This is a genomic window from Pseudomonas sp. BF-R-26 (genome assembly GCF_019947395.1).
Taxonomy (GTDB): domain Bacteria; phylum Pseudomonadota; class Gammaproteobacteria; order Pseudomonadales; family Pseudomonadaceae; genus Aquipseudomonas; species Aquipseudomonas farris.
In genome coordinates, this window is sequence record NZ_JAGYGK010000003.1 from 113,987 (window position 1) to 343,139 (window position 229,153).

Below are 229,153 nucleotides of genomic sequence, written 5' to 3' on the forward strand. Positions count from 1 at the left end.
GCAAGGACCGGGCTTCAACGATGAGTTCGGTGACGTGTTCGGTTCGGTGTACGCCTTTACCTCCGACGGCCTGTCGATGCGCCAGTTGCGCGATTACGTGGAACAGGTGCGTGCTGAAATCCGCGAAGTCCCGGGGCTGGGCAAGGTCGAGATGGTCGGCGAGCAGGATGAAGTCCTTTACCTGAACTTCTCCCCCCGCAAACTGGCCGCCCTCGGCATTGATCGGCGCGAGGTGGTGCAGACCCTGCAATCGCAGAATGCCGTGACCCCGGCCGGGGTGATCGAGGCCGGTCCGGAGCGGATTTCGGTGCGGACCTCGGGGCAATTTGCCTCTGAGAAAGACCTGGCCAACGTCAACCTGAAGCTCAACGACCGCTTCTACCGACTGGCCGACATTGCCGACATCAGCCGAGGCTACGTCGATCCGGCGACCCCGGAGTTTCGCTTCAACGGTCAGCCAGCCATCGGCCTGGCGATCGCCATGAAGAAGGGCGGCAACATTCAGGACTTCGGCAAGGCGCTGCACCTGCGCATGGATGAGCTGACGGCGGACCTGCCGGTGGGCGTTGGCGTACACACCGTTTCCGACCAGGCTGTCGTGGTGGAAGAAGCCGTCGGCGGCTTCACCAGTGCGTTGTTCGAAGCGGTGGTAATCGTGCTGATCGTCAGCTTCATCAGTCTCGGTGTACGCGCCGGGCTGGTGGTGGCGTGTTCGATTCCGTTGGTGCTGGCGATGGTCTTCCTCTTCATGGAATACAGCGGCATCACCATGCAGCGGATTTCCCTCGGTGCGCTGATCATCGCCCTCGGTCTGCTGGTGGACGACGCGATGATCACGGTGGAGATGATGGTCACGCGCCTGGAAATGGGAGAAACCAAAGAGCAAGCGGCGACCTTCGCCTACACCTCGACCGCCTTCCCGATGCTCACCGGCACATTAGTCACCGTGGCCGGTTTCGTGCCGATCGGCTTGAACGCCAGCTCCGCCGGTGAGTACACCTTCACGCTGTTTGCTGTGATTGCGGTGGCCATGCTGGTGTCGTGGGTCGTCGCCGTGTTGTTCGCCCCGGTGCTCGGTGTGCACATTTTGAGCGCCAAGGTGAAGCCTCATGACGCAGAGCCGGGGCGCATCGGTCGGGCGTTCAATGGCGGCCTGCTCTGGGCGATGCGCAATCGCTGGTGGGCGATTGGCATCACTGTGGCGCTGTTTGTGCTCTCGGTGTTTTCCATGCAGTTCGTGCAGAGCCAGTTCTTCCCCTCCTCGGACCGCCCGGAAATTCTCGTCGACCTGAACCTGCCGCAAAACGCCTCGATTGCAGAAACCCGCAAGGTGGTGGATAAGCTCGAAGCGACGTTCAAGGACGATCCGGACATCGTGCGTTGGAGCACTTACATCGGCGAGGGGGCGATCCGTTTCTACCTGCCCCTCGACCAGCAATTGCAGAACCCGTACTACGCGCAACTGGTGATCGTCAGCAAAGGCCTGGAGTCACGCACGGCCCTGACGGCCCGTCTGCAAAAGCGCCTGCGCGAAGAGTTCGTCGGTGTCGGCAGTTACGTCCAGGCCCTGGAAATGGGCCCGCCGGTGGGCCGGCCGATTCAGTACCGGGTCAGTGGCAAAGACATCGATCAGGTGCGCAAACACGCTATCGCCCTGGCCACCGAACTGGATAAGAACTCGCACATCGGCGAAATCATTTACGACTGGAACGAGCCGGGCAAAGTACTGCGCATCGACATCGCCCAGGACAAGGCCCGGCAACTTGGGCTGTCATCTGAAGACATAGCGAACCTGATGAACAGCATCGTCGTCGGTTCGCCGGTGACGCAGGTCGATGATGATATCTACCTGATCGACGTGGTCGGCCGTGCTGAAGATGCCGAGCGCGGAAGTCCGGAAACGCTGCAGAACTTGCAGATCGTCACCCCCAGCGGCACTTCGATTCCGCTGCTGGCGTTTGCCACGGTGCGGTATGAGCTTGAGCAGCCGCTGGTGTGGCGTCGCGATCGCAAACCGACCATCACCATCAAGGCCGCGGTGCGCGACGAGATTCAGCCGACCGATCTGGTGAAACAACTGCAACCGGACATCGACAAATTCGCCGCCAGTTTGCCGGTGGGCTACAAAGTCGCCACCGGCGGTACGGTGGAAGAGAGCGGCAAGGCTCAGGGGCCGATTGCCAAGGTCGTGCCGTTGATGCTGTTTTTGATGGCGACCTTCCTGATGATCCAGTTGCACAGCGTGCAGAAGCTGTTCCTGGTGGCCAGCGTCGCGCCGCTCGGGTTGATCGGCGTGGTGCTGGCGCTGATCCCGACCGGCACGCCGATGGGCTTCGTGGCGATCCTCGGGATTCTGGCGTTGATCGGCATCATCATCCGCAACTCGGTGATTCTGGTGACCCAGATCGACTCTTTCGAGAAGAGCGGCTACACGCCATGGGACGCGGTGGTGCAGGCCACGGAACATCGTCGCCGACCGATTTTGTTGACGGCGGCGGCAGCGAGCCTGGGGATGATCCCGATTGCCCGGGAAGTGTTCTGGGGGCCGATGGCCTACGCGATGATTGGCGGGATCATCATCGCGACTTTGCTGACGCTGCTGTTTTTACCGGCGCTGTACGTGGCCTGGTACAAGATTCGCGAACCGAAGAAAGAGGTGCAGTAAGGCGAGCGCTGCGCGCTCATCGCGGGCAAGCCCGCTCCCACAGTGATCGAGTCGTTCAGGCAAACCCGGTCCCTGTGGGAGCGGGCTTGCCCGCGATGGCGTCCTGTCAGACTACACCGGTTTACGCCAAACACTCGCCAACCAAGGCTGTTGCTCCCGCGGCAGCCCCGCCGGCCGGTAGTAATGCTCCAGCTCCACAAACCCCGCCTCAGTCAGCAACTCCTGCCACGCGTGAAGATCGTAATACGCCCCATACCGCGGCCCGTTCCAGCCTTCCTGATTCTCCCCACGCGGATTGGAACTGAACAACACCCCACCCGGCTTCAACGCCTCGCGCAGTTGCTTCAACACCCGAGGCAATTCCTGACTGGGGATGTGGAACAGCACCGCATTGGCAAAAATCCCGTCAAACCGCTCGGCCGGCAGATCGAGTTTCAGAAAGTCTTGCTGCCAGACTTCGCAACCACTGTCCTCCCGCGCCATCTGCGCAAACTTTTCCGAACCGTCGAGGCCGACGGCGGTGTGGCCCAGGCGCGTGAAGGTTTTCAGGTCACGGCCAGGGCCGCAGCCAAAGTCGAGAAGGGTGAACGGCGCCTCACCCTGAATATGCCGCAGCAGGGCATCGATGTTCTGGCTGACATCGTGATCGCGAGTGCCTTCACGGAAGTCTTCGGCCACCGAGTTGTAATGGCCCAGGGTGGTGGAGGTGATCTGCTCCAGGTCGTCGGGAGTCTGTTTCATGGTCGGCTGCGCAGGCAATTGGGATTCGCCGAATATACGCCATGACGCCGGGGGCTGCTTCGCAGCCATTCGCGGGCAAGCCTCGCTCCTACAGGATTTATGTCGTCCCTCCTGCAGGAGCGAGGCTTGCCCGCGAAGGCGATATCACTGACGACCAATGATTAAGGCCTGCTAATACCCCGATTTTCTGTGCGAAATGCTTCCCTGTGGCGAGGGAGCTTGCTTCCGCTGGGCTGCGTAGCAGACCCAAAACCATTCAATGAGGTGTGTCAGATAAACCTCATCAAATGGTTTTGCGATTGCTGCGCAATCGAGCGGGAGCAAGCTCCCTCGCCACAAAAGCTTCCGACATCCACCATGCTCAGCGCTTGTTGAGGCCCCGCGCCAACCGATCCCCACCCAACTGAATCACCGCCACCAACACCACCAGCAACACAATCACCGTCAACATGATCTGGCTATCAAACCGCTGATACCCATACCGATAAGCGATGTCCCCCAACCCACCGGCACCAATCGCTCCGGCCATGGCTGACGAGTTGATCATCGTCACCAACGTAATGGTGAAACCACCAACAATCCCCGGTAACGCTTCAGGCAGCAGCACATGCCAGACGATATGCCAACGCCGGCACCCCATCGCTTGCGCTGCTTCGATCAACCCATGGTCGACCTCGCGCAAACTGACCTCGGCAATGCGTGCAAAGAACGGCGTGGCCGCAATGGTCAACGGCACCACGGCAGCCCACACGCCATACGTGGTGCCGACGATCAGCCGGGTAAACGGAATCAACGCCACCATCAAAATCAGAAACGGAATCGAGCGAAACAGGTTCACGAACGCGCCCAACGCGCGGTTCAGTGCCGGTGCTTCGTAGATCCCGCCCTTGGAACTGGTGACCAGAATCACCGCCAGCGGAATGCCCGCCAGCAGCGCAATCAACGACGACACACCCACCATCAAAAAGGTGTCGATAAAACCCTGAAGCAACCGGTCAAACCACATAACCCAGCACCTCCACCTGTTGCGCCCAGTTGCCGGCGCGCTGACGCAATTCCTCGGCGCCGAGGGACGAACCGGTCACCGCCAGCAGCAATTGCCCGAGCGCATGCCCCTGAATCCGTTCCACACCCCCTTGCAGCAAGCGCACGCGGCCACCGAGGGCGCTGAATAGCGCCGCCAGGTCTGGCTCGTCGCTGGCGCTGCCGGTGAATTGCAAGCGCAGCACCACAGCAGCGTCCGAAGACTGCGGTTGTAGGCGCAAGCGGCTTTGCAGCTCTTCCGGCAGACCATGTTGCAATGGCGCGAGCAAGGTCTTGCTGACCTCATGCTGCGGGTTGCCAAAGACTTCCCAGACCGGCCCTTGTTCGACGATTCGCCCGTGTCCCAGCACCACCACCCGATCACAGATATCGCGGATCACCGCCATCTCGTGGGTAATCAGCACGATGGTCAGGCCCAGGCGCTGATTGATCTCGCGCAACAGGCCGAGGATCGATTGTGTGGTCTCCGGATCGAGGGCCGAAGTCGCCTCATCGCACAATAGAATCTCCGGGTCATGCACCAGCGCTCGGGCGATGCCGACGCGTTGTTTCTGCCCGCCGGAAAGTTGCGCCGGGTAGGCTTTGTGCTTCTCTTGAAGGCCGACCAATTCCAGCAGTTCGCGGACTTTGCACTCGCGCTGCTCCTTGGGCACACCGGCGACTTTCAGCGGCAATTCGACGTTCTGCCAAACCGTTTTGGCCGACATCAAATTGAAGTGCTGGAAGATCATGCCGATCCGCCGCCGCAGCGCCACCAAGTGGTCTTCATCGAACTCGCCGATGTCCACCTGATCGATCAGCACCCGCCCGCTGCTCGGTTGTTCGAGGCGGTTGATGGTGCGGATCAGCGACGACTTGCCGGCACCGCTGCGACCGATGATGCCGAACACTTCGCCGCGCTGGATCGCCAGGTCGATGCCGTGCAAGGCCGCCACCGGACCTTGCTGGCCGTTGTAGGTTTTACCTAGGCCGATGAAGCGCACGTGAGCGCGATTCAGGTCTGGGTGCAGTTCGGTTTGTGTGGCGTTATGTGGCTCTGGAAGTTCCAGTCGCCGTTGGATCGCGGCCGTCATACTCAGCTTTCCCAGCCAGCTTGATAGAGCTTGCCGTGGGCTTTATCCAGCGCTGCACGAACGGCTGGCGAATGCTGGTAGATGTCGACGAATTTGATCAGGCGTGGGTCGGTTTTGCTTTTCGGCTGGATCACGAACTGGATCACGTATTCCTTGTGATCGAGGCCGTCGAACAGCAGGGCGGAACTGGCATCGAAGGTCTTCGACAGACGGATATAGGCCGGGTAACCCTGGACCAGATCAGCATCGTCGTAGGCGCGCACCAGTTGCACGGCTTCGACTTGAAGGATTTTGATTTTTTTCGGATTGGCGATGATGTCTTCTTCGGTGGCTTTGTAGCCGACGCCCGGTTTGAGGGTGATCAGCCCGGCCTTGGCCAGCAGTTGCAGGCCGCGACCGCTGTTGATCGGGTCGTTGGCGATGGCCACGCTGGCGCCTTCGGGTAACTCGGCGAAGCTTTTGTATTTCTTCGAGTAGAGGCCGACGTTGTTGATGATGCCCGGGGCGAACGGCACCAGGTCAAAACCGGCGGCGGCCTTGGCGTTTTCCAGGAACGGGATGTGCTGGAAATAGTTCACGTCGATGTCGCCCGAGGCGAGGCTGACGTTGGGGGCGATCCAGTCGCTGAACTCCACCAGTTCGACTTTCAGGCCTTGTTTGGACGCTTCTTCTACTGCGGCTTCCAGGGGAATGGCGAAGGCGGCGGTGGTGCCGACTTTCAGCGGTGCGTCGGCGGCGAAGGTGATGGAGCTGAAGAGGCCGAGGGCCAGGGCCAGTGCTTTGACTGGGTGGTTGAACAGTTTTTTGGTCATGATGAGTTTTCCAGTCAGTGCATTGAAATTTGGTGTCTGTTCGGACCTCATCGCGGGCAAGCCCGCTCCCACAGTGTTCTCGGGTGTTCACACAATCCCTGTGGGAGCGGGCTTGCCCGCGATGCTTTTAGCGGCGAAAAGCCGATCCGGTGTGTTGCTCGGGCAAATGCGCTTCGCCGTGAAACAGCTTTTCCCGCAGGCTGCCGTTGTCGTAAGCGGTCTTGTACGACCCTCTGCGTTGCAACTCCGGAATCACCAGCTCAATGAAATCCACATAGCTTTCCGGCGTGACAATCCGCGTCAGATTGAAGCCATCCAGACCGGTTTCGGCGATCCACGATTCCAGTTCGTCAGCCACCTGCTGCGGCGAGCCGACCACGGTGATGTAACGGCCACCGAGGGCGTGTTGTTCCAGCAGTTTGCGGCGGGTCCAGTCGTTGTTTTGCAGGTTCTTGGTGGCGGACTGGATGGCGTTGCTCTTCACGTACTGGATCGGTTCGTCGAGTTCGTACTCGGAAAAATCGATCCCGGTCGACGCCGAGAAATGCGCCACACCGGCCTCGGCGCTGGCGTAGCTCAGGTACTCGGCGTGCTTGGCCCAGGCCAGCTCTTCTGTCGCACCGACAATCACGTTCAAACCCATGAACACCTTGATGTCCCAGGGATTGCGCCCGGCTTCGACGGCGCTGGCGCGAACCTTGTCCACCTGAACCCGGGTCGCCGGTTTGTTCTGACCGCTGATGAACACGCACTCGGCATGCCGACCGGCGAACAGCAAACCGCGATCGGAACTGCCGGCCTGGAACAGCACCGGCGTGCGTTGTGGCGACGGTTCGCAGAGGTGATAGCCCTCGACCTGATAGAACTCGCCCTTGTGCTCGACCTTGTGCACCTTCTCGGGTTGGGCGTAGATCCGTTGCTCACGGTCGTTGAGCACCGCGCCGTTCTCCCAGCTGCCTTCCCAGAGTTTATAGAGCACTTGCAGGTATTCATCGGCCTGGTCGTAACGCCGGTCGTGTTCCACCTGTTCACTCAGACCCATGGCCTTGGCGGCGCTGTCGAGGTAGCCGGTGACGATGTTCCAGCCGACCCGTCCACGACTCAGGTGATCGAGGGTCGACATGCGCCGGGCGAACAGATACGGCGGTTCGTAGGTCAGGTTGGCGGTCAGGCCGAAGCCGAGGTTTTTGGTGACCGCAGCCATGGCCGAGACCAGTAGCAGCGGGTCGTTGACCGGCAACTGGATCGACTCTTTGAGCGGCACGTCCACCGAGTTTTGATAGACGTCGTACACACCGACGATGTCGGCGATGAACAGACCGTCGAACAGTCCGCGTTCCAGCAACTGAGCCAGTTCAGTCCAGTATTCGATGGTTTTGTATTGGGTCGACGTGTCTCGTGGATGCGTCCACAGGCCATGGTTGATGTGCCCGATGCAATTCATGTTGAACGCGTTGAGCAGAATTTTCTTTTTGGCATCGGCCATCAGATGGTCCCTCGCAATGGAGGGTTTTCATCGTTGAGGTAGTAATTGCCCACCGCGTGATACTTCCAGCGCACCGGATCGTGCAGGGTGTGCACCCGGGCGTTGCGCCAGTGGCGATCCAGGCCGTGCTCGATCAGGGTCGCCTGGCTGCCGGCCAGTTCGAACAATGTACTGCCGGCGGCGAGAGAAATTTCGGTGCTGATGGCCCGGGCTTCGGCGACGGCAATCGACGCGGCGGCGACGGTCTCGGCAGTGGTGTCGGCCTGGGCCTGGTCGAGGATTTCTCCAGAGCGTTCCAGCAGGGCTTCGGTGGCGTGCAGGCGAATGCTCAAGTGGCCGAAACTCTTGATCGTCAGCGGGTCTTCGGTGGCTTTGTCGTTGCCGGAATCAATCCACGGCCGAGTCTTGGTGCGCACAAAATGCAGGGCATCTTCATACGCGGCGCGGGCAATGCCGGTGTCGATAGCGGCGTGGAGAATCTGCGCCAATGGGCCGACGGTGGTCGGGCGTTCGAAAGCGCTTTGAAACGGAATCACGTCTTCGGCGGCGACGTAGACGTCCTCGAACACCACCGAACCGCTGCCAGTGGTGCGCTGGCCGAAGCCGCTCCAGTCGTCGATCACCGTCAGGCCTTTGCTGTTGCGCGGGACGAAAGCCAATTGCTGCACACCATTTTCGTCCACCACTGACGTGGGGATACGCTGGGCGTAAATGGCGCCGGTGGCGTAGAACTTGCGGCCGTTGATGCGGTAGCCGTTGCCATCGCGAGTCAGGCTGGTGACGCGATCATGGGCGGTTTTTGTGCCCAGTTCCGCGAGTGCGTTGCCGAAGCGCTGGCCGGCCAACACCTCGGCGTAGAGACGTTTTTTCTGCTCATCAGTGCCGTTCACGCGTAGCACTTCAAGGGCATAGAAATGGTTCTGGGGAATTTGTCCGAGAGAGCCATCGGCCTGGGCGATCAACGCGATGACCTTGGCCAGGGTGACGTTGGAAACCCCAGCGCCGCCGTATTCTTTTGGCACGCTGATGCCCCAAAGACCCGAACGGGAAAACACTTCCAGTTCCGGGAGCGGCAAACGACGCTCGCGGTCGCGCAGCGCGCTGTCGCGTTTGAAATCGTCGGCCAGGTCACTGGCGACAATCAGGGCTTGCTCATCGCTGGTGATGACCGCGACGTGGTGAGAAAGAGTCATGTGTTTCTCCAGAGATCTGGTCAAAAAGGTTCTGGTCGTCAGATCCAGGAATGCCGCGCAGGCAAGGTTCCATTGAGGTGGTAAGCGCCGACGGCGTGATACTTCCAGCGCACCGGGTCGTGCAGCGTGTGCACTCGGGCGTTGCGCCAGTGGCGGTCGAGGTTGAATTCGGCGAGGGTCGCGCGGCTGCCGGCCAGTTCGAAGAGTTTTTCGCTGGCCAGCAGCGAGATCTCGGTGGTCAGCACTTTGGCTTCCGCCACGGCAATCGAGGCGCGCGCAGCGGACTCGGCGGTGAGCGGCGCGGCGTTGACCTGATCGAGCACTTGCCCGGCCTTGCGCAGCAGCGCTTCGGCGGCGTGCAGTTCGATTTTCAGCTTGCCGATGTCGGCGATCACATAGAGGTCGTCGCTGGCCCGTTCGACCTTGGCGTCGATCCATGGCCGTGCTCGTTTTTGCACGAACTCGATGGCGTCATCGATGGCGCCCCGGGCAATGCCGGCGTCGATGGCTGCTTGAATCAACTGCGACACCGCGCCTTGGGTATTCGGGCTGTCGTTGATCTTCCAGTTATCCACCACCAACTCGGCGTCGACCCGCACGTTGTTGAGCAAAATGGTGCCGCTGGCGGTGGTGCGCTGGCCGAAGCCCGACCAGTCATCGACGATGCGCAGCCCCGGTGTGCCGCGACGAACAAAGGCCAGCACTTGCTTGCCATCGTCGTTCAGTGCCTTGACGGCCACCCAGTGGGCGAACAGGGCGCCGGTGGAATAGAACTTCTGCCCGTTGATGACGAAGCCATCGCCGTCGGTGGTGATCCGTGCCTTGAGTTCCAGGGTGTTTTTGGTCCCGCGCTCTGGTCCCGCGTTACCAATTCGCCAGCCTTCGAGCACGCTTTTGAACAGCTGTTTTTTCTGCGACTCGGTGGCACTGCCGAGTATCAGGTTGAGAATCCCGAACTGGTTCTGCGGGATCTGCCCCAAAGCCGGGTCGGCCGCGGAAATGATCGCGAACACCGAGGCTAGGGTGACGAATGAAACTTGCGGACCACCGTACTCACGCGGGATAGCAATGCTGCCCAGGCCGCTGCGGGTGAACTGTTCGATTTCCGACCACGGCAGCTTGCGCTGCTGGTCACGTTTGGCTGCTTGCAGGCGGGCGACTTGCGCCAGCTCATGGGCAGCCTTGATGGCTTGTGCGTCGTTGCGCAAGACCTGCGCGGGCAACAACAATGGGGCGATGTCCAGGTCACTCTGGACGATTGCATCTGCCAGACTGGACATCAGTGCCGCTCCTTGGCTGCACGCAATGCCCTGGCGATTTGCACTGGGGTGATTGTGTTCCGGACCATACCTACCTCACATCATGAAAGCGCCGCAAGCATTGCGGCGAACGAAAAACACGAATGTCCGGTGGTCCGGTATATATACCCTAAACGTGTATAAATAATTAATGAACTAACTTTTAGGAATATGCATAGAAGGTCATCGTCCTTTAAATCGCCAAGATCGCAGCCTTCGGCAGCTCCTACAGGGTGTACGCCAATCCAGGTAGGAGCTGCCGAAGGCTGCGATCTTTAGAGGTTTTACAGACGCCTCACCGTTTGCGGGGCTCAGCGGCTTTGAGCGCTTCTTTCGGCGGCACCTTCAGGTAGGGATTGGCGCAGCCGATTTTCAGTGTGCGAGCCGGTGCCCAGCGCGAGTTGTTACCCACGCGGTCGAGGATGCAGTAAGTCACTTCCAGTCGAAGGTCTTCGCCGGCTTCGAGAATGATCGCGGGGGGTACCCAGACCTGAATCGGCTGACCCACATCGCAAGCCTTGAGCTTGGGCAAGTCCATGCGCACATCGCCCCAGCGCAGGGTGATTTCGTCGTCGGCGGCCATGTTCAGGTACGGTTCGATGGTCAACGGGACACCGCGTTTGACCTGGTTCGGATTGACCCCCTGACGGCGAATGGTCTCAGGGATGAATACGGGCGCCAGGCTCTGGTTTTCCTCATCGCAAAGAAGCAGGCCGCCCGGGCAATCAAGTTTGATCTGGACGCGCGCCGCCGGTGATACCGCAGCCCCTTGCCCGACCTGCATGACCTTGTAATGGACGCGGGCAGAACCATTGGCAATGAAGCTTTCCGGCACCCGCAGGCTCACGGATTTGCCGCCATGATCGGGGCCCAAGACACTGGAGGCCACGTAGCAGTTGTTCCAGAACAACTCGATCAGATCGCCTTCATCCATACCGGAGTAGGGCGCCACGTCGATCATAAGATGAGCGGCCGAGGTGATGTTGATACCGGCCTTGTGGCTTTGCGCCAGGGTCGGGGCTGCAAGTTCAGGTTTGTTTGAAGTGCTTGTCATGGGTTTCTCTCCTTGAAGCTTTGCCGCGAAGTCCATTTCTGAAAGATCGAAAGGCGTGAATTACCAAGCAACAAAACGATTCACTATTTGTGCGCTTAAACAATAATTGAGTGGGGTGGCTGTTGCCTGTTGGGGACTAGATAAGAGTGCGCTTGAATAGGTGTCAATAGCGTTGGTTGGTTAAAGGTTAGTTCTTGCGTGATTCAGAAAGCTCCTACGCGGTGTGGTTAATAAACCGCATCGCTCTGTCGAATATAGTCCGGTATTTGGTGGGTTTTATGCCTCCGAGGCAGCAACCCTTTGAGTGTGGACAGCGAGGTGTTTTATAGATTTTAGTCGATATGAATCTGTTGCAGGACATATATATGTACCGCATAGGACGGCGGGAAGTTATTTATGATGAGGGCGAATCAAGTGAAAAGCTGCTATAGGCTTTATAAGGAGGAGTTAAGGTCACTTCCATCCATGGAAGTTGACAGTTTTCGAGTGGGGCAGCACTAAGCGTTATTAAGAAACTTGCTGAGAAACTGCTTCGTCCGTTCCTCTTTCGGATTGGCAAACAGTGCCTTGGCTTCGCCTTGTTCGACGATCACACCCTTGTCGAAAAACACCACGCGGTTGGCTACGTCCCGGGCAAAGCCCATTTCGTGGGTAACGATCACCATGGTGCGTTTCTCCTCGGCCAGGCCGCGGATGGTCGCCAACACTTCACCCACCAGTTCCGGGTCCAGCGCCGAGGTTGGTTCATCGAACAGGATCACTTCCGGTTCCATCGCCAACGCTCGGGCAATCGCCACACGCTGTTGCTGACCGCCGGAGAGGCGTCGCGGGTAAGCGTCTTCCTTGCCCGCCAGGCCGACCTTGGCCAATAGCTTTTTACCCAGGGCAACGGCTTCGGCACGCGGGATCTTTTTCACCACCAACGGGCCTTCGATCACGTTTTCCAGGGCCGTGCGATGGGGAAACAGGTTGAAGTTCTGGAACACAAAACCCACGTGCTGGCGCAAGCGCCGTACCAGGCTCTGCTGCTGGTTCAGGGGACGGCTGCCATCGATCTCGATGTCGCCGACCTTGATCCGGCCGCTGCTAGGTTCCTCGAGAAAATTCAGGCAACGCAGGAAGGTGGTCTTGCCCGAGCCGCTGGGGCCGATGATCGCCACCACCTCGCCTTCCTTCACCTGCAGATCGATGCCGTTGAGCACCACCTGACCCTTGAACTGCTTTGTCAGTTTTTCCACGACAATCATTGGGTCAGGACTCCTGGTCGTGCCGATTGACCCGCGCTTCCAACTGGTTCTGCAGGTGCGACAGTACAGTCGCCAGAACCCAGTAGATCAGCGCAGCGGCAAGATACATGGTGAAAATTTCGAAGGTGCGAGCGGTAATCAGCTGTGCCTGACGGAACAGCTCCGGCACCTGAATGGTGGCCGCCAGCGCGGTGTCCTTGACCAGCGAGATAAAGCTGTTGCCCAAAGGTGGCAGAGCCGTGCGCGCCGCTTGTGGCAGGATGGCCCGGCGCAGGGTTTGCGCGCGGGTCATGCCGATACTGGCGGCGGCTTCCCATTGGCCGCGCTCGATGGAGCTGATGGCGGCACGCAGGATTTCGCAGGCGTAGGCTGCCATGTTCAGCGAGAAGCCGATCAGGGCCGCCGGCAGCGGATCAAGTTCGATACCCAATTGCGGCAAGCCGTAATAGATCACGAACAGTTGCACCAGCAACGGCGTGCCGCGAAAGAACGACACGTAGATGCGGGCGATCCAGCTCACCAGTTTGAAGCGCGACAGCCGCATCAACGCCAGGCCGAAGCCCATCAGCAGGCCGAAGAACATTCCGCCCAGGCTCAGGATGACCGTGTAGTACGCGCCCTTGAGCAGAAAGGGCGCGGAGTCCAGCGCAAGTTGGAAAGCTTCTCCCATTATTGAGTGACGTCAGCGCTGAAGTATTTTTCCGACAGCTTTTTCAGCGTACCGTCGGCACGCAGCTTGTCGATGGCTTTGTTCACTGCGGCCAGCAGCTCAGGCTCGCCTTTGCGCAGGGCAATACCGGCTTCCTGGCGGGAGAACGCTTCGCCGGCGGCGGCAGTGTCCTTGGCCTTCCTGGCATATTCCAGCGCGGCCAGGCGGTCGATCAGGATGGCATCGATGCGGCCGACGCGCAGATCCTGGAACTTGGTCGGATCATCTTCGTAGGTGCGGATGTCAGCCTTAGGCACATTCTCTTTCACCCACTGCTCGTAGTTGGTGCCCAGACCTACGCCGACTTTTTTGCCGGCCAGATCGGCGGCGGTCTTGATGGTGTCTTTGTTTTTGGTCAGGGTCAGCGCCTGAATCCCGGAAACGGTGTAAGGCGTGGAGAAGTCGTACTTCTTCTTGCGCTCTTCGGTGATGGTCACCTGGTTGATCACCGCGTCCAGACGCTTGGATTCCAGGGCTGCGAGGATGCCTTCCCATTTGGTCGGCTGCAGTTTGACCTTCACGCCCAGCTCTTTGGCCAAGGCTTCGGAGAACTCGACTTCGAAGCCGCTCAGTTTGCCGGCCTCGTCGACGAAGCTGAACGGTGGATAAGTGCCTTCCAGACCGACGTTGATTACGCCTGCGTCCTTGATTTTTTGCAGCTGCTCACCGGCCACTGCCTGCCCGAGCAGGCCGGCGCTCAGCGCCAGGCCCAGCGAACCCACCAGCAGATTTCGACGTAATGCGGAAAAATTCATGACAAGCCCCTGTGTTTTCTTATGGAAGACGCTTAAGGAAAGTTGGCAAATTCGGGATTTGAACGACTGCGATATCCTGCCCTAAAGCAGCTTATGCGTCTTGCTGCAAATTCGCCTGCGGCGCGACTATATGATGTTGTATTTAGATAGGAAAATACTAAATATTCAGTTTGTTATTCATTAAATGAATATTGGTGTGATGCTTCCTGTGGCGAGGGGGCTTGCCCCCGTTCGGCTGCGAAGCAGTCGCAAAGCCAGCCAACGCGATCAATCTGAAAGAACCTGATCACAGGTTTTGGGGCCACTTCGTGGCCCAACGGGGCGATGCGGCGTTCCGACAAGCCCCCTCGCCACAGAGGAACTTAAAACACCGAGGTATAGGCAAACAACGCCGGCGCCCCACCGGTGTGCAGGAAGATGATCGGGCCGTCATTGAAGCGCTGGCGCCCGATGCCGTCGAGCAAACCGGCCATGGCCTTGCCGGTGTACACCGGATCCAGCAACAACCCTTCCTGACTCGCCAGCAGCTTCAGCGCCGACAATGTCCCGGCATTCGGTTCGCCATAACGCGGGCCGAAATATTCGTCCCACAGTTCGATTTTGAAATTCGCCGGCAGGCTCACGCCCAGCAGTTCGGCCGTGCGCTCGGCGAGGCCCTGGACTTTCGGTCGTTGTGCTTCATCGCTACGGGAAACAGTCACGCCGATCACTGGCAAATCCGGTAGTACTTCGCTCAATGCCAGCGCCAGACCGCTGTGGGTGCCGGCACTGCCGGATGCCAAGACCACCGCGGCGAAATTCAGCCCGGTGTCCTTGATCTGTTCAGCCAGTTCCAGGCCTGCACGGACATAACCCAAAGCGCCCAATGCATTCGAGCCACCAATCGGCACCAGATACGGCTTTTTACCGTTGCTGCGCAGACGCCCGGCCAGCGCTTCCAATTGCTCGTCGGCGTTGTCGAGGTTTTCCACCAGCTCGACCTTGGCATCGAACAGGTCCAGCAACAGCCGATTGCCGTTGCCGACATAGTTGCTGTCGTCGGTGCCGAGCGGATTTTCCAGCAGCGCTACGCAGCCCAGGCCAAGCTTGGCCGCAATGGCAGCGGTCTGGCGCACGTGGTTGGACTGGATCGCGCCGGCAGTGATCAACGTATCAGCGCCTTGGGCCAAGGCATCGGCGGCCAGGTATTCGAGTTTGCGCAGCTTGTTGCCGCCCAGTGCCAATGGCGTCAGGTCATCGCGTTTGACGTACACATCGCGGCCCAGCCAGGTCGACAGGCGTTCGAGTTTTTCCAGGGGAGTAGGATGACCGAGCAGGTCGAGGCGGTTAAAGCGGGCAAGCTGTTGTTTGATCATGGGTCCGTACTGGCGGAGGAAGATGTCAGGACTATAGGCACGGGTATTTAGTGGGGCAACTGCCAATCGCTTATAGCCAAAAGTATTGAGCACAGCACTATTGGTTCTTAATTCGGCTGCAAGCCGTTGCCGTAAAGTAATCGCGGTTAACGCGGCCAGACAGTCCGGCCGCCCGTGAGGAGTTTTTACCGTGAGCGAGCGTTCCAGCCATTGGCAATTGCAGACCATCGTCAGCCAACTGCGTACGGCGCGCGACCAGTGGCGCGCACAAAACGGCCGTGCCAGCGGCGAGCAGGGTGGTCGCGAGTTGCCGTCACGAGCGGCCATGGCGGACATTCTTGAAGCCTTGTGCGGTGCGCTGTTCCCGATGCGTCTGGGCCCGGTGGATTTGCGCGAGGAGAGTGAAGATTTCTACGTCGGCCACACACTCGACGTCGCATTGAACGCGTTGCTGGCTCAGGCGCGGCTCGAACTGCGTTACGCCGCGCGCCACAGTGCCCAGGCCGACATGGAAGTCGAGGCCAAAACCATTCAGATCATTCAGGACTTCGCTCTCGCTTTGCCGGGGCTGCGCACTCTGCTGGACACCGACGTACTGGCGGCCTATCACGGCGACCCGGCGGCTCGCAGTGTCGATGAAGTGTTGCTCTGCTATCCGGGGATTCTGGCGGTGATTCACCATCGTCTGGCCCATCATTTGTATCGCGCCGGCTTACCGCTGCTGGCGCGGATCAGCGCGGAAATCGCCCACTCGGCCACCGGCATCGACATCCATCCGGGGGCGCAGATCGGTCGCAGTTTCTTCATCGATCACGGGACGGGTGTGGTGATCGGCGAGACTGCGATCATTGGCGAGCGCGTGCGGATTTATCAGGCGGTGACCCTGGGTGCCAAACGCTTCCCGGCGGACGAAGACGGCCAGTTGCAGAAGGGCCATCCGCGGCATCCGATCGTCGAGGACGATGTGGTGATCTATGCCGGCGCGACGATTCTGGGGCGGATCACCATTGGCAAGGGCTCGACCATCGGCGGCAACGTCTGGCTGACCCGCAGCGTGCCGGCGGGGTGCAACCTGACCCAGGCGAATCTGCAGCATGATGATGGGACGCAGAAGTAAGCCAGTTTGTAACACCTGTGGCGAGGGGGCTTGCCCCCGTTCGGCTGCGAAGCAGTCGTAAAACCTGTGTCTCTCAAACTGGCTGGAGGAATGTGTTGCCTGGGTTATTTTGGGGGGCGCGCTTCGCGCCCCAACGGGGGCAAGCCCCCTCGCCACAAAGCTACCGCCGAGCCCTGCGATTAGTCCTTAGCCCCCTATCCATGTTTAACTTGAACGCTCATTCAAGTTAAACCGCCGGTTTGCTGCCCGCTCACAACAGGAGGCTTGCCTTTGCCGAGTCCGTTATTGATTGCCCTGTTTCACCCCCTTGAGGTGCACCTTTCATGAGTGCATCGTCCACCCCTGCAAGCGGCCAGGTCCGCATGAATCCGCCGGTTTTTTATTTCGCGGCGACCTTTATTCTGTTGTTCGCCGTTGTGGTCATGGCAATACCTGAACAGGCCGGTGCCTGGCTGTTGCAAGCGCAAAACTGGGCGGCCAATACGGTCGGCTGGTACTACATGCTCGCGATGACGCTGTATCTGGTCTTCGTGGTGGTCACCGCCTTGTCTGGCTACGGCAAGATCAAGCTCGGTGCCGACCACGACGAGCCCGAATTCAGCTACCTGTCCTGGGCCGGCATGCTGTTCGCCGCCGGGATCAGCATCACGCTGTTTTTCTTTTGCGTGTCCGAACCGCTGACTCACCTGGCGCAACCGCCGCAAGGCGAGGCCGGCACGGCGGATGCGGCGCGTCAGGCGATGCAGATTCTGTTTCTGCACTGGGGCCTGCACGGTTGGGGCGTGTTCGCTTTCGTCGGCATGGCGCTGGCTTATTTCGCCTATCGACATAACCTGCCGCTGGCCCTGCGTTCGGCGCTGTACCCGCTGATCGGCAAGCGCATTAATGGCCCGATCGGCTACGCGGTGGACGGCTTCGGCATCATTGCCACGGTATTCGGCCTCGGCGCGGATATGGGCTTTGGCGTATTGCACCTCAATTCGGGCCTGGACTACCTGTTCGGCATCGCCCACACCCAGTGGATTCAAGTCGGCCTGATCACGCTGATGATGGGCGCGGCGATCATCGTCGCGGTGTCCGGCGTCGATAAAGGCGTGCGAGTGATGTCCGACATCAACATGCTGCTGGCCTGTGCGCTGCTGCTGTTCGTGTTGTTCGCCGGCCCCACCCAGCACTTGCTCAATACGCTGATCCAGAACGTCGGCGACTACCTCGGCGCCTTGCCAATGAAGAGTTTCGACCTCTACGCCTATGACAAACCCAGCGACTGGCTGGGCGGCTGGACGGTGTTCTACTGGGCCTGGTGGATTGCATGGTCGCCGTTCGTGGGGCTGTTCATCGCGCGGATTTCCCGGGGTCGGACCATCCGTGAATTCGTCTTCGGCGTGCTGCTGATCCCGCTCGGTTTCACCCTGGCGTGGATGTCGATCTTCGGCAACAGCGCCATCGACCAAGTCCTCAACCACGGCATGAGCGCGCTCGGCATGTCGGCCATCGACAACCCGTCGATGACCCTGTACCTGCTGCTGGAAACCTATCCGTGGAGCAAAACCGTGATTGCGGTCACGGTGTTCATCAGTTTCGTATTCTTCGTGACATCCGCCGACTCCGGCACCGTAGTGTTGTCGACGTTGTCCGCCAAGGGCGGTAACCCGGATGAAGACGGGCCGAAATGGCTGCGAGTGTTCTGGGGCGCGATGACGGCGTTGGTGACCAGCGCGCTGCTGTTCTCCGGCAGCATCGATGCGTTGAAGTCAGCAGTGGTGCTGACCTCGTTACCGTTCTCGATGATTTTGCTGCTGATGATGTGGGGGCTGCACAAGGCGTTTTATCTGGAATCGCAGAAGCAGATCGCGCAACTGCATTCCCTTGCGCCGGTGTCCGGATCACGGCGCGGTGGATGGCGTCAGCGTTTGAGTCAGGCGGTGCATTTCCCGTCTCGGGATGAGGTCTATCGCTTCCTCGATACCACGGTGCGTCCGGCGATTGAGGACGTGACCGCAGTGTTCGTCGAGAAGGGTCTGCATGTGGTCGCTCAGCCTGATCCGGCCAATGACAACGTCAGCCTGGAGATCGGTCACGGCGAACTGCATCCGTTCATCTATCAGGTGCAGATGCGCGGTTACTTCACGCCGTCCTTCGCCCGTGGCGGCATGGGTTCCAAGCAACTCAACAACCGCCGTTACCATCGGGCCGAAGTGCATTTGAGAGAGGGCAGTCAGGATTACGATCTGGTGGGCTACACCAAGGAGCAGGTCATCAACGACATCCTCGACCAGTACGAGCGGCACATGCAGTTCTTGCACCTGGTGCGTTGATCTACGCGGGTGGCGCTGACGTCTTGTCAGGCGTCAGTGCTCATCGCCATGAACAACACCAACGCCGCCACCGGTACGCCGAACACCGCGCTACCCACCACCAGTTCGGTGCTCAACGGTTGGCCGGCGTTGACCATGCCGACCGCGCCGTTGATCAAGGTCAACGCCAGCCACAGCACGACAAAGCTAAAGGCCAGGGTCTGGCGGGGGAAACCGATTTTCTCGCCGATGAACAGCATCAGCGCCAGCAGAACCAGGCCGAAGAAGATGATGATTGCTGTGTGCATGGTGAGTCCACCCTTCAGGTATGCATTGCTTTTGAGGCAGCCATCGCGAGCAGGCTCGCTCCCACATTCAATCGCGTTGCTGGATGAGAGCTCGGTCATCTGTGGGAGCGAGCCTGCTCGCGATGGGGTCACCTCGGTGTCCTTGATACTTATTGAGCATAGGCACCGCTGCGCTTAAACCAACCCACCATTCACCCGCAGAATTTGCCCATTCACCCAAGCCGAATCCGGTCCCGCCAGAAACGACACAACGCGAGCAATATCCTCCGGCTGACCCAAATGCTCCAGTGGAGGCGCCGTTTGAAGGCAAGCGAAGATCAAAAGATCGCAGCCTTCCGCAGCTCCTATGGTGATATGCGGTCGAGCGTAGGAGCTGCCGAAGGCTGCGATCTTGGCGATACGCCTGACACTGAAGATGAAAACTGTGAAACGTTTCAGCAATTAGTCGAGTCCGAGGTTTATCGGCGTTTGTCCAAGCGTATGCTGGGCAACTTGCAAAGCAGTCGATACCACATCAAGACAGACAAGAGAGGATTCGATGACCTACACCGCTGCCGAAAACCGCTACGATTCCATCCCTTACCGCCGCGTGGGTCGCAGCGGGTTGGTGTTGCCGGCACTGTCCCTGGGCTTGTGGCACAACTTCGGCGACAGCACGCCAATCGATACCCAGCGCTCGTTGCTGCGCACGGCGTTCGATCTGGGCATCAACCATTTCGACCTGGCCAACAACTACGGTCCGCCGTACGGCAGCGCCGAGATCAACTTCGGTCGTTTGCTGCGTGAAGACTTCAAGCAGTACCGCGACGAGTTGATCATCTCCAGCAAGGCCGGTTGGGATATGTGGGCCGGCCCTTACGGTCAGGGCGGTGGTTCACGTAAATACATATTGGCCAGCCTCGACCAGAGCCTGCAACGCCTGGGCCTCGACTACGTAGACATCTTCTATTCCCACCGTTTCGATCCGGACACACCGCTTGAAGAAACCGCCAGCGCACTGGCCACCGCGGTGCAGCAGGGCAAGGCGCTGTACATCGGAATCTCGTCCTACTCCGGGGTGAAAACCCGTGAAATCGCCGGGTTGCTGAAAGAGTGGAAAGTGCCGTTGCTGATTCATCAACCGGCTTACAACCTGCTGAATCGCTGGGTGGAAAAGGACCTGCTGGACACCACCGACGAACTCGGCACCGGCGTGATCGCCTTCACGCCATTGGCTCAGGGGCTGTTAACCGACAAGTACCTCAATGGCGTGCCAGCGGATGCGCGGGTCAATCGTCCGGGTGGTGGTTCGTTGCAGGCGTCTCACCTGTCCGAAGCCAACATCGCCCATGTGCGGGCGCTAAATGAAATCGCCAAACGCCGCGGTCAGAGCCTGGCGCAGTTGGCGCTGGCCTGGACCCTGCGCGATCCGCGGGTGACCTCGGCGCTGATTGGCGCGAGCCGGCCGGAGCAGATCATCGAGAACGTCGGGGCGTTGAAGAACCTGAGTTTTAGCGTGGAAGAGTTGGCGGAGATTGACCGGTTTGCCCAGGAGGGTGGGGTCAATCTTTGGGAGAAGCCTTCGACGGCTGAATAACTCTGTACTGATCGTTCCCACGCTCCGCGTGGGAATGCAGCCCGGGACGCTCCGCGTCCCATGCAGAGCCGAACGCAGAGCGTCCGTTGAGGCATTCCCACGCGGAGCGTGGGAACGATCGGCTCACCGGAAGAAAGGCACATCCCCCAACACCGTAGCCCGCTGCATCACCCGCCGCGCCGGGCGGTAATCATCCACCGCGTGATGCTGGGTCACGCGATTGTCCCAGAACGCGATGTCGTCTTTCTGCCAGCGCCAACGGATGGTGAATTCTGGCCGTGTGGTGTGGGCGAACAAGAATTTCAGAATCACCTCGCTTTCCGTTTCCGACAGCTCATTGATCTTCGACGTGAACCCTTCATTGACGAACAACGACCTGCGCCCGCTCACCGGGTGTGTGCGAATCACCGGGTGCGATAACGGAGGGTTCTTGCGCCGGGCCTCTTCCCACTGAGCCAAAGCTTGCGGTGTATTGCCATAGCGCTCCAGCGGGAACGAACGGGTGAAATCGTGAGTGGCGGTCAACCCTTCGAGCAGAGTTTTCATCGGTGCGGACAGTGCTTCATACGCCGCAATACCACTGGCCCACAGCGTGTCACCGCCAAATTCCGGCAGCAGTTTGGCGCTGAGTACCGCGCCCATCGCCGGGGTCGGCAGGAAGGTCACGTCGGTGTGCCAGATCGCGTTGTCCCGCACATCGGTGACGGCGGTGTCGAGGATCAGCACTTCCGGTTGCTCCGGCACGTTCGGGTAGATCGGATGAATATGCAGGTCACCGAAATAGGCGGCGAATCGCGCTTGCTGCTGCGGCTCGATCGGCTGGTCGCGGAAGAACAGCACTTGATGCTTGAGCAGCGCCTGCTCGATGGCATCGCGTTGTTCCAGGTTCAGCGGCTGGCTGATGTCGATGCCGCTGATTTGCGCGCCGAGGGCGGAGCTTAAAGGGACGATTGTCAGGTTACTCATGGTGGTTCTCTTCAATCCGGGGTGCCTACTGTGGGAGCGACCCTGTGGCGAGGGGGCTTGCCCCCGTTCGGCTGCGAAGCAGTCGTAAAACCTGCGTCTGAAAAAACTGGCTGGAGGAGCGTGTCGCCTGGGTTATTTTGGGGGCCGCTTCGCGGCCCAGCGGGGGCAAGCCCCCTCGCCACAGGCCCGCTCCCACAATGAATATTCAGTGAGCCTGGCCGTGCCATGGCACCAGTTTGCGTTGTAGCGCACGCAGGCCCATTTCCATCACGAAGGCGATCAGCGCGATCACCAGAATCCCCAGCACCACCACATCGGTGACCAGGAATTGCGCGGCCGACTGCACCATGAAGCCCAAACCGCTGGTGGCGGCGATCAATTCAGCGGCCACCAACGTCGACCAACCCACGCCCAGACCAATCCGCACGCCGGTCAAAATGTCCGGCAAGGCACTGGGCAGAATCACATGCCGAATCAACTGCGCCCGGGTCGCGCCCAGCGACTGCGCGGCGCGCAATTTCGCCGGGTCGACGGTGCGTACGCCAGTGGCGGTGGCAATCGCGATCGGCGCGAAGATCGCCAGGTAGATCAGCAGCACTTTTGATAACTCACCGATACCGCACCAGATCACGATCAGCGGCAGATAAGCCAGCGGCGGAATCGGGCGATAGAACTCGATCAGCGGATCGAGAATGCCGCGAGCGATGCGGTTGTGGCCGATGGCGATGCCGACCGGCACGGCGGTCAGCACGGCGAAACCAAGGCCCAGGCCAATACGGCTGAGGCTCGCGCCCAAGTGCTGCCACAAGGTCGAATCCATGTAGCCGGTGGTCACCAGCAGCCAGCCTTTTTGCAGCACGGCGGAGGGTGGCGGCAGGAACAGCGGTTCGATCAAACCAGTGGCCGTGACGGCCCACCAAATGGCAAGGAGGACCACCAGGGTCAGCACGCTGATCCAGCGCGTGTTCAAACTGCGACGCAGCGGAATTGCCGTCGAACCCGACTTCACCGTCGCGGCGGGAATTTCATAGGTGCTCATGCGCGCTCCTGCCGCTGAACGGCACTGCGTTGGGAGAACACTTTGGCGAGCACGTGTTCGCGGGTTTCGATAAAGCGCGGGTCGGATTTGATCGCCCGCGCCGATTCACCGGCAGCGTAACGCTGACCGAAGTCCAGGCTCAGACGCTCGACGATTTGCCCGGGGTTGGGCGCTAGCAGAATCAGATCCGTGGCGAGGAACACCGCTTCTTCAATGTCGTGGGTAATCAGGAACACCGGTTTGGCGGTGCGTTGCCAGACCTGCAGCAACAGCTCCTGCATCTGTTCGCGGGTGAAGGCGTCAAGGGCACCGAAGGGTTCATCCATCAGCAAAACCCGAGGGTCTGCTGCGAGGGCGCGGGCGAGGCCAACACGTTGCTTCTGCCCGCCCGAGAGCTGCCAGATTCGGCGATTTTCGAAACCGGAAAGGTCCACCAGCGCGAGCATTTCCCGGGCGCGCTGTTCACGTTTTTCCCGCGGAGTGCCGGCCAGTTCCAGACCGAAGCCGACGTTGGCCAGTACGTCCTGCCAAGGCAGCAGGGCGTCGTCCTGGAACACCACGCCGCGCTCGGCGCTCGGGCCTTTGACCGGCACGCCGTCAAGGGTGATGCGCCCGGCAGTGGGCTCGACGAAACCGGCAATCAGGTTTAACAGCGAGGTCTTGCCACTGCCGGACGGGCCGAGGGCGACCAGCAACTGCTGGGGCCCCAGACTCAGGGAAATATCCGCCAGCACAGGTTCCGTGTTGCCTGGGTACTGTGCGCAGATGCGCTCCAGCTGAAGCAAAGCCATCGCGGTTTACTCCCGATCAATTGGTGATGTATTTGGCGCTGACGTACGGCGCGTAGTCCGGCAGCACGGCCTCGACCTTGCCTTGTTCCTTGAGGAACATCGCGGTGTCGGTAATGGCCTTGGTGGTCGGCGCGCCGAGGGTGATCACCTGATCAGCCGCGAGGGGGAAGACGTTGCCTTGCAGCAGCAATGGAATGTCGCTGGCCTTGGCACCGGAGAGTTTCACCAGTTTGTCGACGTTGCTTTGATTGGCGAGCCAGGCTTTCGGGTCTTTGCGGTAGTCGGCGTAGGCATCGAGGGTCACTTTGGCGAACGCGGTGACGATTTCCGGGTGCTTCTCGGCGAAATCCTTACGCACGATCCAGGCATCGAAAGTCGGTGCACCGAACTTGGCCAGTTCGCCCGAGGTGATCAGTACTTTGCCGTTTTCCTTGGCTACGCCGAGAGCCGGGTCCCAGACGTAGGTCGCGTCGATATCACCGCGTTTCCACGCAGCAATGATCGCCGGCGGCGCGAGGTTGAGCACGGTGACTTTCGAGGGGTCGATGTTCCAGTGTTTCAGCGCGGCCAGCAGGCTGTAGTGGCCGGTGGAAACGAACGGTACGGCGATTTTCTTGCCGATCAGGTCTTGCGGAGTCTTGATCCCGGAACCGTCGCGAGCGACCAGCGCTTCGGCGGCGCCGATTTGGGTGGCGATAAGGAAGGTTTCTACCGGAACTTTGCGGGTGATTGCTGCCGTCAGGGGGCTGGAGCCGAGATAGCCGATTTGCACATCGCCGGAAGCGATGGCGGCGATGATGTCGGCGCCGCTGTCGAATTTGCGCCAGTCGATGTTGGCTTTGGTGGCTTTTTCGTAGGTGCCGTCGGCTTGGGCGACTTTGGCCGGGTCAACGGTGGTCTGGTAGGCGACGGTCACATCTGCCGCCTGAGCCAGGAAACTCGCCGAAGCCAGAAACGCGGCGGCCAGAAGGCGAAGAGGGGAAGTCAGTTTCATCGGGAAGCTCCTTGTCAGGCGACCGAGAGTCGGCGTGAAAAGGAGACTAAATGATATAAGAATCCGAAAATAAATAACTTTTTCGAATTACCTTATGAGCGGAAAATTCTAAGAGAGACCATTGTGGCGAGGGGGCTTGTCGGACCGCCGCATCGCCCCGTTCGGCTGCGAAGCAGTCGTAATGCAGACGACTCGGTTTATCCGAAATATTGCGTGTGTCGGTTTAGAGACTGCTGTGCAGTCCAACGGGGGCAAGCCCCCTCGCCACAGAGGGGACCTACTCTGGCAGTTTAGTTGCTGATCGCCAGAATACTCGCCTGATACGACCCGACAAACACATCGAAATCGCCGACTTCGTTCTGTTCCAGCTCCACTTGCTGAGCCAGCGACGAGCGCGCCAGCTCTTCAAATTTAGCTTGTTCTTCGCTTGAAAGCGGCTCGCTGCGGAAAAACTCTGCGTGCACCTGACTCTGACGCAAGGAGAACTGAGCAAAGCTTTCCTTGTGCTCGGCCATCGCCGCCAACACCTGCGCCGATGGCGTCAGGGACGAGTCCTTGACCTTGGCCAGTTGTGCGTCCAGCGCCTTGCTGTGAGCATCGCCGCCATGGCTCTGATCCAGCAACGCCGCCAATGGCGCAATCTTTTCCAGCAATTCGCCGGCCCATTCCTTCAGGTCTACCGGGTGCCCGTCACGTTGCAATTGCAGGCCCGGACGACGACCTTCCTTGACCACACTGAGGAAGTTCGACGTCGCGTTACCGCAGCTGGTACTGGTCAGCAGCGGGCTGTCGTTCAGCGCGCAATACAACAGGAACGCATCAAGGAACCGCGACTCGGTGAGGTCGATGCCCATCGGCAGGAACGGGTTGATGTCCAGGCAGCGCACTTCGACGTACTGAATGCCACGGGCCACCAGCGCCTGGATCGGCCGTTCGCCGGTGTAGGTCACGCGTTTCGGGCGGATGTTGGAGTAGTACTCGTTTTCGATCTGCAGGATGTTGGTGTTGAGCTGAACCCACTCACCGTCCTGGTGCGTACCGATCTCGACGTACGGGGGGTAAGGCGTAGCCACCGCTTTGCGCAGGCTGTCGGTGTAGCTGGTCAGATCGTTGTAGCACGGCGTCAGACCGGCCTGGGCGTTGCTCTGGTAACCCAGGTCACTCATGCGCAGGCTGGTGGCGTACGGCAGGTACAACGTGTCCGGGTCCAGCTGTTCCAACTGATGCGAACGACCGCGCAGGAAACCGGCGTCCAGCGCAGGCGAGGCGCCGAACAGGTACATCAGCAGCCAGCTGTAGCGACGGAAGTTGCGGATCAGCGCGATGTAGGCCGACGACTGATAATCGCGATCGGTGCCGACAAAGCCTTCGGCCTCTTTAAGCCGCGGCCAGAGCTTTTCCGGCAGGGAAAAGTTGTAGTGGATCCCGGCGATGCACTGCATGGTCTTGCCGTAACGCAGGGCCAGGCCCTTGCGATAGACGTACTTGAGCTGACCGATGTTGGAGGTGCCGTAATAAGCGATCGGGATGTCTTCCTCGGCCGGCAACGGGCACGGCATCGATGGACTCCACAGGTACTCGTTGCCGAGTTTGCTGTAGGCAAACCGATGGATCTTATCGAGGCTCGCCAAGGTATCCGCCGGGTCTGGCAGAGCTGGCGTGATGAATTCCAGCAGCGACTCGGAATAGTCGGTGGTGATTTGTTCGTTGGTCAGCGCGGAACCCAATTCTTCGGGGTGCGGCGTTTGCGCCAGGCGCCCTTCGCCTGTCACGCGCAGGCATTCACGTTCGATGCCGTGAAGGCACTGTTCGAGCAGAGAGAGGTTAGCGCGCTCGCCAAGCAGAGCCAGGCGGCGGTTGAGAAGTTCGCTCAAGTTGGATTCCTTCACGCGTCAGTCGCCCCAATATGGGGGTGGGCAAGACGGTCTACAAGGGTGAAGTTAAAACTGGCGTTTTCGCCTGGTTTTCGGGCCGCACTGGCCTGCTGTCAGCCAGCCAGGGATTGATCGCCGCAATCCCCTGTGGGAGCGGCCTGTGGCGAGGGGGCTTGCCCCCGTTGGGCTGCAAAGCAGCCCCAAAATCTCTGATGTTCCAAGATATTGTGAGTGCTACGCACTCAAACGGGGGCAAGCCCCCTCGCCACAGGCGCTCCCACAGAAAACTCCGACGCTGCAGTCACAGCGCCGAAATTAACTCAAATTGATGATTGGGGGCTACAGGACAGCGAACGTGCCTTGTGCTTTTGCGACGAGTTTGTCGCCTTGCATCACGTCGGCTTCAACCACCAGCGTGCGGCGACCCGGATGGATCACCCGCGCCGTGCACATCACTTCACCGTCGGCGACGGCGCGGATGTAGTTGATCTTGCACTCGATGGTTGCGCTCTGCTGGTCAAAGCCGTGGGTGCTGGAACAGGCCAGCCCCATGGCAATGTCGACCAGACTGAACAGTGCGCCGCCGTGCAGTTTGCCGCCGCGATTGCGCAGTTCTGGCTCAAGCGCCAGGGCGACTTGCGCCACCCCGGTTTCCAGACTGTGCAAGCGACACCCCAGCAGCTTGAAAAACGCGCTTTCGGTCAAGCCGGCCGGGATCTCCATCAGCGTTTTTTCAACTGTTTGGCGTTAGCGAACAGCGAAGCCATGGCGTTGTTGGCTGGGGCTGCTGCCGTGGTTTCCTTGCGCGGTGCGGTGTTCTGGGATTGGCGTGGTGCCGACCCCGGACGCGCGCCACGGGCACCGTCGATCTTCTCGCCCGGGGTGTCGCTCATGCGCATCGACAGGCCAACGCGTTTGCGCGGGATGTCGACTTCCATGACCTTCACCTTGACTACATCACCGGCCTTCACCGCTTCGCGCGGATCCTTGATGAACTTCTCCGACAGCGCGGAAATGTGTACCAAACCGTCCTGATGCACGCCGATGTCGACGAAGGCGCCGAAGTTGGTCACGTTGGTGACCACGCCTTCGAGGATCATCCCCAGTTGCAGGTCCTTGAGGTCTTCGACGCCTTCCTGGAACTCGGCGGTCTTGAACTCGGGACGCGGGTCGCGACCGGGTTTTTCCAGCTCTTGCAGGATGTCGGTGACCGTCGGCAGACCGAACGTTTCGTCGGTGTACTTCTTCGGATCGAGGCGCTTGAGGAAGCTTGCGTCGCCGATCAGCGAGCGAATGTCACGGTCGGTTTCAGCGGCAATGCGCTGCACCAGCGGATAGGCTTCCGGGTGAACCGCGGACGAATCCAATGGGTTGTCGCCATTCATCACGCGTAGGAAGCCTGCGGCTTGTTCAAAGGTTTTTTCACCCAGACGCGCGACTTTTTTCAGCGCCGCACGGGTTTTGAACGCACCGTGCTCGTCGCGGTGGCTGACGATGTTCTGCGCCAGGGTCGCGTTGAGGCCGGAGATACGCGCCAGCAGCGCCACGGAGGCGGTGTTGACGTCGACGCCCACGGCGTTCACGCAATCCTCGACCACAGCGTCCAGGCCGCGTGCCAGTTTCAGCTGCGACACGTCGTGCTGGTACTGGCCGACGCCGATGGATTTCGGATCGATCTTCACCAGCTCAGCCAGCGGATCCTGCAAGCGACGGGCAATCGACACCGCGCCACGGATCGACACGTCGAGGTCCGGGAATTCCTTGGAGGCCAGTTCCGACGCCGAGTACACCGATGCGCCGGCCTCGGAGACCATGACTTTGGTCATCTTCATGGCTGGGTATTTTTTGATCAGCTCAGCAGCGAGCTTGTCGGTTTCACGGCTGGCGGTGCCGTTGCCGATGGCGATCAGGTCCACCGAATGCTTGGCGCACAGGGCGGCGAGCACGGCGAGGGTCTGGTCCCACTTGTTGTGCGGTACGTGCGGGTAAACCGTGGCGTGATCCAGCAGCTTGCCGGTGGCATCGACCACGGCGACCTTGCAACCGGTGCGCAGGCCCGGGTCGAGGCCCAGGGTGGCGCGCGGGCCGGCCGGGGCCGACAGCAGCAAGTCGTGCAGGTTGTGCGCGAACACGTTGATCGCTTCGGTTTCCGCGCCGTCGCGCAGCTCGCCCAGCAGGTCGGTTTCCAGGTGCGTGTAGAGCTTGACCTTCCAGGTCCAGCGCACCACTTCGCCCAGCCATTTGTCGGCGGCGCGGTTCTGGTTCTGGATGCCGAATTGCTGGCCGATCATGCCTTCGCACGGGTGCATGGTGCCCGGCAGTTCATCGCCGACTTTCAGCGCGGAGCTGAGAATGCCTTCGTTGCGGCCACGGAAAATCGCCAGTGCGCGGTGCGATGGCATGCTTTTCAGCGGTTCGTCGTGTTCGAAATAGTCGCGGAACTTGGCGCCTTCCTCTTCCTTGCCAGCAATCACGCGGGCACTGAGGGTGGCTTCCTGCTTGAGGTAGTTGCGCAACTTGTCCAGCAGGCCAGCGTCTTCGGCGAAGCGCTCCATGAGGATGTACTTGGCGCCTTCAAGGGCGGCTTTCACATCGGCCACGCCTTTTTCGGCATCGATGAAGCGCGCGGCTTCGGCTTCAGGGTTCAGGGTCGGGTCGTTGAACAGGCCGTCGGCCAGCTCGCCGAGGCCGGCTTCCAGGGCGATCTGGCCCTTGGTGCGGCGCTTCTGCTTGTACGGCAGGTACAAGTCTTCGAGACGGGTCTTGGTGTCGGCGAGTTTGATGTCGCGTTCGAGTTGCGGGGTCAGTTTGCCCTGCTCTTGAATGCTGGCGAGGATGCTGATCCGCCGTTCGTCGAGTTCTCGCAGGTAGCGCAGACGCTCTTCCAGATGACGCAACTGGATGTCATCGAGGCTGCCGGTCACTTCTTTCCGGTAGCGGGCGATGAAGGGAACGGTAGAGCCTTCATCGAGTAGCGCGACGGCCGCTTCGACCTGTTGTGGGCGGACGCCGAGTTCCTCGGCGATGCGGCTGTTGATGCTGTCCATAAAACCACCTGACAAATTGTGAAAGCAGGCTCGCAGGCGCAGAGATAAGGGCTCGGCGAGTCTGGTTGAGCGGCCTGGCGTGCGCCGCTACCTGAGCCAACAGGCTTCCCGTTGACCCGTGAAATCGAACAATTACTGCCAGCGCCATGAAAAAAAAAGCGGCTGCTAACAGTAACGATCAGACGTTGCCTGACACAAAAGGCCGCGCATTATAACCAGCGTTCTGTCCATTCGGGGGCATCGCTGGTTGTAGGCACAATGCCCGGTTTTCTGGCGGTGAAGGAAAAATCTGCTAACAATGCACACGGTGCGTATAACGGCAGCTACGCCATAATGCGCGCCGAGATCAAAGGAGCATCCAATGAGCAGCACTGCAAACATTGCTGAAGGCGAAAAAATTCTTATTGTTGACGACGATCCTGGGCTGAGCAGCCTGCTGGAACGCTTTTTCGTCAGCAAGGGCTACCGTGCCCGCGCCGTACCGAACACTGAACAAATGGACCGCCTGCTGGCGCGTGAAGTGTTCAACCTGGTCGTCCTCGACCTGATGCTGCCCGGCGAAGACGGCCTGACCGCTTGCCGCCGCCTGCGCACGGCGAACAATCAGATTCCGATCATCATGCTGACCGCCAAGGGTGATGAGCTTAGCCGCATCAAGGGCCTGGAACTGGGCGCCGACGATTACCTGGCCAAGCCGTTCAACCCGGACGAGTTGATGGCTCGGGTCAAAGCAGTTCTGCGTCGTCAGGCGGCACCGGTGCCGGGCGCACCGGGCAGCGAAGACGAAAGCGTGACCTTCGGTGACTACGAACTGTCCCTGGCCACTCGCGAACTCAAGCGCGGCGACGAAGTGCATATGCTCACCACCGGTGAGTTTGCGGTGCTCAAGGCGTTGGTCATGAACGCGCGTCAGCCACTGACCCGCGACAAACTGATGAACCTGGCCCGTGGCCGCGAGTGGGATGCCCTGGAGCGTTCCATCGACGTGCAGATTTCCCGTCTGCGCCGGATGATCGAACCCGATCCGTCCAAACCACGCTACATCCAGACTGTCTGGGGCGTGGGTTACGTGTTCGTTCCGGATGGCGCCGCCACGAAGTGATTAGTGATTTGTAGGAGCGGGTCTTGCGGGTAACGGTCAGATGACCTTTCCCGCAGACTCGCGATCCGCAATATGCGAGCATCGCTCGCTCCTGCAAGTGTGTAGCGGTTACCCATGAAAACCCCTGTTTGGTTCCCCCAGAGCTTCTTCTCCCGCACCCTGTGGCTGGTGCTGATCGTCGTCCTGTTCTCCAAGGCGCTGACCCTGGTTTATCTGTTGATGAACGAAGATGTGCTGGTGGATCGCCAATACAGCCACGGCGTCGCCCTGACGCTGCGCGCCTATTGGGCCGCCGACGAAGAGAACCGCACGAAAATCGCCGATGCCGCGACCCTGATCCGGGTGGTGGGTGCCGGTGTGCCGGAAGGCGAACAGCACTGGCCCTACAGCGAGATCTACCAGCGACAGATGCAGGCCGAATTGGGTGCCGACACCGAAGTGCGATTACGCATGCACTCACCGCCGGCGCTGTGGGTCCGGGCGCCCAGCCTGGGCGATGGCTGGCTGAAAGTGCCGCTATACCCGCATCCATTGCGCGGCCAGAAAATCTGGAACGTGCTCGGCTGGTTCCTCGCCATTGGTTTGTTGTCCACCGCCTCGGCGTGGATCTTCGTAAGCCAGCTCAATCAACCGTTGAAACGACTGGTCTATGCCGCAAGGCAACTGGGTCAGGGTCGCAGCGTGCGTCTGCCGATCAGCGATACACCGAGCGAGATGACCGAGGTTTATCGCGCCTTCAACCAAATGGCTGAAGACGTCGAACAGGCGGGACGCGAACGGGAGCTGATGCTGGCCGGGGTCTCTCACGATCTACGCACGCCACTGACCCGTTTGCGACTGTCCCTGGAGCTGATGGGCGATCACAGTGACCTGACCGACGATATGGTGCGCGACATCGAGGACATGGATGCGATTCTCGATCAGTTCCTGGCGTTCATTCGTGACGGACGTGACGAGTCGGTGGAAGAAGTGGACCTGAGTGATCTGGTTCGCGAAGTCGCTGCGCCGTACAACCAGAATGAAGAGAAAGTGCACTTGCGCCTGGAACCGATTCAGCCGTTCCCGTTGCGTCGGGTGTCGATGAAGCGGTTGCTGAACAACCTGATCGGCAATGCTCTGCATCACGCCGGCAGCGGCGTCGAAGTGGCGGCTTATGTGTCTGGAGATACCAGTGCACCGTATGTGGTGCTGAGCGTCATGGACCGTGGCGCGGGGATCGATCCGTCGGAACTGGAGGCGATCTTCAACCCGTTCACCCGTGGCGATCGGGCCCGGGGCGGGAAGGGGACCGGGTTGGGGTTGGCAATCGTGAAGCGGATCGCTTCGATGCATGGCGGGAATGTCGAGCTGCGCAACCGGTCCGGTGGTGGGCTGGAAGCGCGGGTGCGGTTGCCGCTTGGGTTGATGTTGCCGCGGGATGCGGTTTAAGCGCCGTACACAACCTCTGTGGCGAGGGAGCTTGCTCCCGCTCGGTTGCGCAGCAGCCGCAAAACCCGGCAACCGTATTTCAATAAAAGAATACGGTTGCCGGAATCGGGAGTCCTTCGGCCTCCAGCGGGAGCAAGCTCCCTCGCCACAGGGACCGAGTAAGCTTCAACCCTTCCCTTTGGTCCGAGTCATATTCGGCCCGCCATTCTTCTCCAGATGCTCAATGATGATCCCCGCCACATTCTTCCCTGTGGTGGTTTCAATCCCTTCAAGCCCTGGTGACGAGTTCACTTCCATCACCAGTGGCCCATGATTGGAGCGCAGGATATCCACCCCCGCCACCGCCAACCCCATGACCTTCGCCGCACGCAACGCGGTCATGCGTTCTTCTGGCGTGATCTTGATCAGGCTCGCACTGCCGCCGCGATGCAGGTTGGAGCGAAACTCCCCCGGCTTGGCCTGGCGCTTCATCGCCGCGATGACCTTGTCGCCGACCACGAAACAACGAATGTCCGCGCCGCCGGCTTCCTTGATGTATTCCTGAACCATGATGTTCTGCTTCAGGCCCATGAAGGCTTCGATCACCGATTCCGCCGCCGTGGCCGTTTCACACAGCACCACGCCGATGCCCTGAGTACCTTCCAGCACCTTGATCACCAGCGGCGCGCCATTGACCATCTCGATCAAGTCGGGAATGTCATCCGGGGAGTGGGCAAAGCCGGTGACCGGCAAACCGATCCCCCGGCGCGACAGCAATTGCAGCGAACGCAGTTTGTCTCGCGAACGGGCGATGGCTACCGATTCGTTGAGCGGAAACACGCCCATCATTTCGAACTGGCGCAGCACCGCGCAGCCATAAAACGTAACCGATGCGCCGATCCGCGGGATCACTGCATCGAAACCCTCCAGCGGCTTGCCGCGGTAGTGGATCTGCGGCTTGTGACTGGCAATGTTCATGTAGGCGCGCAGGGTGTCGATCACCACCATTTCATGGCCACGCTCCATACCGGCTTCGACCAGACGACGGGTGGAATACAGACGCGGGTTCCGCGACAGCACAGCGATCTTCATGCAACACCTGTGGAGAAGGTAGATACCGGGAACACCGGCTTGTCTTGTACATATTTAATGCCTGGATTGACCACCAACTGGCCGTCGATCAGGGCTTTGGAACCGAGTAACAGGCGATAACGCATGGACTTGCGGCAGGCGAGGGTGAACTCGACCCGCCAGACCCGATCACCGAGGGCCAGGGTGGTGCTGACCACATAGCGCATCTGCGCATGGCCATTGGAGCTTTTAATGGTTTTCCTCGTTACCAGCGGGGCTTCGCAGCGCCGGTGCCGCAGTTGCACCACCGTGCCCAGGTGCGCGGTAAAGCGTACCCACTGTTCCCCATCGCGCTCGAACGGCTCGATGTCGGTGGCGTGCAAACTGGAGGTGCTGGCGCCGGTGTCGATTTTTGCCCGAAGGCCCGCGACTCCCAAATCCGGGAGCGCCACCCACTCGCGCAGACCGATAACGGTCAAATGGTCAAATGTCTTCAAAAGTGCTCAACCGGCAAAAACCGCTCAGACCGCGTGCGGCCGAATTCGCGGTATTCACGCAGAATAATGGGTAAAAGGCGACAGATATCTACTGCCCGAATTTCCATCCCTCAATTGCGGGGAATGCCTGCATTCTAATCCACAGTGTGAGGATTCATGGCACGACAGAAACGGTAGTACAGTTCATCGATATTTCAGAATGAGGTCATCCAATGGCACAAAAAAGCGAAGAGGACGACAAGGTCCGTCTCGATAAATGGTTGTGGGCCGCGCGTTTTTATAAAACACGTGCCTTGGCCAAGGCCGCGATTGAGAGTGGCAAGGTGCATTGCCGGGGCGAGCGCTGCAAGCCAGGCAAGGAGCCGAGGGTTGGCGATGAGTTTCAGATTCGCACCGGCTTCGAGGAGCGTACGGTGGTGGTCCAGGCGCTGTCGATCGTGCGCCGTGGTGCGCCGGAGGCTCAGGCCCTGTATGCCGAAACCGAAGCCAGCGTCGCCAAACGTGAAGCGGCTGCGGCCATGCGCAAGGCCGGGGCGTTGGGCGTGAGCACCGATGGCAAGCCGAGCAAGAAGCAGCGTCGGGATCTGTTCAAGTTTCGCGGTAACAGCAACGACGAGTAGTGACGGCCGTCGGGCACGGACTTGCAATCACGCACCTGTGCAGCCATATGGGTGTTCTCGACAGCGGAAAAGTGAAAACGCCGTTCGTCGAAAACCGAGGTTTGACCTTGCTTGGAACAACCCCGGATTGTTCATAAAATGCCTTTACGGCTGAACTTTGCCCGCCCAAAAATGCGGAAATGACGCGATTTTCATTTTTTGTCACCCTTTCAGATACCCAGACCTATGACCAATCTATCGGATAACGACTACACCCAACGCTTCATCTTCGATGACAGCGACACCCGCGGCGAGCTGGTTGGGTTGGAGCGTAGCTATGCCGAAGTCCTCGCCAAACACGCCTATCCGGAGCCGGTCGCGCAACTGCTGGGCGAGCTGATGGCGGCGGCAGCGTTGCTGGTTGGCACCTTGAAGTTCGATGGCTTGCTGATTCTGCAGGCCCGTTCCGAAGGCCCGGTGCCGTTGCTGATGATCGAGTGCTCCAGTGAGCGTGAAATCCGCGGCCTGGCTCGTTACGAAGCCGACAAGATCGCCCCCGACGCGACCCTCGCCGACTTGATGCCCAATGGTGTTCTGGCGCTGACCGTCGACCCGACTCAGGGCCAGCGTTACCAAGGCATCGTCGACCTCGACGGCGAAACTCTCTCGGAGTGCTTCACTAACTACTTCGTCATGTCTCAGCAGGTCGGCACGCGTTTCTGGCTCTACGCCGATGGCCGTCGTGCCCGTGGCCTGTTGCTGCAGCAATTGCCTGCCGACCGTCTGAAAGACGAAGAAGAACGCGCCGCCAGCTGGCAGCACATCACCGCCCTGGCCAGCACCCTGACAGCCGATGAATTGCTGAGCCTGGACAACGAAACCGTACTCCATCGCCTCTATCATGAAGAACAGGTGCGCCTGTTTGACGTGCAGAACCTACGTTTCCATTGCAGCTGCTCTCGGGAACGCTCGGGCAATGCGTTGGTCAGTTTGGGTCTGGATGATGCCCAGGCACTCGTTATCGAACACGGTGGCGCCGTGGAGATCGATTGCCAGTTTTGCAACGAACGTTACCTGTTCGACGCGGCCGATATCACCCAATTGTTTGCTGGTGCAGGGGTCGATACGCCGTCAGATACCCGTCACTAAAACGTTTCAGTGCAGGTAAATTCACTGCTTAACGCCGGAATAACGCCGTTCTGACCGGAGGGCCCTACACTTTTTGGGCTTTTCTGGCATAATCCGGCCCACTTTTTTCGCGGTAGTAGTGCACGACTTTCTACTACAAAACGTTTGGAGCACTCGGCCACTGGCCGACGGGGAACCTCATGACGCAAGCCAATAACGCCGTGTACACCGATCTGAGTGTTGATGATCTGGTTAAAGAAGCCCTGAATCGCGGTGAAGGCGAGCTTGCCGATACCGGCGCGCTGGTTGTTCGCACCGGTCACCGTACCGGCCGTTCGCCAGTCGATCGTTTCATCGTTGAAGAGCCGACCACCCAGGACGCCATCGCCTGGGGCCCGATCAACCGCAAGTTCCCGGCCGACAAGTTCGATGCCCTGTGGGCTCGCGTCGAGGCCTTCAACAACGCGCAAGAGCATTTCGTTTCCCACGTGCACGTAGGTGCTGCCGAAGAGCACTACCTGGCCGTGAAGATGACCACCCAGACTGCCTGGCAGAACCTGTTCGGTCGTTGCCTGTTCATCAACCCAGCTCAGTACAACCCGGCTGGCCGTGAAGAGTGGCAAGTCCTCAACGTTGCCAACTTCGAGTGCGTGCCAGAGCGTGACGGCACCAACTCCGACGGTTGTGTGATCATCAACTTCGCACAGAAGAAAGTGCTGATCGCCGGCATGCGCTACGCCGGTGAAATGAAGAAAGCCATGTTCTCGGTGCAGAACTTCCTGTTGCCGGCCGCCGACGTGCTGCCAATGCACTGCGCTGCCAACATCGGAGAAGCGGGCGACGTGACCCTGTTCTTCGGTTTGTCTGGCACTGGCAAGACCACCCTGTCCGCCGATGAAAGCCGTTACCTGATCGGTGACGACGAGCACGGCTGGGGCGAGGGTGTGGTGTTCAACATCGAAGGCGGTTGCTATGCCAAGTGCATCGACCTGTCCGAGAAGAACGAGCCGGTCATCTGGAAAGCCATCAAGCACGGCGCAGTCCTGGAAAACGTTGTGCTGGACGACGCCAAGAAAGCTGACTACGCCGACGGCAGCCTGACCCAGAACAGCCGCGCAGCCTACCCGCTGGAGCACGTCGAGAAGCGTTCCGAGAAGAACCTCGGTGGCGAGCCAAACGCTGTGATCTTCCTGACCTGCGACCTGACCGGCGTCCTGCCGCCAGTCTCGATCCTCAGCGAAGAACAAGCGGCCTACCACTTCCTGTCCGGCTACACCGCACTGGTGGGCTCGACCGAAATGGGTTCCGGCAGCGGCATCAAGTCGACCTTCTCCACCTGCTTCGGCGCACCATTCTTCCCGCGTCCGGCCGGCGAATACGCAGAACTGCTGATCAAACGCATCCGCGGCTTCGGCTCCAAGGTCTACCTGGTCAACACCGGCTGGACCGGCGGTGGCTACGGCGTCGGCAAACGCTTCAACATCCCGACCACTCGCGGCGTGATTGCAGCGATCCAGAGCGGTGCGTTGATCGGTGCTGAGACTGAGCACCTGGACACCATCAACCTGGACGTTCCGTTGGTTGTGCCGGGCGTTGAGACTGGCCTGTTGAACCCACGTAATACCTGGGCTGACAAGGCTGCTTACGATGAAGCCGCTAAAGCACTGGCTGGGTTGTTTGTTGAGAACTTCAAGAAGTTCGACGTGAGCGACGCGATTAAGGCTGCTGGGCCGAAGTTGTAAGAATCGGTAGTGGTTTGAGGTAAGAGAAAGCCGCCCTTTGGGGCGGCTTTTTTTTGGGCGTCGATCCCTCAGTCGTTGCCCAAAAACACTAATGTTCTACGAAAATCTTCAGGGTTTGTGTTTTTCCCAAATTGGGATATTGACATTCTGTATCTTGGCGAGGATTATCGTCCCAAATTGGGAAGAAGATTCTATGCGACTCATTGGACGTGAAAAGCTTACCCCACTTCAGGGTAAGGGTGATCGAGCCGAAAAATGGCTGCGAGGGTGGGTCGCTGAGATCATTTCCGCCCACTGGAAGCAACCGGCTGATGTGAATGAACAATTCCCGAATTCGAGCCTCAAGGGGGACGGTGTGTTTCATTTTCCTGTGGAGAGTTGTGGTGTAGCGATTCAGCTAATGATCGCCTTTCCTCAAGGCGTCGCTCTCATTACAGATTTAATAAGTGAAGATAAGCATGAGCACTAAGGTTATCCGGACCGAAGAGCAGTACCGAGCATACCTTGAAGAAGTGCAGGTACTTATGGCGAAAAATCCATCTCTTTATACCGAGGAGAGCGACAGATTAGAGGTCCTTACCGTTTTGCTCGAGGCATACGAGAATAGTAAGTATCCAGTTGAGCCACCGGATCCAATTGATGCAATTCTTTTCAGAATGCAAGAGCGAGGATTGAAGCAGGCTGATTTGGTTTCATATTTTGGTACAAGTAGTCGTGTCTCAGAGGTTCTAAGAAGAAAACGGCCGTTGACGGTTCAGATGATTCGGGCATTATCAATAGGTCTAGGACTGTCAGCCGAAACATTGATAGGTGTATCCAGCCCGGATGTTGAGCAAAAAAAAGGCGAAATTGATTGGACGAAATTTCCTATTAAAGAAATGACTCGTAGAGGTTGGTTGCAAGAAATATCTATTCAAGCGAAAGAATCAATACAGCAAGTTGTGCAAAATTATATTTCGGAGGCCGGCTTACAGTTTGGTGCGGCCTCATTCAGACGAACGCTTTCTGGTGAAGCGTCGTCCCCTACGACTCAATACGCCCTTTATGCTTGGTTGGCTCGCGTTATTCAACGTGCCAGAGACAAGAAAGAAAATCTTGGATTCTTTGATGAAAGTAAGCTTTCAGCCACTTTTTTACGAGAACTCGCTCAGTTAAGCTGGTCCGTACATGGACCTTTGCTGGCAATAGAGTTTTTAGAGCGGCAAGGGGTTGCAGTAGTAATTGAGCCGCATTTGAAAGGGACTCAGTTGGATGGAGCGGCTCTTAAAGATGCTGATGGCACGCCAATAATTGCCCTAACTCTTCGTTATGATCGGCTTGATAACTTTTGGTTTACTCTGCTGCATGAAGTTGCTCATCTTTGGAAGCATATAGGGCATGATGAGGCTTTTCTAGATGATTTGAATACAGAGTCGGAAGATCGTCGCGAGGCTGAAGCAAACCGACTGGCGCGAGAGGCATTTATACCACGGATGATATGGAAACGGAGTGAGGCTCATTTATCACCTAGTATGGAGTCCATAGAAAACCTAGCCAGAGAGCTTAAGATTCACCCTTCAATAATAGTTGGAAGAATCAGGAAGGAATCTGATAACTACGCTCTTTTTTCTGGCTTAGTAGGTCAGGATGAAGTCAGAGCTATGCTGCAATCTTATACCAATTGCGAGGCCTGATATGATACCAACCTATGTTCCCTTATTAAAAGCATTGAAGAGTGAGTTTAAGGCGGTCGAGAAATTGACTAGTCTTGGTTCCGATAAAATATGCCCTTTGTTTGACGTTGCCCGAATCGGAAAAAACATTACTGAGGCAAAGCGTTTTGCGGGTTGTCCTGAGCTCACGACGGCTTATCTGAATGAGGTTGTTTCTGGAATAGCCTCTGTTTGGAGTGGTCGAACAGCAATGGTTGACCTGTACCATTGGATGCCAAACGCGAAAATTGAAAGCGGAGAACACGTAGTTCCTTATGTGTACTCAGTTTTAGATACGCTTGGAGTTTCAGTCATTCCAGTAGTTGGGTATGACCGTTGGGATAATGACGAATATAGAATGGCAATCCAGGCCATCGATTTCCCCGCCGATCGTGATTACTGCATACGTCTAGACTCCACGGCGATTGAAGATGCAGCAGAACCTGATTTTTTTCTAGAAAATATAGTGGCCATTGTTGAAGGTCTTGAAATTGAGCCTTCCCGGTGTTGTGTTCTAATCGATTTTTCTGATGCAACAAGTACGTCCGTAGAGTTTATGTTGTCTAGGAGTGCTGAGATTCTTGAGATACTTAGTGATCTCGGATTTAATTACTATGTCACCGCAGGCTGCTCCCTCCCCAAAAGCATTAATGAGGCTGTAAGCAAACCGGACTCTACGGGAACTGTCATTCGTCGCGAAATGGTTTTATGGCAGGCTTTGCGCGAGTTGATGCCTAAAGTTAAAATTGTATACGGTGATTATGGTGTCCGAGGGCCGAATACAAACGAAGGTGTAATTAGTACTCATACGAATGGAAAGATTCGTTACACAATAAACAAACAGTTTTTCATTGTGCGTGGACATTCTATGCAGTTGCCAGGGAAGGGCGCGCAAATGTACACCTTGGCTAGGATACTTATGGCATCCTCTCATTACATGGGGGAGCCTTTTAGTTGGGGGGATTTTCAAGTCGGTGAGTGTAGCCGGCAAAAAATAAAGGGTGGCGCACCCCAATGGATCACAATCGATACTAACCATCATCTGGTATATGCGGTCGCTGAAGTGGAAGAGTTTGAGCGTGTTCTCGCTCGTCGTATAGCGTTTTCAACTGATAGTTGATGAGTACCCGCCTTCGGTTACTTCCGAAGGCGGATTCTAATGCGATGTTTTTTGAAAACTATGTTTTTCTGCTTATCAAATCAGTTTTTTTCGCTACTGAGGCTGTAGCTCCCAACCATTGCAGTGGGTGCGAACCGTCTCAGAGGTGATTTTTGTCTTATTGGCTTTCCAGTTCCTGCGTTTCCCTGCGTTGCACCTTGATAGCTTTGTAGAGCATACCGATAGCCAGTGGAATTTTGTCGCCACGCCCCTTGCCCTTGCCCTGGCGCTTAACGAACAAATTAAATTCAACGGGCTGAAAATATCTATAGGAGTCGTAATCGAAGAGGTCGATGGCGAACTGTTCTTCCAGCGCTTTCATCAGGTGCCGTGCATCAGCGCCGCCGTAACTCAGGTCAAAATTGATCGAGGTGTTTGCCTGATGGTTTTGCGTTCGGACAGGCCGAGTTCTTCGTGCAGCAACCGTATGAGCTGTGTGGCGTGATCGTCGGGGAAGTTGGGGGCGAGGTTATTGCGGGTACATCCAATTTGTCCGTGTAGACGACTTTTGAGGTTAGAACTCTCAGTTCTGTGATAGCGACGTGTCCAGCGGATCGCCAATACAACGCTCGAAAATTGTTTCCAAGCCACGGTAGTCGCACGTTACGGCGTCGATATTTGCAGGGATCCAAGCCGCATCTTTGACAAGCCACCAATCGACGGCAAAGCCTGCATTGATGATGATCTGTTCAAACAAAATACGTTGAGTTCGACCATTCCCTTCGCGGAAGGGATGGATAACGTTTAGATCGCCGTACGTCTCAGCTATGTGAATGACTAGCTCGGCTTTGCTGGTGCCTATGAACCAAGCAGCTTTTTTCATGGTACGGAAGATTTTTTCGGCTTCTGGGATGATTCGTTCTGCGGTACAAAAAAGCGTATCGCCTTTTTGGATATTCACAGTTCTCGGCACTCCGGCCCATTCGTAGATGTCGCAGAACAAGGACTTGTGGATATGCTGCAACAGGCTGAGGTCGTACGGGGGAGGGAGGAGGCGAAATTTGTCGGCAGCGATTTCTGATAGCTCTCGCTCTGCTTTCTGTAGCTGCTCTTCATCATGGATGTTGAGCAGATTACGTAGAACGTCGCTATCGGGGTAGCAATAGGGGTCTTGGCCGACCCCGTATTTATCCACCATTAACGTGGATTCTGACGATATTTTTTGAGTACCGATTCCCGCGTTGGGAGCGGTTTTTCAGCATCGGCACGCGTGGTGTCGAAGCCTTCAAGACGCAAGCTCGCTAAGTAGTTCGACCGGCGGACCTTGTCGTAATAATCCTGCTTTTGCTGAAACGTCAGTTCGCTCATGACATCTGCCTCTCGGTGCAATGTTCAAGTGTAGCTCAAATGACCTGGAAAATAGGTCGGTATTTTTGATGCTTTGGAGCTTCTAGACTGCAGGTTTCTCCAGCCTTTGAGCCATGCACGCCAGAATATGCCTCACTCGTTATGTGTTGGGGGCTGGCTTGTTTTTTCTTGTCAGTAAAGCGGACAGCGAGTGGGTATTCAACGGGAAGTCGCGAAGATCACTCTCGCTGAGAGACCACTTACGAATAACGCTACCTGTCTGAGACCCGGATGGTTTGCTTGCTTTGGTGGCAGTTGTGCTTGGTTCGCGCCTTGGTTTTTTAGCCTTTGGGCCTGGGACTCGACTTAACTGAGCATCTTGTAGTCGACGTCCCGTTTCATCGGATTCGCCAATCTTGTTCAAGTCTTGCTCCAGACCCAATACGTGCATCACCGACAGATAAGCACCCATTGTCACCCCCGCGCCACCAGACTCCAGAGAACGCAACGTCATGACCGACATACCGGCTCGCTCTGCCACTTGTTTCGCTGTCAACCTTCGACGTAAACGAGCCAGTTTTAGGCGTTCGCCGAGGTCGGTAAGCAGTCGGGCAATGCGCGGGAGAAGTGCCGCTGTTTTTCTAGCCATACAGCTAATATTCCTTCACTTGCGAGGTGATAACGCCAGAATAATTGCAGTTATACGGACCGTTTCAGCCACGGGACCTGCTCTACTGGCTCTCCAATTCCTGCGTATCCCATCGTTGCACCTTGATCGCTTGGTAGAGCATGCCAATGGTCAGCGGCACCTTATCGCCACGACCCTTCGCCCGCCGCTTGAGAAACACATCAAACCCTTCCGGCTGAAAGTAGCGATAAGCGTCGTAGTCAACGAAGTCGATGGCGAACTGTTCCTCCAACGCTTCCATCAGATGCCGCGCATCAGCACCGTCACAGCCCAGGTCAAAATTGACCGAAGTGGTGAAGCTGATGGTTTTGCGTTCCGGTAGGCCGAGTTCTTCGTGCAGAAACTGCATGAGCAGGTGCATGGCGTGGTCGTCGGGGAAATTGGGGGCGAGGTTCATGGTGCGTGTCCGTAGGGTGCATGCGATGGGGGATGATTGCATGGACTTGAGCGTGACGGCATTCGAATGGCTCAGCTGTTTCAGCCCCCATTACAAATTTGGGAAGTCTCCTACGCTACGTCCTACATCTTCGTTTTCTTGCATTTGTTAGCGTGAGACCTTTGCGCTAGATAGTGCGCGTGGGTGATGCATGGGGGGGCGTGCTGTTACAAAAATGCCTTGACTATAAAAGTTTACGCATGCGACAAGTGTCCACGTTTTATGGAATGTGGACACTTGGAGTGAGTGGGTTCATGAAGAGTCAAGATATTTTTCTTCTGTTCAAAATGGTGAGTCTCCACGCCCAGGAAGAAGGCTTCCAAATGGGGGGGCCAATTTCGACGCCCGCTATCGGCAGTGCGCCGATCCCTAATGTAGGTTTCGCCCTCAATGTGTCTGGAGCAGGGCATGGTGCTTTCGCTGATTCAAAATCCGAGACTGCTTCTTCCGGCTCTACAGAGCAGGAGCGGTACCCGGATTGGGGGTTATTCGGTTCGAACACGGCCGAATGGGGTATGCAGTCCCTGGCAGGTTGGGAAGGGTGGGATGATCCTGCGCCGCAAACTCCGATTACCAGTTGGGCCGAGTGCTATTCACTCAGAGCCCTTTCATCCTCACTAGGACTTAGCAAGAGTGAGGTATCAAATTCGATTGCTCGTTGCCGCGAAGCGGGACTTCTGACTAATGATTTTGAAACCTCTCTGCCGAAGGTCAATCGTCGAGCGCTGCTGGGTATTGCAGAGTATGCGCTCAAATATTTTTTCCCTGTGAAGCTGGGTGCGATTGTCCGTGGCATCCCGACGGGCTTTGCCGCGCCGGCGCTGTCCAGGCACCTTAAAAGCGCAGGTGATCTGATTCCCGTCTGGCCCGATCCGATCGGCAGTGAGAGAGGTCAAGCCATTGAGCCTCTGTACAAGACTGTGCCTGATGCCGTGAAGAAGGACCGGACGCTTTATCACTATCTGGCGCTTGTTGATGCGGTAAGGGTTGGAGGACCAAGGGAGAGCAAAGTAGCCATTAATTTGCTGAAGGCAGGTATGGGTTTATGAGTGCAAATGCTGACCACAACTACCAGATGATTGAGTTCGTCGCGCAGGGATTGGGGGATGAGTTTTTATCGGAAGTGGCCTTTGTTGGCGGGTGCACAACCGCAATGCTGGTCACAGATGAAGCTGTGCTCGACGATATACGCTTCACCGATGACGTTGACTTGGTGATTGAACTTGCGGGTATTCCAGCCTGGGAGAAGTTAACGCAGCGCTTGGCCGCTAAGGGCTTCAAGATCACAGGAGAGGATGAGGTCAATTGCCGATTCCGGTTCAACGACATCATTGTCGACGTGATGCCGTCAGATGCGGCGGTGCTTGGCTATGCCAACCGCTGGTTCGTAGAGGGGCTCGTTCACGCGGTGACGTTCGTGTTACCAGGCGGGACAGCCATTAAGATTTTCAAACCACCCTATTTCCTGGCCACCAAGCTTGAAGCCTTCAGCGGTCGTGGCGAAGGAGATCCGTATCACAAGGATGTGGAGGATATCGTCATTTTAATCGACGGTCGGCCGGAGCTATTGGAAGAGGTTTTGAGCGCTGATGCTGAGCTAGTGCAGTTCATTGCCAGTGGTGTCGGGGACCTGACCAAACTCAATGGCATCGACTATGCGATTCAAAGCTCAAGCTCCGTGAGAGCCAACCCGGAACGCGGCAAGCTCATTTTTCAACGTATGAAAGAGTTGAGCCGACTAGGATGATCTACGCGACCAGATCCGTAAAAGGGCAGGCCAGGGAAGAAAATCGCGATTACGCTGATGCACTGTTCGATGGGGTCAGAGGCCTATTCGTTATTGTGGACGGCACATCGAAGGCCGGTAGCGGTCAACTTGCCCAAGGGTTGGTTCAGAGACTGATGGACACCTATCAGTCGAGAGTCGAGCAGGGAAGCGGCGACGATACTCATGAGTTGGCTACACAGTTGATTCGGTCAGTGCTCACTGATCTGCATGCCCCACTATTTTCTGAGCTCTGCGGATCAACCAGCTACTTGGTGGCAGTTGTCACAAACGGCTTGCTGACGATTGCTTACGAGGGTGACTGCGGCTGCGGGATAGTTGATGCGGGGATGGGCATTGAGTGGATAACGACGCCTCATTGCCTGGCCAATTGGAAGCGCGACCGGTCACACCGAGAGCTGGCGTGCGATCCAGCGCGTAACCGGATTACTCGAAGCTACAAAATAGGCAAAGCGCCTGATCCGGAGATCGTGATTCGAAATGCTCTGGCAGGTGAGCGGCTAGTTTTTGCTACGGACGGTTTCTGGGCTGATATGAGCGAGGCTTTCCAGGCTGAGGTTTTGAGGACTCCTGAAATTGCTATCACTGACATGGACGATGACGTTACCTGGATTGACGTTCGTTTATAGATGTCTGGCGATTTGTGTTCAGAATTGAAATTACGCGTGTATTCATCGCAGGCAAGCCAGCTCCCACAAGGGCGTGGCTTGCCTGTTAGGGCTTAACGTCAGGCCGGCGCTTTCCAGTTCATCATGCGTTGCTGGGCGACTTGTAGTAGGTCGCAGCCGTCCTGGGTTAGCAGGAAGAGCGCGTGGGTGATGTGGGGGATGTCTTCGAGGTCGCCGTGTTTGAAGCAAACGCAGTGCAGGGTTTTGAGGAGATCACTGGAGGCCCGGATACGTTGGAGGGCGGCTTCGAGGATGTCTTGCGGGTTGGCCTCTGTGTCGATGATCAGGGGCGGGGTGTCGGTAAGGTTGGATTGGAGTGGGCGGTAACGATCGGTGAGCGGTTTCCATGAATTCATTGTTTGTAGCCTCAAATGCATCAGGAGTAACCGCCGCCATCGTGACCAAGCGAGGGAGGCGGACTGTGTTCGGGTTGGTCAACCAGTGAGGCTCACATTCCTGGCACGCCCGAGGACGTCCCAAACACAGCCACCATATTAGCGTGCAGGCACTTGAAGTGCCGGCAGCATACAACGGACGCGTATATATGAGCCATTCGGGTGACCAAACCCGAGCCGCTGATTTGGCAGCGACAGTCACAACTATAGATTTGAGCTACAGGGCGGCGATAGTCGACAAGGAGCCGTCTCTTGTAGGAACGGGACGAAGATTTGATAGGCCGTTCCTACCGATTCGCCATCGTTTTCAACAAATATGCTGATACGCCGCAACATCCAGCACGCTAGTCGTCAGCCCGGTCGCCGGCGTATAGATCGTGCCTTTCACCGCCGAGAAGTTGACCCCTTGGCTGCCCAGCGAAACATAGCGTTCGCCTTGATCCAGCTCGGTGAAGTAGGTGTAAGAGTATTTGTGCATCAGCTGGTACATCGCTTCGTTGTCGACCATGGCTTTGCCGAGGTTCTCCAGATCGGCATGGGTCAGGTTCAACGACTTGTCCAGTTGCACGCCCCAACGCTGGAGGCAGACTTCGGCGAAGTGGCGGACGAACCGGCCTGGCTCGGCCAGGGTTTTCGGGCCGTTGACACCGTCGGGGGAGGCATTGCCGGCCACGGTGGCGTGACGGCCGGGTATGGGGTAAATGTGGGTTTTGGTGCCGGTGGCGGTTTGTGGAATAACGCAGCTGAAACCTTTCGAGCGTTCGTCCCGGGCATAGAAACCTACATACTCTTTGACGTTGGCGCCGAGTTTGACCTTGTCGTCCTGAAAGTTACCAATGCCCGGCACGGGGTCAATCGCAAAGATATTAACCGGGATGTCTTTAAGTTCGCTGTCCTTGAACATGGCGTTGGCCAGCATGTGGCAACTAATGCCGCCGCGGCTCCAGCCCACCAGGTTTACTTGGGTGGGAATAACACCGTCCTTGCGGAAAGTTTTGATGATCTGTTCTTGCAACGCCTGCTGGGTCACGCTGCGATCGCCATAGTTGTATTTGCGCCAGAACCACGAACCTTCAACTTTTACGTCTTCGATTGGAATACCGGCCGCTTTGAGGCGGTTGTATTCCTCTTCGGTCAGTTGCTCGCGCTGCCAGTCACACTGGCCTTTGATGATGTTGATCGCGTGCTGGACGTTTTGCTCCCAGCCTTTGCCGAACAGTGTGCCGCTGAGGCCGTACTCCTCGGACTTGGTAAAGAGATCGTCGGCTTGCAGGTTACCGCTGCCGGGGCCGTCGACCACGATCCATTCGGCGAACTCCCTGCCGAGATGGTGGGATGCGAGTGTTGACACCAGTTCGCCGTCCCAGTAATTTTCATTGGTATCGTCGAATTTAGTTGAGCCAGTGCCGCAGAAGAAAATAGTTAGTGTAGTCATTTGTGTTGCTCTTGTTTGATGTAAGAGCTGGCACGTTAGTTTGTGTTGTTTGAATAGTGAAGTGATTAGTTGTTGCTGTTTTTGTAAGGGTTGTTAGTTGTTGGTTTTTTTTATTTCATTCGCTGTTTGGCGACTTCAAGTAGTTCGCAGCCATCTTGGGTCAGCAAGTAAAGTGCGTTGACGATATTGGGTATGTCTTTCACGTCGGCCTGTTTGAAGCACAGGCAATAGAGCGTTTCGAGCAGATCGCTGGCGGCGCGGATGCGTTGCAGGGAGGCGTCGAGAATCTCGTGAGGATTGGCTTCGGTGTCGATGACCAACACGGGGGTATCGCTGTAACTGGTTTTGAGCGGGCGATAGCGGTCTGTTAACGAGTGGAACGTGGTCATCGAGGTCAGTCCTGTGGAAAGTCGGGCAGTCTCGCCGGCAGGCCGACACAATGTTTTCAGCCGCGTCGAAAAACTATAGAGGGCCACGGCGAGGCATCGCAAGGTGGCGCAAATGGACAGGTTTTGTAGGTTGTTTACCGGCGCTATCGGCCTTTGCCTACGCATACCTCAACTATTTTTTAAGCTTTTCCCTTAGAGGTCGATATTCCTACGGGCCTGTCAGGCTTAGCGCATCAAAGTTCTGCATGGTGCGCGCCAGAATTTGTAGGACGTTTCGAAGCGTCTGAGTCGACTCTTAAAGGGAATTAGGTATGCAATGGCTGCGTATGGCCTCGATTTTGTTGTTGTGGGCCGGTGTTTACCGTTTGACCGGCGCTGCTGACGGGGATCATTCGCTGATCCTTGCCAACATGGACCGCACCAGTTGGCCACAGGCGCTGACCACTCAGGCAGACGTCGACACTGCGTCCCGCGCCGAGGTGTTGATGGTGGGCAAGGCGCTGTTGACCAGCGAAGCGCTGGATGAACAGGGTCTGAAACAGCGACTGGGTGTGCAGGCTGTGAAGCTCAAGTCGGTCAGGCAAGTGCGTGAGGGGCTGTGGGATCGGTTGCTGATTACCTACCGCAACGCCAGCCAGAACTGTGACGGTGAACCCTTTTGCCCCCGTGTGCGAAGTGTCGCGGATTTGCGTCAGTTGGCGGCGGCGTTCACTGGCGAAATCAGCCCGGCTTTTGCGGTTTGGGCGAGCAAGAGCCGGGTGTTTCATGAGCAGGCGCTGGATGAGCAGTTGCGGGTGGCGGTGTTGGTGCCGTAGCTCCCCGAACTATCCGCTGTATCATCCCGTATCGTTTTTGCCCCCGACCTTTTCTCGACTCGCTGCGTTCGCCGGCTAGGCTTTGGGCTTCGCAGCGGTCAACGGAGTGACAGCTTATGCACAACACCCTGGAACAGGTTTTCGGTTATCCACAGTTTCGGCCCGGCCAGGAGGCAGCGGTCAGTGCTGTGTTGGCCGGGCGCTCGGCGGCGGCGATTTTCCCGACCGGTTCGGGCAAGTCTCTTTGCTATCAATTGCCGGCCTTGTTGCTGCCGCACCTGACATTGGTGGTCTCGCCTTTGCTGGCGTTGATGCAGGATCAATTGGCGTTCTTGCAGCGCCACGGCATTGCGGCGGGCAGTATCGATTCGGCCCAGAGCCGCGATGACGCCAGCGAGGTGATGGCCCGGGCAAAGTCCGGTGAATTGAAGATTCTGATGATTTCCGTGGAGCGCCTGAAGAACGAGCGCTTCCGCCATTTTTTGCAGCAGGTGCCGATCTCGCTGCTGGTGGTGGACGAGGCCCACTGCATCTCTGAATGGGGTCACAACTTCCGCCCCGACTACCTCAAGCTGCCGGACTACCAGCGCCAGTTCAACATCCCTCAGGCCTTGCTGCTGACCGCCACCGCGACACCCAAGGTGATCGCCGACATGGAGGCCAAATTCGCCATCGCCCCTGAGGATGTGGTGACCACCGGTTTTTACCGACCCAACCTCAACCTGTTGGTGGAACCGGTACGCGGCCAGGACAAGCGCCGACGCCTTGTCGAGTGGATGAGCCAGCGTCCCGGCCAGCCGAGTATCGTCTACGTCACCCTGCAGAAAACCGCCGAGCACATCGCCGAACATCTGGGCCGGAACGGCATCCAGGCCGAGGCCTATCACGCCGGCTTGCCCCATGAGCAGCGGGAAGGAATACAGAAACGGTTTATGGGCGGGCAGTCCAATTGCATTGTCGCCACCATTGCCTTCGGCATGGGCATCGACAAAAGCGATATCCGCAACGTGGTGCATTTCGACCTGCCTAAATCCATCGAAAACTACAGCCAGGAAATCGGCCGCGCTGGTCGAGACGGTCAGCCGTCCGATTGCCTGGTGCTGGCCAATCGCGACAGCCTCAACGTGCTGGAGAACTTCGTCTACGGCGACACGCCGGAACGGGACGGCATTCGTTGCGTGCTCGAGGAGTTGCAAGCCGCTGTGCCCGAGGGGCAGTGGGAGTTTCTGCTGGGACCTTTGGCCGATCAGAGCAACATTCGCCAGTTACCGCTCAAGACCTTGCTGGTACAGCTGGAGCTGCGCGGAATAATCGCGCCGCGTTATGCCTATTACGCCGAATACCGCTTCAAGTATTTGCAGGAACCCGAAGCATTGCTTGCCCGATTTGAAGGTGAGCGAAAGGACTTCGTCTCGGCGATCATCCTGACCTCCAGCCGCGCACGGACCTGGGCCACGGTGAATTTCGATGCGCTGTATGAGCAGTATTCCGCCGAGCGCAGTCGGGTGGTCAAGGCGCTGGATTATTTTCAGGAAAAGGGCTGGGTGGAGGTCGAAAGCAAGCAGATGACTGAGGTCTACAGCCTGCAGCAAGCGGACTTTGATTCCCCAACCCTGAGCGCTGAATTGCACGCCTACTTCACCCAGCACGAGCGCACCGAGATCGCACGGATTCACGCCATGCTCGATCTGTTCGCCACTGACCACTGCCTGGGTTACCGCCTGGCCGAGTACTTCGGCGACGATAACGCGCCCCGGCAGTGTGGGCATTGCTCGGTGTGTCACGGTCAGGTGGCGCGATTGCCGGCACCGCCGGAATTGCCAGCGCTTGTGGATAAAAATTTCGAGGCGTTGTGTGGTGATTTTATCCACAGGCACGAGCAGCACACGGGGAGTGCTCCATCGGCGGAGCGCGTGACGCGGTTTCTGTGCGGGATCAGCGTGCCGTTGTTTACCAAACTCAAGGCTCGGGCGATTCCGGGGTTTGCGGCGTTGGAGGATTATCCGTATGGCGACGTGCGGGAGTGGGCTCAAGCGCACCTGCCAAGCTGAAACACCGTCAATGTGGGAGCAACTGTCTTGATGACCTTTATTTTGAACGCACATCCATCCCCTGAATGTCGCTCATCACAGGAATAAATTTCAAAAAAGCCCGGCGCCTGACTATGGTGAGGACTGTCTTTGGATCGCTAACAAGAGAACAATCATGAGCCAGACACCGTTCGATATTCAGCGCGCCGCCGTGATCGGCGCGGGCACCATGGGCCGTGGCATTGTCATGTGCCTGGCCAACGCCGGGGTGCCGGTGCAATGGGTCGATAACAATCCGCAGATGCTTGAGCAGGCTCTGACCAGCGTGGCGGAGACTTACGCCCATAACGTGCGTCAGGGGCGGATCGATCAGGCAGAGGCGGATGCGCGCATTGCACGGGTGACGGCGGCTGCTGATTACGCAGCAATCCGCGATGTCGATCTGGTCATCGAAGCGGTCTACGAAAACCTCGAGTTGAAACAGAAAATCTTCCGCGAACTCGACGGCCTGATGAAACCTGAAGCGATTCTGGCCAGCAACACCTCGGCGCTGGACATCGACGCGATTGCTGCTGCCACTCGCCGTCCGCAACAGGTGCTGGGCCTGCATTTCTTCAGCCCGGCGCACATCATGAAATTGTTGGAGATCGTGCGCGGTGCCCAGACGGCGCCGGCGGTGCTTGATGCGGCGCTGGAGCTGGGCAAGCGGATGGGCAAGGTCAGCGTGGTGTCGGGCAACTGCCATGGTTTTATCGGCAACCGCATGCTGCATCCGTACGTGCTCGAAGCGCGCAAGATGCTGCTGGAGGGCGCTTTGCCTTATCAGGTGGATGCGGCGCTGCAAGGTTTTGGTTTCGCCATGGGGCCGTTCCGCATGTACGACGTGGTCGGCATCGATCTGGAGTGGCGCGCTCGGGAGCTGGCTGGCAAGGGTCAGGATGCGCCGGAGGTTCAGGTGGACAACCGCCTGTGCGAGCTCGGGCGTTTCGGTCAGAAGAGTGGCGATGGGTATTACCACTACGAACCGGGCAGTCGCCAGGCTGAGCACGATCTGGAGGTCGATGCGCTGGTGCTGGAAGTCAGCGAAGGGTTGGGGTTCCAACGTCGCGAGATCGGCCCTGAAGAGGTTCTGGAGCGTTGTTTGCTGGCGCTGGTCAACGAAGGGGCGAAGATTCTTCAGGAAGGGATTGCGACGTCGGCGCATGACATCGATCTGGTGTACCTCAATGGTTATGGCTTCCCGGCGGAGAAGGGCGGGCCGATGGCTTGGGCGGATCAGCAAGGGTTGGAAGATATTCATCTGCGGTTGTTGCAGCTTGAGACCAAACAGGGTGATCACTGGGCGCCGGCGCGGTTGATTGGAGAGCTGGCGGCAGAGGGTAGAGGCTTTGCTGATATGTGATTTTATACTGATCGTTCCCACGCTCTGCGTGGGAACGCCTGCATGGACGCTCTGCGTCCGCTCCTGAATGTGACGCAGAGCGTCACGGGCTGCATTCCCACGCAGAGCGTGGGAACGATCATGAAAGGACCTGCTTCGATGCCCCAACGCTCCGACTACCGCTACTTCCAGCCCATTACCACCCGCTGGCATGACAATGACGTCTACGGTCACGTCAACAACGTCACTTACTACAGTTTTTTCGACACGGCGGTGAACACCTACCTGATCGAAGTCGGCGGCCTGGATATCCATGACGGCGAGGTGGTGGGTTTTGTGGTGAGTTCGGCCTGCGACTACTTTGCCTCCATCGCTTTCCCGGACCGGATCGAAATCGGCCTGCGGGTCGGCAAGTTGGGCAACAGTTCGGTGCAATACGAACTGGCGGTATTCAAGGCGGATGAAGAGGAAGCCTGCGCGGCGGGGCGCTTCGTGCATGTGTTCGTGGATCGGGCATCGAATCAACCGGTGGCGATTCCTGCCGGATTGCGCGGTGCATTGGAGCGGCTAGCGCTTTGAGCGGCAAAAAAAATCGCAGCCCGAAGGCTGCGATTTTTTGATCTACCGATAAACGAGGCGATTCAAGCCTCAGTCGCGATAGCGATGTTTATGCTTGCGATGGCCATAGGCATGGCCGCGACCTGGATGGCCGTCACGGTAGTAGCGACGATCGTCACGGTCACGATAGGAACGACGATCATCGTCGCGATCACTCTCTCTGCCCATGTAGTTACCCAGCGCGCCACCAGCGCCGCCGCCTGCTGCGGAGCCGATCAGGCTGCCGGTGGTGCCGCCCATGCTGCGGCCGACCACGTTACCGCCTGCTGCGCCCAACGCACCGCCAATGGCGGCTTCGCCACGGCTGCGTTTGTCTGCGCCGACTGCGCTACCACCCGCGCCGCCCAGGGCCGCGCCAATGGTTGAACCTGTATTGCCGCCTAGCGATTGACCGACGACCGAGCCAAGAACCCCGCCCAATGCGCCGCCCACACCTGCTTCGGTGGTGCCGCCAGCAGAAGCGAAGCCACTGACCAGGCCAAGGGACAACAAGAGAATCGAGGAGAACTTCATAGAGGAACCTCAAGGGGATGACGGCGCGATCCTGAGGCTGTGTCGTGGTTGTGACAATACAAATCCGACGAATAACACGACTTGAGCACAATTCTATAAGTTACTGTTTTTTGGGCGGAACTTAAGTGTTTTTCGTCGGTCTTTAACTACTTCGCAAAGGCCGTTTCTATACAGAAACGGCCTTTTTTGTGGGCGATTGGAAAGTGTTGGTTCCGAAAGATTCGTTGAATGATCCACCGCTTTCGCGAGCAAGCCCGCTCCCACATTGGAACTCAGTCGTACGCAAAATCTGTGTCCGCTGAAGATCGAGTGTGGGAGCGAGGCTTGCCCGCGAAGAGGCCATCCCAACTGCCGCGTTAAGCCGATTTGGCCATGATCAACCCGGTCTCACTCGCCGCCTCCAACCGAATCGCCACAAACTTCGACGTCGGCGTATGGCTGCGATCCCCGATGCTTTCCAGCGGTACCAGCGGGTTCACTTCCGGATAGTAAGCGGCCGCTTGCCCGGCAGGAATATCAAACGCCAGCAGCGTGAAACCTTTCACCCGGCGCTCACGGCCATCATCCCAGATCGAAACGATGTCAGCCTTCTGCCCTGGCTTGAACCCCAGGCGAATGATGTCGGCCTCATTGACGAACAACACATCCCTCTGACCTTTCACCCCGCGATAACGGTCATCAAGACCATAAATCGTGGTGTTGTACTGATCGTGGGAGCGCATCGACTGCATGATCAGGTCCGGCAGCACGCCGGTGGCGCGGGTGCGTTCGTGCACCAGGTCTTTGGGTAGCATGTTCGCACGGAAGTTGGCCCGACCCGATGGGGTATTCCAGCGACGTGCGCGGGCGCTGTTACCCAGGTGAAAACCACCCGGGTTCTGAATCTTCTCGTTGAAGTCCCGGAAGCCCGGGATGGTGTCGGCGATCAGGTCGCGGATGCGGCTGTAATCGGCCACCAGCCAGTTCCAGTCCACCGGTTTGCTGCCCAGCGTCGCGGCGGCGATGCCGGCGATGATTGCAGGCTCTGAGCGCATCTGGTTCGACAGCGGCTGCAGCTGACCGTTGGAGGCGTGGACCATGCTGAACGAGTCTTCCACGGTCACCGCTTGGGCGCCTTCGGTCTGGATATCGATGTCGGTACGGCCCAGGCACGGCAGGATCAGCGCGTCTTTACCGTGCGCCAGATGGCTGCGATTGAGCTTGGTGCTGATCTGCACGGTCAGGTCGCAGTTGCTCAAGGCCTGGAAGGTTCGAGGGCTGTCCGGGGTGGCTTGGGCGAAGTTGCCACCCAGGCCGATGAAGACTTTTGAGCGGCCGTCGGCCATGGCGTGAATCGCCTCGACCACGTTGTGGCCGTTTTCACGCGGCACCTTGAACTGGAAGCGGCGCTCCAGAGAATCGAGGAACGCCACTGGCGGACGTTCGTTGATGCCCATCGTTCGGTCACCCTGCACATTGCTGTGTCCACGTACCGGGCACAGACCGGCACCCGGCCGACCGATGTTGCCGCGCAGCAGCATCAGGTTGGCGATTTCCTGGATGGTCGGTACCGAATGACGATGCTGGGTAATGCCCATCGCCCAGCACATGATCACGTTCTTGCCTTTGGCGTACATGCGCGCCGCTTGCTCGATCTCCACCAGCGTCAGGCCGGACTGCTCGACGATCTGCTCCCATGGGGTGTCGTCGATGACGCCCATGTATTCCAGCACGTTGACCGCATGTTCATTGAGGAAGTCGTGATCGAACACCGCCGGGGCACCAGCCTTCTGCGCATCGCGTTCCCATTGCAGCAGGAATTTCGCCATGCCGCGCAGCACCGCCATGTCACCGCCCAGTGCCGGGCGGAAGTACGCGGTGTTGGTCGGCTTGTCGCCGTTGGTGAGCATTTCCAGCGGGTGCTGCGGGTGCTGAAAGCGTTCCAGGCCGCGTTCTTTCAGCGGGTTGACGCACACCACCTGAGCACCGCGTTTCACCGCTTCGCGCAGGGGTTCGAGCATTCGCGGGTGGTTGGTGCCGGGGTTCTGGCCCCAGACAAAAATCGCATCGGCGTGTTCGAAATCATCGAAGGTCACCGTGCCTTTGCCGACGCCGACACTTTGCGCCATGGCCACACCGCTGGCCTCGTGGCACATGTTCGAGCAGTCGGGAAAGTTATTGGTGCCGTAGGCGCGCACGAACAATTGATACAGGTACGCCGCTTCGTTGCTGGCGCGGCCCGAGGTGTAGAACTCGGCCTGATCCGGGTTCGACAGGCCGCGCAGATGCTTGGCGATCAGGCTGAAGGCGTCATCCCAGCTGATGGGTTGGTAGCGATCGGTTTCGGCGTTGTAGCTCATCGGCTCGGTCAGGCGGCCCTGATATTCAAGCCAGTAGTCGCTCTGTTCCAGCAGCGAGGTGACGCTATGTTTGGCAAAGAATGCAGCGTCGACACGCCGTTTGGTCGCTTCCCAGTTCACCGCTTTGGCGCCGTTCTCGCAGAACATCACCATGCCCTTTTCCGGAGAATCGCCCCAGGCGCAACCCGGGCAGTCGAAGCCGCCGTTCTGGTTGGTCTTGAGCATTATGCGGAGGTTTTTCAGCGCGTTATCGCTGGTCAACCAGGCTTGGGCGACGCTGATCAGCGCGCCCCAGCCACCGGCTGGGCCTTTGTAGGGCTTGTAGCGGGGGACGGGTTTCTGGTCGGCTTGACGGTGTTGACTCACGCTTGATTCTCCAACGCTGGGCTGTAGACCCGCGGTGCACTTTTCTGCGGCAGGTGGATGAGGTTGAGGTTGTGACGACGGGCCCATTGCACGGCAAGGCTCGTGGGCGACGACAGGCTGACCAGGGTCTGGATGCCGGCGCGTAAAACTTTCTGGATCAATTCAAGGCTGCAACGGCTGGTGACAATCGCCAGGCCGCCAGTGGTCGGGATCTTCTGGCGGATCAACCCGCCGATCAGCTTGTCGAGGGCGTTGTGCCGGCCGATGTCTTCACGGCCCAGCAGCAATTCGCCGTTGCCGTTCATGAACACCGCCGCATGCACCGCGCCGCAATGCTGGCCCAGCGGCTGGAATTCGCCGATGCGCTGGCGCAGGCCGTCCAGCCATTCGGCCGGGGGGAGTGGGGCGCCGGGCAATACTTTGAGGTCTGGCAGCGCTTGCTCCACCGCTTCCACGCCACAGAGCCCGCAACCGCTGGTGCCGGCCAGTTGCCGACGCTGCTGCTTGAGGTTCCAGAAGGCACGATTGGCGATAGTTACTTGCGCGTATTGCGCCGAACCTGTGCCACTGAGTTGCAGGTCGTAGATGTCTGCAGCGTCTTCGATGATGCCGCTGCCGAGGCTGAAGCCGACGATGAAGTCTTCAAGATCCGTGGGCGTCACCAGCATGACCGCCTGGCTGATACCGTTATAGGCGATCGCCAACGCGACTTCTTCGGCCAGCGCGGTGCTGGCCGATTCGGTGTATTCAAGGTTGCAGTAACTGTATGTCTGGCTTGCGGCGGTCGCGGGCGTTTCAACAGCAGGCGCCGCGCGGGCAGGGCGCTTGGCGTTCATGGGCTCACCAACGGTTTGGTCAGCTTTAAGACTAGGCGTGTCAACTTGTCGCGTCTAATCGCTATTACTGATCTGCCGATAGATGGGGTCGATCAAGAGTCTGTCAGTGATTTCTGATAGATCGCGAAACAGGCTTCTGCGAGTGCCGAACGTGGAGCGCTGCGCCGCATGATCAGCCCCAGCCGGGCGAGGGTCCGGGCGCTTTCTATGGGCTGCAGGCGCAAGTGATCGGTGAGGTTTTCAAGGCCACTGTCCAGGGGCATCACTGCGCAACACAGGCCACCGTGCACGGCTTGTAACAATTGGTGGACCGCATCGGTTTGCAGCAACGGCTGTGGGGTCAGGCCACGGCTGTGGAAGTTATGGTCGATGGACTGGCGAAAATGCATGCCGCTGGTAAGCATGCCTAGCGGCAATTCAATCAACGATTCCCAGCTTAACGGCGCCTCGCCGAAACTGAAGAAACGCTGATCGTAGAGCAGGCCCATGCGGGTTTCGCTGAAAGCCAGGGAATCGAAACGCTCACCGTCCAGACGCTCCAGATACGACACGCCGAGGTCTAGACGGTTGTTTGCCAGCTGTTCGAGGATCTGCTCGGAACTCAGTGCCGAGAGTTCGAAGCGCAGATTCGGGTGCTCGGCGTGCAGGCGATGCATCAGCGGTACCGGATCGAAACTCGACAGTGGCACCACGCCCAGACGCAACGTACCCACGAGGTTGCCGCGACAGGCTGCCGCTTCGGCCTGCAAACCGTCGTAGGCCGCGAGCACCGTACGCGCCCACGCCAACACGCGCTCGCCCGGTGCGGTGAAACCTTCGAAGCGCTGGCCGCGGTTGACCAGCGGCAGTTCAAGCTCTTCTTCGAGGCTGCGCAGGCGCATGGACAGGGTCGGCTGGGTGATGTGGCAACGCGCGGCGGCCTGGCCGAAGTGCCGGGTTTCGTCGAGAGCGATGAGGAATTTGAGCTGCTTGATGTCCATCTTCGCTCCAGGGCGCGGGCAAGGTTTGCGATTCTACCGCCTGCGCGGGGTTGGGTCATTGGTCGGCTGGGAACCGTGTTTTGCAAGGCTGGTCTAGTCTTTGGCGTCTGGAACCTAAACCCCAAGGAGAGTGCACCATGAGTATTTTTAGCTTTGTGAAAGAAGCAGGCGAAAAACTTATCGATCTGCTGACACCTGGCAATGCGAATGCAAGCGAGCAGCTGAAGGAACACATCAGCAAGGTCGGCCTGGGTAATCCGAATGTTCAGGCGACAATCGAGGGTGACAAAGTCATCGTCACCGGTGAAGTGGCGAGTCAGGAAGAGAAGGAAAAGATTCTGTTGGCCGTGGGCAATATTGCCGGTGTCGGCAGTGTTGATGACCAGATTACTGTGACTGGACCGGTGGCGAAGGCCGCTCGTTTCGTTACCGTGAAAAAGGGCGACACCCTCAGCGCGATTTCCAAGGCCGAATACGGCGACGCGAACAAGTACAACAAAATCTTCGAGGCCAACAAACCAATGCTTTCGCACCCGGACAAGATCTATCCGGGGCAGGTGTTGCGGATTCCTGAATAAGGCTTGAGATCGCTATCGCGGGCAAGCCCGCTCCCACAGGTTTTGTGTCGTTCACGAAGGATGCGAACGACACAGATCCTGTGGGAGCGAGGCTTGCCCGCGATGCAGGCGACTCGGTCTAAAGCCCGGCAATCAATTCCCGATAATCCCCCACCGCCGCAAACTCGGCCGTGTCCTTAGGCCCTTTGCGGCTGTCCGGCTCGCTCACGGCCAACAGATGCGCCACACCAAAATTGCGCGCACTGCGCAGAATCGGCAACGTATCGTCGATAAACAGACTGCGCGTCGGGTCGAAGCCGATGTCGGCCTGCAAGGCATCCCAGAACTGCGGGTTTTCCTTGGGGAAACCGTAATCGTGGGAGCTGATCAACCGCTCGAAATACGGTGCCAGTTCAATTCGTTCCAGCTTCAATGACAGCGAGTCGCGGTGGGCGTTGGTGATCAGTACCACGCGTTTGCCGGCCCGTTTGATCGCCGCCAGAAAAGTATCTGCATCTGGACGCAGGGCGATCAGGTGCGCGGTTTCCAGTTTCAGTTCGCGCACCGACAGCTTCAGCTCAGCGCTCCAGAAGTCCAGGCAGTACCACTGCAACTGACCGGCATTGCGTTCGAACAGCGGCTGCAATTCCAGCTCCGCCATGGCCCGACTCACCCCATGCAGCTCGGCATAACGCTGGGGCAGGTGCTCCATCCAGAAATGGTTGTCGTAGTGCAGGTCCAGCAGCGTGCCGTCCATATCCAGTAGAACGGTATCGATGTCGCGCCAGGGCAGCAGGGACATAAAAAACTTCTCCAGCGGTAAAAAAGATATCCGAGGTAAACAATCAGGATAGGCCGGGTATAGTAACGCGTTCACGCCAAGGAGCCTCTCATGCGCCAGAAACCCACCGTACTCGCCCGCGAGATCGTCGCCACCAGCCGTTTGTTCTGTGTCGAAGAGCTGAAGTTGCGCTTTTCCAATGGCGTGGAGCGCACTTACGAGCGACTGGTCAGCAAAGGCACCGGCCATGGCGCAGTAATGATTGTGGCGATGCTGGACGCGGAACACGCGGTATTGGTGGAGGAGTACTGCGGCGGCACCGATGCATACGAATTGTCCCTGCCCAAAGGCTTGATCGAGCCGGGCGAAGACGTGTTGGCAGCGGCCGAGCGGGAGCTCATGGAAGAGGCCGGGTATGGCGCGCGGCAGCTGGAACATCTGACCGAGTTGTCTTTGTCACCCGGCTACATGAGCCAGAGGATCCAGGTGGTGCTGGCCACCGACCTGTACGAAGAACGCCTGGAAGGCGACGAGCCCGAGCCGATGGGAGTGGAAAAAATCAACCTGCGTGAGTTGTCGTCTTTGGCGCAAAACCCTCGGTTCACCGAAGGCCGTGCCTTGGCGGCGCTATATCTGGCCCGGGACTTACTGACTCAACGTGGGGTGTTTTTGCCGTGAACTTGAATTTTCCCCATCCGTTGATGGCGCCAGTCGTTGAACTGGCTTTGAAGGCTGGCGAGGCGATCCTGCCGTTCTGGCGCGTCAACGTTGCAGTGACTGCAAAGTCCGATGATTCTCCGGTCACCGCCGCTGACATGGCCGCTCATCATCTGATTCTGGCCGGGCTGACGACGCTGGATCCGAGCATTCCGGTGCTGTCCGAAGAGGACGCCAATATCCCCCAGAGCGTGCGCGCCGGCTGGCAGCGCTGGTGGCTGGTCGATCCGTTGGACGGGACCAAGGAGTTTATCTCTGGCAGCGAAGAGTTCACCGTCAACATTGCGCTGATCGAGCAGGGACGTGTGGTGTTTGGCGTGGTGTCGATGCCGACCAACGGGCGCTTTTATGTCGGCGGTGCCGGATTGGGTGCCTGGCGTGGCGATAAAGGTGCCGAGCCGTTGCCGATTCAGGTTCGCGAGATTCCGGCTACGGGTGAAGCCTTTACGGTGGTCGCCAGTCGTCGGCATTCGAGCCCTGAGCAGGAGCGGTTACTCGCGGGGTTGAGCGACAGCCTGGGTGAGCTGCAACTGGCGAATATCGGCAGCTCGCTGAAATTTTGCCTGCTGGCGGAAGGGGCGGCGGATTGTTATCCGCGGTTGGCGCCGACGTCTCAATGGGACACCGCCGCGGCTCAAGGCGTGCTGGAAGGTGCGGGGGGGGAGGTGCTGGATTTGAGCGGTGAGCCGTTCTGCTATCCGGCGCGGGAGTCGTTGTTGAATGAGTTTTTCCTGGCGCTGCCGGCTAAGGCGGCATGGCGGGAAAAGCTGCTGAAACTCGCACGCTCCTGAGTACGCCGTACCTCTGTGGCGAGGGGGCTTGCCCCCGTTGGGCTGCGCAGCGGCCCCAAATCCAGCCACCGCGAAATATCAGTTAACCCCCGTTGTCTGAATGGCGACTGCTGCGCAGTCGGACGGGGGCAAGCCCCCTCGCCACAGGTTCTGTATTTGGTTCTGGTTCCTAGCGGTGCAGCACGTACTGTCCCACGAACTTCACCGCATCCTCTTCACTCCCGGTATTCACAATCCGCGAATGCAGCGTCAACCGCGCCCGCCCATACCGTTCATACATCGTCAGAAACTTCTTCCACACCGCCGCACTCGGTGCCTGGCAAATCGCCGTCGCGTCCATGGTGACCGGCAGCGGGTAGCTGATCTGCCCTTCCTGAATCACGATGTGCCCGTCTTCAATGCCTGCTTCGTGCAAACGCAAATGCAACCAGCCCCAGCCGGCCAACACCGCGCCGCAATACAGGCTGCCACCGAACATGGTGCTCTTGTGATTGACGTTGGCCTCCAACGGCAGATGCAGGCGCAGTTGTTGGTCGTGCCAGTCGAGCACTTTGAGGCCCATCTTCCGCGTGAGGGGAATGTCGTGATGGAGGATCGATTCCAGGTGACGACTGTCGCGGTTCATTCACGGGCCTTTTGTTTGAAGGGGATGATTTTACGGTAGCTCAATCAAGGTCGTCGGTGGGGTTGCTGGCGCCGGCGTCGGCGAAGTTCAGACCATGCTTGCGCAGTTTGTCATGCAAGGTTTTGCGCGGAATCCCGAGTGCTTCGGCGAGGCTGCGCACGGAGCTGTGAGAGCGCGTCAGTTCGGCGGCAATCAGGCTTTTCTCGAAGTTCTCCACTTGCTCGCTCAGACCGCCGCTGACCACTTCAACCGTGGTGCCGACGCCGCCATCCGTCGCGCTGTTGTCCAGCGCCAGTTCCAGGCCCAGGGCAAAGCGTTCGGCGGCGTTCTGCAGTTCACGCACATTGCCTGGCCAGGTGTGACGCAGCAGCAGCGCCCGGTGCCCCGGTTGCAATTCGTGGGGTGGTAAACCATGGCGGGCGCTGGCTTCATCAGCGAAATGCTGGAACAGCATCAGCGCATCTTCGCCCCGTTCGCGCAGCGGCGGAATGCGCAGCGGCGCGACGTTCAGGCGGTAATACAAGTCGGCACGGAAACGGCCCTGATCGGCGGATTGACGCAGGTCTTCCTTGGTCGCGGCGATGATGCGGATGTCCAGCGGGATCAGCTGGTTGCCACCCAAGCGCTCGACGACCCGCTCTTGCAGCAAGCGCAGCAGTTTCACCTGCACGTCCAGGCTCATGCTTTCGATTTCATCGAGGAACAACGTGCCGCCGTTGGCGAATTCGAACTTGCCGATGCGGCGCTTCTGCGCGCCGGTAAACGCACCGGGCTCGTGACCGAACAGCTCGCTTTCCACCACCGACTCAGCGAGGGCCCCGGCGTTGATCGCCACGAACGGGCCGTTACGCCGACTCGACAGATCGTGCAGTGCGCGGGCCACGACCTCCTTACCCGCACCGGTTTCGCCGAGGATCAGCACATCGGCCTTGGTCGCCGCCAGTGCACCGATCTGCTCACGCAGGCGCAGCATCGGCGCCGATTGCCCGACCAGTCGAGCGCTCAGTTCGTTGCGATCGCTCAGGGCCAGGCGCAGGCTGCGGTTGTCCAGCACCAGCCGGCGCAGGTCCAGGGCACGACGTACGCTGTCGAGAAGGGAGTCGCTGGCGAAAGGTTTTTCCAGAAAGTCATAGGCCCCGGCGCGCATGGCTTGTACCGCCAACGGCACATCGCCGTGGCCGGTGATCAGCAACACCGGAAGCTCCGGGTCCTGGGCGTGGAGTTCGGTCAGCAGTTCGAGACCGTCCATGCCCGGCATGCGGATGTCGCTGACCACCACCCCCGGCCAGTCGCGTTCCAGTTGCCCGGCCAGGCCTTTGGCTTCAGCCAGCGGCAGGATTTTCAGGCCTGCCAGGTCCAGGGTCTGGCTCAGGGCCTGGCGCAGGTGGGGATCGTCGTCGATCAACACGACCTGAATGCGGTTGTCGATGGTCATGCACTTCGGTCCTCGGACGGTTGCAGGCTCACACCCGGTGCGCCTGCGCGCAACTTCAGGGTAATCAGGGCGCCGCCTTCTTTGTGGTTGGAGAACGACAGTTCACCACCGAAGGCGCGCATCAGGGTGTCGCAGATCGCCAGCCCCAACCCAAGCCCCTGAGTGCGGGTCTTGGTGGTGTAAAAGGGCTCGCCGGCACGACCCAGCGCTTCCAGGCAGAACCCGGGGCCGTTGTCGCGAATGTACAGATTGACGCCGTCGGCGGTGGACTCGGCACTCAACCAGAGTTTACGCGGCGGGCCTTTTTCCGTCAGGGCATCGAGGGCATTGGCCAGCAGATTACCGAGTACTTGGCGCAGGCGGGTTTCCCCAGCCTCGACCCACAGGGTGGCGGCTGGCAGGTCACGGATCAGCTCGACTTCCATGCTGCGCCGACGCTTGGCCAATAACGCCAGCGCGTCGTCCAGTGCCGGTTGCAGGGCCACGCTTTCCGGGGCGTGGCGATCACGCCGGGCGAAGGCGCGCAGGTGGGCGATGATCGAGGCCATGCGCCCGGTCAATTCGCTGATCAGCTTGAGGTTGCCGCGAGCATCTTCGGTGCGCTGATGATCGAGCAGTACTTCGGCGTTTTCCGCGTAGCTGCGGATCGCTGCCAGCGGTTGGTTGAGTTCATGGCTGATGCTTGCCGACATCGTCCCCAGCGCTGAGAGCTTGCCGGCCTGCACCAGGTCATCCTGCGCGCGCACCAGCTCCTGCTGAGCGTGTTCGCGCTCCAGCACTTCCTGCTTCAGTCGACGGTTGAGGCCTTCGAGATCGCTGGTCCGTTCGGCGACCCGGCCTTCCAGTTCCTGGCGGGCCTTGCCTTCGAAGGCGATCCGCTCCAGGTAATGGCGTCGGCGCTGCATCATCAGGCCGAGCAGCAACATCAAAACCAACAGTGTTGCGCCGCCGATGGCCACGACCGTGCGTACCGGGCGATCGATCAGGGTACGCGGTGCAAGGATACTGACGCTCCAGCCGGTTTCTTCGATCTGTTGCGTTTGGGGCAGCCAGGCGTTGGCGTCGAGATTCAACGGCTTGGGATCGCGGGTCGGGTAGGGTTGAATCGCGGTAATGGCCTCGCGTTCCGCATCGCTCAATGGACGGGTCGAGCGGAAACGCCACTCGGGCCGTGACGTGAGGATGACCACGCCATTGTGGTCGGTCACCAACAGTTGTTCCGGGGTTTTGCCCCAGAGGCTTTCGGTGTGGTCGAGGTCGACCTTGACCACCAGCACGCCGATGATTTTTTCGCGATCACGTATCGCCGCCGCAAAGAAGTAACCGCGTTTGGCCGAAGTGGTGCCCAAGCCGAAGAAACGCCCCAGACGCCCGGCCATGGCTTCACTGAAATAAGGACGGAAAGCGAAATTACGGCCGACGAAGCTGTCATGTTTGTCCCAATTGGAGGCCGCCAGCGTCTTGCCGGTGGTGTCCATCAGGTACATCACTTCGGCACCGGTCTGGGCGCTGATGTTTTTCAGCAGGCGATTGGCATTGCCTTGAACCACGCCCTCGTCGGGTGCGGACAATGTCGCACGCAGCGCGGGCAACTCGCCGAGGATCTGTGGCAACACTTCATATCGGTGCAGGGTACCCAGCAGGTTGGCGACGTAGAGATCGAGGGTCTGACGGTTCTGCCCGGCCAGTTCGCTGCGGTAGTAACGCTCGGCCAGATGCTCCAGCGGCCAAAGCAAGGGCGCCAGGCACAGCGCGAGCAACGCCAGGCTGCGCCAGCGGGGTCTGCGGGGGAGAGTTGGTGTCATGAGCATCAGGCGCCTGTGGGTACAGATGCATTATGCCTAGGCTTGCGGGCGCAGTCTGCGCACCTGGGATCAAGTGCGCGCTGGCGGTGAAAATTCACACAGGAATTCAGGAAAAGACTTCGGCGTCCTTGAAGAACGCGGCGGACTGATCCTTGGCCGACAGTTTCGGTGCTTCGTTCAGCTGCCAGTCAATGCCCAGGTCCGGATCGTCCCAGCGAATGCTGCGCTCGGCCGACGGGGTGTAGTAGTCGGTGGTTTTGTAGAGGAACTCGGCGAAATCGCTCAGCACCACGAAACCATGGGCAAAACCTTCCGGCACCCAGAGTTGGCGATGGTTGTCGGCGGACAGGCGCACCGCCACCCATTTGCCGAAATGCGGCGAGCTGCGGCGAATATCCACCGCCACATCTAGCACCTCACCGGAAGTGACGCGCACCAGTTTGCCCTGAGTGTTTTCCAGTTGGTAATGCAGACCGCGCAGTACACCTTTTTGCGAGCGGGAATGGTTGTCCTGAACGAACTGGGTGTTCAGGCCGGTTGCTTCTTCGAAAGCCTTGGCGTTGAAGCTCTCATAGAAGAAACCGCGCTCGTCACCAAATACCTTGGGTTCGATGATCAGAACACCGGGCAGGTCGGTGGTGACTACATTCATGGTGTTTCTCCAGCAATAGGCGTGATGGCCGACATTCTTACGCAAAGTGGTGGTTGGTGCGAGTGGTGTGGTGAAGAGAGTTGCGCGGGCATTTGATTCGCGCCAACCAGGAAGGGGGGTTGCGTATCGCCCGAAGCAGTGGCGATATAAGCGCCTAATAAAATTTCAGGGGATCGTTGTATGCCGCTCGCCACGTTGATTCACCGCGCCAGTCTGCCCAGCCCGCAGGTGTCTGCGGCGCAAGCGCTTGAGCTGTTGAAAGAGCATTACGGGTTGAGCGGACGATTACAGACGCTTGGGAGCCAGCAGGATCTCAATTTCCGGGTCGACAGCGAGCAGGGGCGTTTCGTCCTGAAAATCTGCCGTGGCGATTATTCGACGCTGGAGCTGCAAGCCCAGCATGCAGGGCTCAAGCATCTGGCTGAACATCCCGGTGTGCAGGTGCCGCGAGTTATCCCGGCCAGGAACGGCGCAGACCTTCTCTCTCTGGAGGTTGGGGGGCAGGCGGTGCACGTGCGCCTGCTTGATTACATCGACGGCCAATCCCTGACGCACCTCGATCATCTAAGCCATTCAGTGGTTGCCGGTTTCGGTCGGCTCTGCGGCGAAATGGACCTGGCGCTGGCCGGTTTCGATCATCCTGGCCTTGAGCGCACCCTTCAATGGGACGCCCGCCACGCCAATGCGTTGATCGCGCATCTGCTGCCGGTGATCAAGGATGAGCGGCAACGAGCGTTGATTGCTGAAGCGGCCGAACAGGCCGAGCGCCATTTGCAGCCCTTGGTGGAAAAGCTGCCGGTGCAGGCGATTCACATGGACATCACCGACGATAACGTGGTCTGGCAGCGGGATTCGCAGCGCCAATGGCAGTTGCAGGGTGTCATCGATTTCGGCGATCTGGTCCGAACCTGGCGGATCACCGATCTGTCGGTGACCTGCGCCGCGCTGCTGCACCATGCCGATGGCGATCCGTTCTGCATTTTGCCGGCTGTTCGGGCTTATCACGCGGTCAATCCGTTGCAGCAAGAAGAGTTGCGGGCGTTATGGCCGCTGATCGTCGCCCGCTCGGCAGTGCTGGTGTTGAGTGGCGAGCAGCAGGTCAGCATCGATCCGGGCAATGAGTACAGTCGCGACAACCTGACCCATGAGTGGGAAATTTTCCGTGTTGCCACATCGGTGTCGTTGGAATTGATGGAGGCGGCGATTCTTACCGCAGTCGGTCAAAGCCTGCCGAGCATCGGCAGTGAAAGCTTCGCGCCATTGTTGCCGAGTCTGGTTGGGCGTGAATTTGCGTTGATCGATCTGGGCGTGCTCAGTCCGCATTTCGAGGCGGGTAATTGGGAGCAAGAGGGGATCGACCAGCGTCTGCTGACTGAGGCCGCCGCAGCTCACGGTCTAGCGGCCAGTCGTTACGGGCAATACCGGCTGTCTCGCACCCGGCCAGACTGTGCCAGCGAACCGGACACATGCCCATTGCACGTAGAGTTGCGAGTGCCCCATGGCACGGCGGTTGAGTCACCGTTTGCCGGGGTGGTTCATCAGCCGACAGAGGGTGTGCTGCAACTGGATGGCCCGCAACTGAGCGTTCGTCTGTGGGGCGTGACTCCATCGCTGCACACCGGCGCGGCGCTGGTCAAAGGTCAGGTGCTGGGTTCGGTCAGCGGGCCGTTGATCGTGCAGTTGTGTCGAAGCGCTCAGCTAGACGCGCCATTGTTTTGTACGCCTTCGCGCGCGGCAGCCTGGCAGGCACTGTGTCCGTCACCTGCCGTGTTGTTGGGCCTGGCCTGCGATGCGGAAGAAGAGCTCGACCCGCAGACATTGCTGGCCCGTCGTGACGCGAGTTTCGCTCGCTCCCAGAAGCACTATTACGTCGACCCGCCGCGCATCGAGCGTGGCTGGCGCAATCACCTGATCGACATGCAGGGTCGTTCTTACCTCGACATGCTCAACAACGTCGCGGTCTTGGGTCACGGCCATCCGCGCATGGCTGCCGTCGCCAGCCGGCAGTGGTCGTTGCTCAACACCAACTCGCGTTTTCACTACGCGGCGATTGCCGAGTTTTCCGAGCGTTTGCTGAAGCTGGCACCGGACAACATGGATCGCGTATTTCTGGTCAACAGCGGCACTGAGGCCAATGACCTGGCGATCCGTCTGGCCTGGGCTTATAGCGGCGGTCGCGACATGCTCAGTGTGTTGGAGGCTTATCACGGCTGGTCAGTGGCGGCGGATGCGGTTTCGACTTCGATTGCCGACAACCCCAAGGCCTTGAGCAGCCGTCCGGACTGGGTGCATCCGGTGACCGCGCCGAACACCTATCGCGGTGAGTTTCGTGGCGTCGACAGCGCGCCGGACTACGTGCGCAGCGTCGAGCACAACCTGGCGAAAATCGCCGAGCAGAAACGCCAGTTAGCCGGTTTCATCTGCGAGCCGGTGTACGGCAATGCCGGCGGTATCTCGCTGCCGCCGGGCTATCTGAAGCAGGTCTATGCGCTGGTTCGCGCTCAGGGCGGAGTGTGCATCGCCGACGAAGTGCAGGTCGGTTACGGCCGCATGGGCAAATTCTTCTGGGGTTTCGAAGAACAGGGCGTGGTCCCGGACATCATCACCATGGCCAAAGGCATGGGTAACGGCCAGCCGTTGGGCGCAGTCATTACCCGCCGGGAAATTGCTGAAGCGCTGGAGGCCGAGGGTTACTTCTTCTCGTCGGCCGGTGGCAGCCCGGTCAGTTGCCGGATCGGCATGGCAGTGCTGGATGTGATGGAAGAAGAAAAACTCTGGGAAAACGCCCAGGTTGTGGGCGGGTATTTCAAGGAACGTCTTGAAGCGTTGATTGATCGGCATCCGTTGGTGGGCGCAGTGCATGGTTCCGGCTTCTATCTGGGCGTGGAGTTGATCCGCAATCGCGAAACCCTGGAGCCTGCGACTGAAGAAACCACGGCGTTGTGCGATCGCCTTCGTGAGTTGGGAATCTTCATGCAGCCGACTGGAGATTACCTGAACATTCTCAAGATCAAGCCGCCGATGGTTACGTCGCGTCAGAGCGTGGATTTCTTTGTCGACATGCTGTCGAAGGTTCTCGAAGAAGGGTTGTAAATACATACCCCTGTGGGAGCGAGCCTGCTCGCGAAAGCGGTCGAACATGCAATATTGATGTCGACTGACCCTCCGCTATCGCGAGCAGGCTCGCTCCCACAAGGGATCGCGTTAAATTCGATTATTATCTGGATTAAGTGAGAAATTTCAGACGGAAAGAATATTTACCGCTTTAAAAGCCGATTTTTATCGGCTATAAAGTCGCCATTGCCCACGGTGTGGATGAACCACGCCCGGTGCTGCCTCTTTCTGTCATCGGTCGATGCCACCCTCGACCCTCAAGCACTTGCCCAGGAGATGATTCATGAGCCGTATCGTTACCGTCGCCGCTACCCAGATGGCCTGTTCCTGGGACCTTGAAGCCAACATCGAGACCGCTGAGAAGCTGGTCCGTGAGGCTGCGGCGAAAGGCGCGCAAATCATCCTGATCCAGGAGCTGTTCGAGGCGCCGTACTTCTGCCAGAAACCGAACCCGGATTACCTGCAGCTGGCCACGACCGTTGAAGACAACGTCGCCATCAAGCACTTTCAGAAAGTCGCCAAAGAACTGCAGGTTGTTCTGCCAATCAGCTTCTACGAGCTGGCCGGCCGCGCGCGATTCAACAGCATCGCAATCATCGATGCCGACGGCAGCAACCTCGGGATTTATCGTAAAAGCCACATCCCGGACGGCCCTGGCTACCACGAAAAGTACTACTTCAACCCGGGCGATACCGGCTTCAAAGTCTGGAACACCCGTTACGCGAAAATCGGCGTGGGCATCTGCTGGGATCAGTGGTTCCCTGAGTGCGCCCGCAGCATGGCGCTGCAAGGTGCGGAAATCCTGTTCTACCCGACCGCCATTGGCAGCGAGCCACACGACAAGACCATTTCGTCCCGCGACCACTGGCAGCGCGTACAACAAGGCCATGCCGGCGCCAACCTGATGCCGCTGATTGCCAGCAACCGCATCGGCAACGAAGAGCAGGACGGCTACGACATTACCTTCTACGGCTCGTCGTTCATTGCCAACCAGTTTGGCGAGAAAGTCCAAGAGCTGAATGAAACAGAAGAAGGCATTCTGGTTCACAGTTTCGACCTCGATGAGCTGGAGCACATCCGCAGCGCATGGGGCTCGTTCCGTGACCGTCGCCCGAACCTGTACGGCGCGATCAAAACCCTCGACGGTTCCCTGGAGTCCTGAACCATGACCACTTTGAACAGCACCCCTCGCACCGACGGCTTTTACATGCCCGCCGAATGGGCACCACAGACCCAGACCTGGATGGTCTGGCCCGAGCGCCCGGACAACTGGCGCCTGGGCGGCAAACCGGCACAAGCCGCGCATGTGGCGGTGGCCAAGGCCATCGCGCGTTTCGAACCGGTGACCGTGGCGGTTTCCGCCGGCCAGTACGAAAATGCTCGTGCCCGTCTCGACGTGCCGAATATTCGTTTGGTGGAGATGTCCAGCGATGATGCTTGGGTTCGGGATACTGGCCCGACGTTCGTCATCAACAACCGTGGCGAAGTCCGTGGTGTGGATTGGGACTTCAATGCCTGGGGCGGTTTCGACGGTGGTCTGTATTCGCCGTGGAACCGTGACTCGCAGGTGGCGAGCAAGATCCTCGAAATCGAACGCAGCCCGCGCTACCGCACCGAAGGTTTTGTGCTCGAAGGCGGCTCGATCCATGTCGATGGCGAAGGCACCCTGATCACCACCGAAGAGTGCCTGCTCAACCGCAATCGCAATCCGCACATGGACCGTGCACAAATCGAAGCGGTGCTCAGTGCAAATCTGGCTGTGGATAAGATCATCTGGTTGCCGGACGGTTTGTTCAACGACGAAACCGACGGCCATGTGGATAACTTCTGCTGCTACGTGCGTCCGGGCGAAGTGCTGCTGGCCTGGACCGACGACCCGCAGGACCCGAACTACCCGCGCTGCCAGGCGGCGATGAACGTGCTGCAAAACAGCACCGATGCCAAGGGGCGCCCATTCACGGTGCACAAGATGCCGATTCCCGGGCCGCTGTACGCGACCGAAGACGAGTGCGCTGGCGTGGATCCGGTTGACGGCACTCAGGAGCGAAATCCGACCGTTCGTCTGGCTGGCTCTTACGTGAACTTCCTGATCGTCAACGGCGGCATCATCGCGCCGAGCTTCGACGACCCGTTGGACGGTCCGGCCAAAGAGATTTTGCAGGCTTTGTTCCCGCAGCACGAAGTGGTCATGGTGCCGGGTCGCGAACTGTTACTGGGGGGCGGTAACATCCACTGCCTTACCCAACAACAGCCCGCGCCGCACAAGGAGTGAGTGAGGTTGTAACAGCCGGAGTTGATTGAAGAATCGATTGAGCAACGATTTAACCTCGTTATTTCACAGAAAGCCCGCAGCCCATCAGGACTGCGGGCTTTTTTGTATCCACTTGTCGACACTTCGAAAACATTGGCACAGCTCTTGTATCTTCGATGGCGCAACATGGGGAGGGAGAGAACTTCGATGTTCTGTCATAAACCTTGGATAAGTTAGCCGCTCACAAACCAGGAGAGAGCGCTGAGATGAACGCCGAAATGAACGTCGTGAGCGAGCGGGCAATGCATCCCCTGGCAGTTAACAGCGAATCGCTCCAGGTCTTGGCGCAGTGGTTGAAGTCCAATGGAACGCGTCAGATCAGGGAACCTGATCCGCGCCGGATGATGATCGAGCGCTACCCCGCTGGTTTATTCAGCGAGGCGGAACTGGAAGCACTGTGGGATGTGATGGAAGGATAAGAAGAAAAACAAAGGATTGATAAAAGCGCTGCCGGGAAGGCGGCGCTTTTTTTATGCCTGTTGAAAAATTGGCGCTTGTCAGGACGTCAAGATCGCAGCCTTCGGCAGCTCCTACATAGATCGGCGTAGGAGCTGCCGCAGGCTGCGATCTTTTGATCTTGCCAAGGCCATCACCTGGCGGAAGAAAAAAGCATTCGACCGATTCATGAAACAGACTGAAAGCCATTCCAGCGTTTTTCCGAAACTGTCTGGGGATTAACCTGCAGGCATTGAGTTTTCCTACTTTGTTGCCGGAGTCCTCCCATGATCCTTCACTACATTTACGACCCATTGTGTGGCTGGTGTTACGGCGCCAAGCCACTGGTGCAGGCCGCCCAAAGCGTGTTGCCGGTGATCGCCCACGGTGGTGGCATGATGACCGGCGCCAACCGCCAGACCGTTTCGCCACAACTGCGCAATTACGTCATGCCCCACGACCGACGCATCGCCGAGTACACCGGCCAGCCGTTTGGCGAGGCGTATTTTGAGGGTTTGCTGCGCGATGAAACCGCGGTGTTCGATTCCGCGCCGCCGATTGCCGCCGTGCTGGCAGCCGAGCAGATCGCTGGACGTGGTCTAGCGTTGTTGGGGCGTTTGCAGACGGCTCATTACGTGGAAGGTCGACGCATCGCTGACGAAGCTGTTCTGCTGGAACTCGCCACAAAGACCGGCCTTGAACCTGAGGCGTTCCAACAGGCATTTAATGAAGCCGACACCGAGCGCCATATCAAGGACAGTCGCGCACTCTTGGCCAATGTTGGCGGTCAGGGTTTCCCGACCTTCGCGCTGGAACAGGATGGCCAGTTCACCCTGGTCGACATCGGCCCGTGGCTCGGCAAGCCGCAAGCTTTCGCCCAATGGCTGGGTCAGTCGTTTGCGGCGAAGGAGTCTTCATCCGCGTTTCAAACCTGTGGCCTCGACGGCTGCGCCCATTGAATTCAGCTGGAGTCACCATGGATAACCTGAGCCTGATCAAAAGCACGTACGAAGGCGCCAACTCCCAGGAGAATGCGCGCAATACCGCCGCGGCGCTGGCCGATGACGCCCGCTGGACCGAAGCGGCGGGTTTTCCCTACGCCGGGACCTATGTCGGTTTCGACGCTATCGTCGAAAATGTCTTCAAGCGCCTGGCCACCGAGTGGGAAGATTTTCAGTTCAAGGTCGAGAACTACGTCGCACAGGGCGACAAGGTGTTTGCCTATGGCAACTACAGCGGAATCTACAAAGCCACTGGCCGCCCGATGAATGCTCGGGTCGCTCACTTGTGGACCCTGGCTGACGGCAAAGTCACGCATTTCGAACAATTCGTCGACAGCCACACCGTGCAATTGGCTATCGCTGACAAGTGATTTCTTAGACGATTTTCGCCTATTCACAGACGATTCATGAAATTGACACCTTATTAAGGGCACGGATAGGATGCGCCGCACGCCTGTGGCTAACCGCCATGACTCACAAAACAATAAAAGGCCCGCCGCGAATTTTCGTGGGCGGGCCTTTTTGTTTTTGAGTGAAAAAAGAGCGCGATAGCGCCATTTCAGTTGTTCGACACAGCGCGTATCAACCCGTAATAAGGAAAATAACATGTTGAACAAGCGAATCAGCCTGATCGCACTGGGGATGTTGAGCGCCACACAGGCCATGGCTAACGACCAGGCCGAGTCCAAGGGTTTTGTTGAAGACAGCAGCCTCAAAGTGCTGCTGCGCAACGCCTATATCAATCGTGACTATAAAGACGGCAACCCGGACAAAGCCGAATGGGGCCAAGCGGCCATCGGTACTTTCTCGTCCGGTTTCACCCAAGGCACCGTCGGTGTGGGTGTGGACGCCTTCGGTCTGTACGCACTGCGTCTGGACGGCGGCAAGGGCCGCAGCGGCGCCGGTGGTATCGACTTCTTCAAGCAGGGCGATAGCGGCAACGCAGCTGACGACCTGTCGAAGGGGGGCGCGGCAGTCAAGTTCCGCCTCTCCAGCACCACGCTGACCTATGGCGACCAGATGCCGGCCCTGCCGGTGCTGAACTACGACAACTCGCGCCTGCTGCCGGAAAGCTACACCGGCACCCTGATCACATCCAAGGAGATCAAAGGCCTGGAGCTGAACGCAGGTCGCTTCACCGCCGAATCGCGTAAAAGTGCTGAAGGCCGTGACAGCGGTGGCTTGAAGTCGATCAACGTGTTGGGCGGTAGCTACCAGTTCACCGAACAGTTCAAGGCTGCGCTGTACGCGTCCGACGTCGAAGATGTGCTGAAGAAGCAATACGTGAACGCCAACTACGTGTTCCCGATCGACAAGGATCAGTCCCTGACCCTGGACTTCAACGGCTACCGCACCAAGCTGGACGATTCCTACGTCCGCGAAAGCGGTGCTACCGGCGACGACAACAAGATCTGGAGCCTGGCAGCGACCTTCGCCACGGGCCCGCACTCGTTCACTCTCGCTCACCAACGCAGCACCGGCGACAGCAACCTGGGCTACGCCTACGGCGGCTACCAGAAGGATCAAGGTCGCGTCGGCGACGGCGGTAACACCATCTACCTGGCGAACTCCTACTGGTCCGACTTCAACGCCGAAGACGAACGCAGCTGGCAGTTGGGCTACGGTCTGGACTTCCGCGCTTTCGGCATTCCTGGCCTGAGCTACAACTTCGCCTATGTTCGCGGTGACAACATCACCACCTCCACCAGCGAAGGCGGCACCGAGCGCGAGATCTTCAACCAGTTCAAGTACGTCGTGCAAAGTGGCCCGGCCAAAGACCTGAGCGTGAAGGTACGCAGCTCGATCCTGCGCGTGTCGCAGAAATCCAGCGAGTACAACGTCAGCGGCAACGAACTGCGCGTGTTCGTGGATTACCCGATCAACATCTTCTGATGATCGTCTGAGTTGTTCAGACTCGATAAAAACCCCGACTGGTTCGGGGTTTTTTTCCGCCTTGTGACCGTAAGAACATACGAAAAATGGCTGTTTTCGATCGCAAAAAGTCGAATTAAAGCAACTTCATACTGCGTTTCAATCAACGCTTGATATGCCTGAAATTCTTTCTCATGGGCCGCAAATCCTGCACCTACTAGATTAAGCCGCTAAATGCAGTGGAGACCTAGTAATGATCGTTTTGAACAGAGAAGTTGGCGAATCGCTACGGCGCGACAAGTATGTCAACGTCCAGGGAGCCGACTTCAATCTCTTCGGTCATTTTTCCGACTTCGTCAGATTGACCAAAAGTTGGGAAAGCATGGAGCCGGACAGTTATTACGGCCAGGCCGATGCGGGCATGCGTTTCCGTCGTTACAGCGATTTCGAATACAACCCGGTCACCCGTGACTTGACGCAGCTGGAACACCGCGCCTACGTGCAATCGAAGGCCAACAACAGCTATGTCGGCGGGCTGGAGCGGCACTTCCAGGACTTCTCCAATGAAGTCATCAATTCGCCGGTGATGCGCAGCCTCATCGATGCGGATTTCGAGGTGTACAAAAACGTATTGCCGCCGGAGTTGCACGACGAAATCTGGCAATGCCAGATCCATCAGATCCGCATCGAGATCAAGCCAGGCAAGCAACTGGAAATTACCCCTGAAGGTATTCACTGCGACGGTTATCCGTTCAGCGGTGTGCATTTCTGGGGCCGCAACAACGTGGATGGGGCCGAGAGCCGTTTGTATTCGGCCCAAGAGGAACCATTGGCGGCGACGACCTATCTGGAAATCCTCGACACCACCTACTTCCTCGATCGCGACATGCGTCACTACGTGACACCGGCACGCAACACCCACGCTCACGAAATGGCCTATCGGCAGATTCTGGCAATTTCCTTCTCGCGGCCCGGGACCGCTTTCGACATTGTTCGCTGAACAGCTAGATCCCATGATGCACATCGCCGAGTGCGCTGCACCGGTGATGTTGCAGCGCGCGATGGCCAAGGATGCCCAACGTCTGGAACGCTTCTTTCGGCAATTCGAAGAAGTGTCATTCTGTGAATGGCAGGACGCCAAATGCCTGCGCGGTGTGTTGGAGCAGAAAACCACCACCGCGTTCCTCGCGCTCGATGTCTGCGGCGAAGTGGTCGGCGCGGTGTTGGGTGGCATGCTCGGCAGCCGCGGCACCATCAATCACCTGGCGGTGAGCCCGGTGTATCGCAGCCAGGGCGTTGGTCAGCGCCTGGTGGAAGCGGCTTCGGCAGACATGAAACGAGTCGGTGTGCTGCGGATGTTCCTGTTCGTCGACGATGCTAACCTTGCCGGCAAACGTTTTTGGAGTGCTCAGGGCTTTTGCGAGCCGAGCGGCGAAACTACCTTTGAGAGGGACCTATGAATGAGACGTCCAGCAGCCAGCCGCTGATGGTCGAGCCCCAGCCCTCGCGCACGTTCGCTGAAGCCAGCCCGGTTATTGCGGGCTACTTCACGGTGTCGTTTGTGTTCGGTTTGATGGCCGTCAATGCCGGATTGCCAGTGTGGCTGCCGGTCGCGATGTGCCTGTTCGTCTACGCCGGTGCCTCGCAGTTCGCCGCCCTGGCGCTGATCTCCAGCGGCGCGTCACTGACCACCATCATCCTCACCACGTTTCTGATCAACGCGCGGCACATGCTGATGTCGGTCTACATGGCCAAGGCCTTGCAGGCGATGGGGCTCAGTCGTCTCGAGCGCTGGTGTTATGCCGGCGGGCTGACCGATGAATCGTTCGCCTTCCACAGCGTCAAACTGGGCAAGGGCACGCCGGTCAATGTGCGTTACCTGATCGGCTTCAATCTGTATTGCCACACGTCGTGGGTGCTGGGCGGTTTGCTGGGAGCAATTTGCGCGCAGTACGCGGCGCACCTGATCAAATATCAGCTCGACTATGCGCTGACCGCGATGATGCTCTACGTGCTGGTATCGCTGTGCAACACCCGCAATAAACTGATCGCCGCACTGGCCGCGGTTGCCTGCATGGGGGCCCTGAGCCTTATCGGCAGCTCACCCTTCAACGTGTTCATCGCCACATTTGTGGGCTGCGGGGTGGGTGTATGCCTGACCAAACGTTCCTGATCCTGGTCGTCGTGCTGATGATGGCCGTGACGTTCCTGCCGCGCGCGTTGCCGCTGCAGGTGAGCACCGATCATTGGCCTCCCCTGGTCGCCCGGGCGCTGGAATACCTGCCGGTGGCGATCGTCGCTGCAATCAGCCTCACGCCGCTGTTGATCAAGGATCAGCAGGTGCAGCTCGATCGCCCGGAATTTTATGCAGCCATTCCGACGTTGTTATGTGCGTATTTCAGCAAAAACCTCTTTCTCAGCGTAGCGGTGGGAACGGCTGCGTACATCGCGCTCGGGTCGTTCATGTAGCGACAGAGCGACTACGTCGTTCAGGGCCTGGCCCGACAACTCGGAGTTATTGACCGCCAGCCGCACTTCGAGGGAGTCCTCGAAACCCGGGAAAATGGTCAAGCCATTACGCAGGGCCGCCTCACGGGAAACCATGCCGAGGCCGTCCATTTGCGTGATCAACGACAGGGTCAGGGTCTCGCTGCAGGAATAGATCATCCGCTTGCCTGACTCGTAATTACCAAGGCCAGCGTCGAGAAAGCGCAAGAAACTGTGGGAATACGGACAATCGTCGGCAGGACGAACCTGAAACTTATTGCCGAGCAGCATCAGCGGATCGTTTTCCTCACCGCAATGAGCACCAACCACCTGCACCTGGACATGGGGCAGGGCAATGCTGGGTAACCCCGGCTGCTGCGGCCCGATCAGCACGGCCAGGTCGAAGTCCTCATTCTTCAACTTGCTGAGGTTTTCCATCGACTCGGCGTAGCTGAATTCCAGTTGATAATCAGGAAAAACCTCAATGAGGCGTCCGATCATGCGCCGGTTGAAGTCGGCCGAGAGCGTGGTGTTAAGTGCAACCTTGAGCGTGCGCTGCCCCGGCACCTTGAGCGCGGCGGCTTTTTCTTCCAGTTGCCGCGTAGCGACCAACACTTTGTCCATGTAGGGCGTGAGCTCCGTGCCCTGCGTTGTCAGAGTCAGCCCCTTGTTGGAGCGACGAAACAACCGAAAACCGAACTGCTCTTCGACCTTGTTCAACTGCGCGGCCAATGCCTGCACGGTCAAACAGGAATGCTCTGCCGCCGCCGACAATGAGCCGGTCTGCACAATGCGCATGAGGTTACGTAAGGTTCTGCTATCCATTTGGGTAATGCCCTCTAAAGTGGGCTGGCTATTGTTGTGTACTGATCGCCCCGGTGGGCGTCGGTCGCGTGCTGGCTATGATCCTGCACCTGAGCATGCTTGTCCCGAGTTTAGTAGCGAAATGATTCTGCGTCCGATGGCTGGAGGCTTACACAGGATTGGGGTTTTTGGTGGGGCGTAGGTGATCGGGGTCAGAAAATGGCCCGGAAGGGGGATGTGTGGGTGTTTTCTGGATATCAGCGAAACCTTTTTCCAAGGCAAAAAAAAGCAGCCTGATCAGGCTGCTTTCATGAATAGGTGCTTGATATTGTGCTCCCTCAAGCAGGGGAGGAGAGGTTTACCCGAGCGCTGATTTTCAGGTCATCAACGGGGCTCCTACATCGACTATCGCCACCTGAAGGCAGTCGGTTTCGCGCTCTCGATTAAATTGTCTGCCCCTGTATGGCGGGTGTCAACGGGTGTCTTTGACCGTGTGTCGGAGTTTTTTAGTCTGGGAAAAGCTGCGCGAAGTTCTTTTCGGAAAAGGGGAATAGGTCGATACGTTTACGAATTAAAATTTCATATTTGTTCGTATCTGTACTAGTCTGAAATCAAGATATCGCACATTCAAGGAGGCTATCCCCATGCCTGCCTCAACCATCGTCCTCAGCCCACAGCAACAACTCGAGACTCCCGAAGCCGGTCGAGTCGCGCTCAAATTTTTCTTCAATCTAATGGAACGCTGGGGCTGCACCGCCGAGCAACAACGCACCCTTTTGGGCAAAGTCGGCAACACCACTTTCTACAAGTACAAACACCTGCCGCCCAACGTGCGTCTGCCCCACGACACCCTGGAGCGCATCTCGTATTTGATGGGCATCCACAAAGCGTTGAGCATCATCTTCAGCAACAGCCACGAGCGCGCCTACACCTGGGTCAGCAGCCCCAACACCGCCGCGCCGTTCAATGGCCAGTCGGCGCTGTCCTACATGCTGGCCGGCCGCGTAGTCGACATCGCTGACGTGCGCCGCTACCTCGACGGAGTGCGCGGTTGATGGCGCCAGAGGTGGCCGACCCGCAATGGCCGCGGGCTTATCGGATCGTTAACAGCTGCTTCCCGCCGATCTCGTTGTTCGAAGACGTGCTCGACCCCGAAGACCTGCCCACTGCCTACGCGCTGGAAGCCCTGACCAACGATCGGCTGATGGAAGAAGCCGGCGTACTCGCCCGCGTGCGCCCCGAAGACCGCGTCTCCGGCCCTGGCTCCACACCGGTCATGGCCGCGTTCACCCACATCGGCAAAACCAGCCGCTTCACCGATGGCACCTTCGGCGTCTACTACGCCGCCAGCAGCCAGGCCGCCGCCATCGCCGAGACGAGCTATCACCAGGAACGCTTCCTCGCCGCGACCAACGAACCGGACCTCGAGTTGACCATGCGCACCTACGTCAACCGGGTCGTCAAACCGCTGCATGACATCCGTGGCGACTACCCACACCTGCACGACCCAGATCCCAACGCCTACGGCCCGGCCCAGGCCTTCGCCCGCCAACTGCGTGAAACCTTGTCCTGGGGATTGCTTTACAACAGCGTTCGTTTGCCGGGTCATGAATGTGTTGCCGCGTTTCGACCGCCCGCTGTGTCCATTCCGAAGCAAGGGAAGCACATTCGTTATGTGTGGAGTGCGAGCAGTCGGAAGATCTCGTTTGTGTTTGAAGTTAGTGAGATGTGAGCTCAACGAAGCGCAAAAAGCCCCGATGGGTTCGGGGGCTTCCGCGTCGCTGGACGAACACGCGTCGCATAAATGGAAAAACTGCGCACGTATCTAAATGGACTACATCAAAAGGGGCTAAGTCCTACTGCGGAAATAGCCTGCGATGACTACTAAACAGCATCCCTTAAATCGTCTACTGAGATGTTCGGAGGGCATCCACTGTTCCAGGTAGGAATCCATCATTTGAAGAGATTTGCATTTGTAAGTGAGGCGGCAACACGTGAGTACAAGGATTTGCCTGAGTGGGTACAGGATGAGTTCGGGAAAGACCTGATGCGTGTGCAGTACAGCGGCGATCCAGAGCTGGCAATAAAGCAACTGAGTTCAGTAGGTGCGGGGGCTATTGAGTTGATTATCAATGGCAGCCCGGCATACCGATGCATCTACATTGCGAAGTATGCGGACACCATTTTCGTCCTTCATTCATTCGTGAAGACGACGAATGGAACCGATCGTCATGCAATGGCTGTTGCGCAAGACCGGTTGAAGGAACTGAAAAGGGAGCTTCGAAAGATGGGTTACAACGTCTAGCAGGCGTGAGCTTGTGAAATGACGATCTGAGGCAAGGCCCCGGCATCGTTGGACGGCAACGTAAAAGTAGTGCGAAATCCGAGTCTATCCAGCATGTCCATCATTGCATCGATCGTAAATTTCTCGATCTTGCCAGTGGTTAGCTCGGAAACGCGTGATTGGGTCACATTTAACCTGACTGCAGCCTCACTCTGTTTGAGGCCCAGTTTTTTGATGCAATCAGTGATGAATATCGATAGCTCCATTTTCAACGCCATTTTGCTGGCGACTTCCTCGTCATGCGTGACATGGAACGGACTATCAAAGAATTGAAGTGCCATGAGCATTTATCCCGTTTTAGGCGGTATCTAAAATTTACGATAAATGGAGATTAGCCGATTGATCATTTTTGATGCAAACGTTTTTTGTGCTTGTCGATCACCGGCAAAATTAACGGCCACTTGCCGCGGTGCCTTCTTCGAAAATACGATGAGGTTTGTCAGCACGGATTGAAGCCCGTTTTGACCGCTGGCGGGCCTTACAGTTAGGCCATATTTTCCGGTGGCGTCTCCAATCGATATCGACGTAGTCATTACACCAAGTAACTAATGATGTTCCCGCCCCCACCTTTATCCCTCTGACCCAACCTCATACATTCATCTCCAACGCCTCCTCATCATTCCGATGAGAAGACCACTGGAGATTTCCCCATGCCTTTCGTAAGCGTACGCATCACCCGCGATGGCGTTACCTCGGAGCAGAAAGCTCAGGTGATCGCTGAAATCACTGAAACCCTGGAACGCGTCCTCAACAAGCGCCCGGACCTGACCCACATCGTGATCGAAGAAGTCGACACCGATAACTGGGGCTATGCCGGGATCACCACCACCCAGTACCGAAAACAACTCGCTGAGGAGCAGGGGCAGTCATGACCGCGTCCGTCACCATCGATTTCGTCTCCGACGTGGTGTGCCCATGGTGCGCCTTGGGTGCGACGGCGCTGGAGCAAGCGATCGAGAACCTGGCCAGTGAAGTCTCCGTCGAGCTGACCTTCAAGCCCTTTGAGTTAAACCCGGACATGCCAGCGGAAGGCGAGAACGCGGTCGAGCACTTGATGCGCAAGTCCGGACGCAGCGCCGAGGAAGTCGCCGCTGGCAAAGCGATGCAGATCGCTTGTGGTGAGGCCATCGGGTTCAAGTTCGATCTGGAGAAGCGCAGCCATTTCTACAACACGTTTGATGCTCACCGTTTGTTGTTCTGGGCGTTGCAGGAAGGGCGGCAGGTCGCGCTCAAGCGAGCATTGCTGCGCGCTTACTTCGCCGCCGGCCAGAACCCGAGCGATCACCAGACGCTGGTGCGTTTGGCTGCTGAAGCGGGGCTGGATGCGGAGCGTGCAAGCGAGGTGCTGGCCTCCGGAACGTTCGCCAACGAGGTGCGTGAGCTTGAAGCGTTTTACCGCGAGCGCGGCATCAATTCGGTACCGGCCATGGTGCTTAACGGTCGTCACCTGGTGTCCGGTTCGCAATCGGTCGAGTACTACGAACAGATGCTGAGGCAAATGGCGCAAGCCCCCGCGGAAGCCTGATTGATCACTTTTCAAACCATCATTTACTTAGTAGAGGTTCATCATGAGCAATTCTAAAAAAGTCATCGTTATTACTGGCGCCTCCCAAGGTCTCGGCGCAGGCATGGTCAAGGCCTTCCGTGATCTGGATTACAAAGTTGTCGCCACTTCGCGTTCGATCAAACCGTCCACCGACCCGGACATCCTCACCGTGGCGGGCGACATCGGCAACCCGGAAGTCGCCCAGCAAGTCATCCGTGAAGCCATCGAACGTTTCGGCCGTATCGATACGCTGGTCAACAACGCCGGGATCTTCGTCGCCAAGCCGTTCACCGCCTACACCCAAGAAGACTACGCCGCTGTGCTGTCGGTGAACCTGAACGGCTTCTTCTACATCACCCAACTCGCGATCACCGAGATGGAAAAACAAGGCAGCGGCCACGTCGTCAACATCACCACCAGCCTGGTGGACCATGCCATTGACGGTGTGCCCTCGGTATTGGCTTCGTTGACAAAGGGTGGCTTGAACGCGGCGACCAAATCCCTGGCCATCGAGTACGCCAAACGTGGGATTCGGGTGAACGCGGTTTCCCCGGGCATCATCAAGACGCCGATGCATGGTGAGGAAACTCACGAAGCCCTGGGGAGTTTGCACCCGGTTGGGCATATGGGTGAGATCAGCGACATTGCACAGGCTGTTGTTTATCTGGACAGTGCCAACTTTGTCACCGGCGAGATCTTGCATGTCGATGGTGGGCAGAGTGCGGGGCACTAAGACCAGGTTTTTCAAACCCCGGAAACAACAAAGCCCTCGCATTTCTGCGAGGGCTTCGTTTTGTATGGTGCGGGCACCAGGAGTCGATGGCTCCCGATGGAATCGGGAACGCAACATTCGGGATCAGATAGGCGCTTTGAATGTGCGGTTCATCAAGCAGTTACAATGTATATGAAAGCCATAAATCACTACATGGATGTTTACCAATGCTCAAGTTCAATGCTCATCTCGGTTTCCAATTCAATGAGTTGCCTTTTCTACAGCGCATCGAAGCTGCCGCAGCAGCTGGTTTTCGGGCGGTGGAGTTCCCGTCGCCATACGAATTCGACGCAAGTCTCCTGGCCGACCACCTGGCTCAATACAGTCTGCCGCTGATTCAGTTCGCTGCACCGGCTGGCGTTACCAAAGGCATCGCTGCCTTGCAGGGCAAGGAAGAAGAGTTTCGCAACGGGCTGCTCCAGGCCGCCAGCTATGCAAAGGCGCTGGCGTGTTCGGATGTCCACATCATGTCTGGCGTTACGACGCAGGATGATGCTGGGCGCATCTTCGGGGGCAACCTGGAATATGCAGTCAAGTATTTCGAAGATCAGGGTTTGCGGCCGCTTATCGAAGTGATCAGTTCGCAGGCGATGCCGGGCTACTACATGTCTGACTTCAGCAAGGCACAACAGGTGCTGGAGACCTTTCCAAGTGTTGGGCTGATTCTCGATCTTTACCATGCCCAGATTCTGACCGCAGATGCAGCAGATGTTCTGGACCGGTTTTATGACAGAACCGTCCATGTGCAGATTGCCGACTGCCCGGGTCGTCACGAACCGGGAACGGGGAGCATCGACTTTGCTGCCTTGTTCGCGGCGCTGGAGCAGCGTGGCTATCCAGGATGGATCGGTTGTGAATACCGTCCTTCCGGTTCTACCGTTGCGAGCCTTGACTGGATAAAGCAGCTAAATGCTTAGTGCTTGCGACGCGTGAACGGGTTTCGGATTTCACGTACGCCAGAAACAACAAAGCCCTCGCATTTCTGCGAGGGCTTCGTTTTGTATGGTGGCACCAGACGAACGGTAGCTTGCTGCGAGGCCAGGTTTTCTGCGGATCTGGAATTCGCTGGAAAATTCGGCGTACCCCAACTAGTAACTATAAATAAATCAGCTAGTTATGGCGTTCGGTGGAATCGAACTCGGGATTTTTTAGAGGTCAGCACGTTGTCAGTCTGCAAGTAATTCAGAGCCACATACGGAATGGTAAGCCTCCTGAACTCGAACGTTGTCGATTATCCCCTCCGTAGAGAATAGGCAGGAATCCGCCAAAAACTGCCGTGGTGACAGACAGCAGACGGCCAATTGCTGCCTGTCAACAACGATCCCTGTGACGAACCACCTTACAGGTTCAGGAATGGGCGTTGCGTCATCAGGGCGGTTAGTACCGATAAGTGGCCTGAACCGAAACCCCATTCGCACTGTTGTCGTAGTTGGCACTGTATTCCGGTTGAAGACCTGAGTTGTTCGATTGCTTTACCGAGACTTTGGAATCCCAGAGATAACCGTAAGCAAAGTCGATCGTCAGATCGGGATTCGGCGAATAAGCACCGCCCAAGGTCACGGCTTGGCGATTCCCGACCGGAACGCGCACGCTGCGATCGGCGTTCCTGATGGGCGACGGGTCATAGGCGTAGCCTGCGCGCAGTAGCCATTGCTGGTTCAATTGATAAGAGGCACCCAGAGCACCAGACCAGGTGTCACGCCAGTTCATTTCTTCGGTCACACTTCCCAGGCCAGCTGCCTGGCCCAGGGGGGAAAGACCGCTGTTGAGGGCCTCAACCTTCTGGATCCGACTCCAGCGTTTCCAGGTAGCTCCCAGGTAACCCGTCCAGCGACTGTTGAAATGATGGGTGATGGACGTATCCACGGATTCGGGCATCGTGAGATCTATCTTGTTGTCATACTTTCCATCCAGCGAAATAAAGCTCGGGGAGCCGGAAACCTCAGTATGCCCTTCAAGTTCATAGTCCACCTTCGAGTGATAGTTGATCCCCCAGCTGGTGGCCTCGGTAAAGTCAATCAAGATGCCGACGTTGTAGCCAAGTGCGGTGTCATCGCCTTTGATGGTGACCAGCGTGTCTTCGCCGTTGTTCAGGGCGCCGGTGGCCAGGTAGTTCTGAAGCTTTGCATTGAAGCGGTTTATGGTCGGTCCGCCACCAATGGACACGTAATCATTGATCCGCCAGGCAATGGTGGGCTGCAGGGTGATCTCCTTGGTCGTGCTATAGGAACCATGGTAACGGCCTTGAAAACTGCTCTCGTAATCATTGATCAGACCACTCGGAGCATACAGGCCCAGACCCATCGAAAAACGATCGTCAAGCGGCGTCGACATGTAGGCAAAGGGCACAACCCCCAAAGGGACCGAGTCCCCTTTGTTCGTTCCCGGGGCACTGCTCTGCGCGTCACTGATGTCATCGCTCACCGAGACGACCGCGGCTCCGCCGGAAATCTCGGTACGTTTCAATTTGGTCAAACCTGCAGGATTTCCAAAGATAGTGCTGGCGTCCAGCGCAGAAGACGATCTCCCCGCATAAGCAGTACCCGCACTGCTTGCACTTTGTTCATTTAAGGCAATGCCATTGGCTAGGACGCTTGTGGAAGCGCTGAGTATTGCCACGACACCTGCGAATTTAGTCCAGGCAGACACTTCTCCCACGACTGAGAGATACATGATTGCACGGTTGCTCAGTTTCATTTCCCACCTCGTATTGTTTTTATTGATTGGTGCGCAGGCAAAGCTTCACCTTCCGGTGCACTTGGCAGTGCCGGTTGGCGTTCATCGATGTTGTGAAAAGGTCCCTGTAGAAGGCACCTTGTAGCCCGATTCGCCGGCGTGCTCTGCTGCAGATGCTGCCTTGCGAGGTAATGACAAATAGCGCGGTGAGCGCGCGGAGCTACGCCGGCAACTAGCTCCGATCACGGGCGATCAGAACGCGCCTGAAGTTCCGTTATGCGCCAAAGCCGTGAGAAATCCCTCTAGCCACTCATGGCGCTGCCGGTAGGCTTCATCCGTGACATGGCCATAAGGGCAGTCGAAGAGTGTTCGGCCGGAAAGTCCCGACTCGAATCCGACATCAAAAGGCTTTTTCTCTGCCTTAGTGCTGAGCTCCTCAAGTTCATGAAGGGTGATGATCATGATCATTCCTCGTGTAGCCCAGAAGGGCGTAATTGGTCGGGCAGAAGATAAGAAGGGGCTTGAATCCGCTCCAAGGTTTCTATTACCGATCGGCAACACTTTACTTATTGCAGGCAAGGGCGCCTCACCGGAGAACTGTTCGTTGATCCAGTTCTCCTACTACTATTATTGCCAGAGTTAGATTGTTCGGTGGCTAGAAGCTATATATGATGACCCCTTCTCCGTAACGGATACCAAGTTGATGGAGACTAGAAGGTATTTAACTAATAGCCCGACAGATTCTTAATAATGGCTCTGCGCGTGCGCTGTGGCAGAAATTTAGTCACGGCACGCATCAGTCGAGGACGCCAGGTATCAACTTCCCAATGAACGCCCCTTCGGTTCTGCACGGCTTTCCATACTGTTGCAGTAACATCGCTGGCTTTTAGATGAATACCTACCGAGTCGACGATATTTCCATGTGCCGCATCCATCATTGGCGTAGCCACAAAATTTGGCATCACGTCACATACATAAATCCCGTATCGATCCCACTCGATGTTTAAGGCCTCAGTAAATCCTTTTACCCAAAACTTGCTGGCTGAATATGATGCCTCGCTTGGTACGCCATATTCAGAACTGAGGGAACACATGTTAATCATCGCCGGCTCCGCGCTTTCCTTAAGGTACGGGAGCGCATGGAAGGCACCAATCTGTATCCCCTTAGCATTGACATCGGTGACCGAGAGGTGTTTCTCAAGAGTCACTTTCTCAAAATCATCGATGAAGGCTATGCCTGCGTTGTTGAACAGCACATCAATGGCACCGCCGCTCTCGGACGCAAACTCACTTAACACGGCGGCAAACTCATCAGATTGAGTAACATCTAGACGACGATAGAAATGACTTCCACCAAGTTTCTTTTTCAGCATGACAAGGTCTGTCTCACTGATGTCTGTCGCTGCGACTCGGTATCCCTGCTTAGCAAAAAACAAGGCCGTTTCGGCACCAATTCCTTTGCCCGCGCCTGTGATGAATATAGTAGGTTTATTGTTCATCTTAATGTCCATGTGTAAGCCGCTTAAGCGGAGCAAACTTGCTGACTGCCCTCTGAGCTTGGCACTGAGAGTAATAAATCAGTTTATCTGCACAGGGCAGTTATTTTTCCATCTTGCGAATCAGCGCATGAATTCTTTTATCACGGTCCAAAGTCAAATCCGTGAGCAGATTAAAGATCCCTCGAAGAATAGAAATGGGGATCCACCGGCGCGGACAGTTAATTCGGGCAGAACGAGTCTGAACCCCCTTGACGACTGCCTCCGCGATTCTCGCTGGCTGAATAGGCGCTCTCAACACACTTGGGTACGCCAGCTTCACAAGCTCAGTGGCTTCTGCATTCCCCCCAAAAGCGCTCTTGGCGATCGCTGTCGATACCCAACCTGGGTAAAGAACACCTGCAGTAGCACCTGTCCCTGCAAGTTCAGCCCGAAGAGAGCGGCCGAACATCTCTACACCAGCTTTGGACATGGCGTAGGGCGCATTCACCACCCCATTGACGAACGCATATACGGATGACGTGACTAGGACATGACCATTGCGGGCGCAAATCTGGGGCAGACACGCACGCACCGTCCGCCAAACACCCAATAGGTCGACCTCAACGACTCGTTCGAATGTCGCCTCGTCCATATTTCTGATGGTCGTGGGCGGATCACAGGCGATACCCGCATTAGCGAACACGACGTCGATTCCACCAAAGGTCTCTACAGCCCTCGCAACCGCTCGATCCAAATCTTCGCGGGAGGTGACGCTCGCGAATATCGCTAGAGTTCGTGGGCCAAGCTCCGTTGCAAGCTCTTGGATAGCGTTTTCTGTTACGTCCAGCAGTACAACCTTCGCGCCGACGGCATGCATTGCTCGAGCGGTTGCGGCACCAATGCCTCCGCCCGCGCCAGTAATTAATACGACCTTATCCTGCAAATGAAACATGTTCATATCTCGATATTGTTATTGTTGGGCAGACAGCGATGGCGCTAAGTCATGCAGCGTGGAAGCGTGCGGCTCCGCGTGAGACGCGACGCTTTAGAAAGGAAATTTGCTTCTGGATGACATGCTCGAAGGCCTCCCCGACATAGATGTCGAAATGTCCTTCCTTGCACATATGAATTTCAGCGTCAGGAGCCCTTTTGGCATGGCGCAATGTGGGGCCTGTAGGTGCGACGCTATCTGTTTCGCAGATGCAAAATAAAATTGGGCAAAGAAGCTTCGGGGTCTTTTTCCCCGGCCTATAGAGCCCGATAGCCAGCGCAAATCGAGCCGCTACGTAATTCTTGAAAGGGTATTTAGCGGGTACCAATCCAAGATACCCAGACTCCGCATCCGGTGCGGTCATAAGCGCCGCAGACCACTTTGGCCCAGCTAATTTGGCGGTTACAGGCCCGGCACCAATTAGAGAGCAAGCCACGTCGGCGACACCCCATGCGGTCAATTTGAGCGAAGTGAACAGGTCGACCTTTAGTAATGACGCCAACCCATCAGTAAAAGGGCACTGGGCCATCACAGCTGCGATCTTTGCATCAGCCGCTGCGGTGTAGATCACGTGCCCGCCGCTAAACGAAGTGCCCCATAGGACTACCTTTGCGGCATCCAAATCGTCATGGGTTCGAGCATAGGCAACGGCTGATCGCCAATCCTCCTGCTGACGCTTGATGTCCAGCAGTTGCCTAGGTTCGCCTTGGCTTGCACCAAAGTTGCGGTAGTCGAACACCAGGCATGCGTATCCGGCCTCACAGAAGCGCTCGGCAAACGCTTCTAGGCGCATTTCTCGTACGCCACCCAGGCCGTGAGCCATCACGATGACGGGATGTGGCTTAGGTTGTTCTGGCAGGTACAGCCAAGCGGCGCACCTTGCGTCGCCGGATGGAAAAGAGACATCGAGACGTTGGAACATGGCGGGTACCTTTGTTATTTTTTTGATGCTATTCCACTTTTGGATGAACATACAACAACCAATCGTCGTGTATACTCGCGCCATGACAAATTCCACGCCCTCTACTCCCGCTCCCGCTCCCACTCGCACCCAGCGCAAGGCTGAAGCCACGCGGCTAGCGATAATCCAGAATGCCGAAGCCTTGCTTTTGGAGGGCGGAGCGGCCGCTTTTACTCTCGAGGCCGTAGCTGAACGGGCAGATATTGCGGTGCAGACCATCTACAACAGGATTGGCGGGCGATCAGCTTTGCTTATGGCTGTTGCTGAACGGGCCTTTGAGGAAAACAAGGTTTACATGGACGCAGCTTATGCGGCTGCCGGGACGCCCATGGAGCGACTTTGGATCGTTGCACAGGGTTATTTTCGCTTCGCTTGTGAGCGGCCAAATGAGTTCCGCCTGCTCGCAGATCCCCCCAATGAGCCTGAAGCGGTCGCGCGAATGAGCGATTTGATAAGGCACCAGAACAGCAAGATGGAAGCAGCCTTACGCGATGGCATAGCTGACGGCACCATTGACCCCACGATAGACCCATGCCTGGCTGCCACCTCGTTATGGGCAGCTGCAAATGGCATCCTGAGCTTGTCTTGGCGGGCGGATGCAACTCCTATAAGTCAAAACGGAATGGAGCAGTTGTGGGCGCAATGGGTGAGTATTGTCGTCAAGGGCATCTCCATACGCCGTACATGATTCTTTGCAGTCCGTCATGAAAGAAGTGACTACCCCCGCTCCGGTAGACATCCCCGGCCATGCTGGATCGCCTCTGCTTTTGTAGTCACTCGATGACCGCTTTTGGCCGATTCTGTTGAAAAGTCGGTTCGCCCAAACAGTCTGGTCATTCACTGGTTAAATCGCCTTTTTTGCACGCTGCTACGTAAAGTCTGCGTCCGGAAGCCTCTGCCGAAAGCAAAGATTTAAATCTCGGACGCATACTTTTCTGCTGCGCAAACCATGGCCGACTTTTTCAACAGAATCGACCGGAAGCAGTCGTTCCTGGACGTCCGCTTCTGGCCCAGGCTGTGTAAATAAGCAGGCACCGTTTTAAAGTCTGCGTCGCTACGTAAAATCTGGCAGTCCTTGGTTAATCAGCAGACCTGAAATTTGCGTAGGAACGCGATTTCCGTTCTGGTTCTGAACCTCAATCCTGCGCTAAAACGTTTTTACACAGCCTCGGCCGTCTTCTGACATTCGTTTAGCGGTTGAACTGAAAGGGTTTTCCTAAGCGATGAGTGAGTAATTGCATGGTCAGCAAATAGTAATACCGCGTCGATTCAGCGTGCTGGTTTAGGTGGTGATTCAAAAACCACGCCAGGTGTTTTCTTTGCCAAGTCCATGGATTGTCGCGTTGCCAGCGCTCAGCGATTGCTGTTTGGATAGCCTTCGCCTGACGTAGGTGGCGTTGGCGGGTGGTATGCGACCCGGTCAGGACGCCTGACAGGAACAGCTCCATATCGAATGGCTTGCTCATGCTCGACCACCAATGTAAGCCGACACCACGTCGATACGGCCATGCCCCAGCTCATAGCTGATTTGTACTCGGGCATCCTGATCTAGGCGTCGGTCGAGTTGATAGCAATGGCCTCCGTTGATGGGGGCGGGATGGCGGGTGATTTGCTCATAGCGTTCGCACGCATAAGCCGCGCGCAGTTCGTGGAAGCCTTTGAAGTTGTGCGTATGGAGGATATCTCGGGCGGGGCGGACGATCCCCTGCAAGAAATCGAGGTAGCTTTCGTTCGGTGCCAGCAGGTTGCGGCCACCATCGGGCGAAACCTGTTCGGCAAACCTCAGAGCTTCTCGAATATGGTCATCTACCGTAATCCAGCGAGGTGCTGACGCACCGGATCGGCCGCCTTTGGTGCCGTCCTGGATGTTGATCTTGTCGTAGTGTTCGGCTTCACGCTTGAGTCGCGGTAGGTCGGCCAGAATCGCTTCGCGCAGACGCATGCCAGTGGCTCGCGTTAACTTAGCGATGGCCGCGGTGCGCGGCTGCTGATGTTTGCAAAGTACCTCTACGATCCGCTTCACGTGTTCGCGGTCTTGGCCTTGTGGCACCGAGCAACGAACGCTGGTGCGCCGCATTCCCAGCGCCTTGCTCGGACTCGGCACTTTCACATACTGATCACCGCGAAGCGCGGCCATGGTCCGGTTGACGCTGGACAACCGGTTTAGCGCGGTGGCGATGGCGAGCTCACCTTGGTCAACTTGCTGACGCAGATGTCCGGCGTAGTCCAGCAAGGTCTGCCAATTAATTTGCCGCGCATCGTTAAACCCCGGCCCTTCCTCCGACCGACACCAGCGTACAAACGCTTGCCACCGATCACTGTGCGCCTTGACCGTGCCGTAATGCCCGCCGCCAAACAGGTCTTTCAGTGCCTGCGGTCCTGCAAAGCTCAGTTGCCGGCCATAGCCAAAATTGCGCCCATCTCGTCTAGCTACTAATCCCATGACCATATTCCTCTCGAAGCCAAACCTTCGAAACCTTCCCCACGTCATCCCGCCAAGAATGCTGAGTGTTATCAGGGATCAAGGCCCCTGCGACCTGTGAGGGTTGTCCACTAACGCGGGACTGGCGGCTCTTTACGACCGGGAGCTTAGGCATCTCATAATCTGGCCTCCTGAGCACTTCCGCAGAAGTGGGCGGGTGGAGGCTGCACTGGCTGACGAGACCAGCGCCGCGAGATCCTGAGTCGGGTGAAGGCAGTGAGGCGACGACCGGGGCATACCTGACTGTCAGTCAGGTGCAGTCCATTCCGTGGGCTGCGGCACCATCATCGGCATCGCTGTTGCTGGTAACTTCGGTGTTTGTCACGCCGATTGTCACGAGGGGGAATGCCGCAAAGCCTTGTACGAGTTGGGCTGCAGCAGTGGTAGTAGCGCCCGTCTCTTTCCGGAAGAAAGAGACGGGCGCAGGTTGGCGCAATGAAATGGCCAAGCGGATAGGTTGCTGCAGGGCAGCGAAGTAAAGGGGCATCTGGCGCACGAGGGCCATGAGTAGAAGTGGCATCCATCACATGGGTAGTGACCGTGCGTGCTGCCGGACGCTAAACGCACTTGGGGAGAACCACCACGGTGTGGCGTAGCCTTAAAGGTCCTGGCTACCTGGGTCGCTGTCAACGACAGCGCTTTGCCAGATCTTTTCTACGCCTGTGGATAATTCGGGTCAAGGCTCGAATTTCCGGGAGTTCTGCGGCTGTGGATGAAATTATCCACCAGTGGAAATCAGTGGTTTTCCACAGACAGTTTGCGTGGGCTTTAGATTTTTTAAATGAGGTCCATCCAAGCAGGGCGGCTTTGCAGCCCCGCTTGGATGGACCCGCGTGGAAGGGCGGACTGCGGTGATCTCTTTGGCTTACCCACGTTTGGATGCGCCACGGCTATTTTGTAGGGCTGTAATGTTGTCGCCGACCGGGTGAGCGAATTCGTGGGGCGTCACATGCCCATGGCGGTTGGCGTCGATGTAGTTGCTCCACCACGCCATGATCAGCCGACGCTGTTCGAGGAATTCGGCCTTGTGGATATAAGCGGCGCGCACGCGGTTGCGTTCCTTGTGACTCATTTGCCGTTCGATGGCTGCGTCGGTCCATAACCCGGACTCCAGCAGGGCGCTACAGGCCATGGTCCTGAAGCCGTGGCCGCACACGTCCTTGCTGGTGTCATAGCCGACGTTGCGGAGCATGGTGTTCACCGTGTTCTCGGACATGGGCTTCCAGTACTTGTGGTCTCCCGGTAGCACTAACTCTGAAAAACGACTGAGGCTGCGCAGGCGCTCCAGTATTTCGATGACCTGCGGCGAGAGCGGAACCATTTGAATGTCGCCGTTCATTTTGGTCCCGCGTGTGGAGTTGCGTACCCCTTCAATCGGTGCGCGGGTATCGGGGATTTCCCACATGGCGCGTTGGAAGTCGAACTCACTCCATCGCGCGAAGCGCAGTTCGCTGGAGCGGACAAATACATGCAGCGTCAACAGGACGGCGAGGCGCGTCAGCTCGCGGCCGTTGTAGTTGTCGATACGGTGTAGAAGCTCGGGTAGACGGTTGAGGGAGAGGGCCGGGCGATGGATTGTGCGCGGCGCGTGAATCGAGCCTGCCAGATCCAGTGCAGGATTCATGGTGATCTGCCGAGCCCTTTTGGCCCCGCGCATGATGGTGGATAAGTAGTTCTGTACCCTTAACGCCACATCCATGGTGCCGCGTTCCTTGATGCGCTGGGTGATCTCTAGCAGGTCGTGGGTATCGAGTTCGGCGATGGGGCGTTGGCCGATCAGCGGGAAGACGTGGGTGCGCAGTCGGCTCATTACGGTTTTTGCGTGGCCTTCGGTCCAGCGACGGGACATGTCGGCGTGCCACTCCAGAGCAACGGTTTCGAAAAGCAGTGCCGCCCGCTGGGCTACGATCTTGGCCTTCTTCTTTTCTTCCATTGGGTCGAGGTTGTCGAGCAACAACGCCTTGGCTTCATCGCGCTTACGTCGTGCGACGGAAAGGGTAACGATGGGGTAATTGCCGATGATGAGCGTACCTTCCTTGCCACTGGGCTTGGTGTATTTCAAGCGCCAGGTCTTCACGCCATTGGGTTTGACGAAAAGGTACATGCCGCCGCCGTCGAACAGTTTGTAGGCGTGTTCGCGGGTTTTGGCCGTGCGGCATTGCAGGTCGCTGAGGGGGATCGCTAGACGTGGCATAGGGGTACGCGCTCCTGACCGGGAAATCGCAGTACCCCTAACATACCCTCGGGGAAGGGGGATTTTGTTGGATCCCGACGGAGGGTCCTGGAACGAAAAAACCCGCCAAAGGGCGGGTTTTCGGGGCTTCCAGAGTATTCGGTGGAATGCAATGGAGCCTAATGTGGTGCCGGCACCAGGAGTCGAACCCGGGACCTACTGATTACAAGTCAGTTGCTCTACCAACTGAGCTATACCGGCGTGTTAGGGCGACGATTATAGCGATTGGGTTGGTTCTGTAAACCCCTGAATTCAGACTATTTTTATGCAGGCGTTTGATCTGGCGTGAACCAGCACGTTCTTGAGTTTCTGAAGGGTGCGCCAGGCTCGGCTGTTTTGCATCGTCCATAGCTGCGCTTCAGCGTGTTCGGCGCGTTACAGGGCGGCGGCGAGGTGGTTTTCGGTGTCGGGGATGGAGGTCTGAAGTTGTGGGCTTTGCGGAAATGGAAGTCGTCCAGGTTGCGCGGCGGGATGTCGAAGGCGGGTTTGAGTGCGCCACAGGCGGATGTCTTCGAAATTCTGTGCATAAGAAATGAACGTCACGGTCGCATCCTGTCGGTCAGTTTTTTCTTGTTCATGACCGTATTGTCGGCGTTCTTGTGAACGTGTATTGCAGGCGCAATTTTCCGCTATGGATGTCCGGTATTCGGCGGTTATGTCGTTTTGATGAAATGCTTATGCACAATGGACTAGGGGCGACTACCTGTTCATTACGATTTTGTAGACTCGTTCTCATTTGTCCGCAAATGCCTGTTTTGCGGGTTTTTTATTTGTGTGAACAAAAAATGACCAGCAGTGTTTATGGCATAAAACAGCGTGGATATTGGATCCACGATAATTCCATCAACAGAGTTATCCACAGGCTGTGGCTGTTTAAGGACGTTCTGCAAGGAGTAGAAAATTGCGCGGCGTGAGTGGAGTTTCACAGAAGGTGCCGAGACGAACGGTGTAACCCTGCTGAATGAGGAAAAGTGCCCGATCAAGTACCAGCCACAGTTCCAGCGGCCGTCGGAAAAGACCTCGCAGCAGCTCCAGATTGCGGACTTCAGCCAATCGCTGCCAACCGGCGGCTTCCAGTGTAGTCCAATCTGGCGCGCCGACTGTGGATAAGTCTTTGAGCGCGGCCAGGTCGCGGCAGTAATCGGCGAAAGGTTTGTCCAGCCAGGCGCTGGGCAGGGAAGGGGTTGGCAGGTATTCGTCGACGTCGCGCAGTTGTCGTTGCAGAAGGTCGAACGCCAGGCGCCGGGCCATGGAGGTGTCACGCTGACGTCGGACGCGAGCACCGGCGGTGACGGTTTCGCTCATCGGTAGCGCAAGATCATCGAGGGAAAGGTGTAGGTCGGAGCGCTCAGCCGCACAGGAAAGCGGCTGATAGGTGTTCAGACTGATCCGGTTGTAGCAGCAGGGTGCGATGGCCAGTTGTTTGCAACCGGCGGCGCTGGCGAGCTGGATCAGCCGTACATGCAGATCACCGCAGGCGTGCAAAGCGACCGGCGTGTGATCGGCGTTCAATAAAGAGGCTGCGCCAGGCGCGAGTACATCCTGCTCGACATGCAGCGCATGCAATTGATGACGCTGGCTGAGTGTCTGGCCGCTGGCAACCAGCGCCGGGTCGAACTCCAGGCACGTCAGTTGTTGCCCGGTTTGCAGCAGGCGTCGCCCCAAATGGCCCTTGCCCGAACACCAATCCAGCCAATGCTTCGGTGCCGAAGCGAACTCCAACCGACTGGCGAAGGCTTCGATCTGCTGCCACTTGCGCCCTGGCACATCCACATTCAAGCGATGGCCTGCCGCTTCAAGTGCACGAGCCGGCAATTCACCCACCGCGCTCAGTTCAGCAGACATCGCCGCCAATGAAGCAAACGGCTTCGGCGCATCGAGCAAGCAAGGTTGGTTATGACTGCTTTCCGCATCCTCCAGCGACCGCCCGCGTAGCCCAAACGCCAACTCCGGGTAGGACGCTTCCCAAGGAAGTTGCAGATGTGTAAACGGTCGAGGCTTCCACACCGACTGATGCTCGATCAAAAAAGCATCCAGCGCGGTGAAACGGGCGAGCAAGGCCTCGCCCGTCAGCACGCAGGAATCAACGCCCTTGGCAGGCATCGACGCGCAACCAGCGCTCCAGCAGCTTGAAGCCACGAACCAGCACGTAGGCCATCAGCAGATAGAACATGCCTGCTGCGAAGAAGATCTCCACCGGCAGGTAGGTGCGGGCAATGATGGTGCGGGCCATGCCGGTCAGTTCCAGCAAGGTCACAGTACTGGCCAGGGCGCTGGCCTTGAGCATCAGGATCACTTCGTTGCTGTAGGCCGGCAGGCCGATGCGCGCAGCACGCGGCAGCATGATGTAGAACAGCGCTTTGGCCCGGGACATGCCCAGCGCCCGCGCCGCTTCAATCTCGCCCGGTGGAATCGCCTGGATCGCGCCGCGCAGGATCTCGGCGATGTAGGCCGCGGTGTGCAGGGTCATGGTCACGGTGGCGCACCAGAACGGACTGCGCAGATACGGCCACATCGAGCTGTTACGCACCGCGTCGAACTGCGCCAGGCCGTAGTAGACCAGAAACAGCTGAACCAGCAACGGCGTGCCACGGAAAAAGAAGATGTAGCCGTAGGGGAATGCCCGCACGTACCAGAGTCGTGACGAACGAGCGATGCCCAGCGGAATCGCCAGCAGTAACCCGGCGATCACGGCGATAGCCACCAGTTCGAGGGTCAGTGTCGCGCCCTGAGCCAGTTTCGGCAGCCACTTGATGATGACTTCCCAGTTCATTGGGTGCTCCTCGCGAAGCCGCGAGCGGCGCGTCGTTCCATAAAGTGCATGCCGGTCATGGCCAGAACGGTCAGACCCAGATACATGAAGGCGGCCACCATATAGAAGGTGAACGGTTGCTTGGACACGGTCACACCGATTTGTGCGTGGCGCATGATTTCTTCCAGGCCGATGACGGAGACCAGCGCGGTGTCTTTCATCAGGATCATGAACAGGTTGCCCAGGCCGGGAAGGGCGATGCGCCACATCTGCGGCATGATCAGCCGGGTAAAGATGCGAAATTTCGACAGGCCCAGGGCCACACCGGCTTCACGGTGACCCTTTGGGATCGCCAGAATCGCACCGCGAAACACTTCCGTGGCGTAGGCGCCGAAGCACAGCCCCAGCGCAATCACGCCGGCGGCGAAGGCGTTGAGTTCGAGGTCGGGGTTGCCGAAGAACTCGCCCAGGGCACGCATCAGGTTGACCGTGCCGAAGTAGATCAACAGCACCCAAAGCAATTCCGGGATACCGCGAACCAGCGTCGAATAAGTGCCGCCAAGCCATTGCAGCGGCTTGTACGGGGAAGTCTTGGCCAAGGCGCCGAGCAGACCGAGCACCAGCCCCAGGCACAAGGCCGAGAGTGCCAGTTTCACAGTCATCAGCGCACCAGCGGCGAGCGCCGGGCCGAATCCGTAGAGGTCGATAATCATGGATTTCTTTTCAAATCGCGGCAGGCAATGCCAGGGACTGGCGCCGTCAGCGAACGGCGCCGGTCAGGCAGGTCAGAATCAATAGATGCTGAACGGGAAGTACTTGTCATTGATGCTTTTGTAAGTGCCGTCAGCGACGATTTCCTTCAGCGCGGCGTTCAGCTTCTCGCGAATCGGGTCGTTCTTGCGAACAGCGATACCGATCTTGTCGCTTTCTTCCACCGGGTCGCCCTTGAATTCGTAAGCCCGGCCGGCGTCGCTTTTCAGCCACTCATAGTTGACGTACTTGTCGGCCAGGATGCCGTCCAGACGACCCGAAGTCAGGTCCAGGTAGGCGTTTTCCTGGGTGTCGTAGAGTTTGACTTCAACGCCTTCCATGTTGTCTTCCAGCCAGGTGCCGGCCAGGGTCGCGCGTTGGGCGCCGATCACCTTGCCTTGCAACGACTCCTTGTCGGTTTTGAAGTCGACGTTTTTCGGCGCGATGAACTGCAGCTTGTTGGAGTAGTACGGGGCGGTGAAGTCCACCGCTTGCTTGCGCTCGTCGGTGATCGACATCGAGGAGATCAGAAAGTCGAACTTCTTGGCGTTCAGTGCCGGGATGATGCCGTCCCAGTCGGATGTAACCACCGTGCACTCGACTTTCATCTTGGCGCACAGGGCATCACCGATATCTTTGTCGAAGCCGACGACATTGCCACTGGCATCTTTGTTGTTGAACGGCGGGTAGGCCGCTTCGATGCCCATCTTCAAGGTCTCGGCGGCGGCACCGGCGCTGAAGGCCAGGGTGACAGCAGCGGCCAGGAAGATTTTTTTGTAGTTCTGCATGCGGGTAGCTCCGTTAGCGGTTGCTGGACATGAATTGTTTGCAGCGTGCCGAAAGCGGGTTTTCGAACACCTGCTGCGGCGATCCTTGTTCTTCTACCAAGCCTTGGTGGAGGAACACCACTTCGCTGGAAACCTGACGGGCGAAGCCCATTTCATGGGTCACGAGCAGCATGGTGCGGCCTTCTTCGGCCAATGCGCGGATGACATTAAGTACTTCCTGGACCATTTCCGGGTCAAGGGCGGAGGTGGGTTCGTCGAACAGGATCACCTTGGGCTGCATCGCCAGGGTGCGGGCGATGGCCGCGCGTTGCTGCTGGCCGCCGGAAAGTTGCGCCGGGTAGGCGTGACGCTTGTCAGCGATGCCGACCTTGGCCAGCAAGGCTTCGGCGACTTCGATGGCTTCGGCCTTGCTTTGGCCGAGCACGCGACGCGGGGCTTCGATGATGTTGTCGAGCACGCTCATGTGCGGCCAGAGATTAAAGTTTTGAAATACAAAACCGATCTCGCTGCGCAGGCGATTGATCTGCTTGCCGTCGGCAGCGACCAGTTCGCCGTTCTTGGCGGCTTTGAGCTTGAGTTCTTCGCCGGCTACCAGGATCTGACCCTGGTGCGGGTTTTCCAGCAGGTTGATGCAACGCAGAAAGGTGGACTTGCCGGAACCGGAGGAGCCCAGGATCGAGATCACGTCGCCGTCGCGGGCGGTCAGCGAGATGCCTTTGAGCACCTCAAGCTGTCCGTAGCGTTTGTGCAAGTTGCGGATTTCAAGCGCGGGCGTGGCCTCAGCCATGTGCGTTCCTCATAGTGTTTTCGCTCCTGCTGTTGGTGGCCTTCCTGGCGAGGCGGCCAAGCTAGCATAGCGTTCGAATGGCAGCCAACAGCGCTACGGACGGTAAACGGGTGGCATGTGGCAGGTTGTCGCATCGGCACAGCAGACTGTCGCGCTGCTATCAACCGAACAGTCGTTTGAACCCTGCCTTTGAATAAAGAGACGGGGTGGCTGTTCCAAAAAAAGGCGCGATGTTGCCAGCTTTGATGGGGTGTTGGAAGCGCTAACCGGACAAACGTTCCTGATCTGCACTTTTATTGTGCGAGCACGAATTTTTTGGTGTGTTTCCGGTGCGCTGATTCGTTCTTGAAGTGGGTGGCAGGGTAACGCTCTGGCGAAATGCCATTGATCTCAATGACTTGCGATGACTGCTCGATTCACGCGCAGGCCCCGTATAGCGGGCGTATGAAACATTTTGGCGCAATTATTGCGTGCAGAATAAGAAACGCCCTGTTGGATTCTTTTTACGAGAAGGAATGTCAGACCGGGCCGACGTCATCGCTTTACTTGCAAAGGTAGTCTTAATGAGTAGTAGCCAAAGCTCCTCCAACGGCCTCGAGCAGGGGCTAAAACCGCGTCATGTGACCATGCTGTCGATCGCCGGGGTTATCGGCGCCGGGCTGTTTGTCGGCTCCGGCCACGCCATCGCTGCTGCAGGCCCGGCCGTGCTGTTGGCCTACGCGGCCGCCGGTGCTCTGGTGGTTCTGGTAATGCGAATGCTCGGCGAGATGGCCGTTGCATCGCCAGACACAGGCTCCTTCTCGACGTACGCCGATCGCGCGATCGGTCACTGGGCCGGTTTCACCATCGGCTGGCTCTACTGGTGGTTCTGGGTTTTGGTCATTCCGCTGGAGGCTAACGCTGCCGCAACCATCCTGCATGCCTGGTTCCCGAATGTGGCGATCTGGGCCTTCACGCTGGTTATCACGTTGCTGCTTACGGTGACCAACCTGTTCAGTGTGAAGAACTACGGAGAGTTCGAGTTCTGGTTCGCCCTGGTCAAAGTCGTAGCGATCATCGGCTTTATCGGTCTTGGCATTCTGGCGATCTTCGGCTTCCTGCCTACCAGCCAGGTCAGCGGCGTGTCGCATTTGTTTGACACTCAAGGGTTTCTGCCAAACGGCATGGGCGCGGTGCTGGGTGCCATCCTGACCACCATGTTTTCCTTCATGGGCACCGAGATCGTGACCATCGCGGCCGCGGAATCGAAGAACCCTGGCCAGCAGATTTCCAAGGCTACCAACTCGGTCATCTGGCGGATTGGCTTGTTCTACCTCGTGTCCATCTTCATCGTTGTGGCCTTGGTGCCATGGAACGACCCGATTCTCGCCAGCGTCGGTTCCTACCAGACCGTGCTGGAACGCATGGGTATCCCGAATGCCAAGCTGATCGTCGATATCGTGGTTCTGGTTGCGGTAACCAGCTGCCTGAACTCGGCGCTGTACACCGCCTCGCGCATGATGTTCTCTCTGGGCAAACGCGGTGATGCGCCTGCCGTTTCCCAGCGCACCAACAAGAGCGGCACGCCGTACTGGGCCGTCATGTTGTCCACCGGTGCTGCGTTTATCGCGGTTTTCGCCAACTATGTGGCCCCGGCCGCTGTATTCGAATTCCTGCTGGCCAGCTCTGGCGCCATCGCGTTGTTGGTGTACCTGGTGATCGCGATTTCGCAACTGCGTATGCGCAAACAGCGTATGGCTCGCGGGGAAAAAATCGCATTCAGCATGTGGCTGTTCCCGGGCCTGACCTACGCGGTGATCATATTCATCGTTGCGGCCCTGACCATCATGCTGTTCCAGGAAGCCCATCGCGTGGAGATCCTCGCGACCGGCCTGTTGAGCTTGTTGGTAGTGGCTGCCGGGTTGTTTGTGGCTCGCCGTCGCAAGCAGCAGAAAGTGGGCGCGGTGGTGCTGAACTGATTCACGCTGGGTAATGCAAAACGGCCGCTGTCAGTGATGACAAGCGGCCGTTTTTACTTCCGGGTTGGCCTCACTCGGCCTTTTCCACCGGCAGGTCCAGCGACTGACGATAACTGTCCAGCGCATCGCCAAAGTCGGTGATGAATTGCGGGTCTGTCAGCCAGGCCTGGGCGGTGTCGCGGTCCATGCCATCGGCCCACATGCGGTAGTCGATCAGCATGTCGGCGGCCAGGTGCGTGGCGGCCATGGCTTCGTTGTCGGCGTTTTCCATGTCCAGCAATTCTGGATGGTCGCTGATGATTTCGGCGAGGTCCGACAGCAGGGTCAGCAGCATGTCGTTGCGGCTGGTGGCCTCGGCGTCACGCATTTTGCTGAACATCGCCAGGGTGTATTCCGGAATCGGCTCGCCGAGTTCGCCCAGATCATCGTCCAGCTCGGCGGGTTTCCTGCCGACCATGCGGATTTGCTTGGCTTTGGCCTTTGCGCGTTTGGCGCGTTTCTGTTGCTTGTTCAGGGATGCCATGGGAACTCAGTTTGGTTTCTGTTGGGTTTGGGCCGCGATGGCGTCGGACGCCGCCACGTAGTCAGCCTGGAAGGCCGTAGACTCGATCCACGCCAGGGCGCCGGCTTCGTCGGTCTCGGTGGACCATTGGCGGTATTCGATCAGTGCCGCGAGGATGAAGTCCATTGCGCCTTCTTCACCTTCCTGCTCGTACACCAGTTCCAGCAGCGGGTCTTCGAGGAAGGCTGCGCACATCGCTTGCTGACTGATTTTTTCAGCGTCGATCATTTTCTTGAACAGTTCGGTCAGGTCCACCGATTCGAAGTCGATGCGATCGTCGTTCGGGTCCAGCTCGACCGGCGCGGCAGCCCGCTGGGTGCGGTTCTGCTTGGCTTTGGCTTTGGCGCGGGAGGCGCGTTTGTTCTGCTTGTTGGCGGAGGCCATGGGCGTCGTTCCGTAATTCATTGAGGGGGCGCATCCATCAACTGCGTGGCACTCGCCGCCCGGGTGTATCGGGGGCCAGCTCGCCGGTCTGCAGCCAGGACAGTGCAATGGGCCATAGTGTGGCTTGGTATGCGCTGCGAAAAAAGGCGAAATGTCCGACTTCTTCTTCGCCGATGTCTTCGGGGGCGATTCGCAGGTGGGTGTTTGTACTGCCAGTGAAGTAGCCGAGCAGGCGTTCGATGGCCGGAATCGTGCCATAGGGATCGTCGCTGAGGCTGATCGCCAGGGTCTGGGCGGTGACGTTAGCGAAGGGAAGCTGGCCGTTTTTGACGTGGATCACACGACCGCTGGGGCGTTTCTCGTATCGGGCGGTGGGCTTGCTCCAGTCGCGAACTACGCCAGCCGGGGTGTCTTCGAGCCAGCCGAGGCGTTTGCCGGGAAAGTAGCCGTACAGCATGGTCATCAATGGCATCACCACATGCCACTTGCCAAACATTCGCCAGCGATGAGCAGGGGCGTAGTCGCGCCAGTAAGCGAACTGCGCACCCACTGTCACCAGGCGTCGGATCACATGCCCGGAGGTTCCCAGTCCGGCCGCGCAACCGCCGAAGCTGTGGCCGACGACATTGATGGGTTGTTCCGCAAACTCGCGTTGCGCCCTTTGCAGCATCGCCTCGAAATCCAGCGCGCCCCAGTCGGACCATGAGGCCTCAAGCCCCTTCAGCGACGCAGGGCGCGACTCGCCGATGCCGCGGTAGTCATAGGTGATCACGTCGAAGCCGTTGGCGAACAGGTAATCGGCGAAGCGCGAGTAGTGTCGGCAACGAACTGAAGTAGCGGCGTTGATGATCACCACAGGACGGGTTGGGTCTTGATTCGCATGCCGCCAGGTGAAGCCGCCAAGGATGAAGCCATCGGCGGCGGGCTCGTTGAAAGATTCACCAGGTGTGCCGGTGGGTAACGGCAATTCAAGTTGCGTCGGGGCCAGTGAGGGCATGTCCTGCAAATTCATCGGCGTTGAACCTTTGCGGTTAGCCAACCACCATAGTCTTCGCGCTGTTTATGAACAATCCACCGGTGCTTATCGGAGCCTTTGCTTGAGTAACCGCTCCTCAAGCACCGCCCATTCCCGATCCAGTTCTGTGCGAAGTTCCTCCTCGCTCGGCAGCACCAGTCTGTAGGTACTGGCGAACAGTTGTTCGTTGCCTTGCAGCACTGAATAGCGCACCACCGATTCATCTTTTTGTGCGCAGAGAATAAGGCCGACGGTGGGGCTATCCTCCGGGCCGCGCTTGAGGTCGTCGTACATGCGCACGTACATGTCCATCTGGCCGACATCCTGGTGGGTCAGTACGCCGCGCTTGAGGTCGAAGATGACGAAGCACTTGAGCAGGTAGTTGTAGAACACCAGGTCGATGTAGAAGTCTTTGCTCTCGGTACTGATGCGTTGCTGGCGAGCGATGAAGGCGAAGCCTTTGCCCAATTCGAGCAGGAAGCCCTGGAGTTGATTGATCAATGCTTGTTCAAGTTCGCTTTCCTGGATCAAGCCCGCATTGGGCAGGCCGAGAAATTCCAATAGGACTGGGTCGCGGATGAAATCCCGAGGGCTGGCGTTCATTTGCTGGATATTGGTGGCGGCTTCCTGTTTGACGGCAGCCCGGTCGCGGCTCGCCAGCAGGCGTTCGTAATAGAGGGTATTGATCTGGCGCTCGAGGGCGCGACTTGACCAGTTCTGCAGAGCGGATTCGTTCATGTACCAGTGGCGAGCGTTGTCGTTGTCGACTCGTAGCAGTCTGCGGTAATGGGTCCAGCTCAATTCGGAACGCACTGCGTTCCAAATTGGAAAGGTCTGATAAAAGTCCCGCATGTATCGAAGGTTGCGTTCGTCAAAACCTTTCCCAAACTGCTCCGTCAGTACTTTCGCCAGCGTCGATAGCAACTGCTTGCCATACACCGCCCGCCGAGCGCCTTCCTGCTCAAACTCCACAATATGCCGTCCGATCTGCCAACAGGTTTGCACCTGAACGGTATCGACCGCTCGCAGCACCTTCTGACGCGCGTCACGGATCAATTCGCCAAGATTGCCGAGCAGTGAAGTGATCTGTGGATCTTGAGTGTTACCGGGTTTGAGGGAGCTCATGACATTTTCCGCGGCTAAGGAAACAGGCGGAAGAGGATGGCAAGAGAGTGATAGTCCGCGATGCCGGGCGTTGCTGGTAAATCGGAAGGAAAGGCGAATTTGCTTTGCAGGACCGGGCCGACGGCAGCCCATGTATGAGGAGCACATCATGTAGTCCGATTCGCAGTGAGCCCAAGTGCTAATCGATCTAAAACTTGAACATTCGGTAACAAATCTAAAAAGAGTAACGATTGGGTTCTGCGTAACCCGGGAGTCGCCATCATGAAGAACGTCCATTCATTCATGCTGCCCATCGCCGCCGTCGGCGTACTGATGTTTCCAGTCATGCTTAACGCGGCCAGTCTTGAACCGATCGACAGCACAGGCGTGCAAGTCCAGCAGCAACAGCAAAACGGGATTACTTACCTGTCCGGGGGGATCGGAGAGGATGAGGCTCGAGCTATTCAACAAGCGCAGGGCTACAACCTGCACATGACTTTCTCCATCGGGGCGGAGGGCAAATATGTTCCGGATGTGAATCTGGTCATTAAGAAAGATCCGGGGCAACCCGTGCTGACGCTGAGCGAAGCCGGCCCGTTGGTTTATGTTCAGCTGCCACCTGGCAAGTACACCGTCGTCGCGACACGCAATGGTGAGGAACGGCGTGATACGGCGGAGGTAGGAAGCGGCGCCGCTCGCAATCTTGTCTTCCACTGGAATACTGAAAACTAGCCCAAGAGAGACGCTTGCACGATGCCTGATCAAATCGCGGGCATAAAAAAACCCTGAATCTTGCGATTCAGGGTTTTCGGTATTTGGTGCCCAGAGACGGAATCGAACCGCCGACACGGGGATTTTCAATCCCCTGCTCTACCGACTGAGCTATCTGGGCAACGGGGCGCATTAAACTGGTTTTTCAGGGGGTCGTCAAGAAAGTTTTCAAAAAAATTTTAATTATTACCGTCGCTTACGATCCGACCCCCGAAAAAACGGGATTATTCAGCGGGCGGAACGTAGCCTTCGGCCTTGGCGTATTCCTCGCCGGAAAAGAACTTGTCCATCTCGCCTTGAAGATATTTGCGGTCTTCGGCGTTCATCATGTTCAGGCGTTTTTCGTTGATCAGCAGGGTCTGGTGTTTCTGCCAGTCGGCCCAGGCCTTGGCCGAGACGTGGTCAAAAATGTCCTGACCTTTTGCACCCGGAAATGGAGCGCGCTCCAGGGCGGGCAATTCTTCTTTGTACTTGCGGCACATGATGGTGCGGGTCATGACGACTCTCCTGCGTTCAATACGGCGGCCGCGCGTTCGAGCAAGGTTTTGACCGGGGCGGCAAGGCCCAGGCGCGGCGGGGTGGCGAGGTTATACCAGAGCCAGTCGGCCTCGGCCACGTGATGGCCGGCCTCTTGGACCTGAACCAGCCAGGGTTCGATGGATAACTGAAAGTGGCTGAAAGTGTGCACCAGGTTCGGCAGTGCCTGTTGGTTGCCCAATTCCAGCGAATGCTGCGAAGCCAGATGTTGCAGGTCGTCGAGGTCGTCGAGTTCCGGCAGGCTCCAGAGACCGCCCCACAGGCCCGTGGAAGGGCGACGGTAAAGCAGAATCGCCCCTTCGCCGTTGGCGAGCATCGGCATCAGCGTTCGCTTCTGTGGCACGGCTTTGCGCGGCTTGGGGATCGGGTAGCGGGTTTCCAGACCAAGCATGTGCGCCTCGCAGCCCTTTTCCAGCGGGCAGAGCAGACAGCTCGGTTTGCTACGGGTGCAGAGCGTGGCGCCCAGATCCATCATCGCCTGGGTGTAGGCGTTGACCCGATCATGTGGCGTGAAGCGCTCAGCGTTGGCCCACAGCTGTTTGGCAACCTTGGGCTCGCCCGGATAACCCTCTTGCGCGGTAAAGCGCGCCAGCACCCGTTTGACGTTGCCATCGAGGATCGGCGCCCGCAGGCCCATGCTCAGGCTGGCAATCGCGCCGGCTGTGGACAGGCCGATACCCGGCAGACCTGTGAGCTTTTCCACATCACGGGGAAACTCGCCGCCATATTCGGCAACGACAATCTTCGCGGTTTTCTGCAGATTGCGCGCGCGGGTGTAGTAACCGAGACCGGTCCACAGGTGCAGCACTTCGTCTTCCGGCGCGGCGGCCAGAGCTTCGACCGTTGGCAGCGAAGCCATGAAACGGTCGAAGTAATTCAGCACGGTGCTGACCTGGGTCTGCTGCAACATGATTTCCGAGACCCACACCCGGTAAGGGGTGATGCCCTGTTGCCAAGGCAAATCGTGGCGGCCGTGGCGGTCGTACCAATCCAGCACCGCCGTTGAAAACTGCTCGGCTCTCATCGCTTGAACAGCCCCTTGAGCGCGTTTTTCAGTTCCGGGCTGACTTTATCGCCAAGCTTCTCGTCGATTTTTTCGCTGATCCGCTCACCGGCCAGTTTGCTCGCGACTTGTCCCATGCGTTCGTTGTCGACGCGGCAAGCCTTGGCACCCAGTTCCAGCGGGCCACGGCAGCGCAGTGGCCACTCGATGCCGATGAAGCGCTCGCTGACCTGGCAGGCCGGGTCCGGCATGTCGCTCTTGTCGCCTTCGACGATGACGCCGACGCGGTAATCCATGCCCAGCACCCGCAGGTCGATGTCGCCGTTACCGTTGACGGTCATGCCCGGGATGCGCACTTTCAGGTCGGGGTTGCTGGCCACGCCGTTGTGGAAGGTCAGGTTGCCCTTGAGCTCTTCGAACGGTGTGTCCTTGCCCCGTGGCTCGCCCGTGAGGGTTTTGCGATTCAGGGTGGCGATGCCTTTGCACAGTTGCTGCTCAAGGTTGGCATTGAGCAGCACGCCGTTGTTGATGACGAAACTGGCATTGCCGTTGAGGTTATCGATCAGCACGCTCTGGCTATTGCCGCTGCTGGTCAGCGCGCTATCGAGCGTAACCAGGCCTTGGACCGGTGGATTTTTCCCCTGGCTTTCGAGGATTTTTTCTACAGGCACTTTGCTGATGCGCGTCTGCATGTTCAGCGCCGGCACTTGCTGGCGCACGTCCAGGGTACCTTTGGCTTCGAAGTTGCCGTCGTACAGGTCGCCGCGCAGGTTCTCCAGCGTCAGCAGGCCGCCTTGGCCGGTGGCCTTGAGTGCAGCATTCTGAATCGGCAGTTTGTCGAGGGTCAGCTGGCCGAAGGTCAGGTCGGCGTTCACGTCGAGTTTGCTCAGGCGTTCCACCGGCAACAGACGCTCGGTGCTCCACGGGCCTTTGGTCGGTGAGGGCGGCAGCGGTGAACTGCCTGCGCCAGCCATGGCCTCGCTCTCGGTGCTGGCCACTTCGGCCTGACGCACCTGCTTCGCGCTGTTGGCTTCGGCGGATTTTGGCGGCAAGTAACGATCGACGTTGAAGGTGTCAGCCTTGAGGTTCAGTCGCAGCGATTGCTTGGCGAAGTCCTCGACAGCGATGCGGCCGCTGAAAGTGCTGTCATCGAGCTTCAGGTTGAGGTTGTCGAGGGTCAAACTGGTCGGCGTGCCGGCAACCTGGCTGGCCAGTTCGACTTTGCTCAGGCTGCCTTCGGCCATCGCCGGGAGTTTCTGGCCGATGCTGTCGACGAATTTCGCCAGATCGAACTGGGCAATCGACAGGCCACCGCTGATTTGCGGGGTCTTGTCGAGGTCGTTGGCCTTCAGTTCGCCCAAGGCGCGCAGCTGGTTGGCGGAGATTTTGATGCCGGTCCATTCGGCGACGTTGGCGGCCTTGTCCAGCAGCAGCTGGCCTTGAGCGGCGAAGGTCATGGTTTTGCCTTGCAGCGGATCGCCAGCGACTTCACCGGAGAGTTTCATGTCTTCGAATTTGTAGCGCTGCAGCGCACGCTCGAAACGCAACTCGCCGGCCAGCTCGGTCCGCACCCGCAGCACCGGTTGGTTGGTACCGAGGAACGCGGTGAGTTTGACCGGGATGTTGGTCGAGTCGTGCACGGGGCCAGTGCTCAGCTGGATGCTTTCGGCGCTGAACTGCTTGCCGGTTTTCTCGTCGCTGTACTCAACGCGGGCGTTGTTGACGGTCAGGCTGTCGATGTCCAGGCGGATCGGCTGGGCCGGTTTTTCTGCCTGGGCGGTAGTGGTTGGTGCAGGTTCGCCGGTGGCGGGCGGCGTGACCGAGGTCGTCGAGGTGGCAGGCGCCGGGACCTTGCCGATGTCTTCCCAGTTACCGTGGCCGTCCTTGTCGCGGTTCAGGCGCAGGCTCAGGCCTTCGACGCGCACATCGCTCATCTGCACTTCGCGGCGCAGCAGCGGAATCACGCGGACTGACAGGCCAAGCATCTGCAAGTCTGCGAACGGTTCGGCAGGCTTGGCCAGGGTTGCAACACTGGCTTCGTGCAATTCCAGGCCCAGCCAGGGAAACAGGCTCCAGCCGATATCGCCATTGAGCGTCAGCTCGATGTGGGCCTTGTCGCGGGCAATCTGGCGAATCTCGTCTTTATAGTCGTTGGGATCGAAGAGGTGGGTCAGGGCAAAGCCCAGCGCCACAATGATCAGCAACAGCCCGAGAAGTACCAGACCCAGGATTTTGCCGAACGCTTTCATGGGCGAGTCCTTGTATTAGTCGAATTCGAAATTTAGCCGGGGAGTATAGCGCTCCGAAGTGGCTGACCGGTCAGCGATCACATCGGGAGCTCATCCAGCGGCACCTTCAGCTTAGCTGCCAGCGCTTGAGCTTCGAGGTGCCCGGCAGGCGCCAACAGCCGCAATGTCGCGCCTGATTGCGACGCCATTTTCTGCGCTTCGTTCACCAGGCGCTCGGCAACCCCACGACGACGGGTGATTTTTCGTACGCATAAATGGGACAGATGCCAGACGTCGTTGTGCTGTTGCAAACGTGCCGCACCCAACAGCCGATCGTTGAAACGTCCGGCGATCAGCGAACCGTCCTGCAGGCAGTCTTCGATCAGCTGCATCTCCCCAGTGAATGGCGCAAACAGCCAGTCCGGGGCGTCGCGGTAGATCTTCTGCAGATCTTGCTGATCCTGATATGTGGCTTGGTTCAGCAGTTCGACAATGATCGGCATGATGCTTCCTTTGAAAAGTTAATCCGGCCCCTACGTGTGAAAACATGTTCTTGCGGTTGTACGAGAACAGATGACATACAAAAGGTGATATCAGTTTGGTTTTTCTGTCACGTGCAAATGGTAACCTCTGCCCGTTCGTCCGTCCCTTCTGCGGCGTGATGTCGCACCAAAATGGAGCTTCACCTAAAAAACAGTCATGCCTGCGTGCATTAAGGCTGGGGGTGAAGAACGGCTGGCGAACAATACTAATAATTGGGGGAAACACCATGACTACGAGCATCACGGCGGACGGCTTTGCCGACCAGCCCGCGTTCCTGTCCAAGGAACGCATCATCGCCAAGCCCGGTTTTAACCGTTGGCTGGTACCACCGGCCGCTCTGGCCATCCACCTGTGCATCGGCATGGCCTACGGCTTTTCGGTGTTCTGGTTGCCGTTGTCCAAAGCCCTGGGCGTCACCAAGGCCGTGACTTGCGCGCCGGACATGAGCTTCATCGCTCAGGTCTTTTCGTCTCAATGCGACTGGCCGATCTCGATGCTCGGCTGGATCTACACCCTGTTCTTCATCTTCCTTGGCTGCTCGGCAGCAATCTGGGGCGGTTGGCTGGAACACGCAGGTCCGCGCAAGGCCGGTGTGGTGTCGGCGCTGTGCTGGTGTGGCGGTCTGCTGATTTCGGCGTTGGGGGTCTATACCCACCAGATCTGGCTGATGTGGATCGGCTCCGGAGTCATTGGCGGTATTGGCCTGGGCCTGGGTTACATCTCGCCGGTCTCGACCCTGATCAAGTGGTTCCCGGACAAGCGCGGCATGGCCACAGGCATGGCGATCATGGGCTTCGGCGGTGGCGCGATGGTTGGTGCTCCACTGGCTGCAGCGCTGATGGGCCACTTCGCTTCGCCAACCAGCGTGGGCGTATGGCAGAGCTTCCTGGTAATGGCCGCGATCTACTTCGTGTTCATGATCGGTGGCGCGTTGTCCTACCGCGTTCCGCCAACTGGCTGGAAGCCTGAAGGCTGGACTGCTCCGGCGAAAAAAGCTTCGAACTCGATGATCACTCACCGTCACGTCCATGTGAATGTGGCGTGGAAAACCCCGCAATTCCGTCTGGTGTGGCTGGTGCTGTGCCTGAACGTTTCGGCGGGTATTGGCATCCTCGGCATGGCTTCGCCACTGCTGCAGGAAGTCTTCGCCGGTAAATTGCTGGGCACCGACCAGACATTTGGTCAGCTGGATGCCGGGCAACTGGCCTCGATCGCAGCGATTGCGGCCGGTTTCACCGGTTTGCTGAGCCTGTTCAATATTGGTGGCCGGTTCTTCTGGGCTTCGTTCTCGGACTACCTGGGTCGCAAAAACACTTATTTCGTGTTCTTCGCTCTCGGTTTCGCGCTGTACGCGCTGATCCCGAATCTCGGTCACCTGGGCAACGTTGCGCTGTTCGTGGCGGCGTTCTGCATCATTCTGTCGATGTACGGCGGTGGTTTTGCGACGGTGCCGGCTTACCTGGCTGACTTGTTCGGCACGCAAATGGTCGGCGCGATCCACGGTCGTCTGCTGACGGCGTGGGCGGCGGCGGGTGTGTTGGGGCCGGTGTTGGTGAACTACCTGCGTGAATATCAGCTGAGCATCGGCGTTGAGCGTGCCGCGGCTTACGACATCACGCTGTACATCCTCGCGGGCCTGCTGGTGCTGGGTTTCCTGTGCAACCTGATGGTTCGCCCGGTGGCCGACAAGTACTTCATGACCGACGCTGAACTGGCGGCCGAACAGGCGCTGGGCCACGACAAGGGTGCTGACGCCAGCACCGTGCTGGAGTGGAAAGCGGATGCGGGCACCAAGCCGTTGGCGGTGGCTGCGTGGTTGGTGGTGGGCATTCCGTTGGCATGGGGTGTTTGGGTGACGCTGCAGAAAACCGCAGTGCTGTTCCACTAAGAGACGCTTTGTGCCTGGCATGTGTTGTATCAGGCACATTGGTTTTATGCCCGAAAAGATCGCAGCCTTCGGCAGCTCCTACGGTCAGCGTTCACATCACATTGTGTGGACGCGTCGGTGTAGGAGCTGCCGGAGGCTGCGATCTTTTGCTTGTACTGACATGTCTATCCCCGACGGCAGGGGATTCACTCCGTCAGTGATATCACCTCTCGTGTTTCTGTTTAGCGCCCGCGACCCTATAATGGCTGCCTTTTTCGCCCCAATGATTTTTGCGGAGCTGGTGATGGCCGAACGTATGGCGTCTGTCGAGCGCGACACTCTGGAAACCCAGATCAAAGCCTCGATCAACCTGGATGGCACCGGAAAGGCCCGATTTGATATCGGTGTACCTTTTCTTGAGCACATGCTGGACCAGATCGCCCGTCACGGGCTGATCGACCTGGATATTGTCAGCAAGGGCGACCTGCATATCGACGACCACCACACGGTGGAAGACGTCGGTATCACCCTGGGTCAAGCCTTCACCAAAGCCATCGGCGACAAGAAAGGCATCCGTCGCTATGGCCACGCCTACGTGCCGCTCGATGAAGCGCTGTCGCGTGTGGTGATCGACTTCTCCGGCCGTCCTGGCCTGCAGATGCATGTTCCTTATACCCGCGCTACCGTCGGCGGTTTTGACGTTGACCTGTTCCAGGAATTTTTCCAGGGCTTCGTCAATCACGCCAACGTCACCCTGCACATCGACAATCTGCGTGGGCACAACACCCACCACCAGATCGAGACCGTGTTCAAGGCTTTCGGCCGCGCCCTGCGCATGGCCGTAGAGCTGGATGACCGCATGGCCGGTCAGATGCCGTCGACCAAAGGCGTTCTGTAATGCAGACGGTCGCGGTTATCGATTACGGCATGGGCAACCTGCACTCGGTGACCAAGGCTCTCGAGCACGTCGGTGCCGGCAAGGTGCTGATCACCAGCGATGCCGATGTGATTCGCGAAGCCGATCGCGTGGTATTTCCCGGCGTGGGTGCGATTCGCGATTGCATGGCGGAGATCCGTCGCCTGGGCTTCGACTCGCTGGTGCGTGAAGTCAGCCAGGACCGTCCGTTCCTCGGCATCTGCGTGGGCATGCAAGCCTTGCTCGACAGCAGTGAAGAGAACAACGGCGTGGACTGCATTGGCTTGTTTCCGGGCCAGGTGAAGTTCTTCGGCAAAGATTTGCACGAAGACGGCGAACACCTGAAAGTCCCGCACATGGGCTGGAACGAAGTGAAGCAGACGGTAGAACACCCGCTGTGGCACAACATTCCGGACCTGGCGCGTTTCTACTTCGTGCACAGCTACTACATCGCTGCCGGCAATGCGCGGCAGGTGGTGGGTAGCGGTCACTACGGTGTCGATTTCGCCGCAGCGCTGGCCGACGGCTCGCGTTTCGCCGTGCAGTTCCACCCGGAGAAGAGCCATACCCATGGCCTGCAATTACTGCAGAACTTCGCCGCGTGGGATGGTCGCTGGTAAATGGCCGTCAAGAAGAAGCCGCCGATCCTGACCCTCACTCCCGAGCAGGAGAACGAGGCCAATCACAAGATCAAACGCTTCATGGAAGATCGCTTCGAACTGGACCTGGGTTCGTTCGAAGCGGCTGAAATCCTTGAGCTGTTTACCCGCGAAATTGCTCCGCACTATTACAACAGGGCGATTTTCGATGTGCAGACGCACCTCAAAGAGAGGTTCGAAAGCATCGAAAGCGACCTGTGGGCGCTCGAGAAAAACTGATTTCCGAGCGAAGCTGAATACTCGAATTTGAAGGTTTGCCAGATGCTGATTATTCCCGCTATCGATCTCAAAGACGGTGCCTGTGTTCGTCTGCGCCAGGGCCGCATGGAAGATTCCACGGTGTTCTCCGATGACCCGGTGAGCATGGCTGCCAAGTGGGTGGAAGGCGGTTGCCGCCGTCTGCATCTGGTCGACCTGAACGGTGCTTTCGAAGGCCAGCCGGTCAACGGCGAAGTGGTCACCGCCATTGCCAAGCGCTATCCGAACCTGCCGATTCAGATCGGCGGCGGTATCCGCTCCCTGGAAACCATTGAACACTACGTGAAAGCGGGCGTGAGCTACGTGATCATCGGCACCAAAGCCGTGAAAGATCCGGCTTTCGTTGCTGAAGCCTGCCGCGCGTTCCCGGGCAAAGTGATCGTCGGCCTGGATGCCAAAGACGGTTTTGTCGCCACCGACGGCTGGGCTGAAATCAGCACCATCCAGGTGATTGACCTGGCCAAGCAATTCGAAGCCGACGGCGTGTCCGCGATCGTTTATACCGACATCGCCAAAGACGGCATGATGCAGGGCTGCAACGTTACGTACACCGCCGCCCTGGCTGCTGCGACGAAGATTCCGGTGATCGCTTCAGGCGGTATCCACAATCTGGGTGACATCAAGTCGCTGCTCGACGCCAAGGCGCCAGGCATCATCGGCGCCATCACCGGCCGGGCGATTTACGAAGGCACCCTCGATGTCGCCGAAGCGCAAGCTTTCTGCGATTCGTACAAAGGCTGAGGACTCACCATGGCGCTGGCCAAACGCATCATCCCTTGCCTGGACGTGGATAACGGCCGGGTGGTCAAGGGCGTCAAGTTCGAGAACATTCGCGATGCCGGCGACCCGGTGGAAATCGCCCGTCGTTATGACGAGCAAGGTGCCGACGAGATTACCTTTCTCGACATCACCGCCAGCGTCGACGGTCGCGACACCACGCTGCATACCGTCGAGCGCATGGCCAGCCAGGTGTTCATCCCGCTGACCGTGGGTGGCGGCGTGCGTACCGTGCAGGACATTCGCAACTTGCTCAATGCCGGTGCGGACAAGGTCTCGATTAACACCGCTGCGGTATTCAACCCGGAATTCGTCGGCGAAGCGGCCCAGCATTTCGGCTCGCAATGCATCGTCGTCGCCATCGACGCGAAGAAGGTTTCCGGTCCGGGCGAAACCCCGCGCTGGGAAATCTTCACCCACGGTGGTCGCAAGCCAACCGGCCTCGACGCCGTTGAGTGGGCGAAGAAGATGGAAGGCCTCGGTGCTGGTGAAATCCTGCTGACCAGCATGGACCAGGACGGCATGAAAAACGGCTTCGACCTGGGCGTCACCCGCGCCATCAGCGATGCGCTGGGGATTCCGGTGATCGCGTCCGGCGGTGTTGGCAACTTGCAGCACTTGGCCGACGGCATCCTCGAAGGCCACGCCAGCGCGGTGCTGGCGGCGAGTATTTTCCACTTCGGCGAATACACCGTGCAGGAAGCCAAGGCTTACATGGCTCATCGCGGCATCGTGATGCGCTAAACAGTACAGGCCAGTGGACAGTATGGCGGGCTCAAGGCACTCTTGGGCACGCCATGGATTCCGGTAGCCCGACATGCTTAAACGTCTTCTTCTTGTCCTCGCCAGCGCTTCTCTGTTGCTCATCAACGGAGCTCACGCCGAAGAAAATCCCGGCACTGGTCTGGTGTTGCTGACGGAAAACTTCCCGCCGTACAACATGGCCAAGAACGGCAAAAATTTCGCTCAGGACGAGAACATCAACGGCATTGCCGTGGACATTGTCCGTGAGATGTTCAAACGCGCCAATATCACTTACAGCCTGACGCTGCGTTTCCCTTGGGAGCGAATCTACAAACTCGCCCTGGAAAAGCCTGGTTATGGCGTGTTCGTGATGGCGCGGTTGCCGGACCGCGAGAAACTCTTCAAGTGGGTCGGCCCTATCGGCCCGGACGACTGGATCCTGCTGGCCAAGGCCGATAGCAAGATCACCCTCGAGTCGCTGGAGCAGGCGCGCAAATACAAGATTGGGGCTTACAAGGGCGATGCGATTGCCGAGACACTGGCCAAGCAAGGACTGAAACCGATTGTTGTGCTGCGGGATCAGGACAACGCCAAAAAACTGGTCAATGGCCAGATCGATTTGTGGGCCACCGGTGACCCGGCAGGCCGCTACTTGGCGCGTCAGGAAGGCGTGAACGGGCTCAAGACAGTGCTGCGTTTCAACAGCGCCGAGTTGTACCTGGCGCTGAATAAAGACGTACCGGACGAAACCGTCGCCAAGCTGCAAGCCGCACTGGATCAACTGCGCAAGGAAGGCGTGGTTGACGAGATCATGGGGCGCTATCTGTAGCAATTACCTTGATGTGGTCTGAAGCGTGGCGTCCGGCGTCGCGCTCAAGTACACGGCACTTGTAAACACGTTATTCAACGTCGCTCTTGTCAGCTGCTGTTCCCCTGAGGCGACGCCGATAATGCACAGTGCATGTGCGCCGCTTTGTGGCCCGATTTCAGTATTGATGTAAGCATCTTCAGCGCTGGTGGCGGCGCTGTAATTGTCGGGGGCCTCGCAGTCCCTGGCGTTATGGACCGTTTTATAGCGATAGAAGGGTGCCTCGAGGGAAAACCTGAAATCCCACGTAGGCAATACGATCTGCCCCTCCGCATTTTGCGTTCTATGAACGTATGACTTGAGCTTCCAGGGCTCAGTGACAGTCAGCTCGACCGGCTCCAGCGAACAGTCCGCCCCATCGCTGGTGAAGACACCGTCAATAAAGCACTTGTGCAGAAAGTTGGCCGAGTAGCTGTAGTTGAAACGGGCTGCCTTGCAAGACGTCGAGTGCTCACAATCGGACAGCGCTGGTGTATTGCGGGAGGCCATGACTTTACTGACGATGCCGGTGATTTCGTTGGTGCGGCGATTCAGCATCGGGCTACCGGAGCCGCCAGCGTAAAGGTCGCAGCTGTTTTTCATGGCTAAAGGGAACACCCCGGGATGATCGATGAACGTTCCGGCGGTTTGTTCAGCACAGGCGCTCAATCGAAGCCCCTGTTCGGTAAAGCCGCCCGGCGCGCCAATGTTAAGCGCATCCTGACTCTCGTAGGTTTGATGGGACGCCAGCTTGAGCGGGTTGACCCCGGCCTGTATCAGCGACGCCAATGTCGCGTCGACCTCGAGTACTGCAAGATCGGTCCCGACCAGGCTGCTCCATCGGGCAGTCCGTATGGCGTAACGGCGCTTACGCTGTGGCATGTCATGAAAGTAGTGGAAGGTGACGCTGGCTTTCAAAGGCAGATTGGTCCGCGCCGAACCGTACTCAAAGAGCACGCAATGACCGCTGGTGAGCAGGTAAGCAGGGCCAGTGGCTCGACCTTGCCTGTTTCGCGTATCCAGTAGAACGGCGCTGCAGGTCTCGCCCGATTGGAGACTGAGTCGTCCCACGCCGCTCCAGATTTCATAAAAATGCTCACTGTTTTGCAGGGCTCTTGAAGGGGAATCGTTGATGGCTCCTTCGCCCAAATCGCGGGCTTGCACCGCGGGAATAGCCAGCAGGCCAATCAGGCCGGCGAAGCAAAAGAAGCTGAGATATTTCATGTCCATTCCTTGGTGATGAAATTCGGGGTGAGCGCTATCGTGGCACGCGTCTGTGTGCCGACAGGTATAAATAGTTATCGCGAAATGGAGTGGGCCGCGAGAAATTACCGGGCGGTCGGGAGGTGGTACTGACCATCCTTGCCGTGCGCTGCCGTTGCACGATTGCCGCGCACGCTGATCATCTGTTTGATATCGATCCAGTCAATGCCCTGAGCCTTGAGTTTGGGCAATTCACGTTCAAGCACCGCCAATGTCTGCGGATACGGATGCCCGATCATCACCGCAGAACCTTGCTTTCGCGCCAGGCTGATAGCCGTCTGTAGCTGAGTAAAAATCGCGGCTTCAGTGGGCTCGTCATCCAGGAACACATCCCGCGAAACGCTCGCCAGACCAATCTTCTGCGCTTCGGCGGCCGCCACGGTTTGCGCGCTGGTGCGGCTGTCGACGAAGAACTTGTGCCGACGTTGCAAGTCCGCCATCAGCCAAGCCATGGCCGGTTGCTGAACGGTCATGCGGCTGCCCATGTGGTTGTTGATGCCAGCGGTATACGGCACAGCCTGGAACGCCGCGTTCAGGCGCTTTTCGAGCTCTTCGATGGGCAACTCGGGATGCCAGGCAAACGGCCCGGTGGCAGGGTCCATGGGCATGTGAAGGATGACGATCTTGCCGGCGCGATGGGCTTCGTGGGCGAATTCGGTGGCATGGGGTGTGTCGGGCATGATTGCCGCGGTGACCGGGCCGGGCAGGGCCAGCACGCGGCGATCCCGGGGCAGGTTCTGCCCCAGGTCATCGATGATCAGGCTCAGATAAGCCTTGTGAGGTGTGGCCGCTGTTGTGGCTGGCGCCGCGTGAGCGACACCCGCCAGACAGCACAGCAGACAGAGGAGCAACCGCAGGCGCATCTCAGCGGCCGGAGGTGATGCTCAGCCCTTTGAGCAGGCTCAGGGCCTGGGCCAACTGGTAATCGTCATCCTGCGGCATGGCCTTGGCTTTGCCAGCGGAACCGGTCGGTTTGTCGGCGCCGCCGTTACCGTTGCCCAGGTGACCTTGCAGATCGGCTTCCTTGAAGTATTCGCCGTCCTGCTCGTTGGTGATCTTGGCCTTGCGCACTTCGATGTCCGGGACGATGCCCTGCGCCTGAATCGAGCGGCCGTTCGGCGTGTAGTACAGCGCCGTGGTGATTTTCAGTGCACGTTCGTTGTTCAGCGGCAACACGGTCTGGACCGAGCCTTTGCCGAAACTGGTGGTGCCCATGACCACTGCGCGTTTCTGATCCTGCAGGGCGCCAGCAACAATTTCCGAGGCCGAGGCGCTGCCGCCGTTGATCAGTACGACCAATGGCACGGCTTCGCTTTCGTCCTTGCCGGTGGCGGAGAAGCGCAGTTCGGAGTTGGCGATACGGCCCTTGGTGTAGACAATCAGGCCTTTGGTGATGAAGTGGTCGACCACTTCCACCGCCGATTGCAGCACGCCGCCCGGGTTGTTACGCAAGTCGAGGACGATGCCGCTGAGCTTCTTGCCGTTGTCCTTGCGCAGCTTGGCCAGGGCCTTGGAGACCTCTTCACCGGTCTTGACCTGGAACTGGGTAATGCGGATGTAACCGTAGCCGGACTCCAGCAGCTGGCTCTTCACGCTTTTCACTTGAATGATGGCGCGGACCAGGGTCACGTCGAATGGTGCACCGCCATCGCGTACCAGGGTCAGGGTGATTTTCTGGCCGATCTTGCCGCGCATCTTGTCGATGGCTTCGGTCATGCTCTGGCCGCGAGTCGGCTGGCCGTTGATCTTGACGATGAAGTCGCCGGCTTGAATTCCAGCCTTGGAGGCCGGGGTGTCATCGATGGGCGAAACCACTTTGATGAAGCCATCTTCGGCGCCGACTTCGATGCCCAGGCCGCCGAATTCGCCGCTGGTGCTTTCCTGCAATTCAGCGAAGTCTTCCGGGCCCAGGTAGGCGGAGTGCGGGTCGAGGTTGCTGAGCATGCCTTTGATGGCGTTTTCCAGCAGGGTCTTGTCGTCCACCGGCTCTACATAGGCTGCCTTGATCCGGTCCATGACTTCGGCAAAGGTGCGCAACTCGTCCAGCGGCAATGGCGCCTTGGTGGTCGCAGCGGTGCCGGCAGGTGCGACCACCGGAGCCGGTTGAGCGGCAAACGCCAACGGAGCGCCGATCACCAGGGCAATCGTCAGGGCCAGCGAGGTAAGGCGGGACAAATACAGCATGTCGAACGAACTCCTGAAGTAGATGGCGTGCTTATCCTTGCGCACGGCACCATTGCGCCGGATCACTCGGGTGACCCTGCTGACGAATAGCAAAATACAGCGCTGGTGTGTCCTGCCCCCCACTGCTACCGACAGTGGAGATGGACTCACCGGCTTTTACCACGTCACCCGCAGACTTGAGCAGCGTCTGGTTGTGACCGTAAAGACTCAAAAAACCGTTGCCGTGGTCGAGAATCACCAACAACCCGGCGCCCCTCAGCCAGTCGGCAAACACCACGCGGCCGCCGTGAACGGCATGCACCTGGCTGCCGGCGGAGGCGCTGATCATCACGCCGTCCCATTTGGTGCGGGCATCGTCGCCACGGCTTTCACCGAAGCGCGCCAGCAGTCGACCATCAACCGGCCATGGAAGTTTGCCGCGAGTGGAAGCAAAGGGGCCGCCAAAGGTTTCGCCTGAACTTGAAACCAGTGCGCCGGGTGTCGATTTAACGGGTTTGCGTGGGGCGTCGGTTGTCTCTGCATCTGCAGCAGCCTGAGCCTCACGTAAACGCTTTTTTTCGGCTTCCTGCTGGGCGATCAGCGCTTTTTGCCGCGCTTCTTCTGCCTCTCGGGCCTGACGGGCCAGGGTTTCTTCAATGGTTTTAAGGACTTTAGACAGATCTGCCTGATCCTGCTCGCGCGCCGCCAGTTTCTGGTCGCGGGCTTTCACATCGTCGTTGAGCTTGGCCAGGACTTGCTGACGCTCCTGGCGGACCTTGTCGAGTTCGTCGCGCTGGCTGTCGAGGCTGCTTTTCTGCACCAGCAATTGCGCTTGCTGCAGGCCGATGTCTTTCTCGACATTGGCCAGTTGGCGCAGGGTTTCATTGAAATTCTTCAGCTGCTCCAGGCGGGCCTGGCTCAGGTAGTCGTAATAGGTGAGGGTGCGGGCGAATTTTTCCGGGTTCTGCTGGTTGAGCAGCAGCTTGAGGTACTCCTGACGGCCATTCTGATAGGCCGCGCGGGCCTGGATGGCGATCAGTCGTTGCTGTTCAATGCGCGCGCTCTGGAGTTTTTTTTTCTCACCATCGAGTCGCTGCAGCTCGGATTCGCTTTTCTTCAGCTCTTTTTGCAGGGCTTCGACCTGCTTCTCGAGCTTGCCCATCTCGGTTTCGGTGCCCTTGAGGTCTTTCTGCACCCCGGATTTTTCTTCCTGGAGTTTACCCAGCAGTTTCTTCAGCTCGGCAATGTCCTGACGCGTGGCGTCCAACTGTTGTTGGGTTTGCGTGCGCTCGTCGGCAAAGGCCGGTTGAAGCAGGCAAGTCAGGGCAAGGGCTATCAGGACGCGAAGCATAGAGGCGGGCGACACCAGGGAAAGGGACGGCCTAGTATGCCCGCCAAGCGCAGCAAAAAAAATGCCCAATTGGGGTTGTGTGATAACTGGAGTGGGGTTCAGGGGTAATTAGTCTTCGAAACCACCACAAACCACTGTGGGAGCGGGCTTGCCCGCGATGGCGTCCTGACATTCAACATAGAAGTTGGCTGTCAGATTGCTATCGCGGGCAAGCCCGCTCCCACAGGGTGTGGCGTCGTCAGATGGATCTGATCAGACCAGAATCGAAGTCCCGGTCATCTCCGCCGGCTTCTCAAGCCCCAGCAACATCAGCATGGTCGGCGCGACATCCGCCAGCACGCCACCGCCGCGGACCTTGAAGTCACGCTTGCCGACATAGATGAACGGCACTGGCTCGGTGGTATGCGCGGTGTGCGCCTGGCCAGTGGATGCGTCGGACATTTGCTCGACGTTGCCGTGGTCAGCAGTAATCAGGGCTTCACCGCCGACTTTTTCCAGCGCATCGACAATACGGCCGACACACAGGTCCAGGCATTCAACCGCTTTAACTGCCGCGTCGAACACACCGCTGTGGCCGACCATGTCGCCGTTGGCGTAGTTGACCACGATCACGTCGTAACGCTGGTTTTCAATGGCTTCGACGATGCGGTCGGTGACTTCCGGGGCACTCATCTCGGGCTGCAAGTCATAAGTGGCGACTTTCGGCGACGGGATCAGGATGCGTTCTTCGCCCGGGAACGGTTCTTCGCGACCGCCAGAGAAGAAGAAAGTCACGTGGGCGTACTTCTCGGTTTCGGCGATGCGCAGCTGCGTCTTGCCGTTTTTCGCCAGGTAGTCGCCCAGCACGTTGTCCAGGCTGCTCGCGGCGAAGGCCGACGGCGCGGGGATGCTGGCGGCGTATTGGGTCAGCATGACGAAACCGGCCAGTTTTGGCTGGCGAGCACGTTCGAATTCCTTGAAATCGTCTTCGACGAACACGCGGGTCAGTTCGCGGGCACGGTCGGCGCGGAAGTTCATGAAGACTACGGCGTCGCCGTCTTCGACTTTCACCGGTTCGCCGATGGAGGTGGCTTTGACGAATTCGTCGCTCTCGCCACGCTCGTAAGCGGCTTGCAGGCCTTCCTGTGCGGTGGCGGCATTGAATTCGCTGCTGCCATCGACAATCAGGTTGTAGGCCTGGGACACGCGATCCCAACGGTTGTCGCGGTCCATGGCGTAGTAACGGCCAATGATGCTGGCGATCCGGCCTTTGCCGAGGGCTTCGAAGGTCGCGTCCAGCAACTCGATCGACGACTGGGCGCTTTTCGGTGGCGTATCGCGGCCATCAAGGAAGGCGTGCAGGTAAATTTTCTCGGCGCCGCGCTTGTAGGCCAGTTCAGCCATGGCGACCAGGTGGTCCTGGTGGCTGTGAACGCCGCCATCGGACAGCAGGCCCATGAAGTGCACGGCTTTGCCGGCAGCAACGGCTTTATCCACCGCGGCGCAGATGGTCGGGTTCTCGAAGAACTCGCCGTCGCGGATCGCTTTGGTCACACGCGTGAAGTCCTGGTACACCACGCGGCCGGCGCCAAGGTTCATGTGACCGACTTCGGAGTTGCCCATCTGGCCGTCCGGCAAGCCGACGTCCATGCCGCTGCCCGAGATCAGGCCATTTGGCACAGTGGCCCACAGGCGGTCCAGTACGGGCTTCTTCGCCGCAAAGATGGCGTTGGATTCAGGGCTCTCACTGTGACCGAAGCCGTCGAGAATAATCAGGACCAAAGGTTTAGGCGTCGTAGTCATGGATTCCACTCGTGGCTGAATTAAAAGAGGCGATGGAAAAGGGAGTGGCAGTTTAAAGCGAAGTTCCGGCGCCGTCACCGCCGGACGGGGTTTGGCCCACCATAGTGGCTGTGTATACTGGCCGACATTTTAACGCCCTGGAACCTCCTTCGATGGTTGCTCACCTGATTGAATTTGCCACTAACCACTATTTGCTCGTCGGTATCTTCGTCGTACTGCTGGCGTTGCTGATCGCTTATCAGATGCAGGGCGGCGGCCGCAGCCTGAGCACCGGTGAACTGACCGGGCTGGTTAACAAGGACGCAGGCGTGGTGATCGACATCCGTCCGATCAAGGATTTCACCGCCGGTCACATTGTTGGCGCGTTGAATATTCCTCACGACAAACTGACCGCTCGCGTCGGCGAACTGGAAAAGCACAAGGCCAAGACCATTATCCTGGTTGACGCCATGGGCCAGACTGCCGGCACTCATGCCCGCGAATTGATGAAAGCCGGCTTCACCGCCGCCAAGCTGTCCGGCGGTATTTCCAGCTGGAAAGCCGACAATCTGCCGCTGGTGAAGTGATATGAACAACGTCGTCGTCTATTCCAGCGATTACTGCCCTTATTGCTCGCGAGCCAAGTACCTGCTCGAGAACAAAGGCGTAGCCTTCGAAGAGATCAAGGTCGATGGCAAGCCGCAGGTGCGTGCCGCGATGGCTCAGAAGGCCGGGCGTACGTCCGTGCCGCAGATCTGGATCGGCAGCACCCACGTTGGCGGCTGTGATGATTTGTTTGCCCTGGAGCGCGCCGGCAAGCTCGACGCCATGCTCAAGGCCTGACTGCCTTACTTGAAATAGCCAACCCTACAAGACCCGAGATCAGAAAGGATCTGAGATGACTGACCAACAGAACACTGCAGCTAGCGAAGAAGAAACCGCACCGCAATTCTCCTTGCAGCGCATCTACGTACGTGACTTGTCCTTCGAAGCCCCGAAAAGCCCGGCGATCTTTCGCCAGCAGTGGGAGCCAAGCGTTGGTCTGGATCTGAACACCCGTCAGAAGGCTCTGGAAGGCGACTTCCACGAAGTCGTGCTGACCCTGTCGGTCACCGTGAAAAACGGTGAGGAAGTGGCGTTCATTGCTGAAGTGCAACAGGCCGGGATCTTCCTGATCAAGAACCTGGACGATGCTTCGATGAGCCACACCCTGGGCGCGTTCTGCCCGAACATCCTGTTCCCGTACGCTCGCGAAACCCTGGACAGCCTGGTGACCCGCGGTTCCTTCCCGGCCCTGATGCTGGCCCCGGTGAACTTCGACGCGCTGTACGCACAAGAGCTGCAACGTATGCAGGCGGCTGGCGAGACTCCAACCGTTCAGTAAAAAGAAGCTTCGTTTGCTCCATGAAAAAAGCGCCGTTGAAGGCGCTTTTTTCGTGGAGCAAACGAAACCTTCGAGTAGGAGCTGCCGAAGGCTGCGATCTTTTGATTTTGATTTTTAAGATCAAAAGATCGCAGCCTTCGGCAGCTCCTACGGGGGCGTGTCCCTTACTTGAACCCGAGCTGGCGCCAGCCTTCATACACCGCGACGGCCACGGTGTTGGAGAGGTTCAGGCTGCGGCAGCCTTCGCGCATCGGCAACCGCAGGCGTTGTTCGCCGGGCAGAGCGTCGAGCACCTCGGCCGGCAAGCCGCGGCTTTCCGGGCCGAACAGGAAGGCATCGCCCTCGGCGAAGCTGGCGTCGTGAAATGGCCGCGAGCCCTTGGTGGTAAAGGCGAACAGCCGTGGATGACCGAGGCTTTCCAGGCAGCTGGCGAGGTCTGCGTGGCGTTGCAGGGTGGCATACTCGTGGTAATCGAGGCCGGCCCGGCGCAGACGCTTGTCGTCCATCTCGAAGCCCAGCGGTTCGATCAAATGCAGGTGGCAGCCACTGTTGGCGCACAGCCTGATAACGTTGCCGGTATTCGGCGGAATTTCTGGTTGGAAAAGGATGACGTGAAACATGCACGGCTCCGAAGGTAAAGATGACGGGCATTCTACGCCGCCAAAGGACCCTCGTTCGAAACTATTCCCGCGAGTGATGGCTTCGCTGGCGATTGTCGGGATGATGGTGGGCCTGATGATCGGTCGCCTGACCGCGCCCGACCCCAGCGTTTTGCAGCAGGTCGAGGTGACGGACGATGGGCTGGTGGTGTGGTTCAACAACGAACCCAAAACCCACGGCGAGATAGTCGACGGCAGCGTGGCGCTGTTGTTCGAGGCTGAAGGGAAGGCACAGAAAGGTCAGCTCAAGCTCAACGGCAGAGACGTGAACTGGCGAACGCGATTGAGTGACGGGGGATTGTTGCTGACGGTGGTGGCGGCCCGGCCGCTGCAGGGCGAGTGGGCCGGTAGCGAGGTCGATGACCGCTGGCGGCTGGAGATCCATCTCCGAGAGCAATAAAAGAGGGAATCCCCGGCCTGCCTGTACCAAGGTCCCCAAAACAGGAGGGCTCGCGCATCGCGGCGTGAGCCCGGTGTAAAGAGGGAATCCCCGGCCTGCCTGTACCAAGGTCCCCAAAACGGGAGGGCTCGCGCATTGCGGCGTGAGCCCGGTGTAAAGAGGGAATCCCCGGCCTGCCTGTACCAAGGACCCCAAAACGGGATGGGCTCGTCGCAATTGCGGTATGAGCCCGGTGTAAAGAGGGGAATCCCCGGCCTGCCTGTACCAAGGTCCCCGAAACTGGGTAGTGAATCGAATCACTGATTGGACTACTGCAGGGGGCGTGCCAGTTTTTAACAAGTTGAAACAGAAAGCCGCTGAGCAGCGCTGAGAGCCCCGTAATTCGGGGCTTTTGTGTTTCTGCGATATGGGTTTTCTTGCAAGTAGAGGCGGGATTTTGGATCGGTTGTCGTGCGCGATTGCGGGTCATGGTGCATTGGTGCGGTGCATTGAGCCCAAAATGTGGGAGCGGGCTTGCTCGCGAAAGCGGAGTGTCATTCAACATCAATGTTGAATGTGATGGCCTCTTCGCGGGCAAGCCCGCTCCCACATGGATTTGATGTCAGCCACAAAAAGACGGGCTTGGCACAAATCCTGTGGGAGCGGGCTTGCCCGCGATTGGATCTTGCGGTCAACGAAGAGCTAAAGGGTGTTTAACCCTCATCCCCCTCATCATCATCCCCACCATCAACCTTCATCCCCAATTCCTTGATCTTGCGCGTCAAGGTATTGCGGCCCCAACCCAGCAAAACGGCAGCATCGCGGCGGCGGCCGGCGGTGTGTTTGAGGGCGGTCTCGATCATGATCCGCTCGAAAGCCGGCACGGCACTGTCGAGCAGGCTCGACTGACCGCGAGCCAGCGCCTGATCAGCCCACTGACGCAACGCTTGCTCCCAGTTGGTCACCGGCGCCGAATCCTGCGGCAGGCTCAGCAGCTCTGGCGGCAGATCGCTGATGTGCACTTCGCGACCCGAAGCCATCACAGTGATCCAGCGGCAGGTGTTTTCCAGCTGACGCACGTTGCCTGGCCACGGCAGGTTCTTCAGGTATTCCTCGGTTTCGCTTTTCAGCAGCTTCGGTTCCACCGCCAGTTCTTGCGCGGCGCGGCTGAGGAAGTGCTTGGCCAGGGTCGGGATGTCTTCGCGACGGTCCGACAGCCGTGGAATGTGGATGCGGATTACGTTGAGGCGGTGGAACAAGTCCTCACGGAATTTTCCGGCATGCACCAGGGTTTCCAGATTCTGGTGAGTCGCGGCAATGATTCGCACATCGACCTTCACCGGCACATGACCGCCGACGCGGTAGAACTCACCGTCCGCCAATACTCGCAGCAAGCGCGTCTGGGTATCCGCCGGCATGTCGCCGATTTCATCGAGGAACAGTGTGCCGCCGTCCGCCTGCTCAAAACGCCCGCGACGCAGGTTGGCCGCGCCGGTGAATGCGCCTTTTTCATGGCCGAACAGTTCGGACTCCATCAGATCCTTGGGGATCGCCGCCATGTTCAGCGCAATGAACGGCGAGGCCGCCCGTGGGCTGTGACGGTGCAGGGCGTGGGCCACCAATTCTTTACCGGTACCGGATTCGCCATTGATCAACACGGTGATGTTGGAGTGGCTCAAGCGCCCGATGGCGCGAAACACTTCCTGCATCGCCGGCGCTTCGCCGATGATTTCTGGCGTACGGGTCAGGGCGACCGGGACTTCCAGGCCTTGTTGTTCCTGAGCGTGCTGGTTGGCGCGCTTGACCAGTGAAACCGCTTCATCGACATCGAACGGCTTGGGCAGGTATTCGAACGCGCCACCCTGATAGGACGCGACAGCGCTGTCCAGGTCGGAGTGCGCGGTCATGATGATCACTGGCAGCCGTGGGTGTTGTTCGCGAATCCGCGCCAGAAGGTCCAGACCGCTGGCACCCGGCATGCGGATGTCGGAGATGATCACGTCCGGCTGCTGGCGCGCCAGGCGGCTCATCACGCCATCGGCGCTGTCGAAGCTTTGCGTGGTCATGCCTTCCTGCTGCAAGGCTTTTTCCAGGACCCAACGGATAGAACGGTCGTCATCGACGATCCACACGGTTTCACTACGGCTCATGTCGATGTGGCTCCTTGTTCCAGTGGCAGAAAGATCGAGAACGTGGTGTGGCCTGGATGGCTGTCACATTCGATCAGGCCCTGGTGCTGGCTGATGATGTTCTGGGTAATGGCCAGGCCCAGCCCGGTACCGTCCGGGCGGCCGCTGACCATAGGGAAGAAGATGGTTTCTTGTAGCTCTGCGGGGATCCCCGGGCCGTTGTCGATGATTTCGATCTTGGTCACCAGGCGATGGCGCACGTGGCCGATGGTGAACTGGCGCATGGCGCGGGTACGCAAGCTGATGCGGCCAAGGCGCAGTTCGTTCTGGCTGCTGATGGCCTGCATCGCGTTGCGCACGATGTTCAGGACGGCCTGAATCATCTGTTCGCGATCAATCAACACATCCGGAATGCTTGGGTCGTAGTCGCGCACCAAAGTGATGCAGCCCTGACTCTCGGCCTCCACCAACTGACCCACGCGCTCCAGCACTTCATGGACGTTGCACATGGCCAATGACGGCAATTTGTTGGAGCCGAGCATGCGATCCACCAGATTGCGCAGGCGATCGGCTTCTTCAATGATGACGTTGGTGTAATCGCGCAGGCTTTCTTCCGGCAATTCACGGGCGAGTAACTGCGCCGCGCCGCGAATCCCGCCGAGAGGGTTTTTGATTTCGTGGGCGAGGCCGCGTACCAGCATCTTGCTGGTCTCCTGCTTCGACAGCTGCGCCTCTTCCTTGGTGATCCGCAGCAAGCGGTCACGCGGGTGAACCTCCAGCAACAGCAGTGTGGCGCCATTGCTCAGGATCGGTGTCACGGCGTAGTCGACGGTCAGGGTCTGGCCGGTGAGGGCGGTGAGCATCGCTTCGCGCTTGGTGAACGGGTGCGCCTGTTCGACTGCCTGACGCAGGGAATTCAGCGCCTCGGTGGATTCGGTGAACAACTCACTGATGAATTGCCCATGGCTACGCTGGCCGCTGATGGCCAGCAGCATTTCCGCCGCAGGGTTCATGTACTCAAGGCGCAGTTCGGCGTCGAGCAGAATGGTGGCGGTGGTCAGGTTGTCGAGTAGCAAGCGGTGTAGTGCGTCGCTAATGGTCATCAGGACCTCTTTTGGAGCAGGGCATGCGCATGAATAACGCGCCGATACGGGGAAAATGCAAAAACCAAACCAAGGCTCCGAAAAGAAGCGTTTAGAGCCTGAAACAGGCGTTTGACGCTCATTTGCGTGGCGTTCTGCCAGCTTTCGCGGGTACTTTCGAACCAAAATGGGTTGTGATGTGAGTACTGTGCACTCTATTGCACCAATATAGTGCGCAAACCTGAACGAAGTAAAAGAAGCTCGGGAGGTAATTCCAGTCTGTGCGCCAAGTGCAGAACCTGTGGCGAGGGGGCTTGCCCCCGCTCGGCTGCGAAGCAGTCGCAAATCCGGTGCATGCGGTGTGCCTGGCAGAACGAGGTTGCAGGTTTCAGGACTGCTTCGCAGTCCAACGGGGGCAAGCCCCCTCGCCACAGGTCTTGTGTCTGACGCGTGTTCGCTTAACTGACCGGCATCAGCGCCAGAAGGAGCTTTCTTCTTCGGGTTTGTCTTTGAGGGGGCATTCCGGCCGTTGGCCGTAGTCGGTGAGGACGCAGGGTTTGACCTGACGTTTCTGCGCGAGGGAAATGCGCTGCATGTGGAACGGTTGATTGGCTGTGCGTTCGACGGTGCGGCCCTGTTCGTCGAGGATTTCCACCGACAGGTGATGACTGCCGCGGTCGATGTTGCTCAGGGCGAACACCGGGCTCGGGCCGGGCTCGGCGGTGGGTTGGCCGTCCAGCAGCAGACGATAGCGATGACCCTGTTGCAAGCCGGGTTCGCTGGTAATGCTGACGATCAATTCACCGGCAGTGCTACGGATCGTGGCATCCGGCTCCGGCACCAGCACACGAAGCATGTCGTAATGAAACAGTGGTTTGGCTTTCGTGGCCGTCATTGGCGCGGCGCCGCTCGGCTTGGCCGACATTCGATTGCTGGTCGCCAGTGGTACACGCTTGGCATTACGGGTGCCCGGCTGATCGGTGAAGACCCGATTGCCCTGGGCGTCTATGTAGGTAAAAACCTCGGCCATTACCGGCAGGCTGATCAGCCATGCGACCAGCAGCCAGAACCTCAAGGCTTATGCACCCGTTGTACGGTGAGAGTCACGGTAGGGCTCTGCTGCACGACGTTTTGCCCATCGATCACCTGAACCGCGAGGCGGTGTTCGCCACGGTCGATGTTCACCAGTTGCAGAATCGGGACGTTGCTCGGTTGGCCGTAGGGTTGATCGTCCAGTAACAGCCTCAATCGATGAGCGCCTTGCAAGCGCGGTTGGATCAATACGCTAACCGTGAACGTGCCGTTGTTGGCGCGCAGTGCTTCTTCAGTGGGCAAACCAGTCAGTTCCAGCACCTGGTAGGCGCTGTTGGGCTGTTCACGGCTACTGGATTGCGCAGGCGCTACTGGCTCGCGTGGCGGTTGAAGCTCGACGCTGTTAAGCGGCGGCAACTCCACGGGTTGAGCTTTTACGCCATAAGGCGGTTGATTGCTGTACGCGGTGTTGCCGTTTGCGTCGGTGTACTTGTAGATCTGCGCGGCGGCGGGCAGGGCGATCAGCACAAGCAGGCATAACAACAATGAGCGCATTGCAGGCTTCCATTGGCCGTTGGGCAAGTGTCCGGCCCTGTTCCGTTCATGGCGACAGCATAGAGCACTTCAGCGCACGCCGGCAGACCGGCTCAGCGGCTGGCGCTGCACAACTCCGCGGTGGCGCGTATCTGGGCAAGCTTACGCAATGGCGCGTGGGTGCCGGTTTTATTGGCCTTGGCCAGCCAGGACGGGCACTGCGGGTCGTTGCGATAAGGGCTGAAATCGGCCAGTTGTTGCAGCAGGCGTTTTTGTAACTGATCAAGTTGTGGGCGGATCTGCCCGACGAGATCGGGGCGGGGATCGTTGGGCGCCTTGCCTTGCGCATGCCAGTCAGACAGGTGCGCGTATTGCACCAGTTTGTTGGCCTCGATCTGCGCCGAGAAGAACTGTTCGACGGCTTCATTGCTCAATTTATAGGCAGGTGCCAGGGCGACGGCGCCGGCAATGACTTCGCGCTCGCGCTGACGGTCTTCGACTGGTTTACCGCTGTCCCATTTGCTCAGCGCGACCTGATCGGCAATTGCCAGGCGTTCTTCGATGGTGCCAAGCAAGGGGGCGAGGGCGGCGGGGGCTGGGCTGGCAAAAGCGCTGTTGACCAGCAGGGTGGTGAGCAGGGCAAGGCATGGGCGTAGGCGCATTGGGCATCTCGGCTTTGTCGGATGAAGGCCATGATGCACGCAACCGGGCATCCGATGACAGACGGTCGCCCATAAAAAAGGCCTCCCGAAGGAGGCCTCTCTTTTGTCACGCCGCGTAGCGCGGCGCTACCGGATCAGCAGCTGTAGTACAGCTCATATTCCAGTGGGTGTACGAAGGTACGAACCTTGATTTCTTCTTCGCTTTTCAGGGCGATGTAAGCGTCGATGAAGTCGTCGCTGAAAACGCCGCCTTTGGTCAGGAACGCACGACCTTTGTCCAGCTCTTCCAGGGCTTCCTTCAGGCTGCCGCAAACTTGTGGGATCTCTTTCGCCTCTTCAGGCGGCAGGTCGTACAGGTTTTTGTCAGCTGCGTCGCCAGGGTGGATCTTGTTCTGGATGCCGTCCAGGCCAGCCATCAACAGTGCAGCGAAGCCCAGGTACGGGTTAGCTGCTGGATCCGGGAAGCGAGCTTCGATACGGCGAGCGCGAGGGCTGGACACGTAAGGAATACGGATCGAAGCCGAACGGTTACGAGCCGAGTAGGCCAGCATCACTGGAGCTTCGAAACCTGGGACCAGACGCTTGTAGGAGTTGGTCGACGGGTTGGTGAAGCCGTTCAGAGCCTTACCGTGCTTGATGATGCCGCCGATGAAGTACAGAGCGGTATCGGACAGGCCGGCATAGCCTTCGCCAGCGAAGGTGTTCTTGCCATCTTTGGCGATGGACAGGTGAACGTGCATACCCGAACCGTTGTCGCCGTACAGAGGCTTAGGCATGAAGGTCGCGGTGCGGCCGTATGCGTCAGCAACGTTGTGTACGCAGTACTTCAGGGTTTGAACTTCGTCAGCCTTGGCAACCAGGGTGTTGAACTTCACGCCGATTTCGTTCTGACCGGCAGTCGCCACTTCGTGGTGGTGAACTTCGATGACCAGGCCCATTTCTTCCATGGCGTTGCACATGGAGGTACGGATTTCGTGGTCGTGGTCGAACGGCGGAACAGGGAAGTAGCCGCCTTTGACGCCTGGACGGTGGCCTTTGTTGCCGCCTTCCACGTCCTGGTCGGACATCCACGAACCTTGTTCGGAGAAGATTTTGAACATCGAGCCGGAGATGTCGGACTTGAACTTCACTTCGTCGAAGATGAAGAATTCAGGCTCTGGACCCACGAATACGGTGTCGCCGATACCGGTCGACTTCAGGTATTCCTCGGCACGCTTGGCGATCGCACGTGGGTCACGGTCGTAGCCTTGCATGGTCGAAGGCTCGATCACGTCGCAAACCAGGATCAGGGTCGGCTCTTCGGTGAACGGGTCGAGAACGGCAGTGCTGTCGTCCGGCATCAGGATCATGTCGGAAGCTTCGATGCCTTTCCAGCCAGCGATGGAGGAACCGTCGAACATTTTGCCTTCTTCGAAGAAAGCTTCATCCAGCCCATCGCGAGCCGGCATGGTCACGTGGTGCTGAGTGCCTTTGGTGTCCGTGAAGCGCAGATCAATCCACTTGACGTCATGATCTTTGATGAGTTGAACCGACTTCGACATAGTGTCCTCCGGGTGGCTTCGGGCTTAGTAGTGGATGCCCTTAGAATGTGGGTGATGCCGGCGCGAATACTCTGCCATGGCAACCTGCCTCACAAGGGAGCAAATTGCATGCCAGTGCCCCACCATGGGTTTTTTGCCCCAATATCACGCTTATAAAGGTGCAAAGCCTCGAAAAGCGCCAAACCTCGCCCTGTAATGTAGCGTCGAATTCCATAAATGACCTGTTTTGGTGCGCGCAAAACCTTCTGCACATTAACTGGTTAAACCTTGAGCAATTTCCGCTATAATCCGCGCCCCCCTTTTTCGGCTGGCCCAGCGCGCGCTGTTTTCATGAAACTAATCGTAAAAGTCTTCCCCGAGATCACCATCAAGAGCCGCCCGGTACGGATGCGTTTCATCCGCCAGTTGGCCAAAAACATCCGTACCGTGCTCCGCGATCTGGACCCGGCTGTGGTGGTGAACGGTGTGTGGGACAATCTCGAGCTGGAAACCCGCGTCAGCGAGCCGAAAGCCCTGAAGGAGATGACCGAGCGCCTGAGCTGCATGCCGGGTATCGCGCATTTCCTGCAGGTCGATGAATACCCGTTGGGCGACTTCGACGACATCGTCGCCAAGTGCAAGCAGCATTTCGGTGACGCCCTGGCCGGGAAGATCTTTTCGGTGCGCTGCAAGCGTGCCGGCAAGCACGAATTCAGCTCCATGGACGTCGAGAAATATGTCGGCAGCCAACTGCGTCGTCAGTGCGGCGCCGCTGGAATCTCGCTCAAAGAGCCGGAAATCGAAGTTCGCATCGAAATTCGCGACAAACGGTTGTTCGTGATCCACAGCCAGCACAACAGCATCGGCGGTTATCCGCTGGGTGCCCTGGAACAGACGCTTGTATTGATGTCCGGTGGCTTCGATTCCACCGTCGCCGCCTACCAGATCATGCGCCGCGGGCTGATGAGCCATTTCTGCTTCTTCAATCTGGGCGGACGTGCCCACGAACTGGGCGTCATGGAAGTCGCGCACTTCATCTGGAAGAAGTACGGCAGCTCCCAACGCGTGTTATTTGTCAGTGTGCCGTTCGAGGAAGTACTGGGAGAAATTCTCGGGAAAGTCGATAACAGTCATATGGGTGTAGTTTTGAAGCGTATGATGTTGCGCGCTGCTTCCCGTATTGCCGATCGGCTGGAGATCGAAGCGCTGGTCACCGGCGAAGCGATTTCCCAGGTGTCGAGCCAGACGTTGCCGAACCTGTCCGTGATCGACTGCGTGACTGACAAGCTGGTCTTGCGACCGCTGATCGCCAGTCACAAGCAGGACATCATCGATCTGGCCAACGAAATCGGTACTGCCGATTTCGCCAAGCACATGCCGGAATACTGCGGGGTCATCTCGGTGAACCCAAAGACCCACGCCAAGCGTCCGCGCGTGGAGCATGAAGAGAAAGAATTCGACATGGCAGTACTTGAGCGTGCGCTCGAGAACGCCAAACTGGTGCCGATCGATCGCGTGATCGACGAATTGGGCCAGGATTTGCAGATCGAAGAAGTCAGCGAAGCACTGGCGGGCCAGATCATCATCGACATCCGTCACCCGGATGCCGCTGAAGACGAGCCGCTGGAACTCGCTGGCATTGAGGTGCAGACGATGCCGTTTTATGCATTGAACGCTCGTTTCAAGGAACTGGACCCTACTCGCCAGTACCTGTTGTATTGCGACAAAGGCGTGATGAGTCGCCTGCATGCCCACCATTTGCTCAGTGAGGGGCATGCCAATGTGCGCGTTTATCGACCGAGCTAAGTGCCCGGGGCTGTTTGCCTGTGGCCTGCGTCACCGGCCCCCCGACGCCGCCGTCAAGCTGTAACGGCTTTGACGGACTCTAAAGTTAATCGCTGCCACGACCTGTCAGCACACCGAATCCTCTGATCGAGATACACAAGTGATCGAAAATCTACGCAACATCGCCATCATTGCTCACGTTGACCATGGTAAAACCACCCTGGTAGACAAACTCTTGCGTCAATCCGGCACCCTGGAGCGCAACGAGCTCAACGACGAGCGCGTGATGGACTCCAACGACCAGGAGAAAGAGCGCGGTATTACCATTCTGGCGAAAAACACCGCCATCAACTGGAACGGCTACCACATCAACATCGTGGACACCCCGGGCCACGCCGACTTCGGCGGCGAAGTTGAACGCGTAATGTCGATGGTTGACTCCGTTCTGCTGCTGGTTGACGCTCAAGACGGCCCTATGCCGCAAACCCGTTTCGTGACCAAGAAGGCTTTCGAAGCCGGCCTGCGTCCAATCGTGGTCATCAACAAGGTTGACCGTCCAGGCGCGCGTCCGGACTGGGTTCTGGACCAGATCTTCGACCTGTTCGACAACCTCGGTGCTACCGAAGAACAGCTGGACTTCAAAGTCGTCTACGCCTCGGCCCTGAACGGCATTGCCGGTCTGGAACACACCGACATGGCTGAAGACATGACCCCGCTGTACCAGTCGATCGTCGACAACGTACCTGCGCCGAAAGTCGACCGTGACGGTCCGTTCCAGATGCAAATCTCCGCTCTGGACTACAACAGCTTCCTGGGTGTTATCGGCGTTGGCCGTATCGCTCGTGGTCGCATCAAGCCGAACACTCCGGTTGTCGCTATCGACGCCGACGGCAAGAAGCGTAACGGTCGTATCCTGAAGCTGATGGGTCACCACGGCCTGCACCGCATCGACGTTGAAGAAGCAGCTGCCGGCGACATCGTCTGCATCAGCGGCTTCGACCAGCTGTTCATCTCCGACACTCTGTGTGACCCACTGAACGTCGAAGCGATGAAGCCGCTGACCGTTGACGAACCAACCGTTTCCATGACCTTCCAGGTAAACGACTCGCCTTTCTGCGGTAAAGAAGGCAAGTTCGTCACCAGCCGTAACATCAAGGAACGTCTGGACAAAGAACTGCTCTACAACGTTGCTCTGCGCGTTGAAGAAGGCGACACCGCCGACAAGTTCAAAGTCTCCGGCCGTGGTGAGCTGCACCTCTCGGTACTGATCGAAACCATGCGTCGCGAAGGCTTCGAAATGGGTGTTGGTCGTCCGGAAGTGATCATCCGCATGGTTGACGGCGTCAAGCACGAACCGTACGAAAACGTGACCATCGACCTGCCAGAAGAATCGCAAGGTTCGATCATGGAACAGATCGGTATCCGTAAAGGCGACCTGACCAACATGGTTCCGGATGGCAAGGGCCGTGTGCGCCTTGAGTACAACATCCCGGCTCGTGGCTTGATCGGTTTCCGTAACGAGTTCCTGACCCTGACCTCCGGTGCAGGCATCCTGACCTCGATCTTCGACCGTTACGACGTGATGAAGTCCGGCGACATGTCCGGCCGTCAGAACGGCGTGCTGGTTTCGGTTGCTACCGGTAAGGCTCTGACTTACTCGCTGGAAACCCTGCAAGCTCGCGGCAAACTGTTCCTGGGTCACGGTGAAGACGTGTACGAAGGTCAAATCGTCGGCATCAACAGCCGCGACAACGACCTGGGCGTCAACCCAACCAAAGGCAAGAAGCTCGACAACATGCGTGCTTCGGGTAAAGACGAAACCATCGCTCTGGTTCCGCCTATCCGCTTCACCCTGGAGCAGGCTCTGGAATTCGTTCAAGAAGACGAATTGTGCGAAGTCACTCCTAAGTCCATCCGTCTTCGTAAGAAGATCCTGGGCGAAAGCGAGCGTACCCGCGCTGCCAAGAAAGCTGGTAACTGAGTTTCGACTTAGTTAGCGCTTAAAAAAACGCCCCCGACCGCAAGGTCGGGGGCGTTTTTTTTGTCTGGGGTTTGTGCGGTGTCAGTTCGGCCCCATCGCGGGCAAGCCCGCTCCCGCAGTGATTTGTGGTGTTTACATAATCTGTGTTCGGCGCCGAACCCTGTGGGAGCGGGCTTGCCCGCGATGAGGCCCGTCAGACAGCGGGATTCTGGATCAGAACTTATCCAGCGTCCGCGGATTGTTCTCGCGCACCACTTCTTTAGGCTTGTACGCGCAATACCCCGGCCGCGGTCCGATCTTCGGGTGGTTGCGGCAGGTGTCCGGGCGCTTATCATAAATAGTGCACAGACGGCTCTTACGATCCAGGTACAGGCAATCGTTGTTGCTCATGCGCTGAAGGGTGAAGATCTCGGACTTCTGGTTATAGCGCTCGACGATCCCTTCCTTCTGCAAACGCTTGGCGATGTTCTTCGGCGGATCGCCACGCTCGAATTCGTCGACGATGCCGATACGGATCAGATCCTTGATCTTGACCTCGACCGGCAAGGTGCAGCAGCTGGACACGCAGGAACCGCACATCGGGGCAGAGTACTTGGCCCAGGTATCGAGGCGATCGATCTCCGCGGCGGCGATCAGGTTGGACTTCATCATCGGTTGTTACCAGCGTGTGCATCAGGGCGCGCGATCATACCGGGACTGGTGGATTTTTGAACAACCTTTCGCCAGATTTTTTCGCTTGGCGCAAAATAATCCCTGTGTCCGGCACGGCCCCTGCATTGTTTCTGGCACGCGACAACGTAATGTCGATCTATCTCGCACTAACAGGGAAAACTGCCGAACCAGAGTCTCAATGGTCTGTCAGACCGACTAGGCTCAGACAACTTCACGCTCGCTCGAGGTCTTATCGATGACTCAAGAACCACTTGTTCGCGAAGCAGAGGTGGCCGCATTCCGCGACGCCGTCTTGACCAAGCTTACCTACGCGGTGGGCAAAGACCCGGATCACGCCTTCGACCACGACTGGTTCGAAGCCATCGCCCTGGCGGCGCGCGATCACATGGTCGAGCACTGGATGGACCACACCCGGCAGATCTACCGCAAAGGCCAGAAACGGGTCTATTACCTCTCCCTTGAATTCCTTATCGGCCGCTTGCTCTACGACAGCTTGAGCAATCTCGGCCTGCTCGATGTGGCCCGCGAAGCCATGACCGAACTTGGCGTCGACATCGAACGCATCCGCCTGCTGGAACCCGATGCGGCGCTGGGTAATGGAGGCCTTGGGCGTCTGGCGGCGTGCTTCATGGAAAGCATGTCGACCCTGGGCATCGCCGGCCATGGTTATGGCATTCGTTACGAACACGGTTTGTTCCGCCAGGCCATCGTCGACGGCTGGCAGCAGGAGCAGACCGAACACTGGCTGGATTTCGGTAACCCGTGGGAGTTCGAACGGCCGGAGGTCGCCTACCCGATCGGCTTCGGCGGCAGTGTCGAAACCGTGACCGATGAAAACGGCAAATCCAGGCAAGTCTGGTCCCCAGCGGAAACCGTGCGGGCCATTGCCTATGACACCCCGGTGGTCGGTTGGCGCGGCGCGAGTGTCAACACGCTGCGACTGTGGCGTGCCCGGGCCATGGAAGATTTGCACCTGGAGCGCTTTAACGCTGGCGACCACTTGGGCGCGGTAGCCGAAGTGGCCCGGGCCGAAAGTATTTCCCGCGTGCTCTACCCGGCGGACAGCACCGATGCCGGCCAGGAACTGCGCCTGCGCCAGGAGTACTTCTTCGTCGCCGCATCCCTGCAGGATTTGTTGCGCCGCCATCGCAACATGCACACTTCGGTACTGACCCTGGGCGATCACGCGGCCATTCAACTCAACGACACTCACCCCTCGATCGCCGTGGCCGAGTTGATGCGTCAGTTGGTCGACGTTTATGACGTGGCGTGGGATGCGGCGTGGCAGGTCACCGTCGACACGCTGTCGTACACCAACCACACATTGTTACCGGAAGCGCTGGAAACCTGGCCGGTCGGTTTGATGGAGCGGATGCTGCCACGGCACATGCAGATCATTTATTTGATCAACGCCCAGCACATCGACTCATTGCGGGCCAAGGGCGTTCACGATTTCGATGTGTTGCGTGCGGTGTCGTTGATCGAGGAAGACAACGGTCGACGCGTGCGCATGGGTAACCTGGCATTCCTTGGTTCTCATAGCGTCAACGGCGTTTCCGGCCTGCATACGCAGCTGATGCGCAGCACAGTGTTTTCCGAGTTGCATAAACTCTATCCGGAGCGGATCAACAACAAGACCAATGGCATTACCTTCCGCCGCTGGCTCTATCAGGCCAACCCCGAGTTGACCTCGATGATGGTCGACGCCCTCGGCCCGGATATGCTGGATAACCCCGAAGAAAGCCTGATAGGGCTGGAACCGTTTGCCGAGAAGTCTGCATTCCGTAAACAGTTCGCCGAGCAGCGGCTGCACAGTAAAAAAGCCCTGGCGTACCTGATTCATGAACGGTTGGGAATCGCGATCAACCCGGCGGCGATGTTCGACGTGCAGGTCAAGCGGATCCACGAATACAAACGTCAGTTGCTCAACCTGCTGCACACCGTCGCGCTGTATCAGGCGATTCGTGCCGAACCGGAAATCGACTGGGTGCCGCGGGTGAAAATCTTCGCCGGCAAGGCGGCGGCCAGTTATCACCAGGCCAAGTTGATCATCAAACTGACCAACGACATCGCTCGGGTGGTCAACAATGACCCGACCGTGCGTGGTTTGCTCAAAGTGGTGTTCTTGCCTAACTACAACGTCAGCCTGGCCGAAAGCATCATTCCGGCGGCGGACTTGTCGGAGCAGATTTCCACCGCAGGCTTCGAAGCATCGGGCACCAGCAACATGAAGTTCGGCCTCAACGGCGCGCTGACCATTGGCACCATGGATGGGGCCAACGTGGAGATGAGCGAGCGCATTGGTGTCGAACACATGTTCATCTTCGGCCTGAGCGCCGAGCAAGTGGAGGCGCGCAAGTTCAACCATGAATTCAGCGCGGCACCGGACATTGCCGCCTCCCATCGACTCAACGACGTGCTGCAAGCGATTCGCGGCGGAGTGTTCTCACCGGACGATCCGTCCCGCTACACCACACTGATCGATTCGCTGGTGGACTACGACCGCTTCCTGGTCTGCGCCGATTTCGACTCCTACTGGCACGCTCAGATGCGCGTCGAGGCTCATTGGCACGACTCCAAAGAGTGGTGGCGCTCGGCGGTATTGACCAGCGCACGGATGGGCTGGTTCTCGTCCGACCGGACCATTCGCGAGTACGCCACGGATATCTGGAAGGCGTTGGAGTAACTTTTAGCAATAATTGCGAGTCAGGCCCGACGGTTGTTGGGCCGGACCGATATACTAAGCGCCAGGTTCTCCGGATGTTTCGGTGACCGCTGCGCGGTCAATCGCGGGCAAGCCTCGCTCCCACAGGTCATATGTCGTTCTTGCGGCTTGTGCAAAACCTGTGGGAGCGAGGCTTGCCCGCGATTGACGTCAGTGCAAACGCCACAAGGCAATGGGCCGCTTAGGGATATCGACCATGCAATGGATGTTCATGCTGATTGGGCTGCTGCTGGGCTGGTTATTTGACGAGTCGTTCAGCGATGCGCTGTTGGGCGCTTTGCTCGGGCTGGGTATCGGCCAGGGAATCCGCATCGGCCGCTTGAGTACTCAAACCGCCGAGCAGCGGCGCTTGCTCGATCAGTCGCAGGTTGCGCTGAATGCGGTCGAGCAGCGACTGGCATTGCTGGAAGTGTCGGGCGTCAAAACACCTGAAGCCAGTGAACCTGCGGTCAGCGAACCGGTTCCATCCACTGAAATCATTCTTGAGCAAACCCCTGTCGCAGCCCCGGAGCTGATCTGGGAGTTGCCGCCCGAACTCGAACCCATCACGGCGGCCGCCACCGAAGCCAGTCGTCCGCTGCCCGATGATCTCTGGAAACCCGAGCCGGTCACCCGCGAACCACAGCAACCGGCTGAGCCGCGCGGCCCGAACTTCATCGATCGGGCTATCAGTGGCGCGCGCAACTGGTTGTTCGGCGGCAATACCGTGCTGCGGGTCGGCGTGGTGCTGTTGTTCCTCGGTCTGGCCTTCCTGTTGCGCTACGCCACCGAAGGCATGGTGGTGCCGGTCGAGTTGCGTTACGCCGGTGTCGCGGCGTCGGCCTTGGGCTTGCTCGCGCTGGGCTGGTGGTTGCGCCTGCGCAACAGCAATTACGCGCTGATGCTGCAAGGCACCGGGATTGCGGTGTTGTACCTGACAGTATTTGCCGCGATGCGTCTGCATCCATTGCTCGACCCCACGGCGGCGCTGGGCTTGCTGGTGGTAGTAACAGTGTTCTCGGCGATTCTTGCCATTACCCAAAACGCCTTGGGCTTGGCCGCCGCAGCCGCCCTGGGTGGTTTCGCGGCGCCGATCCTGACCTCCACCGGCGCCGGCAACCATGTCGCGCTGTTCAGCTACTTCGCCTTGCTCAATGCCGGCATCCTCGCCATCGCGTGGTTCAAGGCCTGGCGGTTGCTCAACCTGATCGGTTTTGTCGGCACCTTCGGCATCGGGTTGGCGTGGGGGCTGCGTTCCTATACACCGGAATTGCTGTGGAGCACCGAGCCATTCCTGATCCTGTTTTTCCTGATGTACCTGGCCATCGGCCTGTTGTTCGCCCGGCGCAAGCTGCTGGAAATGAGCGATGCACCCGAGGACGACAGCCGCGAGGCACTGCTGCACTGGTCCGCGCGCAAGGGCGATTACGTCGACGGCACCATGTTGTTCGCGCCACCGCTGGTGGGTTTCGGTTTGCAGTTCGCGCTGGTGGAGCATCTGGAATTTGCCGCGGCCTTCAGCGCCTTGGCGCTGGGCATGATTTACATGGGGCTGGCCCGGTTGCTGATGGGCGGTCGAGCATTGTTGTTGGCGGAAACCTGTCTGGCGCTCGGGGTGATCTTCGCCAGCCTGGCGATTCCTTTGGGGCTCGACGCGCGTTGGACCGCAGCCGCCTGGGCAGTGGAAGGTGCGGGGATTTTCTGGCTCGGCCTGCGCCAACAGCGACCGCTGGCGCGAGCCTTTGCCTTGCTGCTGCAACTGGGCTCGGCACTGGCGTTTCTCAGTGAGCTGCGGATCGGCGAGAGCAGCCTGCTCGATGGCGCCCCATTGGGAGCGTTGATGCTCGGCGTGTCGCTACTGTTCAGCTTCTACCAATTGCGCAAATCGTTGCCCGAACAGGCCTCAAAGTGGGAGCGCCAAGCACTGCCGGTATTGGCCTGTCTGGGGCTGACGTTCCTTTATCTGCTGGCACCGCTGTTCTTCTTCACTCATGGCACGGCGATCAGTTGGGCGCTGGCCGGGTTGGCGACGCTGTTCGTCGGCCTGCGCCTGCAATCGAGGACGTTCCTGTTCACCGCGTTCGCCGTGCAGCTGCTCGGCGGTGCGTTGTTCCTGTTGCGGCTACAAGGGGCGGGCGGTGAGTCGACTGCGGTGTTCAGCGCCGGTTGGAGCGGTTTGCTCAGCGCGTCCCTGATCGGGTTGGCATTGATCGTCGGGATGTTGCTGGCGGCCCGCGACGAAATGGTGCGCAGTGACGTGCGTTTGCTGCGCGGCCTGTCAGTGGTGTTGCTGGCCGGTCTGGTGCTGATCAACCTCGCGGTGCTGTTCGTGTTGCCATGGCAAACCGCGAGCGCGGTGTGGGCCGCCAGTGGTTTGTTCATCATCTGGCTGAGCCTGTACCTGAAGCAGCGCGTGAGTTTTGTCTTTGGTCTGCTGTTGCAGGTGATCGGTGGCGCTGCGTTCCTGTTCGCCGGACCGGATCTGCTTGGCCCGCTGCTCAGCGAAGGGTTGCGACCGCTGGCGCATAGCGGTTTCTGGACACCGCTGGTGCTGGGGCTGGCCGCATTCGTCGGGGCCTGGCGTCTGCAGCTCGGCAACCATGCTTCGGCCTTCGATGGGTTGAGCCTGCAACGCTTGTCCGAAGTGTTGCTGGTGTGGGGCGCGGGTTGGTGGGCGCTGGCGTGGGTCAGCGAAGTGCTGCGCTTTGCGCCTTTGAATCTGCAAGCCACCTTGTTGCTGGTCGTCGCCGCCGTGAGTGTCGCGCTGTGGACGGTATTGGCACTGCGCCTGAAGTGGTCGTCGCTGGGCTTGCTCTGCACCTTGCTGATTCTCGCAGCAGGTCTGGTGCTGCTCGCAGCCTGGCATTCGCGTTATCACCCGGCCGCCAACTTCGGCTGGCTGGTTTGGACTGCGGTGTTCGTCGTGCATTTCATCTCGCTGCGGCGTCTGGCGCCGACGCTGCCCGCAACAGCCCTGAGCACCGCCCATGTGCTCGGCTGCTGGCTGTTGATCGGAGTGCTGGCCCTGGAGCTGCGTTACGGTCTGCTGCTGTTGTCGGAGCAGTACAACGCCTGGCGCTGGTTGGGCTGGGCGATTCTGCCGAGCCTGTATCTGGTGCTGATGGCTGCACCGCGTGCATGGCCATGGCCGGTATCGGAGTATCCCCGCGAGTACCGGGTCTATGCCGCTGCGCCGTTAGCCTTGTTGATGCTCGGCTGGTTCTGGTTGGCGAACATCGCCAGTGACGGTACCGCCGAACCACTGCCGTATGTGCCGCTGATTAACCCGCTGGAGTTGGGCCTGTTGTTTGCTTTGTTCGGCGTTTACGTCTGGTCTCGCAGCGCCGTGGCGCAAATGGCGATTCGCAAGGATTACGCCGATAACGCCACGCAAGTGATTGCCGGTGTTTCGCTGTTCGTCTTCTTCACCGCACTGGTGATGCGCGCGGCTCACCATTGGGGTGGTGTGCCGTACGCGCTGGATCTGCTGCTTGGGTCGATGTTGGTGCAGGCCGGCCTGTCCATCATCTGGACCCTGATGGCCCTGAGTCTGATGATCGGTGGGCATCTGCGTCATCGCCGCGAAGTCTGGCTGATCGGCGCGGCACTGATCGCGCTGGTGGTCGCCAAGCTGTTCTTCGTTGAATTGAGTAACCGCGGCGGGCTGGCGCGGATCGTGTCGTTTATCGGCGTTGGCGTGTTGCTGTTGGTGGTGGGCTATTTCGCTCCGTTGCCGCCCAAACGTGCCGAAGCTGTGCCGGATGTTGAAAAACCGGCCCCTGAAACCGAAGGAGTGTCGTCTTGAGTCAGAATCTGAACCTGGGCTGGTGGGGGGCTGTGGTGTTGGGTGTGACACTGTCGGCCGGCGCGCAGGAAAAACCGGCGGATTTTGCCACGCAGGTACCGTTGTCGGTGAGTGGCGAGGGGCCGTGGTATCGCCTGGAATTACCCTTGGGTGTGCAACTGAAAGCGCGGCAAACCGATCTCAGCGATCTACGCGTGTTCAATGCCGCCGGTGAGCCTCAGGCTTATGCTTTGGCCCGAGAACCCGCGCAGACCCGTGAAAACCGCACGCTGAACGACGTGAAGTGGTTCCCGTTGTACAACTCGGCGGATGCCACCGAACGCGCGCCGAGTGTGCGCGTGCAATCGAACACCAACGGCACGTTGATCGAAGTGCAACCGTCCAGCCAGCTGGAGGCGGGCGAAGAAGAGCTGCGCGGCTGGTTACTCGATGCCAGTCGAATCAAGGCGCCGTTACAGCAATTGATCCTTGACTGGACCAGCGATCGCGATGGTTTCCAGCGTTTCAGCATTGAAGCCAGCGACGATTTGCAGCATTGGCAGTCGTGGGGCGAAGGGCAAGTGGCGCGTCTGACGTTTGCTGACGAACGGGTCGAGCAACATGAAGTCGGCCTACCGGGGCAATCGGCGCGCTACCTGCGCTTGCTGTGGAGTTCACCGCAGTCGGCGCCAGTGCTGACGTCGGCGCAACTGGAAAGCGCTAACCCTCGCACCTTGCCGCTGCCGTTGGTCTGGTCGCAACCGTTGGCTGGCACCAGCGTGAAAGCCGGTGAGTACATCTGGCAATTGCCGATGGGATTGAACGTCCAGCGTTTGCAGATCGAGCTGAATCAACCCAACAGCCTGGCACCGGTGACGTTGTCGGGGCGCCGGGAAACCAGCCTGCCGTGGCAAACGTTGACCAGCGGTTTGCTCTACCGCTTGACCCAGAACGGCCAGGACGTGGTGCAGAACGAATTGCAGCTGCCGGGCCAGACCGTGCAGCAATTGAAGCTGACGGTGGATGAGCGCGGCGGTGGCCTGGGCGCCGAAGCGCCGACCGTCCGATTTGCCGTGCGCTCCACGCAACTGGTGTTCCTGGCGCGCGGGGCCGGGCCTTATACGCTGGCGCTGGGGAGTGCGACGGTGAAGGCGGCGAGCTTGCCATTGTCGACGCTGATTCCGGATTACAGCGCTGCGAAGCTGGCGGCGTTGGGCAAGGCGACGGTGGAGGGTGGGGTTGTGGTGACTCCTGCGGCGACCGTGCCAACGGTGGCGGACACAAACTGGAAGAAATTCGGGTTGTGGGCGGTGCTGTTGCTCAGTGTGCTGGTTTTGGGGGGCATGGCCTTCAGCTTGCTGCGCAAGCCCCCCATCAAATCCTGAAAGCGGGTGCTTTGCACCCAATCGCGAGCAGGCTCGCTCCCACAGAGGATTGCGATCAGTGTGGGAGCGAGCCTGCTCGCGATAGCGATTTATCGGTCGGTAAAAATGCCCATTTCGAACTACGCTCAACCCCGCACATGAACTCTATTGGGTGTATCACGTCTGATAGGAGGAAATGCGCCCCGACTCGCGCTAAACTGCGCGGGTTTTTAGCCCCCCCATTCCACCGGAGCCTTCCATGTCCCGCGTTACCTTGAGTCGCTATTTGATTGAGCAGACCCGTAGCAACAACACTCCTGCCGATCTGCGCTTCCTGATCGAAGTGGTGGCGCGTGCCTGCAAGGAAATCAGCCACGCCGTGTCCAAAGGCGCCCTGGGTGGTGTCCTGGGCAGCATGGGCACTGAAAACGTCCAGGGCGAAGTGCAGAAGAAACTCGACGTGCTGTCCAACGAGATCCTGCTTGAAGCCAACGAGTGGGGCGGTCACCTGGCCGGCATGGCGTCCGAAGAAATGGACAATGCCTACCAGATCCCGGGCAAATACCCGAAAGGCGCCTACCTGCTGGTATTCGACCCACTGGACGGTTCGTCGAACATCGATATCAACGCACCGGTCGGTACTATCTTCTCGGTGCTGCGTTGCCCGAACGAATACCTGAGCCAGAACGAACCTCTGAACGAAAAGGCTTTCCTGCAGCCAGGCACCGAGCAGGTAGCCGCCGGTTATGCCATCTACGGCCCGCAGACCATGCTGGTGCTGACCCTGGGCGACGGCGTGAAAGGCTTCACCCTGGACCGTGAAATGGGCAGCTTCGTCCTGACCCATGAAGACATCACCATTCCTGAAACCACTCAGGAATTCGCCATCAACGCATCCAACCAGCGTCACTGGGAAGCTCCGGTACAGCGCTACGTGGGCGAATTACTGGCAGGCGAAGAAGGCCCGCTGAAAAAGAACTACAACATGCGTTGGGTTGCCGCGATGGTGGCTGACGTGCACCGCATCCTGACCCGCGGCGGTCTGTTCATGTACCCACGCGACAGCCGCGAGCCGTCGAAGCCGGGCAAACTGCGCCTGATGTACGAAGCCAATCCGATGTCGTTCCTGGTTGAACAAGCGGGTGGCGCATCCACTGACGGCCACCAGCGCATCCTCGACATCCAGCCGGAAGGCCTGCACCAGCGTGTTGCGGTGTTCCTCGGTTCGAAAGAAGAAGTTGCCCGCGTCACGGCTTACCACAAGGAATAAACCATGACCGCGCCCTGGCAGCCGTTGCTCGAATGGTGGTTCGGATCTTTCGAATCACCCAACGAGATATCGGCTGACAAGGGCAAGTTATGGTTCGGCAAGCGCGACAGCCAGGACCTCGAAGCGCGCGAGCGTTTCGGGGACCAGGTCGAGCAGGCACTGGCCGGCGGATTGACCGAATGGGTGCAACACCCTGAAGGTTGGCTGGCCCTGGTGCTGCTACTCGATCAACTTCCGCGAATGATTTTTCGCGATACCCCCAAATCCTTTTCAGGCGACCTCAGGGCTCAGGCACTGGTAGCGCAAGGCATTGCTGCGGATTTCGATCGGCAACTGCGACCGATCCAGCGGGTGTTTATCTATCTGGTGTTCGAGCACTGCGAAAATCTGGCAGTACAGAACGAAGCGGTTTCGCGGTTTCTTGATCTGGTTGAACAGCAACCGGAGGCGGATCGGGCGGTGTTTGCTGACAACCTGGATTATGCCGAGCGGCATCAGAAGATCATTGCGCGGTTTGGGCGGTTTCCCCATCGCAATGCGGTGTTGGGGCGCGAATCTACGGCTGAAGAAATTGAGTTTCTTTCAGGGCCTGGATCCCGCTTCTAGTTTTTCGTTGTCGCTGATGACGCCATCGCGTGCAAGCCCGCTCCCACAGTGATCTCTGTCGTACACAAAATTTGTGTCCACCGAGGATTATTGTGGGAGCGGGCTTGCACGCGATGAGGCTGGTGAAAGCGCCTTAGATCCTGAAACTGCCAACCAACTGCTTCAACCGCGCCGCCTGCTGTTCAAGATCAGCACACGCACGCAAGGTCGACTGCAAGTTCTCCACACCTTCCTGGTTCAGCGTGTTGATCTCGGTGATGTCGACGTTGATCGACTCCACCACAGCGGTTTGCTCCTCGGTCGCGGTCGCCACGGACTGGTTCATCCCGTCGATCTCACCGATGCGCTGCGTCACGCTGCCCAGGCGTTCGCCCGCCTGGTTGGCGATGCCGACGCTGCTTTCGCTCTGGCGCTGGCTGTCGGTCATGGTGCTGACCGCTTCCCGGGCGCCGACTTGCAGTTCTTCGATCATCTTCTGCACTTGCTGCGCCGAATCCTGAGTGCGGTGGGCGAGGTTGCGCACCTCATCCGCGACCACGGCAAAACCACGGCCGGCTTCACCGGCACGGGCTGCTTCGATGGCCGCGTTGAGCGCCAGCAGGTTGGTTTGCTGCGAGATGCTGGTGATCACTTCCAGAATCTGGCCGATGTTTACCGTGTTGCTGTTCAGGGTTTCGATGTTGCCGCACGAATCGCTGATTTTTGCCGACAGCTGCTGCATGGCAGCAATGGTTTTATCCACCACTTGCTGACCGTCTTCGGCCAAGGCGCGGGCGTCGCTCGAATGCTGCGAGGCGAGGGCGGCGTTCTGGGCGATCTCCTGGGCGGCGGCGCCCAGTTCGTTGATTGCTGCAGCCACGCTGCTGGTGCGTGAGGCTTGCTGATCGGAGTTGAACATCGACGAGTTGGAGGCCGCGACGACTCGCAAGGCGACTTCGTTGACCTGGCCGGTAGCCGAGGACACTTCGCGGATCGAGGTATGAATACGTTCCACGAAACGGTTGAAGGAGGTGCCCAGTGCGCCGAATTCATCCTGGCCGTGAATGGTCAGACGCTTGGTCAGGTCACCTTCGCCCTCGGCGATGTCATGCATGGCGCGGCCCATGGTCAGCAGCGGTTGCATCAGCACGCGGATCAACATGCTCAGCAGTGCGATGATGATCACCACGGCGATGACCATGGCAATGATTGCCGAGGTGCGGAATTCGCTGAGCATCGAGAACGCGGTGTCTTTATCCAGCACCAGCGCCACGTACCAGTCGGCAGACGGCACACCATTGACGTGAGTGAAGGAGATGAACTGGGTTTTGCCGTCCAGCTCGACTTCCTTCAGGCCCGGGCTGATTTTCGGCGCGCCGTTGGGATAGGCGTCGGCCAGGTTCTTGAGCACCAGTTTGCTGTCCGGGTGGATCAGGATCTTGCCGTCGGCGCTGACAATAAATGCATGGCCATGACCGCCGAAATTCAGCAAGTTGATGATCGCGCTGACGCTGGACAGATCAATGTCTGCGCCGGCGACGCCAATCATTTGATTCTGATGCTTCACTGGCGTGGCAACGGTAATCACCAGTTTTCCCGACGATGCCGCAATGTAGGGTTCAGTGACAATGGTCTGTTGCGCATTGTTGGCCGCCTTGTACCAGCCACGCGCGCGCGGGTCGTAGTCTGCGGCGCGGTTGCCGGCCGGGACCGAGAACATAACGCCATCGGTGCCGCCGAAGTAGCTCAGCTGGAAGTTGCTGGTATAGGCCGGCAGGTCGATGGCGCGCTTGAGGTTGGCTTGTGCGCTGCCGTCCACGGCGATCTGCTGGGACAGCGATTGCAGCAACTGGATGCGGCTTTCCAGCCAGGTCTGGATATTGCTGGTGGTCAGGCTGCCGAGTTCCTGCATCGAGGACTCGGTACTGCTGCGCAGGGTCTGCCGCTGGCGGTAATCGTTGAACAGGATGAAGCAGGCGAATGCAACGGCCACCACAAGAGCGGCTGCCAACAGTATTTTGTGGCTGAACTTCATGTTTCTGGTCATTAAATGAGCTACCGCGAAGGGGCTGGTCAACAAGGGGTGTCAATTTGCCACAGTGGAAGGCTTTGCGCTGCTTCTATGTCGACTGGCCAGCGCCAAAGATTAGGCGGCTTCTGCGGAAACCGACGAAATACTCAGCGGCGTGAAAAAGTGGCTGATTTATCGACAAAAGGCTGACGGGTGGCCAAACAAATAGCCGAATGCTCAGGGAACCAGAGAGAGGTTTTCTCTTCTAAGCTTCAGCTTGGCAGCCATGCCATTCCCTTCGCCCCAGGAGTTACACCATGTCGCTGCGATCTATCGCCTTGCTCTCGTTCTGCGTGTTGTTGGCAGCGTGCGGCAAGATCAATCAGGAAAATTACTCGAAGCTGTCGACCGGCATGCCCAAGGCCGAGGTTGAAACCTTGCTGGGCAAACCGACCGATTGCTCGGGCGCGCTCGGCATGTCCAGTTGCACCTGGGGCGACAAAAACAGCTTTATCAGCGTGCAGTATGCCGGTGACAAAGTGCTGATGTTTTCTGGCCAAGGCCTGAAGTAAACCGGGGCTATGCGCCCGCGGGAGAAAAAAATAATGAAGCGGTTACTGATTGTTCTTTTTGCCGGCCTGGTATTGGCCGGCTGCGCCACTTCTAGCGTAGATCCATTGGCACCCAAGACCGTCAACACGGTCAACCTCAAGCGCTACCAGGGAACCTGGTACGAACTGGCGCGTCTGCCGGTGTATTTCCAGCGCAACTGCGCGCAATCCGAAGCCCATTACAGCCTCAAGCCTGAAGGTGACATGGCGGTGCTGAACCGCTGTCTGACGTCGGACTGGCAATGGGAAGAGGCCAAAGGCACGGCTTATCCACAGGTGCCCGGCAAGGCCGACAAGCTGTGGGTCGAGTTCGATACCTGGTTCTCGCGACTGATACCTGGTGTGGCGAAGGGAGAGTACTGGGTGTTGTACGTCAGCGATGATTACAAGACCGCGATTGTCGGCGACCCGAGCCGCCGTCACCTCTGGCTGTTGTCACGCACCCCGGCGGTCAATGGTGTAGTGCGAGAAGAACTGCTGAGCAAGGCGCGTCAGCAGGGTTATGACACGACGCGACTGATCTGGCGCACGTCGGATACCAAGATGGCCAAGACTTCGAACTAGCGGCGCGGCCGAAAAAGATCGCAGCCTGCGGCAGCTCCTACAGAGTCCGTGTTGATCCGCATTATTGCGGCCAACCGGACCAAGGTAGGAGCTGCCGAAGGCTGCGATCTTTTGCTTTTTCGGTTAACCGAGCAGTTCGCGCAGAACCTGGGTAAACGCCCGATTACTCTCTTCTTCCCCGGCATGCCGCCCGTCACGCACAACCCACTGGCCGTTGACCAGCACATCCCGTACCTGGCGATCACCGCCGGCAAACAGCCAACGATTGAGAATCCCGTCGCCACTGGCCGTCGCCAGGTACGGATCGTTGCCATCGAGCACTAACCAATCCGCACGCTTGCCGACTTCCAGGGCGCCAATCGGCTGCCCCAGCGCCTGGGCGCCGCCATCCAGCGCGGCGTCGTACAGTGTGCGGCCGACCATCGGCTGATCCGCGCCATACAAACGATTACGCCGCTGATCACGCAGACGTTGGCCGTATTCCAGCCAGCGCAATTCTTCCACCACGCTTAACGACACGTGACTGTCGGAACCGATGCCCATGCGCCCGCCCTGTGCCAGGAAATCCACCGCCGGAAAAATCCCGTCGCCGAGGTTAGCTTCGGTGGTCAGGCACAGGCCGGCGATGGCGCGGCTCTTGGCCATGAGCGTGACTTCTTCCGGGTTGGCGTGAGTTGCGTGGACCAGGCACCAGCGCTGATCGACTTCAGTGTTTTCGTACAGCCATTGCAGCGGACGGCGACCGCTCCAGCTCAGGCAGTCATCGACTTCCTTCTGCTGTTCGGCAATGTGAATGTGTACCGGGCACTGCTTGTCGCTGGCTGCCAGCACTTCACTGATCTGCTGCGGGGTGACCGCGCGCAACGAGTGGAAACACAAACCCAGGGCCTGCGCCGGTTGCTGTGCCAGGATCGGCTGCAAGCGCGACTGAAGTTTCAGGTAGTTTTCAGTGCTGTTGATAAAGCGGCGCTGACCTTCGTTCGGGGTCTGGCCGCCGAAACCGGAGTGGCTGTAGAGCACCGGCAGCAGGGTCAAACCGATACCGGCAGAGCTGGCGGCCTGACTGATGCGCAGCGCCAGTTCGGCTGGGTCTGCGTACGGTTGGCCGCTTGTGTCGTGGTGTACGTAATGAAATTCCGCGACCGAGGTGTAACCGGCCTTGAGCATTTCGATGTACAGCTGACGGGCGATGACGCCGAGTTGGTCCGGGCTGATTTTTCCGACGAGCCGGTACATCAAATCGCGCCAGGTCCAGAAACTGTCATTCGGATTACCCGCCACTTCCGCCAACCCGGCCATGGCCCGCTGGAAGGCGTGAGAGTGCAAATTCGGCATTCCCGGCAGTAGCGGACCGCTCAGCCGTTCGGCGTCATCTGCATGAGAATCGGCCTGGATATGGGTCAGTACGCCATCGGCGCTGACCTCAAGACGTACATTGTTGGCCCATCCACTAGGCAGCAGCGCGCGTTCGGCAAAGAAGGCGGACATGGTTCAGCACCCCATCGTGTGTTATTTGTATATACATATACAGACGTTTGCCTGCTCGGTAAACTCCGGCAAGCTAGTAGCCCTCAACAAATGAACAAGGATTAACCGTGCCAACTCCGTCTGCCACATTGCCGCCGAATGCCAATCTGAGCGCCAATCTGGGCGACAGTCCGGCGCCCTTGTACGCCCGCGTCAAACAGATGATCACCCAGCAAATCGACAGTGGAAACTGGCCGCCGCACTACCGCGTTCCGTCGGAAAGCGAGTTGGTCAGCCAGCTGGGTTTCAGCCGCATGACCATCAACCGCGCACTGCGCGAGATGACCGCTGACGGCTTACTGGTGCGCATGCAGGGTGTCGGTACGTTCGTCGCCGAGCCGAAAAGTCAGTCAGCGCTGTTTGAAGTGCACAACATCGCCGATGAGATCGCCTCCCGTGGCCATCGTCACACCTGCAAGGTGATCACCCTCGAAGAAGAGGCCGCAGGTTCCGAGCGGGCTCTGGCCCTGGACATGCGCGAAGGCCAGAGGGTTTTCCACTCGCTGATCGTGCATTTCGAAAACGATATTCCGGTGCAAATCGAAGATCGTTTCGTCAACGCGCTGGTGGCACCGGACTACCTCAAGCAAGACTTCACCCTGCAAACGCCCTACGCCTATCTGAATCAGGTCGCGCCGTTGACCGAAGGCGAGCACGTGGTCGAAGCGATTCTCGCCGAGCCGTCCGAATGCAAGTTGCTGCAGATTGAGAAGGGCGAACCTTGCCTGCTGATTCGTCGCCGCACCTGGTCCGGCCGTCAGCCCGTGACCGCCGCCCGTTTGATCCACCCCGGTTCCCGTCATCGTCTGGAAGGACGGTTCCATAAATAAAGAGCCATAAATGAGCCAGTTGAAAGTGTTACGCGCGGCAGATTACCCGCGCATGCCGTGGAAAAACGGCGGTGGCAGTACCGAAGAAATCACCCGCGATACCGGTGTGGGCCTTGATGGTTTTGGCTGGCGCCTGTCGATTGCCGATATCGGTGAGTCGGGCGGGTTTTCCACCTTTGCCGGTTATGAGCGGGTGATCACCGTGCTGCAAGGCGAGGGCATGACCTTGCGCGTCGACGGTCAGGACACGCGGTCGTTGTTACCGCTGGACCCGTTTGCTTTCAGTGGCGAGAGTCATGTGTCCTGCACATTGCTCGGCGGACCGATTCGCGATTTCAACCTGATTTATGCGCCGGACCGTTACCACGCGCGATTGCAGTGGCTGGAGGGCGAGCAGCGGTTTTTCAGTTCGGCCGGCACCGTGCTGGTGTTCAGTGTGGTTGAACAGCTTGAAGTGACGGTGGGTAACAACGCCTCTCAGCTAGGACGCCATGATTGTCTGCAACTGGACGGTAACGTTGGCCTGCTGGATATCTCTATCAAGGGGCAGTGCTGTGTGATCGAGTTGATCGCACGCTGATCCAAAATCCTTAAAAGATCGCAGCCTTCGGCAGCTCCTACATTGATCATGTTCGCCGCAAATATTGTGGATGGACATTGAATCTGTAGGAGCTGCCGAAGGCTGCGATCTTTTGCTTTTCAGCGTTTCCCATCGCGCACCACTTTGTTACCGAACGCCCCAGCGTGGCGCAAAACCACGCTCAAGTAACAGCCGTCGTCCTCGCGCAAAATCCCCCCGAAAAATTTCATCTCCGTTAAAACCCTTGATCTACGGGCTTTCCAGCCCCTTCAAAACTTTTCTTGAACACCCATTCAGCAAGTTGGCCGCTTGATTGCATATGCTTGTATGTACAAGTAAAGACGTATGCGTATGAGTCGATCGAGACTCCTCGCAACGTCCACTGATTCGCTTGTGTCGCTTTGACGCGCACAGGCTGGCTTGCCCACCGCCAGGGTTGGTTTGGATTGATTGATGAGGAGTCTTTTTCGTGACTGACAATAAGCCCACTAAATACCGTGACGTCGAAATCCGCGCTGCCCGCGGTAACAAGCTGACCGCCAAAAGCTGGCTGACTGAAGCGCCGCTGCGCATGCTGATGAACAACCTCGACCCGGAAGTCGCCGAGAACCCTAAAGAACTGGTGGTTTACGGTGGTATCGGTCGTGCGGCACGTAACTGGGAATGCTACGACAAGATCGTCGAAAGCCTGACCAACCTGAACGACGACGAGACCCTGCTGGTGCAATCCGGCAAGCCGGTCGGCGTGTTCAAGACCCACAGCAACGCCCCACGCGTGCTGATCGCCAACTCCAACCTGGTGCCACACTGGGCGAGCTGGGAACACTTCAACGAACTCGACGCCAAAGGCCTGGCCATGTACGGCCAGATGACTGCCGGCAGCTGGATCTACATCGGCAGCCAGGGCATCGTTCAGGGCACCTACGAAACCTTCGTCGAAGCCGGTCGCCAACACTATAACGATGACCTGAAAGGTCGTTGGGTCCTGACCGCAGGCCTCGGCGGCATGGGTGGCGCGCAACCATTGGCCGCAACCCTGGCCGGCGCTTGCTCGCTGAACATCGAATGCCAGCAGGTCAGCATCGATTTCCGCCTGAACAGCCGCTATGTCGATGAGCAAGCCACCGACCTCGACGACGCGCTGGCCCGCATCGCCAAATACACCAAAGAAGGCAAAGCGATTTCCATCGCCCTGCTGGGCAACGCGGCTGAAATTCTGCCTGAACTGGTCAAGCGCGGCGTGCGCCCGGACATGGTCACCGACCAGACCAGCGCCCACGACCCGCTCAACGGTTACCTGCCAGCCGGCTGGACCTGGGAAGAGTACCGCGCTCGCGCCAAGACCGAACCTGCTGCCGTGGTGAAAGCCGCCAAGCAGTCCATGGCCGTGCACGTTAAAGCGATGCTCGAATTCCAGAAAATGGGCATTCCGACCTTCGACTACGGCAACAACATCCGTCAGATGGCCCAAGAAGAAGGCGTCGAGAACGCGTTCGACTTCCCAGGCTTCGTACCGGCTTACATCCGTCCGCTGTTCTGCCGTGGCATCGGTCCATTCCGTTGGGCTGCGCTGTCGGGCGATCCGCAGGACATCTACAAGACTGACGCCAAAGTAAAAGAACTGATTCCGGACGACGCCCACCTGCACAACTGGCTGGACATGGCCCGTGAGCGCATCAGCTTCCAGGGGCTGCCGGCACGTATCTGCTGGGTTGGCCTGGGCCTGCGCGCCAAGCTCGGTCTGGCGTTCAACGAAATGGTTCGCAGCGGTGAATTGTCCGCGCCAATCGTGATCGGTCGCGACCACCTGGACTCCGGTTCGGTAGCCAGCCCGAACCGCGAAACCGAATCGATGCAGGACGGTTCCGACGCCGTGTCCGACTGGCCACTGCTCAACGCTCTGCTCAACACCGCGAGCGGCGCGACCTGGGTTTCCCTGCACCACGGCGGCGGCGTCGGCATGGGCTTCTCCCAGCACTCGGGCATGGTGATTGTCTGCGACGGTACTGACGAAGCGGCCGAGCGTATCGCTCGCGTACTGCACAACGACCCGGCTACCGGTGTCATGCGTCACGCCGATGCGGGTTACCAGATCGCAATCGACTGCGCCAAGGAGCAGGGTCTGAACCTGCCAATGATTACCGGCAAGTAATGCTTGCCCTGTAGGAGCTGCCGAAGGCTGCGATCTTTTGATCTTGATCCTTTAAAGGCAAAAGATCGCAGCCTCGTTTCACTCGACAGCTCCTACAGAGAAACAACCAACACCGAATAACAATCCACAGAGGTTGAATCATGGCTGTTAACAGCGATCGTGCAGGCAGTAAACCGTTGATCGAGAAACGTTCGATCGACTACATCCCGGAAGCGGAGAGACACGGTCGTCTGTTGAGCCAGTTCACCCTGTGGATGGGTGCCAACCTGCAAATCACCGCGATTGTCACCGGGGCCCTGGCCGTGGTGCTGGGCGGTGACGTGTTCTGGTCGTTGATCGGTCTGTTGATCGGTCAACTGCTCGGCGGTGGCGTAATGGCGTTGCATGCGGCGCAAGGCCCCAAGCTTGGCCTGCCGCAGATGATCTCCAGCCGGGTACAGTTCGGCGTGTATGGCGCGGCCATCCCGATCGTGCTGGTGTGCCTGATGTACCTGGGCTTCACCGCAACGGGCACCGTGCTTTCCGGCCAGGCGCTGGGCCAGTTGTTTGGCGTCAGCGACAGCGTCGGGATCCTCATCTTCGCCAGCGTCATCGTGCTGGTCACGGTGCTCGGTTATCGAGTGATTCATTTCATCGGCCGTGTCGCCAGCGTCATTGGCGTGATTGCCTTCGTTTACCTGTTCAGTCGCCTGATGAGCCAGACTGACGTTGGCGCACTCCTGCAAATCCGCCACTTCAGCTGGACCAGCTTTCTGCTCGCGGTGTCGCTCGCGGCGTCCTGGCAGATCGCCTTCGGCCCCTACGTGGCTGACTATTCACGCTACCTGCCGAGCAAGACTTCCTCGGTGAAGACCTTTTTCGCCGCTGGCGCCGGTTCGGTCATTGGCGCACAGGTGGCGATGATCCTCGGCGTGCTTGCGGCCGCCTCGGCCAACGGGCAGTTCGCCGGCCACGAAGTGGCCTACATCGTGGGTCTGGGCGGTACCGGTGCCACCGCTGCGCTGCTGTACTTCAGCATCGCGTTCGGCAAGGTCACCATCTCCACGCTGAACTCCTACGGCAGCTTCATGTGCATTGCGACCGTCATCAGCGGTTTCCGTGGTGACCTGCGGGTAACGCGCTTGCAGCGTCTGGTCTTCGTGCTGGTCATCGTCGGCACTGCGACCCTGATCGCATTGCTCGGTCAGCACTCGTTCCTCGGTGCGTTCAAGTCCTTCATCCTGTTTTTGCTGGCCTTTTTCACGCCATGGAGCGCGATCAACCTGGTGGACTACTACTGCATCACTCGCGAGCGCTATGACGTGCCGGCGCTGGCCGATCCGAACGGTCGCTACGGCCGTTGGAACCCTCTCGGTATCAGCGTCTATGTCTTCGGTGTGCTGGTGCAACTGCCGTTCATCTCTACCAAGTTCTACACCGGTCCGCTGGTGGACGCCCTTGGGGGTGTGGATATTTCCTGGATCATCGGTCTGGTGCTTCCCGCAGGCCTGTATTACGTGTGCGCAAAAAAATGGCACAGCGCAGTACCCGATCACCTGATTCTGCCAGTCGAGCAGGACAGCGATGCAGCACCTATAACAAGCGGGGCCGGTCGCGCTGCGGCGCAGGCCTGATTGGACGTGGACAGGGCTGGATGCCTCTTGACTGCCGTAAGCCAACTCATGATTAGGAGCGTCAAACAATGAAATCGAACAAGACCCTGCTGACCACATTGCTTTCCATGGGCCTGTTGGCCAGTGCTGGTGCCACTCAGGCGGCTGGCTGGTGCGAATCAGGCAAACCGGTGAAGTTCGCCGGCCTGAACTGGGAAAGCGCCATGCTGCTGACCGACGTGATGCAAGTCGTCTTGGAGAAAGGCTACGACTGCAAGACCGACAGCCTGCCAGGCAACTCCATCACCATGGAAAACGCCCTGAGCAGCAACGACATTCAAGTGTTTGCCGAAGAGTGGGTCGGTCGTAGCGAGGTCTGGAACAAGGCCGAGAAGGCCGGCAAGGTTGTCGGTGTCGGCGCGCCTGTCGTGGGTGCTGTCGAAGGCTGGTACGTGCCGCGTTACGTGATCGAAGGCGACGCCAAGCGCAAGCTGGAGCCAAAAGCCCCAGACCTGAAAGCGATCGCCGATCTGGGCAAATACGCTGCCGTGTTCAAGGATCAGGAAGAGCCATCCAAGGGCCGTTTCTACAACTGCCCGGCCGGCTGGACCTGTGAGCTGGACAACAGCGAAATGCTGAAAAGCTACGGTCTGGAAAGCACCTACACGAACTTCCGTCCGGGCACCGGTCCGGCACTGGATGCCGCGGTGCTGTCGAGCTACAAACGTGGCGAGCCGATCCTGTTCTACTACTGGTCGCCAACCCCGCTGATGGGCCAGGTTGACCTGGTGAAACTCGAAGAGAAACCAGGCGTGAACAAGGAAGTGACCATCAAGGTCGGCCTGTCCAAGACCTTCCACGAGCAAGCCCCGGAACTGGTGGCTGTGCTGGAAAAGGTCAACCTGCCAATCGACCTGCTGAATCAGAACCTCGGGCGCATGGCCAAAGAGCGGATCGAATCGCCAAAACTGGCCAAGATCTTCTTGAAGGAACATCCTGAAGTCTGGCACGCGTGGGTGAGCGAAGACGCAGCCAAAAAGATCGACGCGGCCTTGTAGGTTGAGTCTCTCCGACTGTCGGCAACGGCAGTCGGATGCTTGATCGCAACCCCTTGATTGAGAGTCTTTTTATGTTTCCCGAAAGCTTTACCTTTTCCATCGCCGACTGGGTCAACAGTTGGGTCGATTCGCTGGTCACCAACTACGGCGATGTGTTCCGCAGCATCTCCGACACCCTGTTGTGGGCCATCGTCAATCTCGAAGGGCTGCTGCGTGCGGCGCCTTGGTGGCTGATGCTGGCGATCGTGGCGGGCGTTGCCTGGCACGCGACCCGCAAAGTCGTGACCACGTCGGTCATCGTCGGTCTGCTGTTCCTGGTGGGTGCGGTCGGCCTCTGGGACAAGCTGATGCAGACCCTGGCGCTGATGATGGTGGCGACGGTCATCTCGGTGCTGATCGGCATTCCGTTGGGCATTCTCTCGGCGCGCAGCAATCGCTTGCGTTCGGTGCTGATGCCGCTGCTGGACATCATGCAGACCATGCCGAGTTTCGTGTACCTGATTCCGGTATTGATGCTGTTCGGCCTGGGCAAGGTCCCGGCGATTTTCGCCACGGTGATCTACGCCGCGCCGCCGCTGATCCGTCTGACCGATCTGGGTATTCGTCAGGTCGACGGTGAAGTGATGGAAGCGATCAACGCCTTCGGCGCCAATCGCTGGCAACAACTGTTTGGCGTGCAACTGCCGCTGGCTCTGCCGAGCATCATGGCCGGGATCAACCAGACCACCATGATGGCCCTGTCGATGGTGGTGATCGCCTCGATGATCGGTGCCCGTGGCTTGGGTGAAGATGTGTTGGTGGGGATTCAGACCCTCAACGTCGGACGTGGGCTTGAGGCCGGTCTGGCGATCGTGATTCTGGCAGTGGTCATCGACCGCATTACTCAGGCGTATGGTCGGCCACGGCATGAGGTGAGCAAATGAGCAACGAAGCCATCAGCAAGATCGAAGTCAAAAACGTCTTCAAGATTTTCGGCAGCCGCTCCAAGGATGCGCTGGGCATGATTGGCCAAGGCAAGACCAAAGACCAGGTATTGGCCGAAACCGGCTGCGTGGTTGGCGTGAACGACCTGTCGCTGAGCATCGGCACCGGCGAGATCTTCGTGATCATGGGCTTGTCGGGTTCCGGCAAGTCGACCCTGGTGCGCCACTTCAATCGCCTGATCGACCCCACCAGCGGCGCGATCCTGGTGGACGGCGTGGACATCCTGCAATACGACATGGAAGCCCTGCGCGAATTTCGCCGGCACAAGATCAGCATGGTGTTCCAGAGCTTCGGCCTGCTGCCGCACAAGACCGTGCTGGATAACGTCGCCTACGGCCTGAAAGTGCGTGGCGAGACCAAGCAAATGTGCGCCGAGCGTGCGCTGCACTGGATCAACACCGTGGGCCTCAAGGGCTACGAAAACAAATACCCGCATCAGCTTTCCGGCGGTATGCGTCAGCGTGTGGGCCTGGCTCGCGCCTTGGCGGCGGACACCGACATCATCCTGATGGACGAAGCCTTCAGCGCCCTCGACCCGCTGATCCGCGCTGAAATGCAGGACCAGTTGCTGGAACTGCAAAAGACCCTGCACAAGACCATCGTCTTCATCACCCACGACCTCGACGAGGCCGTGCGCATCGGCAACCGCATCGCGATCCTCAAGGATGGCCGCCTGATTCAGGTCGGCACGCCACGAGAGATCCTGCATTCGCCGGCGGATGAGTATGTGGACCGGTTTGTACAGCGGCGAGCTGCGGTGGTTTGAGAAATTTGCGGTGATCGGGCGGGCCTCATCGCGGGCAAGCCCGCTCCCACAGGGATTGGTTGTGTTGCACAAATTTTCTTCACACAACAGAGCACTGTGGGAGCGGGCTTGCCCGCGATGGCGCCGGTAAAGCTGCATCAATATTCAGGTTGTACGCACGAGGTTAATGATGTCCCAGGCTGAAAAAATCGTTATCGCCGACGCCCCGTTGCGCTGGCAGGATGTGGTCGCAGTCGCTCGTCACGGCGCGCAGCTCGAGCTGTCGCCCCAGATCTGGGCGCGGATCGAAAACGCCCAGGCGATCGTCCAGCGCATTGTCGCCAGCGGCGAGCGTGCCTACGGCGTCAACACCGGCCTGGGCGCCTTGTGCAACGTCTCGCTCAAAGGCGAACAACTCAGCCAATTGTCGCGCAACACCTTGCTCAGTCACGCCTGTGGCGTCGGCGCGCCATTGGCCGACGAACAGACCCGCGCAATCATCTGCGCCGCTATTCGCAACTATAGCCATGGCAAATCCGGCATTCATCGCCGAGTGGTCGAAGGCCTGTTGGCACTGCTCAATCGCGGTATCACTCCGCAAGTACCATCCCAGGGCTCGGTGGGCTACCTGACCCACATGGCCCACATCGGAATCACTCTGCTGGGTGTCGGCAATGTCAGCTATCGCGGGCAGATCGTTTCCGCGCAGCAGGCGTTGAGCGAGGAAGGTCTGCAACCGGTTCAGCTCGGCGCCAAAGATGGCTTGTGCCTGGTCAATGGCACGCCATGCATGACTGGTCTCAGCTGTCTGGCAATTGCCGATGCGACGCGTTTGGTGCAGTGGGCCGATGTGATCGGTGCCATGAGCTTCGAAGCCCAGCGCGGTCAGATCGCCGCGTTCGATGCCGAGATCATCGCGCTCAAACCTCATCCAGGCATGCAGCAAGTCGGCATCAACCTGCGGGCGTTGCTTGATGGCAGTGAAGTGATTGCCAGCAGCAAAGGTATTCGTACTCAGGATGCATTGAGCATCCGCTCGATCCCGCAAGTCCACGGCGCCGCTCGCGATCAACTTGAGCACGCGAAAAAGCAGATCGAAACCGAACTCAATTCTGTCACCGACAACCCGATGTTGCTGGGCACGCCGGACAACTTCCGGGTGGTATCCCAAGCCAACCCGCACGGTCAGTCAGTGGCATTGGCGGCGGATTTGCTGGCGATCGCCATGGCCGAAATCGGCTCCATCGCCGAGCGTCGGCTGGACCGCTTGATCAACCCGCATGTCAGCGGTCTGCCGGCGTTTCTGGTGGCCAACCCCGGGGTGAATTCCGGGATGATGATCGTCCAGTACGTTGCCGCGTCCCTGTGTGCGGAAAACCGTCAATTGGCGCAACCGGCGGTGCTCGATAACTACGTCACCTCGGGCTTGCAGGAAGACCACTTGAGCATGGGCACCAACGCGGCGCTGAAGCTGCATCGCGCGCTGGAAAACTGCACGCAGATCCTCGCCATTGAGTATTTGCTGGCATCCCAGGCGTTTGAATTCCTCAAAGAACAACGCTTCGGCGCCGGTACCGATGCCGCGTGGCGTCTGCTGCGCGAACGAGTTCCGGCCTACGACCAGGACCGCTGGCTGGCACCGGACATCGCCAGTGCCGCCGCCGTTTTGAAAGACCCGATTTTGCTGCACAAAGTGTTACCGAACCTGAACTGATTTCCACCACACCAGCGTGCCAAGGCGCGGCTCCCCAGAAGGCGAGACGCGACGGACAACGGACATCTCCGGAGCGTCTGGTGAGTTAATAACAAACTCTCAAAAGGAGCACAAAATGACTGCGCTTAACCTGATTCCCGGCCAACTGAGCCTTGCCCAGCTGCGTGATGTCTATCAGCAACCGGTCAACATCACCCTCGACGAAAGCGCTTTGGCGCAAATCGAAGCCAGCGTTGCCTGCGTGGAACAGATCCTCGCCGAGAACCGCACGGCTTACGGCATCAACACCGGTTTCGGCCTGCTGGCTTCGACCCGCATCGCCAGCGAAGACCTGGAAAACCTCCAGCGCTCGCTGGTGCTGTCCCACGCCGCCGGTGTTGGCGAGCCGATCAGCGACGCCTTGGTGCGGTTGGTCATGGTGCTCAAGGTCAACAGCCTGAGCCGTGGTTTCTCCGGCATTCGTCGCGTAGTGATCGACGCGCTGATCGCCCTGATCAACGCCGAGGTTTACCCACACATTCCATTGAAAGGTTCGGTGGGTGCATCCGGTGACCTGGCGCCTTTGGCCCACATGTCGCTGGTGCTGCTGGGCGAAGGTAAGGCGCGCTACAAAGGCGAGTGGATGGAAGCAACCGAAGCGCTGAAAGTCGCCGGTCTGACCCCATTGACCCTGGCTGCCAAAGAAGGTCTGGCGCTGCTCAACGGTACTCAGGTTTCTACCGCTTACGCTCTGCGTGGCTTGTTTGAAGGCGAAGATCTGTTTGCTGGTGCCCTGGCCATTGGTGGTATGACTGTTGAAGCGGTGCTGGGCTCGCGCTCGCCGTTTGATGCACGCATTCATGCCGCACGCGGTCAGAAAGGCCAGATCGACGCCGCTGCCGCTTACCGCGATCTGCTGGGCGAGCGCAGCGAAGTATCCGACTCGCACCAGAACTGCGAAAAGGTCCAGGACCCGTACTCCCTGCGCTGCCAGCCGCAAGTCATGGGCGCCTGCCTGACCCAGTTCCGTCAGGCCGCCGAAGTGCTCGCCATCGAAGCCAACGCTGTCTCCGATAACCCGCTGGTGTTCGCCGCTGAAGGTGACGTGATCTCCGGCGGTAACTTCCACGCCGAGCCGGTGGCCATGGCCGCCGACAACATGGCTTTGGCCATCGCTGAAATCGGTTCCCTGAGCGAACGCCGCATTTCGCTGATGATGGACAAGCACATGTCGCAACTGCCGCCATTCCTGGTGGCCAATGGTGGCGTGAACTCCGGCTTCATGATCGCCCAGGTGACCGCGGCGGCATTGGCCAGCGAGAACAAGGCGCTGTCTCATCCGCACTCGGTGGACAGTCTGCCGACGTCGGCCAACCAGGAAGACCACGTGTCCATGGCACCGGCGGCGGGCAAGCGTCTGTGGGAAATGGCAGAAAACACGCGTGGGGTTCTGGCAGTGGAATGGCTGGCGGCGGCTCAGGGCCTCGACCTGCGTGAAGGTCTGAAAACCTCGCCAAAACTGGAAAAGGCTCGCGCCATCCTGCGCGGTGAAGTGCCGTTTTATGAGAAGGACCGTTTCTTTGCACCGGACATCAACGCGGCAAGTGAGTTGTTGGCGACGCGTTGCCTGAATGAGCTGGTTACGGCGAAGTTGCTGCCTAGCCTGTAATGGCTCCTTCTCTGATGATCGTTCCCACGCTCCGCGTGGGAATGCCTCTAGGGACGCTCCGCGTCCAGTGACGCGGAGCGTCACGGGCCTGCATTCCCACGCAGAGCGTGGGAACGATCATGTCGCCAATAAAAATAATTAAGGACGAGAAATGCAACAGCCAGAAAAGGGTTTGAAACGCGGGCTCTCTGCCCGACATATTCGCTTCATGGCGCTGGGGTCGGCTATCGGCACCGGGCTGTTCTACGGTTCTGCCTCGGCCATTCAAATGGCCGGGCCTGCGGTATTGCTCGCTTACCTGATCGGTGGCGCGGCGGTGTTCATGGTCATGCGCGCCCTCGGCGAGATGGCGGTGCATAACCCGGTGGCCGGCTCATTCGGCCAGTACGCCAGCACCTATCTGGGGCCGATGGCGGGCTTCATCCTCGGTTGGACCTACGCGTTTGAAATGGTCATCGTCGGTATGGCCGACGTCACCGCGTTCGGTATTTACATGGGCTTCTGGTTTCCGGAAGTCGCACGCTGGATTTGGGTGCTCGGCATCGTTTCGGTGGTCGGCGGCTTGAACCTGTGCAACGTCAAAGTCTTCGGTGAAATGGAATTCTGGTTGTCGCTGCTCAAGGTCGCGGCCATCGTTGCGATGATCCTGGGTGGCTTCGGCATCATGCTGTTCGGTATCAGCACCGCGCCCGGCGCCCAGGCGACCGACATCAGCAACCTCTGGAGCCATGGCGGCTTTATGCCCAACGGCGTAGGTGGCCTGATCGCTTCGTTTGCCGTGGTGATGTTTGCGTTTGGCGGCATTGAAATCATCGGCGTAACGGCGGGTGAAGCCAAAGACCCGCAGCATGTGCTGCCCCGGGCGATCAATGCCGTACCGTTGCGTATCCTGCTGTTCTACGTGCTGACGATGTTTGTGCTGATGTCGATCTTTCCTTGGCAGCAGATTGGCAGCCAGGGCAGTCCATTCGTGCAGATTTTCGACAACCTCGGGATCAGTTCGGCGGCGACCATCCTCAATATTGTGGTGATCTCGGCGGCGGTGTCGGCCATCAACAGTGACATCTTCGGCGCGGGCCGGATGATGTACGGTCTGGCCCAGCAAGGGCATGCGCCCAAGGGCTTCGCCCGCCTGTCGGTCAATGGCGTGCCATGGATGACCGTGGTGGTGATGAGTGCCGCGCTGCTGCTGGGCGTGCTGCTGAACTACCTGATTCCGGAAAACGTGTTTCTGTTGATCGCCTCCATCGCAACCTTCGCCACGGTGTGGGTCTGGCTGATGATTCTGTTCACCCAGGTGGCGATGCGTCGTTCCATGAACGCCGAGCAGGTCGCACAACTGAAATTCCCGGTGCCGTTCTGGCCTTATGCGCCGATGGCGGCGATTGCGTTCATGCTGTTCATTTTCGGTGTGCTGGGCTATTTCCCGGATACCCAGGCGGCTCTGATCGTCGGCGTGGTCTGGATTGTATTGCTGGTGCTGGCGTACCTGACGTGGGTGAAGCCGGCGGCAGGGAAGGCAGTACTGGTGGAGCGGGAACCTTCTTTTTCTCATCGATAACCTAACGGAGGCCAAGGATGAAAACTCTCTGGCAACACTGCCACGTCGCAACCATGGCGCAAGGCGTCTACTCGATTATCGAGGATGCGGCTATCGTGACGTCAGGTGCGCACATTGAGTGGATTGGTCCGCGCGGCGAACTGCCGTCAGGCGAGTACCCGGCAGTCAATGATCTTAAAGGGGCCTGGGTGACTCCGGGCCTGATCGACTGCCACACCCACACGGTGTTCGGCGGCAACCGCAGCGGTGAATTCGAGCAACGTCTGCAAGGCGTCAGCTACGCGGAAATCGCAGCGGCCGGTGGTGGCATCGCCAGCACCGTGCGCGCGACTCGCGCGGCGACTGAAGACGAGCTGTTCGCCAGCGCTGCCAAGCGTCTGAAGAGCCTGATGCGCGACGGCGTGACCACGGTCGAGATGAAGTCCGGCTACGGCCTGGACCTGGCCAGCGAACGCAAGATCCTGCGGGTCATCCGCCGTCTTGGCGCCGAGCTGCCGGTCAACGTGCGCAGCACTTGCCTGGCTGCCCACGCCTTGCCGCCGGAATACGTTGATCGCGCCGACGCTTACATCGATCACATCTGCAGCGAAATGCTTCCGGCCCTGGCGGCCGAAGGGCTGGTGGATGCGGTGGACGCTTTCTGCGAGTACCTGGCGTTTTCGCCGGAACAGGTCGAACGGGTTTTCGTCGCTGCGCAGAACCTCGGCTTGCCAGTGAAGCTGCATGCCGAGCAATTGTCGTCGCTGCACGGTTCGAGCCTGGCGGCGCGTTACCACGCATTGTCCGCCGATCATCTGGAATTCATGACCGAAGACGACGCCATCGCCATGGCCAAGTCCGGCACGGTCGCGGTATTGCTGCCCGGCGCGTTCTACTTCCTGCGGGAAACCCAATTGCCGCCGATGGATGCCCTGCGCAAACACGGCGTAAAAATCGCCATCGCCAGCGACCTCAACCCGGGCACTTCGCCGGCGCTGTCGTTGCGCTTGATGCTGAACATGGCCTGCACCTGTTTCCGCATGACCCCGGAAGAGGCCTTGGCTGGCGCAACGATTCATGCCGCCACCGCGCTGGGCATGGCCGAGACTCACGGTTCGCTGGAAGCCGGCAAAGTCGCAGACTTCGTCGCCTGGCAGATTGATCGACCGGCCGACCTGTCGTACTGGCTGGGCGGCGACCTGGAAAAACGCGTCGTGCGTCACGGCGTCGAAACAAGCGTTTAGGAGAGCAGTTGTGGATAAGGTTCTGAACTTCAAACAAGGCCGCGTGCCGCTGCTGATCAGCATGCCCCACGCCGGCCTGCGCCTGACCCCAGTGGTCGAAGCGGGATTGATTCCCGACGCGAAAAGCCTGCCGGACACCGACTGGCACATCCCCCGGCTTTACGAATTCGCCGCCGAGCTGGGCGCCAGCACCCTGGCAGCCGAGTACTCGCGGTTTGTCATCGATTTGAACCGACCGTCCGACGACAAGCCTTTATATGTCGGCGCCACCACCGGTCTGTATCCGGCGACACTGTTCGACGGCATTCCATTGTTCCGCGAAGGGCTGGAACCATCGGCCGCAGAACGAGCGACTTATCTGGAGCAGATCTGGACGCCTTATCACCGGACCTTGCAGGAGGAACTGGCACGGCTGAAAGCCGAATTCGGCTACGCGCTGCTATTCGATGCGCACTCGATCCGCTCGATCATCCCGCACCTGTTTGACGGCAAATTGCCTGACTTCAACCTCGGCACCTTCAATGGCGCCAGTTGCGATCCACAATTGGCCAGCCAGCTGGAAGCCATCTGCGCACGGCATGGCGATTACAGCCATGTGCTGAACGGTCGCTTCAAGGGCGGGCACATCACCCGGCATTACGGCAACCCGGCCGAGAACATCCATGCCGTGCAACTGGAGTTGGGTCAGTGCACGTACATGGAAGAGTTCGAGCCGTTCCGTTATCGCCCAGACCTGGCGGCACCGACGCAAGTGGTGCTCAGGGAATTGCTGCAAGGGCTGTTGGCGTGGGGCGCAAAGCACTACAGCGCATAACCCTGTGGCGAGCGGGCCTTTGTGGCGAGGGAGCTTGCTCCCGCTCGGCGGCGAAGCCGTCGTAAACCTGGCTGGTCGGGCGTATCTGATAAAACTCGGTTGAATGGTTTGGGGGCTGCTTCGCAACCCAGCGGGAGCAAGCTCCCTCGCCACAGATTGGTGTTCGCCTTGATAACGCATCAGGACAGTCGCCACCGTGCAAAACACGGTCGCCACAGGGCGCTTTTACCCTCTCGACGCTGCGTAATGTTCTGGGCACGGTGCACGAAGACACCGGCCCTCACAATAATCTGCCGCACGAGACTCTCCCGATGAAAAGACTGTTCACCCGCTGTCTCTCAATCCTCTGCGGCACGGCTCTCCTGAGCACCAGCGTTTTCGCCAACGACCCCGCTTCCTGCAAGACCGTACGCATGGGCGTGGTCAACTGGACCGACGTCATCGCCACCAGCGGCATGGCTGACGTGTTGCTCAACGGCCTCGGCTACGAAAGCAAGCAAACCAGCGCCGTGCAGCAAATCATCTTCGCCGGCATCCGCGACAAACGCCTCGATATCTTCCTCGGTTACTGGAAACCGGCGATGGATAAAAACATCGCGCCGTTCGTGGCCGCCAATCAAGTGAAGGTCATGGACAAACCGAGCCTCTCGGATGCCCAGGCGACCCTTGCCGTGCCTGACTACGTTGCGGCGGCGGGCCTTAAAACCTTCGCCGACATCGCCAGATTCAAGGATCAGCTTGGCGGCAAGATCTATGGCATCGAGCCGGGCAGCGGTGCTAACACCACGATCAAAACCATGATCGAGACCAATCAATTTGGCTTGAAGGATTTCAAGCTGATCGAGTCCGGTGAGGCCGGCATGCTTGCCGCCGTTCAGCGGGCGGTCAATCGTAAGGAGTTCGTGGTGTTCGTCGGCTGGACCCCGCATCCGATGAACATCAACATGAACATCGCCTACCTGACCGGCAGCGAAGACGTCTACGGACCGAACGAAGGTGCGGCGACCGTTTCCACCGTGACCGCGCCGGACTATGCCGAGCGCTGCCCGAACGTGAACCGCCTGCTGGAAAACCTGACCTTTACCGCGGCCCAGGAAAGCCAATTAATGGTGCCAATCATGGAGCGCAAGACGCCGCAGGATGTCGCCAGACAGTGGCTGCGTGATCATCCCGAAGATCTTCAGCGCTGGCTGGCAGGTGTCAGCAGTTTTGATGGCAAGGAGGGAGTAGCAACCGTTCAGGCCAGTTTGAAAAACTGACTGGTCGAGCGGAATCAGTGTGGCGAGGGGGGCGCAGAACCTGTGGGAGCGTGGCTTGCCCGCGAAGAACGATGACGCGTAATACCTGAAAAACCGCGGTGCATTGTTCGCGGGCAAGCCACGCTCCCACAGGATTTGCGTCGTTCAAATTTTTTGACTTCCTCTATTTGGCTGGCTGCAGGCTCATGGCTCCTTATCCACTCTCTGAACACATGGCGGCTTTCGTCGAGAAAACCCTCAGTTTCAACAGCACCGACAGCAGCCTCACCGGCCTGCGTCAGGCCTACAGCGAGATGTGCCGGGCGTTTACCCCACCGTGTCCTGCGGGGCTTGAGGTGGTCGACTTCCAATTGGCAGGCGTGGCCGTACGCTCTTGGCAACCGCCGGTCCCGCCGTCGACCAACGGTTGGCCGTGCATCGTGTATCTGCACGGCGGCGGTTGGGTGGTGGGGGATCTGGATTCCCACGCCTTCATCTGCGCCGAACTGGCGTCAGTGCTCGGGGTGATGGTAATCGCCGTCGATTATCGGTTGGCGCCGGAGCATCCGTTTCCGGCGGCGTTCGATGACTGCCTGAGTGTCTGGCGCGCGCTGCGCGCGGGACCGTTTCAACTCGACCCTGCGCGGACCCTGGTGGCAGGCGACAGCGCTGGCGGCAACCTCGCCGCTGCGTTGTGCCTCGCGGTGCGCGATGCCGGTGAGCCAATGCCATGCGCACAAGTTCTGATCTATCCGGGACTGGGCGGCGATCACCGATTGCCGTCGCGCAGCGAATGCGCCGATGCGCCATTGCTCAGCAGCAGCGATCTGGATTGTTATCACGCGTTGTATTTAGCGGGGACCCGACAACCGGGTGCCTATGCGATGCCCTTGCTCGCCGACGATTTCAGCGGTCTGCCACCGGCGTTGATCGCAGTGGCGCAGTTCGACCCGCTGCGCGATGACGGCGTGCTTTACGCCGAGCGACTCAACACAGCAGGCGTGAGCGCAACGCTTTATTGCGGGGAAGGGCTGGTTCACGGCTGTTTGCGGGCGCGGGGGCAGGTCGCCGAGGTCGACCGACTCTATGAAACCCTGCTCGGCTATTTGGCTGAGAAAACGAGCTGACAAACTCTGACGCTGCAAGGGGCATGCTCATTGAAGTAATTCGGGTTTATGATGCCGGACGGCAGAATAATAGAAGTCCCCCCAGGGATGACCTCGACCCCTTACGGAGCGCGCAATGCAGACTTTGTACCCGCAGATCAAACCCCACGCCCGGCACGATCTGGCTGTCGATAAAACCCACACGCTGTATGTCGACGAAAGCGGTTCGCCGGAAGGTTTGCCGGTGGTGTTCATCCACGGCGGCCCTGGCGCCGGATGTGATGCCCAGAGCCGCCGGTATTTCGATCCGAACCTGTATCGCATTGTCACCTTCGACCAGCGTGGTTGCGGTCGCTCCACGCCCCACGCCAGCCTGGAAAACAACACCACCTGGGATCTGGTCGCCGACCTCGAGCGGATTCGCAAGCACCTGGGCATCGACAAATGGGTGCTGTTCGGCGGCTCCTGGGGTTCGACCCTGGCCCTGGCCTACGCGCAAACCCATCCGGAACGCGTGCACGGTTTGATTCTGCGCGGGATTTTTCTCTGCCGTCCCCAGGAAATCGAGTGGTTCTACCAGTGTGGCGCCAGTCGCCTGTTTCCCGATTACTGGCAGGACTACATCGCCCCGATCCCGCAGGACGAACGCCACGACTTACTCTCGGCGTTCCACAAACGCCTGGTCGGCAACGATCAGATCGCCCAGATGCACGCGGCCAAGGCCTGGTCCATGTGGGAAGGCCGCACCGCCACCCTGCGGCCGAATCCGCTGGTGGTCGACCGCTTCTCCGAGCCTCAGCGTGCGTTGTCCATCGCCCGTATCGAGTGCCATTACTTCACCAACAATGCTTTCCTCGAGCCGAACCAACTGATTCGTGACATGGCCAAGATCGCCCACCTGCCTGGCGTTATCGTCCATGGTCGTTATGACGTGATCTGTCCGTTGGACAACGCCTGGGAATTGCATCAGGCCTGGCCGAACAGCGAATTGCAGGTGATTCGCGACGCCGGTCATGCAGCGTCCGAATCGGGTATCACCGATGCCTTGGTACGCGCCGCTGATCTGATGGCCCGTCGTATGCTCAACTTGTCGCCTGACGAAGCATGAAGGGCCTGCTGCAACGCGTGCGTGGCGCGCGAGTCGAGGTTGCGGGGGAGGTGGTTGGGGCGATAGATCAGGGGTTGCTGGTGCTGGTGGCGGTCGAGCCCGACGATACTCCGGCCAGCGCCGACAAACTTCTGCATAAACTGCTTAACTATCGAGTATTCAGTGACGCCGAGGGCAAGATGAATCTGTCCCTGGCGGACGTAGGCGGTGGGTTGCTGCTGGTCTCGCAGTTCACCCTGGCCGCCGACACCAAAAACGGGTTGCGCCCCAGTTTTTCGACCGCGGCACCTCCTGCTTTGGGTGAGGAGCTGTTCGACTATCTATTGGGTAAAGCGAAACAGGTGCATGGCACTGTGGCATCAGGTAGATTCGGCGCGGATATGCAGGTGCACCTGGTCAATGATGGCCCGGTAACCTTCCTGTTACAGACGTGAAAGCACTTGAAACATCTTTTTAAGGGCATTTCGACTGAAAACGGGGGCTTTTCCCGATAAATACTTGGTTCCCCCTGATGCGTTGTAACGCGGCCTGCTAGATAATCGCGCGCTACGGGGATCGGCGTTCGTTGGTCCGTTTTGACTTAGGTAGAGACTTGTCCGAGACCTGTTGGGGAATCATTTTGCCCCATAGGAGTCGGAACAATGCTCGCCAACTTGGCAAGAGTCGTTCGCAGGGTCGGTTTTTTTCCACCGCACACCGTGCTGGCACTTTAACTGGCCGTTGGTTTTTTGATCTGTTTTCGGCGAGGGTTGCTCGTGATTGTTAGTCCCTGTAATGCACCAAAATTGTCTGCCAAACGGTTTCGAAGCGCTCTGGTAGCAGGCTCTGCACTGCTCTGCCTGTTCAGCGCCGGCCAACTTTGGGCATTCAATCTGGATGACGTATCGGTCAAGGCAAAAGAGCTGGCCGGGCAAAAGTACGAAGCCCCGCGCAGTAACCTGCCGAATGAATTTCGCGAAATGAAATTCGCTGACTATCAAAAAATTCGGTTCCTCACGGAAAAAGCCGAATGGGCGAACCAGAAAACCCCCTTCAAGCTTTCGTTCTATCACCAGGGTATGCACTTCGATACGCCGGTGAAGATCAACGAAATCACGGCCAACACCGTCGAAGAGATCAAATACGACCCAAGTCGTTTCGATTTCGGCGACGTGAAGTTCGATCCTAAAGCCACTGAACAGCTGGGTTATGCCGGTTTCCGTGTGCTGTACCCGATCAACAAGGCCGACAAGCAAGACGAAATCATGACGATGCTTGGCGCGAGTTATTTCCGCGTCATCGGCAAGGGGCAAACCTACGGTCTGTCTGCTCGCGGCATGGCCATTGATACCGCGTTGCCATCCGGCGAAGAGTTCCCGCGCTTCACCGAGTTCTGGATTCAACAGCCGAAGCCGGGCGACAAGCACCTGGTGATCTTCGCCCTGCTGGATTCGCCGCGTGCCACCGGTGCCTATCGCCTGACCCTGCGTCCGGGCAGCGACACGGTCGTCGACGTCAAGGCCAGGATGTTCCTGCGTGACAAGGTCGCCAAACTCGGCGTTGCGCCGCTCACCAGCATGTTCCTGTTCGGCGCCAACCAGCCGTCGAAAGTGCTGAACTACCGTCGCGAACTGCACGATTCCAGCGGCCTGTCGATTCATGCTGGTAACGGCGAATGGATCTGGCGTCCACTGAACAATCCGAAACACCTGTCCGTGAGTAACTTCTCGATCGAGAACCCGCGCGGTTTCGGCTTGCTGCAACGTGGCCGTGACTTCAGTCACTACGAAGACCTCGATGACCGCTACGACAAGCGCCCAAGTGCCTGGATCGAACCGAAAGGCGATTGGGGCAAAGGCTCCGTCGATCTGGTAGAGATTCCTACCGCTGACGAAACCAACGACAATATTGTCGCTTTCTGGAGCCCGGAAAAGCTGCCTGAGCCTGGCCAGTCCCTGGACGTTGCATACCGCATGCACTGGACCATCGACGAAGCCTCCCTGCATTCGCCGGACAGCGCCTGGGTTCAACAGACCCTGCGTTCCACGGGTGACGTCAAGCAGTCGAACCTGATTCGTCAGCCGGACGGCAGCGTGGCCTATCTGGTGGATTTCGAAGGCCCGTCCCTGCAAGTCCTGCCGGAAGACGCTGAAGTACGCAGCCAAGTGAGTGTTGGCGACAACGCAGAACTGGTCGAGAACAGCGTCCGTTACAACCCTGAAACCAAGGGCTGGCGCCTGACCCTGCGGATGAAGATCAAGGATCCAAGCAAGTCCACCGAGATGCGCGCAGCACTGGTCAAGAACATCACGCCTGCCGAGGCGCTCAAGACCGCGGCACCAGCGTCCAGTTCTTCCGTTGCCAAGGCCGACAAGATCGCCGCCCGGCAGCAGGAGAAGAAGGACAAGGAAGCCAAGCAGGCTGAAACACAAGCCCAGCAAGTCAAGGATACAAAGGACAAGGACAACAAAGACGCCAAGCAGCCTGTCGCTGCCGAAGCGGCCCCAGCCACAACGGAATCGGCACCGACTGAACAAGTCCTGACCGAGACCTGGAGCTATCAGTTGCCCGCCGATGAGTAATTCACAAGTACAGCCACAAACGCTTGCCGAATATCTGGCGCATTTGCCGATGAGCGACGAGCAGCGCGCGGAACTCGCGGGTTGCAAGTCTTTCAGTGAACTGCACGAACGTCTGTCGTCCTCGACGTTCGACGCGCCGACCGAGGCTGCTCAAGCCTCGGTCGGCCGGCGCCTGACCCTGAACACCGTCGAAGAACTGGCGGACGCGGAAATGCTGGTGCTCGACGCCAGCGGTCGGGTTTGCCTCAAGGCAACCCCACCGATCCGTCGGACCAAAGTCGTGCCCGAGCCGTGGCGCACCAACATTCTGGTGCGTGGCTGGCGTCGGCTGACGGGGCGCACCAATCCGCCGGCCCCGCCGAAGGATGAGAACGTGCTGCCAGCGGCTCGCTGGCGCACCGTCGGTTCGATCCGACGCTACATTCTGCTGGTGCTGATGCTCGGTCAGACGATCGTCGCCGGTTGGTACATGAAAGGCATCATGCCGTACCAGGGCTGGTCGTTCGTCGATCTTGAAGAAGTCCTGCATCAACCTCTGACCCAAACCGCCACGCAGGTGCTGCCATATGCCTTGCAAACCAGCATTCTGATTATGTTCGGGATTCTGTTCTGCTGGGTTTCGGCTGGTTTCTGGACCGCGCTGATGGGCTTCCTTGAGTTGATCACCGGCCGTGACAAGTACCGCATTTCCGGCGCCAGCGCCGGTAACGAGCCGATCGCCAAGGACGCCCGCACCGCACTGGTGATGCCGATCTGCAACGAAGACGTGCCGCGGGTGTTCGCCGGTTTGCGGGCGACCTTCGAATCGGTTGCGGCCTCGGGTAATCTGGATCGCTTCGACTTTTTCGTGCTCAGCGACAGTAATGACGCCGACATCTGCGTTGCCGAGCAGCAGGCCTGGCTGGATGTCTGCCGTGAAGGCAAAGGCTTCGGCAAGATCTTCTATCGTCGCCGTCGCCGCCGCGTAAAACGTAAAAGTGGCAACCTCGACGACTTCTGCCGTCGTTGGGGCGGTGACTACAAGTACATGGTCGTACTCGACGCCGACAGCGTGATGAGCGGCGAATGCCTGAGCAGTCTGGTGCGCCTGATGGAAGCCACGCCGGACGCCGGGATCATCCAGACCGCGCCGCGTGCGTCGGGCATGGACACCCTTTATGCGCGTATGCAGCAGTTCGCCACGCGTGTGTACGGTCCGCTGTTCACTGCCGGTCTGCACTTCTGGCAGTTGGGCGAATCCCACTACTGGGGTCACAACGCGATTATCCGCATGAAGCCGTTCATCGAGCACTGCGCCCTGGCGCCGTTGCCCGGTAAAGGCGCGTTTGCCGGTGCGATTCTGTCCCACGACTTCGTCGAAGCTGCGCTGATGCGCCGTGCCGGCTGGGGCGTATGGATTGCCTACGACTTGCCGGGCAGCTACGAAGAACTGCCACCGAACCTGCTGGACGAACTCAAGCGTGATCGTCGCTGGTGCCACGGCAACCTGATGAACTTCCGGCTGTTCCTGGTCAAGGGCATGCACCCGGTGCACCGTGCGGTGTTCCTGACCGGCGTGATGTCGTACCTGTCTGCGCCGTTGTGGTTCTTGTTCCTGGTGTTGTCGACGGCCTTGCTGGCGGTCAACACGTTGATGGAGCCGCAATACTTCCTGGAACCGCGTCAGCTCTATCCACTGTGGCCACAATGGCAGCCGGACAAGGCGATTGCGCTGTTCTCGACGACCATCGTGCTGCTGTTCCTGCCGAAGTTGCTGAGCATCATCCTGATCTGGGCCAAGGGCGCGAAAGAGTTCGGTGGCAAGTTCAAGGTGACGCTGTCGATGCTGCTGGAGATGTTGTTCTCCATGCTGCTGGCGCCGGTGCGGATGATTTTCCACACCCGTTTCGTACTCGCCGCGTTCCTCGGCTGGGCCGCGACCTGGAACTCGCCACAACGTGACGATGACTCCACACCATGGAGCGAAGCGGTAAAACGCCACGGTCCGCAAACCTTGCTGGGCTTCTTCTGGGCGCTGTTGGTGATCTGGCTGAACCCGAGCTTCCTCTGGTGGCTGGTGCCGATTGTCGGTTCGCTGATGCTGTCGATCCCGGTATCGGTGATCTCCAGCCGTGTCGGCCTGGGCCTCAAGTCCCGTGACGAAAGCCTGTTCCTGATCCCTGAGGAATACAATCCGCCACAGGCGTTGCTGGCGACCGATCAGTACACCCACGAAAACCGTTGGCATGCGCTGAACGACGGCTTCGTCCGGGCAGTGGTCGATCCACAACAGAACGCCTTGGCGTGCGCGCTGGCGACGTCCCGTCACCGTCAGGCAGAGCCGATCGAATGGCTGCGTATCGAGCGGGTTCGCCATGCGATGAAGGTCGGGCCTGCCGGGTTGACCAACGACGAGCGTGTGGCCCTGCTGAGCGATCCGGTGGCACTGGGTCGCTTGCATGAGCAAGTCTGGAACGAAGGTCATGCCGAGTGGCTACAAGCCTGGCGCACATCGGTGGATGCCGATCCCCATGCGCCGCTGCTGCCGCTCAAGCCTGTGAGCGTGCAGCCTCAGTTGGCCTAATGAAAAACCCCGCGAAAGCGGGGTTTTTTTTGGCTGATGATCATTCCCACGCGCTGCCGGGAACGCCTCATACAGTTGATCTGACTGAACCCAACTTTGTGTTCGGCACAGATCCTGTGGGAGCGGGCTTGCCCGCGATTGCATCACCCCGGTTTCAAGCGAACCGGGATGCCCGCATCAGCTCAAACCTTGAACCGCCCCACCAGCATCTGCAAATGCGTCCCCAACCGCGCCAGTTCGACGCTGGAGGCCGCGGTCTCTTCACTGGCGGCCGAGGTCTGCTCGGACACATCACGCACGTTCAGCACGCTACGGTTGATCTCTTCGGCCACTGCGCTCTGTTGCTCGGCAGCGGCGGCGATCTGCTGGTTCATCGACTGGATCGCCGACACGGTGCGGGTGATGCTTTCCAGCGAGCTGCCGGCGCGACGGGTCAGTTCGACGCTGCTGTCGGTCAGGCTGCGGCTGTTGTCCATGATGGTCGCGACTTGCTGAGTGCCGGTTTGCAGGCCGACGATCAACTCTTCGATTTCTTCGGTGGACTTCTGGGTGCGCTGGGCCAGGCTGCGGACTTCGTCAGCGACCACCGCAAAACCGCGCCCGGCTTCACCGGCGCGGGCGGCTTCGATGGCGGCGTTGAGCGCCAACAGGTTGGTTTGCTGGGCCACGGACTTGATCACGTCGAGCACGCTGCCGATCTTGTCGCTTTCGCGCTTCAGATGCCCCATGGCTTCGGTGGAGTTACCGACTTCGGTAGCCAGGCGCTCGATCTGGGCGATGGCTTCGCCAACCACCCGGTCACCCTCGCGGGCCTGCTGGTCGGCGGCGACGGCAGCTTCGGATGCTTCCTCGGCGTTGCGCGCGACTTCCTGCACCGTGGCGGTCATTTCGTGCATGGCGGTGGCCACCTGATCGGTCTCGACCTTCTGGCTGTTGACCCCGGCGCTGGTCTGCTCAGTGACGGCGGACAGCTCTTCAGCGGCGCTGGCGATTTGGGTCACGCCATCGCTGATGCCACCGATCAGATCTCGCAGGCCCAGGGTCATGCTCTGCATGGCGCGCTGTAACTGACCCAGTTCGTCCCGGCGTTCGGACGTCAGGTTGTGAGTCAGGTCGCCCGCGGCGACACGCTCGGCCACTTTGAGGGTCTGGCTCAGCGGAATGACGATCTGGCGAGTGATGGCCCAAGCCGCGAACAAGCCAAAGGCCGACGCGAGGACGGTGGCCATCAGCAGCAAGTTTTTGGCGTGTGCCGCATCGGTGTCACGCACGACGGTTTGCGAGACTGTGAGCTTTTTGCTGAGGTCGAGCAGAATGTCGCCTTGCGTGCTCATGCGTTTGAGGGCGGCAGCGCTGGCGACCTGGGAGTCGCGGAACTGGCTGACAGCCGCGCGATAGGCTTTGAGTGAGTCGGTCGCCTGTTGCAGGTTATCGATGTGTTGTTCCGGCAGTTGAGACGGCAGGCTTTCGAGGTTTTTCAGAGCGTTGCCAATGGCGTCCAGCGCAGGCTGCTCGGCCTCGGGTTTGCCGCTGTAGGTATAGCCGCGGACCTGGAAACGCGCTTGCTGGATCAGCTTGCTCAGGTCGATCACGCTGTTGAACTGAGCGACGCTGTCGCCTTGCAACAAGGAATTTTCGACTTCGGCGACACGGGCCACGGCGTTATCGGCGGTGGCGCCCAGTTTGCTGCGAGCATTTTCGCGGGTAGCGGTGGCCTGAGTCATATCAGCGAAGGCGCGTTTGTATTCGCTGACCGCGGCCAATTGTTGGTCGATCATTGCCACGTCGGCAGGCTGTTCGATCAGCGTGCGGGCGGTTTTCAGGCCGGTTTCGAGTTGGCCGATCAGCTCGTTGACAGCGCCCGGGCCTTGTTCGCCACGGCGCATGTCGTAATCCATGCGGGCGAGGCGCAGGTCTTTGGTCAGCTCATTGAGGCTGGAAATAAACCCAAGCGTATCGCCACGGCTGATCACACCGCTCAGACCGGTCCAGCCGGTGAAGGTGATCAACAAGGTCAGAAGCAGCACCAGACCGAAGCCGATACCTAGTTTGCGATTGACGCTTACGTTTCCCAGTTTCTCGGCTAGCCAACGGTACATGCTGCAACTCCCTCGGACCATTAATCGGTTTTATGGGAACTGTATCGGCCGGCTGGCAGGGATCTGTAGGCGAGTAAACACTTGTGGCGAGGGAGCTTGCTCCCGCTTGGGCGCGAAGCGGCCACCGCTTTTTACCAGCAAGACGCATTCACCGGTTTTACGACTGCTTCGCAGCCGAGCGGGAGCAAGCTCCCTCGCCACAGGGTAAGTGTCTGGGGTTAGAAGAGGCGTGCCAGCAGCGCAGTAACGGCGGTTTCGACTCGCAGGATGCGGTCGCCAAGTTGCACCGGTTGCAGGCCGGCCTTGCCCAGCAAATCGATTTCGTAGGGAATCCAGCCGCCTTCGGGGCCGATGGCCAGGGTCACGGGTTCGTTCAGGCCACGAGGGCAGGGCGGGTAGTTACCGGGATGGCCGACCAGACCGAGGGTGCCTTCGGTAATGGCCGGCAAACGATCTTCGACAAAGGGCTTGAAGCGCTTCTCGATGACGACTTCCGGCAGCACGCTGTCGCGAGCCTGTTCAAGACCCAGGATCAACTGCTCGCGAATCGCCTCGGGTTCCAGGAATGGGGTTTGCCAGAAGCTCTTCTCAACGCGATAGCTGTTCACCAGCACGATGCGCGGCACACCCATGGCGGCCACGGTCTGAAACACCCGACGGAGCATTTTCGGTCGCGGCAGCGCCAACACCAAGGTCAGTGGCAGCTTGGCCGGTGGCGGCTGGTCGAGGGTGACGCGCAACTCAGCCTCATCGGCGTCCAGGCGCAGCAACTCGGCCGAGCCCATCAACCCACCGATACGCCCGACCCGCAGGCTGTCGCCCACCACCGAGCGGTGGACTTCCTGCATATGAGTCAACCGGCGATCGCGCAGGATCACCCGGTCGGCCGCAATGAAGTCGGCCTCTTCGAGGAGCAGCAGGTTCACGCTTGAGTCGCTGGCGGCTGGTCGTTGTGATCGTCAGCCGGCTGATCGTCCGGGTGTTCGCCGCGCTTGCTGATCAGGCTACCGAACAGGATGCCGATCTCGAACAGCAGCCACATCGGTACGGCCAACAGCGTCTGCGAGAAGATGTCCGGTGGCGTCAGAATCATGCCGACCACGAAGCAGCCAATGATCACGTACGGGCGGATTTTCTTCAGGTAGGCGACGTTGACCACGCCGATCCACACCAGCAGCACCACAGCCACCGGAATCTCGAACGCCACGCCGAAGGCGAAGAACAGCGTCATGACGAAATCGAGGTAGCTGCTGATGTCGGTCATCATTTCCACGCCGGCCGGGGTGGCGGCGGCGAAGAACTTGAAGATCAGCGGGAACACCAGGTAATAGGCGAACGCCATGCCGGTATAGAACAGCATGATGCTCGATACCAGCAAGGGCACGGCGATGCGCTTCTCATGCTTGTACAGGCCCGGTGCGATGAAGCCCCAGATCTGATGCAGAATCACCGGGATCGCCAGGAACAGCGAAACCATCATGGTCAGTTTCAGCGGCGTCAGGAATGGCGAGGACACGTCGGTGGCGATCATTGTCGCACCGGCCGGCAGGTACTGACGCAGCGGCGTGGAGACGAAGGTATAGATCTGCTGGGTGAAGGCGAACAACCCGGCGAAGATGATGAAGATCGCCGCTACGCAACGCAGCAGGCGAGTGCGCAACTCGGTGAGGTGCGAAACCAGCGGCATGTGCTGGTCGTTTTCGGGGAGATCGCTCATGGGGCTCGCGGCGGCAAAGTGGTGTCGTGAGGCGCCGGTGTTGTCGGCGCGGCGGCAGGAGCAACAGGTTCTACTGGAGTTGCAGGTGCAGGTTCAGCGGCTGCAGCCACCGGCATAGCCTCAGCCGCTGGCGCATGAATCGTCTGCGTCGCGACAGGTTCCACCAGCGTCGGCTCCTGCTGAGTTGGCGTGAAAATCTTCCGCGCCTCCTGCTCCAGGGACAGAATGTGCTCGTTGTGCAGTTGCCGGCGAATCTCGTCGGCACCGATTTCACGTTCAACTTCCTGTTTGATCGCGTTGAAGCTGCGCTTCAGCCGCCCAACCCACAGGCCGGCGGTGCGCGCAGCGCCCGGCAGACGCTCGGGGCCCAGCACCAGCAGGGCGACGAGGCCGACAAGCAGCAATTCAGAGAAGCTGATACCAAACATTAGTCAGTGCTCACGAGTCTTTGCGGATCGGCTCTTCGACTTTTTGCGCCTGCACGTCGATGGTGTGCGGCGGGTTCACGGACTGTGTGGTCTGTGGCTGAACAGGTGGAACCGGTTGGGCCGGGGTCGCTGTCGGGTCAGCCGGTTTCTCGTCGTCGTTCATGGCTTTACGAAAGCCCTTGATCGACTCGCCCACGTCAGTGCCGAGGTTTTTCAGTTTCTTGGTGCCGAACACCAGCACCACGACAACCAGGATGACGACCCAGTGTTTCCAGTCAAAAATGCCCATGTTGCGTTCCTCTCTAAATAGTTGTTCAGGCGGACGGGCGAGAGGCTTTCTCGGCGTGTCCGGACAGACCGAAGCGACGGTCCAGTTCATCGAGCACAGCCTGTGGATGCTGCCCCAGTTGGGCGAGCATGACCATGCTGTGGAACCACAAATCGGCGGTTTCGTAGATCACATCGCTGCAGTCACCGCTGATGGCGGCATCCTTGGCGGCAATGATGGTTTCGACCGACTCTTCGCCGACTTTTTCCAGAATCTTGTTCAAGCCCTTGTGGTACAGGCTGGCGACATACGAGCTATCGGCGGCGGCGCCTTTGCGCTCTTCCAGCACCTGGGCCAGACGGGTCAAAGTGTCACTCATGTTTGTGTCCTGCGGAATAGATAGCGTGCGGGTCTTTCAGCACCGGGTCGACGGTTTTCCAGTCGCCGTTCTCGAAGACGCGGTAGAAGCAGCTCTGACGGCCGGTATGGCAGGCGATGTCGCCGATCTGCTCAACCATCAGGATGATCACGTCAGCGTCACAGTCCAGGCGCATCTCATGCAGGGTCTGCACGTGGCCGGACTCTTCGCCCTTGCGCCACAGCTTGCCACGGGAACGTGACCAGTAAATGGCACGGTTCTCGGCGGCGGTCAATTCCAGTGCTTCGCGGTTCATCCAGGCCATCATCAGGACGCGTCCGGTCTTGTGATCCTGGGCAATCGCCGGCACCAGGCCATCGGCGTCCCACTTGATCTCGTCCAGCCAGTTTTTCATCTTCGACTCCGACAGCGGGCTCTACTTCAATAGTTGAGGCCAATGTTCAAATTCAGCGTTCAAACAGTGTGCCAGCCGATCATCCAACTGGCTATCGGCGAACGACCAGATACAAGCCGACCGCCACCATGATTCCGGCGGGCCAATGCCCCAATTCGTTCAGTGGGCCACCGGCTGCGAGTATCGTGCCACCCGCCAGGTGAGCGGTGCCGAGCAACCGCAGGAACCAGTCGTCCTTGCGCTTGTGCCAAGGGGGTGGTGGGTCGTTGGCGTGGGGCTGGGACATGCGCTCGAGCAGGTCGCGGGCCATGTTGGCCAGATGCGGGATCTGCTCGAACTGGCTCTGCACGTTGCCTAACAAGGCTTTGGGGCTGACGCGCTCGCGCATCCAGCGTTCGAGGAACGGCTGGGCGGTGTTCCACAGATCGAGGTCCGGGTACAGCTGACGGCCCAGGCCTTCGATGTTCAACAGGGTTTTTTGCAGCAAGACCAATTGCGGCTGCACTTCCATGTTGAAGCGTCGAGCGGTCTGGAACAGGCGCATCAGCACCTGGCCGAAGGAAATATCTTTTAACGGTTTTTCGAAGATCGGCTCGCACACGGTACGGATCGCTGCTTCGAACTCGTTGAGTTTGGTTTCCGCCGGTACCCAGCCCGAATCGATGTGCAACTGCGCGACACGCCGGTAATCACGCTTGAAGAACGCGAACAGGTTGCGCGCCAGATAGTCCTGGTCTTCCGGGGTCAGGCTGCCGACGATGCCGCAGTCGATCGCGATGTACTGCGGGCTCCACGGTTGCACGGTACTGACGAAGATGTTGCCGGGGTGCATGTCGGCGTGGAAGAAGCTGTCGCGGAACACCTGGGTGAAGAAAATCTCCACACCACGCTCGGCGAGCATTTTCATGTCGGTGCGCTGGTCGGCCAGGGTCGCGAGGTCGGTGACCTGAATCCCGTAGATGCGCTCCATCACCAGCACTTTCGGCCGGCACCAGTCCCAATAGACTTGCGGCACATAGAGCAGCGGCGAACCTTCGAAATTGCGCTTCAGCTGGCTGGCGTTAGCCGCCTCGCGCAGCAGGTCGAGTTCGTCGTAGATGGTTTTTTCGTAGTCGCTGACCACGTCCACCGGGTGTAGCAAGCGAGCGTCGGCCGAGAGTTTTTCCGCGGCGCGGGCAAGAATGAACAGCCACGCCAGGTCCTGGGCAATGATCGGTTTGAGGCCCGGGCGGATCACCTTGACCACTACTTCTTCACCGGTTTTCAGCTGCGCGGCATGCACTTGCGCCACCGAGGCCGAGGCCAGTGGCTCGACGTCGAAACGGCTGAAGACTTCACTGATTTTTTTGCCAAGCTGCTCTTCGATCAGCCGGACCGACACTTGCGAGTCGAATGGCGGCACGCGGTCCTGCAGTTTCATCAGTTCATCGGCGATGTCTTCGGGCAGCAGGTCGCGGCGCGTCGAAAGGATCTGGCCAAACTTGATGAAAATCGGCCCCAGGTCCTGCAACGCCAGGCGCAGTCGCGCACCACGGCTCAGGTCCAGCGTCTTGCGCGGAAACCAGCGCCACGGCAAGGCGTAGCGCAGCGCCAGCAGAAACCAGGGCAGTGGCAGGGCGAACAGCAAGTCATCGAGGCGGTAGCGAATCACAACGCGCTGGATGCGCAACAAACGGCGGACGGCAAGCAGCTTCATGCGTTATCGCTTGGGTCGAGGGATCGGAAAAGGCGCTCGAAACGCGCCTCGAGACGTTCCAGATCGAGCTTGATCTGGTCCAGTTCATTAAAACGGGCGTCAGCTTCGCGCTGACCGACGAGGGCGCGCGATTCTTCGGCCAGGTATTCGCCCAGGTTCTGATTCAGGCTGGCGAACCCTTGCTGATACCAGCGTGCGCGACTGCGCAGGTGACCGCCGACCAGTTGCGTGGCCACAGGTCCCAGCCAGCGCGAGAGTTCGTACTCCCAGTCCAGTTCGAGGTCCTGAAGGATCGTCGCCAGTTCCAGCAGCACGCCGCTGTCGCCGTCGAGTTCGACTTCCGGGGCATGCAGAACCGAAGTCTTGTCCTTGCTCGTCGCCAGTTTCAGCAGGCTTGAGGCCGGTGCGCGCAAGGTGCAATCGGCACCGCTTTCCCACTGGGAGGCGAGCATCAGGCCTTCATCGCTGGGCAGGATGAACACTTGCAGCGCCGGGCTGCGGCAGTCGACGGCAATCACCTTGCCACTCAAATGCGCCAGTCGCGGCAGCGCTGTGCTGTCGAGACGCAGCACCCGGTTCAAACCGAGTTCAACGCTGGCGAGCAGGCCGGCCAGCAACATCAGGGCTTGATGCCGCGGTGCAGGGCGACGATGCCTGCGGTCATGTTGTGGTACGTCACGCGGTCGAAACCGGCTTCGACCATCATCGACTTCAGGGTTTCCTGGTTCGGGTGCATGCGGATCGATTCGGCCAGGTAGCGATAGCTTTCCGAATCATTGGTGATCAGCTTGCCCATCAACGGCATGAAGGCGAACGAATAGGCGTCGTAGGCCTTGGACATCAGCGCGTTGGTCGGCTTGGAGAATTCCAGTACCAGCAAACGGCCGCCCGGTTTCAGCACGCGCAGCATCGAGCGCAGGGCGTCTTCTTTATGCGTCACGTTGCGCAGGCCGAAGGCGATGGTCACGCAATCGAAATGGTTGTCCGGGAACGGCAGCTTTTCAGCGTCGGCCTGGACGAATTCGACGTTGCCGGACACACCCAGATCCAGCAGGCGGTCACGACCGACCTTGAGCATGGATTCGTTGATGTCGGCCAACACTACCTGGCCAGTCGGTCCCACAAGATGCGAGAACTTGCGGGTCAGGTCGCCAGTGCCGCCGGCGATGTCCAGCACGCGGTTACCGGTGCGCACGCCCGACAATTCGATCGCGAAACGCTTCCACAGACGGTGCATGCCGCCCGACAGGAGGTCGTTCATCAGGTCGTACTTGGCGGCTACCGAGTGGAAAACCTCAGCGACTTTTTCCGCTTTCTGGCTTTCCGGAACGTTTTTGAAGCCGAAGTGAGTGGTGGGTTCGGCATCGCTGCCTTTGCGCTGATCAGTCATATCGCTGTCACCAAAAGAGAATGCGGGACATTCTAATCCCGGTGGCCTGCTTTGTCTTGGCAAGGCTGAAGGTAAGATAGGCAACTACCGGGACGTTTTGACGCATGCAGGGTCAAGATGTCTTGAGCAAGTCACGATAAAGCAGGAGTCATTCGATGGCCCGTATTAGTGTTGAGCGTGCCCACGGCCTGGGTAAGGAAGCGGCCCGCGAGAAGGCCGACAAGTTGGCGCAGAAACTGTCCGAACAATATGGCCTGGAGCCGCAGTGGTCCGGCGACACCCTGAATCTCAGACGCTCGGGTGTAAAAGGGGCGGTATATGTGGGCGAGGACTCGATCAAGGTCGATGTCGAATTGGGCCTGTTGATGTCCGCCATGAGCGGCACCATCAAATCGGAAATCGAAAGGGCGCTCGATAAAGCACTGACCTGATCCACTTCCATCTGTGGAATGCGGTCCCTGTGGGAGCGAGCCTGCTCGCGAAAGCGGTCTTTCAGTCGACATCAATGTTGAATGTGCCTGCCTCTTTCGCGAGCAGGCTCGCTCCCACATTTGTTTGTGGTGCGCCCAAAGGTTTATGTCACTTGTTAGGGTGCCGTTTCTAATTATTCTCACTACTTTGTGCCTGAGCCCGACTCTCTGCGGGCAGTTCCTCGACCCTTCTGCGCGTGAGGTGCACCATGGCCAAAGTTATTTTGAAGAAAAAAGTCGACGTTGAGACTAACGCCCTGGGCGACGTCAAATCGTATGCCCGCAAGATCTGGCTCGCTGGTCTGGGTGCTTACACCAAGGTCGGCCAAGAGGGTAGCGAGTACGTTCAAGAGCTGATCAAAGCTGGTCAAGCTGTTGAAAAGAAAGGCAAAAAAGTAGTCACTGAAAAACTTGAAGCGGCCAATGCCGAGATCGATGAAGCCAAGAGTGAAGTGAGCACTTTCAAAGGCAAAGTCGAACTTCAACTCGACAAAGTCGAAAGGGCTTTCGATACACGTATCGCAAGTGCCTTGAATCGTATCGGCATTCCGTCTAAACATGACGTTGAGACACTCTCTGCTAAGCTCGATGAGCTGACGGCATTGCTCGAACGTGTCGCGCGTAAATCTTAAGGAGAACGGGATGGCTGGTAAAAAGAATACTGAAAAAGAAGGCAGCTCGTGGATCGGGAAGGTCGAAGACTACTCCCGCAAGATCTGGCTGGCTGGTTTAGGCGTGTACTCGAAGATTGACACTGACGGCAGCAAGCTCTTCGATACATTGGTTAAGGACGGCGAGAAAGCCGAGAAGCTCACCAAGAGCGCTGTCGGCAAAAAAGTCGATGCCGCCAAGGACTCCGCTTCGTCGGCCAAGTCGCGCATCAGCGGCGTGAAAGATCGTGCACTGGGCAAATGGGATGAGCTGGAAGGGGCTTTCGACAAGCGTCTGAACAGCGCCATTTCGCGCCTGGGTGTACCGAGCCGCAATGAGGTCAAGGCACTGCACAGCAAGGTCGATACCCTGACCAAGCAAATCGAAAAACTCACCGGTGCCAAGGTTGCGCCTGTTGCGGCGAAAACCGCGGCGGCCAAACCAGCGGCCAAAAGCGTAGCCAAACCATTGGCCAAGGCTGCCGCTAAACCGGCAACCAAAACTGCCGCGGCGAAACCTGCAGCCAAATCGGCCGCAAAACCTGCCGCCAAACCAGCTGCTAAACCGGCGGCCAAACCTGCAGCTAAAACCGCAGCAGCCAAACCTGCCGCAGCGAAGAAGCCAGCAGTGAAAAAACCGGTCGCCCCGAAAGCGGCTGCACCGAAACCAGTAGCGGCTGCTGCCAAGCCGGTAACCCCGGTCAGCACGGCGAACTCCGCCACTGCACCGACCCCTGCTGTAACCCCGACTGCCACGCCGGCTCCATCGACGCCAACCAGTCAGTCCTGATTTCAGGACTAAAAAAACGCCCGGCCTGCAAAGGTCGGGCGTTTTTGTTTTGAAGATTCAAGATTTGGGTCGCTTGTCGAAAAAAGATCGCAGCCTTCGGCAGCTCCTACAGGGGATTGCGTACACCTGTAGGAGCTGCCGAAGGCTGCGATCTTTTGATCTTAATGCTCTTCGAGGTATTGCAACGCCAACCGCTCGGTCGCGACCTTGATCGGCGGCAGCAAGTGCGGCGCCACCAGCATCATGATCTGATACACCACCAGCCTCACTTCACCTTCACGGTCGAGAATCCGCTGATAGTCCAGCGAGAACAGCAACGTCATGGTGATTTGTTCCACCAGCTGCCCCAGCGCCTGGGTGTCACTGACCAACTGACCTTGAGCTTTCAACTGTGCCAGCAATGACGCCAGTGTGCGCTTCAACGCATTGAGCAGGTTGCGTATCCCCTTGGCCAGTTTCGGCAGGCGGCCGGCAAGGTTCGACAGATCCTGGAACAGAAACCGGTAGTGGGCCAGGCGTTCGATGATCAGGTGCAGGAACAGCCAGTAATCGTCAGGTGCCAATTCCACATCGGACGGTGGATCGAGCAAGGGCGTCAGCTCGGCCTGGAAGCGCTCGAACAGCCCGAGGATCAGCGGTTCCTTGCCGTGGAAATGGTAGTAGAGGTTACCCGGGCTGATGCCCATTTCGTTGGCCACTTCCATGGTGGACACATTCGGTTCGCCCTTCTGATTGAACAACTGCAGGGCACATTCGAGAATCCGGTCGCGGGTTTTCATCCAGTCTTCTTAATGGTCGAGTCATGCCACGGCCATTGGCGGCCGTGGTTCGTTGAACGTCAGCGCACGCGCACGTAAGTACCGGGTGCCGCCTCCATCGGTGGATAGTTCTGGTTGCCGAGGGCCATCTGGGTTTCATGTTGTGCGCCGGAGCGTTCCTGAATCCAGCCCAGCCATTGCGTCCACCAACTGCCGTCGACGCGCTTGGCGTCGTAATACCAGGCCCGCGGATCGCTGCTCAGTTTCGGATTCTCGACGTAGTTGGCTTTCGGATTGTGGGGCGGGTTCAGAATGCTCTGCACATGACCGCTGTTGGACAGCACAAAGCGCCGCTCGCCACCCAGCAGCAATGCCGAGCGATACACCGCATCCCACGGGGTGATGTGATCATTCATGCCCGCCACGCTGAAACTGTCGACGGTGACTTTCTGCAGGTCGATCGGCGTGCCGCACACTTCCAGCCCACCCGGATGACTCAGCGGGTTGTGCTTGAAGAAATCCAGCAGGTCGCCATGAAACGCCGCCGGCAGGCGCGTGTTGTCATTGTTCCAGTAGAGGATGTCGAACGCCGGCGGCTCCTTGCCCAGCAGGTAGTTATTGACGAAGTAATTCCAGATCAAATCGTTGGGACGCATCCAGGCAAACACCCTGGCCATGTCGCGACCTTCCAGAACGCCCTTCTGATATGAGCGGCGCTTGGCCGCTTCCAGCGTTTGTTCGTCGGCGAAGAGGGTGGCCGGGCTGTCGATCTGGCTGTCGAGCATGCTGACCAGGTAGGTCGCGCTGGACACCCGTCGTAGCTGCCGCTTGGCCTGCAAATGCCCTTGCAGCGCGGCGATGGTCAGCCCACCCGCGCAGGCTCCCATCAGGTTGACCTCGCGAGCGCCGGTGATCGCCCGGCACACATTCATCGCTTCTTCGGCGGCTTCGACGTAGGACGACAACCCCCATTCGCGATGACGCACATCGGGATTGCGCCAGCTGATAATGAAGGTCTGCAAACCGTTTTTAAGGGCGTACTGGACGAAGCTGTTGCCGGGGCTCAAGTCGAAAATGTAGTACTTGTTGATCTGTGGCGGCACGATCAGCAATGGCTTTGAATACTGTTTTTCGCTCATCGGCTTGTACTGGATCAGCTCCAGAAGCTCATTGCGAAACACCACGGAGCCGGTAGTGGTGGCAACCGTTTTGCCCACCTCGAACGATTGCTTGGTGACTTGTCTGGGCAGGCCGTCGTTATGCAGGAGGTCGTCGAGCAGATGGCCGATACCCCGCACCAGACTGTTGCCGCCGGAGTTGAAAAATTCCTTGATCGCCAGCGGATTGAGCAGGGTGTTGGATGGCGCCACGGCGTCGTTGATCAAGGCAAAGGCGAAGTGGGCGCGGGCACGATCCTCCGGGCTCATGTTGCTTTCGTCGATCCAGCTTTTGACTTCTTTCTGCCAGCTCAGATAGGCCTGCAGGCTGCGGCGATAAAAAGGATTGAGGCTCCACGTCGGGTCGGCAAAGCGACTGTCCTGCGGGTTGGTCGGGTGCAAGGTTTCACCCAACAGTACGCGGCCCAACTGGCCGCCCAGCTTCAAGGCATGCCGGGCCGTATACACCGGATTGCGCAGGCCGTGGGTGGCCAGGCTGCGCAAGGTCGAAAGCAGGTCCCGGCCGCGCAGACCGGTAACCGCACTCTGTGCATTGATGAATGCAGCGGGAGTGGGCAATGAGCCCTTCGCTGGTTTGTCGCGCATGAGTTAACACTCCTTCGTCGTCAGGCCAAAAACAAACACACCCGAACAAAACACCATAGACGCTGTTGCGGGTTGTTGCGCGGCACGGCGTCCTGCCAACTCCTTTTAGTAAACAAAAGCCGGGGTCGGTTAACCGCCCGATGGCGCCGGATGTGGATGCATTACTGCGCGCTGACGTTCCTCCTCAAGAAACTTCATGATGATCGGTGCCACCGCTTCGGCCCGGGTAATCAAAAACAGATGGCCGTCGTCGATGATGTGCAGTTGGGCGTTTGGAATTCGCCAGGCCAACATGCGCATGTTGATAAGTGGAATCAGTGGGTCATCGTCGCCGGCCAACACCAAAGTTGGCTGGTTGATCTTGTGCAGCCAGTGAATGCTGGTCCAGCCGAGGCCGGCGAACAGCTGCCAGTAATAACCGAGTTTGCCTGCCGAGCGGACCCTGGCGGCGTGACTGGCAGCCAGGGTCGGATCGCGACGGAACGAGCCGCCATAGATCATTGGTGCGATGCGGATCACATGGGATGGCTGGATGTAGCGCCGTGGGCTGGCCATCATCCACAGCACTTTCGGCTTGCCCGGAACCATCACGGCGCCAGCCGCTGTGGCAGCCAGCACCAGCTTCTTGCAGCGCTCGGGATAGTCATGGGCGAACTGCTGCGCCAGAGCGCCACCCCACGAAACGCCAATCACATTGACTTGCCCGTAATCGAGATAGTCGAGCATTCGCGCCGTGAGTTTCGCCAGGCCCGAAAAGCGATACGGGCGGTTGGGAGTCGATGAGCCGCCGACGCCGGGTACGTCGAAGGCGATGACTTCCAGGTCCGGATCCAGAGCCTGGACGAACGGGAATATCAGCTCCAGGTTGGCGCCGATGCCGTTGAAAATCAGCAAGGGCGTCAAGTGAGGCTTGCCGGGGCGTACCGCGGTGCGGAGGGTCTGGCCATCCAGGTTGACGGTACGAAAGACGAACGGTTGCGGCATGCACAGAGCCCTGTAGGTTTTAAACGCTGATCGAGCCGTCCCGGGCCGTCGCAGAATGTTCGAGGTTGGCCTCGAGAGTAATCGATAGAGATCGCGGCACCTCCCAGTGCCGCGGACTGCGAGTTATTTGAAGCTCAACGTTCATGCACGTAGGTACCCGGCGAAGCTTCGCCCGCGGGATAGGCCTTGTTGCCAAGGTTGGCGGGGGATTTCTTCAGTTTGCCCGAACGCTCGGCCTGCCACGCCTGCCAGTGCAACCACCAGGAATCGGTGTGCTTGGTGGAATTTTCCATCCACTCTTCGGCTTTGACCGGCATTTCGGTGCTGGTCATGTAGCGCGCTTTCGGATTACCCGGAGGGTTCAGAATGCTCTGGATGTGTCCGCTGCTGGACAGCACGAACTCGACCTTGCCGCCGAACAGCTGCGCGGATTTGTAGCAGGACTTCCACGGAGTGATGTGATCGTTGGTACCGGCCAGGGAAAAGATGTCGGCGGTCACCTGCTTGAGGTCGATCGGCGTTCCGCACACTTCCAGGGCATCGGAGCGGATCAGTGGGTTGTTTTTGAACATCTCGATCAGGTCGCCGTGGAACGCCGCGGGCAACCGGGTGGTGTCGTTGTTCCAGAACAGGATGTCGAAAACCGGCGGCTCATTACCCAGCAGGTAGTTGTTGACCCAGTAGTTCCAGATCAGGTCGTTGGGGCGCATCCAGGCGAAGACTTTCGCCATGTCGCGACCTTCCAGCACACCGGCCTGGTAGGAATGGCGCTTGGCGGCTTCGAGGGTCTGCTCGTCGACGAACAGGGCCACATCGCTGTCCAGGGTGGTGTCCAGCACGCTGACCAGCAGGGTGAGGGCGTTGACCTTCTTCTCGCCGATCGCTGCGTAGTGACCCAGCAGGGCGGTGCAGGTGATGCCGCCGGAGCAGGCACCGAGCATGTTCACGTCTTTGCTGCCGGTAATCGCGGTGACGACATCGACCGCTTCCTTGAGCGCTTCGATGTAGGTCGACAGACCCCACTCGCGCTGCTCCTTGGTCGGGTTGCGCCAGCTGACGATGAACGTCTGCACGTTGTTGCGCAGGCAGAAGCGCGCCAGGCTCTTGTCCGGGCTCAGGTCGAAAACGTAGAACTTGTTGATCTGTGGCGGCACCACCAGCAGCGGGCGTTCATGCACCTGCTCGGTGATCGGTCGGTACTGGATCAACTCCAGCACATCGTTGCGAAACACCACTGCGCCTTCGGTCACGCCCAGGCTCTTGCCGACTTCGAATGCACCCATGTTGACCTGGCTCGGCATACCGCCGTTGTGCACCAGATCCTTGGCCAGATGGGAGAGGCCGTCGAGCAGGCTCTTGCCACCGGTTTCGAAGAAGCGTTTGACCGCCGCCGGGTTGGCCGCCGTGTTGCTCGGGGCCATGGCTTCGGTCATGAGGTTGATCACGAAATGCCCGCGAGCGACGTCCTTGGGCGACAGGTTGCTGTCATCGATCCACGCGTGAAGCTCCTTGCGCCACGCCAGATAAGTTTGCAAATAACGTTTGTAAAGCGGGTTCTGGCTCCAGGCCGGGTCGAGGAAACGGCGGTCGTCGCTTTGCGGTTGAAGCTCGGATTTTCCGAACAGCACGTTCTTGAGTTCGATGCCGAAATGGGCGACGTGCCTGGCGCTGTGGATGGGTTGTCTGATGGCCTGGGTCAGCACCATTCGAGCAGAACCCAGTAGATCCTTTCTACGCAGCCCAACAACAGGATTCAGTCCCAAGGTATTTTCTGAAGCCTGGAATTTCAGGTCATCGTTTTGCTTGTTACTCATCTACGACGCTCCATTGTCCTGAGGCGAGTACCTGAGCCCAGCTGTGTAGTCACACAACAACGCCAGGTACTACTGCTCGGGTGACCGTTAATTGCGCATAGCTACAAATGCACGGAACTTGCCAGCTCCATTGGTTACCCGAGTTTAATTTTTTTCGCAAGCGGGCCAATCGTTGACCCGGCAGCCAAGCATTCAAACAGATGGAATTAGAAAATGCCCTCTAAATAGCCAGAGGGCTGATTTAGAGCATCAGCTTGACGACCGACTCATTCGGATCACGGGTCTTTCCAGCCGCTTTGAGTTCCGCAAGATAATCGTTCCAGAGATCTTCTTGGCGCACTGCCAGCTGGTACAGATATTCCCAAGTGAACAGGCCGCTGTCGTGGCCGTCGTCGAAGGTCAATTTCAGTGCGTACTGACCGGCCGGTTCGACCTTGCTCAGGCCTACGGCGATCTTGCCAAATTGCAGGATGGGTTTGCCGTGGCCCTGGACTTCAGCGGAAGGAGAATGCACGCGAAGGAACTCGGCGGGCAGGTGATATTCCTCGCCGGACGCGTATTTGAGCGTCAGGGTTTTTGAGGCTTTGTGGAGTTTGATGTCGGTGGGGAGTTGGGTCATGGCAGGTCGTCCGTCTATGTGGAACGTTGTGTAGGAGCTGCCGCAGGCTGCGATCTTTTGATCTTCGGCATCAGCCGGAAAAGATCGCAGCCTGCGGCAGCTCCTACAGGTGTTACGTTCTCACAGGAGAGTAGGTGACCTACAGGATATAACGGGACAGGTCTTCGTTCTGTGCCAATTCGCCCAAGTGACTGTTGACGTAGTCGGCATCGATCAGGATCGGCTTGTCCTCGTGGGTGCTGGCCAGATCACCGGCGCTGAACGACACCTCTTCGAGCAGACGCTCGAGCAGGGTGTGCAGGCGACGGGCACCGATGTTTTCGGTTTTCTCGTTGACCTGCCAGGCGATCTCGGCGAGACGCTTGATGCCGTCCGGCAGGAATTCGATGAGCAGACCTTCGGTTTTCAGCAGTGCACAGTACTGCTCGGTGAGCGATGCATGCGGCTCGCTGAGGATGCGCTCGAAATCTTCCGGGCTCAGGGCCTTGAGCTCGACCCGAATCGGCAGGCGACCTTGCAGCTCCGGCACCAGATCGCTTGGCTTGCTCAGGTGGAACGCACCAGAAGCGATGAACAGGATGTGGTCAGTCTTGACCATGCCCAGTTTGGTGTTGACGGTGCAGCCTTCGATCAGCGGCAGCAAGTCGCGCTGTACGCCTTCGCGGGACACGTCGATGCCACCGGAATTGCCACGCTTGGCGACCTTGTCGATTTCATCGATGAACACGATACCGTGCTGCTCAACGGCTTCCAGGGCCTTGGCCTTCAATTCTTCTTCGTTGACCAGGCGACCGGCTTCTTCGTCGCGAACCAGTTTCAGCGCTTCCTTGACCTTGAGCTTGCGGTTTTTGCGCTTGCCCTTGCCCATGTTGGCGAACAGGCTCTGCAGCTGGTTGGTCATTTCTTCCATGCCCGGTGGTGCGGAGATATCGACGCCGGTCGCTTCGGCCACTTCGATTTCGATCTCCTTGTCATCCAGCTGACCTTCACGCAGGCGTTTGCGGAACAGCTGACGGGTGTTGGAATCCTGGGACGAGGCGGAGTCCTCGTTGCTGAAGCCCATGCGTGCCGGTGGCAGCAAAGCGTCGAGGATGCGCTCTTCGGCGGCGTCTTCGGCGCGGTGACGAACCTTGGTCATTTCCTGTTCGCGCAGCAGCTTGATCGCAGCGTCGGCCAGATCACGAATGATCGATTCGACGTCACGGCCGACGTAGCCCACTTCGGTGAACTTGGTCGCTTCGACTTTGATGAACGGCGCGTTGGCGAGCTTGGCCAGGCGACGGGCGATCTCGGTTTTACCGACACCGGTCGGGCCGATCATCAGGATGTTCTTGGGGGTGACTTCGACGCGCAGCTCTTCGGGCAGCTGCATCCGGCGCCAGCGGTTGCGCAACGCGATGGCAACGGCGCGTTTGGCATCGTCCTGGCCGATGATATGGCGATTGAGTTCGTGGACGATTTCACGGGGGGTCATGGGCATAATAATTGGCGGTCCTCAAGCAAAAGTGAGCCGTGGCACTAGGCCGAAACAGGCTTACTCGGCGAGGTCCTGCTCCTCAATGGTGAAGGTGTGGTTGGTGAATACGCAGATGTCGCCGGCGATGCCGAGCGCTGTTTCGACAATTTCCCGCGCCGACAAATCGGTTTTCTTCAACAGGGCACTCGCGGCAGCCTGGGCGTAGCCGCCGCCGGAACCCATGGCGATCAGGCCTTCTTCGGGCTCAACCACGTCACCGTTGCCGGTGATGATCAGGGAGGCATCTTTGTTGGCGACCGCGAGCATGGCTTCGAGGCGGCTCAGGGAGCGGTCGGTGCGCCATTCTTTGGCGAGTTCGACGGCGGCACGAACCAGGTGGCCCTGATGTTTCTCGAGCTGGCCTTCGAAACGCTCGAAGAGGGTGAAGGCGTCAGCGGTGGCCCCGGCAAAACCGGCGATAACCTGGCCGTGGTAGAGGCGGCGAACTTTCTTCGCGTTGCCTTTCATCACGGTATTGCCGAGCGAAACCTGGCCGTCGCCGCCCATGACGACTTTGCCGTGGCGGCGAACTGAAACGATGGTGGTCAAGGGAGAGTCTCCACGCAGCGGGGCGAAAATGCCTTATGCCAACTCATATGGGGGTGGTGGATCGTTTTTCAACTGTAGGACGCGGCGGGGGACGAGCGGTGTAGGGCAGGTGGAGGAGGCGGTGTCGCTGATGACGCCATCGCGGGCAAGCCCGCTCCCACAGGATATGCGCCAACCCTGTGGGAGCGGGCTTGCCCGCGATGAACGATGACGCGGCTACCCTGTCGGGAAATCAGCGACTCTGGCGTTGTTGTAACAACAGGTTGCTGAAGCCGCTGCCAGCCAGTTGTTTCTGAGCGGTGGTCAGCTGTTCGCGGTTGCTGAACGGGCCGACCAGAACCCGATACCAGGTCTCGTCCTTCACGGTGCCGGATTCAACCGCCACGGCCTGACCCAGCAGAATGATCTGCGCACGCACCTTGTCGGCATCGGCTTCCTTGCGGAACGAACCGGCCTGCAGGAAGAACTTGGTCACCGGCGCAGCTTTCGCCACGGGTGGCGCTGGCGGCGGGGTGATGCCGGCCAATGCCGCTTGAGCCCGGGCCGTGTCGATCTTCGCCGCTTCCGCAGGCGTCACCGGCGTGGTCGGAATGGCCGGCACTTGTGGTGTCGGCAGGGTTTTCTCCGGCACCGCGTCCGGCGGCACGATGACTTCCGATTCCGGCAGCAAAGTGTAGAAGTCGTACTTCGGCTTCACCGGTTGCGTCGGGCTTGGCGGGGTCTTGTTGGCCTCGGCGATCTTGGTGGCTTTCTGCTGTTCGATCTTCTCGCGCTTGACGGTATCGCTGCCCTTGCCCGGCTCCAGCTTCATCAGGAATACAATGAACGCACCGACCGTCAGGCCGATGGCCATCCACAGCCAGCCCGGGATCGGTTGCTTTGCAGGAGCTTGGTAACGGCTGGCGCCACGCTTGGGTGCAGGTTTTTTCTTGGCAGCCAACTTACATACGCTCCAGAGTTTCCAGACCCAAGAGTTCCAGGCCTTGCTTGAGAGTGCGGCCGGTCAGCGCGGCGAGGCGCAGGCGGCTCTGCATTTGCGCCGGGGTGTCGGCGCCGAGGATCGGGCAGTTCTCATAGAAGCTGGAGAACAGGCCGGCGACATCGTACAGGTAGGTGCAGAGGATGTGCGGCGTGCCTTTGTCGGACACGTTATTCAGAATTTCGCCGAACTGCGCCAGTTTCGCCGCCAGCTCATGTTCGTGCGCGGCTTCGAGGACGATCTGTCCTTCGACTTCGCTGAAATCCTTGCCGAGTTTGCGGAACACACCGGCCACCCGGGTGTAGGCGTACAGCAGGTATGGCGCGGTGTTGCCTTCGAAGTTCAGCATCAGGTCGAAGTTGAAGCTGTAGTCGCTGGTGCGGTGCTTGGACAGGTCGGCGTATTTCACGGCGCCGATGCCCACGACCTTGGCGATGTTGCGCAACTCGTCTTCGGCAAGCGTCGGGTTTTTCTCTTTCACCAGGGTGTAGGCGCGTTCCTGGGCTTCGGTCAGCAGGTCGATCAGCTTCACGGTGCCGCCGTCACGGGTCTTGAACGGACGGCCATCGGCGCCGTTCATGGTGCCGAAGCCCATGTGCTCCATTTCCATCGGGTGCGTCACAAAGCCGGCCAGGCGCGCGACCTGGAACACTTGCTGGAAGTGCAGGGCCTGACGCTGGTCGACGAAGTACAGCGCACGATCGGCCTTCAGCACGCCGCTGCGGTAGCGCACTGCCGCGAGGTCGGTGGTGGCGTAGAGGTAGCCGCCGTCAGCCTTGACGATGATCACCGGCAGTGGGTCGCCATCGGCGTTCTTGAACTCGTCGAGGAATACGCATTGAGCGCCGTTGCTTTCGACCAGCAGGCCGGCGGCCTTGAGGTCGTTGACCACATTGATCAGGTCGTCGTTATAGGCGCTTTCACCCATCACGTCGGCCATGGTCAGTTTGACGTTCAGCAGTTCGTAGATTTTCTGGCAGTGCGACAGGGAGATGTCTTTGAACTTGGTCCACAGCGCCAGGCAGTCCGGGTCGCCGGCTTGCAGCTTGACCACCAGGCCACGGGCGCGATCGGCGAATTCTTCGGACTCGTCGAAGCGTTGCTTGGCGGCGCGGTAGAAGTTTTCCAGGTCCGACAGCTCATCGCTGGTGATCGGGTTTTCCTGCAGATAAGCCATCAGCATGCCGAACTGGGTGCCCCAGTCGCCAACGTGGTTCTGGCGGATCACTTCGTCGCCGAGGAATTCCAGAACCCGGGCCACGCCGTCGCCGATGATGGTCGAACGCAAATGGCCGACGTGCATTTCTTTGGCCAGGTTCGGGGCCGACAGGTCTACCACGGTGCGCTGCACCGGGCCGGCCTTGCGCACGCCGATGTGGTCGTCGGCCAGTGCCGCGTCCAGGCGGGTCGCCAGGGCTTGAGTGTTCTGGAAGAAGTTCAGGAAGCCAGGGCCGGCGATTTCGGCTTTGGAGACGTTCTCGTCAGCCGGCAGCGCGGCGATGATTTTCTCGGCCAGGTCGCGCGGCTTCATGCCCGCAGGCTTGGCCAGCATCATGGCGATGTTGCTGGCGAAGTCGCCGTTTTTCTTGTCGCGAGAGTTTTCCACCTGGATCGCCGGCGACAGGCCTTCAGGCAACACACCTTCGTTGACGAGTTGGGTGATGGCTTGTTGGATCAGCTGGCGAATGGTGTCTTTCATGGTGTTCTCTGTCGACCGCAAGCGCGGCGGCGCTTCGATGCGCTAGTGGAAAAACTGGGTATTATCCGTGGCGAAGACGGGCTTGCCAACTATAGCGGGCAGGTTATGGATATGTGGTGACAATTCGGCCGCCTTCGCGGGCAAGCCCGCTCCCACAGGGTAAGTGGTAGGACATAGAGCATGTGAACAACGCAAATCCCTGTGGGAGCCGGGCTTGCCCGCGATAGCGATCTTGAATTCAATACAAATCGACCGGATCGACATCCAGCGACCAACGCACCGCCCGCCCACTCGGCATCTGCTCCAAAACCAGCAACCAACTGCTCAGCAACCGATGCAGCGGCGCCCGGGCCGTGGCTTGCAGCAACAACTGTGCACGATATCGCCCGGCTCGGCGCTCCATCGGCGCAGGCACTGGCCCCAGCAACTCAATACCGGTCAAGTTCTGCTCGGCCAGCAAACGTTCGGCCTCACTGCAGGCCTCATCAAGAAAACCTTCGGCTTGCCCCGGTTTATGCGCTTCGGCCCGCAGCAGCGCGAGATGCGCAAACGGCGGAAGCCCTGCGGAGCGGCGTTCGCTCAACGCCTGTTCGGCAAAGGCGAAATAGCCTTGCTCAGTCAGTTGCACCAGCAGTGGATGGTCTGCCAAATGCGTCTGGATGATCACTTTGCCCGGCTCTTCGGCCCGCCCCGCGCGCCCGGCGACCTGGACGATCAATTGCGCCATGCGTTCGCTGGCGCGGAAGTCGCCGGAGAACAGTCCGCCGTCGGCATCCAGAATCGACACCAGCGTTACCCGAGGGAAGTGGTGCCCTTTGGCAAGCATCTGTGTGCCGACCAGAATGCATGGCTGGCCTTTCTGAATGGTGGCGAACAGTTGATTCATCGCGTCTTTGCGTGAAGTGCTGTCGCGGTCGACTCGCAGCACCGGGACGTCTGGAAACAGAATCCCCAGGCGTTCTTCGGCGCGCTCGGTACCGGCACCCACGGGCCGCAAATCGACCTTGCCGCACTTCGGGCAATGCCGGGGCACGCGTTCAACGTAGCCGCAATGGTGACAACGCAGTTCGCCGGAGCGCTGGTGCACGGTCATTCGCGCGTCGCAGCGCTGGCATTCAGACATCCAGCCGCAGTCGTGGCAGAGCAGCGTCGGGGCGAACCCTCGGCGGTTGAGGAACACCAGCACTTGCTGGCCGGCGGCCAGGGTCTGACCGATGGCTTGCTGCATCGGTCCTGAAATGCCGCTGTCCAGCGGGCGACTTTTCACGTCCAGACGCAGGAAGCGCGGTTGCTTGGCGCCACCGGCCCGCTCATTCAGGCGTAAGAGGCCGTAACGACCGGTGTAGGCATTTTGCAGGCTTTCCAGCGAAGGCGTGGCGGATCCGAGGACAATCGGGATGTTTTCCTGCCGGGCGCGGACCAGCGCCAGGTCGCGGGCGTGGTAGCGCAGGCCTTCCTGCTGTTTATAAGAGCCGTCGTGCTCTTCATCGATGATGATCAGGCCAGGGTTCTTCATTGGCGTGAACAGCGCCGAACGGGTACCGATAATAATGTCGGCCTCGCCATCCCGTGCCGCCAGCCAGGCTTCCAGGCGTTCGCGGTCATTGACTGCCGAGTGGATCAGCGCGATGCGCGCATTGAAGCGCTGCTCGAAGCGCGCCAGGGTTTGCGGGCCGAGGTTGATCTCCGGGATCAGCACCAGGGCTTGTTTGCCGGCCTCGAGGGTTTCGCGGATCAGCTGCAAATAGACTTCGGTCTTGCCGCTGCCGGTGACGCCGGCCAGCAGGAACGCGTGATAACTGTCGAATCCGGCGCGAATCGCTTCGTAGGCGGCGCGCTGCTCCGGGTTGAGCGGCAATTCCGGTTGCGCCAGCCAGTGTTCGTGGCGCACACCGGGCGCGTGCTTGCGGATTTCTACTTGCACCAGATCCTTGGCCAGCAACAGATCGAGGCTGTCCTTGCTCAGCATCAGTTTGCTCAACAGCTGATGAGCGACGCCATGGGGATGCTGGGCCAGGGTTGCCAGGGCCTCGCGTTGACGCGGGGCACGAGCGATGCGCGGGTCATCAAGGCTGGCGCCGGGCGCGGCGGACCAGAAGCGTTCCTGACGAGCTTCGGCCAGTTCACCCTGACGCAATAATACCGGCAGTGCCCAGCTCAACGTGTCGCCGAGGCTGTGCTGGTAATACTGAGAGGTCCACAGGCACAGCTTGAACAGCGCGGGCGGTAGCGGCGGCGTGGCGTCGAGCAGCGCCAGGGCCGGTTTGAGCTTTTCTGCCGGTACTTCGCTGGTGTCGGTGACCTCCACCAGAATCCCGATCATCTCCCGCCGACCGAACGGCACCCGCAAGCGCATGCCCGGGTGCAACTGGGCGCGCAGGACTCCGGCCGGGGCACGGTAATCGAACAGGCGGCGCAGGGGCGAAGGCAGGGCGAGGCGCAAAATGGCGTTGGGCACGCGATTGTTTTCTCGATGAGAGGGCGATGAAGAAGGCCGGGAGCCTAGCAGACGACTGGTTTAAGCGACAGCTTGCGTGATTGCAAAGGTCTGGTAGAATCCGCGGCCTAATTACGTGCGGTATTCAACAATGGTGTTGAGTGGCGGCACGCTAGCCTGAGGAATACATCATGAAAGCCGATATCCATCCAACATACGAAATCACCGCAGTTACCTGCAGCTGTGGCAACAAGTTCGAAACTCGTTCGAACCTGGCCAAGCCTCTGGCGATCGACGTATGCAACGAATGCCACCCGTTCTACACCGGTAAGCAGAAGACTCTGGATACTGGCGGTCGTGTACAGCGCTTTGCAGACCGTTTCGGCGCTTTCGGCAAGAAAGCTCCAGCTGCTGCAGAGTAAGGTTGAAGGGCCCGATGGGCTTTTCCTTGCTGATGAAAAAGGCGTCCCTCGCGGGCGCCTTTTTTGTGTCCGCGATTTGGCTTTCCGGTGCCCAGGCCTTCTGCCCGGTGCCGAGTGGGCTGACGTCGGTCGCGGTGCAGCGGGTAGTGGATGGCGACACCTTGCGTCTGCGCGATGGCCGCAGCGTGCGCATGATCGGTTTGAATACGCCGGAGCTGGGCAAGCAGGGGCGTTCAGACGAGCCTTTCGCCGTGGCCGCGCGCAAACGCCTTGAAGCACTGGTGGCCGCCAGCGACGGGCAGGTCGGTTTGCTGCCGGGTAAAGAAAGCAAGGACCATTACGGCCGGACTCTGGCCCATGTCTATGGCGTCGATGGTGCCAACCTCGAAGCGCAGATGCTCGCGGAGGGCCTCGGTTTTCAGGTGGCGGTAGCACCGAATGTCGATTTGGCCGCCTGCCAGCAAGCGGCAGAACGCAGTGCTCGTCGGGCCGGTCTTGGGCTATGGCGACAATCACCTGTACTGAAAGCGGAGCAGATCAGCGCGTCCGGCTTCGCCGTGCTCAGTGGTCGTGTGAGCAAGGTTCAGCGCAATCGCGGCGGGGTTTGGATCGAGTTGCAGGATTCGGTTGTATTGCGGGTTGCACCCAATATGCTGGACCAATTCGATGTTGCATCGCTTGAAAAGCTCAAAGGCAAGCAAATCGAGGCTCGTGGCTGGGTGGTGGATCGTTCGCGCCGCGGTGGGTTGAAACCGGGGCAGGCGCGCTGGCTTCTGTCGCTGACCGATCCGGCGATGTTGCAGACGGCGCCGTAAGAAAGAGTTGTAGACATTTTTTCTATCGATTGTGAACAGTCTATCCCTTGTGTTCCGTGGCTCTTGGCCCAAAGTCGTAGGGCCGGGCGCTTGACAGGGGTGACTGGTCAGTCTTGTGAGGACTTTGCGAGGCGAGTATCCTCGGCGGTCCGTCTGTCCAACAGTAAAAAGCGGAATGCCCATATGTCTGATTTGAAAACTGCCGCTCTCGAATATCACGCCCATCCCCGTCCAGGGAAGCTGAGTGTCGAGCTCACCAAGGCCACCGCTACCGCCCGCGATCTGTCGCTGGCCTACAGCCCCGGCGTAGCCGAACCAGTACGCGAAATCGCCCGCGATCCTGAACTGGCCTACAAATACACCGGCAAGGGCAACCTGGTTGCAGTCATTTCCGATGGCACCGCGATTCTCGGCCTGGGTAACCTCGGCCCATTGGCTTCCAAGCCGGTTATGGAAGGTAAGGGCGTGCTGTTCAAGCGCTTCGCCGGCATCGACGTGTTCGACATCGAAGTCGACTCCGAAAGCCCGCAAGCCTTCATCGACACCGTCAAGCGTATCTCCATTACCTTCGGTGGCATCAACCTGGAAGACATCAAGGCACCTGAGTGCTTTGAGATCGAACGCGCTCTGATCGAGCAGTGCGATATTCCGGTATTCCACGATGACCAGCACGGCACCGCAATCGTTACTGCGGCCGGCATGATCAACGCCCTGGAAATCGCTGGCAAAACCCTGGCTGACGCCAAGATCGTCTGCCTGGGCGCCGGTGCTGCGGCCATCTCCTGCATGAAATTGCTGGTGAGCATGGGCGCCAACATCGAAAACATCTACATGGTTGACCGTACCGGTGTGATCCACTCCGGCCGTGACGACCTGAACCAGTACAAGGCTGTGTTCGCTCACGCGACCGAGAAGCGCACCCTGGCTGACGCGCTGGAAGGCGCTGACGTGTTCGTTGGCCTGTCCGGTCCGAACCTGCTGAGCGCTGAAGGCCTGAAATCCATGGCGGCCAACCCGATCGTGTTCGCGTGCTCGAACCCGGATCCGGAAATCTCCCCGGAACTGGCTCACGCCACCCGTAACGACGTGATCATGGCCACCGGCCGTTCGGATTACCCGAACCAGGTCAACAACGTACTGGGCTTCCCGTTCATCTTCCGTGGTGCCCTGGACGTTCGCGCCAAGCGCATCAACGAAGAAATGAAAGTGGCTGCCGCCAACGCCCTGCGTGAACTGGCCAAGCTGCCAGTGCCTCAGGAAGTGTGCGACGCCTACGGCGGCATCAAGCTGGAATTCGGTCGTGAGTACATCATTCCGAAACCAATGGATGCCCGTCTGATCACCCTGATCTCCGATGCCGTGGCCAAGGCTGCGATCGAGACCGGTGTGGCGACCCTGCCGTATCCGAAGAACTACCCGCTGAAAAGCGTGGATGACGTGTTCAACGGCTAAGCCGTTGTAACGCTTCAACCAAAAGCCCCGGCTCTCGCGAGTCGGGGCTTTTTATTGTCTGCGGTTTTTGTGGTGTCTTTGAGGGCCTCTTCGCGAGCAAGCCCGCTCCCACAGGGGTATGCATTCCAATGTGGGCTTGCTCGCGAAGGCGGCCTGACAGGCAACCCTGGCTTCAGTCGGTGCACAAATTCCAGGCGCAACAAAAAGCCCCGTCTTCTAGAGAAGAACGGGGCTTTTGCGTTGCGCTACGGGATCAGAACAAATCGATCGGCGCTGCCTCATCCGCTGGCAGCGGGCTGCCCGGCACATTGCCGTTACCCAGCTCGTTCACCGACGGTGGTGTGTCTTCGGCCTTGAACAGTTCGAAGTAGGCGCCTGGCGTACTTGGGGTGGCTGCACGGCCGCTGATCGGGTCAACTCGCAGGCTGAGAATGCCTTCCGGCTCCGCCTGGGTGTGAGGCGGTTTGTCTTTAAGGGCCGCCGCCATGTAGTTCATCCAGATCGGCAAGGCAACGGTGCCGCCGAACTCGCGTTTGCCCAGGCTTTCCGGTTGGTCGAAGCCGGTCCAGACGGTGGTCACGTAATCGGCGTTGTAGCCGGAGAACCAGGCGTCCTTGGATTCGTTGGTGGTGCCGGTCTTGCCCGCGATGTCGCTGCGACCCAAGGCCAGTGCACGGCGGCCGGTACCGAGTTTGATCACGTCCTCAAGCATGCTGTTGAGGATGTAAGTGGTGCGCCCATCGACGATGCGCTCGGCCACGGCCGGCGTTTGTGGTGCTGGTTGGGCGCTCGGTGCTTCGCCTGGGGTGGCGTTGACCGTGAAGGTGTCGGAGGCCGGCATGGCGATGCCATCGCTGACTACGGTGCCTTTCGGAACGCTCGGCGGGTTGGCGACGAATAGCGTGTCGCCGTTGCGGCTTTCGATCTTGTCGATGATGTACGGGGTGATCTTGTAGCCGCCGTTGGCGAAGGTAGCCCAGCCGGTGGCGATTTCCATTGGCGTCAGGGTCGCGGTACCCAGGGCCAGGGACAGGTTGCGCGGCAGGTCCTGCTTGTTGAAGCCGAACTTGCTGATGTAGTCGATGGTGCGGTCGACACCCAGCGCTTGCAGCAGGCGGATCGATACCAGATTGCGCGACTTATAGAGCGCTTCACGCATGCGGATCGGGCCGAGGAAGGTGTTGGTGTCGTTCTTCGGGCGCCAGACCTTGTCCAGGTATTCGTCAACGAACACGATCGGTGCGTCGTTCACCAGGCTGGCGGCGGTGTAGCCGTTGTCCAGGGCGGCGCTGTAGACGAACGGCTTGAAGCTCGAACCCGGCTGACGCTTGGCCTGCATGGCGCGGTTGTAGTTGCTCTGCTCGAAGGCGAAACCGCCGACCAGCGAACGAATGGCACCGTTCTGCGGATCGAGGGAGACCAGTGCGCCCTGGGCCTGCGGAATCTGGCTGAATTTGAGCGAACCGTCTGGCTGACGCTGCACGCGAATCAGATCGCCGACCTGCGCGACATCCGACGGCTGCTTCGGATTGGCGCCCATGCTGTTGGTGTTCAGGAACGGACGAGCCCACTTCATGGTGTCCCAGGCGATGTGCTCTTCGCCGGTACCCGTGCGGGTCAACACCTGCACGCCGTTCTTGTCGACCTGGGTCACGATCGCCGGTTCCAGGCCGCTGATGATTCGCTGTTTGGTCAACTCCTGAGTCCAGGCCTCTCGGGTTTTACCCGGCAGGCGTGACTCGGGGCCGCGATAACCGTGCCGTTGGTCGTAGGTCATCAAGCCTTCGTGAACCGCGGTGTTGGCCATCTCCTGCAAATTGCTCGGGACTGTGGTGGTGACACGAAAACCTTCGGTGTACGCATCGCTGCCATAGCGGCCGACCATTTCGGCGCGGGCCATTTCGGCGACGTACGGTGCGTTCACTTCCGGCGTCGGCACATGGTAGCTGGCGTTCAGCGGCTCATTGATCGCAGTGGTGTAGTCGGCTTCGGTGATTTTGCCGAGCTTATACATGCGCCCCAGGATCCAGTCGCGACGCTCCTTGCTGCGGGCCGGGTTGGCCAGCGGGTTGAAGCGTGACGGGGCTTTTGGCAGGCCGGCGATCATCGCCATCTGCGCCAGGCTGACGTCACGAATCGACTTGCCGTAATAGACCTGTGCCGCCGCCTCGATGCCATAGGCGCGGTTGCCCAGATAGATCTTGTTGACGTACAGCTCGAGGATCTCGTCCTTGGTCAACTGCCGTTCGATCTGCAGGGCCAGGAGGATTTCGGTGGTTTTGCGCGAGAAGCTGCGTTCGCTGGTCAGGAAGAAGTTCTTCGCCACCTGCATGGTGATGGTGCTGCCGCCGGACTGAATGTGTCCGCTCTTTACCAGCTGGGTAGCGGCACGCATCAGGCTGCTGGGGTCGACGCCGTAGTGGTTGGCGAAATTGTCGTCTTCAGCACTTAGTAACGCATTAATGAAATTGGGGGGAATGTCGGCGAAACGGATTGGCGTACGGCGCATTTCGCCAAATTCTGCGATCAATTTGTTGTCGCTGCTGTACACCCGCAAAGGAATCTGCAACTGAATACTTCTCAGCGCCTCCACGGATGGCAATCCGGGGCTAAGGTAAAGAAAAGCGCCGCTCAGACCCAGGAGCAGTCCGCAGAAAACGGCGACGATGGACCAACCGAAAAATTTCAGCAGACGAATCAAGGCTTTTGGATATCCAGGGCAAAGAATGAATTAGGCATCAGGGTTCAGGCTATACAGAGAATGACCTGCGCTTGCAGTGAAAGCGGAAAAAACGCTCGGCATTATAAGCATTTTTCCGCCGGGGGCGTCATTTGCGCTTCTGTCAAGACGGGGGGTATTGAACGCAATGGATATTACAGAGTCCGTAACTCACGGATAGTCATAGGGAATTGGTAGTGCTAGGACTCTTCAATAAAAAAGCCAATACGCTTTTGGGGATCGACATCAGCTCCACGTCGGTGAAGCTACTGGAGCTAAGTCGCCAGGGCGACCGCTATCGGGTCGAGGCCTATGCGGTCGAACCGCTGCCCGCCAGTGCTGTGGTCGAGAAAAATATCGCCGAGCTCGAAGGCGTGGGGCAGGCTCTTGCGCGGGTGCTATCCAAGGCCAAAACCAGCCTCAGGAACGTTGCCGTGGCGGTGGCCGGTTCGGCGGTGATCACCAAGACCATCGAGATGGATGCCGGTCTTTCCGACGACGAGATGGAAAACCAGCTGAAGATCGAGGCCGATCAGTACATCCCTTATCCGCTGGACGAAGTGGCGATCGACTTCGAAGTGCAGGGCGTGTCGGCGCGCAACCCCGAGCGGGTCAATGTACTGCTGGCGGCCTGTCGCAAGGAAAACGTCGAAGTCCGTGAAGCGGCCCTGGCTCTGGCCGGGCTGACCGCGCGCGTGGTCGACGTCGAAGCCTATGCCCTGGAGCGATCGTTCGGCCTGCTGGCAACTCAGTTGGCCGCTTCTCAGGAGCGTCTGACCGTGGCGGTGGTCGATATCGGCGCCACCATGACCACCCTGAGCGTGCTGCACAACGGGCGGATCATCTACACCCGCGAACAATTGTTCGGCGGCCGTCAACTGACGGAAGAGATCCAGCGTCGTTATGGCCTGACCGTCGAGCAGGCGGGGCTGGCGAAGAAGCAGGGCGGTTTGCCGGACGATTACGTCAGCGAGGTCTTGCAGCCATTTCGTGATGCGTTGGTGCAACAGGTGTCGCGTTCATTGCAGTTCTTCTTTGCCTCCGGCCAGTACAACTCAGTCGATCACATCCTCCTGGCCGGCGGCACCGCCTCGGTCCCGGGACTGGAGCGATTGATCGAGCAGCGACTGGGTACGCCGACCCAGGTCGCCAATCCTTTCTCCAACATGACCCTGAGCAGCAAGGTCAACGCCGGTGCCTTGGCGAGCGATGCCCCGGCACTGATGATCGCCTGCGGGCTGGCCCTCAGGAGTTTCGACTGATGGCGCGGATCAATCTTTTACCCTGGCGCGAAGAGTTGCGTGAAGGGCGTCGCAAACGCTTTTTACTGGCGTTGGTCGGTGTGCTGGTGGGGTCGGTGGGTGCGCTGCTGATCGCGGACCAGGTCATTAGCACTGCCATTAATCGGCAAGTCGCCCGTAACGATTACATCAGCAAGCAGATTGCCGTGGTCGACGAGCGGATCAAACAGATCAGCGACCTGAAGGCCCGTCGACAGCAGCTCGTCGAGCGCATGCGCATTATTCAGGATCTGCAAGGCAACCGGCCGATCAGTGGGAGGATTTTCGATCAATTGGCGCGTACTTTGCCGGACGGAGTTTATTTCACCGAAGTGAAAATGGTCGGCAAGACGTTGTCCATCACCGGCGCGGCGGAGTCCAACAATCGTGTTTCGGATCTGATGCGCAATCTTGATGCTTCCGACTGGTTCGATGCGCCCAACCTCACGGAAGTCAAAGCGACCACCGCCGGTCAGCTGGATCAGGCCAATGTTTTTCAGTTGACCGTCCGTCAGACTCAGCCCGCCGTTGTAGGGGGTGTGAAATGAAGCTGTCCGAATGGTTCGAAGGGTTACGTCAGATCGACATCAACGATCTGGATACCAACAACATGGGGTCCTGGCCACCTGCGATCAAGGTCGTGGCGAGTGTCCTGCTGATGGCTCTGGTGCTGGCCCTGGGCTACACCTTCTTGATCAGCGATCTGCAAAACCATCTGGAGCTCAGGCGCGAGGAAGAGTCGACGCTCAGGGAGCAATTCGCGACCAAGGCCAATATGGCGGCGAATCTAGAGCTGTATACCCAGCAGATGAAGGAAATGGAGAACTCCTTCGGCATGCTATTACGGCAATTGCCCAGCGACACCGAAGTGCCCGGCCTGCTGGAGGACATCACCCGCACCGGCTTGGGCAGCGGCCTGGAGTTCGAAGAAATCAAGCTGCTCCCGGAGGTCACCCAGCAGTTCTACATCGAGCTCCCTATCCGGATCACCGTCACCGGCGCCTATCACGACCTGGCGACTTTCGTCAGCGGCGTGGCCGGGTTGCCGCGGATCGTCACTCTGCATGACTTCGACCTGGCGCCGGCCAATCCTGATGGTCCGAAGTTGCGCATGAGCATCCTGGCCAAGACCTATCGCTACAACGACAAGGGGTTGCAGAAATGAGCCCGATTCGTTGCCTGTCGATGGTTATGTGTCTGGTCATCCTGGCCGGTTGTGGCGGCGACAATGATTTCAGCGACCTGGACGCCTATTTGAACGAAGTGCGCCTGCGTGCCCCCGGCAAAATTGAACCAACGCCGACATTCCGGTCTTACCCGACATTCACCTACAACGCTGCCAACCTGCGTAGCCCGTTCTCCCGGCAGGTCAGAGTCGATCTGGCCGGCCAGAAGCACGGCTCGCGTAACGTCAAACCCGACCCCAACCGGGTCAAGCAGTACCTCGAAGGTTTCAACATCGAGCAATTTGAAATGGTCGGCACCATCTCCAATGCAACCGGTTCCTTTGCGCTGTTGCGCGGGGCGGGCGGCGTACATCGGTTGAAAGTCGGCGATTACCTGGGGCGTAACGATGGGCGGATCGTCGCCATCAGCGGTTCGCAAGTTGACGTGGTCGAAATCGTTCCCGATGGCGAAGGTGCCTGGCTGGAACGGCCGCGAACCATCCCTTTGAAAGAGCACTCATAGTGGAACTCGAATAATGAACAGGATTTTCTCAACCTTCGGTATTTCGCTATGGATAGCGTTTCTGTCGCCGATGGTAGTGGCGGCCAACCTCAAAGCGCTGGATGTCGCCGCGCTGCCCGGTGACCGTGTCGAGTTGAAGTTGTCGTTCGATGGGCCGCCGCCGCAGCCTCACGGTTACACGACAGAGCAGCCTGCGCGGATTGCGCTGGACCTGCCGGGGGTCACCAGTCAGCTGGCGAACAAGAGTCGGGACCTGGGCAGCGGCAATGCCCGCAGCGCCACGGTGGTGGAGGCCAAGGACCGCACACGGCTGATCATCAGCCTGACTCAATTAACGCCATACAACGCCCGCGTCGAAGGCAACAATCTGTTCGTGGTCGTCGGACAAGGGGCCGGTAACAAGGCGCCTAAGCCGGCCGCCGTCGCACCGCGCACAGCCACTGCGACGCCAGCACCGGCCAGGGTCAGTGCGCCGGTGGGCAAAGCCATCCGGGGCGTGGATTTCCAGCGCGGCACCCAGGGTGAGGGCAATGTGGTTATTGATCTGTCGGATCCGTCCATCGCCCCGGACATCCAGGAACGCGATGGCAAAATCATCGTCGGTTTCACCAAGACCCAACTGCCTGAACGGTTGCGTGTACGCCTTGACGTCAAGGATTTCGCCACGCCGGTGCAGTTCGTCAACGCCAGCGCCACGGGCGACCGGGCCATTATCAGTATCGAGCCCAGTGGCGCCTTCGATTATTCGACCTATCAGACCGACAACAAATTGACCGTCAGCATCCGGCCGATGACTGTCGATGACTTGCAGAAGCGCAACACTGAACGCTTTGCCTACACCGGCGAAAAACTCTCGCTGAATTTTCAGGACATTGATGTGCGCTCGGTGCTGCAACTGATCGCCGATTTCACCAACCTCAATTTGGTGGCCAGCGACACGGTGCAGGGCGGCATCACGTTGCGTCTGCAGAATGTGCCGTGGGATCAGGCGCTGGACCTGGTGTTGAAAACCAAAGGTCTGGATAAACGCAAGATCGGTAACGTGCTGCTGGTGGCGCCGGCTGATGAAATCGCTGCCCGAGAGCGTCAGGAACTGGAGTCGCAGAAGCAGATATCCGAGCTGGCGCCTCTGCGTCGCGAGCTGTTACAGGTCAACTACGCCAAGGCCGCCGATATCGCCAAGCTGTTCCAGTCAGTGACCAGCGCCGAAGCGAAAGTCGACGAGCGAGGATCAATCACTGTCGATGAGCGAACCAACAACATCATTGCCTACCAGACCCAGGATCGGCTCGACGAACTGCGTCGTATCGTTGCGCAACTGGATATTCCGGTGCGTCAGGTGATGATCGAGGCGCGCATCGTTGAGGCCAACGTCGATTACGACAAAAGTCTTGGCGTACGCTGGGGCGGTTCGGCGCAGAAGGGCAACTGGAACACGTCCGGGGTCAACGGCTCTTCGACCACCATTGGTACGCCGGGCAGCACCAGTACCAACTCGCCGTTCGTCGACTTGGGGACCTCTGGCAATACTTCGGGGATCGGTATCGCCTTCATTACCGACAACGTGCTGCTGGACCTTGAACTTTCGGCCATGGAGAAAACCGGCAACGGGGAAATCGTCTCGCAGCCCAAGGTGGTCACGTCCGACAAGGAAACCGCGAAAATCCTCAAGGGCACTGAGATTCCCTATCAGGAAGCCAGCTCCAGCGGCGCCACCTCGGTGTCGTTCAAGGAAGCTTCGCTGTCCCTGGAAGTGACCCCGCAGATCACCCCAGACAACCGCATCATCATGGAGGTCAAGGTCACCAAGGACGAACCGGACTACCTGAACAAAGTGCAGGATGTACCGCCGATCAAGAAAAACGAGGTCAACGCCAAGGTGTTGGTTAACGACGGCGAGACCATCGTCATTGGTGGGGTTTTCTCAAATACTCAGAGCAAGGTTGTAGATAAGGTGCCATTTCTCGGTGATGTGCCGTATCTTGGCCGCCTTTTCCGGCGTGATGTGGTTTCGGAGAAAAAATCCGAGCTGCTGGTATTTCTCACTCCGCGTATCATGAACAATCAGGCGATTGCTGTGAGTCATTGATTCTGTGCGAAATTTGATTCTTGTTGGACCGATGGGGGCTGGAAAAAGCACCATCGGCCGTTTGCTGGCCAAAGAGCTGCGCCTGCCATTCAAAGATTCCGATAAGGAAATTGAATTGCGCACGGGCGCCAATATCCCGTGGATTTTCGATAAGGAAGGCGAACCGGGCTTTCGTGACCGCGAGCAGGCGATGATTGCCGAGCTGTGTGCGTTCGACGGCGTGGTGTTGGCGACCGGTGGCGGCGCCGTGATGCGCGAAGCCAATCGTCGAGCGCTGCACGCCGGTGGTCGGGTGGTTTATCTGCATGCGTCTGTCGAGCAGCAGGTCGGCCGAACAGCTCGCGACCGCAATCGGCCACTGCTGCGCACCGCTGATCCGGCCAAGACCCTTCGGGACTTGCTGGCGATCCGTGATCCGCTGTATCGGGAGATCGCCGACCTGGTGGTGGAAACCGATGAGCGGCCACCGCGAATGGTGGTGCTCGACATCCTCGAACGCTTGCAGCAGCTACCGCCCCGTTAATGCGCGGCGCGAAATGCGCTATCCTCGGCGTCCTGTCGCAGCCGCTCAAGGTTGTGGCGGCTGACTACCGAATGGCGTCACACCAGCAGACGCCATGGAATTCGTAAACTCAAGGCAGGACGCCTGATTCCATCTCTTCACTGTGGGGACACATGCAGACACTCAAGGTCGATCTAGGCGAGCGCAGCTACCCGATTCATATTGGCGAAGGTTTGTTGGATCAGCCTGAGCTGCTGGTCCCGCATATCCGCGGGCGGCAGGTGGCGATCATCTCCAACGAGACCGTCGCGCCGCTCTACCTCGAGCGTCTGACCCGCAGTCTTGCGCAGTTCTCGGTGATTTCCGTGGTGCTGCCCGACGGCGAAGCCTTCAAGACCTGGGAAACCCTGCAACTGATATTCGACGGCCTGCTGACTGCACGGCATGATCGCCGCACCACGGTAATCGCCCTCGGTGGCGGTGTAATCGGTGACATGGCCGGTTTTGCGGCCGCCTGCTACCAGCGAGGCGTCGATTTCATCCAGATACCGACGACGTTGTTGTCGCAAGTCGACTCCTCGGTGGGCGGCAAAACCGGGATCAATCACCCGCTGGGCAAGAACATGGTCGGCGCCTTCTATCAGCCCAACGTGGTGCTGATCGATACCGCCACCCTCAACACCCTGCCGCCCCGAGAATTGTCCGCCGGGCTGGCGGAAGTCATCAAATACGGGCTGATCTGCGACGAGCCATTCCTGACCTGGCTCGAAGAAAACGTCGATCGCCTGCGAGCGCTGGACCAGCCCGCCCTGACTTACGCCATCGAACGTTCCTGCGCAGCCAAGGCTGCGGTGGTCGGTGCCGACGAGAAAGAGACGGGCGTACGTGCCACGTTAAACCTGGGCCACACCTTCGGCCACGCGATCGAAACCCATATGGGCTATGGTGTCTGGCTTCATGGTGAAGCAGTTGCTGCTGGCACCGTAATGGCTTTGGAGATGTCCGCGCGCCTGGGCTGGATCAGCGAACAGGAACGTGATCGCGGTATTCGTCTGTTCCAGCGTGCCGGCCTGCCGGTCATTCCGCCGGAAGAGATGACCGAAGCCGATTTTCTCGAACACATGGCAATTGACAAGAAAGTGATCGACGGTCGTTTGCGCCTGGTGCTGCTGCGCCACATGGGCGAAGCAGTGGTGACCGACGATTATCCGAAAGAGATTTTACAGGCCACGCTGGGAGCGGATTACCGCGCCCTGGCTCAGCTTAAAGGTTAATAAGATCCCGATGACTAGTTTGCATGCCGACGAGGCTTTCCTCGGCCATTACCAGTTAAGTCATGACCCTTTCGCTCCACGGGTGCCTGGCTTCAAATTTTTCCCGGCCCAGCGCAAACCGGTGCTGGGTCAGCTGCATCATCTGGCCCGTTATAGCCAGTTGTTGCTGGTGGTCACCGGTCCGCAAGGCAGTGGCAAGACCCTGTTGCGTCAGGCCCTGGTGGCCAGCACCAACAAACAGTCAGTGCAGAGCGTGGTGGTTTCCGCCCGTGGCGCCGGCGATGCAGCCGGTGTGCTGCGTCAGGTGGCTCAGGCGCTGAACGTCGAGCAGGCCGAAATCGGCGCGATCCTGGCCCAAGTGGTACAGCTTGCCCTCACGGGGCAGGAAGTCTATTTGCTGTTGGATGATGCCGAGCAACTCGATGAATCTGCCCTGGAAGCCTTGCTGGCGTTGGCCGCTGGTGCACCGGAAGGTCGCCCGCACGTGTTTCTGTTCGGGGAGTCCTCGCTGATTGCCCAACTTGAAGCGCTGAGCCTTGAGGAAGAGCGCTTCCACGTCATCGAATTGCAGCCTTATACCGAAGAAGAAACCCGCGAATACCTGGACCAGCGTCTTGAAGGCGCCGGTCGGGGTATCGAACTTTTTACCGCGGATCAGATCTCTGATATTCACGAAAGCTCCGACGGCTGGCCTGGCACCATCAACCAGGTCGCCCGCGATGCAATGATCGAAGCCATGATTGCCAGCCGCTCAGCGGTGAAGCGTCCAAGTATGGGGTTCAACATGCCGAAGAAACACGTATTGGCGATTTCCGCCGTTGTCGTGGTCGCGGTAGCCGCCGCCTGGTTGATGCCGGGTCGCAGCAAAGCGCCGACCACCGGCGCACCTGCCAACGAACAGGCGCAACTGCCGCTGGGCCAGGGCACGCCACAACCTGACAGCGGTGGCGCTCCATCCGTCGAATTCGCCGGTAATTCGCAACCGATGCCGTTGCCGTTGGTCGGCAACTCGCAGCCGGTGATGCGAGGCCCATTGGCCGAAGCGGCCGGTGGTATCACCGAAGGCGACGACGGCGTGCCGGTCGAAGGTTCCAGCGCTACACCGCCAACCGTGACCACCACTGCACCACCTGCCGGCATCCAGCCGGGACCTGCGCCAACACCTGCCGCCAAACCGGTTCCAGCGCCGACTCAGGTCGCGACAGCCAAGCCAGCACCTGCACCTGCTGCCAAACCGGCTCCAGCGCCCGCCAAGCCGGTCGCCGCCGCCAAACCTGCCGAGAAGCCAGCCACCGTGGCTAAAGCCGCCGGTGGCAGCTGGTACGCAGGCCAGGCGCCGGGTAACTACGTGGTGCAAATCCTTGGCACCAGCTCCGAATCGGCCGCCCAAAGCTTCGTCAAGGAGCAGGGCGGCGAGTACCGTTATTTCAAGAAAGTACTCAACGGCAAGCCGCTTTACGTCATCACCTACGGTAGCTTCGCCAACCGCGATGCAGCCGTTACAGCCATCAAGGCCTTGCCAGCGAAGGTTCAGGCTGGTAAACCTTGGCCTCGCACTGTCGCCAGCGTCCAACAGGAACTGGCAACAACTCGCTGAAGATTCGGCGGCCTTACCCAGGCCGCCTCTCCAAGCACCTCAAAATTTCTGCAAGCGCATGCCGCCTCTCCAGGCCGCGTGCCTTGTGGTGTCTGCGTCACAGTGGTCTTTGAGTCGTTGCGGTCAAAATTAAAAAAGTTTTGACTAGCACAGCATATCGCTTTAAACCTTTCACAAATGCGACATAGATTTGCGACAGTTCGTCGTCAAATTTGTGAGCCTCAGTGTCGGTGTGTACAATGACCTCCCTTTTGCCCCCGCAAAGCTGGCGTACGTTCGGCGTGGATGGTAACTGGCTGAATTGAAAAGAAATTTGCCTCGATAAGAGGCAGCCTGGTGAGAAAGTGTCTATGAAAGCAGGTCTGTACCAACCAGATGAATTCAAGGATAACTGCGGTTTCGGCCTGATAGCCCATATGCAGGGCGAGCCCAGTCATACCCTTTTGCAAACGGCCATTGAGGCCCTGACCTGCATGACCCACCGCGGTGGGATCAACGCCGACGGCAAGACCGGTGACGGTTGCGGTCTGCTGATTCAAAAGCCGGATGTATTCCTGCGTGCGATTGCCCAGGAAACCTTCGGCGTCGAACTGCCCAAGCAATATGCTGTGGGCATGGTCTTCTTCAACCAGGACCCGGTCAAAGCCGAAGCCGCTCGCGAGAACATGAACCGCGAGATCCTGGCCGAAGGCCTGACCCTGGTCGGCTGGCGCAAAGTGCCGATCGACACCAGCGTCCTTGGCCGCCTGGCCCTTGAGCGCCTGCCGCAGATCGAACAAGTGTTCATCGGTGGGGAAGGCCTGAGCGATCAGGACATGGCGATCAAGCTGTTCAGCGCCCGTCGTCGTTCGTCTGTGTCCAACGCCGCCGACGTCGATCACTACATCTGCAGCTTTTCCCACAAGACCATCATTTATAAAGGCCTGATGATGCCGGCGGACCTGACCGCCTTCTATCCAGACCTGAGCGACCAGCGCCTGCAAACCGCAATCTGCGTGTTCCACCAGCGCTTCTCCACCAACACCTTACCGAAATGGCCGCTGGCTCAGCCGTTCCGCTTCCTCGCCCACAACGGCGAGATCAATACCATCACCGGCAACCGCAACTGGGCCCAGGCCCGTCGCACCAAGTTCACCAACGATCTGATGGATCTGGAAGAACTCGGCCCGCTGGTGAACCGTGTAGGTTCTGACTCCTCCAGCATGGACAACATGCTCGAGTTGATGGTCACCGGTGGCATCGACCTGTTCCGTGGCGTGCGGATGATCATTCCGCCTGCGTGGCAGAACGTCGAAACCATGGACCCGGATCTGCGCGCGTTCTACGAATACAACTCGATGCACATGGAGCCGTGGGACGGCCCGGCCGGCGTAGTAATGACTGATGGTCGTTACGCGGTGTGCCTGCTCGACCGTAACGGTCTGCGTCCGGCGCGTTGGGTTACCACCAAGAACGGCTTCATTACCCTGGCCTCGGAAATCGGTGTCTGGAACTACCAGCCTGAAGACGTGATCGCCAAGGGCCGTGTCGGTCCGGGCCAGATCTTTGCCGTGGACACTGAAACCGGTCAGATCCTCGACACCGATGCCATCGACAACCGCTTGAAGTCCCGTCATCCGTACAAGCAATGGCTGCGCAAGAATGCCCTGCGCATCCAGGCGACCATGGAAGACAACGATCACGGTTCGGCTTTCTACGACGTCGATCAGCTCAAGCAATACATGAAGATGTATCAGGTCACGTTCGAAGAGCGCGACCAGGTGCTGCGTCCGCTCGGCGAACAAGGCTACGAAGCCGTTGGCTCGATGGGCGACGATACGCCGATGGCCGTGCTGTCCCAGCGCGTGCGCACGCCGTACGACTATTTCCGTCAGCAGTTCGCGCAGGTGACCAACCCGCCGATCGACCCGCTGCGCGAAGCGATCGTCATGTCGCTGGAAGTCTGCCTCGGCGCCGAACGCAATATCTTCCAGGAGTCGCCGGAACACGCCTCGCGCGTGATCCTCAGTTCGCCGGTCATTTCCCCGGCCAAGTGGCGCTCGTTGATGAACCTCGACCGCCCAGGCTTCGAGCGTCAGATCATTGACCTCAACTACGACGAGAGCGTTGGCCTCGAAGCGGCGGTGCGCAATGTTGCCGATCAGGCTGAAGAAGCCGTTCGCGCCGGTCGCACCCAGATTGTACTGAGTGACCGTCACATCGCCCCGGGCAAGTTGCCGATCCACGCTTCGCTCGCTACCGGCGCAGTGCATCATCGCTTGACCGAAAAAGGCCTGCGTTGCGACTCCAACATTCTGGTCGAGACCGCCACTGCGCGCGATCCGCACCACTTTGCAGTGTTGATCGGTTTCGGCGCCTCTGCCGTTTATCCGTTCCTGGCCTACGAAGTGCTGGGCGACCTGATCCGAACCGGTGAAGTGCTGGGTGACCTCTATGAGGTGTTCAAGAACTACCGCAAAGGCATCACCAAAGGCCTGCTCAAGATCCTCTCGAAGATGGGGATTTCGACCATTACTTCGTACCGCGGTGCGCAACTGTTCGAGGCTATCGGCCTGTCCGAAGAAGTCTGCGACCTGAGCTTCCGTGGTGTGCCAAGCCGCATCAAGGGCGCGCGTTTCGTCGACATCGAAGCCGAGCAGAAAGCCTTGGCGACCGAAGCCTGGAGCCCGCGCAAGCCGATCCAGCAAGGCGGCCTGCTGAAGTTCGTCCACGGTGGCGAATATCACGCCTACAACCCGGACGTGGTCAGCACCCTGCAAGCGGCTGTGCAGCAGGGCGACTACAGCAAGTTCAAGGAATACACGGCGCTGGTGGACAACCGTCCGGTGTCGATGATCCGCGATCTGTTCAAGGTCAAGACCCTGGATACGCCGCTGGACATCAGCGAGATCGAACCGCTGGAATCGGTGCTCAAGCGCTTCGACTCCGCGGGCATCTCTTTGGGCGCACTGTCGCCGGAAGCTCACGAAGCCCTGGCCGAAGCCATGAACCGCCTCGGTGCGCGTTCCAACTCCGGCGAAGGCGGCGAAGACCCGGCACGCTACGGCACCATCAAAAGCTCGAAAATCAAGCAGGTCGCCACTGGCCGTTTCGGTGTGACCCCGGAATACCTGGTTAACGCTGAAGTGCTGCAGATCAAAGTTGCTCAGGGCGCCAAGCCCGGCGAAGGTGGTCAGCTGCCGGGCGGCAAGGTCAACGGTCTGATCGCCAAGCTGCGTTACGCAGTGCCGGGTGTGACCCTGATTTCGCCTCCGCCGCACCACGACATCTATTCGATCGAAGACTTGTCGCAGTTGATTTTCGACCTGAAACAAGTCAACCCGAAGGCATTGGTCTCGGTGAAGCTGGTAGCAGAAGCGGGCGTCGGCACCATCGCTGCCGGTGTGGCCAAGGCTTACGCGGACTTGATCACCATTTCCGGCTACGACGGCGGCACCGGTGCATCGCCACTGACCTCGATCAAATACGCGGGCGCACCGTGGGAACTCGGTTTGGCCGAAACCCATCAGACCCTGCGCGGCAACGACCTGCGCGGCAAGGTCCGTGTGCAGACTGACGGCGGCTTGAAAACCGGCCTCGACGTGATCAAGGCAGCGATCCTTGGCGCTGAAAGCTTCGGCTTCGGCACCGCGCCAATGATCGCCCTGGGCTGCAAATACCTGCGTATTTGCCACCTGAACAACTGCGCCACCGGCGTTGCGACTCAGAACGAGAAGCTGCGCAAGGATCACTACATCGGTACCGTCGACATGGTGGTGAATTTCTTCACCTACGTCGCCGAAGAAACCCGTGAGTGGCTGGCGAAGCTGGGCGTGCGCTCCCTCGAAGAGCTGATCGGCCGCACCGATCTGCTGGAAATCCTCGAAGGCCAGACCGCCAAGCAGAATCACCTGGACTTGACCCCGTTGCTGGGCAGCGATCACATCCCGGCAGACAAGCCTCAGTTCTGCCAGGTCGACCGCAACCCGCCGTTCGACAAAGGCCTGCTGGCCGAGAAAATGGTCGACTTGGCCACCTCGGCTATCAACGACATGAGCGGCGCCGATTTCGCCCTGGATATCTGCAACTGCGACCGTTCCATCGGCGCGCGGATCTCCGGTGAAATCGCGCGCAAGCATGGCAACCAGGGCATGGCTAACGCGCCGATCACCTTCCGCTTCAAAGGCACTGCCGGTCAGAGCTTTGGTGTGTGGAACGCCGGCGGCCTGAACATGTACCTGGAAGGTGACGCCAACGACTACGTCGGCAAAGGCATGACCGGCGGCAAACTGGTCATCGTTCCGCCGAAGGGCAGCATCTACAAGACTCAGGACAGCGCCATTATCGGCAACACCTGCCTGTATGGCGCCACCGGGGGCAAGCTGTTCGCCGCCGGTACCGCGGGCGAGCGTTTCGCGGTGCGTAACTCCGGTGCTCACACTGTCGTGGAAGGCACTGGCGATCACTGCTGCGAGTACATGACCGGTGGTTTCGTCTGCGTGTTGGGCAAGACCGGTTACAACTTCGGCTCAGGCATGACCGGCGGTTTCGCCTACGTGCTCGACCAGGACAACACCTTCGTTGACCGGGTCAACCACGAACTGGTGGAAATCCAGCGGATCAGCGGTGAGGCAATGGAAGCCTATCGCAGCCACCTGCAACGCGTGCTGAACGAATACGTCGAGGAAACCGACAGCGAGTGGGGTCGTAACCTCGCTGAAAACCTCGATGACTATCTGCGTCGTTTCTGGCTGGTCAAGCCCAAGGCTGCCAACCTGAAATCGTTGCTTTCCAGCACCCGTGCCAACCCGCAGTGATATGCGCCTGAAGAGTTTGATGAGGTTTTAACAATGGCTGAACGTCTGAATAACGACTTCCAGTTCATCGATGTCGGGCGCAAAGATCCGAAGAAGAAACTGTTGCGTCAACGCAAGAAAGAGTTCGTGGAAATCTACGAACCGTTCAAACCCCAGCAGTCGGCCGACCAGGCCCACCGCTGCCTGGGTTGCGGTAACCCGTATTGCGAATGGAAGTGCCCGGTGCACAACTTCATTCCCAACTGGCTCAAGCTGGTGGCCGAGGGCAACATCCTCCAGGCCGCCGAGCTGTCGCACCAGACCAACACCCTGCCGGAAGTCTGCGGCCGGGTTTGTCCCCAGGATCGTCTGTGCGAGGGGGCCTGCACCCTTAACGACGGTTTTGGTGCGGTGACCATTGGTTCGGTGGAGAAGTACATCACCGACACCGCGTTCGCCATGGGCTGGCGCCCGGACATGTCCAAGGTCAAACCGACCGGCAAGCGTGTCGCGGTTATCGGCGCGGGCCCTGCCGGCCTGGGCTGTGCCGACGTGCTGGTACGTGGTGGCGTGACCCCGGTGGTGTTCGACAAGAACCCGGAAATCGGCGGCCTGCTGACCTTCGGGATCCCCGAATTCAAGCTGGAAAAGACCGTGCTGAGCAATCGCCGCGAAGTCTTCACCGGCATGGGCATCGAGTTCCGCCTGAACACCGAAATCGGCAAGGACGTGACCATCGAGCAACTGCTCGAAGAATACGATGCCGTGTTCATGGGCATGGGCACCTACACCTACATGAAGGGCGGCTTTGCCGGTGAAGATCTGCCGGGCGTGTATGACGCGCTGGATTTCCTGATCGCCAACGTCAACCGCAACCTGGGCTTTGAAAAGTCGCCGGAAGATTTCGTCGACATGAAAGGCAAGAAGGTCGTGGTGCTGGGCGGTGGCGACACGGCGATGGACTGCAACCGTACTTCGATCCGTCAGGGCGCCAAGTCGGTGACCTGTGCGTATCGTCGTGACGAAGCGAACATGCCGGGCTCGCGCAAAGAGGTGAAGAACGCCAAGGAAGAAGGCGTGAAATTCCTCTACAACCGCCAGCCGATCGCTATCGTGGGTGAAGACCGCGTCGAAGGCGTGAAGGTGGTCGAGACCCGTCTCGGCGAGCCGGACGCCCGTGGCCGTCGCAGCCCCGAGCCGATCCCGGGCTCCGAAGAGATCATCCCGGCCGACGCCGTGGTCATCGCCTTCGGTTTCCGTCCAAGCCCGGCATCGTGGTTCGAGCAGTTCAGCATCCAGACCGACAGCCAGGGCCGCGTGGTGGCACCGGAGCAAGGCCAGTACAAGCACCAGACCAGCAACCCGAAAATCTTCGCCGGTGGCGACATGGTTCGTGGTTCCGACCTGGTGGTAACGGCGATCTTCGAAGGCCGCAATGCCGCTGAAGGGATCCTGGATTACCTGGGCGTTTAACCGTATTCCAACATTGGAATGCAATTCCTGTGGGAGCTGGCTTGCCAGCGATAGCATTGCCTCGGTCTAACTGAAAGACCGAGGTGGCCGCATCGCAGGCAAGCCAGCTCCCACAGTGTTTTTTGGTGTGGCCAAAACGGCATTCAACCGCGACAAATTGACCCGATAGACAAAAGGAACGGCTCTTGCCGTGCCTTTTGCGTCGCGCTCTGAGAAAATGCCCGCACTTTTTTTCCGGATGCCGACATGACTGCCCTGAAGAACGACCGTTTCCTTCGCGCCCTGCTCAAGCAACCCGTAGACGTCACCCCTGTGTGGATGATGCGTCAGGCCGGTCGCTACCTGCCTGAGTACCGCGCCAGCCGTGCCAAGGCCGGTGATTTCATGAGCCTGTGCATGAACCCGGCGTTCGCTTGCGAAGTCACGATGCAGCCGCTCGACCGCTATCCGCAACTGGACGCGGCGATCCTGTTCTCCGACATCCTCACCATCCCGGACGCCATGGGCCAAGGCCTGTACTTCGAAACCGGTGAAGGTCCGCGCTTCAAGAAAGTCATCAGCACCCTGGCCGACATCGAAGCCCTGCCGATTCCTGATCCACACAAAGACCTCGGCTACGTCATGGACGCAGTCAGCACCATCCGTCGGGAACTGAACGGCCGCGTGCCGCTGATCGGCTTCTCCGGCAGCCCATGGACCCTGGCCACCTACATGGTCGAAGGCGGCTCGTCGAAAGACTTCCGCAAGACCAAGGCCATGCTCTATGACAACCCGCAAGCCATGCACTTGCTGCTGGATAAACTCGCGCAGTCGGTCACCAGCTACCTCAACGGTCAGATCATGGCCGGCGCGCAAGCGGTGCAGATCTTCGACACCTGGGGTGGCAACCTCTCCGCAGCGGCCTACCAGGAGTTCTCCCTGGCCTACATGCGCAAAATCGTCAGCGGCCTGATCCGCGAGCACGAAGGCCGCAAAGTGCCGGTCATCCTGTTCACCAAGAACGGCGGCCTGTGGCTGGAAAGCATCGCTGACGCTGGCGCGGATGCGCTGGGCCTGGACTGGACTTGCGACATTGGCGAAGCCCGCCAACGCGTCGGCAGCAAAGTCGCCCTGCAAGGCAACATGGACCCAACCGTGCTCTACGCCAAGCCAGAAGCCATCCGCACCGAAGTCGGCCGGATCCTCGCCAGCTACGGCAAAGGCAGCGGTCACGTGTTCAACCTCGGCCATGGCATCACGCCGGAAGTCGACCCAGAGCATGCTGGCGCCTTCCTGCGCGCGGTACATGAACTGTCGGCGCAGTATCACGAGTAATCGTGGCCCAATAAAAAACGCCCGGCATATGCCGGGCGTTTTTGTTTGTGGTTCAGAAAATGAGAAGTGGATGCCATTCATTGTGGGAGCGGGCTTGCCCGCGATGGCGTCGTCTCATACAACACATGTGCTGGACCGACCATCGCTATCGCGGGCAAGCCCGCTCCCACAGGGTTGTGCGTCATGCCTTCAAATTTACCAACGGCGGTAACTTCGCCAGCTTCAACGCCACCAACAACGCAATCACCAACAACCCGCCAATAAATAACCCGATCCCGTTCCAGCCACCCAAGTGCCAGGCCACACCGCCCGCCGTACCCGCGATACTCGACCCGGCGTAATAGCTGAACAGGTACAGCGACGACGCCTGTCCTCTGGCCTTGATCGCACGACGGCCAATCCAGCTACTGGCCACCGAATGCGCACCAAAGAAGCCGAAGGTAAAGATCAGCATGCCGAGAATCACCAGCGGTAACGGCGTGAACATGGTCAGGGCGATGCCCGCGAGCATGACCACAATGGTTGCCCAGAGCACTTTGCGCCGGCCGAGTTGGTCGGCCAGGGCGCCGATTTTCGCCGAGCTGTAGATGCCCGACAGGTACACCACCGAAAGCAGCCCGACGAAGGCCTGATCCATGTGATACGGCTCGGCCAGCAGGCGATAGCCGATGTAGTTGAACAGCGTGACAAACGCGCCCATCAGCACGAAAGCCTCAAGGAACAGCAGTGGTAGACCTGCATCGCGAAAGTGCATGCTGAAGCCGTCCAGCAAGCTGCGAGGATGCAATGAGCGGGCGCGGAAGTTGCGCGATTCCGGGAGGATTTTCCAGAACACCGCTGCGGCAATCAGCGCCAGGCCACCGACGACCAGCATCGCCGCGTGCCAGCTGACGAAGTCGATCAGTACCCCGACGATCAATCGTCCACACATGCCGCCGATGGCATTGCCACCGATGTACAAGCCCATGGCGAGGCCAAGGTGCTGTGGATGGATCTCTTCGCTCAGGTAAGTCATCGCGACCGCCGCCAGACCGCTCAACGACAGCCCCACCAGCGCTCGCATCACCAGCACGCCTTGCCAGCTCGGGATCATTGCGCTGGCCATGGTGCACAGCGCTGCGGCGAACAGCGCGGCGACCATCACCGGTTTACGCCCGATGCGATCAGAGATGGGACCGGTGATCAGCAAGCCAATGGCGAGCATGCCGGTGGCGACCGACAGGATCAGGCTGCTCTGGGCTGCGTTGATGGAAAACTCGTGGGACAGCAGCGGCATCATCGGCTGCACGCAATACAGCAGGGCAAAGGTCGCGAAACCGCCCGAGAACAGCGCCAGCACCGTGCGCATAAACATCGGTGTGCCTTTCTCGATGTAGATCTCGCTTAGCTCAGTGACGACGTCGTCCAGCGGAGTGGGCGGAATTTCATGGGCGAGTGGAGCGGCAGCAGTTTTCACTTCAGACCTCGGAGGGGCGCAGCCGGTCAGGCAATGAAAAAATCATATAGCTGCCTAATGATTCAATCCAATATATTGTTCGACCTGTTTGATAGGTTTTACGACCTAATGGAGTTTTCATGGAATTGCGCCACCTGCGCTACTTCATCGCCGTCGCCGAAGAACTGCATTTCGGCCGCGCAGCCCAAGTGCTGGGCATCTCGCAACCGCCGCTGAGCCAGCAGATTCAGGCGCTGGAACAGGAGGTCGGCGCCCGGTTATTCGAACGGACCAATCGTCGGGTCGAACTCAGTGAGGCCGGTCGGCTGTTTCTGGAAGAGGCGCGGTTGGTGCTGGCTCAGGTCGACAAAGCGGCGGACGTTGCGCGGCGGGCACAACTCGGAGAGTTGGGTGAACTGAAGATCGGCTTCACCTCGTCGGCCCCGTTCAACTCGACCATTCCTCAGGCGATTTTCTCGTTTCGCCAGAGTTTCCCGGCGGTGCACCTGAATCTGCGGGAAATGAGCAGCACCCAAGTGGCCGATGCATTGGTGGACGAGTCGATTGAAGTCGGCATCATGCGGCCGCTGGGCTTGCCGGACTCACTCAGCGTGGTGGAACTGATGCGCGAGCCACTGGTGGCGGTGCTTAGCTCCAAGCATCCGTTGGTGAGCGGCAGCGAAGACGGTTTATTCCTCTCGGCGCTGGCCCTCGAACCCTTCGTATTTTTCCCACGTAGCTATGGCAGTGGTTTGTACGCACAGCTGCTCAGCCTGGCGCGGGATGTCGGGTTCAGCCCGCACTTCGCGCAAGAGGCTGGCGAGGCGATGACCATCATCGGGCTGGTGGCGGCAGGTCTGGGAGTGTCGGTATTGCCGGCGTCGTATCAGCGGATGCGCATCGATGGCGTGGTCTACCGCCCTCTACTCGATCCGGCGGCCGTGTCGGCAGTGTGGCTGGTGCAGCGCAAGGATCAGAAATCGCCGATGGCCAGGGCGTTTGTGGAGTTGTTGACGCGTAAGGTTGAACCTTTGAAGCCGTAACTACGGGTGACCCCAGTGAGGTCACCCGTTTTTTTACCAGGCACTACACCGAAACCTGCACCTGCAATCGTCGCCCGATGACATCCATCAAATCGCAACCATCGCGCATTGAATTCGCTAACACTCGCGCCAACTAGCATCACTGGGCAGTTTGCATTTGCTGCGCTTTGTTTTGTTCTGCCTGTGCTATCGCTTTGAAGTCATAGGTCGGATAGAACTCGGTTTTGTAACTTCCCCACGCTGTATTTTCAAGTGCAAGGTTTACTTCAGCAAGACGGGAGGCCGGGAAGCGCACTGTGACGACTTGTCCGATACCCATCATTATGTTCCAACTGACAACCTCTACTCCCGCAGGTGGAAATGCCTTATAGAATCCTTGTTTGGCAAGTTGAGCCTTTAATTCGCCCAATGGCCGTGATTGATCGTGCTTTAAAAATACGGTCAGCATGACGGCATTATCTGGCGTGGCAACGGCATTTTTTGCAGGGGAATTTGTTGTGGACTGCGCATTGACAGCGCCGCAGAAGGCCGAGGTTATCAAAAGCGTAGATGCAAGGAGTGTTTTGAGTGATTTCTGCATGTTGAAATTCCATGTTTTATTAGGCGGCAAAATTGATTTCAAGCGGTAACGCTACTCCAGCGGAACTACCTGAGTCATTTAGTGTGCTATGGGCGACTGGTTTCAGTTTGTGATATTAGTATCTGGCTTAATGGTGGACTTTGTTTCCACTGTTCCAGTGTAGGGGGCATGAACTACATAGATACGCACCAGAGGGTTATTGGCTATCATGTCGTGAGGCACTTCGCGAGAATAGGTGAATTCATTTGGATTCAACTTTTCCAATCGCCTGACTACAGTTTTGGTTGGCCCGACATCGGGCACTAAAATGTGGCTTTTTTGATCGCCAGTGACAAAGAAGTAACCTCCACCTCCATTGTCGTACTTTGATTCTCCCGTATCGGTGTAAAAGAATTCATAGCGATTGCGTTCGGGATCCCACGTCGATATTCCGACCACGCCAGGATAATTCGCTTTTACGTCCGTTTGTGGTGCGCCCTCTATATAGACCTTGGTTGTCAGCCATCGAGGAGAAGATGCCAGAGCCCGAGTCTCGGCAGTGGCGGGGGCTTGTTGCGCAAAACTACCCAGGGGACAGAACAATGCCGCAAGAAGTAGGCATGTAGAAGTAATATTGTTCTTTTGCATGCGGATAACTCCTTATCTGCTTTTGTTGGTTGCTCGCTATTGATTATCCAAATTCAATGCGTGAAAAGTATAGGCTGGGAGTGAGGGGGGCAATAGCGGGGTAATGAATTGTAATAGTTCGGCGTTTTTTCGAAGTAATACTTCGTCGTGCTTGTTTTAGATGTGTTGGTTGTTTGGGTTTGCCTATATATTGAAATCACGAGGCTGGCTGTAGGAACTTTCCGAAGTGATACACTCCGTTTTCCTATGTTTCATTTATGTGCCGAGGACTCAGATGTGGCGAGAAGTTGCTGGCGCGTAAAGCGTTTAAAAGATCGCAGCCTTCGGCAGCGCCTACACCGATCTATGTAGGAGCTGCCGAAGGCTGCGATCTTTTGATCTTCGGTAATACCTGAGTGTGTCGCGGCTACTCCGCGTCAGGCGTTACTGAACCTTCGCCAAATCCCCTTTCAACGCAACGCCCGCCATGAGCGCCCCAGCGTGGCACTCATAGTTCTTGGCATCCTTGCGCTCGTTGCTTTTGTAGAAGCTGACGATATTGGTCACGGCGTTGGCGCCGGCATTCTTCGCTGCCTGGTGCAGGCTGATGATTGCCGATTGCGCGACCCATTCGCAGGCCACTTCGTCAGACTTGTTGAAGGCGTTGGTTTTCTTGTTGGTCACGGCCCCCGAGCTGACTACGGTGACGTTGCCAGTCGGTGTGTTGCCTGCCAGGTAGAACTTCACGCTGCCATCGATTTTGCCGGCGCGGGTTGCTTCGGCGACTGCTTTGTCAAAAGGCAGATACACAGCGGTGTCACGGGCCTGGCTGATGCCCGGCAACGTGCAGATCAGCAGGGTGGCGGCGGCAGCGAGTTTCTTGAAGTGCATGGAGGTCTCCTTGACCCTGAGTAATTCGATTACGACCAGCGGCGAAAAATCAACGAGGTGTTGACCCCGCCAAAAGCGAAATTGTTGTTCATCACATACTGGTTGCTCATCTGCCGGAATTCACCGCGCAGGTAATCGAGCTTGCCGCACTTCGGATCGACCTCATCGAGGTTGAAAGTGTGCACGTACTGATCGCGGTTCATCATTTCGATGCTGAACCAGGACTCCAGCGCGCCGCAGGCTCCCAGGGTGTGACCAAGGAAACTCTTCTGCGAACTGATTGGCATGTGTTCGCCGAACAACGCGCTGGTGGCCAGTGTTTCGGCAATGTCGCCCTGTTCTGTAGCGGTGCCGTGACCGTTCACATAGCCGATGTCGGAAGGCTGCAGCCCGGCATCTTCCAGCGCCAGCTCCATGGCCCGGCGCATGGTGAGCTGCTCCGGACGGGTGGCGTGCTGACCGTCGGCGTTGCTGCCGAAACCGACGATCTCGGCATGGATATGTGCGCCGCGTGCCAGGGCGTGTTCGAGCTCTTCGAGCACCAGCATGCCGCCGCCTTCACCGATCACCAGGCCATCGCGGCCGGTGTCGTAAGGGCGAGGGCTGGTTTGCGGGGCATCGTTTTTCAGACTGGTGGCGTAGAGCGCATCGAACACCATGGCTTCGGTCGGGCACAGCTCTTCGGCGCCGCCGGCGAGCATCAGCGGCAGGCGGCCGAACTTGATCGATTCGTAGGCATAACCGATGCCCTGGCTGCCGCTGGTGCAGGCGCTGGAGGTCGGGATCAGCCTGCCGGTGAGGCCGAAGAAGATGCTGACATTGGCCGCTGTGGTGTGCGGCATCATCCGCACGTAGGAGTTGGCGTTCAAGCCTTCGGCCACCGAGTTGAGCAGCATATTGCCGAACGCCTTGATCTCGTCGGTGCTGCCGGTGGACGAGCCGCAGGAAACGCCCATGCGCCCGTCCTTGATCGACTCGTCACCCAGCAGACCGGCGTCCGCCAACGCTTGCTCAGCAGCACCAACAGCGAGCCGCGAGACGCGGCCCATGCTGCGCAGTTGCTTGCGGGTCCAGTGGCTTGGCACTTTGAAGTCATCGATCGGCCCGGCCAGGCGCGTGTTGAGTTCAGTGAAACGATCCCACTCGTCCATACGGCGGATGCCGCTGCGATTGGCGGCGAAGTTGCCGGCGATGGTGTCCCAGTCGCTGCCCAGTGAGGTGATGCCGGCCATGCCGGTGACGACGACGCGCTTCATCAGCACAGGCCTCCATTGACGGCCAGAACCTGCCGGGTGATGTACGACGCTTCCGCCGACATCAGGAAATTCACCGCGCCAGCCACCTCTTCCGGGGTGCCCATGCGATGTGCGGGGATCATTTTCATCAGTTCTTCCACCGGCACGTTTTCGTCGAGCATCGCCGTGTCGATCAGGCCGGGTGCGACACAGTTAACCGTGATTTTGCGCTTGCCCAGTTCGATCGCCAGCGCCTTGGCTGCGCCGATCAAACCGGCCTTGGACGCGCTGTAATTGACTTGGCCGCGATTGCCGATCAACCCGGAAACTGAAGTGATGCAGACAATCCGCCCGGCGGCGCGACGACGGATCATCGGCATCATCACCGGGTGCAGCACGTTGTAGAAACCGTCGAGATTGGTGCGCATCACCAAATCCCAATCCTCCTCGCTCAGGGCCGGAAAAGCACCGTCGCGGGTCAGGCCAGCGTTGAGCACCACGCCGTAATAGGCGCCGTGGGTTTCGACATCGGCTTCAAGAATAGCTTTGCAACGAGCACGGTCGGACACGTCGAATTGCAGGATGCGCGCGTTGCGGCCCAGGGCCTCGACTTCGATCTTGACGGCTTCGGCATCCGCAAGGCCGCTGCGGCAGTGCAGCACGATGTCATGCCCGGCCCGGGCCAGACGCAACGCAATGGCGCGGCCGATACCACGGCTGGAGCCGGTGACCAGTACGGATTCAGTCATCACTCGACTCCTTGGGGTTCATGAAGATATTGCGCGACCTGAGGTGGGCGAAACACGTTCAGCCGGGCGGTGGCGTGGATGCCGGGCGCGGTGAGGTGGCATTCGAACACACCCATGCCGTTGTCGTCTTCCAGCGAGCGTATCCCATGGATGGTCAACTCGGTGCCGGCGGGGAAGTGTTCCACGTTGCATTCGAATTTTCGGGTGCCGAGCAGGAAACCCAACTCCACCGCATTGCCTTTCTGGCGCGCATGGCAACCGGCGTACGCGGCGACGCTCTGGGCCATCAGCTCGATGCCGACCCAGGCCGGCAGGCTGCCGTCGGGGCGATTGAACAGGCCGTCGGGTTTGACGGTGAGTCGGGTGTGAATTTGCTCGTCATCGAACGACAGGATCTGCTCGATGAGGATCATGTCGCCAGCATGCGGCAGCAGTTCGGCGAGCGGCCAGGTAATCATGGGGCGTCTCCGATAATCAGGCTGACGTTATTGCCACCGAAGGCAAAGGAATTGCTCATCAGGTAGCGAGGTGCAATGGACGTCAGGTGGTCAGTCGGGGTCACCCAATGCAGGGCCGGTAATTCGGGGTCGGGCTGGCCGTCCCAGATGTGGGGCGGCAAGGCATGTTCGCTGTTGTCCGCGCTCAGGCTCAACCAGCAGAACGCCGCCTCCAGAGCACCGGCAGCGCCGAGGGTATGGCCGGTCATCGGTTTGGTCGACGAGCAGGGCACGCCTTCCGGGAATAGCGTCGTCACCGCCAGGCTTTCCATGGCGTCGTTATGTTGCGTGGCGGTGCCATGCAGGTTCAGATAACCGATCTGCTGCGGTTGCAGCCCTGCGCGGCTCAAGGATTTGCGCATCGCTTGCAGGGCGCCACGGCCGGTCGGTTCCGGCGCGGAAATATGATGTGCATCGGAGCTGGCGCCACTGCCCAGCAGGGCAATCGGTTGGCTATTGCCGGCGCTTTTGCTCATCAGAAACAGCACCGCTGCTTCGCCGATGTTGATGCCGTTACGGTTGGCTGAAAACGGGTTGCAGCGCTGCTCGGACACCGCTTCCAGGGCCGAGAAACCGTTGAGAGTCAGCTTGCACAAACTGTCGACACCGCCGCACAACACGGCGTCGCACACGCCCAGATCGAGCAGTCGTTGAGCACTCATCAGCGCACGGGCGCTGGAGGTGCAGGCGGTGGAAATCACATAGGCCGGACCGCTCAATTGCAGCCAGTCGGCGAGAAACGTCGCCGGCGCGCCGAGTTCCTGTTGCTGATAGTCATAATCGGCAGGGAACTGATGCTCTCGGATGTAATGGGCCAGACCGCTGCTGGCCTCGTGAATGCCCGAGGTGCTGGTGCCCAGAATGACGCCGATACGGTCGCGGCCGTAGGTCTGGATCGCTTGCTCGATGTCTTCGCGAATTTGCAGCGCAGACTCCAGCAGCAATTGATTGTTGCGACTGCTCTGATGCGCGAGCTCCGCCGGAATCGGCGCCAGCTCACCGCGCACCGCCGCGACCGGCAGCGTGCGTTCCGCCACCCAGTCGGCCTCGCTGCGCATGCCCGAGCAATCGCCGGCAAACAGGTTGCGGGCGACTTCCTGCTTGTCGCGGCCCAGGGCGCAGACCACCCCGAGGGCATTCAGATAAGCCGTCATGGCGTGTGCTCGCCTAACGGAGTGACGCGATAGTGCGGGCCTTGGGATACGTTCAATTCAAAGCTCAGTGGTTGTGAATAGCGGATGTTCCAGCGTGGTGACAAGGATCGTTGCCCGCCATCCTGCCGGGCGGCGGGATAGTTGCGATGCAACTCGCCCGCAGGGGTCAACGCAAACAATAAGGCCGCGAACAGCTCCCGAGCTTCCGGATTGGGCGGCAGCAGGCCGTCGGCCTGCCATTGGCCATCGATCAGTTTCTGCCGTGCCACGGGAATCCCCAAAGGGTCCATCATCGACCAGCGAATGCCTGGGTCTTCACGCTGGATCACCAGCAGCCAGTCCTGACGTTGCTCGGCCATCTGCCGTTCGATGTGCAATTGCAGCGGCAATGCCAGGTTCGGAGTTTGCTCGGGCAGCGGTGCCTGGCTGGCGCAAGCGCTCAGCAACAGGACACAACCCAGAAGCAGGAAACGGATCATCAGGCACACCCTTCAACGGGCTTGCGCGCGACTACATTGACCAGGGTTTCTTCCCGTTGGCCAAAGGTTTTGGGCTGGCGCAGGCCGAAGCGTTCGAGCAGGCCGAAATCCTTGGCGCGACTCCACCACAAGTAAGGGTAAGACACGTTCTGCGGGCCGAATTCAAAACCCTGCCGACGAATCATGTCCAGGTAGCCGGCGGCGCTCTTCTGCACGTGCATCGGGTGGCGGAACAGCCAGCGAATCACCCACGTATCAATGTAAGCCTCGGTGGACTCGGCGAACAGCAAATAGCCGCCCGGCTTGAGCACTCGATAGAACTCGGCCAGGGCCTGATCCTGTTCGACAAGGTGATGGAAGGTTTGATGACAGAACAGCAGATCGACGCTGGCGTCCGGTATTTTGATGCTCGCGCAGTCACTGCCGATCAGTTCTACATCCATGCCCTGGCGGGCAGCTTCTTCGCCGCTCAGGTTCAGGCTGTGAGGGTCGGCATCCAGCCCGATCAGGCGCCGAGGCGCGAAGGTCTGGCGCAGATACTGGAACGACTTGCCCTGGCCGCAACCGGCATCCAGCAATACCGGATTGTCGGGCAATGGCGCGCTGAACAGATCGCGCAAATCATTGATCGCCACTCGCAATACATGGTGCTGCCAGGTGTGACTGCGCAGGAACCAGAAACCGAAACGGGTTTCTTCGACGTAGTTGTCGCTCAAATAACTCATGTCGGATCCTGTGCGCACAGGTCCGAGATCATCCGCAGTCGACGCTTGGGTTCGCTGACAAACGGGTTGCGTTCATCCCAGGCGTAACCCGCGAGGATCGAGCTGATCATGCGGCGGATATCCGCTGTGCCGCCCTGATAGAAAATCACATCCTGAAAGGTCCCCGCGTACCAGCCTTCGACGTAGCAACGGAAGGTGTTGACGCCGCGCTTGAGCGGTTCGGCGAACTCGGTCTGCCAGTCGACGCTTTCACCTTGCAGTTGGCGGTGCAGCACACCGGCGGCCATGCTCGCCGAACGCATGGCGATGGTCACACCAGAGGAGAACACCGGGTCGAGAAATTCCGCCGCATTGCCCAGCAGGGCGAAACCTTGGCCATGCAGGGTTTTGACGTTGGCCGAATAGCCGCCGATGGTCCGCGCGGGCGTATCCCACACGGCGTTGTTCAGCACACCGGCCAGGCTTGGGGTTTCGGCGATGAAGCCGCGCAGGCAGTTGTCCAGATTCTCGGTGCGGCCTTCGAAGTGTTCGGCGGCTGCCACCACGCCCACCGAGCAACGGCCGTTGCTGAACGGGATGGTCCAGAACCAGATATCGCGCTGGGTCGGATGGGTGGTGATGAGGATTTTCTCCCGGTCGAAAGCCGGGTTGTCGATACAGTCTTCGACGTGGGTGAATACGGCCTGGCGCACCGGGAAGTTCGACGGTGCTTCAAGGTCCAGCAAGCGCGGCAGCACGCGACCGTAGCCGCTGGCATCGAGCACGAAGTCGGCTTCGACGCGGTATTGGCTACCGTCTTCGCGAAGCACGTCGAGCTGCGGTTTCGGCAGGCTGAAATCGGCACTGACGATGGCTTCGCCGTAACGGACATCGACACCTTGCAGTTCAGCCTGATCGGCCAGCAGCTTGTCGAAGTCGGCGCGCTGGACCTGGAACGTTGTCGGCTTGCCGTTGCTGAACGTGTCGCCGAAATCGAAGGCGCTGTATTGATCGCCCCAAGCGAACGCCGCCCCGTTCTTGCGCTGGAAACCGGCGGCGTTCACCGCCTCGAGCATGCCGGCTTCTTCGACGAAATCCAGGCAGTGGGACAGCAGGCTTTCACCGATGGAAAACCGTGGGAAATGCTGACGCTCGATCATCAGCACATCATGACCTTTACGCTTGAGCAACGCGGCGGCGATGGCGCCCGAGGGGCCTGCGCCGATCACCAGTACCTGACGACGTTCCATTTCAACTGTTGGCACGGGTGCTCCTTGCCGGGGCGGCGATGTTCAAAGGGATTCGGTGCATGCCGGCGAGTGCCGGCAGCAGGGTTGCGATCAGGCCCATCAACATCAGCGCGAAATACAACGCCGGGCTGATGAGCTGTTGTTGCAGCAGCAGGTTGAGAAAGACGATCTCGCTCAAGCCGCGAATATTCAGTAAAAGGCTTTCCCGCCAGCGGCTGGCACCTTCAAACGAGGCGCCAGCCCAGCCGAGGCCCAGCCAGTTGCCCAACAGTTTGCTGGCGATTGGCAACAGCAGGAGAGCGGCCAGTTGCATCCCGCTGAGACTGTCGATGGCGTTGTGCACGTTGATCTGCACGATGCCGAACGTGAGGATCAGCGGGATGGCGATCCAGGTCTGCAAACGGCTCATCCACGCCGCCGACAATGGCAGCACCAATGGCACCTTGAGCGTGGCCATGCACAGCAGATAGCCGATGCCGAAAATCAGCGCATTGAGTTTGAAGTGTTCGGCGACCACCAGCAGCGCGAAGAAGCAGCCGCTGTGCAGCAACGGTTGGCGCAACCCGAGCAGTCGCAGCAACAACGGCAGACAGGCGCCGGCCAGCGGCAGCAAAAGGCTGCTCAGGTGCAGGCTGCCCTGGGCGAATGCGAACAGAGTCCAGCAGGTCAGGTCGATCAGGATCGCGGTCTGCACCAGGCGTCGGGTGGCAGCGGGCGGGTAGTTGATGTGTCGCAGGTACAGATACAGCACCGGAATCGCGGTGATGGCGAACAGCAGACCGACCGCCAGCGAGCTGATCCACGGCTGCGGCGGCAACAGCCAGACCGCTGTCGCCAGCCCGCAGGCAAACGGAATGCAGAAACTCGGCAGGGCGATTTTCAGGCTCTGACGTTCCAGTCGCAGGTCAATCACGTCGCTGAGGATGTGCCCCAGCAGCAAGGCAAAGCTCAAACTGTAGAGGTTCTTCAGCCAGTCCGGCGAGATCAGGTCGGCGCCGCTCAAGTGCCAGCCCGGTTCGATCCAGAAGTACATCAGCAACGGCAGGCCGAAGGTCGCCAGCAGCAACTGGCTGACGATCGGAATCAGACCGAAATGACGACCGATACGGGTGGCCATGGCGAACAACACCAGGGCCATCAACCAGAACGCAGCGACCATCATGCTGCCGGCTCCGTAATCGGTGCGATGTGGACTTGGCGTCCTGCCCATGGCGCCAGGATGAAACTGAACGCCAGGCCGAGGCTCACCGACAGGCCGAAGTTGCTCACCGCCGGCGTGCTGGACACCGCCAGCAGGCCGAACGACAGCCAGGTAGTCACTGCTGCCAGCAAAGTGCCCAGCAGGCTCGCCGCGGCACCACCGATCTGTTCGCGCATGAGGATCGCGTAATCGACGCTGATGGCCGTCACTAGCAGCAGGCCGAACAGGCTGAACAGCGTCAGCGGCTGACCGAGCCAACCGAGGCTTGCCAGGCTGCACAGGGCCGCCAGCAATGGCAGAGAGACAATTCGCAGCGCGCCACCGAGACCGAATGGCAGGATCAGCACCAGCACGATCAGCACGCAGGAAGCGAGTTTCAATTCAGCGGCGCTGATTTGAGTGGCGGCGAAAACCTGGTTCAGTTCGCCGAGGCGATCCACCAGTTCCACGCCCGGCAAGTCCAGCGCCTGGACCCGCAACAGCGTGGGATTGTTCAAGCCTTGCAGGCTGACCATCGCAGCCACGCCGTCATCGGTCGGCCCCAGCCACAGGGTGCGGTAGGGCTCGGCCAATGGGCCGGCCAGCGCTGCGTCGATGTCTTCAATGGGCAGCGCCTGCAACGTTGCCAACTCGGCTTGCAACGCGGCGGCCGGCACGCCGAGGTCGAGCAACGGTTGCCAGAACTGCGGCAGCTTGCTCAGTGCTTCACGCACTTTGCGCTGTTCGCTCGGCTGGCTGACCAGTTGATTGAGCGACAGATAGCCCTGGAGTTTTTCCAGATTGACCAATTGATCCAGACGCTCGCTCAATGCCGTTTGGCGTTCGAGCAACTGCTGCTGATTGGCCGCGCGCACCAGGAAGAACTGGCTGGTGGGTTGGTAGCCGGTGATGCGTGCGATGGTTTGGGCTTCGTTAGTCAGTTGCTGCGGCGTGCCGACCCATTGGCGAATGTCGTTTTTGCTCTGCAGCTGCAACAGACCGCCGACACAGAAGGCGATCAACAGCGCCAGCAATACCGGCGTGCGTACGTATTTGAGCAACGTTTCACGCAGCTCCAGCAACTTCTCGGCGATGCGCATCGGCCATTGTGCTGGCCGCAGAACCACGCCCTTGAGCAGTGCCGGCAACAGACACACTGCCGACAGGTAGGCGCCAAGCAGGCCGGCGGCGGAGAACACGGCAATTTGGGTCAGGGCCGGGAATGGCGTCCAGGCCAGGGCCAGGTAGCCGATGCAACTGGTGATCAGGCTCAGCGTCAGCCCCGGCAGGGTCAGGCGTAACGCCGGCCAGCTGTGCCAGGGTTTCAGGCTCCAGCTTTTGGACAGGTAATGCAGCGGGTAATCCACCGCCACGCCG

210 protein-coding genes, 2 tRNA genes and 2 pseudogenes (2 of these 214 cut by a window edge) are annotated in these 229,153 nt (G+C 58.9%); 98 read left to right on the forward strand and 116 right to left on the reverse strand.

Annotated elements, in window-relative coordinates:
- On the forward strand, positions 1-2,665 hold the 3' portion of the coding sequence (locus KGB18_RS04715) for an efflux RND transporter permease subunit (protein ID WP_223569470.1). Its footprint begins 389 nt before the window's first position; only the last 2,665 of its 3,054 coding nucleotides appear in the window; the start codon falls outside the window, past its left edge; it ends in the stop codon at positions 2,663-2,665.
- 111 nt (positions 2,666-2,776) lie between these two features.
- On the opposite strand, the gene KGB18_RS04720 is transcribed toward KGB18_RS04715, so the two are convergent.
- The 12 genes from KGB18_RS04720 to KGB18_RS04775 all read right to left on the reverse strand — a co-directional run bounded on the left by KGB18_RS04720 (position 2,777) and on the right by KGB18_RS04775 (position 15,432).
- Entirely contained in the window at positions 2,777-3,406 is a 630-nt protein-coding gene (locus KGB18_RS04720; RefSeq protein ID WP_223569471.1) for a class I SAM-dependent methyltransferase, read from the reverse strand.
- A gap of 361 nt (positions 3,407-3,767) precedes the next feature.
- Positions 3,768-4,412, reverse strand: coding sequence for a methionine ABC transporter permease (locus KGB18_RS04725; RefSeq protein WP_030128490.1), 645 nt, complete (start codon positions 4,410-4,412; stop codon positions 3,768-3,770).
- Positions 4,402-5,523 (reverse strand): methionine ABC transporter ATP-binding protein, encoded by a 1,122-nt coding sequence (locus tag KGB18_RS04730; RefSeq protein ID WP_223569472.1) that lies wholly within the window; start codon positions 5,521-5,523, stop codon positions 4,402-4,404. The genes KGB18_RS04725 and KGB18_RS04730 overlap by 11 nt, the downstream gene beginning before the upstream one ends.
- 2 nt (positions 5,524-5,525) lie before the next feature.
- The gene (locus KGB18_RS04735; protein ID WP_123357262.1) at positions 5,526-6,335 is read right to left on the reverse strand and encodes a MetQ/NlpA family ABC transporter substrate-binding protein; all 810 of its coding nucleotides are present in this window, start codon (positions 6,333-6,335) and stop codon (positions 5,526-5,528) included.
- 127 nt (positions 6,336-6,462) lie between these two features.
- Complete coding sequence (locus KGB18_RS04740) at positions 6,463-7,821, reverse strand: LLM class flavin-dependent oxidoreductase (RefSeq protein ID WP_223569473.1); 1,359 nt, start codon at positions 7,819-7,821, stop codon at positions 6,463-6,465.
- Positions 7,821-9,014, reverse strand: a complete 1,194-nt coding sequence (locus KGB18_RS04745) for an SfnB family sulfur acquisition oxidoreductase (protein ID WP_223569474.1) — start codon at positions 9,012-9,014, stop codon at positions 7,821-7,823. Before KGB18_RS04745 ends, KGB18_RS04740 begins: the two co-directional genes overlap by 1 nt.
- A gap of 38 nt (positions 9,015-9,052) precedes the next feature.
- Entirely contained in the window at positions 9,053-10,294 is a 1,242-nt protein-coding gene (locus KGB18_RS04750; RefSeq protein ID WP_223569475.1) for an SfnB family sulfur acquisition oxidoreductase, read from the reverse strand.
- A 313-nt stretch (positions 10,295-10,607) separates the two neighbouring features.
- Entirely contained in the window at positions 10,608-11,366 is a 759-nt protein-coding gene (locus tag KGB18_RS04755; RefSeq protein ID WP_123721717.1) for a hypothetical protein, read from the reverse strand.
- Positions 11,367-11,863: 497 nt separating this feature from the next.
- Entirely contained in the window at positions 11,864-12,613 is a 750-nt protein-coding gene (gene tcyN / locus KGB18_RS04760) for an L-cystine ABC transporter ATP-binding protein TcyN (RefSeq protein WP_008068688.1), read from the reverse strand.
- 4 nt (positions 12,614-12,617) lie between these two features.
- Positions 12,618-13,283, reverse strand: a complete 666-nt coding sequence (gene tcyL / locus KGB18_RS04765; protein WP_007903115.1) for a cystine ABC transporter permease — start codon at positions 13,281-13,283, stop codon at positions 12,618-12,620.
- Positions 13,283-14,077 carry a cystine ABC transporter substrate-binding protein gene (gene tcyJ / locus KGB18_RS04770; protein ID WP_007903114.1) on the reverse strand — a complete coding sequence of 265 codons (795 nt, stop codon included), beginning with the start codon at positions 14,075-14,077 and terminating at the stop codon, positions 13,283-13,285. The genes tcyL and tcyJ overlap by 1 nt, the downstream gene beginning before the upstream one ends.
- A 362-nt stretch (positions 14,078-14,439) precedes the next feature.
- Positions 14,440-15,432, reverse strand: coding sequence for a D-cysteine desulfhydrase (locus KGB18_RS04775; RefSeq protein ID WP_201061580.1), 993 nt, complete (start codon positions 15,430-15,432; stop codon positions 14,440-14,442).
- 190 nt (positions 15,433-15,622) lie between these two features.
- Here KGB18_RS04775 and epsC point away from each other — a divergent pair, with 190 nt between their 5' ends.
- Together epsC and betT are read left to right on the forward strand one after the other, a co-directional pair.
- Positions 15,623-16,549, forward strand: a complete 927-nt coding sequence (gene epsC, locus KGB18_RS04780; protein ID WP_223569476.1) for a serine O-acetyltransferase EpsC — start codon at positions 15,623-15,625, stop codon at positions 16,547-16,549.
- A 362-nt stretch (positions 16,550-16,911) separates the two neighbouring features.
- Positions 16,912-18,867 (forward strand): choline transporter BetT, encoded by a 1,956-nt coding sequence (betT, locus tag KGB18_RS04785; protein ID WP_223569531.1) that lies wholly within the window; start codon positions 16,912-16,914, stop codon positions 18,865-18,867.
- 26 nt (positions 18,868-18,893) lie between these two features.
- On the opposite strand, the gene KGB18_RS04790 is transcribed toward betT, so the two are convergent.
- Both KGB18_RS04790 and KGB18_RS04795 read right to left on the reverse strand, forming a co-directional pair.
- Entirely contained in the window at positions 18,894-19,154 is a 261-nt protein-coding gene (locus tag KGB18_RS04790; RefSeq protein ID WP_123721735.1) for a hypothetical protein, read from the reverse strand.
- A gap of 174 nt (positions 19,155-19,328) precedes the next feature.
- Positions 19,329-19,502 (reverse strand): SDR family oxidoreductase, encoded by a 174-nt coding sequence (locus KGB18_RS04795; protein ID WP_410003849.1) that lies wholly within the window; start codon positions 19,500-19,502, stop codon positions 19,329-19,331.
- A gap of 190 nt (positions 19,503-19,692) precedes the next feature.
- On the opposite strand from KGB18_RS04795, the gene mgrA reads away from it, so the two are divergent.
- Positions 19,693-20,730, forward strand: coding sequence for an L-glyceraldehyde 3-phosphate reductase (mgrA, locus tag KGB18_RS04800; RefSeq protein ID WP_123357273.1), 1,038 nt, complete (start codon positions 19,693-19,695; stop codon positions 20,728-20,730).
- Between the two features lie 123 nt (positions 20,731-20,853).
- On the opposite strand, the gene tauD is transcribed toward mgrA, so the two are convergent.
- The 7 genes from tauD to KGB18_RS04835 all read right to left on the reverse strand — a co-directional run bounded on the left by tauD (position 20,854) and on the right by KGB18_RS04835 (position 29,441).
- The gene (tauD, locus tag KGB18_RS04805; RefSeq protein WP_123721714.1) at positions 20,854-21,696 is read right to left on the reverse strand and encodes a taurine dioxygenase; all 843 of its coding nucleotides are present in this window, start codon (positions 21,694-21,696) and stop codon (positions 20,854-20,856) included.
- 205 nt (positions 21,697-21,901) lie between these two features.
- Positions 21,902-22,735, reverse strand: a complete 834-nt coding sequence (tauC, locus tag KGB18_RS04810; protein WP_223569477.1) for a taurine ABC transporter permease TauC — start codon at positions 22,733-22,735, stop codon at positions 21,902-21,904.
- Positions 22,732-23,526 carry a taurine ABC transporter ATP-binding subunit gene (tauB, locus tag KGB18_RS04815; protein ID WP_123721712.1) on the reverse strand — a complete coding sequence of 265 codons (795 nt, stop codon included), beginning with the start codon at positions 23,524-23,526 and terminating at the stop codon, positions 22,732-22,734. The genes tauC and tauB overlap by 4 nt, the downstream gene beginning before the upstream one ends.
- A gap of 16 nt (positions 23,527-23,542) precedes the next feature.
- A complete protein-coding gene (tauA, locus tag KGB18_RS04820) occupies positions 23,543-24,520 on the reverse strand; it encodes a taurine ABC transporter substrate-binding protein (protein ID WP_223569478.1) in 978 nt (325 codons plus the stop codon).
- 290 nt (positions 24,521-24,810) lie between these two features.
- Positions 24,811-26,394: a glutamate--cysteine ligase gene (gshA, locus tag KGB18_RS04825; protein WP_123721710.1), complete on the reverse strand. Its 1,584-nt coding sequence runs from the start codon at positions 26,392-26,394 to the stop codon at positions 24,811-24,813.
- Positions 26,395-26,733: 339 nt separating this feature from the next.
- Positions 26,734-27,117, reverse strand: coding sequence for a PaaI family thioesterase (locus KGB18_RS04830; protein WP_008076564.1), 384 nt, complete (start codon positions 27,115-27,117; stop codon positions 26,734-26,736).
- A complete protein-coding gene (locus tag KGB18_RS04835) occupies positions 27,117-29,441 on the reverse strand; it encodes a Tex family protein (RefSeq protein ID WP_008076563.1) in 2,325 nt (774 codons plus the stop codon). The genes KGB18_RS04830 and KGB18_RS04835 overlap by 1 nt, the downstream gene beginning before the upstream one ends.
- 361 nt (positions 29,442-29,802) lie before the next feature.
- On the opposite strand from KGB18_RS04835, the gene ompR reads away from it, so the two are divergent.
- Together ompR and KGB18_RS04845 are read left to right on the forward strand one after the other, a co-directional pair.
- On the forward strand, positions 29,803-30,543 hold the full coding sequence (gene ompR / locus KGB18_RS04840; protein ID WP_007903084.1) for a two-component system response regulator OmpR: 741 nt from the start codon (positions 29,803-29,805) through the stop codon (positions 30,541-30,543).
- 114 nt (positions 30,544-30,657) lie between these two features.
- Positions 30,658-31,971, forward strand: coding sequence for an ATP-binding protein (locus KGB18_RS04845; RefSeq protein ID WP_123721709.1), 1,314 nt, complete (start codon positions 30,658-30,660; stop codon positions 31,969-31,971).
- Between the two features lie 165 nt (positions 31,972-32,136).
- On the opposite strand, the gene rimK is transcribed toward KGB18_RS04845, so the two are convergent.
- Positions 32,137-33,042, reverse strand: coding sequence for a 30S ribosomal protein S6--L-glutamate ligase (gene rimK / locus KGB18_RS04850; protein WP_008005189.1), 906 nt, complete (start codon positions 33,040-33,042; stop codon positions 32,137-32,139).
- Positions 33,039-33,500: an ATP-dependent zinc protease gene (locus tag KGB18_RS04855; RefSeq protein ID WP_173667533.1), complete on the reverse strand. Its 462-nt coding sequence runs from the start codon at positions 33,498-33,500 to the stop codon at positions 33,039-33,041. The genes rimK and KGB18_RS04855 overlap by 4 nt, the downstream gene beginning before the upstream one ends.
- 230 nt (positions 33,501-33,730) lie before the next feature.
- Between KGB18_RS04855 and KGB18_RS04860 the strand changes: the two genes are divergently transcribed.
- From KGB18_RS04860 to KGB18_RS04885, 6 genes are all read left to right on the forward strand, one after another.
- The gene (locus KGB18_RS04860; protein WP_038978494.1) at positions 33,731-34,138 is read left to right on the forward strand and encodes an RNA-binding S4 domain-containing protein; all 408 of its coding nucleotides are present in this window, start codon (positions 33,731-33,733) and stop codon (positions 34,136-34,138) included.
- 225 nt (positions 34,139-34,363) lie between these two features.
- Positions 34,364-35,266 carry an Hsp33 family molecular chaperone HslO gene (hslO, locus tag KGB18_RS04865; protein WP_050681816.1) on the forward strand — a complete coding sequence of 301 codons (903 nt, stop codon included), beginning with the start codon at positions 34,364-34,366 and terminating at the stop codon, positions 35,264-35,266.
- 179 nt (positions 35,267-35,445) lie between these two features.
- Positions 35,446-36,987, forward strand: coding sequence for a phosphoenolpyruvate carboxykinase (locus tag KGB18_RS04870; protein ID WP_223569479.1), 1,542 nt, complete (start codon positions 35,446-35,448; stop codon positions 36,985-36,987).
- A gap of 91 nt (positions 36,988-37,078) precedes the next feature.
- The gene (locus tag KGB18_RS04875; protein WP_223569480.1) at positions 37,079-37,456 is read left to right on the forward strand and encodes a type II toxin-antitoxin system HigB family toxin; all 378 of its coding nucleotides are present in this window, start codon (positions 37,079-37,081) and stop codon (positions 37,454-37,456) included.
- Positions 37,446-38,660, forward strand: coding sequence for an ImmA/IrrE family metallo-endopeptidase (locus KGB18_RS04880; RefSeq protein WP_052962878.1), 1,215 nt, complete (start codon positions 37,446-37,448; stop codon positions 38,658-38,660). Before KGB18_RS04875 ends, KGB18_RS04880 begins: the two co-directional genes overlap by 11 nt.
- A gap of 1 nt (position 38,661) precedes the next feature.
- On the forward strand, positions 38,662-39,798 hold the full coding sequence (locus tag KGB18_RS04885) for a beta family protein (RefSeq protein WP_052962877.1): 1,137 nt from the start codon (positions 38,662-38,664) through the stop codon (positions 39,796-39,798).
- 157 nt (positions 39,799-39,955) lie between these two features.
- Here KGB18_RS04885 and KGB18_RS04890 read toward each other — a convergent pair.
- The 5 genes and pseudogenes from KGB18_RS04890 to KGB18_RS04910 form a co-directional block, all read right to left on the reverse strand.
- Positions 39,956-40,326, reverse strand: a pseudogene (locus KGB18_RS04890) (DUF1493 family protein).
- Positions 40,327-40,360: 34 nt separating this feature from the next.
- A complete protein-coding gene (locus KGB18_RS04895) occupies positions 40,361-40,975 on the reverse strand; it encodes a Fic/DOC family protein (protein WP_052962876.1) in 615 nt (204 codons plus the stop codon).
- A complete protein-coding gene (locus tag KGB18_RS04900; RefSeq protein ID WP_080370370.1) occupies positions 40,975-41,145 on the reverse strand; it encodes a YhfG family protein in 171 nt (56 codons plus the stop codon). Before KGB18_RS04900 ends, KGB18_RS04895 begins: the two co-directional genes overlap by 1 nt.
- Positions 41,146-41,284: 139 nt before the next feature.
- A complete protein-coding gene (locus KGB18_RS04905) occupies positions 41,285-41,773 on the reverse strand; it encodes a helix-turn-helix domain-containing protein (RefSeq protein ID WP_080370369.1) in 489 nt (162 codons plus the stop codon).
- An 82-nt stretch (positions 41,774-41,855) separates the two neighbouring features.
- The gene (locus tag KGB18_RS04910) at positions 41,856-42,209 is read right to left on the reverse strand and encodes a DUF1493 family protein (RefSeq protein ID WP_052962875.1); all 354 of its coding nucleotides are present in this window, start codon (positions 42,207-42,209) and stop codon (positions 41,856-41,858) included.
- Between the two features lie 266 nt (positions 42,210-42,475).
- On the opposite strand from KGB18_RS04910, the gene KGB18_RS04915 reads away from it, so the two are divergent.
- From KGB18_RS04915 to KGB18_RS04925, 3 genes are read left to right on the forward strand one after another with little or no spacing between them, the layout of a single operon-like run.
- Positions 42,476-43,297, forward strand: coding sequence for a MarR family transcriptional regulator (locus KGB18_RS04915; protein ID WP_195840074.1), 822 nt, complete (start codon positions 42,476-42,478; stop codon positions 43,295-43,297).
- On the forward strand, positions 43,294-43,995 hold the full coding sequence (locus tag KGB18_RS04920) for a hypothetical protein (protein ID WP_052962873.1): 702 nt from the start codon (positions 43,294-43,296) through the stop codon (positions 43,993-43,995). The genes KGB18_RS04915 and KGB18_RS04920 overlap by 4 nt, the downstream gene beginning before the upstream one ends.
- Positions 43,992-44,663 carry a PP2C family protein-serine/threonine phosphatase gene (locus KGB18_RS04925; RefSeq protein WP_052962872.1) on the forward strand — a complete coding sequence of 224 codons (672 nt, stop codon included), beginning with the start codon at positions 43,992-43,994 and terminating at the stop codon, positions 44,661-44,663. Before KGB18_RS04920 ends, KGB18_RS04925 begins: the two co-directional genes overlap by 4 nt.
- A gap of 98 nt (positions 44,664-44,761) precedes the next feature.
- On the opposite strand, the gene KGB18_RS04930 is transcribed toward KGB18_RS04925, so the two are convergent.
- From KGB18_RS04930 to KGB18_RS04940, 3 genes are all read right to left on the reverse strand, one after another.
- A complete protein-coding gene (locus KGB18_RS04930) occupies positions 44,762-45,058 on the reverse strand; it encodes a hypothetical protein (protein WP_052962871.1) in 297 nt (98 codons plus the stop codon).
- Positions 45,059-45,404: 346 nt separating this feature from the next.
- A complete protein-coding gene (locus tag KGB18_RS04935; RefSeq protein WP_223569481.1) occupies positions 45,405-46,532 on the reverse strand; it encodes a hypothetical protein in 1,128 nt (375 codons plus the stop codon).
- Positions 46,533-46,642: 110 nt separating this feature from the next.
- A complete protein-coding gene (locus KGB18_RS04940) occupies positions 46,643-46,921 on the reverse strand; it encodes a hypothetical protein (protein ID WP_223569482.1) in 279 nt (92 codons plus the stop codon).
- A gap of 311 nt (positions 46,922-47,232) precedes the next feature.
- On the opposite strand from KGB18_RS04940, the gene KGB18_RS04945 reads away from it, so the two are divergent.
- The 4 genes from KGB18_RS04945 (at position 47,233) to KGB18_RS04960 (ending at position 51,726) form a co-directional block, all read left to right on the forward strand.
- Positions 47,233-47,736: a polysaccharide deacetylase gene (locus tag KGB18_RS04945; RefSeq protein ID WP_123721698.1), complete on the forward strand. Its 504-nt coding sequence runs from the start codon at positions 47,233-47,235 to the stop codon at positions 47,734-47,736.
- A gap of 116 nt (positions 47,737-47,852) precedes the next feature.
- Positions 47,853-49,787 carry an ATP-dependent DNA helicase RecQ gene (locus KGB18_RS04950; RefSeq protein WP_223569483.1) on the forward strand — a complete coding sequence of 645 codons (1,935 nt, stop codon included), beginning with the start codon at positions 47,853-47,855 and terminating at the stop codon, positions 49,785-49,787.
- Between the two features lie 154 nt (positions 49,788-49,941).
- Positions 49,942-51,168: a 3-hydroxyacyl-CoA dehydrogenase gene (locus tag KGB18_RS04955; RefSeq protein WP_223569484.1), complete on the forward strand. Its 1,227-nt coding sequence runs from the start codon at positions 49,942-49,944 to the stop codon at positions 51,166-51,168.
- A 138-nt stretch (positions 51,169-51,306) separates the two neighbouring features.
- Positions 51,307-51,726, forward strand: coding sequence for an acyl-CoA thioesterase (locus KGB18_RS04960; protein WP_410003847.1), 420 nt, complete (start codon positions 51,307-51,309; stop codon positions 51,724-51,726).
- A 69-nt stretch (positions 51,727-51,795) separates the two neighbouring features.
- Here the strand turns inward: KGB18_RS04960 and KGB18_RS04965 are convergent, their stop codons facing one another.
- The 4 genes from KGB18_RS04965 to KGB18_RS04980 form a co-directional block, all read right to left on the reverse strand.
- Entirely contained in the window at positions 51,796-52,278 is a 483-nt protein-coding gene (locus KGB18_RS04965) for a glycine zipper domain-containing protein (protein WP_123721694.1), read from the reverse strand.
- A gap of 356 nt (positions 52,279-52,634) precedes the next feature.
- Positions 52,635-54,983: an FdhF/YdeP family oxidoreductase gene (locus KGB18_RS04970; RefSeq protein WP_123721693.1), complete on the reverse strand. Its 2,349-nt coding sequence runs from the start codon at positions 54,981-54,983 to the stop codon at positions 52,635-52,637.
- A complete protein-coding gene (gene fdhD, locus KGB18_RS04975; protein WP_123721692.1) occupies positions 54,980-55,819 on the reverse strand; it encodes a formate dehydrogenase accessory sulfurtransferase FdhD in 840 nt (279 codons plus the stop codon). Before fdhD ends, KGB18_RS04970 begins: the two co-directional genes overlap by 4 nt.
- 92 nt (positions 55,820-55,911) lie before the next feature.
- Entirely contained in the window at positions 55,912-56,799 is an 888-nt protein-coding gene (locus KGB18_RS04980; RefSeq protein WP_123721691.1) for a LysR family transcriptional regulator, read from the reverse strand.
- Between the two features lie 137 nt (positions 56,800-56,936).
- Between KGB18_RS04980 and lysM the strand changes: the two genes are divergently transcribed.
- A complete protein-coding gene (gene lysM / locus KGB18_RS04985; protein ID WP_008005230.1) occupies positions 56,937-57,377 on the forward strand; it encodes a peptidoglycan-binding protein LysM in 441 nt (146 codons plus the stop codon).
- A 118-nt stretch (positions 57,378-57,495) separates the two neighbouring features.
- Here the strand turns inward: lysM and yrfG are convergent, their stop codons facing one another.
- Positions 57,496-58,158 (reverse strand): GMP/IMP nucleotidase, encoded by a 663-nt coding sequence (gene yrfG, locus KGB18_RS04990; RefSeq protein WP_030129609.1) that lies wholly within the window; start codon positions 58,156-58,158, stop codon positions 57,496-57,498.
- Positions 58,159-58,248: 90 nt separating this feature from the next.
- On the opposite strand from yrfG, the gene nudE reads away from it, so the two are divergent.
- Together nudE and cysQ are read left to right on the forward strand one after the other, a co-directional pair.
- Positions 58,249-58,815: an ADP compounds hydrolase NudE gene (gene nudE, locus KGB18_RS04995; protein ID WP_123721690.1), complete on the forward strand. Its 567-nt coding sequence runs from the start codon at positions 58,249-58,251 to the stop codon at positions 58,813-58,815.
- Positions 58,812-59,645 carry a 3'(2'),5'-bisphosphate nucleotidase CysQ gene (gene cysQ, locus KGB18_RS05000; protein ID WP_223569485.1) on the forward strand — a complete coding sequence of 278 codons (834 nt, stop codon included), beginning with the start codon at positions 58,812-58,814 and terminating at the stop codon, positions 59,643-59,645. The genes nudE and cysQ overlap by 4 nt, the downstream gene beginning before the upstream one ends.
- A gap of 169 nt (positions 59,646-59,814) precedes the next feature.
- Here the strand turns inward: cysQ and KGB18_RS05005 are convergent, their stop codons facing one another.
- From KGB18_RS05005 to rfbC, 4 genes are all read right to left on the reverse strand, one after another.
- Positions 59,815-60,270: a thioesterase domain-containing protein gene (locus tag KGB18_RS05005; RefSeq protein WP_123721688.1), complete on the reverse strand. Its 456-nt coding sequence runs from the start codon at positions 60,268-60,270 to the stop codon at positions 59,815-59,817.
- 40 nt (positions 60,271-60,310) lie between these two features.
- Positions 60,311-61,705 carry a sigma-54-dependent transcriptional regulator gene (locus tag KGB18_RS05010; protein ID WP_123721687.1) on the reverse strand — a complete coding sequence of 465 codons (1,395 nt, stop codon included), beginning with the start codon at positions 61,703-61,705 and terminating at the stop codon, positions 60,311-60,313.
- Positions 61,702-63,510, reverse strand: coding sequence for an ATP-binding protein (locus tag KGB18_RS05015; protein ID WP_123721734.1), 1,809 nt, complete (start codon positions 63,508-63,510; stop codon positions 61,702-61,704). Before KGB18_RS05015 ends, KGB18_RS05010 begins: the two co-directional genes overlap by 4 nt.
- Positions 63,511-63,616: 106 nt before the next feature.
- Positions 63,617-64,162: a dTDP-4-dehydrorhamnose 3,5-epimerase gene (gene rfbC / locus KGB18_RS05020; RefSeq protein ID WP_123721686.1), complete on the reverse strand. Its 546-nt coding sequence runs from the start codon at positions 64,160-64,162 to the stop codon at positions 63,617-63,619.
- 180 nt (positions 64,163-64,342) lie between these two features.
- On the opposite strand from rfbC, the gene KGB18_RS05025 reads away from it, so the two are divergent.
- The 11 genes from KGB18_RS05025 (at position 64,343) to KGB18_RS05075 (ending at position 75,364) form a co-directional block, all read left to right on the forward strand.
- Positions 64,343-67,255, forward strand: a complete 2,913-nt coding sequence (locus KGB18_RS05025) for an aminotransferase (RefSeq protein ID WP_123721685.1) — start codon at positions 64,343-64,345, stop codon at positions 67,253-67,255.
- Between the two features lie 304 nt (positions 67,256-67,559).
- Complete coding sequence (gene aguB, locus KGB18_RS05030; protein ID WP_008068730.1) at positions 67,560-68,438, forward strand: N-carbamoylputrescine amidase; 879 nt, start codon at positions 67,560-67,562, stop codon at positions 68,436-68,438.
- 3 nt (positions 68,439-68,441) lie between these two features.
- A complete protein-coding gene (aguA, locus tag KGB18_RS05035) occupies positions 68,442-69,548 on the forward strand; it encodes an agmatine deiminase (protein WP_123721684.1) in 1,107 nt (368 codons plus the stop codon).
- Between the two features lie 245 nt (positions 69,549-69,793).
- Positions 69,794-70,006, forward strand: coding sequence for a hypothetical protein (locus tag KGB18_RS05040; RefSeq protein ID WP_008068732.1), 213 nt, complete (start codon positions 69,794-69,796; stop codon positions 70,004-70,006).
- A 303-nt stretch (positions 70,007-70,309) separates the two neighbouring features.
- On the forward strand, positions 70,310-70,981 hold the full coding sequence (locus tag KGB18_RS05045; RefSeq protein WP_123721683.1) for a DsbA family protein: 672 nt from the start codon (positions 70,310-70,312) through the stop codon (positions 70,979-70,981).
- 17 nt (positions 70,982-70,998) lie between these two features.
- The gene (locus tag KGB18_RS05050) at positions 70,999-71,394 is read left to right on the forward strand and encodes a nuclear transport factor 2 family protein (RefSeq protein ID WP_123721682.1); all 396 of its coding nucleotides are present in this window, start codon (positions 70,999-71,001) and stop codon (positions 71,392-71,394) included.
- 235 nt (positions 71,395-71,629) lie between these two features.
- On the forward strand, positions 71,630-72,916 hold the full coding sequence (locus KGB18_RS05055; RefSeq protein WP_223569486.1) for an OprD family porin: 1,287 nt from the start codon (positions 71,630-71,632) through the stop codon (positions 72,914-72,916).
- Between the two features lie 232 nt (positions 72,917-73,148).
- A complete protein-coding gene (locus tag KGB18_RS05060; protein ID WP_123721680.1) occupies positions 73,149-73,895 on the forward strand; it encodes a 2OG-Fe dioxygenase family protein in 747 nt (248 codons plus the stop codon).
- Positions 73,896-73,941: 46 nt separating this feature from the next.
- Positions 73,942-74,355 carry a GNAT family N-acetyltransferase gene (locus KGB18_RS05065; protein WP_187326451.1) on the forward strand — a complete coding sequence of 138 codons (414 nt, stop codon included), beginning with the start codon at positions 73,942-73,944 and terminating at the stop codon, positions 74,353-74,355.
- Positions 74,352-75,068 (forward strand): AzlC family ABC transporter permease, encoded by a 717-nt coding sequence (locus tag KGB18_RS05070; protein WP_123721679.1) that lies wholly within the window; start codon positions 74,352-74,354, stop codon positions 75,066-75,068. The genes KGB18_RS05065 and KGB18_RS05070 overlap by 4 nt, the downstream gene beginning before the upstream one ends.
- Positions 75,047-75,364: an AzlD domain-containing protein gene (locus tag KGB18_RS05075; protein ID WP_038978526.1), complete on the forward strand. Its 318-nt coding sequence runs from the start codon at positions 75,047-75,049 to the stop codon at positions 75,362-75,364. The genes KGB18_RS05070 and KGB18_RS05075 overlap by 22 nt, the downstream gene beginning before the upstream one ends.
- On the opposite strand, the gene KGB18_RS05080 is transcribed toward KGB18_RS05075, so the two are convergent.
- Entirely contained in the window at positions 75,281-76,207 is a 927-nt protein-coding gene (locus KGB18_RS05080) for a LysR family transcriptional regulator (protein WP_123721678.1), read from the reverse strand. The genes KGB18_RS05075 and KGB18_RS05080 overlap by 84 nt on opposite strands.
- Before the next feature lie 623 nt (positions 76,208-76,830).
- Between KGB18_RS05080 and KGB18_RS05085 the strand changes: the two genes are divergently transcribed.
- From KGB18_RS05085 to KGB18_RS05095, 3 genes are all read left to right on the forward strand, one after another.
- Complete coding sequence (locus KGB18_RS05085) at positions 76,831-77,241, forward strand: MbcA/ParS/Xre antitoxin family protein (protein ID WP_223569487.1); 411 nt, start codon at positions 76,831-76,833, stop codon at positions 77,239-77,241.
- Entirely contained in the window at positions 77,241-77,918 is a 678-nt protein-coding gene (locus KGB18_RS05090; RefSeq protein ID WP_123721677.1) for an RES family NAD+ phosphorylase, read from the forward strand. The genes KGB18_RS05085 and KGB18_RS05090 overlap by 1 nt, the downstream gene beginning before the upstream one ends.
- A gap of 225 nt (positions 77,919-78,143) precedes the next feature.
- Entirely contained in the window at positions 78,144-78,491 is a 348-nt protein-coding gene (locus tag KGB18_RS05095; RefSeq protein WP_123721676.1) for a type II toxin-antitoxin system RelE/ParE family toxin, read from the forward strand.
- Here the strand turns inward: KGB18_RS05095 and KGB18_RS05100 are convergent.
- Positions 78,488-78,811, reverse strand: coding sequence for a helix-turn-helix domain-containing protein (locus KGB18_RS05100; protein ID WP_123721675.1), 324 nt, complete (start codon positions 78,809-78,811; stop codon positions 78,488-78,490). The two genes, KGB18_RS05095 and KGB18_RS05100, sit on opposite strands and share 4 nt — an antisense overlap.
- Before the next feature lie 369 nt (positions 78,812-79,180).
- Here KGB18_RS05100 and KGB18_RS05105 point away from each other — a divergent pair, with 369 nt between their 5' ends.
- The 4 genes from KGB18_RS05105 to KGB18_RS05120 all read left to right on the forward strand — a co-directional run bounded on the left by KGB18_RS05105 (position 79,181) and on the right by KGB18_RS05120 (position 81,765).
- Positions 79,181-79,402, forward strand: a complete 222-nt coding sequence (locus KGB18_RS05105; protein WP_123361089.1) for a tautomerase family protein — start codon at positions 79,181-79,183, stop codon at positions 79,400-79,402.
- Entirely contained in the window at positions 79,399-80,055 is a 657-nt protein-coding gene (locus tag KGB18_RS05110) for a DsbA family oxidoreductase (protein ID WP_123721674.1), read from the forward strand. Before KGB18_RS05105 ends, KGB18_RS05110 begins: the two co-directional genes overlap by 4 nt.
- Positions 80,056-80,098: 43 nt before the next feature.
- Positions 80,099-80,809, forward strand: a complete 711-nt coding sequence (locus KGB18_RS05115) for an SDR family NAD(P)-dependent oxidoreductase (RefSeq protein ID WP_123721673.1) — start codon at positions 80,099-80,101, stop codon at positions 80,807-80,809.
- Between the two features lie 206 nt (positions 80,810-81,015).
- The gene (locus KGB18_RS05120; protein WP_223569488.1) at positions 81,016-81,765 is read left to right on the forward strand and encodes a hydroxypyruvate isomerase family protein; all 750 of its coding nucleotides are present in this window, start codon (positions 81,016-81,018) and stop codon (positions 81,763-81,765) included.
- A 460-nt stretch (positions 81,766-82,225) separates the two neighbouring features.
- On the opposite strand, the gene KGB18_RS05125 is transcribed toward KGB18_RS05120, so the two are convergent.
- The 5 genes from KGB18_RS05125 to KGB18_RS05145 form a co-directional block, all read right to left on the reverse strand.
- Positions 82,226-83,545: an outer membrane protein transport protein gene (locus KGB18_RS05125; protein ID WP_108216159.1), complete on the reverse strand. Its 1,320-nt coding sequence runs from the start codon at positions 83,543-83,545 to the stop codon at positions 82,226-82,228.
- A gap of 231 nt (positions 83,546-83,776) precedes the next feature.
- Positions 83,777-83,986 (reverse strand): hypothetical protein, encoded by a 210-nt coding sequence (locus KGB18_RS05130; protein ID WP_158273936.1) that lies wholly within the window; start codon positions 83,984-83,986, stop codon positions 83,777-83,779.
- Between the two features lie 263 nt (positions 83,987-84,249).
- Positions 84,250-85,023 carry an SDR family oxidoreductase gene (locus KGB18_RS05135; RefSeq protein WP_108216483.1) on the reverse strand — a complete coding sequence of 258 codons (774 nt, stop codon included), beginning with the start codon at positions 85,021-85,023 and terminating at the stop codon, positions 84,250-84,252.
- Positions 85,024-85,123: 100 nt separating this feature from the next.
- Positions 85,124-85,954 (reverse strand): SDR family NAD(P)-dependent oxidoreductase, encoded by an 831-nt coding sequence (locus tag KGB18_RS05140; protein WP_108216160.1) that lies wholly within the window; start codon positions 85,952-85,954, stop codon positions 85,124-85,126.
- A 49-nt stretch (positions 85,955-86,003) separates the two neighbouring features.
- A complete protein-coding gene (locus tag KGB18_RS05145) occupies positions 86,004-86,915 on the reverse strand; it encodes an alpha/beta hydrolase (RefSeq protein ID WP_108216161.1) in 912 nt (303 codons plus the stop codon).
- Between KGB18_RS05145 and KGB18_RS05150 the strand changes: the two genes are divergently transcribed.
- Positions 86,914-87,642, forward strand: coding sequence for a TetR/AcrR family transcriptional regulator (locus tag KGB18_RS05150; RefSeq protein ID WP_154861231.1), 729 nt, complete (start codon positions 86,914-86,916; stop codon positions 87,640-87,642). The two genes, KGB18_RS05145 and KGB18_RS05150, sit on opposite strands and share 2 nt — an antisense overlap.
- A gap of 502 nt (positions 87,643-88,144) precedes the next feature.
- On the opposite strand, the gene KGB18_RS05155 is transcribed toward KGB18_RS05150, so the two are convergent.
- From KGB18_RS05155 to KGB18_RS05200, 10 genes are all read right to left on the reverse strand, one after another.
- The gene (locus KGB18_RS05155) at positions 88,145-88,420 is read right to left on the reverse strand and encodes a hypothetical protein (protein ID WP_108216163.1); all 276 of its coding nucleotides are present in this window, start codon (positions 88,418-88,420) and stop codon (positions 88,145-88,147) included.
- Positions 88,417-89,397, reverse strand: coding sequence for an integrase domain-containing protein (locus tag KGB18_RS05160; RefSeq protein ID WP_108216164.1), 981 nt, complete (start codon positions 89,395-89,397; stop codon positions 88,417-88,419). The genes KGB18_RS05155 and KGB18_RS05160 overlap by 4 nt, the downstream gene beginning before the upstream one ends.
- A gap of 904 nt (positions 89,398-90,301) precedes the next feature.
- A complete protein-coding gene (locus KGB18_RS05165; RefSeq protein ID WP_108216166.1) occupies positions 90,302-91,630 on the reverse strand; it encodes a tyrosine-type recombinase/integrase in 1,329 nt (442 codons plus the stop codon).
- A 164-nt stretch (positions 91,631-91,794) separates the two neighbouring features.
- Positions 91,795-91,870, reverse strand: a tRNA-Thr gene (locus KGB18_RS05170).
- A 174-nt stretch (positions 91,871-92,044) separates the two neighbouring features.
- Positions 92,045-92,212 carry a hypothetical protein gene (locus tag KGB18_RS29935; protein ID WP_223569489.1) on the reverse strand — a complete coding sequence of 56 codons (168 nt, stop codon included), beginning with the start codon at positions 92,210-92,212 and terminating at the stop codon, positions 92,045-92,047.
- Between the two features lie 330 nt (positions 92,213-92,542).
- Positions 92,543-93,772, reverse strand: coding sequence for a methyltransferase (locus KGB18_RS05180; RefSeq protein WP_223569490.1), 1,230 nt, complete (start codon positions 93,770-93,772; stop codon positions 92,543-92,545).
- The gene (locus KGB18_RS05185; RefSeq protein ID WP_123721658.1) at positions 93,753-94,442 is read right to left on the reverse strand and encodes an ABC transporter permease; all 690 of its coding nucleotides are present in this window, start codon (positions 94,440-94,442) and stop codon (positions 93,753-93,755) included. Before KGB18_RS05185 ends, KGB18_RS05180 begins: the two co-directional genes overlap by 20 nt.
- Positions 94,439-95,134 carry an ABC transporter permease gene (locus KGB18_RS05190; protein WP_123721657.1) on the reverse strand — a complete coding sequence of 232 codons (696 nt, stop codon included), beginning with the start codon at positions 95,132-95,134 and terminating at the stop codon, positions 94,439-94,441. The genes KGB18_RS05185 and KGB18_RS05190 overlap by 4 nt, the downstream gene beginning before the upstream one ends.
- 78 nt (positions 95,135-95,212) lie before the next feature.
- A complete protein-coding gene (locus KGB18_RS05195; RefSeq protein WP_123721656.1) occupies positions 95,213-95,959 on the reverse strand; it encodes an ABC transporter substrate-binding protein in 747 nt (248 codons plus the stop codon).
- 13 nt (positions 95,960-95,972) lie between these two features.
- The gene (locus KGB18_RS05200) at positions 95,973-96,746 is read right to left on the reverse strand and encodes an ABC transporter ATP-binding protein (RefSeq protein WP_007897462.1); all 774 of its coding nucleotides are present in this window, start codon (positions 96,744-96,746) and stop codon (positions 95,973-95,975) included.
- 563 nt (positions 96,747-97,309) lie between these two features.
- Between KGB18_RS05200 and gabP the strand changes: the two genes are divergently transcribed.
- On the forward strand, positions 97,310-98,704 hold the full coding sequence (gene gabP / locus KGB18_RS05205) for a GABA permease (RefSeq protein WP_123721655.1): 1,395 nt from the start codon (positions 97,310-97,312) through the stop codon (positions 98,702-98,704).
- Positions 98,705-98,774: 70 nt separating this feature from the next.
- Here gabP and KGB18_RS05210 read toward each other — a convergent pair whose 3' ends face one another.
- The 4 genes from KGB18_RS05210 to KGB18_RS05225 all read right to left on the reverse strand — a co-directional run bounded on the left by KGB18_RS05210 (position 98,775) and on the right by KGB18_RS05225 (position 101,790).
- Positions 98,775-99,227, reverse strand: a complete 453-nt coding sequence (locus KGB18_RS05210) for a hypothetical protein (protein ID WP_123721654.1) — start codon at positions 99,225-99,227, stop codon at positions 98,775-98,777.
- Positions 99,228-99,233: 6 nt separating this feature from the next.
- Entirely contained in the window at positions 99,234-99,650 is a 417-nt protein-coding gene (locus KGB18_RS05215; protein ID WP_123721653.1) for a hypothetical protein, read from the reverse strand.
- A gap of 37 nt (positions 99,651-99,687) precedes the next feature.
- Positions 99,688-100,662, reverse strand: coding sequence for an alpha/beta fold hydrolase (locus KGB18_RS05220; protein WP_223569491.1), 975 nt, complete (start codon positions 100,660-100,662; stop codon positions 99,688-99,690).
- Between the two features lie 69 nt (positions 100,663-100,731).
- Entirely contained in the window at positions 100,732-101,790 is a 1,059-nt protein-coding gene (locus tag KGB18_RS05225) for a YhcG family protein (protein ID WP_123721652.1), read from the reverse strand.
- A 261-nt stretch (positions 101,791-102,051) separates the two neighbouring features.
- Between KGB18_RS05225 and KGB18_RS05230 the strand changes: the two genes are divergently transcribed.
- Positions 102,052-102,501, forward strand: coding sequence for a carboxypeptidase regulatory-like domain-containing protein (locus KGB18_RS05230; protein WP_223569492.1), 450 nt, complete (start codon positions 102,052-102,054; stop codon positions 102,499-102,501).
- Positions 102,502-102,585: 84 nt separating this feature from the next.
- On the opposite strand, the gene KGB18_RS05235 is transcribed toward KGB18_RS05230, so the two are convergent.
- The 5 genes from KGB18_RS05235 to KGB18_RS05255 all read right to left on the reverse strand — a co-directional run bounded on the left by KGB18_RS05235 (position 102,586) and on the right by KGB18_RS05255 (position 106,811).
- Positions 102,586-102,661 (reverse strand) — tRNA-Phe (locus KGB18_RS05235).
- Between the two features lie 103 nt (positions 102,662-102,764).
- A complete protein-coding gene (locus KGB18_RS05240) occupies positions 102,765-103,037 on the reverse strand; it encodes an oxidative damage protection protein (protein WP_007897448.1) in 273 nt (90 codons plus the stop codon).
- Positions 103,034-104,101 (reverse strand): A/G-specific adenine glycosylase, encoded by a 1,068-nt coding sequence (mutY, locus tag KGB18_RS05245; RefSeq protein WP_123721636.1) that lies wholly within the window; start codon positions 104,099-104,101, stop codon positions 103,034-103,036. The genes KGB18_RS05240 and mutY overlap by 4 nt, the downstream gene beginning before the upstream one ends.
- A complete protein-coding gene (locus tag KGB18_RS05250) occupies positions 104,098-106,329 on the reverse strand; it encodes an AsmA family protein (RefSeq protein WP_123721635.1) in 2,232 nt (743 codons plus the stop codon). Before KGB18_RS05250 ends, mutY begins: the two co-directional genes overlap by 4 nt.
- A 77-nt stretch (positions 106,330-106,406) precedes the next feature.
- The gene (locus KGB18_RS05255) at positions 106,407-106,811 is read right to left on the reverse strand and encodes an acetyl-CoA sensor PanZ family protein (RefSeq protein WP_123721634.1); all 405 of its coding nucleotides are present in this window, start codon (positions 106,809-106,811) and stop codon (positions 106,407-106,409) included.
- Between the two features lie 266 nt (positions 106,812-107,077).
- On the opposite strand from KGB18_RS05255, the gene KGB18_RS05260 reads away from it, so the two are divergent.
- The 7 genes from KGB18_RS05260 to KGB18_RS05290 all read left to right on the forward strand — a co-directional run bounded on the left by KGB18_RS05260 (position 107,078) and on the right by KGB18_RS05290 (position 112,901).
- Entirely contained in the window at positions 107,078-108,739 is a 1,662-nt protein-coding gene (locus KGB18_RS05260; protein WP_123721633.1) for an OFA family MFS transporter, read from the forward strand.
- A gap of 283 nt (positions 108,740-109,022) precedes the next feature.
- On the forward strand, positions 109,023-109,616 hold the full coding sequence (hisB, locus tag KGB18_RS05265; protein WP_007939452.1) for an imidazoleglycerol-phosphate dehydratase HisB: 594 nt from the start codon (positions 109,023-109,025) through the stop codon (positions 109,614-109,616).
- A complete protein-coding gene (gene hisH / locus KGB18_RS05270; protein ID WP_223569493.1) occupies positions 109,616-110,254 on the forward strand; it encodes an imidazole glycerol phosphate synthase subunit HisH in 639 nt (212 codons plus the stop codon). Before hisB ends, hisH begins: the two co-directional genes overlap by 1 nt.
- The gene (locus KGB18_RS05275; RefSeq protein ID WP_008024930.1) at positions 110,255-110,512 is read left to right on the forward strand and encodes a DUF2164 domain-containing protein; all 258 of its coding nucleotides are present in this window, start codon (positions 110,255-110,257) and stop codon (positions 110,510-110,512) included.
- A gap of 42 nt (positions 110,513-110,554) precedes the next feature.
- The gene (hisA, locus tag KGB18_RS05280) at positions 110,555-111,292 is read left to right on the forward strand and encodes a 1-(5-phosphoribosyl)-5-[(5-phosphoribosylamino)methylideneamino]imidazole-4-carboxamide isomerase (RefSeq protein ID WP_123721632.1); all 738 of its coding nucleotides are present in this window, start codon (positions 110,555-110,557) and stop codon (positions 111,290-111,292) included.
- 9 nt (positions 111,293-111,301) lie between these two features.
- Positions 111,302-112,072: an imidazole glycerol phosphate synthase subunit HisF gene (hisF, locus tag KGB18_RS05285; protein ID WP_007897430.1), complete on the forward strand. Its 771-nt coding sequence runs from the start codon at positions 111,302-111,304 to the stop codon at positions 112,070-112,072.
- Between the two features lie 73 nt (positions 112,073-112,145).
- On the forward strand, positions 112,146-112,901 hold the full coding sequence (locus KGB18_RS05290; RefSeq protein ID WP_223569494.1) for a substrate-binding periplasmic protein: 756 nt from the start codon (positions 112,146-112,148) through the stop codon (positions 112,899-112,901).
- Between the two features lie 3 nt (positions 112,902-112,904).
- Here KGB18_RS05290 and KGB18_RS05295 read toward each other — a convergent pair whose 3' ends face one another.
- The 5 genes from KGB18_RS05295 to gpmI all read right to left on the reverse strand — a co-directional run bounded on the left by KGB18_RS05295 (position 112,905) and on the right by gpmI (position 119,478).
- Positions 112,905-114,143: a trypsin-like serine peptidase gene (locus KGB18_RS05295; protein ID WP_223569495.1), complete on the reverse strand. Its 1,239-nt coding sequence runs from the start codon at positions 114,141-114,143 to the stop codon at positions 112,905-112,907.
- Between the two features lie 104 nt (positions 114,144-114,247).
- Positions 114,248-115,045 (reverse strand): divergent polysaccharide deacetylase family protein, encoded by a 798-nt coding sequence (locus tag KGB18_RS05300; protein ID WP_201061497.1) that lies wholly within the window; start codon positions 115,043-115,045, stop codon positions 114,248-114,250.
- 1 nt (position 115,046) lies between these two features.
- Positions 115,047-116,366, reverse strand: a complete 1,320-nt coding sequence (locus KGB18_RS05305) for a S41 family peptidase (RefSeq protein WP_123721628.1) — start codon at positions 116,364-116,366, stop codon at positions 115,047-115,049.
- Between the two features lie 31 nt (positions 116,367-116,397).
- Positions 116,398-117,696 (reverse strand): murein hydrolase activator EnvC family protein, encoded by a 1,299-nt coding sequence (locus tag KGB18_RS05310; RefSeq protein ID WP_123721627.1) that lies wholly within the window; start codon positions 117,694-117,696, stop codon positions 116,398-116,400.
- A 252-nt stretch (positions 117,697-117,948) separates the two neighbouring features.
- A complete protein-coding gene (gpmI, locus tag KGB18_RS05315; protein ID WP_123721626.1) occupies positions 117,949-119,478 on the reverse strand; it encodes a 2,3-bisphosphoglycerate-independent phosphoglycerate mutase in 1,530 nt (509 codons plus the stop codon).
- 152 nt (positions 119,479-119,630) lie between these two features.
- Between gpmI and KGB18_RS05320 the strand changes: the two genes are divergently transcribed.
- Genes KGB18_RS05320 through secB form a run of 3 tightly spaced genes read left to right on the forward strand, consistent with a single transcriptional unit; the run spans position 119,631 to position 120,841 of the window.
- The gene (locus KGB18_RS05320; protein WP_123361124.1) at positions 119,631-120,044 is read left to right on the forward strand and encodes a rhodanese-like domain-containing protein; all 414 of its coding nucleotides are present in this window, start codon (positions 119,631-119,633) and stop codon (positions 120,042-120,044) included.
- 1 nt (position 120,045) lies between these two features.
- Entirely contained in the window at positions 120,046-120,300 is a 255-nt protein-coding gene (gene grxC, locus KGB18_RS05325) for a glutaredoxin 3 (RefSeq protein ID WP_007939440.1), read from the forward strand.
- Between the two features lie 55 nt (positions 120,301-120,355).
- The gene (gene secB, locus KGB18_RS05330) at positions 120,356-120,841 is read left to right on the forward strand and encodes a protein-export chaperone SecB (protein ID WP_007897410.1); all 486 of its coding nucleotides are present in this window, start codon (positions 120,356-120,358) and stop codon (positions 120,839-120,841) included.
- A 164-nt stretch (positions 120,842-121,005) separates the two neighbouring features.
- Here secB and KGB18_RS05335 read toward each other — a convergent pair whose 3' ends face one another.
- The 7 genes from KGB18_RS05335 to glnA all read right to left on the reverse strand — a co-directional run bounded on the left by KGB18_RS05335 (position 121,006) and on the right by glnA (position 128,859).
- On the reverse strand, positions 121,006-121,461 hold the full coding sequence (locus KGB18_RS05335; protein WP_007949025.1) for a tRNA (cytidine(34)-2'-O)-methyltransferase: 456 nt from the start codon (positions 121,459-121,461) through the stop codon (positions 121,006-121,008).
- Positions 121,462-122,592: 1,131 nt separating this feature from the next.
- Positions 122,593-124,029 carry a nitrogen regulation protein NR(I) gene (gene ntrC, locus KGB18_RS05345; protein WP_007897405.1) on the reverse strand — a complete coding sequence of 479 codons (1,437 nt, stop codon included), beginning with the start codon at positions 124,027-124,029 and terminating at the stop codon, positions 122,593-122,595.
- On the reverse strand, positions 124,026-125,111 hold the full coding sequence (gene glnL / locus KGB18_RS05350) for a nitrogen regulation protein NR(II) (protein ID WP_038978561.1): 1,086 nt from the start codon (positions 125,109-125,111) through the stop codon (positions 124,026-124,028). Before glnL ends, ntrC begins: the two co-directional genes overlap by 4 nt.
- 451 nt (positions 125,112-125,562) lie before the next feature.
- Positions 125,563-126,165: a DUF4124 domain-containing protein gene (locus tag KGB18_RS05355; RefSeq protein WP_263292191.1), complete on the reverse strand. Its 603-nt coding sequence runs from the start codon at positions 126,163-126,165 to the stop codon at positions 125,563-125,565.
- Positions 126,162-126,677: a DUF4124 domain-containing protein gene (locus KGB18_RS05360; protein WP_223569496.1), complete on the reverse strand. Its 516-nt coding sequence runs from the start codon at positions 126,675-126,677 to the stop codon at positions 126,162-126,164. The genes KGB18_RS05355 and KGB18_RS05360 overlap by 4 nt, the downstream gene beginning before the upstream one ends.
- Positions 126,678-126,769: 92 nt before the next feature.
- Positions 126,770-127,318, reverse strand: a complete 549-nt coding sequence (locus KGB18_RS05365) for a chorismate mutase (protein WP_123721620.1) — start codon at positions 127,316-127,318, stop codon at positions 126,770-126,772.
- Positions 127,319-127,452: 134 nt separating this feature from the next.
- The gene (gene glnA / locus KGB18_RS05370) at positions 127,453-128,859 is read right to left on the reverse strand and encodes a glutamate--ammonia ligase (protein WP_007907861.1); all 1,407 of its coding nucleotides are present in this window, start codon (positions 128,857-128,859) and stop codon (positions 127,453-127,455) included.
- Between the two features lie 330 nt (positions 128,860-129,189).
- Between glnA and thiI the strand changes: the two genes are divergently transcribed.
- Together thiI and typA are read left to right on the forward strand one after the other, a co-directional pair.
- Complete coding sequence (thiI, locus tag KGB18_RS05375; RefSeq protein WP_008005335.1) at positions 129,190-130,644, forward strand: tRNA uracil 4-sulfurtransferase ThiI; 1,455 nt, start codon at positions 129,190-129,192, stop codon at positions 130,642-130,644.
- 139 nt (positions 130,645-130,783) lie between these two features.
- Positions 130,784-132,604 carry a translational GTPase TypA gene (gene typA / locus KGB18_RS05380; protein ID WP_007907857.1) on the forward strand — a complete coding sequence of 607 codons (1,821 nt, stop codon included), beginning with the start codon at positions 130,784-130,786 and terminating at the stop codon, positions 132,602-132,604.
- 213 nt (positions 132,605-132,817) lie between these two features.
- Here typA and KGB18_RS05385 read toward each other — a convergent pair whose 3' ends face one another.
- A complete protein-coding gene (locus KGB18_RS05385; RefSeq protein WP_123721619.1) occupies positions 132,818-133,255 on the reverse strand; it encodes a YkgJ family cysteine cluster protein in 438 nt (145 codons plus the stop codon).
- Between the two features lie 256 nt (positions 133,256-133,511).
- Here KGB18_RS05385 and KGB18_RS05390 point away from each other — a divergent pair, with 256 nt between their 5' ends.
- The 5 genes from KGB18_RS05390 to KGB18_RS05410 all read left to right on the forward strand — a co-directional run bounded on the left by KGB18_RS05390 (position 133,512) and on the right by KGB18_RS05410 (position 143,004).
- Complete coding sequence (locus KGB18_RS05390) at positions 133,512-135,962, forward strand: glycogen/starch/alpha-glucan phosphorylase (protein ID WP_223569497.1); 2,451 nt, start codon at positions 133,512-133,514, stop codon at positions 135,960-135,962.
- 235 nt (positions 135,963-136,197) lie between these two features.
- Positions 136,198-139,785 carry a DUF2339 domain-containing protein gene (locus KGB18_RS05395; protein WP_223569498.1) on the forward strand — a complete coding sequence of 1,196 codons (3,588 nt, stop codon included), beginning with the start codon at positions 136,198-136,200 and terminating at the stop codon, positions 139,783-139,785.
- Positions 139,782-141,149, forward strand: a complete 1,368-nt coding sequence (locus KGB18_RS05400) for a DUF3999 domain-containing protein (protein WP_123721616.1) — start codon at positions 139,782-139,784, stop codon at positions 141,147-141,149. The genes KGB18_RS05395 and KGB18_RS05400 overlap by 4 nt, the downstream gene beginning before the upstream one ends.
- Positions 141,150-141,387: 238 nt before the next feature.
- Positions 141,388-142,398 carry a class 1 fructose-bisphosphatase gene (locus tag KGB18_RS05405; RefSeq protein WP_123721615.1) on the forward strand — a complete coding sequence of 337 codons (1,011 nt, stop codon included), beginning with the start codon at positions 141,388-141,390 and terminating at the stop codon, positions 142,396-142,398.
- A gap of 3 nt (positions 142,399-142,401) precedes the next feature.
- On the forward strand, positions 142,402-143,004 hold the full coding sequence (locus KGB18_RS05410; protein WP_223569499.1) for a DUF924 family protein: 603 nt from the start codon (positions 142,402-142,404) through the stop codon (positions 143,002-143,004).
- A 133-nt stretch (positions 143,005-143,137) separates the two neighbouring features.
- Here the strand turns inward: KGB18_RS05410 and KGB18_RS29940 are convergent, their stop codons facing one another.
- Both KGB18_RS29940 and KGB18_RS29945 read right to left on the reverse strand, forming a co-directional pair.
- The gene (locus KGB18_RS29940) at positions 143,138-143,902 is read right to left on the reverse strand and encodes a methyl-accepting chemotaxis protein (RefSeq protein WP_370694726.1); all 765 of its coding nucleotides are present in this window, start codon (positions 143,900-143,902) and stop codon (positions 143,138-143,140) included.
- A gap of 93 nt (positions 143,903-143,995) precedes the next feature.
- Positions 143,996-145,030: pseudogene (locus KGB18_RS29945) on the reverse strand (cache domain-containing protein); the annotation flags it as partial.
- Positions 145,031-145,311: 281 nt separating this feature from the next.
- Between KGB18_RS29945 and KGB18_RS05420 the strand changes: the two are divergent.
- Together KGB18_RS05420 and KGB18_RS05425 are read left to right on the forward strand one after the other, a co-directional pair.
- Entirely contained in the window at positions 145,312-145,566 is a 255-nt protein-coding gene (locus KGB18_RS05420; RefSeq protein WP_007907841.1) for a hypothetical protein, read from the forward strand.
- 33 nt (positions 145,567-145,599) lie between these two features.
- Positions 145,600-146,169 carry a lipocalin family protein gene (locus KGB18_RS05425; RefSeq protein WP_123721612.1) on the forward strand — a complete coding sequence of 190 codons (570 nt, stop codon included), beginning with the start codon at positions 145,600-145,602 and terminating at the stop codon, positions 146,167-146,169.
- Between the two features lie 123 nt (positions 146,170-146,292).
- Here KGB18_RS05425 and KGB18_RS05430 read toward each other — a convergent pair whose 3' ends face one another.
- Positions 146,293-147,657 carry a formimidoylglutamate deiminase gene (locus tag KGB18_RS05430; RefSeq protein ID WP_123721611.1) on the reverse strand — a complete coding sequence of 455 codons (1,365 nt, stop codon included), beginning with the start codon at positions 147,655-147,657 and terminating at the stop codon, positions 146,293-146,295.
- Between the two features lie 200 nt (positions 147,658-147,857).
- Between KGB18_RS05430 and hutC the strand changes: the two genes are divergently transcribed.
- The 18 genes from hutC to mdoH all read left to right on the forward strand — a co-directional run bounded on the left by hutC (position 147,858) and on the right by mdoH (position 171,173).
- On the forward strand, positions 147,858-148,526 hold the full coding sequence (gene hutC / locus KGB18_RS05435) for a histidine utilization repressor (protein WP_201061667.1): 669 nt from the start codon (positions 147,858-147,860) through the stop codon (positions 148,524-148,526).
- 10 nt (positions 148,527-148,536) lie between these two features.
- Positions 148,537-149,106 (forward strand): HutD family protein, encoded by a 570-nt coding sequence (locus KGB18_RS05440; protein WP_123721609.1) that lies wholly within the window; start codon positions 148,537-148,539, stop codon positions 149,104-149,106.
- Positions 149,107-149,575: 469 nt separating this feature from the next.
- A complete protein-coding gene (hutU, locus tag KGB18_RS05445; RefSeq protein WP_223569500.1) occupies positions 149,576-151,258 on the forward strand; it encodes a urocanate hydratase in 1,683 nt (560 codons plus the stop codon).
- Positions 151,259-151,398: 140 nt separating this feature from the next.
- The gene (locus tag KGB18_RS05450) at positions 151,399-152,871 is read left to right on the forward strand and encodes a purine-cytosine permease family protein (RefSeq protein ID WP_201061477.1); all 1,473 of its coding nucleotides are present in this window, start codon (positions 151,399-151,401) and stop codon (positions 152,869-152,871) included.
- A 68-nt stretch (positions 152,872-152,939) separates the two neighbouring features.
- Positions 152,940-153,908 (forward strand): ABC transporter substrate-binding protein, encoded by a 969-nt coding sequence (locus KGB18_RS05455; protein ID WP_052966803.1) that lies wholly within the window; start codon positions 152,940-152,942, stop codon positions 153,906-153,908.
- A 71-nt stretch (positions 153,909-153,979) separates the two neighbouring features.
- Positions 153,980-154,831: an ABC transporter permease gene (locus tag KGB18_RS05460; protein WP_030129253.1), complete on the forward strand. Its 852-nt coding sequence runs from the start codon at positions 153,980-153,982 to the stop codon at positions 154,829-154,831.
- Entirely contained in the window at positions 154,828-155,658 is an 831-nt protein-coding gene (locus KGB18_RS05465; protein ID WP_223569501.1) for a glycine betaine/L-proline ABC transporter ATP-binding protein, read from the forward strand. The genes KGB18_RS05460 and KGB18_RS05465 overlap by 4 nt, the downstream gene beginning before the upstream one ends.
- Positions 155,659-155,827: 169 nt before the next feature.
- Complete coding sequence (hutH, locus tag KGB18_RS05470; protein WP_201061474.1) at positions 155,828-157,351, forward strand: histidine ammonia-lyase; 1,524 nt, start codon at positions 155,828-155,830, stop codon at positions 157,349-157,351.
- Positions 157,352-157,466: 115 nt separating this feature from the next.
- A complete protein-coding gene (hutH, locus tag KGB18_RS05475) occupies positions 157,467-158,999 on the forward strand; it encodes a histidine ammonia-lyase (protein ID WP_223569502.1) in 1,533 nt (510 codons plus the stop codon).
- 151 nt (positions 159,000-159,150) lie between these two features.
- Positions 159,151-160,560 (forward strand): amino acid permease, encoded by a 1,410-nt coding sequence (locus KGB18_RS05480; protein WP_223569503.1) that lies wholly within the window; start codon positions 159,151-159,153, stop codon positions 160,558-160,560.
- Positions 160,561-160,577: 17 nt separating this feature from the next.
- On the forward strand, positions 160,578-161,783 hold the full coding sequence (gene hutI, locus KGB18_RS05485) for an imidazolonepropionase (protein ID WP_223569504.1): 1,206 nt from the start codon (positions 160,578-160,580) through the stop codon (positions 161,781-161,783).
- A 10-nt stretch (positions 161,784-161,793) separates the two neighbouring features.
- Positions 161,794-162,597 (forward strand): N-formylglutamate deformylase, encoded by an 804-nt coding sequence (gene hutG, locus KGB18_RS05490; protein ID WP_223569505.1) that lies wholly within the window; start codon positions 161,794-161,796, stop codon positions 162,595-162,597.
- 311 nt (positions 162,598-162,908) lie between these two features.
- Positions 162,909-163,856: a choline ABC transporter substrate-binding protein gene (locus KGB18_RS05495; RefSeq protein WP_123721599.1), complete on the forward strand. Its 948-nt coding sequence runs from the start codon at positions 162,909-162,911 to the stop codon at positions 163,854-163,856.
- A gap of 185 nt (positions 163,857-164,041) precedes the next feature.
- A complete protein-coding gene (locus KGB18_RS05500) occupies positions 164,042-164,962 on the forward strand; it encodes an alpha/beta hydrolase (RefSeq protein ID WP_223569506.1) in 921 nt (306 codons plus the stop codon).
- 115 nt (positions 164,963-165,077) lie between these two features.
- Positions 165,078-166,049 carry a prolyl aminopeptidase gene (gene pip, locus KGB18_RS05505; protein ID WP_048396065.1) on the forward strand — a complete coding sequence of 324 codons (972 nt, stop codon included), beginning with the start codon at positions 165,078-165,080 and terminating at the stop codon, positions 166,047-166,049.
- Positions 166,046-166,483, forward strand: coding sequence for a D-aminoacyl-tRNA deacylase (gene dtd, locus KGB18_RS05510; RefSeq protein WP_123361149.1), 438 nt, complete (start codon positions 166,046-166,048; stop codon positions 166,481-166,483). The genes pip and dtd overlap by 4 nt, the downstream gene beginning before the upstream one ends.
- A gap of 321 nt (positions 166,484-166,804) precedes the next feature.
- The gene (locus KGB18_RS05515) at positions 166,805-168,610 is read left to right on the forward strand and encodes a glucan biosynthesis protein G (RefSeq protein WP_123721598.1); all 1,806 of its coding nucleotides are present in this window, start codon (positions 166,805-166,807) and stop codon (positions 168,608-168,610) included.
- Positions 168,603-171,173 carry a glucans biosynthesis glucosyltransferase MdoH gene (gene mdoH / locus KGB18_RS05520; RefSeq protein WP_223569507.1) on the forward strand — a complete coding sequence of 857 codons (2,571 nt, stop codon included), beginning with the start codon at positions 168,603-168,605 and terminating at the stop codon, positions 171,171-171,173. The genes KGB18_RS05515 and mdoH overlap by 8 nt, the downstream gene beginning before the upstream one ends.
- Before the next feature lie 182 nt (positions 171,174-171,355).
- Here the strand turns inward: mdoH and KGB18_RS05525 are convergent, their stop codons facing one another.
- The 10 genes from KGB18_RS05525 to ubiE form a co-directional block, all read right to left on the reverse strand.
- The gene (locus KGB18_RS05525) at positions 171,356-173,272 is read right to left on the reverse strand and encodes a methyl-accepting chemotaxis protein (protein ID WP_123721596.1); all 1,917 of its coding nucleotides are present in this window, start codon (positions 173,270-173,272) and stop codon (positions 171,356-171,358) included.
- A gap of 218 nt (positions 173,273-173,490) precedes the next feature.
- Entirely contained in the window at positions 173,491-174,198 is a 708-nt protein-coding gene (locus tag KGB18_RS05530) for a 16S rRNA (uracil(1498)-N(3))-methyltransferase (RefSeq protein ID WP_123721595.1), read from the reverse strand.
- Positions 174,195-174,989, reverse strand: coding sequence for a twin-arginine translocase subunit TatC (gene tatC, locus KGB18_RS05535; protein WP_123721594.1), 795 nt, complete (start codon positions 174,987-174,989; stop codon positions 174,195-174,197). The genes KGB18_RS05530 and tatC overlap by 4 nt, the downstream gene beginning before the upstream one ends.
- Positions 174,986-175,417 carry a Sec-independent protein translocase protein TatB gene (tatB, locus tag KGB18_RS05540; RefSeq protein WP_223569508.1) on the reverse strand — a complete coding sequence of 144 codons (432 nt, stop codon included), beginning with the start codon at positions 175,415-175,417 and terminating at the stop codon, positions 174,986-174,988. Before tatB ends, tatC begins: the two co-directional genes overlap by 4 nt.
- A gap of 10 nt (positions 175,418-175,427) precedes the next feature.
- Positions 175,428-175,706 (reverse strand): twin-arginine translocase TatA/TatE family subunit, encoded by a 279-nt coding sequence (locus KGB18_RS05545; RefSeq protein WP_123721592.1) that lies wholly within the window; start codon positions 175,704-175,706, stop codon positions 175,428-175,430.
- Positions 175,707-175,731: 25 nt separating this feature from the next.
- On the reverse strand, positions 175,732-176,064 hold the full coding sequence (locus KGB18_RS05550; RefSeq protein ID WP_007899279.1) for a phosphoribosyl-ATP diphosphatase: 333 nt from the start codon (positions 176,062-176,064) through the stop codon (positions 175,732-175,734).
- Positions 176,057-176,458: a phosphoribosyl-AMP cyclohydrolase gene (gene hisI / locus KGB18_RS05555; protein ID WP_007909357.1), complete on the reverse strand. Its 402-nt coding sequence runs from the start codon at positions 176,456-176,458 to the stop codon at positions 176,057-176,059. The genes KGB18_RS05550 and hisI overlap by 8 nt, the downstream gene beginning before the upstream one ends.
- A gap of 91 nt (positions 176,459-176,549) precedes the next feature.
- Complete coding sequence (gene ubiB, locus KGB18_RS05560) at positions 176,550-178,154, reverse strand: ubiquinone biosynthesis regulatory protein kinase UbiB (RefSeq protein ID WP_123499973.1); 1,605 nt, start codon at positions 178,152-178,154, stop codon at positions 176,550-176,552.
- Positions 178,151-178,774, reverse strand: coding sequence for an SCP2 domain-containing protein (locus KGB18_RS05565; RefSeq protein WP_050683117.1), 624 nt, complete (start codon positions 178,772-178,774; stop codon positions 178,151-178,153). The genes ubiB and KGB18_RS05565 overlap by 4 nt, the downstream gene beginning before the upstream one ends.
- Positions 178,774-179,544: a bifunctional demethylmenaquinone methyltransferase/2-methoxy-6-polyprenyl-1,4-benzoquinol methylase UbiE gene (ubiE, locus tag KGB18_RS05570; protein WP_008005057.1), complete on the reverse strand. Its 771-nt coding sequence runs from the start codon at positions 179,542-179,544 to the stop codon at positions 178,774-178,776. Before ubiE ends, KGB18_RS05565 begins: the two co-directional genes overlap by 1 nt.
- A 155-nt stretch (positions 179,545-179,699) precedes the next feature.
- Between ubiE and KGB18_RS05575 the strand changes: the two genes are divergently transcribed.
- From KGB18_RS05575 to KGB18_RS05585, 3 genes are all read left to right on the forward strand, one after another.
- Positions 179,700-179,975, forward strand: coding sequence for a polyhydroxyalkanoic acid system family protein (locus KGB18_RS05575; RefSeq protein WP_030129232.1), 276 nt, complete (start codon positions 179,700-179,702; stop codon positions 179,973-179,975).
- Between the two features lie 248 nt (positions 179,976-180,223).
- Positions 180,224-180,646 (forward strand): phasin family protein, encoded by a 423-nt coding sequence (locus KGB18_RS05580; RefSeq protein ID WP_007899266.1) that lies wholly within the window; start codon positions 180,224-180,226, stop codon positions 180,644-180,646.
- Positions 180,647-180,656: 10 nt separating this feature from the next.
- A complete protein-coding gene (locus KGB18_RS05585; RefSeq protein ID WP_223569509.1) occupies positions 180,657-181,454 on the forward strand; it encodes a phasin family protein in 798 nt (265 codons plus the stop codon).
- Between the two features lie 161 nt (positions 181,455-181,615).
- Here KGB18_RS05585 and KGB18_RS05590 read toward each other — a convergent pair whose 3' ends face one another.
- The 10 genes from KGB18_RS05590 to KGB18_RS05635 form a co-directional block, all read right to left on the reverse strand.
- Positions 181,616-182,233 (reverse strand): TetR/AcrR family transcriptional regulator, encoded by a 618-nt coding sequence (locus tag KGB18_RS05590; RefSeq protein ID WP_048396070.1) that lies wholly within the window; start codon positions 182,231-182,233, stop codon positions 181,616-181,618.
- A gap of 59 nt (positions 182,234-182,292) precedes the next feature.
- Positions 182,293-183,975, reverse strand: coding sequence for a class II poly(R)-hydroxyalkanoic acid synthase (gene phaC / locus KGB18_RS05595; protein ID WP_123721591.1), 1,683 nt, complete (start codon positions 183,973-183,975; stop codon positions 182,293-182,295).
- A gap of 129 nt (positions 183,976-184,104) precedes the next feature.
- Positions 184,105-184,959 (reverse strand): poly(3-hydroxyalkanoate) depolymerase, encoded by an 855-nt coding sequence (gene phaZ / locus KGB18_RS05600; RefSeq protein WP_030129227.1) that lies wholly within the window; start codon positions 184,957-184,959, stop codon positions 184,105-184,107.
- Between the two features lie 134 nt (positions 184,960-185,093).
- Complete coding sequence (gene phaC / locus KGB18_RS05605) at positions 185,094-186,773, reverse strand: class II poly(R)-hydroxyalkanoic acid synthase (RefSeq protein ID WP_123721590.1); 1,680 nt, start codon at positions 186,771-186,773, stop codon at positions 185,094-185,096.
- Between the two features lie 241 nt (positions 186,774-187,014).
- Positions 187,015-187,392 carry a gamma-butyrobetaine hydroxylase-like domain-containing protein gene (locus tag KGB18_RS05610; protein ID WP_123721589.1) on the reverse strand — a complete coding sequence of 126 codons (378 nt, stop codon included), beginning with the start codon at positions 187,390-187,392 and terminating at the stop codon, positions 187,015-187,017.
- A 139-nt stretch (positions 187,393-187,531) separates the two neighbouring features.
- Positions 187,532-188,872: an ATP-dependent protease ATPase subunit HslU gene (hslU, locus tag KGB18_RS05615; RefSeq protein WP_123721588.1), complete on the reverse strand. Its 1,341-nt coding sequence runs from the start codon at positions 188,870-188,872 to the stop codon at positions 187,532-187,534.
- Between the two features lie 54 nt (positions 188,873-188,926).
- Entirely contained in the window at positions 188,927-189,457 is a 531-nt protein-coding gene (gene hslV, locus KGB18_RS05620) for an ATP-dependent protease subunit HslV (protein ID WP_007899242.1), read from the reverse strand.
- A 232-nt stretch (positions 189,458-189,689) separates the two neighbouring features.
- Positions 189,690-190,397, reverse strand: coding sequence for an SPOR domain-containing protein (locus tag KGB18_RS05625; RefSeq protein WP_030129222.1), 708 nt, complete (start codon positions 190,395-190,397; stop codon positions 189,690-189,692).
- A 1-nt stretch (position 190,398) separates the two neighbouring features.
- Positions 190,399-192,135 (reverse strand): arginine--tRNA ligase, encoded by a 1,737-nt coding sequence (gene argS / locus KGB18_RS05630; protein WP_052965061.1) that lies wholly within the window; start codon positions 192,133-192,135, stop codon positions 190,399-190,401.
- A gap of 238 nt (positions 192,136-192,373) precedes the next feature.
- The gene (locus tag KGB18_RS05635; protein WP_223569510.1) at positions 192,374-194,593 is read right to left on the reverse strand and encodes a primosomal protein N'; all 2,220 of its coding nucleotides are present in this window, start codon (positions 194,591-194,593) and stop codon (positions 192,374-192,376) included.
- A gap of 170 nt (positions 194,594-194,763) precedes the next feature.
- Here KGB18_RS05635 and rpmE point away from each other — a divergent pair, with 170 nt between their 5' ends.
- The 3 genes from rpmE to KGB18_RS05650 all read left to right on the forward strand — a co-directional run bounded on the left by rpmE (position 194,764) and on the right by KGB18_RS05650 (position 197,261).
- Positions 194,764-194,994: a 50S ribosomal protein L31 gene (gene rpmE, locus KGB18_RS05640; RefSeq protein WP_007899231.1), complete on the forward strand. Its 231-nt coding sequence runs from the start codon at positions 194,764-194,766 to the stop codon at positions 194,992-194,994.
- 14 nt (positions 194,995-195,008) lie between these two features.
- Positions 195,009-195,809: a thermonuclease family protein gene (locus KGB18_RS05645; RefSeq protein ID WP_123721585.1), complete on the forward strand. Its 801-nt coding sequence runs from the start codon at positions 195,009-195,011 to the stop codon at positions 195,807-195,809.
- A gap of 183 nt (positions 195,810-195,992) precedes the next feature.
- Positions 195,993-197,261, forward strand: a complete 1,269-nt coding sequence (locus KGB18_RS05650; protein ID WP_007899225.1) for a malic enzyme-like NAD(P)-binding protein — start codon at positions 195,993-195,995, stop codon at positions 197,259-197,261.
- A 253-nt stretch (positions 197,262-197,514) separates the two neighbouring features.
- Here KGB18_RS05650 and KGB18_RS05655 read toward each other — a convergent pair whose 3' ends face one another.
- Entirely contained in the window at positions 197,515-199,959 is a 2,445-nt protein-coding gene (locus KGB18_RS05655) for a penicillin-binding protein 1A (protein WP_410003848.1), read from the reverse strand.
- Between the two features lie 218 nt (positions 199,960-200,177).
- Between KGB18_RS05655 and KGB18_RS05660 the strand changes: the two genes are divergently transcribed.
- From KGB18_RS05660 to hemE, 11 genes are all read left to right on the forward strand, one after another.
- Entirely contained in the window at positions 200,178-201,242 is a 1,065-nt protein-coding gene (locus KGB18_RS05660; protein WP_123499947.1) for a pilus assembly protein PilM, read from the forward strand.
- Positions 201,242-201,808 (forward strand): PilN domain-containing protein, encoded by a 567-nt coding sequence (locus KGB18_RS05665; RefSeq protein WP_123721582.1) that lies wholly within the window; start codon positions 201,242-201,244, stop codon positions 201,806-201,808. Before KGB18_RS05660 ends, KGB18_RS05665 begins: the two co-directional genes overlap by 1 nt.
- A complete protein-coding gene (pilO, locus tag KGB18_RS05670; RefSeq protein WP_223569511.1) occupies positions 201,805-202,425 on the forward strand; it encodes a type 4a pilus biogenesis protein PilO in 621 nt (206 codons plus the stop codon). Before KGB18_RS05665 ends, pilO begins: the two co-directional genes overlap by 4 nt.
- Positions 202,422-202,949 carry a pilus assembly protein PilP gene (locus KGB18_RS05675; protein ID WP_123721580.1) on the forward strand — a complete coding sequence of 176 codons (528 nt, stop codon included), beginning with the start codon at positions 202,422-202,424 and terminating at the stop codon, positions 202,947-202,949. The genes pilO and KGB18_RS05675 overlap by 4 nt, the downstream gene beginning before the upstream one ends.
- A 13-nt stretch (positions 202,950-202,962) precedes the next feature.
- Positions 202,963-205,038 carry a type IV pilus secretin PilQ gene (gene pilQ / locus KGB18_RS05680; RefSeq protein WP_223569512.1) on the forward strand — a complete coding sequence of 692 codons (2,076 nt, stop codon included), beginning with the start codon at positions 202,963-202,965 and terminating at the stop codon, positions 205,036-205,038.
- A gap of 4 nt (positions 205,039-205,042) precedes the next feature.
- Positions 205,043-205,561: a shikimate kinase AroK gene (aroK, locus tag KGB18_RS05685; RefSeq protein ID WP_052965071.1), complete on the forward strand. Its 519-nt coding sequence runs from the start codon at positions 205,043-205,045 to the stop codon at positions 205,559-205,561.
- A gap of 152 nt (positions 205,562-205,713) precedes the next feature.
- Positions 205,714-206,814 carry a 3-dehydroquinate synthase gene (gene aroB, locus KGB18_RS05690; RefSeq protein WP_123721578.1) on the forward strand — a complete coding sequence of 367 codons (1,101 nt, stop codon included), beginning with the start codon at positions 205,714-205,716 and terminating at the stop codon, positions 206,812-206,814.
- Positions 206,815-206,824: 10 nt separating this feature from the next.
- On the forward strand, positions 206,825-208,411 hold the full coding sequence (locus KGB18_RS05695) for an SPOR domain-containing protein (RefSeq protein WP_123721577.1): 1,587 nt from the start codon (positions 206,825-206,827) through the stop codon (positions 208,409-208,411).
- Positions 208,412-208,761: 350 nt separating this feature from the next.
- Positions 208,762-213,207 carry a glutamate synthase large subunit gene (gltB, locus tag KGB18_RS05700; RefSeq protein WP_123721576.1) on the forward strand — a complete coding sequence of 1,482 codons (4,446 nt, stop codon included), beginning with the start codon at positions 208,762-208,764 and terminating at the stop codon, positions 213,205-213,207.
- A gap of 33 nt (positions 213,208-213,240) precedes the next feature.
- The gene (locus tag KGB18_RS05705; protein ID WP_048396075.1) at positions 213,241-214,659 is read left to right on the forward strand and encodes an FAD-dependent oxidoreductase; all 1,419 of its coding nucleotides are present in this window, start codon (positions 213,241-213,243) and stop codon (positions 214,657-214,659) included.
- 246 nt (positions 214,660-214,905) lie between these two features.
- A complete protein-coding gene (gene hemE, locus KGB18_RS05710; protein WP_052965076.1) occupies positions 214,906-215,973 on the forward strand; it encodes a uroporphyrinogen decarboxylase in 1,068 nt (355 codons plus the stop codon).
- A 181-nt stretch (positions 215,974-216,154) separates the two neighbouring features.
- Here the strand turns inward: hemE and KGB18_RS05715 are convergent, their stop codons facing one another.
- Complete coding sequence (locus tag KGB18_RS05715) at positions 216,155-217,396, reverse strand: MFS transporter (RefSeq protein ID WP_353621889.1); 1,242 nt, start codon at positions 217,394-217,396, stop codon at positions 216,155-216,157.
- Positions 217,397-217,548: 152 nt separating this feature from the next.
- Here KGB18_RS05715 and KGB18_RS05720 point away from each other — a divergent pair, with 152 nt between their 5' ends.
- Positions 217,549-218,451, forward strand: coding sequence for a LysR family transcriptional regulator (locus tag KGB18_RS05720; RefSeq protein ID WP_223569513.1), 903 nt, complete (start codon positions 217,549-217,551; stop codon positions 218,449-218,451).
- Between the two features lie 139 nt (positions 218,452-218,590).
- Here the strand turns inward: KGB18_RS05720 and KGB18_RS05725 are convergent, their stop codons facing one another.
- From KGB18_RS05725 to KGB18_RS05780, 12 genes are all read right to left on the reverse strand, one after another.
- A complete protein-coding gene (locus KGB18_RS05725; RefSeq protein WP_123721572.1) occupies positions 218,591-219,031 on the reverse strand; it encodes a hypothetical protein in 441 nt (146 codons plus the stop codon).
- A gap of 102 nt (positions 219,032-219,133) precedes the next feature.
- Entirely contained in the window at positions 219,134-219,658 is a 525-nt protein-coding gene (locus KGB18_RS05730) for a DUF4822 domain-containing protein (RefSeq protein WP_223569514.1), read from the reverse strand.
- A gap of 423 nt (positions 219,659-220,081) precedes the next feature.
- Positions 220,082-220,528 (reverse strand): excinuclease, encoded by a 447-nt coding sequence (locus KGB18_RS05735; RefSeq protein ID WP_123721570.1) that lies wholly within the window; start codon positions 220,526-220,528, stop codon positions 220,082-220,084.
- A 29-nt stretch (positions 220,529-220,557) separates the two neighbouring features.
- Positions 220,558-221,784: a beta-ketoacyl-ACP synthase gene (locus KGB18_RS05740; RefSeq protein ID WP_201087434.1), complete on the reverse strand. Its 1,227-nt coding sequence runs from the start codon at positions 221,782-221,784 to the stop codon at positions 220,558-220,560.
- On the reverse strand, positions 221,784-222,512 hold the full coding sequence (fabG, locus tag KGB18_RS05745) for a 3-oxoacyl-ACP reductase FabG (RefSeq protein ID WP_201061439.1): 729 nt from the start codon (positions 222,510-222,512) through the stop codon (positions 221,784-221,786). Before fabG ends, KGB18_RS05740 begins: the two co-directional genes overlap by 1 nt.
- Entirely contained in the window at positions 222,512-222,970 is a 459-nt protein-coding gene (locus KGB18_RS05750; protein ID WP_123721568.1) for a hotdog family protein, read from the reverse strand. The genes fabG and KGB18_RS05750 overlap by 1 nt, the downstream gene beginning before the upstream one ends.
- Positions 222,967-224,163: a beta-ketoacyl-[acyl-carrier-protein] synthase family protein gene (locus KGB18_RS05755; protein ID WP_123721567.1), complete on the reverse strand. Its 1,197-nt coding sequence runs from the start codon at positions 224,161-224,163 to the stop codon at positions 222,967-222,969. The genes KGB18_RS05750 and KGB18_RS05755 overlap by 4 nt, the downstream gene beginning before the upstream one ends.
- Positions 224,160-224,642 (reverse strand): hypothetical protein, encoded by a 483-nt coding sequence (locus KGB18_RS05760; protein ID WP_123721566.1) that lies wholly within the window; start codon positions 224,640-224,642, stop codon positions 224,160-224,162. Before KGB18_RS05760 ends, KGB18_RS05755 begins: the two co-directional genes overlap by 4 nt.
- Positions 224,642-225,367: a class I SAM-dependent methyltransferase gene (locus KGB18_RS05765; RefSeq protein ID WP_123721565.1), complete on the reverse strand. Its 726-nt coding sequence runs from the start codon at positions 225,365-225,367 to the stop codon at positions 224,642-224,644. The genes KGB18_RS05760 and KGB18_RS05765 overlap by 1 nt, the downstream gene beginning before the upstream one ends.
- The gene (locus tag KGB18_RS05770) at positions 225,364-226,611 is read right to left on the reverse strand and encodes an NAD(P)/FAD-dependent oxidoreductase (protein ID WP_123721564.1); all 1,248 of its coding nucleotides are present in this window, start codon (positions 226,609-226,611) and stop codon (positions 225,364-225,366) included. Before KGB18_RS05770 ends, KGB18_RS05765 begins: the two co-directional genes overlap by 4 nt.
- Entirely contained in the window at positions 226,598-227,758 is a 1,161-nt protein-coding gene (locus KGB18_RS05775) for a sodium:proton antiporter (protein ID WP_123721563.1), read from the reverse strand. Before KGB18_RS05775 ends, KGB18_RS05770 begins: the two co-directional genes overlap by 14 nt.
- Positions 227,755-229,153: the 3' portion of an MMPL family transporter gene (locus KGB18_RS05780; RefSeq protein ID WP_223569515.1), read on the reverse strand. 941 nt of this gene lie beyond the right edge of the window; only the last 1,399 of its 2,340 coding nucleotides appear in the window; the start codon falls outside the window, past its right edge; its stop codon occupies positions 227,755-227,757. Before KGB18_RS05780 ends, KGB18_RS05775 begins: the two co-directional genes overlap by 4 nt.

Excerpts from the sequence above, each read along its gene's own strand:
- mutY (WP_123721636.1), bottom strand. The coding sequence starts at position 104,101 with ATGAGAGCCGAGCAGTTTTCAACGGCGGTGCTGGATTGGTACGACCGC.
- KGB18_RS05305 (WP_123721628.1), bottom strand. The coding sequence starts at position 116,366 with ATGCTGTATTTGTCCCGCCTTACCTCGCTGGCCCTGACGATTGCCCTG.
- tcyN (WP_008068688.1), bottom strand. The coding sequence starts at position 12,613 with ATGATTGTCGTGGAAAAACTGACAAAGCAGTTCAAGGGTCAGGTGGTG.
- gltB (WP_123721576.1), top strand. The coding sequence starts at position 208,762 with ATGAAAGCAGGTCTGTACCAACCAGATGAATTCAAGGATAACTGCGGT.
- KGB18_RS04905 (WP_080370369.1), bottom strand. The coding sequence starts at position 41,773 with ATGGCTAGAAAAACAGCGGCACTTCTCCCGCGCATTGCCCGACTGCTT.
- KGB18_RS04955 (WP_223569484.1), top strand. The coding sequence starts at position 49,942 with ATGAGCCAGACACCGTTCGATATTCAGCGCGCCGCCGTGATCGGCGCG.
- gpmI (WP_123721626.1), bottom strand. The coding sequence starts at position 119,478 with ATGACTACGACGCCTAAACCTTTGGTCCTGATTATTCTCGACGGCTTC.
- KGB18_RS05310 (WP_123721627.1), bottom strand. The coding sequence starts at position 117,696 with ATGCTTCGCGTCCTGATAGCCCTTGCCCTGACTTGCCTGCTTCAACCG.
- KGB18_RS05260 (WP_123721633.1), top strand. The coding sequence starts at position 107,078 with ATGACTACGAGCATCACGGCGGACGGCTTTGCCGACCAGCCCGCGTTC.
- KGB18_RS05735 (WP_123721570.1), bottom strand. The coding sequence starts at position 220,528 with ATGCACTTCAAGAAACTCGCTGCCGCCGCCACCCTGCTGATCTGCACG.
- KGB18_RS04950 (WP_223569483.1), top strand. The coding sequence starts at position 47,853 with ATGCACAACACCCTGGAACAGGTTTTCGGTTATCCACAGTTTCGGCCC.
- KGB18_RS05390 (WP_223569497.1), top strand. The coding sequence starts at position 133,512 with ATGACTCAAGAACCACTTGTTCGCGAAGCAGAGGTGGCCGCATTCCGC.
- KGB18_RS04830 (WP_008076564.1), bottom strand. The coding sequence starts at position 27,117 with ATGGAGATCCCGGCCGGCTTGACCGAAAGCGCGTTTTTCAAGCTGCTG.
- KGB18_RS04755 (WP_123721717.1), bottom strand. The coding sequence starts at position 11,366 with ATGACAAGCACTTCAAACAAACCTGAACTTGCAGCCCCGACCCTGGCG.
- KGB18_RS05765 (WP_123721565.1), bottom strand. The coding sequence starts at position 225,367 with ATGAGTTATTTGAGCGACAACTACGTCGAAGAAACCCGTTTCGGTTTC.
- KGB18_RS05240 (WP_007897448.1), bottom strand. The coding sequence starts at position 103,037 with ATGACCCGCACCATCATGTGCCGCAAGTACAAAGAAGAATTGCCCGCC.
- KGB18_RS04875 (WP_223569480.1), top strand. The coding sequence starts at position 37,079 with ATGTTCTACGAAAATCTTCAGGGTTTGTGTTTTTCCCAAATTGGGATA.
- KGB18_RS05320 (WP_123361124.1), top strand. The coding sequence starts at position 119,631 with ATGGTTGCTCACCTGATTGAATTTGCCACTAACCACTATTTGCTCGTC.
- KGB18_RS05480 (WP_223569503.1), top strand. The coding sequence starts at position 159,151 with ATGCAACAGCCAGAAAAGGGTTTGAAACGCGGGCTCTCTGCCCGACAT.
- KGB18_RS05090 (WP_123721677.1), top strand. The coding sequence starts at position 77,241 with ATGGCGCCAGAGGTGGCCGACCCGCAATGGCCGCGGGCTTATCGGATC.
- KGB18_RS05220 (WP_223569491.1), bottom strand. The coding sequence starts at position 100,662 with ATGAATTTGCAGGACATGCCCTCACTGGCCCCGACGCAACTTGAATTG.
- tauC (WP_223569477.1), bottom strand. The coding sequence starts at position 22,735 with ATGAGCACCTATGAAATTCCCGCCGCGACGGTGAAGTCGGGTTCGACG.
- phaC (WP_123721590.1), bottom strand. The coding sequence starts at position 186,773 with ATGAGTAACAAGCAAAACGATGACCTGAAATTCCAGGCTTCAGAAAAT.
- rpmE (WP_007899231.1), top strand. The coding sequence starts at position 194,764 with ATGAAAGCCGATATCCATCCAACATACGAAATCACCGCAGTTACCTGC.
- KGB18_RS05300 (WP_201061497.1), bottom strand. The coding sequence starts at position 115,045 with ATGCGCCTGCGGTTGCTCCTCTGTCTGCTGTGCTGTCTGGCGGGTGTC.
- KGB18_RS04965 (WP_123721694.1), bottom strand. The coding sequence starts at position 52,278 with ATGAAGTTCTCCTCGATTCTCTTGTTGTCCCTTGGCCTGGTCAGTGGC.
- KGB18_RS04835 (WP_008076563.1), bottom strand. The coding sequence starts at position 29,441 with ATGGACAGCATCAACAGCCGCATCGCCGAGGAACTCGGCGTCCGCCCA.
- tatC (WP_123721594.1), bottom strand. The coding sequence starts at position 174,989 with ATGAGCGATCTCCCCGAAAACGACCAGCACATGCCGCTGGTTTCGCAC.
- KGB18_RS05120 (WP_223569488.1), top strand. The coding sequence starts at position 81,016 with ATGCTCAAGTTCAATGCTCATCTCGGTTTCCAATTCAATGAGTTGCCT.
- KGB18_RS05500 (WP_223569506.1), top strand. The coding sequence starts at position 164,042 with ATGGCTCCTTATCCACTCTCTGAACACATGGCGGCTTTCGTCGAGAAA.
- mdoH (WP_223569507.1), top strand. The coding sequence starts at position 168,603 with ATGAGTAATTCACAAGTACAGCCACAAACGCTTGCCGAATATCTGGCG.
- KGB18_RS05010 (WP_123721687.1), bottom strand. The coding sequence starts at position 61,705 with ATGACCATCGACAACCGCATTCAGGTCGTGTTGATCGACGACGATCCC.
- KGB18_RS05275 (WP_008024930.1), top strand. The coding sequence starts at position 110,255 with ATGGCCGTCAAGAAGAAGCCGCCGATCCTGACCCTCACTCCCGAGCAG.
- KGB18_RS05755 (WP_123721567.1), bottom strand. The coding sequence starts at position 224,163 with ATGACGGCTTATCTGAATGCCCTCGGGGTGGTCTGCGCCCTGGGCCGC.
- KGB18_RS04740 (WP_223569473.1), bottom strand. The coding sequence starts at position 7,821 with ATGGCCGATGCCAAAAAGAAAATTCTGCTCAACGCGTTCAACATGAAT.
- hisH (WP_223569493.1), top strand. The coding sequence starts at position 109,616 with ATGCAGACGGTCGCGGTTATCGATTACGGCATGGGCAACCTGCACTCG.
- pilO (WP_223569511.1), top strand. The coding sequence starts at position 201,805 with ATGAAGCTGTCCGAATGGTTCGAAGGGTTACGTCAGATCGACATCAAC.
- KGB18_RS05465 (WP_223569501.1), top strand. The coding sequence starts at position 154,828 with ATGAGCAACGAAGCCATCAGCAAGATCGAAGTCAAAAACGTCTTCAAG.
- KGB18_RS05740 (WP_201087434.1), bottom strand. The coding sequence starts at position 221,784 with ATGAAGCGCGTCGTCGTCACCGGCATGGCCGGCATCACCTCACTGGGC.
- hisI (WP_007909357.1), bottom strand. The coding sequence starts at position 176,458 with ATGAAAAACTGGCTGGACGAGATCAAGTGGGACGCCGATGGCCTGGTG.
- hisB (WP_007939452.1), top strand. The coding sequence starts at position 109,023 with ATGGCCGAACGTATGGCGTCTGTCGAGCGCGACACTCTGGAAACCCAG.
- KGB18_RS05665 (WP_123721582.1), top strand. The coding sequence starts at position 201,242 with ATGGCGCGGATCAATCTTTTACCCTGGCGCGAAGAGTTGCGTGAAGGG.
- KGB18_RS04935 (WP_223569481.1), bottom strand. The coding sequence starts at position 46,532 with ATGACTACACTAACTATTTTCTTCTGCGGCACTGGCTCAACTAAATTC.
- KGB18_RS05070 (WP_123721679.1), top strand. The coding sequence starts at position 74,352 with ATGAATGAGACGTCCAGCAGCCAGCCGCTGATGGTCGAGCCCCAGCCC.
- KGB18_RS04920 (WP_052962873.1), top strand. The coding sequence starts at position 43,294 with ATGAGTGCAAATGCTGACCACAACTACCAGATGATTGAGTTCGTCGCG.
- KGB18_RS04870 (WP_223569479.1), top strand. The coding sequence starts at position 35,446 with ATGACGCAAGCCAATAACGCCGTGTACACCGATCTGAGTGTTGATGAT.
- KGB18_RS04745 (WP_223569474.1), bottom strand. The coding sequence starts at position 9,014 with ATGACTCTTTCTCACCACGTCGCGGTCATCACCAGCGATGAGCAAGCC.
- grxC (WP_007939440.1), top strand. The coding sequence starts at position 120,046 with ATGAACAACGTCGTCGTCTATTCCAGCGATTACTGCCCTTATTGCTCG.
- KGB18_RS04930 (WP_052962871.1), bottom strand. The coding sequence starts at position 45,058 with ATGAATTCATGGAAACCGCTCACCGATCGTTACCGCCCACTCCAATCC.
- KGB18_RS05155 (WP_108216163.1), bottom strand. The coding sequence starts at position 88,420 with ATGAGCAAGCCATTCGATATGGAGCTGTTCCTGTCAGGCGTCCTGACC.
- argS (WP_052965061.1), bottom strand. The coding sequence starts at position 192,135 with ATGAAAGACACCATTCGCCAGCTGATCCAACAAGCCATCACCCAACTC.
- KGB18_RS05405 (WP_123721615.1), top strand. The coding sequence starts at position 141,388 with ATGTCCCGCGTTACCTTGAGTCGCTATTTGATTGAGCAGACCCGTAGC.
- KGB18_RS05080 (WP_123721678.1), bottom strand. The coding sequence starts at position 76,207 with ATGGATAGCAGAACCTTACGTAACCTCATGCGCATTGTGCAGACCGGC.
- KGB18_RS05395 (WP_223569498.1), top strand. The coding sequence starts at position 136,198 with ATGCAATGGATGTTCATGCTGATTGGGCTGCTGCTGGGCTGGTTATTT.
- phaZ (WP_030129227.1), bottom strand. The coding sequence starts at position 184,959 with ATGCCGCAACCGTTCGTCTTTCGTACCGTCAACCTGGATGGCCAGACC.
- KGB18_RS05150 (WP_154861231.1), top strand. The coding sequence starts at position 86,914 with ATGGCGGGTACCTTTGTTATTTTTTTGATGCTATTCCACTTTTGGATG.
- fdhD (WP_123721692.1), bottom strand. The coding sequence starts at position 55,819 with ATGAACGCCAAGCGCCCTGCCCGCGCGGCGCCTGCTGTTGAAACGCCC.
- KGB18_RS05440 (WP_123721609.1), top strand. The coding sequence starts at position 148,537 with ATGAGCCAGTTGAAAGTGTTACGCGCGGCAGATTACCCGCGCATGCCG.
- KGB18_RS05525 (WP_123721596.1), bottom strand. The coding sequence starts at position 173,272 with ATGTACCGTTGGCTAGCCGAGAAACTGGGAAACGTAAGCGTCAATCGC.
- KGB18_RS05045 (WP_123721683.1), top strand. The coding sequence starts at position 70,310 with ATGATCCTTCACTACATTTACGACCCATTGTGTGGCTGGTGTTACGGC.
- KGB18_RS05145 (WP_108216161.1), bottom strand. The coding sequence starts at position 86,915 with ATGTTCCAACGTCTCGATGTCTCTTTTCCATCCGGCGACGCAAGGTGC.
- KGB18_RS05545 (WP_123721592.1), bottom strand. The coding sequence starts at position 175,706 with ATGGGCATTTTTGACTGGAAACACTGGGTCGTCATCCTGGTTGTCGTG.
- KGB18_RS05750 (WP_123721568.1), bottom strand. The coding sequence starts at position 222,970 with ATGATTACCTGGCCGCTCGCCGAACTGCTGCCGCATGCTGGCGACATG.
- KGB18_RS05105 (WP_123361089.1), top strand. The coding sequence starts at position 79,181 with ATGCCTTTCGTAAGCGTACGCATCACCCGCGATGGCGTTACCTCGGAG.
- ubiE (WP_008005057.1), bottom strand. The coding sequence starts at position 179,544 with ATGACTGATCAGCGCAAAGGCAGCGATGCCGAACCCACCACTCACTTC.
- KGB18_RS05025 (WP_123721685.1), top strand. The coding sequence starts at position 64,343 with ATGCCGCTCGCCACGTTGATTCACCGCGCCAGTCTGCCCAGCCCGCAG.
- KGB18_RS04915 (WP_195840074.1), top strand. The coding sequence starts at position 42,476 with ATGTGGACACTTGGAGTGAGTGGGTTCATGAAGAGTCAAGATATTTTT.
- KGB18_RS04960 (WP_410003847.1), top strand. The coding sequence starts at position 51,307 with ATGCCCCAACGCTCCGACTACCGCTACTTCCAGCCCATTACCACCCGC.
- KGB18_RS05645 (WP_123721585.1), top strand. The coding sequence starts at position 195,009 with ATGGGCTTTTCCTTGCTGATGAAAAAGGCGTCCCTCGCGGGCGCCTTT.
- hslU (WP_123721588.1), bottom strand. The coding sequence starts at position 188,872 with ATGCCCATGACCCCCCGTGAAATCGTCCACGAACTCAATCGCCATATC.
- KGB18_RS05165 (WP_108216166.1), bottom strand. The coding sequence starts at position 91,630 with ATGCCACGTCTAGCGATCCCCCTCAGCGACCTGCAATGCCGCACGGCC.
- KGB18_RS04925 (WP_052962872.1), top strand. The coding sequence starts at position 43,992 with ATGATCTACGCGACCAGATCCGTAAAAGGGCAGGCCAGGGAAGAAAAT.
- KGB18_RS04860 (WP_038978494.1), top strand. The coding sequence starts at position 33,731 with ATGGCACAAAAAAGCGAAGAGGACGACAAGGTCCGTCTCGATAAATGG.
- ntrC (WP_007897405.1), bottom strand. The coding sequence starts at position 124,029 with ATGAGCCGTAGTGAAACCGTGTGGATCGTCGATGACGACCGTTCTATC.
- KGB18_RS05215 (WP_123721653.1), bottom strand. The coding sequence starts at position 99,650 with ATGGCCTCCGCCAACAAGCAGAACAAACGCGCCTCCCGCGCCAAAGCC.
- KGB18_RS05565 (WP_050683117.1), bottom strand. The coding sequence starts at position 178,774 with ATGTTGCTGGCCGGCCTGCTCGCCAGCGTTGAACTCGGTTTGAACCGG.
- hutH (WP_223569502.1), top strand. The coding sequence starts at position 157,467 with ATGACTGCGCTTAACCTGATTCCCGGCCAACTGAGCCTTGCCCAGCTG.
- KGB18_RS05125 (WP_108216159.1), bottom strand. The coding sequence starts at position 83,545 with ATGAAACTGAGCAACCGTGCAATCATGTATCTCTCAGTCGTGGGAGAA.
- KGB18_RS05550 (WP_007899279.1), bottom strand. The coding sequence starts at position 176,064 with ATGAGTGACACTTTGACCCGTCTGGCCCAGGTGCTGGAAGAGCGCAAA.
- KGB18_RS05385 (WP_123721619.1), bottom strand. The coding sequence starts at position 133,255 with ATGATGAAGTCCAACCTGATCGCCGCCGCGGAGATCGATCGCCTCGAT.
- KGB18_RS05085 (WP_223569487.1), top strand. The coding sequence starts at position 76,831 with ATGCCTGCCTCAACCATCGTCCTCAGCCCACAGCAACAACTCGAGACT.
- KGB18_RS05160 (WP_108216164.1), bottom strand. The coding sequence starts at position 89,397 with ATGGGATTAGTAGCTAGACGAGATGGGCGCAATTTTGGCTATGGCCGG.
- KGB18_RS05495 (WP_123721599.1), top strand. The coding sequence starts at position 162,909 with ATGAAAAGACTGTTCACCCGCTGTCTCTCAATCCTCTGCGGCACGGCT.
- KGB18_RS05720 (WP_223569513.1), top strand. The coding sequence starts at position 217,549 with ATGGAATTGCGCCACCTGCGCTACTTCATCGCCGTCGCCGAAGAACTG.
- KGB18_RS05725 (WP_123721572.1), bottom strand. The coding sequence starts at position 219,031 with ATGCAGAAATCACTCAAAACACTCCTTGCATCTACGCTTTTGATAACC.
- KGB18_RS05290 (WP_223569494.1), top strand. The coding sequence starts at position 112,146 with ATGCTTAAACGTCTTCTTCTTGTCCTCGCCAGCGCTTCTCTGTTGCTC.
- tcyL (WP_007903115.1), bottom strand. The coding sequence starts at position 13,283 with ATGGGAGAAGCTTTCCAACTTGCGCTGGACTCCGCGCCCTTTCTGCTC.
- lysM (WP_008005230.1), top strand. The coding sequence starts at position 56,937 with ATGAGTATTTTTAGCTTTGTGAAAGAAGCAGGCGAAAAACTTATCGAT.
- KGB18_RS05335 (WP_007949025.1), bottom strand. The coding sequence starts at position 121,461 with ATGTTTCACGTCATCCTTTTCCAACCAGAAATTCCGCCGAATACCGGC.
- rfbC (WP_123721686.1), bottom strand. The coding sequence starts at position 64,162 with ATGAATGTAGTCACCACCGACCTGCCCGGTGTTCTGATCATCGAACCC.
- KGB18_RS05190 (WP_123721657.1), bottom strand. The coding sequence starts at position 95,134 with ATGATTATCGACCTCTACGGATTCGGCCCGGCGCTCGCCGCTGGTGCG.
- hslO (WP_050681816.1), top strand. The coding sequence starts at position 34,364 with ATGACCAATCTATCGGATAACGACTACACCCAACGCTTCATCTTCGAT.
- tauA (WP_223569478.1), bottom strand. The coding sequence starts at position 24,520 with ATGAAACTGACTTCCCCTCTTCGCCTTCTGGCCGCCGCGTTTCTGGCT.
- KGB18_RS05675 (WP_123721580.1), top strand. The coding sequence starts at position 202,422 with ATGAGCCCGATTCGTTGCCTGTCGATGGTTATGTGTCTGGTCATCCTG.
- tauB (WP_123721712.1), bottom strand. The coding sequence starts at position 23,526 with ATGGCTTTGCTTCAGCTGGAGCGCATCTGCGCACAGTACCCAGGCAAC.
- aguA (WP_123721684.1), top strand. The coding sequence starts at position 68,442 with ATGACCACTTTGAACAGCACCCCTCGCACCGACGGCTTTTACATGCCC.
- KGB18_RS05425 (WP_123721612.1), top strand. The coding sequence starts at position 145,600 with ATGAAGCGGTTACTGATTGTTCTTTTTGCCGGCCTGGTATTGGCCGGC.
- KGB18_RS05050 (WP_123721682.1), top strand. The coding sequence starts at position 70,999 with ATGGATAACCTGAGCCTGATCAAAAGCACGTACGAAGGCGCCAACTCC.
- KGB18_RS05455 (WP_052966803.1), top strand. The coding sequence starts at position 152,940 with ATGAAATCGAACAAGACCCTGCTGACCACATTGCTTTCCATGGGCCTG.
- KGB18_RS05225 (WP_123721652.1), bottom strand. The coding sequence starts at position 101,790 with ATGAGCTCCCTCAAACCCGGTAACACTCAAGATCCACAGATCACTTCA.
- KGB18_RS05365 (WP_123721620.1), bottom strand. The coding sequence starts at position 127,318 with ATGCGCCTACGCCCATGCCTTGCCCTGCTCACCACCCTGCTGGTCAAC.
- KGB18_RS05610 (WP_123721589.1), bottom strand. The coding sequence starts at position 187,392 with ATGACCCAACTCCCCACCGACATCAAACTCCACAAAGCCTCAAAAACC.
- KGB18_RS05140 (WP_108216160.1), bottom strand. The coding sequence starts at position 85,954 with ATGTTTCATTTGCAGGATAAGGTCGTATTAATTACTGGCGCGGGCGGA.
- KGB18_RS29940 (WP_370694726.1), bottom strand. The coding sequence starts at position 143,902 with ATGTTCAACTCCGATCAGCAAGCCTCACGCACCAGCAGCGTGGCTGCA.
- KGB18_RS04730 (WP_223569472.1), bottom strand. The coding sequence starts at position 5,523 with ATGACGGCCGCGATCCAACGGCGACTGGAACTTCCAGAGCCACATAAC.
- hutI (WP_223569504.1), top strand. The coding sequence starts at position 160,578 with ATGAAAACTCTCTGGCAACACTGCCACGTCGCAACCATGGCGCAAGGC.
- KGB18_RS04885 (WP_052962877.1), top strand. The coding sequence starts at position 38,662 with ATGATACCAACCTATGTTCCCTTATTAAAAGCATTGAAGAGTGAGTTT.
- thiI (WP_008005335.1), top strand. The coding sequence starts at position 129,190 with ATGAAACTAATCGTAAAAGTCTTCCCCGAGATCACCATCAAGAGCCGC.
- KGB18_RS05460 (WP_030129253.1), top strand. The coding sequence starts at position 153,980 with ATGTTTCCCGAAAGCTTTACCTTTTCCATCGCCGACTGGGTCAACAGT.
- KGB18_RS05060 (WP_123721680.1), top strand. The coding sequence starts at position 73,149 with ATGATCGTTTTGAACAGAGAAGTTGGCGAATCGCTACGGCGCGACAAG.
- KGB18_RS05040 (WP_008068732.1), top strand. The coding sequence starts at position 69,794 with ATGAACGCCGAAATGAACGTCGTGAGCGAGCGGGCAATGCATCCCCTG.
- ubiB (WP_123499973.1), bottom strand. The coding sequence starts at position 178,154 with ATGAAGCTGCTTGCCGTCCGCCGTTTGTTGCGCATCCAGCGCGTTGTG.
- betT (WP_223569531.1), top strand. The coding sequence starts at position 16,912 with ATGAATCCGCCGGTTTTTTATTTCGCGGCGACCTTTATTCTGTTGTTC.
- KGB18_RS05255 (WP_123721634.1), bottom strand. The coding sequence starts at position 106,811 with ATGCCGATCATTGTCGAACTGCTGAACCAAGCCACATATCAGGATCAG.
- hisF (WP_007897430.1), top strand. The coding sequence starts at position 111,302 with ATGGCGCTGGCCAAACGCATCATCCCTTGCCTGGACGTGGATAACGGC.
- phaC (WP_123721591.1), bottom strand. The coding sequence starts at position 183,975 with ATGCGCGACAAACCAGCGAAGGGCTCATTGCCCACTCCCGCTGCATTC.
- fabG (WP_201061439.1), bottom strand. The coding sequence starts at position 222,512 with ATGACTGAATCCGTACTGGTCACCGGCTCCAGCCGTGGTATCGGCCGC.
- hutH (WP_201061474.1), top strand. The coding sequence starts at position 155,828 with ATGTCCCAGGCTGAAAAAATCGTTATCGCCGACGCCCCGTTGCGCTGG.
- glnA (WP_007907861.1), bottom strand. The coding sequence starts at position 128,859 with ATGTCGAAGTCGGTTCAACTCATCAAAGATCATGACGTCAAGTGGATT.
- hutC (WP_201061667.1), top strand. The coding sequence starts at position 147,858 with ATGATCACCCAGCAAATCGACAGTGGAAACTGGCCGCCGCACTACCGC.
- KGB18_RS05585 (WP_223569509.1), top strand. The coding sequence starts at position 180,657 with ATGGCTGGTAAAAAGAATACTGAAAAAGAAGGCAGCTCGTGGATCGGG.
- KGB18_RS04980 (WP_123721691.1), bottom strand. The coding sequence starts at position 56,799 with ATGGACATCAAGCAGCTCAAATTCCTCATCGCTCTCGACGAAACCCGG.
- KGB18_RS04910 (WP_052962875.1), bottom strand. The coding sequence starts at position 42,209 with ATGAACCTCGCCCCCAATTTCCCCGACGACCACGCCATGCACCTGCTC.
- KGB18_RS05450 (WP_201061477.1), top strand. The coding sequence starts at position 151,399 with ATGGCTGTTAACAGCGATCGTGCAGGCAGTAAACCGTTGATCGAGAAA.
- KGB18_RS05135 (WP_108216483.1), bottom strand. The coding sequence starts at position 85,023 with ATGAACAATAAACCTACTATATTCATCACAGGCGCGGGCAAAGGAATT.
- KGB18_RS05650 (WP_007899225.1), top strand. The coding sequence starts at position 195,993 with ATGTCTGATTTGAAAACTGCCGCTCTCGAATATCACGCCCATCCCCGT.
- KGB18_RS05705 (WP_048396075.1), top strand. The coding sequence starts at position 213,241 with ATGGCTGAACGTCTGAATAACGACTTCCAGTTCATCGATGTCGGGCGC.
- KGB18_RS04725 (WP_030128490.1), bottom strand. The coding sequence starts at position 4,412 with ATGTGGTTTGACCGGTTGCTTCAGGGTTTTATCGACACCTTTTTGATG.
- KGB18_RS04735 (WP_123357262.1), bottom strand. The coding sequence starts at position 6,335 with ATGACCAAAAAACTGTTCAACCACCCAGTCAAAGCACTGGCCCTGGCC.
- KGB18_RS04880 (WP_052962878.1), top strand. The coding sequence starts at position 37,446 with ATGAGCACTAAGGTTATCCGGACCGAAGAGCAGTACCGAGCATACCTT.
- KGB18_RS05195 (WP_123721656.1), bottom strand. The coding sequence starts at position 95,959 with ATGCAGAACTACAAAAAAATCTTCCTGGCCGCTGCTGTCACCCTGGCC.
- KGB18_RS04790 (WP_123721735.1), bottom strand. The coding sequence starts at position 19,154 with ATGCACACAGCAATCATCATCTTCTTCGGCCTGGTTCTGCTGGCGCTG.
- KGB18_RS04900 (WP_080370370.1), bottom strand. The coding sequence starts at position 41,145 with ATGAGCGAACTGACGTTTCAGCAAAAGCAGGATTATTACGACAAGGTC.
- KGB18_RS05100 (WP_123721675.1), bottom strand. The coding sequence starts at position 78,811 with ATGGCACTTCAATTCTTTGATAGTCCGTTCCATGTCACGCATGACGAG.
- KGB18_RS05775 (WP_123721563.1), bottom strand. The coding sequence starts at position 227,758 with ATGATGGTCGCTGCGTTCTGGTTGATGGCCCTGGTGTTGTTCGCCATG.
- secB (WP_007897410.1), top strand. The coding sequence starts at position 120,356 with ATGACTGACCAACAGAACACTGCAGCTAGCGAAGAAGAAACCGCACCG.
- KGB18_RS04940 (WP_223569482.1), bottom strand. The coding sequence starts at position 46,921 with ATGACCACGTTCCACTCGTTAACAGACCGCTATCGCCCGCTCAAAACC.
- nudE (WP_123721690.1), top strand. The coding sequence starts at position 58,249 with ATGCGCCAGAAACCCACCGTACTCGCCCGCGAGATCGTCGCCACCAGC.
- KGB18_RS04750 (WP_223569475.1), bottom strand. The coding sequence starts at position 10,294 with ATGTCCAGTCTGGCAGATGCAATCGTCCAGAGTGACCTGGACATCGCC.
- KGB18_RS05110 (WP_123721674.1), top strand. The coding sequence starts at position 79,399 with ATGACCGCGTCCGTCACCATCGATTTCGTCTCCGACGTGGTGTGCCCA.
- hemE (WP_052965076.1), top strand. The coding sequence starts at position 214,906 with ATGACTGCCCTGAAGAACGACCGTTTCCTTCGCGCCCTGCTCAAGCAA.
- pip (WP_048396065.1), top strand. The coding sequence starts at position 165,078 with ATGCAGACTTTGTACCCGCAGATCAAACCCCACGCCCGGCACGATCTG.
- gabP (WP_123721655.1), top strand. The coding sequence starts at position 97,310 with ATGAGTAGTAGCCAAAGCTCCTCCAACGGCCTCGAGCAGGGGCTAAAA.
- KGB18_RS05360 (WP_223569496.1), bottom strand. The coding sequence starts at position 126,677 with ATGCGCTCATTGTTGTTATGCCTGCTTGTGCTGATCGCCCTGCCCGCC.
- KGB18_RS05115 (WP_123721673.1), top strand. The coding sequence starts at position 80,099 with ATGAGCAATTCTAAAAAAGTCATCGTTATTACTGGCGCCTCCCAAGGT.
- KGB18_RS05730 (WP_223569514.1), bottom strand. The coding sequence starts at position 219,658 with ATGCAAAAGAACAATATTACTTCTACATGCCTACTTCTTGCGGCATTG.
- KGB18_RS05295 (WP_223569495.1), bottom strand. The coding sequence starts at position 114,143 with ATGAAATATCTCAGCTTCTTTTGCTTCGCCGGCCTGATTGGCCTGCTG.
- KGB18_RS05200 (WP_007897462.1), bottom strand. The coding sequence starts at position 96,746 with ATGGCTGAGGCCACGCCCGCGCTTGAAATCCGCAACTTGCACAAACGC.
- KGB18_RS05250 (WP_123721635.1), bottom strand. The coding sequence starts at position 106,329 with ATGAAAGCGTTCGGCAAAATCCTGGGTCTGGTACTTCTCGGGCTGTTG.
- KGB18_RS05015 (WP_123721734.1), bottom strand. The coding sequence starts at position 63,510 with ATGACACCAACTCTCCCCCGCAGACCCCGCTGGCGCAGCCTGGCGTTG.
- KGB18_RS05065 (WP_187326451.1), top strand. The coding sequence starts at position 73,942 with ATGTTGCAGCGCGCGATGGCCAAGGATGCCCAACGTCTGGAACGCTTC.
- KGB18_RS04720 (WP_223569471.1), bottom strand. The coding sequence starts at position 3,406 with ATGAAACAGACTCCCGACGACCTGGAGCAGATCACCTCCACCACCCTG.
- KGB18_RS05695 (WP_123721577.1), top strand. The coding sequence starts at position 206,825 with ATGACTAGTTTGCATGCCGACGAGGCTTTCCTCGGCCATTACCAGTTA.
- KGB18_RS05185 (WP_123721658.1), bottom strand. The coding sequence starts at position 94,442 with ATGAACTGGGAAGTCATCATCAAGTGGCTGCCGAAACTGGCTCAGGGC.
- KGB18_RS05430 (WP_123721611.1), bottom strand. The coding sequence starts at position 147,657 with ATGTCCGCCTTCTTTGCCGAACGCGCGCTGCTGCCTAGTGGATGGGCC.
- KGB18_RS05230 (WP_223569492.1), top strand. The coding sequence starts at position 102,052 with ATGAAGAACGTCCATTCATTCATGCTGCCCATCGCCGCCGTCGGCGTA.
- KGB18_RS05075 (WP_038978526.1), top strand. The coding sequence starts at position 75,047 with ATGCCTGACCAAACGTTCCTGATCCTGGTCGTCGTGCTGATGATGGCC.
- KGB18_RS05410 (WP_223569499.1), top strand. The coding sequence starts at position 142,402 with ATGACCGCGCCCTGGCAGCCGTTGCTCGAATGGTGGTTCGGATCTTTC.
- dtd (WP_123361149.1), top strand. The coding sequence starts at position 166,046 with ATGAAGGGCCTGCTGCAACGCGTGCGTGGCGCGCGAGTCGAGGTTGCG.
- KGB18_RS05760 (WP_123721566.1), bottom strand. The coding sequence starts at position 224,642 with ATGATCCGTTTCCTGCTTCTGGGTTGTGTCCTGTTGCTGAGCGCTTGC.
- KGB18_RS05580 (WP_007899266.1), top strand. The coding sequence starts at position 180,224 with ATGGCCAAAGTTATTTTGAAGAAAAAAGTCGACGTTGAGACTAACGCC.
- aroB (WP_123721578.1), top strand. The coding sequence starts at position 205,714 with ATGCAGACACTCAAGGTCGATCTAGGCGAGCGCAGCTACCCGATTCAT.
- ompR (WP_007903084.1), top strand. The coding sequence starts at position 29,803 with ATGAGCAGCACTGCAAACATTGCTGAAGGCGAAAAAATTCTTATTGTT.
- KGB18_RS05130 (WP_158273936.1), bottom strand. The coding sequence starts at position 83,986 with ATGATCATCACCCTTCATGAACTTGAGGAGCTCAGCACTAAGGCAGAG.
- yrfG (WP_030129609.1), bottom strand. The coding sequence starts at position 58,158 with ATGTCCCTGCTGCCCTGGCGCGACATCGATACCGTTCTACTGGATATG.
- tcyJ (WP_007903114.1), bottom strand. The coding sequence starts at position 14,077 with ATGAATTTTTCCGCATTACGTCGAAATCTGCTGGTGGGTTCGCTGGGC.
- rimK (WP_008005189.1), bottom strand. The coding sequence starts at position 33,042 with ATGAAGATCGCTGTGCTGTCGCGGAACCCGCGTCTGTATTCCACCCGT.
- KGB18_RS05590 (WP_048396070.1), bottom strand. The coding sequence starts at position 182,233 with ATGAAAACCCGCGACCGGATTCTCGAATGTGCCCTGCAGTTGTTCAAT.
- mgrA (WP_123357273.1), top strand. The coding sequence starts at position 19,693 with ATGACCTACACCGCTGCCGAAAACCGCTACGATTCCATCCCTTACCGC.
- KGB18_RS04945 (WP_123721698.1), top strand. The coding sequence starts at position 47,233 with ATGCAATGGCTGCGTATGGCCTCGATTTTGTTGTTGTGGGCCGGTGTT.
- pilQ (WP_223569512.1), top strand. The coding sequence starts at position 202,963 with ATGAACAGGATTTTCTCAACCTTCGGTATTTCGCTATGGATAGCGTTT.
- glnL (WP_038978561.1), bottom strand. The coding sequence starts at position 125,111 with ATGACCATTAGCGACGCACTACACCGCTTGCTACTCGACAACCTGACC.
- aguB (WP_008068730.1), top strand. The coding sequence starts at position 67,560 with ATGAGCCGTATCGTTACCGTCGCCGCTACCCAGATGGCCTGTTCCTGG.
- KGB18_RS05180 (WP_223569490.1), bottom strand. The coding sequence starts at position 93,772 with ATGCCTGCCAAGGGCGTTGATTCCTGCGTGCTGACGGGCGAGGCCTTG.
- KGB18_RS05055 (WP_223569486.1), top strand. The coding sequence starts at position 71,630 with ATGTTGAACAAGCGAATCAGCCTGATCGCACTGGGGATGTTGAGCGCC.
- tatB (WP_223569508.1), bottom strand. The coding sequence starts at position 175,417 with ATGTTTGGTATCAGCTTCTCTGAATTGCTGCTTGTCGGCCTCGTCGCC.
- KGB18_RS04895 (WP_052962876.1), bottom strand. The coding sequence starts at position 40,975 with ATGGTGGATAAATACGGGGTCGGCCAAGACCCCTATTGCTACCCCGAT.
- tauD (WP_123721714.1), bottom strand. The coding sequence starts at position 21,696 with ATGAGTAACCTGACAATCGTCCCTTTAAGCTCCGCCCTCGGCGCGCAA.
- KGB18_RS04845 (WP_123721709.1), top strand. The coding sequence starts at position 30,658 with ATGAAAACCCCTGTTTGGTTCCCCCAGAGCTTCTTCTCCCGCACCCTG.
- KGB18_RS04775 (WP_201061580.1), bottom strand. The coding sequence starts at position 15,432 with ATGATCAAACAACAGCTTGCCCGCTTTAACCGCCTCGACCTGCTCGGT.
- KGB18_RS05575 (WP_030129232.1), top strand. The coding sequence starts at position 179,700 with ATGGCCCGTATTAGTGTTGAGCGTGCCCACGGCCTGGGTAAGGAAGCG.
- KGB18_RS05005 (WP_123721688.1), bottom strand. The coding sequence starts at position 60,270 with ATGAACCGCGACAGTCGTCACCTGGAATCGATCCTCCATCACGACATT.
- KGB18_RS05210 (WP_123721654.1), bottom strand. The coding sequence starts at position 99,227 with ATGGCATCCCTGAACAAGCAACAGAAACGCGCCAAACGCGCAAAGGCC.
- hisA (WP_123721632.1), top strand. The coding sequence starts at position 110,555 with ATGCTGATTATTCCCGCTATCGATCTCAAAGACGGTGCCTGTGTTCGT.
- KGB18_RS05420 (WP_007907841.1), top strand. The coding sequence starts at position 145,312 with ATGTCGCTGCGATCTATCGCCTTGCTCTCGTTCTGCGTGTTGTTGGCA.